At 39.2% G+C, this 230686-nt stretch carries 208 protein-coding genes, 10 tRNA genes, 1 other RNA gene and 8 pseudogenes; 117 read left to right on the plus strand and 110 right to left on the minus strand.

Annotated features, from left to right (window positions below):
* The 6 genes from F994_RS18045 to F994_RS14770 all read right to left on the minus strand — a co-directional run.
* Positions 1-256 (minus strand): hypothetical protein (locus F994_RS18045; protein ID WP_407636546.1); only part of this gene is annotated, 256 nt, incomplete at its 3' end.
* A 168-nt stretch (positions 257-424) separates the two neighbouring features.
* Positions 425-535: a hypothetical protein gene (locus F994_RS17400; RefSeq protein ID WP_004651375.1), complete on the minus strand. Its 111-nt coding sequence runs from the start codon at positions 533-535 to the stop codon at positions 425-427.
* 204 nt (positions 536-739) lie between these two features.
* A complete protein-coding gene (locus F994_RS14760; protein ID WP_004651376.1) occupies positions 740-2164 on the minus strand; it encodes an aminotransferase-like domain-containing protein in 1425 nt (474 codons plus the stop codon).
* A 74-nt stretch (positions 2165-2238) separates the two neighbouring features.
* Positions 2239-2361: a hypothetical protein gene (locus F994_RS17405; RefSeq protein ID WP_004651378.1), complete on the minus strand. Its 123-nt coding sequence runs from the start codon at positions 2359-2361 to the stop codon at positions 2239-2241.
* A gap of 14 nt (positions 2362-2375) precedes the next feature.
* Entirely contained in the window at positions 2376-3380 is a 1005-nt protein-coding gene (gene cydB, locus F994_RS14765; protein ID WP_004651379.1) for a cytochrome d ubiquinol oxidase subunit II, read from the minus strand.
* Positions 3373-4833 (minus strand): cytochrome ubiquinol oxidase subunit I, encoded by a 1461-nt coding sequence (locus F994_RS14770; protein ID WP_004651380.1) that lies wholly within the window; start codon positions 4831-4833, stop codon positions 3373-3375. Before F994_RS14770 ends, cydB begins: the two co-directional genes overlap by 8 nt.
* A 394-nt stretch (positions 4834-5227) precedes the next feature.
* Between F994_RS14770 and F994_RS14775 the strand changes: the two genes are divergently transcribed.
* The 4 genes from F994_RS14775 to F994_RS14790 all read left to right on the plus strand — a co-directional run bounded on the left by F994_RS14775 (position 5228) and on the right by F994_RS14790 (position 8517).
* Positions 5228-6043, plus strand: a complete 816-nt coding sequence (locus F994_RS14775) for a hypothetical protein (protein ID WP_004651381.1) — start codon at positions 5228-5230, stop codon at positions 6041-6043.
* A 199-nt stretch (positions 6044-6242) separates the two neighbouring features.
* The gene (locus F994_RS14780; RefSeq protein WP_004651382.1) at positions 6243-6626 is read left to right on the plus strand and encodes a CidA/LrgA family protein; all 384 of its coding nucleotides are present in this window, start codon (positions 6243-6245) and stop codon (positions 6624-6626) included.
* Complete coding sequence (locus F994_RS14785) at positions 6626-7318, plus strand: LrgB family protein (RefSeq protein WP_004651383.1); 693 nt, start codon at positions 6626-6628, stop codon at positions 7316-7318. The genes F994_RS14780 and F994_RS14785 overlap by 1 nt, the downstream gene beginning before the upstream one ends.
* 398 nt (positions 7319-7716) lie before the next feature.
* Positions 7717-8517 (plus strand): undecaprenyl-diphosphate phosphatase, encoded by an 801-nt coding sequence (locus tag F994_RS14790; RefSeq protein WP_004651385.1) that lies wholly within the window; start codon positions 7717-7719, stop codon positions 8515-8517.
* A 298-nt stretch (positions 8518-8815) separates the two neighbouring features.
* Here F994_RS14790 and ssrS read toward each other — a convergent pair.
* From ssrS to F994_RS14800, 3 genes are all read right to left on the minus strand, one after another.
* A non-coding RNA gene (gene ssrS / locus F994_RS17275) (6S RNA) lies at positions 8816-9000 on the minus strand.
* A 100-nt stretch (positions 9001-9100) separates the two neighbouring features.
* Entirely contained in the window at positions 9101-9385 is a 285-nt protein-coding gene (locus tag F994_RS14795) for a cell division protein ZapA (RefSeq protein WP_004651386.1), read from the minus strand.
* 2 nt (positions 9386-9387) lie between these two features.
* The gene (locus F994_RS14800; protein ID WP_004651387.1) at positions 9388-9936 is read right to left on the minus strand and encodes a hypothetical protein; all 549 of its coding nucleotides are present in this window, start codon (positions 9934-9936) and stop codon (positions 9388-9390) included.
* Positions 9937-10000: 64 nt separating this feature from the next.
* Here F994_RS14800 and F994_RS14805 point away from each other — a divergent pair, with 64 nt between their 5' ends.
* The 6 genes from F994_RS14805 (at position 10001) to F994_RS14830 (ending at position 17319) form a co-directional block, all read left to right on the plus strand.
* Complete coding sequence (locus tag F994_RS14805) at positions 10001-10633, plus strand: UPF0149 family protein (RefSeq protein WP_004651389.1); 633 nt, start codon at positions 10001-10003, stop codon at positions 10631-10633.
* Between the two features lie 79 nt (positions 10634-10712).
* Positions 10713-12032 carry a Xaa-Pro aminopeptidase gene (gene pepP, locus F994_RS14810; RefSeq protein ID WP_167555816.1) on the plus strand — a complete coding sequence of 440 codons (1320 nt, stop codon included), beginning with the start codon at positions 10713-10715 and terminating at the stop codon, positions 12030-12032.
* 170 nt (positions 12033-12202) lie between these two features.
* The gene (locus F994_RS14815; RefSeq protein ID WP_034697391.1) at positions 12203-13840 is read left to right on the plus strand and encodes a sialidase/neuraminidase family protein; all 1638 of its coding nucleotides are present in this window, start codon (positions 12203-12205) and stop codon (positions 13838-13840) included.
* A gap of 603 nt (positions 13841-14443) precedes the next feature.
* Positions 14444-15652 carry a 2-octaprenyl-6-methoxyphenyl hydroxylase gene (gene ubiH, locus F994_RS14820; protein ID WP_004651393.1) on the plus strand — a complete coding sequence of 403 codons (1209 nt, stop codon included), beginning with the start codon at positions 14444-14446 and terminating at the stop codon, positions 15650-15652.
* The gene (locus F994_RS14825; RefSeq protein ID WP_004651394.1) at positions 15649-16890 is read left to right on the plus strand and encodes an FAD-dependent monooxygenase; all 1242 of its coding nucleotides are present in this window, start codon (positions 15649-15651) and stop codon (positions 16888-16890) included. The genes ubiH and F994_RS14825 overlap by 4 nt, the downstream gene beginning before the upstream one ends.
* A gap of 177 nt (positions 16891-17067) precedes the next feature.
* Entirely contained in the window at positions 17068-17319 is a 252-nt protein-coding gene (locus F994_RS14830; protein WP_004651395.1) for a hypothetical protein, read from the plus strand.
* 80 nt (positions 17320-17399) lie between these two features.
* Here F994_RS14830 and rsmI read toward each other — a convergent pair whose 3' ends face one another.
* The gene (rsmI, locus tag F994_RS14835) at positions 17400-18239 is read right to left on the minus strand and encodes a 16S rRNA (cytidine(1402)-2'-O)-methyltransferase (protein ID WP_004651396.1); all 840 of its coding nucleotides are present in this window, start codon (positions 18237-18239) and stop codon (positions 17400-17402) included.
* Between the two features lie 12 nt (positions 18240-18251).
* Between rsmI and F994_RS14840 the strand changes: the two are divergent.
* From F994_RS14840 to F994_RS14855, 4 genes and pseudogenes are all read left to right on the plus strand, one after another.
* Positions 18252-19187 (plus strand): annotated as a pseudogene (locus F994_RS14840) (penicillin-binding protein activator).
* Positions 19187-19618: a YraN family protein gene (locus F994_RS14845; RefSeq protein ID WP_004651399.1), complete on the plus strand. Its 432-nt coding sequence runs from the start codon at positions 19187-19189 to the stop codon at positions 19616-19618. The pseudogene F994_RS14840 and the gene F994_RS14845 overlap by 1 nt, the downstream one beginning before the upstream one ends.
* 65 nt (positions 19619-19683) lie before the next feature.
* Positions 19684-20367, plus strand: coding sequence for a BON domain-containing protein (locus F994_RS14850; RefSeq protein WP_004651400.1), 684 nt, complete (start codon positions 19684-19686; stop codon positions 20365-20367).
* Positions 20357-21244, plus strand: coding sequence for an alpha/beta hydrolase (locus tag F994_RS14855; protein WP_004651401.1), 888 nt, complete (start codon positions 20357-20359; stop codon positions 21242-21244). The genes F994_RS14850 and F994_RS14855 overlap by 11 nt, the downstream gene beginning before the upstream one ends.
* Position 21245: 1 nt before the next feature.
* Here F994_RS14855 and nudC read toward each other — a convergent pair whose 3' ends face one another.
* The 3 genes from nudC to dnaQ all read right to left on the minus strand — a co-directional run bounded on the left by nudC (position 21246) and on the right by dnaQ (position 25220).
* Positions 21246-22019, minus strand: a complete 774-nt coding sequence (gene nudC / locus F994_RS14860; protein WP_004651402.1) for an NAD(+) diphosphatase — start codon at positions 22017-22019, stop codon at positions 21246-21248.
* Complete coding sequence (locus F994_RS14865) at positions 22019-23662, minus strand: hypothetical protein (protein WP_004651403.1); 1644 nt, start codon at positions 23660-23662, stop codon at positions 22019-22021. The genes nudC and F994_RS14865 overlap by 1 nt, the downstream gene beginning before the upstream one ends.
* Before the next feature lie 124 nt (positions 23663-23786).
* On the minus strand, positions 23787-25220 hold the full coding sequence (gene dnaQ, locus F994_RS14870; RefSeq protein WP_004651404.1) for a DNA polymerase III subunit epsilon: 1434 nt from the start codon (positions 25218-25220) through the stop codon (positions 23787-23789).
* 217 nt (positions 25221-25437) lie between these two features.
* On the opposite strand from dnaQ, the gene F994_RS14875 reads away from it, so the two are divergent.
* The 6 genes from F994_RS14875 to F994_RS14900 all read left to right on the plus strand — a co-directional run bounded on the left by F994_RS14875 (position 25438) and on the right by F994_RS14900 (position 35608).
* A complete protein-coding gene (locus F994_RS14875) occupies positions 25438-28722 on the plus strand; it encodes a lytic transglycosylase (protein WP_004651405.1) in 3285 nt (1094 codons plus the stop codon).
* Positions 28723-28750: 28 nt separating this feature from the next.
* Positions 28751-30589, plus strand: a complete 1839-nt coding sequence (locus tag F994_RS14880) for an extracellular solute-binding protein (protein WP_004651406.1) — start codon at positions 28751-28753, stop codon at positions 30587-30589.
* A 32-nt stretch (positions 30590-30621) separates the two neighbouring features.
* Positions 30622-31686, plus strand: a complete 1065-nt coding sequence (locus F994_RS14885; protein ID WP_004651407.1) for a microcin C ABC transporter permease YejB — start codon at positions 30622-30624, stop codon at positions 31684-31686.
* Positions 31686-32699 carry an ABC transporter permease gene (locus F994_RS14890; protein ID WP_004651409.1) on the plus strand — a complete coding sequence of 338 codons (1014 nt, stop codon included), beginning with the start codon at positions 31686-31688 and terminating at the stop codon, positions 32697-32699. The genes F994_RS14885 and F994_RS14890 overlap by 1 nt, the downstream gene beginning before the upstream one ends.
* Positions 32674-34263, plus strand: a complete 1590-nt coding sequence (locus F994_RS14895; protein ID WP_004651410.1) for an ABC transporter ATP-binding protein — start codon at positions 32674-32676, stop codon at positions 34261-34263. The genes F994_RS14890 and F994_RS14895 overlap by 26 nt, the downstream gene beginning before the upstream one ends.
* Before the next feature lie 100 nt (positions 34264-34363).
* Entirely contained in the window at positions 34364-35608 is a 1245-nt protein-coding gene (locus F994_RS14900; RefSeq protein ID WP_004651411.1) for an NADH:flavin oxidoreductase/NADH oxidase family protein, read from the plus strand.
* Between the two features lie 4 nt (positions 35609-35612).
* On the opposite strand, the gene F994_RS14905 is transcribed toward F994_RS14900, so the two are convergent.
* The 9 genes from F994_RS14905 to pyrC all read right to left on the minus strand — a co-directional run bounded on the left by F994_RS14905 (position 35613) and on the right by pyrC (position 41532).
* Positions 35613-36320, minus strand: coding sequence for a glutathione binding-like protein (locus F994_RS14905; protein ID WP_004651412.1), 708 nt, complete (start codon positions 36318-36320; stop codon positions 35613-35615).
* Between the two features lie 132 nt (positions 36321-36452).
* Positions 36453-36528 (minus strand) — tRNA-Glu (locus F994_RS14910).
* 42 nt (positions 36529-36570) lie between these two features.
* A tRNA-Glu gene (locus tag F994_RS14915) sits at positions 36571-36646 on the minus strand.
* 127 nt (positions 36647-36773) lie between these two features.
* Entirely contained in the window at positions 36774-37667 is an 894-nt protein-coding gene (locus tag F994_RS14920) for a hypothetical protein (RefSeq protein WP_004651413.1), read from the minus strand.
* 81 nt (positions 37668-37748) lie between these two features.
* Positions 37749-39167, minus strand: a complete 1419-nt coding sequence (locus F994_RS14925) for an amino acid permease (protein ID WP_004651414.1) — start codon at positions 39165-39167, stop codon at positions 37749-37751.
* A gap of 110 nt (positions 39168-39277) precedes the next feature.
* Positions 39278-39353 (minus strand) — tRNA-Glu (locus F994_RS14930).
* 404 nt (positions 39354-39757) lie between these two features.
* Positions 39758-39833 (minus strand) — tRNA-Glu (locus F994_RS14935).
* A 20-nt stretch (positions 39834-39853) separates the two neighbouring features.
* Positions 39854-40513 carry a ribonuclease T gene (gene rnt, locus F994_RS14940; protein ID WP_034697270.1) on the minus strand — a complete coding sequence of 220 codons (660 nt, stop codon included), beginning with the start codon at positions 40511-40513 and terminating at the stop codon, positions 39854-39856.
* Positions 40498-41532 (minus strand): dihydroorotase, encoded by a 1035-nt coding sequence (gene pyrC, locus F994_RS14945; RefSeq protein WP_034697392.1) that lies wholly within the window; start codon positions 41530-41532, stop codon positions 40498-40500. The genes rnt and pyrC overlap by 16 nt, the downstream gene beginning before the upstream one ends.
* Positions 41533-41683: 151 nt before the next feature.
* On the opposite strand from pyrC, the gene F994_RS14950 reads away from it, so the two are divergent.
* Entirely contained in the window at positions 41684-42943 is a 1260-nt protein-coding gene (locus F994_RS14950; protein ID WP_004651417.1) for a GGDEF domain-containing protein, read from the plus strand.
* Between the two features lie 419 nt (positions 42944-43362).
* On the opposite strand, the gene argG is transcribed toward F994_RS14950, so the two are convergent.
* Positions 43363-44706: an argininosuccinate synthase gene (gene argG, locus F994_RS14955; protein ID WP_004651419.1), complete on the minus strand. Its 1344-nt coding sequence runs from the start codon at positions 44704-44706 to the stop codon at positions 43363-43365.
* 839 nt (positions 44707-45545) lie between these two features.
* Here argG and lldP point away from each other — a divergent pair.
* From lldP to F994_RS14985, 6 genes are all read left to right on the plus strand, one after another.
* Complete coding sequence (gene lldP / locus F994_RS14960) at positions 45546-47216, plus strand: L-lactate permease (RefSeq protein ID WP_171065351.1); 1671 nt, start codon at positions 45546-45548, stop codon at positions 47214-47216.
* Between the two features lie 20 nt (positions 47217-47236).
* Positions 47237-47980: a transcriptional regulator LldR gene (lldR, locus tag F994_RS14965; protein WP_004651421.1), complete on the plus strand. Its 744-nt coding sequence runs from the start codon at positions 47237-47239 to the stop codon at positions 47978-47980.
* Positions 47981-47982: 2 nt separating this feature from the next.
* Positions 47983-49137, plus strand: a complete 1155-nt coding sequence (gene lldD, locus F994_RS14970; protein ID WP_004651422.1) for an FMN-dependent L-lactate dehydrogenase LldD — start codon at positions 47983-47985, stop codon at positions 49135-49137.
* A gap of 301 nt (positions 49138-49438) precedes the next feature.
* Positions 49439-51142 carry a D-lactate dehydrogenase gene (gene dld / locus F994_RS14975; protein WP_004651424.1) on the plus strand — a complete coding sequence of 568 codons (1704 nt, stop codon included), beginning with the start codon at positions 49439-49441 and terminating at the stop codon, positions 51140-51142.
* A 174-nt stretch (positions 51143-51316) separates the two neighbouring features.
* The gene (locus tag F994_RS14980) at positions 51317-53353 is read left to right on the plus strand and encodes an NADPH-dependent 2,4-dienoyl-CoA reductase (protein WP_171065352.1); all 2037 of its coding nucleotides are present in this window, start codon (positions 51317-51319) and stop codon (positions 53351-53353) included.
* A 97-nt stretch (positions 53354-53450) separates the two neighbouring features.
* Positions 53451-53540 (plus strand) — tRNA-Ser (locus F994_RS14985).
* 190 nt (positions 53541-53730) lie between these two features.
* Here the strand turns inward: F994_RS14985 and F994_RS14990 are convergent.
* The 3 genes from F994_RS14990 to F994_RS15000 are packed head-to-tail and all read right to left on the minus strand — an operon-like array spanning position 53731 to position 55965.
* A complete protein-coding gene (locus F994_RS14990) occupies positions 53731-54099 on the minus strand; it encodes an aldo/keto reductase (protein ID WP_004651426.1) in 369 nt (122 codons plus the stop codon).
* 14 nt (positions 54100-54113) lie between these two features.
* Positions 54114-55112, minus strand: coding sequence for an NADP-dependent oxidoreductase (locus tag F994_RS14995; protein WP_004651427.1), 999 nt, complete (start codon positions 55110-55112; stop codon positions 54114-54116).
* Positions 55113-55161: 49 nt separating this feature from the next.
* Positions 55162-55965, minus strand: a complete 804-nt coding sequence (locus F994_RS15000; RefSeq protein ID WP_004651428.1) for an oxidoreductase — start codon at positions 55963-55965, stop codon at positions 55162-55164.
* Positions 55966-56202: 237 nt separating this feature from the next.
* Between F994_RS15000 and F994_RS15005 the strand changes: the two genes are divergently transcribed.
* The 4 genes from F994_RS15005 to F994_RS15020 are packed head-to-tail and all read left to right on the plus strand — an operon-like array spanning position 56203 to position 59823.
* Positions 56203-57216, plus strand: a complete 1014-nt coding sequence (locus tag F994_RS15005; protein WP_004651429.1) for an alpha/beta fold hydrolase — start codon at positions 56203-56205, stop codon at positions 57214-57216.
* A gap of 41 nt (positions 57217-57257) precedes the next feature.
* On the plus strand, positions 57258-58121 hold the full coding sequence (locus F994_RS15010; RefSeq protein WP_004651431.1) for an alpha/beta fold hydrolase: 864 nt from the start codon (positions 57258-57260) through the stop codon (positions 58119-58121).
* A gap of 52 nt (positions 58122-58173) precedes the next feature.
* Positions 58174-58560, plus strand: a complete 387-nt coding sequence (locus F994_RS15015; protein ID WP_004651432.1) for a hypothetical protein — start codon at positions 58174-58176, stop codon at positions 58558-58560.
* 9 nt (positions 58561-58569) lie between these two features.
* Complete coding sequence (locus F994_RS15020) at positions 58570-59823, plus strand: NADH:flavin oxidoreductase/NADH oxidase family protein (RefSeq protein ID WP_004651433.1); 1254 nt, start codon at positions 58570-58572, stop codon at positions 59821-59823.
* 57 nt (positions 59824-59880) lie between these two features.
* Here F994_RS15020 and F994_RS15025 read toward each other — a convergent pair whose 3' ends face one another.
* The 4 genes from F994_RS15025 to F994_RS15040 form a co-directional block, all read right to left on the minus strand.
* Positions 59881-60321 carry a winged helix-turn-helix transcriptional regulator gene (locus F994_RS15025; protein ID WP_004651434.1) on the minus strand — a complete coding sequence of 147 codons (441 nt, stop codon included), beginning with the start codon at positions 60319-60321 and terminating at the stop codon, positions 59881-59883.
* Positions 60322-60821: 500 nt separating this feature from the next.
* A complete protein-coding gene (locus tag F994_RS15030) occupies positions 60822-61400 on the minus strand; it encodes an HD domain-containing protein (protein WP_004651435.1) in 579 nt (192 codons plus the stop codon).
* Positions 61401-61413: 13 nt separating this feature from the next.
* Positions 61414-61959 (minus strand): cysteine hydrolase family protein, encoded by a 546-nt coding sequence (locus F994_RS15035; RefSeq protein ID WP_004651436.1) that lies wholly within the window; start codon positions 61957-61959, stop codon positions 61414-61416.
* Positions 61960-62014: 55 nt separating this feature from the next.
* Positions 62015-62896 (minus strand): MBL fold metallo-hydrolase, encoded by an 882-nt coding sequence (locus F994_RS15040; protein ID WP_004651437.1) that lies wholly within the window; start codon positions 62894-62896, stop codon positions 62015-62017.
* 133 nt (positions 62897-63029) lie between these two features.
* Between F994_RS15040 and F994_RS15045 the strand changes: the two genes are divergently transcribed.
* The gene (locus F994_RS15045) at positions 63030-64004 is read left to right on the plus strand and encodes a GlxA family transcriptional regulator (RefSeq protein ID WP_004651438.1); all 975 of its coding nucleotides are present in this window, start codon (positions 63030-63032) and stop codon (positions 64002-64004) included.
* A gap of 155 nt (positions 64005-64159) precedes the next feature.
* Here F994_RS15045 and F994_RS15050 read toward each other — a convergent pair whose 3' ends face one another.
* Positions 64160-65539, minus strand: coding sequence for a heavy metal sensor histidine kinase (locus tag F994_RS15050; RefSeq protein ID WP_004651439.1), 1380 nt, complete (start codon positions 65537-65539; stop codon positions 64160-64162).
* Positions 65536-66207 (minus strand): heavy metal response regulator transcription factor, encoded by a 672-nt coding sequence (locus F994_RS15055; protein WP_004651440.1) that lies wholly within the window; start codon positions 66205-66207, stop codon positions 65536-65538. Before F994_RS15055 ends, F994_RS15050 begins: the two co-directional genes overlap by 4 nt.
* Positions 66208-66328: 121 nt before the next feature.
* Here F994_RS15055 and F994_RS15060 point away from each other — a divergent pair, with 121 nt between their 5' ends.
* Together F994_RS15060 and uraH are read left to right on the plus strand one after the other, a co-directional pair.
* Complete coding sequence (locus tag F994_RS15060; RefSeq protein ID WP_407636548.1) at positions 66329-66805, plus strand: GlcG/HbpS family heme-binding protein; 477 nt, start codon at positions 66329-66331, stop codon at positions 66803-66805.
* A gap of 26 nt (positions 66806-66831) precedes the next feature.
* Positions 66832-67230: a hydroxyisourate hydrolase gene (gene uraH, locus F994_RS15065; protein WP_004651443.1), complete on the plus strand. Its 399-nt coding sequence runs from the start codon at positions 66832-66834 to the stop codon at positions 67228-67230.
* Positions 67231-67572: 342 nt separating this feature from the next.
* On the opposite strand, the gene F994_RS15070 is transcribed toward uraH, so the two are convergent.
* A complete protein-coding gene (locus F994_RS15070; RefSeq protein ID WP_004651444.1) occupies positions 67573-68640 on the minus strand; it encodes an asparaginase in 1068 nt (355 codons plus the stop codon).
* Between the two features lie 301 nt (positions 68641-68941).
* Here F994_RS15070 and F994_RS15075 point away from each other — a divergent pair, with 301 nt between their 5' ends.
* The 5 genes from F994_RS15075 to F994_RS15095 all read left to right on the plus strand — a co-directional run bounded on the left by F994_RS15075 (position 68942) and on the right by F994_RS15095 (position 75840).
* Positions 68942-70234: a dicarboxylate/amino acid:cation symporter gene (locus F994_RS15075; RefSeq protein WP_004651445.1), complete on the plus strand. Its 1293-nt coding sequence runs from the start codon at positions 68942-68944 to the stop codon at positions 70232-70234.
* Positions 70235-71219: 985 nt separating this feature from the next.
* Entirely contained in the window at positions 71220-71687 is a 468-nt protein-coding gene (locus tag F994_RS15080; RefSeq protein ID WP_154649961.1) for a Csu type fimbrial protein, read from the plus strand.
* A gap of 35 nt (positions 71688-71722) precedes the next feature.
* The gene (locus F994_RS15085) at positions 71723-72448 is read left to right on the plus strand and encodes a fimbrial biogenesis chaperone (RefSeq protein ID WP_004651448.1); all 726 of its coding nucleotides are present in this window, start codon (positions 71723-71725) and stop codon (positions 72446-72448) included.
* Between the two features lie 6 nt (positions 72449-72454).
* Positions 72455-74836, plus strand: a complete 2382-nt coding sequence (locus F994_RS15090; protein ID WP_004651449.1) for a fimbria/pilus outer membrane usher protein — start codon at positions 72455-72457, stop codon at positions 74834-74836.
* Entirely contained in the window at positions 74836-75840 is a 1005-nt protein-coding gene (locus F994_RS15095) for a Csu type fimbrial protein (RefSeq protein ID WP_004651450.1), read from the plus strand. The genes F994_RS15090 and F994_RS15095 overlap by 1 nt, the downstream gene beginning before the upstream one ends.
* Here the strand turns inward: F994_RS15095 and F994_RS15100 are convergent.
* The gene (locus tag F994_RS15100; RefSeq protein ID WP_004651451.1) at positions 75837-76316 is read right to left on the minus strand and encodes a Csu type fimbrial protein; all 480 of its coding nucleotides are present in this window, start codon (positions 76314-76316) and stop codon (positions 75837-75839) included. The two genes, F994_RS15095 and F994_RS15100, sit on opposite strands and share 4 nt — an antisense overlap.
* Before the next feature lie 438 nt (positions 76317-76754).
* Between F994_RS15100 and F994_RS15105 the strand changes: the two genes are divergently transcribed.
* The 6 genes from F994_RS15105 (at position 76755) to F994_RS15130 (ending at position 87752) form a co-directional block, all read left to right on the plus strand.
* Complete coding sequence (locus tag F994_RS15105) at positions 76755-77159, plus strand: hypothetical protein (protein ID WP_004651452.1); 405 nt, start codon at positions 76755-76757, stop codon at positions 77157-77159.
* A gap of 47 nt (positions 77160-77206) precedes the next feature.
* Positions 77207-78601 (plus strand): TolC family protein, encoded by a 1395-nt coding sequence (locus F994_RS15110; protein WP_004651453.1) that lies wholly within the window; start codon positions 77207-77209, stop codon positions 78599-78601.
* Positions 78602-78603: 2 nt separating this feature from the next.
* Complete coding sequence (locus F994_RS15115; protein WP_004651455.1) at positions 78604-79827, plus strand: efflux RND transporter periplasmic adaptor subunit; 1224 nt, start codon at positions 78604-78606, stop codon at positions 79825-79827.
* Entirely contained in the window at positions 79817-82969 is a 3153-nt protein-coding gene (locus F994_RS15120; protein WP_004651456.1) for an efflux RND transporter permease subunit, read from the plus strand. Before F994_RS15115 ends, F994_RS15120 begins: the two co-directional genes overlap by 11 nt.
* Positions 82970-83332: 363 nt before the next feature.
* Positions 83333-86212, plus strand: coding sequence for an ImpA family metalloprotease (locus tag F994_RS15125; RefSeq protein ID WP_004651457.1), 2880 nt, complete (start codon positions 83333-83335; stop codon positions 86210-86212).
* Between the two features lie 388 nt (positions 86213-86600).
* The gene (locus F994_RS15130) at positions 86601-87752 is read left to right on the plus strand and encodes a catalase family protein (protein WP_004651459.1); all 1152 of its coding nucleotides are present in this window, start codon (positions 86601-86603) and stop codon (positions 87750-87752) included.
* A gap of 147 nt (positions 87753-87899) precedes the next feature.
* Here F994_RS15130 and dsdA read toward each other — a convergent pair whose 3' ends face one another.
* Together dsdA and dsdX are read right to left on the minus strand one after the other, a co-directional pair.
* Positions 87900-89231, minus strand: a complete 1332-nt coding sequence (gene dsdA, locus F994_RS15135) for a D-serine ammonia-lyase (protein WP_004651461.1) — start codon at positions 89229-89231, stop codon at positions 87900-87902.
* A gap of 18 nt (positions 89232-89249) precedes the next feature.
* The gene (dsdX, locus tag F994_RS15140; protein ID WP_004651462.1) at positions 89250-90587 is read right to left on the minus strand and encodes a D-serine transporter DsdX; all 1338 of its coding nucleotides are present in this window, start codon (positions 90585-90587) and stop codon (positions 89250-89252) included.
* Between the two features lie 227 nt (positions 90588-90814).
* On the opposite strand from dsdX, the gene dsdC reads away from it, so the two are divergent.
* Complete coding sequence (gene dsdC, locus F994_RS15145; RefSeq protein WP_004651463.1) at positions 90815-91741, plus strand: DNA-binding transcriptional regulator DsdC; 927 nt, start codon at positions 90815-90817, stop codon at positions 91739-91741.
* A gap of 168 nt (positions 91742-91909) precedes the next feature.
* On the opposite strand, the gene F994_RS15150 is transcribed toward dsdC, so the two are convergent.
* Together F994_RS15150 and F994_RS15155 are read right to left on the minus strand one after the other, a co-directional pair.
* Positions 91910-92599, minus strand: coding sequence for a pirin family protein (locus tag F994_RS15150; RefSeq protein ID WP_004651464.1), 690 nt, complete (start codon positions 92597-92599; stop codon positions 91910-91912).
* Positions 92600-92793: 194 nt separating this feature from the next.
* Entirely contained in the window at positions 92794-94023 is a 1230-nt protein-coding gene (locus tag F994_RS15155) for a L,D-transpeptidase family protein (protein ID WP_004651465.1), read from the minus strand.
* 202 nt (positions 94024-94225) lie between these two features.
* On the opposite strand from F994_RS15155, the gene hemE reads away from it, so the two are divergent.
* The 4 genes from hemE to F994_RS15175 all read left to right on the plus strand — a co-directional run bounded on the left by hemE (position 94226) and on the right by F994_RS15175 (position 98715).
* Positions 94226-95296, plus strand: coding sequence for a uroporphyrinogen decarboxylase (gene hemE / locus F994_RS15160; protein WP_004651466.1), 1071 nt, complete (start codon positions 94226-94228; stop codon positions 95294-95296).
* Between the two features lie 39 nt (positions 95297-95335).
* Positions 95336-96157 carry a DUF817 family protein gene (locus F994_RS15165; RefSeq protein ID WP_228128068.1) on the plus strand — a complete coding sequence of 274 codons (822 nt, stop codon included), beginning with the start codon at positions 95336-95338 and terminating at the stop codon, positions 96155-96157.
* Between the two features lie 129 nt (positions 96158-96286).
* Entirely contained in the window at positions 96287-96757 is a 471-nt protein-coding gene (locus tag F994_RS15170) for a DUF3015 family protein (protein ID WP_004651469.1), read from the plus strand.
* A gap of 71 nt (positions 96758-96828) precedes the next feature.
* Positions 96829-98715, plus strand: a complete 1887-nt coding sequence (locus F994_RS15175; RefSeq protein WP_004651470.1) for an Lnb N-terminal periplasmic domain-containing protein — start codon at positions 96829-96831, stop codon at positions 98713-98715.
* A gap of 43 nt (positions 98716-98758) precedes the next feature.
* Here the strand turns inward: F994_RS15175 and F994_RS15180 are convergent, their stop codons facing one another.
* The 6 genes from F994_RS15180 to F994_RS15205 form a co-directional block, all read right to left on the minus strand.
* Positions 98759-99136 (minus strand): cupin domain-containing protein, encoded by a 378-nt coding sequence (locus tag F994_RS15180; RefSeq protein ID WP_004651471.1) that lies wholly within the window; start codon positions 99134-99136, stop codon positions 98759-98761.
* Between the two features lie 171 nt (positions 99137-99307).
* Positions 99308-99856, minus strand: a complete 549-nt coding sequence (folE, locus tag F994_RS15185; RefSeq protein WP_171065360.1) for a GTP cyclohydrolase I FolE — start codon at positions 99854-99856, stop codon at positions 99308-99310.
* 94 nt (positions 99857-99950) lie between these two features.
* Positions 99951-100637: a Smr/MutS family protein gene (locus F994_RS15190; RefSeq protein ID WP_004651473.1), complete on the minus strand. Its 687-nt coding sequence runs from the start codon at positions 100635-100637 to the stop codon at positions 99951-99953.
* Between the two features lie 14 nt (positions 100638-100651).
* Positions 100652-101458, minus strand: coding sequence for an indole-3-glycerol phosphate synthase TrpC (gene trpC / locus F994_RS15195; RefSeq protein ID WP_004651475.1), 807 nt, complete (start codon positions 101456-101458; stop codon positions 100652-100654).
* Positions 101459-101479: 21 nt separating this feature from the next.
* Positions 101480-102526: an anthranilate phosphoribosyltransferase gene (gene trpD, locus F994_RS15200; protein ID WP_004651476.1), complete on the minus strand. Its 1047-nt coding sequence runs from the start codon at positions 102524-102526 to the stop codon at positions 101480-101482.
* 8 nt (positions 102527-102534) lie between these two features.
* Entirely contained in the window at positions 102535-103119 is a 585-nt protein-coding gene (locus tag F994_RS15205) for an anthranilate synthase component II (RefSeq protein WP_004651477.1), read from the minus strand.
* 967 nt (positions 103120-104086) lie between these two features.
* On the opposite strand from F994_RS15205, the gene glnA reads away from it, so the two are divergent.
* The 4 genes from glnA to ubiA all read left to right on the plus strand — a co-directional run bounded on the left by glnA (position 104087) and on the right by ubiA (position 107412).
* Complete coding sequence (gene glnA, locus F994_RS15210; protein WP_171065353.1) at positions 104087-105502, plus strand: type I glutamate--ammonia ligase; 1416 nt, start codon at positions 104087-104089, stop codon at positions 105500-105502.
* 91 nt (positions 105503-105593) lie between these two features.
* The gene (locus tag F994_RS15215; RefSeq protein ID WP_004651480.1) at positions 105594-105869 is read left to right on the plus strand and encodes a hypothetical protein; all 276 of its coding nucleotides are present in this window, start codon (positions 105594-105596) and stop codon (positions 105867-105869) included.
* A 130-nt stretch (positions 105870-105999) separates the two neighbouring features.
* Entirely contained in the window at positions 106000-106500 is a 501-nt protein-coding gene (locus tag F994_RS15220; RefSeq protein WP_004651481.1) for a chorismate--pyruvate lyase family protein, read from the plus strand.
* A 33-nt stretch (positions 106501-106533) separates the two neighbouring features.
* Positions 106534-107412, plus strand: coding sequence for a 4-hydroxybenzoate octaprenyltransferase (gene ubiA, locus F994_RS15225; protein WP_004651482.1), 879 nt, complete (start codon positions 106534-106536; stop codon positions 107410-107412).
* Positions 107413-107635: 223 nt separating this feature from the next.
* Here the strand turns inward: ubiA and F994_RS15230 are convergent, their stop codons facing one another.
* From F994_RS15230 to F994_RS15255, 6 genes are all read right to left on the minus strand, one after another.
* Positions 107636-108079, minus strand: a complete 444-nt coding sequence (locus F994_RS15230) for a DUF2726 domain-containing protein (protein ID WP_034697279.1) — start codon at positions 108077-108079, stop codon at positions 107636-107638.
* 56 nt (positions 108080-108135) lie between these two features.
* A tRNA-Asn gene (locus F994_RS15235) sits at positions 108136-108211 on the minus strand.
* 221 nt (positions 108212-108432) lie between these two features.
* Positions 108433-108508, minus strand: a tRNA-Asn gene (locus F994_RS15240).
* A 5-nt stretch (positions 108509-108513) separates the two neighbouring features.
* Positions 108514-108589 (minus strand) — tRNA-Asn (locus tag F994_RS15245).
* 147 nt (positions 108590-108736) lie between these two features.
* Positions 108737-109363 carry a superoxide dismutase gene (locus F994_RS15250; protein WP_004651484.1) on the minus strand — a complete coding sequence of 209 codons (627 nt, stop codon included), beginning with the start codon at positions 109361-109363 and terminating at the stop codon, positions 108737-108739.
* A gap of 157 nt (positions 109364-109520) precedes the next feature.
* A complete protein-coding gene (locus tag F994_RS15255) occupies positions 109521-110279 on the minus strand; it encodes a Nif3-like dinuclear metal center hexameric protein (protein ID WP_004651486.1) in 759 nt (252 codons plus the stop codon).
* Positions 110280-110450: 171 nt separating this feature from the next.
* On the opposite strand from F994_RS15255, the gene F994_RS15260 reads away from it, so the two are divergent.
* Positions 110451-111632: a trypsin-like peptidase domain-containing protein gene (locus F994_RS15260; protein WP_004651487.1), complete on the plus strand. Its 1182-nt coding sequence runs from the start codon at positions 110451-110453 to the stop codon at positions 111630-111632.
* A 173-nt stretch (positions 111633-111805) separates the two neighbouring features.
* On the opposite strand, the gene F994_RS15265 is transcribed toward F994_RS15260, so the two are convergent.
* The gene (locus F994_RS15265; protein WP_004651488.1) at positions 111806-112882 is read right to left on the minus strand and encodes a hypothetical protein; all 1077 of its coding nucleotides are present in this window, start codon (positions 112880-112882) and stop codon (positions 111806-111808) included.
* Positions 112883-112973: 91 nt separating this feature from the next.
* A tRNA-Asn gene (locus F994_RS15270) sits at positions 112974-113049 on the minus strand.
* Positions 113050-113288: 239 nt separating this feature from the next.
* Between F994_RS15270 and F994_RS15275 the strand changes: the two genes are divergently transcribed.
* Positions 113289-113747, plus strand: a complete 459-nt coding sequence (locus F994_RS15275; RefSeq protein ID WP_004651489.1) for a hypothetical protein — start codon at positions 113289-113291, stop codon at positions 113745-113747.
* 82 nt (positions 113748-113829) lie between these two features.
* On the opposite strand, the gene F994_RS15280 is transcribed toward F994_RS15275, so the two are convergent.
* On the minus strand, positions 113830-114264 hold the full coding sequence (locus F994_RS15280; protein ID WP_167555811.1) for a PaaI family thioesterase: 435 nt from the start codon (positions 114262-114264) through the stop codon (positions 113830-113832).
* Positions 114265-114583: 319 nt separating this feature from the next.
* Here F994_RS15280 and F994_RS15285 point away from each other — a divergent pair, with 319 nt between their 5' ends.
* Positions 114584-115426 carry a DMT family transporter gene (locus F994_RS15285; RefSeq protein WP_004651491.1) on the plus strand — a complete coding sequence of 281 codons (843 nt, stop codon included), beginning with the start codon at positions 114584-114586 and terminating at the stop codon, positions 115424-115426.
* Between the two features lie 90 nt (positions 115427-115516).
* Here F994_RS15285 and F994_RS15290 read toward each other — a convergent pair whose 3' ends face one another.
* The 3 genes from F994_RS15290 to map all read right to left on the minus strand — a co-directional run bounded on the left by F994_RS15290 (position 115517) and on the right by map (position 118481).
* Positions 115517-116743 carry a pyridoxal phosphate-dependent aminotransferase gene (locus F994_RS15290; RefSeq protein WP_004651492.1) on the minus strand — a complete coding sequence of 409 codons (1227 nt, stop codon included), beginning with the start codon at positions 116741-116743 and terminating at the stop codon, positions 115517-115519.
* Between the two features lie 311 nt (positions 116744-117054).
* Positions 117055-117474 carry a hypothetical protein gene (locus F994_RS15295; RefSeq protein ID WP_004651493.1) on the minus strand — a complete coding sequence of 140 codons (420 nt, stop codon included), beginning with the start codon at positions 117472-117474 and terminating at the stop codon, positions 117055-117057.
* Positions 117475-117653: 179 nt separating this feature from the next.
* Positions 117654-118481, minus strand: a complete 828-nt coding sequence (map, locus tag F994_RS15300) for a type I methionyl aminopeptidase (RefSeq protein WP_004651494.1) — start codon at positions 118479-118481, stop codon at positions 117654-117656.
* A 209-nt stretch (positions 118482-118690) separates the two neighbouring features.
* On the opposite strand from map, the gene rpsB reads away from it, so the two are divergent.
* The 6 genes from rpsB (at position 118691) to F994_RS15330 (ending at position 123121) form a co-directional block, all read left to right on the plus strand.
* Entirely contained in the window at positions 118691-119440 is a 750-nt protein-coding gene (gene rpsB, locus F994_RS15305) for a 30S ribosomal protein S2 (protein ID WP_004651496.1), read from the plus strand.
* A gap of 140 nt (positions 119441-119580) precedes the next feature.
* Positions 119581-120456 (plus strand): translation elongation factor Ts, encoded by an 876-nt coding sequence (tsf, locus tag F994_RS15310; protein WP_004651497.1) that lies wholly within the window; start codon positions 119581-119583, stop codon positions 120454-120456.
* 90 nt (positions 120457-120546) lie between these two features.
* Positions 120547-121077: a DUF3465 domain-containing protein gene (locus tag F994_RS15315; RefSeq protein WP_004651498.1), complete on the plus strand. Its 531-nt coding sequence runs from the start codon at positions 120547-120549 to the stop codon at positions 121075-121077.
* Positions 121078-121152: 75 nt separating this feature from the next.
* Positions 121153-121989, plus strand: a complete 837-nt coding sequence (locus F994_RS15320) for an AraC family transcriptional regulator (protein WP_004651499.1) — start codon at positions 121153-121155, stop codon at positions 121987-121989.
* A gap of 102 nt (positions 121990-122091) precedes the next feature.
* Positions 122092-122802: an AzlC family ABC transporter permease gene (locus tag F994_RS15325; RefSeq protein WP_004651500.1), complete on the plus strand. Its 711-nt coding sequence runs from the start codon at positions 122092-122094 to the stop codon at positions 122800-122802.
* A 1-nt stretch (position 122803) separates the two neighbouring features.
* Positions 122804-123121, plus strand: coding sequence for an AzlD domain-containing protein (locus tag F994_RS15330; RefSeq protein ID WP_004651501.1), 318 nt, complete (start codon positions 122804-122806; stop codon positions 123119-123121).
* Positions 123122-123274: 153 nt separating this feature from the next.
* Here the strand turns inward: F994_RS15330 and F994_RS15335 are convergent, their stop codons facing one another.
* The 8 genes from F994_RS15335 to F994_RS15370 all read right to left on the minus strand — a co-directional run bounded on the left by F994_RS15335 (position 123275) and on the right by F994_RS15370 (position 131440).
* Entirely contained in the window at positions 123275-123730 is a 456-nt protein-coding gene (locus F994_RS15335; protein ID WP_004651503.1) for an Mpo1 family 2-hydroxy fatty acid dioxygenase, read from the minus strand.
* Between the two features lie 155 nt (positions 123731-123885).
* Positions 123886-125700, minus strand: coding sequence for an amidohydrolase (locus tag F994_RS15340; protein ID WP_004651504.1), 1815 nt, complete (start codon positions 125698-125700; stop codon positions 123886-123888).
* Positions 125701-125836: 136 nt separating this feature from the next.
* On the minus strand, positions 125837-126445 hold the full coding sequence (locus F994_RS15345) for a septal ring lytic transglycosylase RlpA family protein (protein WP_004651505.1): 609 nt from the start codon (positions 126443-126445) through the stop codon (positions 125837-125839).
* A gap of 286 nt (positions 126446-126731) precedes the next feature.
* Positions 126732-127733, minus strand: a complete 1002-nt coding sequence (gene mltB, locus F994_RS15350) for a lytic murein transglycosylase B (RefSeq protein WP_004651506.1) — start codon at positions 127731-127733, stop codon at positions 126732-126734.
* 509 nt (positions 127734-128242) lie between these two features.
* A complete protein-coding gene (locus tag F994_RS15355) occupies positions 128243-128893 on the minus strand; it encodes a hypothetical protein (protein WP_004651507.1) in 651 nt (216 codons plus the stop codon).
* A 26-nt stretch (positions 128894-128919) separates the two neighbouring features.
* Positions 128920-129735 (minus strand): NADPH-dependent 7-cyano-7-deazaguanine reductase QueF, encoded by an 816-nt coding sequence (queF, locus tag F994_RS15360; RefSeq protein WP_004651508.1) that lies wholly within the window; start codon positions 129733-129735, stop codon positions 128920-128922.
* Positions 129735-130508, minus strand: a complete 774-nt coding sequence (locus tag F994_RS15365; RefSeq protein WP_004651510.1) for an ABC transporter permease — start codon at positions 130506-130508, stop codon at positions 129735-129737. Before F994_RS15365 ends, queF begins: the two co-directional genes overlap by 1 nt.
* Positions 130505-131440, minus strand: coding sequence for an ABC transporter ATP-binding protein (locus F994_RS15370; protein ID WP_004651511.1), 936 nt, complete (start codon positions 131438-131440; stop codon positions 130505-130507). The genes F994_RS15365 and F994_RS15370 overlap by 4 nt, the downstream gene beginning before the upstream one ends.
* Positions 131441-131628: 188 nt before the next feature.
* On the opposite strand from F994_RS15370, the gene F994_RS15375 reads away from it, so the two are divergent.
* Positions 131629-131704 (plus strand) — tRNA-Arg (locus F994_RS15375).
* Positions 131705-131869: 165 nt separating this feature from the next.
* On the plus strand, positions 131870-133096 hold the full coding sequence (locus tag F994_RS15380) for a tyrosine-type recombinase/integrase (RefSeq protein ID WP_004651512.1): 1227 nt from the start codon (positions 131870-131872) through the stop codon (positions 133094-133096).
* A gap of 196 nt (positions 133097-133292) precedes the next feature.
* On the opposite strand, the gene F994_RS15385 is transcribed toward F994_RS15380, so the two are convergent.
* Positions 133293-134645, minus strand: a complete 1353-nt coding sequence (locus tag F994_RS15385; protein WP_004651513.1) for a hypothetical protein — start codon at positions 134643-134645, stop codon at positions 133293-133295.
* Positions 134646-134738: 93 nt separating this feature from the next.
* On the opposite strand from F994_RS15385, the gene F994_RS15390 reads away from it, so the two are divergent.
* From F994_RS15390 to F994_RS15400, 3 genes are all read left to right on the plus strand, one after another.
* Positions 134739-134933, plus strand: a complete 195-nt coding sequence (locus F994_RS15390; RefSeq protein WP_004651514.1) for a helix-turn-helix transcriptional regulator — start codon at positions 134739-134741, stop codon at positions 134931-134933.
* A 231-nt stretch (positions 134934-135164) separates the two neighbouring features.
* A complete protein-coding gene (locus F994_RS15395) occupies positions 135165-136496 on the plus strand; it encodes a YagK/YfjJ domain-containing protein (RefSeq protein ID WP_004651515.1) in 1332 nt (443 codons plus the stop codon).
* A gap of 1 nt (position 136497) precedes the next feature.
* A complete protein-coding gene (locus F994_RS15400) occupies positions 136498-137433 on the plus strand; it encodes a hypothetical protein (RefSeq protein WP_004651516.1) in 936 nt (311 codons plus the stop codon).
* 64 nt (positions 137434-137497) lie between these two features.
* Here F994_RS15400 and F994_RS15405 read toward each other — a convergent pair whose 3' ends face one another.
* Together F994_RS15405 and F994_RS15410 are read right to left on the minus strand one after the other, a co-directional pair.
* On the minus strand, positions 137498-138019 hold the full coding sequence (locus F994_RS15405; RefSeq protein ID WP_004651517.1) for a hypothetical protein: 522 nt from the start codon (positions 138017-138019) through the stop codon (positions 137498-137500).
* Positions 138020-138126: 107 nt separating this feature from the next.
* Positions 138127-139245 carry a hypothetical protein gene (locus F994_RS15410; protein WP_004651519.1) on the minus strand — a complete coding sequence of 373 codons (1119 nt, stop codon included), beginning with the start codon at positions 139243-139245 and terminating at the stop codon, positions 138127-138129.
* A 798-nt stretch (positions 139246-140043) separates the two neighbouring features.
* Between F994_RS15410 and F994_RS15415 the strand changes: the two genes are divergently transcribed.
* From F994_RS15415 to F994_RS15435, 5 genes are all read left to right on the plus strand, one after another.
* Positions 140044-140361: a hypothetical protein gene (locus tag F994_RS15415; protein ID WP_004651520.1), complete on the plus strand. Its 318-nt coding sequence runs from the start codon at positions 140044-140046 to the stop codon at positions 140359-140361.
* 63 nt (positions 140362-140424) lie between these two features.
* Positions 140425-141471, plus strand: coding sequence for a DUF932 domain-containing protein (locus tag F994_RS15420; protein ID WP_004651521.1), 1047 nt, complete (start codon positions 140425-140427; stop codon positions 141469-141471).
* A 148-nt stretch (positions 141472-141619) separates the two neighbouring features.
* The gene (locus F994_RS15425) at positions 141620-142663 is read left to right on the plus strand and encodes a YqaJ viral recombinase family nuclease (RefSeq protein ID WP_004651522.1); all 1044 of its coding nucleotides are present in this window, start codon (positions 141620-141622) and stop codon (positions 142661-142663) included.
* 117 nt (positions 142664-142780) lie between these two features.
* Positions 142781-143710: a recombination directionality factor gene (locus F994_RS15430; protein ID WP_004651523.1), complete on the plus strand. Its 930-nt coding sequence runs from the start codon at positions 142781-142783 to the stop codon at positions 143708-143710.
* A gap of 68 nt (positions 143711-143778) precedes the next feature.
* Positions 143779-144006 (plus strand): AlpA family phage regulatory protein, encoded by a 228-nt coding sequence (locus F994_RS15435; RefSeq protein ID WP_004651525.1) that lies wholly within the window; start codon positions 143779-143781, stop codon positions 144004-144006.
* Positions 144007-144432: 426 nt separating this feature from the next.
* Here F994_RS15435 and F994_RS15440 read toward each other — a convergent pair whose 3' ends face one another.
* Positions 144433-145341, minus strand: a complete 909-nt coding sequence (locus F994_RS15440) for a LysR family transcriptional regulator (protein ID WP_004651526.1) — start codon at positions 145339-145341, stop codon at positions 144433-144435.
* 121 nt (positions 145342-145462) lie between these two features.
* On the opposite strand from F994_RS15440, the gene F994_RS15445 reads away from it, so the two are divergent.
* Together F994_RS15445 and F994_RS17280 are read left to right on the plus strand one after the other, a co-directional pair.
* Entirely contained in the window at positions 145463-146392 is a 930-nt protein-coding gene (locus F994_RS15445; RefSeq protein WP_004651527.1) for an alpha/beta hydrolase, read from the plus strand.
* Between the two features lie 374 nt (positions 146393-146766).
* A pseudogene (locus F994_RS17280) lies at positions 146767-146916 on the plus strand (helix-turn-helix transcriptional regulator); the annotation flags it as partial.
* A 108-nt stretch (positions 146917-147024) separates the two neighbouring features.
* Here the strand turns inward: F994_RS17280 and F994_RS15450 are convergent.
* Positions 147025-147933: a LysR family transcriptional regulator gene (locus F994_RS15450; protein WP_004651528.1), complete on the minus strand. Its 909-nt coding sequence runs from the start codon at positions 147931-147933 to the stop codon at positions 147025-147027.
* A gap of 173 nt (positions 147934-148106) precedes the next feature.
* Between F994_RS15450 and F994_RS15455 the strand changes: the two genes are divergently transcribed.
* Both F994_RS15455 and F994_RS15460 read left to right on the plus strand, forming a co-directional pair.
* Positions 148107-148655: a 2,4'-dihydroxyacetophenone dioxygenase family protein gene (locus F994_RS15455; protein ID WP_004651529.1), complete on the plus strand. Its 549-nt coding sequence runs from the start codon at positions 148107-148109 to the stop codon at positions 148653-148655.
* 124 nt (positions 148656-148779) lie between these two features.
* Positions 148780-149859 carry a glycerol dehydrogenase gene (locus F994_RS15460; RefSeq protein ID WP_004651530.1) on the plus strand — a complete coding sequence of 360 codons (1080 nt, stop codon included), beginning with the start codon at positions 148780-148782 and terminating at the stop codon, positions 149857-149859.
* A gap of 39 nt (positions 149860-149898) precedes the next feature.
* On the opposite strand, the gene F994_RS15465 is transcribed toward F994_RS15460, so the two are convergent.
* Both F994_RS15465 and F994_RS15470 read right to left on the minus strand, forming a co-directional pair.
* Positions 149899-150669 (minus strand): SDR family NAD(P)-dependent oxidoreductase, encoded by a 771-nt coding sequence (locus tag F994_RS15465; protein ID WP_004651531.1) that lies wholly within the window; start codon positions 150667-150669, stop codon positions 149899-149901.
* Between the two features lie 57 nt (positions 150670-150726).
* The gene (locus tag F994_RS15470; RefSeq protein WP_004651532.1) at positions 150727-152025 is read right to left on the minus strand and encodes an MFS transporter; all 1299 of its coding nucleotides are present in this window, start codon (positions 152023-152025) and stop codon (positions 150727-150729) included.
* Between the two features lie 260 nt (positions 152026-152285).
* Here F994_RS15470 and F994_RS17895 point away from each other — a divergent pair.
* A pseudogene (locus F994_RS17895) lies at positions 152286-152679 on the plus strand (hypothetical protein); the annotation flags it as partial.
* A 241-nt stretch (positions 152680-152920) separates the two neighbouring features.
* Here the strand turns inward: F994_RS17895 and F994_RS15475 are convergent.
* Positions 152921-153907, minus strand: coding sequence for an alpha/beta hydrolase (locus F994_RS15475; RefSeq protein WP_228128060.1), 987 nt, complete (start codon positions 153905-153907; stop codon positions 152921-152923).
* Between the two features lie 98 nt (positions 153908-154005).
* Positions 154006-154500, minus strand: coding sequence for a cyclophilin-like fold protein (locus tag F994_RS15480; RefSeq protein ID WP_004651535.1), 495 nt, complete (start codon positions 154498-154500; stop codon positions 154006-154008).
* Positions 154501-154802: 302 nt separating this feature from the next.
* Between F994_RS15480 and F994_RS15485 the strand changes: the two genes are divergently transcribed.
* Entirely contained in the window at positions 154803-155993 is a 1191-nt protein-coding gene (locus tag F994_RS15485; protein WP_004651536.1) for an MFS transporter, read from the plus strand.
* A 105-nt stretch (positions 155994-156098) separates the two neighbouring features.
* On the opposite strand, the gene F994_RS17965 is transcribed toward F994_RS15485, so the two are convergent.
* Positions 156099-156353, minus strand: coding sequence for an NAD(P)H-binding protein (locus tag F994_RS17965; protein ID WP_004651537.1), 255 nt, complete (start codon positions 156351-156353; stop codon positions 156099-156101).
* Positions 156354-156388: 35 nt separating this feature from the next.
* On the minus strand, positions 156389-156712 hold the full coding sequence (locus tag F994_RS17970) for an NAD(P)H-binding protein (protein WP_265586618.1): 324 nt from the start codon (positions 156710-156712) through the stop codon (positions 156389-156391).
* A gap of 196 nt (positions 156713-156908) precedes the next feature.
* Between F994_RS17970 and F994_RS15495 the strand changes: the two genes are divergently transcribed.
* From F994_RS15495 to F994_RS15525, 7 genes are all read left to right on the plus strand, one after another.
* The gene (locus tag F994_RS15495; protein ID WP_004651539.1) at positions 156909-157799 is read left to right on the plus strand and encodes a LysR family transcriptional regulator; all 891 of its coding nucleotides are present in this window, start codon (positions 156909-156911) and stop codon (positions 157797-157799) included.
* A gap of 261 nt (positions 157800-158060) precedes the next feature.
* On the plus strand, positions 158061-159137 hold the full coding sequence (locus tag F994_RS15500; RefSeq protein WP_004651541.1) for a CBASS cGAMP-activated phospholipase: 1077 nt from the start codon (positions 158061-158063) through the stop codon (positions 159135-159137).
* Positions 159134-160423 (plus strand): CBASS cGAMP synthase, encoded by a 1290-nt coding sequence (locus F994_RS15505; RefSeq protein WP_004651542.1) that lies wholly within the window; start codon positions 159134-159136, stop codon positions 160421-160423. Before F994_RS15500 ends, F994_RS15505 begins: the two co-directional genes overlap by 4 nt.
* A gap of 4 nt (positions 160424-160427) precedes the next feature.
* The gene (locus F994_RS15510; protein ID WP_228128061.1) at positions 160428-162194 is read left to right on the plus strand and encodes an E2/UBC family protein; all 1767 of its coding nucleotides are present in this window, start codon (positions 160428-160430) and stop codon (positions 162192-162194) included.
* Positions 162184-162645 (plus strand): CBASS system CD-NTase/cGAS isopeptidase Cap3, encoded by a 462-nt coding sequence (gene cap3, locus F994_RS15515; RefSeq protein WP_034697295.1) that lies wholly within the window; start codon positions 162184-162186, stop codon positions 162643-162645. Before F994_RS15510 ends, cap3 begins: the two co-directional genes overlap by 11 nt.
* A gap of 185 nt (positions 162646-162830) precedes the next feature.
* Positions 162831-163205: a mCpol domain-containing protein gene (locus F994_RS15520; protein ID WP_004651545.1), complete on the plus strand. Its 375-nt coding sequence runs from the start codon at positions 162831-162833 to the stop codon at positions 163203-163205.
* On the plus strand, positions 163198-163812 hold the full coding sequence (locus F994_RS15525) for a Cap15 family cyclic dinucleotide receptor domain-containing protein (protein ID WP_004651546.1): 615 nt from the start codon (positions 163198-163200) through the stop codon (positions 163810-163812). The genes F994_RS15520 and F994_RS15525 overlap by 8 nt, the downstream gene beginning before the upstream one ends.
* Positions 163813-164217: 405 nt before the next feature.
* Here F994_RS15525 and F994_RS17300 read toward each other — a convergent pair.
* The 9 genes and pseudogenes from F994_RS17300 to fahA form a co-directional block, all read right to left on the minus strand.
* Positions 164218-164427: pseudogene (locus F994_RS17300) on the minus strand (argininosuccinate synthase); the annotation flags it as partial.
* A 9-nt stretch (positions 164428-164436) separates the two neighbouring features.
* The gene (locus F994_RS15530) at positions 164437-165642 is read right to left on the minus strand and encodes an amino acid aminotransferase (RefSeq protein WP_004651547.1); all 1206 of its coding nucleotides are present in this window, start codon (positions 165640-165642) and stop codon (positions 164437-164439) included.
* Positions 165643-165672: 30 nt separating this feature from the next.
* Positions 165673-167073, minus strand: coding sequence for an amino acid permease (locus F994_RS15535; protein WP_004651548.1), 1401 nt, complete (start codon positions 167071-167073; stop codon positions 165673-165675).
* Between the two features lie 178 nt (positions 167074-167251).
* Entirely contained in the window at positions 167252-168313 is a 1062-nt protein-coding gene (hppD, locus tag F994_RS15540; RefSeq protein ID WP_004651550.1) for a 4-hydroxyphenylpyruvate dioxygenase, read from the minus strand.
* 274 nt (positions 168314-168587) lie between these two features.
* A complete protein-coding gene (locus F994_RS15545; protein ID WP_004651551.1) occupies positions 168588-169244 on the minus strand; it encodes a CoA transferase subunit B in 657 nt (218 codons plus the stop codon).
* A 3-nt stretch (positions 169245-169247) separates the two neighbouring features.
* Positions 169248-169949 carry a CoA transferase subunit A gene (locus tag F994_RS15550; RefSeq protein ID WP_004651552.1) on the minus strand — a complete coding sequence of 234 codons (702 nt, stop codon included), beginning with the start codon at positions 169947-169949 and terminating at the stop codon, positions 169248-169250.
* 31 nt (positions 169950-169980) lie between these two features.
* Positions 169981-170556, minus strand: coding sequence for a VOC family protein (locus tag F994_RS15555; RefSeq protein WP_004651554.1), 576 nt, complete (start codon positions 170554-170556; stop codon positions 169981-169983).
* Between the two features lie 21 nt (positions 170557-170577).
* Positions 170578-171228, minus strand: coding sequence for a maleylacetoacetate isomerase (maiA, locus tag F994_RS15560; protein ID WP_004651555.1), 651 nt, complete (start codon positions 171226-171228; stop codon positions 170578-170580).
* Entirely contained in the window at positions 171215-172531 is a 1317-nt protein-coding gene (gene fahA / locus F994_RS15565; protein ID WP_004651556.1) for a fumarylacetoacetase, read from the minus strand. Before fahA ends, maiA begins: the two co-directional genes overlap by 14 nt.
* A 245-nt stretch (positions 172532-172776) precedes the next feature.
* Here fahA and F994_RS15570 point away from each other — a divergent pair, with 245 nt between their 5' ends.
* Both F994_RS15570 and F994_RS15575 read left to right on the plus strand, forming a co-directional pair.
* On the plus strand, positions 172777-173556 hold the full coding sequence (locus tag F994_RS15570; RefSeq protein ID WP_004651557.1) for an IclR family transcriptional regulator: 780 nt from the start codon (positions 172777-172779) through the stop codon (positions 173554-173556).
* A 264-nt stretch (positions 173557-173820) separates the two neighbouring features.
* Positions 173821-174378, plus strand: coding sequence for a lipocalin family protein (locus F994_RS15575; RefSeq protein WP_004651559.1), 558 nt, complete (start codon positions 173821-173823; stop codon positions 174376-174378).
* Between the two features lie 120 nt (positions 174379-174498).
* Here the strand turns inward: F994_RS15575 and F994_RS17900 are convergent.
* Together F994_RS17900 and F994_RS15580 are read right to left on the minus strand one after the other, a co-directional pair.
* A pseudogene (locus tag F994_RS17900) lies at positions 174499-174662 on the minus strand (Fic family protein); the annotation flags it as partial.
* 40 nt (positions 174663-174702) lie between these two features.
* Positions 174703-176106, minus strand: a complete 1404-nt coding sequence (locus F994_RS15580) for an LLM class flavin-dependent oxidoreductase (protein ID WP_004651560.1) — start codon at positions 176104-176106, stop codon at positions 174703-174705.
* A 456-nt stretch (positions 176107-176562) separates the two neighbouring features.
* On the opposite strand from F994_RS15580, the gene F994_RS15585 reads away from it, so the two are divergent.
* Both F994_RS15585 and F994_RS15590 read left to right on the plus strand, forming a co-directional pair.
* Entirely contained in the window at positions 176563-177813 is a 1251-nt protein-coding gene (locus tag F994_RS15585) for an SfnB family sulfur acquisition oxidoreductase (protein ID WP_004651561.1), read from the plus strand.
* 12 nt (positions 177814-177825) lie between these two features.
* Positions 177826-179082 carry an acyl-CoA dehydrogenase family protein gene (locus tag F994_RS15590; protein WP_004651562.1) on the plus strand — a complete coding sequence of 419 codons (1257 nt, stop codon included), beginning with the start codon at positions 177826-177828 and terminating at the stop codon, positions 179080-179082.
* A 562-nt stretch (positions 179083-179644) separates the two neighbouring features.
* Here F994_RS15590 and F994_RS15595 read toward each other — a convergent pair.
* On the minus strand, positions 179645-180250 hold the full coding sequence (locus F994_RS15595; protein ID WP_004651563.1) for an HvfX family Cu-binding RiPP maturation protein: 606 nt from the start codon (positions 180248-180250) through the stop codon (positions 179645-179647).
* Between the two features lie 162 nt (positions 180251-180412).
* Here F994_RS15595 and F994_RS15600 point away from each other — a divergent pair.
* From F994_RS15600 to F994_RS15625, 7 genes and pseudogenes are all read left to right on the plus strand, one after another.
* Positions 180413-180736: pseudogene (locus F994_RS15600) on the plus strand (HvfA family oxazolone/thioamide-modified RiPP metallophore); the annotation flags it as partial.
* A gap of 3 nt (positions 180737-180739) precedes the next feature.
* Positions 180740-180802: pseudogene (locus F994_RS18060) on the plus strand (HvfA family oxazolone/thioamide-modified RiPP metallophore); the annotation flags it as partial.
* A 68-nt stretch (positions 180803-180870) separates the two neighbouring features.
* A complete protein-coding gene (locus F994_RS15605; RefSeq protein ID WP_004651565.1) occupies positions 180871-181752 on the plus strand; it encodes an HvfB family MNIO-type RiPP peptide maturase in 882 nt (293 codons plus the stop codon).
* On the plus strand, positions 181691-182428 hold the full coding sequence (locus F994_RS15610) for an HvfC family RiPP maturation protein (protein WP_004651567.1): 738 nt from the start codon (positions 181691-181693) through the stop codon (positions 182426-182428). The genes F994_RS15605 and F994_RS15610 overlap by 62 nt, the downstream gene beginning before the upstream one ends.
* Before the next feature lie 18 nt (positions 182429-182446).
* The gene (locus tag F994_RS15615; RefSeq protein WP_004651568.1) at positions 182447-183067 is read left to right on the plus strand and encodes an RNA polymerase factor sigma-70; all 621 of its coding nucleotides are present in this window, start codon (positions 182447-182449) and stop codon (positions 183065-183067) included.
* On the plus strand, positions 183061-183240 hold the full coding sequence (locus F994_RS15620) for a zf-HC2 domain-containing protein (protein ID WP_004651569.1): 180 nt from the start codon (positions 183061-183063) through the stop codon (positions 183238-183240). The genes F994_RS15615 and F994_RS15620 overlap by 7 nt, the downstream gene beginning before the upstream one ends.
* Before the next feature lie 686 nt (positions 183241-183926).
* Positions 183927-184145, plus strand: coding sequence for a hypothetical protein (locus F994_RS15625; protein ID WP_004651570.1), 219 nt, complete (start codon positions 183927-183929; stop codon positions 184143-184145).
* Positions 184146-184336: 191 nt separating this feature from the next.
* Here F994_RS15625 and F994_RS15630 read toward each other — a convergent pair whose 3' ends face one another.
* The 3 genes from F994_RS15630 to F994_RS15640 all read right to left on the minus strand — a co-directional run bounded on the left by F994_RS15630 (position 184337) and on the right by F994_RS15640 (position 186322).
* Complete coding sequence (locus F994_RS15630) at positions 184337-184684, minus strand: hypothetical protein (RefSeq protein WP_004651571.1); 348 nt, start codon at positions 184682-184684, stop codon at positions 184337-184339.
* A 212-nt stretch (positions 184685-184896) separates the two neighbouring features.
* Positions 184897-185535 (minus strand): hypothetical protein, encoded by a 639-nt coding sequence (locus F994_RS15635; RefSeq protein ID WP_004651572.1) that lies wholly within the window; start codon positions 185533-185535, stop codon positions 184897-184899.
* Between the two features lie 88 nt (positions 185536-185623).
* Positions 185624-186322, minus strand: coding sequence for a putative quorum-sensing-regulated virulence factor (locus tag F994_RS15640; RefSeq protein WP_004651573.1), 699 nt, complete (start codon positions 186320-186322; stop codon positions 185624-185626).
* 664 nt (positions 186323-186986) lie between these two features.
* On the opposite strand from F994_RS15640, the gene F994_RS15645 reads away from it, so the two are divergent.
* The 3 genes from F994_RS15645 (at position 186987) to rnk (ending at position 190190) form a co-directional block, all read left to right on the plus strand.
* A complete protein-coding gene (locus F994_RS15645; protein WP_004651574.1) occupies positions 186987-188213 on the plus strand; it encodes an alpha/beta hydrolase in 1227 nt (408 codons plus the stop codon).
* Positions 188214-188366: 153 nt separating this feature from the next.
* Complete coding sequence (gene glyA, locus F994_RS15650; RefSeq protein ID WP_004651575.1) at positions 188367-189620, plus strand: serine hydroxymethyltransferase; 1254 nt, start codon at positions 188367-188369, stop codon at positions 189618-189620.
* Positions 189621-189785: 165 nt separating this feature from the next.
* Positions 189786-190190, plus strand: a complete 405-nt coding sequence (gene rnk / locus F994_RS15655) for a nucleoside diphosphate kinase regulator (protein WP_004651577.1) — start codon at positions 189786-189788, stop codon at positions 190188-190190.
* 192 nt (positions 190191-190382) lie between these two features.
* Here the strand turns inward: rnk and slyD are convergent, their stop codons facing one another.
* Both slyD and F994_RS15665 read right to left on the minus strand, forming a co-directional pair.
* Positions 190383-190865 (minus strand): peptidylprolyl isomerase, encoded by a 483-nt coding sequence (gene slyD / locus F994_RS15660; RefSeq protein ID WP_004651578.1) that lies wholly within the window; start codon positions 190863-190865, stop codon positions 190383-190385.
* Positions 190866-191187: 322 nt separating this feature from the next.
* Entirely contained in the window at positions 191188-192501 is a 1314-nt protein-coding gene (locus F994_RS15665; RefSeq protein ID WP_004651579.1) for a D-alanyl-D-alanine carboxypeptidase PBP6B, read from the minus strand.
* A gap of 181 nt (positions 192502-192682) precedes the next feature.
* On the opposite strand from F994_RS15665, the gene F994_RS15670 reads away from it, so the two are divergent.
* From F994_RS15670 to F994_RS15680, 3 genes are all read left to right on the plus strand, one after another.
* Positions 192683-194386, plus strand: a complete 1704-nt coding sequence (locus F994_RS15670; RefSeq protein ID WP_004651580.1) for a M61 family metallopeptidase — start codon at positions 192683-192685, stop codon at positions 194384-194386.
* 830 nt (positions 194387-195216) lie between these two features.
* Complete coding sequence (locus F994_RS15675) at positions 195217-197448, plus strand: NADP-dependent isocitrate dehydrogenase (RefSeq protein WP_004651583.1); 2232 nt, start codon at positions 195217-195219, stop codon at positions 197446-197448.
* A 322-nt stretch (positions 197449-197770) separates the two neighbouring features.
* Positions 197771-199012 (plus strand): PDDEXK-like family protein, encoded by a 1242-nt coding sequence (locus F994_RS15680; RefSeq protein ID WP_004651584.1) that lies wholly within the window; start codon positions 197771-197773, stop codon positions 199010-199012.
* A 60-nt stretch (positions 199013-199072) separates the two neighbouring features.
* Here the strand turns inward: F994_RS15680 and F994_RS15685 are convergent, their stop codons facing one another.
* Positions 199073-199894 (minus strand): rRNA large subunit pseudouridine synthase E, encoded by an 822-nt coding sequence (locus F994_RS15685; RefSeq protein WP_004651585.1) that lies wholly within the window; start codon positions 199892-199894, stop codon positions 199073-199075.
* Positions 199895-200089: 195 nt separating this feature from the next.
* Between F994_RS15685 and icd the strand changes: the two genes are divergently transcribed.
* From icd to F994_RS15700, 4 genes and pseudogenes are all read left to right on the plus strand, one after another.
* A complete protein-coding gene (gene icd, locus F994_RS15690) occupies positions 200090-201343 on the plus strand; it encodes an NADP-dependent isocitrate dehydrogenase (protein ID WP_004651586.1) in 1254 nt (417 codons plus the stop codon).
* A 121-nt stretch (positions 201344-201464) separates the two neighbouring features.
* On the plus strand, positions 201465-201758 hold the full coding sequence (locus tag F994_RS15695; protein ID WP_004651587.1) for a hypothetical protein: 294 nt from the start codon (positions 201465-201467) through the stop codon (positions 201756-201758).
* Positions 201759-201765: 7 nt separating this feature from the next.
* Positions 201766-201951, plus strand: a pseudogene (locus tag F994_RS17310) (hypothetical protein); the annotation flags it as partial.
* Between the two features lie 88 nt (positions 201952-202039).
* Entirely contained in the window at positions 202040-202600 is a 561-nt protein-coding gene (locus F994_RS15700) for a M23 family metallopeptidase (protein WP_004651588.1), read from the plus strand.
* A gap of 13 nt (positions 202601-202613) precedes the next feature.
* Here the strand turns inward: F994_RS15700 and F994_RS15705 are convergent, their stop codons facing one another.
* Together F994_RS15705 and F994_RS15710 are read right to left on the minus strand one after the other, a co-directional pair.
* Positions 202614-203792: a YbfB/YjiJ family MFS transporter gene (locus F994_RS15705; RefSeq protein ID WP_004651589.1), complete on the minus strand. Its 1179-nt coding sequence runs from the start codon at positions 203790-203792 to the stop codon at positions 202614-202616.
* A gap of 245 nt (positions 203793-204037) precedes the next feature.
* Positions 204038-205468 carry a pyridoxal phosphate-dependent aminotransferase gene (locus F994_RS15710; protein ID WP_004651590.1) on the minus strand — a complete coding sequence of 477 codons (1431 nt, stop codon included), beginning with the start codon at positions 205466-205468 and terminating at the stop codon, positions 204038-204040.
* Positions 205469-205696: 228 nt separating this feature from the next.
* Between F994_RS15710 and msrB the strand changes: the two genes are divergently transcribed.
* The 4 genes from msrB to F994_RS15730 all read left to right on the plus strand — a co-directional run bounded on the left by msrB (position 205697) and on the right by F994_RS15730 (position 208218).
* The gene (gene msrB / locus F994_RS15715; protein WP_004651592.1) at positions 205697-206116 is read left to right on the plus strand and encodes a peptide-methionine (R)-S-oxide reductase MsrB; all 420 of its coding nucleotides are present in this window, start codon (positions 205697-205699) and stop codon (positions 206114-206116) included.
* Entirely contained in the window at positions 206113-206595 is a 483-nt protein-coding gene (locus F994_RS15720; protein ID WP_004651593.1) for a glutathione peroxidase, read from the plus strand. The genes msrB and F994_RS15720 overlap by 4 nt, the downstream gene beginning before the upstream one ends.
* A 75-nt stretch (positions 206596-206670) precedes the next feature.
* A complete protein-coding gene (locus F994_RS15725; protein WP_004651594.1) occupies positions 206671-207459 on the plus strand; it encodes an AraC family transcriptional regulator in 789 nt (262 codons plus the stop codon).
* A 129-nt stretch (positions 207460-207588) separates the two neighbouring features.
* Entirely contained in the window at positions 207589-208218 is a 630-nt protein-coding gene (locus F994_RS15730) for a LysE family translocator (RefSeq protein ID WP_004651595.1), read from the plus strand.
* Positions 208219-208430: 212 nt separating this feature from the next.
* Here the strand turns inward: F994_RS15730 and dapC are convergent, their stop codons facing one another.
* The 5 genes from dapC to F994_RS15755 all read right to left on the minus strand — a co-directional run bounded on the left by dapC (position 208431) and on the right by F994_RS15755 (position 214783).
* Positions 208431-209600 (minus strand): succinyldiaminopimelate transaminase, encoded by a 1170-nt coding sequence (gene dapC / locus F994_RS15735; RefSeq protein ID WP_004651596.1) that lies wholly within the window; start codon positions 209598-209600, stop codon positions 208431-208433.
* Positions 209601-209624: 24 nt separating this feature from the next.
* Positions 209625-212291, minus strand: coding sequence for a [protein-PII] uridylyltransferase (glnD, locus tag F994_RS15740; protein ID WP_004651598.1), 2667 nt, complete (start codon positions 212289-212291; stop codon positions 209625-209627).
* Positions 212292-212321: 30 nt separating this feature from the next.
* Positions 212322-213527 (minus strand): formate-dependent phosphoribosylglycinamide formyltransferase, encoded by a 1206-nt coding sequence (gene purT, locus F994_RS15745; protein WP_004651599.1) that lies wholly within the window; start codon positions 213525-213527, stop codon positions 212322-212324.
* 163 nt (positions 213528-213690) lie between these two features.
* Positions 213691-214038, minus strand: coding sequence for an L-valine transporter subunit YgaH (gene ygaH, locus F994_RS15750; RefSeq protein WP_004651600.1), 348 nt, complete (start codon positions 214036-214038; stop codon positions 213691-213693).
* Positions 214028-214783 (minus strand): AzlC family ABC transporter permease, encoded by a 756-nt coding sequence (locus F994_RS15755; RefSeq protein ID WP_004651602.1) that lies wholly within the window; start codon positions 214781-214783, stop codon positions 214028-214030. Before F994_RS15755 ends, ygaH begins: the two co-directional genes overlap by 11 nt.
* Before the next feature lie 97 nt (positions 214784-214880).
* Here F994_RS15755 and F994_RS15760 point away from each other — a divergent pair, with 97 nt between their 5' ends.
* The 3 genes from F994_RS15760 (at position 214881) to F994_RS15770 (ending at position 218329) form a co-directional block, all read left to right on the plus strand.
* Positions 214881-215363, plus strand: a complete 483-nt coding sequence (locus F994_RS15760; RefSeq protein WP_004651603.1) for a hypothetical protein — start codon at positions 214881-214883, stop codon at positions 215361-215363.
* A gap of 203 nt (positions 215364-215566) precedes the next feature.
* The gene (locus F994_RS15765; RefSeq protein ID WP_004651604.1) at positions 215567-215752 is read left to right on the plus strand and encodes a hypothetical protein; all 186 of its coding nucleotides are present in this window, start codon (positions 215567-215569) and stop codon (positions 215750-215752) included.
* 438 nt (positions 215753-216190) lie between these two features.
* The gene (locus F994_RS15770; protein WP_034697299.1) at positions 216191-218329 is read left to right on the plus strand and encodes a TonB-dependent receptor; all 2139 of its coding nucleotides are present in this window, start codon (positions 216191-216193) and stop codon (positions 218327-218329) included.
* A gap of 96 nt (positions 218330-218425) precedes the next feature.
* Here the strand turns inward: F994_RS15770 and F994_RS15775 are convergent, their stop codons facing one another.
* On the minus strand, positions 218426-219124 hold the full coding sequence (locus F994_RS15775; protein ID WP_004651607.1) for a Crp/Fnr family transcriptional regulator: 699 nt from the start codon (positions 219122-219124) through the stop codon (positions 218426-218428).
* 95 nt (positions 219125-219219) lie between these two features.
* Between F994_RS15775 and F994_RS15780 the strand changes: the two genes are divergently transcribed.
* Complete coding sequence (locus tag F994_RS15780; protein ID WP_004651608.1) at positions 219220-219753, plus strand: Mpo1 family 2-hydroxy fatty acid dioxygenase; 534 nt, start codon at positions 219220-219222, stop codon at positions 219751-219753.
* Positions 219754-219815: 62 nt separating this feature from the next.
* Here the strand turns inward: F994_RS15780 and F994_RS15785 are convergent, their stop codons facing one another.
* From F994_RS15785 to F994_RS15825, 9 genes are all read right to left on the minus strand, one after another.
* Positions 219816-220220 carry a hypothetical protein gene (locus F994_RS15785; protein ID WP_034697302.1) on the minus strand — a complete coding sequence of 135 codons (405 nt, stop codon included), beginning with the start codon at positions 220218-220220 and terminating at the stop codon, positions 219816-219818.
* Between the two features lie 192 nt (positions 220221-220412).
* Complete coding sequence (gene ychF, locus F994_RS15790; RefSeq protein ID WP_004651610.1) at positions 220413-221504, minus strand: redox-regulated ATPase YchF; 1092 nt, start codon at positions 221502-221504, stop codon at positions 220413-220415.
* A gap of 113 nt (positions 221505-221617) precedes the next feature.
* Complete coding sequence (locus tag F994_RS15795; protein WP_004651611.1) at positions 221618-222277, minus strand: methionine ABC transporter permease; 660 nt, start codon at positions 222275-222277, stop codon at positions 221618-221620.
* Positions 222258-223328: a methionine ABC transporter ATP-binding protein gene (locus F994_RS15800; protein ID WP_004651612.1), complete on the minus strand. Its 1071-nt coding sequence runs from the start codon at positions 223326-223328 to the stop codon at positions 222258-222260. Before F994_RS15800 ends, F994_RS15795 begins: the two co-directional genes overlap by 20 nt.
* An 11-nt stretch (positions 223329-223339) precedes the next feature.
* Entirely contained in the window at positions 223340-224176 is an 837-nt protein-coding gene (locus F994_RS15805) for a MetQ/NlpA family ABC transporter substrate-binding protein (protein WP_004651613.1), read from the minus strand.
* Positions 224177-224185: 9 nt separating this feature from the next.
* Positions 224186-225016 (minus strand): MetQ/NlpA family ABC transporter substrate-binding protein, encoded by an 831-nt coding sequence (locus tag F994_RS15810; protein ID WP_004651614.1) that lies wholly within the window; start codon positions 225014-225016, stop codon positions 224186-224188.
* Between the two features lie 15 nt (positions 225017-225031).
* Positions 225032-226456, minus strand: a complete 1425-nt coding sequence (locus F994_RS15815) for an LLM class flavin-dependent oxidoreductase (protein WP_004651615.1) — start codon at positions 226454-226456, stop codon at positions 225032-225034.
* On the minus strand, positions 226456-227679 hold the full coding sequence (locus F994_RS15820; protein ID WP_004651616.1) for an SfnB family sulfur acquisition oxidoreductase: 1224 nt from the start codon (positions 227677-227679) through the stop codon (positions 226456-226458). The genes F994_RS15815 and F994_RS15820 overlap by 1 nt, the downstream gene beginning before the upstream one ends.
* Before the next feature lie 10 nt (positions 227680-227689).
* Positions 227690-228892 carry an SfnB family sulfur acquisition oxidoreductase gene (locus tag F994_RS15825; protein WP_004651617.1) on the minus strand — a complete coding sequence of 401 codons (1203 nt, stop codon included), beginning with the start codon at positions 228890-228892 and terminating at the stop codon, positions 227690-227692.
* A 381-nt stretch (positions 228893-229273) separates the two neighbouring features.
* On the opposite strand from F994_RS15825, the gene F994_RS15830 reads away from it, so the two are divergent.
* Both F994_RS15830 and F994_RS15835 read left to right on the plus strand, forming a co-directional pair.
* Positions 229274-230038 (plus strand): glutathione S-transferase family protein, encoded by a 765-nt coding sequence (locus F994_RS15830; protein ID WP_004651618.1) that lies wholly within the window; start codon positions 229274-229276, stop codon positions 230036-230038.
* A 144-nt stretch (positions 230039-230182) separates the two neighbouring features.
* Entirely contained in the window at positions 230183-230653 is a 471-nt protein-coding gene (locus tag F994_RS15835; RefSeq protein ID WP_004651619.1) for an Lrp/AsnC family transcriptional regulator, read from the plus strand.
* The last annotated feature ends 33 nt before the right edge of the window (positions 230654-230686 follow it).

The raw sequence follows: 230686 nt of genomic DNA on the forward strand, positions 1-230686 counted from the left end.
AATGGTTGTTCCGTTGTGGTCTTGTACGTTCACTGCCATGTAGGCAGCTTAGAAATGATGCAGATCGTCTTACCCGTGCTGCGGTAGGTTCACTGCCATGTAGGCAGCTTAGAAATATTGACTTCAACACTATCAATTTGAACACCAGTTCACTGCCATGTAGGCAGCTTAGAAAAGATAAATCTATATTTTTATAAGGAACTCTATGTTCACTGCCATGTAGGTAGCTTAGACAAACTCGAATTTGACCTGACATTTTAAATCTTGGTTCACTGCTATATAAGCAGCTTAAAGCGATTAGTTTAGATAAGATGAATGATTTTTACTCTAAATGGGAACAAATAAGTTTAGCAATCATCAAATTAGATTGAATAAAGCCAATGAATGATATTGGTACAAAGTTTCTCACTTAGCATAGACTTTCTTATAAAATATATTCCCAAATCAGATAACCTAAACCGAATCCAATGAATGCATAAAGCGTAATAATGAAGAATACAAAACTCGCTTTATTTTTCTTTTTTAATGAATTCATATCGATGCTCACTGCTTAGCCTTTAAGATAAGATAATTATGTAGCGTTTAGGTTTAAACGTGTAGATACAAAAAATGATGAAAAAAATATAACAGATCTATGTATTTTTATTCATCTGTTATAGTCATGTATGTAAATACAACAGCAAGAATGCTGATTTTTTATGAATGCATTGAGACTTTAAAATGGTCAAAATATGAATAATTATCGGACAGGGTGGTTATTTATAGCATATAGAATACATTCAACCACCTGTGACAAAGCAGATTCAATCCGATTATTAAAGTCAAAAGAACAATTAATCCGTAAGAAATTATTTTGCTTGGCAAAGTTAGCATTAAATAAAACGCTTGGCGCAATACTAATATTGCGAGCCAATAACATCTGATAAATATATACACTCTCTATATATTGAGGTAATTCAATCCATAAGAAATAACCCGAAGGGTAATAAGCGATTTTACATACAGGTGGTAAGTGTTCTGTTAGATAAGCATAAAACTGTTTTTTATTGCGCTCCAAGGATGAACGTAAGCTTTTAAGATGCTTTTCATAATGGCGGTGTGATAAATATTCAACCAGTGCATTTTGAATAAATGAATTGACCGATAGTGTACTCATCAACTGAATATGTTGAATATGTTCGGAAAATTTTCCTGCATAGACCCAACCCACACGAAAGCCTGCGCCTAATGTTTTAGAGAATGAAGAACAATGTAGCACCAGATTTTGCTGATCAAAGTATTTCATGGATAGGGGTTTTTTATGGTCATAATACAGTTCTTCATAGACATCATCTTCAATCAAATGAATTTCATACTGATGTAATAACTTCGCCAATTGAAACTTAATTTCATCACTCACGGTAAACCCAATCGGATTATGACCATTTAGCATCAGCAGGCACACTTTGATGGGGTATTTTTGAATTGCTTGTTCGAAGGCATTCAGATCAATTCCATGTTCAGGATGTTCTGGAATGGTAATCACTTTTAAGCCCAAGCGTTCTGCTGCTTGCCATGCGCCATAAAAAATCGTCTGTTGCAATAAAATATAATCACCCGCCTGTGTCATGGCTTGTAACGACAAGTTCAATGCATCCAACCCACCCGATGTAATGACAATGTCTGACGGGTCGGTCTGAATCCCTTGCATACAATAGCGTTGAGCAATCAGTTTTCGTAAGGCAAAATTACCAGGGGGTAGGCTGGGTGTTTGTTCATAGCTGAGTCTATGGCGGGCGAGTTGTCCCAAAGTCTGGATTAATTTAGGTGAATAGAGCAATTGGCTATTCGGGAAAGCAGTGCCAAAAGGGATAATATTATCGGGTTGAATGGATTTTAAATATTGAAAAACCGTCGAGTTAATTTCAATTTTAGGATTGAGTGTGACATTTTGGTTTTGTTCATCATTTGAAGGTTCTTGTGCAACGACAAAATAACCTGACTTTTCTTTTGAATAAATCAGTCCTTGCGCTTCGAGTTCTTGATACGCATTCATCACCGTAATCAAGCTAAAACCGGATTGTTCCGCTTGATGGCGCAGGGAGGGCAATTTTTCATTGGCTTTCCAAGTTCCATTTTCAATCAGTAGTTTTAGGCTATTCGCAAGTTTTTCTGATTTATACATATTGGTTCGCTGCAATTCAAAGGCACAGGACTTATATGAAAAGTCCTGTGTCTGATTTGTAAAAAGTAATTGATTCAGTAAGCAAAACTCAGCATGAGCTTAAAGAAACCCGCAATCAGTGCGAGAGAGATAACGCCAAAGCACCACAATAAAATAAACCATAATCGTGGGCTGAGTCGATCAACAAATTTTTTCATGTCTATCTCCTCAATTAATGATAACCCTGATCCCCTATACGCACTTTGTCACGGAACACCCAGTAGGACAAGAACGTATAGGCAATGATGATCGGAATCAGAATTGCAGCGCCCACCAAGGTGAACTTCAAGCTTGACTCAGGGGCAGCCGCCTGCCAAATAGTGACTGATGGCGGAATGATATTGGGCCATAAGCTAATCACGAAGCCAGTAAAAGCCAAAAAGACTAAAGCCAAAGTATAGATAAAGGGTTTTAGATCATGCTGCTTTTTACATGCTGATAAAATCAGCCCTACAAACAATAAGACTAAAATTGGTACGGGGCTAAAATAGTATAGATTTGGCAGAGAGAACCAGCGCTGTGCAATTTCAGGATGGGTCAATGGCGTATATAAACTCACTGCACCGAAGATGATGAGTAAAGCAATAATCAGCCTAGGCATGAGATGAAACATCCGTTGCTGTATCTCTTTTTCGGTTTTCCAAATGAGCCAACCACAACCTAAAGTGGCATACATGACCACCACACCTAAACCTGTAAAGCATGCAAATGGCGTGAACCAGTCCCATCCACCGCCACTGTAAATACCGTTGGTGGTCTGAATACCTTGGATATACGCGCCTAAAATCACGCCTTGGAAAAAGCTCGATAAGATCGAACCCCAGATAAAAGCGAGATCCCAGAGGTATTTGGTACGTGTCGCTTTAAAGCGAAATTCAAAAGCCACACCGCGGAAAATTAAAGCCACCACCATAAAGATGATCGGTAAATACAGTGCCGATAAAACGGTTGAATAGACCAAAGGAAATGCAGCGAATAACCCAGCACCACCGAGGACCATCCATGTTTCATTGCCGTCCCAAACGGGCGCGACGGTATTCATCATCACATCGCGTTCTTGCGTTCCGTTCATGAAGGGAAACAGAATACCAATGCCCAAGTCGAAACCATCCATAACCACATAGATGAGCACACCGAGCCCGATAATACCGACCCAAACCAAAGCGAGATCAATCATGTGGTTTCTCCTTACTATTTTGAGCAGAAGGATCAGTGGTCTCGATAGACTCTTCAACAGCACTGAGTGGACGTAAAGGGGTTTTAAAATGCCCCGGGCCAGTATCTTGTACAGCATCTAAAGGCGTAGAAAAAGCAGGGCCTAATTTGATTAAGCGCAGCATGTAGTAAATTCCCGCACCAAAGACGACGGTATAGACCAGAACAAAAATAATCAGACTCAAGCCGACTTGATCTGCGGTGACGGTATGCGATAAACCATCTTTAGTCCGAATCACGCCATACACCACCCACGGCTGACGACCGACTTCAGTAGTGACCCAACCTGCTAATAAGGCAACATAACCTGTGGGCCCCATGATAATGGCAAATTTATGGAACCATGAGCTTTCATACAATGAACCTTTCTTACGTAACCATAATGCAGTCAAAGAGAGCAGTACCATCAACATTCCCAGACTGACCATGACACGAAAGCTCCAAAATACAATCGGGACATTTGGGCGATCTTCAGCTGCAAAATCTTTTAAGCCTGTGACTTGACCATCTAACGAGTGGGTGAGGATGAGACTACCTAAATAAGGAATTCCGAGTTCAGTTGTATTGCGTTCATTTTCCATATCTGGAATTGCAAACAGCAACAGTGGCATTGCATGATCGCGGTTGGTTTCCCAGTGTCCCTCAATTGCTGCCAATTTTGCAGGTTGGTGCTTTAAGGTATTTAAACCGTGGTTGTCCCCAATCACAACTTGTAAGCAAGACGTGACCAGTACCATCCATAAACCCATAGAGAATGATTTTTTAACCAAATCATCACGACGCCCTTTGAGTAAATGCCATCCTGCTGTACCGACCACCAGTAAAGATGACACGAGGAATGCCGCGGTAGCCATATGGGCAAATCGGTAGGGGAAGGATGGATTAAACACAATTGCCCACCAGTCTGTGGGGACAATAATGCCATTTTCGATGGCAAAGCCTTGCGGGGTCTGCATCCAACTGTTGGAGGATAAAATCCAGAACATGGAAATACAGGTCCCGATGGCGACCATTAAGGTGGCAAAAAAGTGCGCTTTAGGCCCGACACGTCCCCAACCAAACAGCATAATGCCCAAGAAACCTGCCTCTAAAAAGAAGGCGCTCATGACTTCATAAGTGAGCAGAGGTCCTGTGACACTTCCTGCAATACGTGAAAATTCACTCCAGTTGGTGCCGAACTGATAGGCCATGACGACCCCAGAAACCACGCCCATCGCGAAGGCTACGGCAAAAATCTTAATCCAATACTTAAATAAGTCTTTGTAAATGGGGTTTTGGGTGCGCAGCCACTTCCATTCCAGCATGGCAAGAAAGCAGGCTAAACCAATAGAGGTTGCAGGAAAAATAATATGAAAGGAAACAGTAAAAGCAAATTGTATACGTGCTAATTCTAGAGCAGTGAGTCCGAGGCTCATATCACTCTCCACATTATCAGTAGATCATGCAATTTTACATGACCAATAGAACAACGGTCAGTTGATAAAACAGCACAAAAAGTAAGAGATCGTTTCATTTAAACCACCGATCAAGAGAAATTAATTCATCTTGCATGACAATTTAAATGATGAGTAGGTACAGAAATTTGCTTAAAAAAATATAACAGTTTGAACCGTGATTTTTATAACTGTTATATTTTTTTCCAATGTTTTTGTAGCTATACATTTGAGCAGCATCACGACAAAATCTATTTCAGTCTCGTGAGTGGCTATTTTTTTAATGCAGCAAGTTGAGGTTAGATATGACGGACTAGCATTGAATGAGAAGGCAAAATACTCATGAAATATAGGTTTGAAGTGAAATGGTGATGCAATGTTTGTTACAGAGAAATTGAATATACTCTCAGAACTTATAGAAACAAAGGGTATTTCTGAGCAATTAAAGAATATATTGCAGCAGCAATATGTCAATTTAGAAGCAACATTATTACGTGCCAAGGTTTTACGTGAATTTTCAAAGCTTAAAGTGCATTATATTATTCAATCTGAAATTCAAGCAGAGCAGGTAAGTTTGGCTTTTCTTTTTTCACCTTTTATTTTAGCCAACTTAAATAAGACAGTAATTTATAATACACCTGCAACGCTACCTGTTCTTAATATTCTGAATACTTACTATCAGGCAGAAAAAAAGCAAAATGTGAAAATAGATGAAGTTTTGAATACTTTAAATATTTATTTAGATTTAAGTCTCACTGAATTAGAGGAAAGTGATTTTTTATATTTATCCATCATTAAAGCCCTGTGTAGAGCAGATGTTTCAAGCATTTTTATTATTACAGATTTGAAAATTAATCCTGAAAAACGAGATGAATTAGAAGCATTTTTTAAAGTGAGTATCCACCTGATTAGTACTCAGCATCAGGAAAAAATGATCGATAGTCGTGAGTTGAATACGCGCAAATTGTTGTTTAAAAATAAAGATGCAGACTATATTAAACTGTGTGAAAAATTCTCAGAAATCAATGCTGAATTGCTTCAGTATTGCGATAGTTATAATACGCAGCAAACCATTCACTTGATAGAAGATATGTTCTATAGCGAACATATTTATGAAAAATTATCTGTTTATGCTGAATATATGCAAACCTGTTTACAACATCAAAATTCTGTATTTAGTCTTCGTCTTTAATCGTGCTAAAGCAATGACTCGTTTGAGGCATTCTTAATGGAATTATTATCGATTTTAGCCAGATTTTTATCGGTGATTTAAGTTAAATATATATTCCACTATGCAGTTAAGAGAAAAATCTGTGTTTCACATTTATAAACACATCTCCATTTGGGTCTTTTAAAGAGAAACTTGTACAAGTTGAGTACATCATTAAATCATGTTGAGTTCATTTCGTTTAAAGCAATTGCAAGTCACGTTATTACAGATTTTTCTGATCCTGATGGTTTGGGGTTTTGCTTATACTATTCAAAAAATTTTACATCTGCCGATTGCATCAGGCGTGTTGGGTTTCTTCATTTTATTATTTTTGCTTGAAACACGGTGGATTCGACTGGAACAAGTAGAACACGGTGCTAACTTACTTTTAACGGAATTACTTTTGTTTTTTATTCCGCCTGTGGTTGGGGTTATTCAATATCAGCAATTACTCATGAATAGTGGATGGAAAATTGTCATCATCATTTTTATCAGTACTTTTCTGGTAATGGCAAGTTCAATGCTGAGTGTCAGGATGTTATTAAAACAGGATGAGGTTAAATAATGTCACTTTGGGGAGTATTTTTCTTTATATGGACGCTCGTGTGTTATGCGTTTGCCAAAAAATTATTTATACACACAAGAAAGATTTATTTTTCTCCGATTATAGTCGTTCCTATCTTGAGCATTTTAAGCATTATTATTTTTCAGCGTACTTTTCAAGACTATTACACTTATACCCAATACTTGGTGGCAATGCTCGGGCCAATTACTGTGGCATTTGCAATTCCTGTCTTTAGATATAGAACGATGATCCGAAAATATTTTAAAATTTTAATCATCACATCCAGTATTTCTATGTTGATTGGTATTTTAAGCAGCTGGTTTTTGGCAAATTTATTTAATATTGAGCAAATCGTAAAAAATAGTTTATTGGCCCGCTCAATTTCTATTCCCTTTGCCTTAATTTTGACTGAAAAAATTGATGGTTCTATTAGCCTTATTCCACTTTTTACTGTGATTACAGGGTTAGTGGGGATGTTATTTGGAGACCTATTTTTAATATGGATGAGATATCAGCATCGGATTGCGCATGGTGCTGCGTTTGGTAATGCTGCACATGCGATGGGAATTGCTCGGGCACAACAACGTCATTCAGAAGAAGGTGTGGTGGCAAGTTTGTCGATGATTATTTCGGGCATTATTATGGTTTTATTTGCACCACCTGTAATTGCATTAATTAAAATGTTGTCATAGCTAGGTAGGTAAAATATTAAGTTAAATTGCGCGGGAACCATTATTTATATGGCTTCGTTCTTTTATAAATTGTTCAGAAGAATGAATGGTAAAATGAGGCAGACCATTTTTAATAAAATGATTTGGGGTAAGCAAGGCATTTTAATTACGACTTACTATCAGCATTTATACAAAAAAATGGCTGGTTCTTCATGAAAAATTGTCTATGTCAGCGTATAAATTTACTATCTAACCAAGCATGGCTGTATTAATATCAAAAACTCTGAAATGGTAGTACTTAATGTTAATTGCTTAAGTTTGATGAGTTAGTAAATTAAAAAAATGAATGTTTTTACTAATCAATGATCTGGTGAGAACATAATGGATACCATTTTTTTATCCTTATTTTGGGTTGATTTATGGAAAACATCGAAATTTTTAAAGCCCTCTTTTTAGGGTTTATTGAAGGGTTAACTGAATTTTTACCTATTTCAAGTACAGGTCATTTAATTTTATTTGGACATATAATTGATTTTCAATCTGATGATGGTCGCGTTTTTGAAGTTGTGATTCAACTTGGGGCGATATTGGCGGTATGTTGGTTATATCGAAAAAAAATATTTGATTTAATAAAAGGTTTCTTTAGTGGAGACCCTGAAGCAAGGCATTTTGCAATAAGTGTCATTATTGCTTTTATACCCGCTGTTGTTATTGGTGTCCTCGCAGTAGACTTTATTAAGCAGGTTCTCTTTAGTCCATTGGTTGTTGCAATTGCATTGATTATAGGCGGCTTAATTATATTCTGGGTGGAATCTAAGCAGTTTGAACATAAAACCACAGAAGCTACAGCCATTACCTTCAAACAAGCTTTAATCGTTGGATTTGTGCAGTGTGTGGCGATGATTCCGGGCACATCACGTTCAGGTGCAACAATTGTTGGGGGAATGTTCGCAGGATTATCGCGGAAAGCAGCCACAGAATTTTCATTTTTTTTAGCTATGCCAACCATGTTGGGTGCGGCAACATATGATTTGATTCGAAATGCTGATGTCTTAACTCAAGATAATTTGTTAAATATTTCATTAGGATTTATTACGGCATTTATTGCAGCTTTGTTGGTGGTACAAGCTTTAGTTCGTTTTGTTGAAAAGCATACACTAAGAGTATTTGCATGGTATCGCATTATATTGGGTGTTATTATCATGATTGTTTTATTTTAATTATAATTAATTCCAGTTAAATGATGTGGTTAGCATGATTCTATCAAGAGGATTGCTAATTTTATAATGTTATTTAGCTTCGATATAGATCATTCTTTTTAGCCTACTTTCTATTAATTTTAGACTTCTCATAGGCATTTAGATGCCACTAAAAAGATATTTCTATCCAGACAAAATAAGGCTGCATTAAGCGCTAAAATTTCGCTATATATGGCGTATAGACATGCTTGGAAAATAAAAATGAGATGGGTAAGGGATTTAGAAATTTTATTATTTGAGTTAGTTATTAATAAGTTAAAACACTCCGATGATGCCGCTGCATGTCATTACCCTTGAACCCTAAAGTTCAAGGTGGACGCGACGCATACTTGCTGGGTTTCCTACTCGAAGGCAGGCATACACTCTAAATATACAGAACACAATCCAATGGTGTTGATATCGGCTCAGGGGAACTTGACCCGCTGGCGAACACCTCAGAGATGTAGTAAGTATAACGAATAATGCCGCATTGGCAAATCTTCAGTGTGCAGTAACTGTAAACTTACATTTCAAATGCCGATACTTTGTTCAGTTTGAGTAAAAACTAAACTAAATCATCCACATCTTCTAAAATGGTTGCCAGTAAACGCTCGCAATGTGAATACTCTTGCAACGATTTATTCATCGCAAGGACTTCTTGCATCAACTCTAGCGCCACCATAATGATCAATTTACTTGGCTCAAGACGTGGGGCTTTACGCCGAAAATCATCATACTTTTCATTTAATAATTCAGCGGCACGTTCTAAATCACCTTTTTCACTTTCAGTCGTGGCTAAACGAAAAGTATGTCCCAATACACGCAGCTCAACAGCAATTTGTTCAGTCATGATTAGTCCTCATTTGCTTCTGTTGGGTGAGCAAGTTGTTGAATTTCTTGCGCGTGATGATCCTGAGCTGTGCCTAAAATAGACAAGCGCTGAATAATGGCTTCGACTTTTGCTTTGGCATGTTCATTTTTTTGTAACAATCTTTCACGTTCTTGCTGAAAACCCTGAATTTCCTGTTGAGCAAGACGCTGTTCATTTTGCATTTTTTCTTTAATGACACGTAATTCATTACGTTCAGCAAGAATTTCCTGAAAACGATTTTTAAGATCGGTACAACTTTTTTCCAAACGACTATAACGATCAGCCAATGAGGTCGCATCCGTATTCAATTGCTTGAATTGAGACTGCGCATCACTTAATTGCTCGCTAAGGTTGTCTATTTCTTCTTGTTTCTGGGTAATGATGCCGTTCTTTTGCACAATTTGGGCATGATGATGTTCGGCAGAATTTTCTTTTGCCGCGGTGAGTGCATTATTTTCACTTTCATAATGCGTAAGTCGCGTTTTTAAAACGCCAATATGCGCCTGTAGACGCTGTAATTCTTCTAACATATCGTAGTCGCACAGTATTGCAAACAAAGGTAATATATACGAAGTATAGAGATTGGATAAACGAATGCAAGACGATATTTCAGGTTGGTCGGAATGGCACCACAATTTTTCAAAAATTGAAGAGATTTCAAGCCCAAGTGAGTTACATGGATTACTTACAGGTATTGTTTGTGTTACTCAAGCACCAAAAAGTGAGGAATGGCAACAAATTTTAGCAACACTTGAAATTCCAGCATTGGATGAAGAAGTGCTAGATTTGTTAACTGGTGAAGCAGAAGATATTGCGCATGCATTATCGGATGATGAACTGGATTATTTACCACTGCTTCCAGACGATGAGCATGTCCTTGCTGACCGTGTACAAGCCTTGGCAGATTGGTGTGCAGGCGTCGTACTGGGCTTTGGTTTGGCTTCAGGTCATATTCGTCAAGATGAAATGGAACTGATTGAACATCTACAAGATGTAGCAGCAGTTGAATTTGAAGAATCGGATAATGACGAAGAAGGTGAGGAAAGTTATCAGGAACTTTATGAATTTGTGCGTTTAATTCCTGTTAGTCTGTCTTTGGGACGCAAAAAAGTGGAAATTGCAGAAACACCGTTGCTGAAAAATCTTCAGCCGCAATTGAAACAAAATGCAGCTGCACCAGAAACAAACAATATTGTAGAAATGTTTACACCGCATCGTCCAAGCTAATTCAGACGACGGTGATGTAACAACAAGCAATATAAAAGTTATCAACTCCATTCATAAAAGATAAAAGTACCTCTCAATGATGAAACTGACTCAAGCAGATTTTCAGGAACGTCGCGACCGCCTAGCAGAAGAAATGGGTCCGCACAGTATTGCGATTATTGCCACCAGTCCGGTTGCTATGCGTAACCGTGATGCAGATTATAAATTTCGTGCGGACAGTAGTTTTTTCTATCTGACGGGATTTGCCGAACCTGAAGCAGTGGCAATCATTGAGACCTTTGAGTCTATAGATGAAGGTTATACCTATAGCTTGTTCTGCCGCGAACGTGACCGTGAAATGGAAATTTGGCACGGTTACCGAGCGGGGGTTGATGGTGCTGTGGAGGATTATGATGCCGATGAAGCTTATGCCATTGATCTGCTGGATGAGGAAATTATTGAGAAACTGCTCAATAAGCAAAAATTATTTTATCGCATGGGGCAACAAGCTGATTTTGATGCACGTGTAGCCAAATGGATTGCTGAAGCGAATGGTGAATCGCGTAAAGGCACATCTGCGCCTGCACAGGTGATTCAACTCGATCGTATTTTAGATGAAATGCGTTTGCATAAATCGACACAAGAAATTGAATTGATGCAAATCGCATCGACTATTTCAGCTCAAGCACATACCCGTGCCATGCAAGCGGTTAAGCCGGGCATGATGGAATATGCGCTTGAAGCCGAACTAAATTATATTTTTGGTCAAAATGGTTGTGTGCCTTCGTATAACAGTATTGTTGGCGGTGGTGAAAATGGCTGTATTCTGCATTATGTTGAAAATGACAAAGTACTGAAAGATGGTGATTTAGTCCTGATTGATGCGGCTTGTGAATATCAGCTGTATGCCTCGGACATTACCCGTACTTTTCCAGTCAACGGCAAATTTAGCCCTGAACAAAAAGCGTTATATGACGTTGTTTTAAAAGCACAGCTTGCAGCCATTGATGCTGTGCGTATCGGTAATTCGTATAAAGAACCGCATCGTATTGCAGTACGTATTTTGGTGCAGGGTTTACTTGATTTGGGTCTGATGCAAGGTGATATTGAACAGATTATTGAATCTGAAAGTTTCCATCAATTCTATATGCATGGTACAGGTCACTGGTTGGGTATGGATGTGCATGATGTGGGTTCATATAAAACTGAAGGTGAATGGCGTGCTTATGAAGAAGGCATGGCGGTAACTGTTGAACCGGGGCTTTATATTGCACCAGATGATGAAACTGTCGATGCGAAATGGCGTGGCATTGGCATTCGTATTGAAGATGATGTGGTTGTGACCAAAAATGGACCACGTGTTTTAACTGCTGCGGTAGTGAAAACTGTTGAAGAAATTGAAGCGTTGATGGCTCAATAATTAAAATGAGCGTTAAAAGCCGATCTGAAGTAAAAGATCGGCTTTTAACGTTCTGGAGAATAAGTTTTGTAGATGAGGCTTTACTTTTTAGTGTTGTTTTTATTCATGATTCTAGTAAAGTTAGATTTTATTAAATCAGATAACTTTTTAAGTTTGTAAAATCGAAAATGATGAATAAATTAAATTTAATGGTGAAAATTGGGGTTACTTTCGTAATTTATTTAATATTGGCAGGATGTGTTACACAGCCACAAAAGAAATATTTGAATACAGATGTAAAAGGGATATTCGAACCTATAAAACAAGGAGAGAAATTATATCCAGTAGTATTGAGTGTTAGTTTTAACACTGGAAATACTTTCCCTTATTTATTGGTAGAAAGCCTTTCTGAAAAAACAGAGATACTAGGGAAAAATAAAATATATAGCATTAATGTCATAAATAACCATGCTTCAAGCTCTACATTTGTTTATAGTGGGAAATTACCTGCTGGAGAATATCGTCTTACTGAGTTAAGTACTTTAAATTCTGGGGGGGGAGTTCCAGACTATAGATACATTAGCTTGTCAAATAAAAATGAAGTAGGTCTGGTAAGTAATTTTAAAGTAGAAGAAAATACAACCACTGATTTGGGGCGTATAATTTTAACTCATGCAAATGATAAGTATTTTATTTCTAGGGCTGAGAATATACCATCAAATAAAAGTTTAGTTACCAAACTTGGAAAAAACTATCTTGAAGCGATTTATAAAGATAGGATTTTTACGGGATGGGAACAACCACTTACACGACAAGAGAAACATTTTGGTAATATAGAAAAAATACTACCATTTGGTATGAATTGTATTAAGGAAAAAAAGGATAATGTAATTCTCGCTGCAAGTAAGATAGGTTCAGTTTTCTATCTTCCGCTTGAAAATAAAGTAAAAAATTCAAAAATAATTCAAACTAAAGATGGTTTAAACTTGCACTGTATAACAGTAAAAGAAAATAGTGATTTTGATTTTCTAGCCTATGGTGAGATGAATGCACTTTATAAATACCAAAAGGTGAATGATGTACTTACGCCGATTGACACTGGTAATTTACCTATAGGAATAGTTGTCTCTGTAGTTGGGGATGAAAAAAATGGATGGTTTATAGCACATCTTGTTGATAAAAAAGTGACTATTTATCGTAGTGATCGTCTAGAAAAAGGTGATTGGAAACCAATGGTTACGAAGGATACTTATCATAATCCATTGATAAATGGTTTTTGGATGTGGGAGGATGATAAAGGATTTGATTATGCTGAAATGTTTGGAAGTATTAATCGATTTGATTATGCTACAAAAAAGTGGACTGAAAATCGAGTACCAAATGATGCAAATATTACAAAGTTAGTGATTAACCCTGATCAGTCATTTAGTTTAATTACTTCTATGAAATCTGGTTTAGCTGGTGTTTTTGCAAATCAATTTAATTCAAAAGATCATGGTGTGACATGGCAAAAAATAGACAGTCCATTTAAGGTAAATATGTGGCCTATACAATATTCAAAGCAAGGCGATAGATATGTAGTTGCTACTGCTTTTAGCCCTAAGACATTGGCTCTTACTGAGGATATGGGGAAAACATGGCAAAAACATCAGATAATGCCTTACAGTTCTATAGTAGTTTTGAATTCTGGAGCACTTCTTAATATTCGTTCTACAGTTAATTATGCGACAGTTACACTATCAGAAGATAAAGGTAAAACTTGGTCGGGTATTTATAATAGTTACAATAAAGCATTAGAAAATTTAGAAAAGTCCTCGCCTAAAAGATAATTGATGCTTTATAGAAAATGAGCTATTTATTAAATCTTAAACTTGATGTCGGGTCGAATGTACAACTTTAATGAATTTGATTCAAAGAAATTGTGGCTTATTTAAAAATATAAATCCTTATTTTATTTAGGTAATTTCTTGTTTTAAATATCGTTTAATTAGTTTGATTGGTGTGGAATATACCAATTTGTGATTTAAAAAAGCCGCCTTGGGAACAAGTCGGCTTTTAATGTTTTTTTAAATTTTTAAAATAAATTATTGAAATAATTAGTTTAAATTAAATTAAATTATCTTTTATTTTTATATAAATCATTCGCTTAGGTTCTTTTGATCAGCCCAATCTCAACCGATTAGGCTTTTTACATGATTATTCACGTTGCACGATTCTAATTCGTTGGATTAAGCAACTATCTGAGCAATATCAGCGAGAAGTCTATAGCGTTGTTACTTCAATCACCACCACGACAGAGCTTTACGGTGAAAGTACGTAAAAACATCCACTTTATTATAAAAATTAAGATCTTTGATGTAATATAAAATCCATTAAAAGTTATAGGTATTTGAAGGTTGTGACTTCGGATACATCATAAAAAGGATATACGCATGCAGCAAGAAGTGATCATTGTCGGCGGTGGTATGGTCGGACTCAGTCTGGCGTTAATGTTGGCCAAGGCAAACATTGCGGTCAAGCTGTTAGAGGCGATTAAGTACCCGAATTATGATGATGCCAATCTTGCGCCATATCACTCCAGTTTTGATGCGCGAAATAGTGCATTGTCGCGTCGCAGTGTACAAATATATCAAGAGCTGGGTTTATGGAATGCATTGCAAGAACATGCAATCCCAATTCTTGAGGTGCATATTACTGAACAAGGCAGTTTTGGTAAGGCACGCTTAAAAGCAGAACAAGAAAAAGTCGAAAGCTTTGGTCAGGTGATTGAAAATGCTTGGTTGGGGCGTGTACTGCTTACCGAAGTCCGCAAACAGCCGCTGATTGAACTGATTGATGGGGTGCAGGTTACTTCGCTGACGCAAGATACCGATCAAGCATTGATTGAAGCGATACGTGGCGAAGAACATTTGTCATTACAGGCAAAATTAGTGATTGCTGCCGATGGTCGTGATTCATTTTGCCGTAAAGCCCTCGGTGTTGGCGCAAGCGAACATGATTACGATCAAGTTGCGATTGTGACCACAGTACAAACGTCGAAACCGCATAACCATGTTGGTTTTGAACGCTTTAGCCATTTAGGGCCTCTGGCATTATTACCTTTACCGGGTGAATATCGTCGCTCTGTGGTCTGGCCTGTGAAAAAAGGCACAGAAGGCGAATGGTTGGGCGATGAAAATGATCAACATTTCCTTGATGCTTTACAAGAAACCTATGGCGACCGTGCAGGTAAATTTCAAAAAACAGGTAAACGCTTTAGCTTCCCATTGTCACAAGTGCTTGCAGAAAAACAAGCAGTCGGTCGCGTGGTACTGATGGGGAATGCAGCACACACCATTCATCCTGTAGCAGGGCAAGGTTTCAACCTGTGTATGCGTGATGCTTATGTTTTAGTTCGTTATCTGACAGAGCAACTCGTACAATCGGATGATATTGGTCAGCCAAGTATGTTGCTTGCTTATGAGCAAGCCCGTTTAACCGATCAACAACGTGTGATTAAGTTCTGCGATTCTGTGGTACGTGGTTTTAGTAATCAAAATCCGATACTCAAATTTATCCGAAACACAGGTTTGCTTGCTTTTGATACCATTCCGGGCATTAAACCGCTTGTTGCCAATTACGCGATGGGGCTAAAAGCATGAGTGATGTTCTCGATGTCCTAGAGGTTGTCATTATTGGCGGTGGCTTAGTCGGTGGTTTAACTGCCTTGCTGCTTGCCCAAGGTGGCGTACAAGCAACGGTTTTAGATGCTGCTCCCATTCTGGATGAAACCAAAACTTTAGCCGTTGCCAATCCGCGTGTATTGGCATTAAGCCAAGCGACCATTCATTTGCTAAAAACAGTGCATGTGTGGGACAAACTTGCGCGTCACATGCCTTATAGCGGTATGCAAGTGTGGAATAAAAATGGTTATGGTGAAATCAATTTTGGACAGCCTAGCCAAAACATGCCCAGTGCTGAACAGACTTTAGGTTCGATGGTGGAACCGAGTGTTTTGAATTTAGCCATTCAGCAAAAAATGCTAGAACAGGTTAAAGATTACCGGACTCAAGTCAAAGTCACCCGTGTAGAACAAGGTATTGGGGTTTGGCATATTCACCTTGCCGATGGTTCACAGCTAAAAACCAAATTGGTGATCGGTGCAGATGGTGCAAATTCATTTGTACGAGAGCAAGCTTTTATCGATATTGATGTCTTGGATTATAAGCAAGCAGGTTTGACCTGTGCGATTCGAACGGCACAGCCACATTTACATGTCGCGCGTCAAATTTTCCTTGAAACGGGGCCGTTGGCCTTTTTACCGATGGCGAGTTTAAAACCTGAACAAGAAGGTCATTGGCAATCCATCGTTTGGACATTACCAGATGATTATGCCGAAGAATATGCAACTCTGGATGATGCAAATTTTTGTGCGCTTCTCACCCGTGAAAGCCATCATATGTTGGGTCAAGTTCTAGAGGCGACGCCACGCGCACAATTTCCACTGAAAGCACGTGCAGCACAGCAATATGTCAAAGCGGGCTTAGCGTTAATTGGTGATGCTGCACATGTGATTCATCCTTTAGCAGGGCAAGGAGTGAATATTGGGTGCTTGGATGCCGCTATTTTATGTGATGTGTTGCTGCATGATCAAAAGCGTGGTGTATGGGCACACGAGCAAACCCTACAGCGTTATGAGCACCGCCGTAAAGGACAAAATGATGCCATGATGCACAGTATGTCTGCACTGGGTTGGTTGGAGACGACACAGCTTTTTCCAGTGGTATGGGCGCGAAATTTTGGCTTAAAACAAGTGGAGCAGCATGCGATTTTAAAAGATGCCTTTTTGTCTCAAGCCAATGGATTGCAGGTTTTAAAACAGACCATGTATGCTGTTTAATTTTGAAAATGCTGCTTTTTGTACAAATATTCATATAAGTTTACTTTTTTGATTAAAAAAGATACGAATTTTTAATATTTGACTCTATGCGAAATGCTCAGAGATTGCTAAATTTCTTCCTAATTCGCATCCAATTTAAATTGGATCAATAGAAGTCATTTGTGGGGAGAAATAAAGATGACGGATATGAATGACTACGACGACGTAGAAGAAACAGCAGTAGATGATGATGAAGCCAAAGCGGCTGAAAAAGGTGCATCTGACAGCAGTGAAAGTAGTGCAACTGATGGCGATATGGCAGAAGCTGAAACATTGACTGTGACAGCAAAGTTGAAGCAACGTCAGGCATTGGAAGATGAAGTTGCAGCCTTTCTGGCACGTGGTGGACGCATTACGGAAGTTCCTGCGGACGAATCTGCAAAAGATTAATCCTTTTTTGCTCTATTTTGTCAGAGCGATAAAAAAGCATCACTTCGGTGATGCTTTTTTAGTTTTGATGGACTAATGCTTTAATCTTTATTGGTGAGTTCTAACGCACGTTGATACGCCACTTTCTTTTTAATACCAGTCAAATCCGCTGCCAGTTGCGAAGCCGCTTTGACCGATAAATCTTGCAATAAACGCGTTAATAATTGATCTAGTTTTTCTTGTTCTAAATCCTTCTCTTGCGTTGCACCACCAATCACTAAAACAATTTCACCTTTTTGCTGGTTACGGTCCGATTCAATCAATTGAATTAAATCAGTCAAGGTCATTTTTTTAATGGTTTCAAAGGTCTTGGTAATTTCGCGAGCAAAACCCACAGGGCGGTCTGCGCCAAAAACATCAGCCATATCTTTCACTGACTCTAAAATACGGTGTGGTGCTTCATAAAAAATTAAAGTTTGTGTTTCATCTTTGAGTTTTTCTAACTGAATCAGGCGTTGAGATTGGCGCGAAGGCAAGAAGCCTTGAAAACTAAAACGGTCGCTGGGTAAGCCCACAGAACTGAGTGCGGCAATCGCAGCGCAGGCACCCGGTACAGGAACCACACGAATATTATGGTCTTGTGCAGCACGAACCAATTTAAAACCCGGATCACTAATCAGCGGTGTACCGGCATCACTAATCAATGCCATGTTTTCGCCGTTTAGTAATCTTTGGATCAACAGATCAATTTTGTTACTTTCATTATGCTCATGACAAGCCGTGAGTGGAGTTGATATATTATGGTGCTTTAATAATTGAGCAGAAGTACGCGTATCTTCTGCCGCGATAATACTGACTGACTTTAAAACATCAATAGCACGATAAGTAATGTCATCTAAGTGCCCAATTGGGGTCGCTACAACAAATAACTGAGCACTCATAAGGTTTTTCCAATGTTAAATAATAAAAAGAATTTGATGGGTTTCATGCTGTACGGCATTTTTAACTATGCACAAGCTGAAGTATTGGTCATTTTACCTGAATCGGGGCCTATGGCGCGAGCTGGATTGAGTATCAAACAGGGCTTTATGAGTGCTTATCAAGCATCAGGCATGAAAACCCCGATTAAATTTGTAAACTCAGATCAGAAACCCATGGCGCAACTGTTAAAACGCCATGTGAGCAAAAGCACGCAAATGATTGTTGGGCCTTTAGCACGCAACGACGTGGATGCTTTAATACAAGCGAACCTCAAGCTGCGTATTTTGGCTTTAAACGATGTCAGCAACCAAGCGGAAAATGTGTGGCAATTTAGTTTGTCGAAAAAACAAGATGCAGATGCACTGCATCAAGTGCTCGAGCAAGACAAAATTAAACAGCTCTATGTTGTTCGTCAAAAAGGATCGGAAGCTGAAAGTGAACTTTTTTTGATGTCGTTAATGGGGCAAACGCAGCACGCTATTCGTATTGTGGAAGACGTCCCGCAAAAGCTGACCAAGCAGCAGGGTTTATTATTGCTTGGTCAGCATGAATGGATCAAGCGCCTAATTAAACTGCCCACGCAGCACATCTACGTATTGGCCAATGCCATTGAACAAGATCAAACCATACCGCAGGGCGTGAAATTTTGTGATGCACCCGCGTTATATAGCAGTGTCTGGCCCGATCTGATACATGCCTATCAACAGAACCCTGTTGCGATGTCCTATCAGCGCTTATTAGCATTTGGTGGCGATGCTTGGCAGATCAGCTAGCAGTATTTACAAGCACCTCATTTGAGCAGTCTTGAATTTCAGGGGCGTACAGGACTGATTCAAATGAGTGACCATCAAATTCATCGTGTGCCGCATTGTTATGAAAATACTCAAAAAGGTTTGAAGGTGTTGTAATGTTAGAGACCATATCAAGCCCATTAAATTTGGGCCAGTGGGCAGAGCAGCAGGCTTTAAAGTTATTACAAGCGCAGGGGTTTACCTTGATTGTTGCGAATTATCATTGCCGCTATGGGGAAATTGATCTGATTGTACAAAAGGATCAAGAATTGATTTTTGTCGAGGTCAAGGCGCGCTCAGTGACGCAATATGCACAATCATGTGAAACGATTTCATCTTCAAAGCAAAAGAAGATTATGAAATCAGCACTGTGCTTTTTAAATGCCGAGCCGCAATTCCAAGAATTTTATTGCCGTTTTGATGTGATTTGTTTTGATTTTTTCCAACAATTTGCAAAAAAGATACAGCAAGATTTTTCTAAATGCCCTTATGATCAGCAATGGATAGAAAATGCTTTTACTTTTGATCAAGAGTTTATTAATCTTTGAACAAAATTAGAGTAGAAATACTGCAATAAAATAGAATTTAAATGGATGATTAGGAGTCTTGCTGAGTGTTTAATCGTATTGCAATGACGTTACTGTGTGTAGCAAGTTTATCTGGTTGTGCGAGCTTTATATCAAGTGGTACAGGGTCAGCGCCAGTTGGAACAGAAAGTGGTGCTCGTTCACTTGGACAAGTCTTTATTGATTCTTCTATAGAACGTACTGCTAAAATTAATTTATATAAATTAGATTCACGCTTTAAACAATCTCGTGTAAATATTGAAAGTTTTCATGGCAATGTCTTGCTTACAGGACAAGTGCCAGATGCGCATTTAAAGCAATTGGCGGAAGATAATTTACGTGCGATGACGGATGTCAAAACGGTCCATAATTATATTACCGTCGGCAACCAAATTGGTTATAACAGTATTATGCAAGATACTACGGTGACAGCAAATACCCGTGGTTTGATTATGAAAGCCGTGGTGGTCTCTGATAGTAAAGTTCGTATCCATACCGAAGATGGGATTTTGTATGTGATGGGGCGTTTAAATCAGGCCGAGATTAATGATCTTAATCAAGTGCTTCAGCAAGTAGGCAATGTCACTAAAATTATTACCTTGATTGATAATGTTGAACAATCACGTGCCGTGACTTCAAGCTTTAGTAGTCCCGTCGTCAATGCGCAACCTGTTGAACAAACACCTGTAGCAATTGATCCAGATCAGGCAGAGCCTACGAATGCTCAATAATGTCACTCGAGTCGTCAAAAAAACGTTGGATCAAAAAGTAGAATTGGTAAGAACGCTGTATAAAGAGTTCCGCCTTTACGATTTTGGTAGTTATGTATTGAATCGTTTAACCCCTCGAAAGGGTTATACGCTGAATAAAAATATTGCTTATGGTTTAAAAGCCCGACAACGTTTAGATATTTTTTCTGCCGAAGTAGCACGTGAGCAACGCCCTTTAATTGTGTTTGTACATGGTGGGGCGTGGTTGCATGGAGACAAAAAAGACTATCGCTTTGTCGGTGAAGCCTTTGCCAAAGAAGGTTATGATGTTGTCGTCATTAATTATCATCTGGCACCGAAATATGTTTTTCCAAGTTATATTGATGACCTGAATTTGGCATTAAATTATCTGACGCAGCATCAAACGAAATTAAAGATTCGCACTGAAAAAATAGTCTTGATGGGGCATTCAGCGGGTGCTTTTAATGTGATGTCGGCCATTTATCATCCGAAGCCTTATGCTTTGCAATGCCGTTCTCAAATTCGTGTGATTATTGGTTTGTCGGGGCCTTATCATTTTGATTATAAAGATGATCCTTTATGCGCGGATGCGTTTGATCAGACCGTGCCTTATCAAAATGTCATGCCCTATTATTTTGTTGAAACCAATGAAGTTAAGCATTACCTGTTTTTAGCATCGAATGATCAAGTGGTTGGTCGTAATAATTCAGAAGATTTTCATCGTATTTTGCAGGAAAAGGGCAATCATAGCCAAATGATTACCATCTCTGGCACGGGACATGTGTCCATTATGGGATCGGTTTCGAGTTTGTTTAGCCGTTATTTCCAAACCAAAAAACAAATTTTGGCGGTTTTAGAGGAAGCGCTAAAACCTTAATTTATAACCATTCGCGAGTGTCATCTGCCACAGGGTGACCTTCAATGACATGCTTGATCATCGCGTATGCAATGCTGCCTTTAAATGGAATCTCAGGCAGTTGATCAAATTTAAAGAATTGCGCATCGCTAATTTCTTCTTCCTGAAGTTTGATTTCTCCAGAAGCATATTCAGCACGAAAAGCGACCATGAGATTACTTGGGAAAGGCCAAGGTTGGCTGGCAAGATATTGGACATTTTTTAATTTTAATCCAATTTCTTCGAAGGTTTCACGGCGTACAGCCTCTTCCAAAGTTTCCCCAACTTCGACAAACCCTGCGATGAGACCATACATATCGGTTGTATTTTTCGCATTTTTTGCCAGTAGAATTTCATCATCACCACGTGTAATCACAATGATGACGCAAGGTTGTACACGGGGATATTGATGATAGCGGCATGCCGGGCAAATCATGGCATGTTCAGTCGGATGAGCTTCTGTTTGATGCCCGCAATGACTGCAAAACTTATGGTTTCTGCGCCATTCTAAGAGTTGAATGGCACGACTGGCATATTCAAACTGCTGGGTATCCCAAATCGTCAATAATTGGCGGATGGGAACCAACTGCAAACCCTGAGGAATGGTTTCATCTTCACGTAGATCACGGGCAATCACTTGATCGCCTGCGTGAAAGTAAAGATCACTTGCTAAACTTTCAACTCGAGGAAGTTGAAAGTTTTCATCCACTAAAAGTTGATGTTGATGAAAAATATAAGCAAGTGATAATTCAGACATTAGGCAACAGTTTTCAGTTTTTCGCTACTTTGTAATGCTACATTAAACATCGACTGTAATACAGGCTGTTTGTATTTTAAATTGTCAATCATCATATCGGCACTGGCTAAAGTATCAAGCGTATGATTGAGGTGTTCAAGATTGATTGATCCTGACGTTTCAATTTGCTGTTGGATAAAATCAGCCGCAGTTCTTAATGCAGTTTGACCTGCTTCAGCATTTAAGAACAGCAGTGCACCACCAATTTCGCGTAATTGAGTCGGGATGTTTTCTACCGCTGCAAGATTGTTGTCTTGTGCATATTGCACTAAGATTTGACTAGACAGATCAACCTGTGTCTTCGCTTCATTAAGTAAAGCTTCATGCGCTTCGTCTAAACGATCTAACGAAATATTCATGTTGTTGACACGAAGCTGTAAACGGCTTGAGGTGTGATGACGCTCTAAAACGCCAATCGAATTCATTGCAGATAAAATACAATTCATCAATTGTTGTGCAAAACCTTCATCTTTGAGCACCTCAGCATCGTTAAGCAAACTGGCTTGACGCGATAAATCATTGAAGGCTTCATTGAGATTTAACACTTTGAAAATATTGGCCAGATTTTTTAGTTTCTGCTGTAATTCCAGTGTTTTTTCTGCGGTCATGTTTTGATAGTTGTATTCGATGTCATTACGAATTTGTGCCATTTCACTGGTCACAAGTTCACTAATCGTATGCATGGTATCAAAATCAGGGCCATATAAATGACGGCTGAAAACTTGCAATTGCGTATCTGTAAGATGGTCGTCACCAATATTCAACTGGTTACGAATATGCTGTGCAGCATCATCTTCTTGGCTAATACACAAGCTTAAAATATTGGCTAAATCGGACAAACTTGCTTTGAAACGATCAGGTGCATTGAAATATTGCGCCATATTTCTTTCAATGCTGACTAAGGTACGTAAACGTGGGTCATTCAGCAACAAATCATCTATCTGATTAAACGCGACATGGACCAAATTCCAATATTGTTTACTTGGTGTATTTTCAGCAAGACCTGCTAAATATGCCCCAACTAATTTAATCGCTTGAAGATCGAATTCAGTTTCATCTTGTTTAATCATCTTGTTTAAAGATAATTTATACAAGCGATGCACATATTTAGATTTTTCTAATGTAGGGGCTTGAGGCAGTTGAAAATCTGGGGTAATGCAGTCAAGTAGCGACTCAATATGTTGACCTTCATGGGTAATGGGCTTACCCAAGACAATTTCCAAACGATTGAGGGTGTCGAGTAGGAATTGTGGGATTTTAACTTCGCGTAGGCAAATAAATTCGATATAGCGCTTTAACATGGTGGTGCCTTCACTTAAAGCAATCACCTCTTGCGTGTTAATTTGCGCAGGATTCCCCATAATTTTACGCATTAACTCAGCAGAATATTGAGCGATTTTAGCTAAACTTTGCATGTCAATCAGTGCCAAAACTTGAGCACATTGCTCAAATTGATTGAGCGCATCATCAATACCAAAAGGTAAACTTTGGTCTTCTGCTAAAGTGCTCACCGCTGATTCAACTAATTTAATTGAGTTATCAACCTCATTTTTTATTATCAGCAATGCAGTTGGGTCAAAATGAATAGAGGTTTGGTAAGACATGTATCTGCACCTTTCCTAGGGTTTTATCTGTTTATGAGCAGCCAATAAAGGCGAAACTTCTTTACGTTTAACTATAACTTAACTGTTAAACGTTTAAATACAAAAAACACTAGAAATGTAGATTTTATTTTGCAAAAAGACAGGCTATTCCATGTTTTTCTTCAAATTGTTTGATCCATGTCTCATGTGCGTCAAGTTCTTGTGCTGAAGGCTGAATGATCGGGAGATCAACCTGTACACTTTGTTGGCGTGCTGTCTGTGCTTCTTGTTGTTCACTTTCAGTCAAGCTATCCATATCGAAGGAGACTTGACCACCGGTCATGGCAAGATAGACATCGGATAAAATTTCCGCATCGAGCAATGCACCATGGAAAGTACGGTCTCGTTGTGGCACTTCATAACGGCGCACTAAAGCATCAAGAGAGTTTTTTTGCCCCGGATGCTTATTTTTCGCCATAGCCAAGGTGTCGGTGACGGAACAGACTTCCGAGAGGGCAACAAAACCTGCGCGTTTAAACTCCATGTTCAGGAAGTTCATGTCGAAGGTGGCGTTATGGGCAATAATTTCGGCACCTTTTAAATAATTAAAAAGTACCTCTGCAATTTCTGCATACTCAGGTTTGTCTTGCAAGAAGGCATCTGAAATACCATGAATATTTTCAGAGTCGCCCACAGGTTTTTTCGGGTTGATATAAATATGAATGGAGCTGCCCGTAAGTTTACGGTTCACCATTTCAATGGCGCCCACTTCAATAATACGGTCCGTATCTTGGAAGTAAAAACCTGTGGTTTCTGTATCTAAAATGAGTTGGCGTGGACCAAACACCTCTTTGCTTCGAGGGGTAATGACAATGTGTGGATGCTCAGATGCTAAAGGCGTGGGGGTGCTCGATAAAATCTCTTCCTGCGGCATAATGGCTTCTTGCACTGTTTCAGTTTGAGAGATTTCTACGACTAACTGCTCTGTCATTTGATCATCATTTTCTAAAATTTCATCGTCATCTTGTGGATCAGAATCCATTAAATCGAAACCAAAAGGGTCATCTAGCAGCCAATCTTTTTCAGCTTTTTTTTTATCAAGCTCGACAGCAGCTGTAGGGGCTTGGTTTGAGGGTGCAGATGGGTTTTTCATTGACTCTAGGGTTTGGTCTGCACCTAAATTTGCCAATTGATCTGCCATTTCATTCCCTGCATGTCCTGCATGACCTTTAATCCAGTTCCACTCGATTTCACGACCTTGGCAGGTTGCATCCAGTAATTTCCAAAGATCTGGGTTTTTAACATCTTTCCAGTTTTTCTTTTTCCAGCCGTGAATCCACTCAGTAATGCCTTGTTTGACGTAGTTCGAATCGGTCCAGATAATCAATTTGGCATCGCTAGGGCAAAATTTAATCCCTTCAATTGCCGCCATTAATTCCATACGATTGTTGGTGGTGTGGGGTTCGCCGCCATAAAGTTTGTGTTCTTCAGACTCAGTAATGACATATGCACCCCAACCGCCTAAACCAGGATTGCCGCGACAAGCGCCATCGACATAGAGTGTAATTGTTTGAGTCATATAACCAAATCCGAACTAATGAGAGTCAAATTAAACAAAGTGAGTGGTATATTGTATAACGCAATTGCAGTTTAGAACCGTATAACATGGTTAATTTTTAATTTCTTGTAACATTTATACTGAAATAGCGCTAAATTACGGCCTTGTGTCTACGACATGCTTCACTACAATGGCATATCTAAAAAATAAATTTTATACGAGTTGTTTGGATTCCTTTATGTATAAACCAACCGCGATTTTGTATCAGCCTTCATTGCCTCAGTTTTTAAAAATTACTGTATTGGGCTCAGCCTTAGCTGCTTTAGGTCTGACGGGCTGTTCCTCAAGCCCAAATGCAACGCAAAAATCAAAATCGAAATTGGTGGGTTCTGGATATCTAGATGCCAATAGTTTGGACTCTTTAGAAGATTTACTTTCTGCAACCGATATGCGCGCAGTAGAAGGTGATCGTCTGTTAATTTTAAAACACGGTGACGTTTGGAAGCGTATGACCGTCGGTTTTAAAATGGATCAAACCCATTGGGACTCTCGTATTGAAGCGCAACGGGGTTGGTTTATTTCACGTCAACCGTATTTAGACCGTTTGAGCGCACGTGCTTCGCGTTATCTTTATCACACGGTGAAAGAAGCGGAACGTCGCGGTTTGCCAACAGAATTGGCTTTATTACCGATTATTGAAAGTTCGTATGATCCCGCTGCAACCAGTAGTGCAGCCGCCGCAGGGATGTGGCAGTTTATTCCGAGCACGGGGCGTATTTATGGTTTGAAGCAAACCAGTTTATACGATGGTCGTCGAGATGTAGTTGAATCGACCCGTGCGGCGTATGAGTTTTTAGGTGGGCTATATAACCAGTTTGGTTCATGGGAGTTGGCTTTAGCAGCATACAACGCAGGTCCCGGTCGTATCCAGCAAGCAATTAACCGTAATAAAGCCGCAGGATTACCAACCGATTATTGGTCACTTAAACTGCCGCAAGAAACCATGAATTATGTACCGCGTTTCTTGGCTGTGGCGCAAATTATTAAAAATCCAAATGCTTATGGTGTGTCATTGCCACCGATTGCCAATCGTCCGCATTTTAGAGAGGTTGCGATTGGGGCAGTCAGTTTAAATGATGTTGCTTCTATTACCGGTTTAAGCCGTGCAGAGCTTTATCAGTTAAATCCGGGGCATCGTGGTGATCGTATTGATAGTGAAAGCCCAATGCGCATTATTATTCCTGCCGATTTAAGTCCATCGATTGATACGAAACTCAAAAAATTACAATCGAGTTCGGGTAGTTTATGGGCAAGTGCAGCACAACCTTTTACCCCAGAAAGAAGCAATCCACCTGAACTGAATACTCAAGTGATTAATCCGGTAAAAACAGCACCACCGATATTAGTCGCCAATACACCAAAAGTCTCTCAGCCTGTGGCAACGACCACGGTTAAACCTACCAATCCTGTGGTAGCAACACAAAGTTCAAATAAACGGATATCGACCCCTCAAGGTTCGGCAGCGTTGGCCTCTTTTGCTGCAAATAGTGATATTCCAAGTGCACCACGTATTCCTGTTGCGGTCACTCAAGTTGCCAATGTTAAACCTGTGACTGTTGAGCCACCGTTATCTGCGCGTGAACGTGAACAGATTTTGGCAGCAGTCAAAGCTGAAGGTGAAAATAAAACCGTAGAGCAAGTGCTTCAGCCCGTAGCCAGTAAAGCTGAACAAGAGAAAGTGGTTGAAGAAATTAAAGCAATCGCACCGCAAGGCACAGAAATTACGGATCCTTTTGACGGTAAAATTAAATTAACCGCGATTCAAACCAGTCAGTCTGTTGCGGAGCAACAAGGGAAGGAATTAACCAAAGGATTCTCGTATCCAAAAGGTGTAGCGGAAAATACCAAAGCAGATTCTGATGAAGCCAAACGTAACCAAGGTAAAAATTACGTTAAGACGGATTCAGAAATTGTTGTCGTGCCGCCTAAAGGCAAGCGCAGTACCTATACGGTGCTTCCGGGGGATACATTGGCGGTGATTGCCATGAAAAATGGTTTGAATTGGCGTGATGTGGCGAAGTGGAATCAGATTGATCCAAGTTCACCGCTTTATGTGGGAACCAGTATTTATTTATATGATGCTAAGCCGCAAAATACCGAATCATCTGCAGCCCCTAAAGCTAAAGCAGCACCTGAAACCTATGTGGTTCAAGCCAATGACAGCTTAACCGGCATTGCGAGCCAATTTGGTCTGTCGGTCAAACAACTGGCGGATTACAATGATTTGGCTGTAAACAGTGGCGTGCGTGTTGGACAAAAATTAGCATTAAAAGAAACCACTTCAGCAAATCCGAATAAAGCAGAGAATAAGACAAGCAGTGCAACTCCAGTTTCTAAAGTGAAGACCAAGTCCTATGTGGTTAAACGCGGTGAATACTTAAAACTGATTGCAGAGCGTTATGCGTTGTCTAATCAAGAATTGGCGGATTTAACTACCGGTTTAACTTCAGGCAGTAGTTTAATGGTGGGACAAAAAATTAATGTTCCATTACATGAAGTTGCCACCAAGGTAGACAGTAAACAGGAAGAAAAATCTAATCCTGTTAAAGTGGATGCAGCAATTGTAGAACCAGCGTATAAAACTGAAAGCTATCAGGTACAACGTGGCGATACCTTGTATAGCATTGCAGCACAATCAAAAATATCTTTAACTGAATTGGCACAGCTTAATAAACTTAATAACAACAGTGGTTTACAAGTCGGTCAAAGCATTAAAATTCCTGCTGGTTCAACAGTTCCAGAGAGTTACACGGTGCAATCGGGTGATAGTTTATCTGCCATTTCTGCGAAATATAATTTAGGAATGGATTATATTGCCAATATCAATGGTATTAATCGTAATACGGGATTACGTGTGGGACAGCGTTTAAAACTGAGCGGTGAAGAACCTGTCGCAAGTAAAGTCGAAGCAAAAATTGAAAAAGCCAGTGCGGAAAAGCAGAGTACTGAAAAACAGAGCGATACGCATGTGGTGAAATCGGGTGAAACACTCAGCAGTATTGCCAAGAAATATCACTTACAGTTGGATTATTTGGCGAGCTTAAATGGCTTGTCACGTACTTCAACTGTACGGGTGGGGCAACGCTTAAAAATTGAAGGTGATCTGCCAAAGCCTGAAACAAAAGTTGAAGCAGCAATACCTAAAGCCGCGAAACCATCACGTAATACTGAAGCCTATACGGTAAAACCCGGTGAGTCTTTAAATGCCATTGCCAACCGGTCTGGAGTGACAGTGGCTGAATTGGCTGCGCTAAATGATTTAAATGCGCGTGCAAGTTTACGGGTAGGTCAACAGATTGTGGTTCCTAAAACAGTGGCTGACTATAAAATTAAACGCGGTGATACCTTGATTGGTTTGGCAAACCGTTATGGCGTGGATACTGGAAAACTCGCTGAAATGAATGATATTCAAACGAATACTCAATTGCGTATTGGTGAAGTGATTAAAGTTCCAAACTTATAAAACATGCAAAGACAGGGAGTGCTTTTACATGTTATTGGCTAGCGCAAAACGCTTTGGTTTTGCCTGTGGACTGGGTCTTCTGACTCAAGGGGTGTGGGCTGCGGTGCAGACTACACCATACATTGCTGTACATAGTCAGCCGAAATATGCAGGCTTATCTGTCATGCCTTATGCCAATGCGCATGCGCCGAAAGGGGGCTATTTAAGTACCGCCAGTAATGGCACTTTCGATAACTTAAATAGTATGAATGGTAAAGGCAGTTCCACAGATGGGGTTGAACATCTGTTTGACTCGTTGATGTCAAGTTCACTGGATGAGCCTGGGGTCATGTATCCTTTGCTGGCAGAAAAAGTTACCTTTGATCCTCAAAAAACCCAATATGTCATTTTTCATTTAAATCCCAAAGCACGTTTTAGCGATGGCAGTGCCGTGACAGCGCAAGATGTAAAGTTTAGTTTTGATGCTTATCAGACTAAGTCTAATCCGGGCTTGCAAATGTATCTGGCCGATTTGGATAAAACTGAAGTTTTATCCAAATATGTGGTCAAGATGAGTTTTAAATCGGACAAAAATTCAGAAATGCCGCTGATTTTGTCGCAAATGCCGATTTATTCAAAAAAGGATTGGCAGCATAAAGATTTTACCCGTGTCACTTTGCAACCAATTCTAGGTTCAGGGCCTTATTTAATTGATCGCATTGATGCGGGTCGCAGTATTACCTATAAGCTAAATCCCAATTATTGGGGCAAAGACTTAGCAGTGAATAAAGGGCGTTATAACTTTGCGCGTTTGAAGTATGTGTATTACCGCAGCTTAGACATCGCTTTTGAAGGCTTTAAGTCGGGTCAATATACCTTGCATGAAGAAATGACTGCGCGTAAATGGGTTACGGAATATAATTTTCCTGCTGTGAAATCGGGGATGGTGGTGAAATATAAATTTCAGCATCACAATCCTATTGCGACACAAAGTTTTGTGTTTAATACGCGCCGTGCCCCTTTTAATGACATTCAATTTCGTCAAGCCATTACTAACGCTTATGATTTTGAATGGCAAAATAAAGCTTTATTTTATGGGCAATATCAACGCTTACAGAGCTATTTTTCCAACAGTGAACTTGAAGCGAAAGGTGTTCCCAGTCAGGCAGAAATGGCGATTTTAAAGCCGTATTTGGCACGATTAAATCCGATTCAACGTCAGGGAGTGCTTAAGGCTTGGCAATATCCCATCTCTGATGCCAGTGGTTTTAATCGTAATAATTTGCTCATTGCAAGGCAGCAGTTATTAAAAGCAGGTTATAGCTTCCAAAATGGACGATTGCTGGATTCTAAGGCCAAGCCGATTCAGATTGAATTTCTCATTCATCAAGAGGGTTTGCAGCGTACTTTGATGCCATTTATACGCAATATGAAGCGTTTGGGGATTGATGTTGCTATTCGACAAGTCGATGTGCCACAGTACATTGAGCGCATGCGAAGTAAAGATTTTGACATGACCACCAGCGTGATGCCACAGTCACTCAATCCGGGCAATGAACAGGCACAGTTTTGGGGCAGTGCATCGGCAGATCAGCCGGGGAATTATAATTATTCAGGCATTAAAAATTCGGTGATTGATGCTGTCGTTCAGCAGGTCATTCAGGCACCAGATCGCGAACAATTGGTGCTGAGAACCAAGGTGCTCGATCGATTATTACGTGCCGGTTATTATCAAATTCCGACCTATGGTAAAGGTGAAAACTGGTTTGCCTATTGGAATATGTATCATCAACCCAAAGTCAAACCAAAGTTATCATCGGGGATTGACTATTGGTGGAGTGATGCCGAGCAAGCCAAAAAAGTCACGCATTATTTACGTCAACAATAAGCAATCACCAAGGCACAAGGAACGTTGTTTCGATGGGCATATATATATTAAAAAGACTGCTGCTGATTATTCCGACCCTGTTTTTCATTTTACTGATTAACTTTGTGGTGATTCAAATTGCCCCCGGAGGGCCGGTCGAGCAAGCGATTCAACAAGCGGAAGCTTTTCAAGGCATGGGCGCAACGGGTGGTGAAACTGCGCATAGCAAAAGTAATTATCAGGGTGCCAAAGGTTTAAGTGAGGAAATGGTAGAGAAGATTAAAGCCCAATATGGTTTTGATCGGCCTGCACATGAACGTTTTTGGAGCATGCTGAAAAGTTATGCCAGCTTTGATTTTGGCACCAGTTTTTTTAAAGATAAACCTGTTACCCAATTACTCTGGGAAAAAATGCCCGTGTCCTTGTCTTTGGGCTTATGGAGCACTTTACTGATTTATCTGATTTCGATTCCTTTGGGGATTAAAAAAGCACGCCAACATGGCATGCTGTTTGATAAATCGACCTCCATGTTATTGGCGATAGGCTATGCCATCCCATCTTTTGTTTTTGCCGTGTTATTGATTGTCTTTTTTGCTGGTGGCTCGTATTTTCAATGGTTTCCCTTGCAGGGCTTGGTGTCTGAAAATTTTCACAGTTTAAGTTGGTTAGGCAAAATTAAAGACTATTTTTGGCATATGACCTTGCCTTTATTGGCCATGGTGATTGGTGGTTTTGCGGGACTGACCTATTTAACCAAATATTCCTTTATGGAAGAGTTAAACAAGCAATATGTCTTGGCTGCGCGTTCCAAAGGTTTAAGTGAATCACGCGTGCTATATGGTCATGTGTTTCGTAATGCCATGTTGATTGTGATTGCGGGTTTACCCGAAGCATTGATTGGTATTTTCTTTGTCGGCAACTTATTTATTGAAATCATCTTTAATTTAGATGGTTTGGGTTTGCTAGGGTTTGAAGCGATTCAACAGCGTGATTATCCTGTCATTTTTGGTACATTATTTTTATTTACCTTGCTCGGTTTAGTGTTGCGTTTAATCAGTGATGTACTGTATCAGGTGATTGATCCGCGTATTAATTTTGATTCGCGAGGTGCCGAGTGATGTCACCTTTAATGCAGATGCGCTTAAAACGCTTTAAGGAAAATAAACTCGGCTTTGCTTGTCTGATTTTATTTGCGCTGATTTTTATTTTGTCACTGGCTTCGGAATTGATTGCTAACGATAAACCGCTGTTAGTGAAATATGATGATTCATTGTACGTGCCTGTTTTTAAATCCTACCCTGAAACTACCTTTGGCGGTGTATTTGAAACAGAAGCCGATTATAAAGACCCCGTGGTACAACAGCTCATCAGTCATAACGGCTGGGCGCTTTGGCCCCTGATTGAATATTCCTACCAAACGCCAAATTTAGAACTAGCAGTGCCTGTACCTTCTGCACCAACTGCGCAAAACTGGTTAGGAACCGATGATCAAGGGCGAGATGTATTGGCACGTATTCTCTATGGTTTACGCGTGTCGCTGCTTTTTGGCTTTGCCTTAACCTTTGCTTCAGCCATTCTCGGAATCATGGTGGGTGCAATTCAGGGCTATTATGGTGGATGGATCGATTTACTGGGGCAGCGTATCCTTGAGGTTTGGGGTGGCTTGCCGACATTATTTATGGTGATGATTTTGGTCAGCATGTTTACCCCCAATGTGTATTGGCTGTTTTTGATAATGCTCTGTTTTGGTTGGACGACACTGGTCGGGTTGGTACGTGCAGAATTTTTAAAAGCCCGTAATTTGGATTATGTACGTGCAGCGCGTGGTTTGGGAGTCAGTGATCGAACCATTATGTTTCGGCATATTTTACCGAATGCCATGAGTTCAAGTTTGTCACAACTGCCCTTTATGTTGACGGCCAATATTACCGCACTGACGGCTTTAGACTTCTTGGGATATGGTTTACCGCCAGATGCGGCATCTTTAGGTGAATTATTATTACAAGGCAAGTCGAACTTAAATGCACCATGGTTGGCACTGTCAGGCTTCTTTACCTTAGCCATTGTTTTATCATTATTGATTTATATTGGGGAGGCGACACGTGATGCATTCGATCCAAGACGCCAATAATCCACAGGTGGTATTGGCTGTAGAACATTTGAATATTCAGCATGAGCAACAGCTGTTGGTTAATGATTTAAATTTTCAGCTGCATGCTGGTGAAACCATTGCCATTGTCGGTGAAAGTGGTTCAGGGAAGTCGATCAGTAGTTTGGCTTTACTGGGGCTGTTACCCAGTACTTTAAGCATACAAGGTCAGGTCTGGTTAGGGCAACAAGATGTGTTAACCCTTAAGTCTGAACAACTGCGACAAATTCGTGGTCAGAAAATGGCGATGATTTTCCAAGAACCGATGACGGCCTTAAACCCATTACATCGGGTGGAAAAGATTATTGGTGAAACGTTGTTGTTGCAAGGCTGGTCAAAAGCAAAGACTCAAGCGCGCATTATCGAATTACTCAACGATGTGGGCATGACCGACCCAGAAGATAAATTGCGCCGTTATCCGCATGAACTGTCAGGTGGGCAACGTCAACGTGTGATGATTGCCATGGCTTTGGCCTTAGATCCCGATATTTTAATTGCAGATGAGCCAACGACGGCTTTGGATGTGACCTTGCAGGCACAAATTTTAGCGCTGCTTAAATCATTACAACAAAGCCGAAAAATGGCCATGATCTTGATTAGCCATGACTTAAATTTGGTTCATCGCTATGCTGATCAGGTGATTGTGATGAATAAAGGTGTGGTTGCAGAACAGGGCAGTGTTGACGAAATATTTAAACGTCCGAAGCAGACATATACTCAAGATTTATTGAACCATGATTTTGGTCAAGCCATCGAGATTGTAGATCGTCCTGATATATTGACTTTACATAATGTTGCGGTGAAATTTCCGATTAAGCAAGGTTGGTTAAACCGAGTCAAAGATTATTTTGTCGCTGTTGAACCCTTAGATTTACAGTTGGCACAGGGTGAGTCGATTGGCATTGTTGGGGAAAGTGGTTCAGGTAAAAGTTCACTGGCTTTAGCCATTACCCGACTCATTAAAAGTGAGGGTGAAATTGTTCTGCTCGGAACAGATTTAAACCAATGCAATGAAACACAATTACGTCCCTTGCGTGCTGAATTCCAGATCGTTTTTCAAGATCCATTTAGCAGTTTAAATCCACGTTTAAATGTGGAGCAGACCATTGGCGAAGGTTTGGGTTTAAAAAAACTCTCCAATCCTGAAATATCACAGCGCATTGATGAAGCTTTAGAAAAAGTAGAATTACCCATCAGCTTTAGAACGCGGTATCCACATGAGCTTTCGGGGGGGCAACGTCAGCGTGTGGCCTTGGCACGTGCGCTGGTGCTTGACCCTAAATTATTGGTACTGGATGAACCGACTTCGGCACTGGATCGCACCACGCAACGGGCGATTGTGAAGCTGTTAAGACGTTTACAGCAAGAACATCAAATTAGTTATTTATTTATCAGCCATGATTTACAGGTTGTGAAAGCGTTGTGCCAAAAAGTTTTGGTTTTACGTCGTGCCAAAGTGATGGAATTTCAGACCACGGAGCAATTATTTTTAAATCCGCAAACCGAATATACCCAACAATTGATTGCCGCAAGTCAGTATTTATAAATTTACTGACAAGTCATATTGTCAGAATAGTCATTGACGAATAGTATAAAAAGTTTAGAGTTTTAGCTCTACATAAATACAAATAAATTAGGGTATGAATATGAGTCATCTTGCTGAAGCAGCCAGTATTCGCAATATCAGCTTTAAAAATCGTATTATTAAAGGTGCGATGAGTGAAGCCTTAGCCAATTATCAAGGTCAGCCGAGCCAACTACATTGGGGTTTATATGAAGCATGGGCAAAAGGTGGCTTAGGTTGTGCGATTACCGGCAATGTGATGGTGGACTTTCGTGCCAAAAATGAACCGGGTGTTGTGGTGATTGAATCAGAGCGTGATCTCGCTCAATTGCAACGCTGGGCAGCGATTGGTAAGCAATATGGCATGGTGCAATTGATTCAATTGTCGCATCCGGGTCGTCAGTGTCCAAAAGGACTCAATAAAGAAACCGTTGCACCTTCGGCTGTGCCTTTTAGTCCAATGCTTGCAACAACTTTTGGTACACCGCGTGAATTACGTGAAGATGAAATTCTGGACATTATTCAGCGCTTTGCCACATCAGCAAAAATTTGTGAAAAAGCGGGCTTTGAAGGCGTACAGTTACATGGCGCACATGGTTATCTAATCAGTCAATTTTTATCGCCCTTGACCAATAAACGTCAAGACCAATGGGGTGGTTCAATTGAAAATCGTATGCGCTTCTTATTGGAAATTTATCAAGCTGTACGCGCAGCGACTTCAGAGCAATTTATTATTTCAGTGAAACTGAATTCAGCAGATTTCCAGCGTGGTGGTATTACGGAAGATGAAGTGATTACGGTCTTTAAAGCGATTGATGAGGCCGGTATAGATCTCATTGAAATCTCAGGCGGAACTTATGAAGCACCGGCAATGGCTGGAGCGAAAGCAGATAAGCGTAAAGTCAGCACCATTGCCCGCGAAGCCTATTTCCTCGATTTTGCAGAAAAAATTCGCAAACAAGTAAAGTGCCATTTGATGGTGACGGGTGGTTTCCGTACTGTAAAAGGGATGAATGCAGCCTTAGACAGTGGTGCTTGTGAGTTTATTGGTATTGCACGCCCTTTAGCCGTCGAAACCGATTTAACCGATCGTCTGATTGCGGGGCAGGATGTGCGTTATGCAGTCAATAACATTAAAACAGGTATTCCGATGGTCGATAAAATGGCGATTATGGAAATTATTTGGTATGCCGCACAGTTTAAGGATATTGCGCAGGGCAAACGTCCAAATCCTAAATTGTCACCCCTCAAAGTATTCTTGAAATATGCCAAAGGCAATATTACCGCCATGATTAAAGGTCGGGTCAATTCACGTCGTAGTGCATAACTGATTACCATGCTTTAGACCAATACGATTGAAATGTCGAAGCAGACCATTGTCCTTTCTCTAATGCACGTTGAAAGGCTGGTCTGCTTTGGATTTGTAATAAATAACGCTGGATATGCGCTAAGGATTCAAACGCAGGGTTGGATTGCGTGCAAGCCAACAAGGGAAACCATAATAAAAGATCTGCAATAGTAAACTGCTGACCTGCGACATAGCGGTGGTGTTTTAGATGTTGATCCATCATTTGCAAGTGTTGATTCAAGGTATGATTTAAATAGCCGTGATCAAATCCCAATTTTAGACATTGACTGACAAAACGTATGGCCCAAGGTGTTCTTGCCACAATAGCCGCAAAAATTTGTTTGAGGGCTAAATCGGGCATCAATGTCGCTTCAGCAAAATTTTTCCAATAATAAAAATGCTGTATTTCTTGATGGCTAAGCTTAGCTATGCCTAATTCATTGAATAAATAGCTTAGGTAGTCTGCAATTGCGGCTGTTTCAGCAAGGGTAATGACATCTGAACCCTCATTTTCACAAATTTGCACCGTTGGAAATTTGGCAAGTCGGTGAGGGTGTCTAATCTGATCTAAGCTTTGATCAGATGGATTGTTATCGCAAAAAACCAATTCATAATCGAGTTTTAATTCTTCTAATAACCAAAGGATGCGTTGTGAACGTGAATTGGTTTTATGAAATAGACGAATGTGCATGAAGTCATAATTTATTGTTTTGTTGAATTTGAGTATAAAACAGAATGTGATTTTGAAGATGATGATGCTGAAAATAAAAAAGCCCGATTAATAATAATCAGGCTTTTTTATGAGATTTTTCAATCTCGAATGTGGCGACCCTACGGGGATTCGAACCCCGGTTACCGCCGTGAAAGGGCGATGTCCTAGGCCTCTAGACGATAGGGTCAATAGGTGAGGCATACTTCTGAAAACTAAACCATAAATTAAATGGCGACCCTACGGGGATTCGAACCCCGGTTACCGCCGTGAAAGGGCGATGTCCTAGGCCTCTAGACGATAGGGTCGTTTCAGAGGTGGGCGTATAATAGGGTGGATATGAAAAGCTGTCAAACCTTTTTCGAGGATAATCTTTAAAAATACAATCAAGTGAATAAAAATAAAACAAATTCGTGAAATATACTTTGAATTGGTTTAATTTTTGAGCTTTAAGGCATCCACAATGCTTTTGATGACCGCTGGGTGTTGTAAATAACCGGTAATTTTATGTGGGCTACTCACAAGTGTGGTGATTGCTTGATTAATAATCGGTGGTTCGAAGTCGAAAGGCGCTTCGCATAAAGGGAAAGCAGTTAAGAAATCATCGGGTGAGTAAAAATTAAACCAATCACCATGCAACTGGGGTGGGCGGGAAATCGGTAAGTTGAGTTTTTCTTGAACCACTTTAAATGCCAGTGGTGAACCGAGTGTAATAAAACGATGAATCCTAAAATTGGTAAATTGATGCAATAGGTTATAAGCAATGACTGTGCCTAATGAATGAGCCACAATAATATGATCTTTAGTCGGATGGATGTGAGACATAATTCTTTGGTGGACTTCATGCATAAAGTCAGGGTTGGACAGGTACAAATAGGTTTCGACTAAAAATTTATGAATCAGTGTTTCGTGTAGTTTGGGGTAGTGATTAAGGAACATGCTTAATTCTTTGAAAGCATGGTCTTTGGTTAACGCTGAAATAACTGATAAATGCTGAGTAAGCGACTCAGATTGTTCAGGATTGAAACAGGGTAAGGGCGTGACACAGGGCCTATGTTCTTGAACAATAGAGGTGTTATGCCAGAGGTGAAAGGGAAGGTGTAAATTCAAAAGTGATTTAGGGAGCAGTGTGGCTAAATCTAAAATGTTATAGAGCTGATGTTTGGTTAGTAAATCACCATAAAAGGGGAGTTTAATATCCAGTGATTTAAGCTCGATATTTTGCTCTGCATGAGTCAAGCCCGTTTTAAACACATTTAACCAATGTTGTTTTAAAGCATTTTCATCATAATTTTGTTGATTCATGCCGTGAATAAAAATAATTTTCATACAGGGTCAGATTTTTTATAGAGGACATTGTCTGTATTTAGCTTAAAAAAAAGAGCGGTACTTGACCACTCTTTTTATGTGTTAGTTTTGCTTTCGATAAAAAATATAATAACTGAGATAACAACCAGCAATAAACATTAGGCAGCCAATAAAGCCCGGCAACATTTCTGGGTCGGTCGCCATACTAATACCGGTAATAAAACAGAATACAAAACCAAGAATCGGTACGATTGGGAAGAGTGGTGCAGCAAAGCCCAATTCTTTCGCTGTATGACCATCTTTATACCACTGACGACGGAAATTGAATTGGCTTAAGCAAATGCTCATCCATACAATTACCATGGTAAATGCGGCTATTCCGAGTAAATTTTTGAAAATTGTTTCAGGTGCAAATTGTTCTGATAATAAGCCTGGCAGTGCACCAAACATAGTGACAATAATGGCAATAAATGGAATGCCACGATGATTTACTTTGGAAAACACAGCCGGTAATTGTTTTTTATCAGATAAAGACCACATCATGCGCGAAGCAGCATATAAGCCCGAATTCGCCGCAGATAACAGCGCGGTAATAATCACAAAGCGAATAATATCTTCTGAATAGGGAATACCAATATAGGTAAACACGGTCACGAATGGACTACTACTGACCCCTTCAGCATTTAAGCCTGCCATTTGATGTGGCAAGAGTGCGCTAATGACGACAATTGTCCCGACAAAGAAGATTAAAAGACGCCAAATAGCGGCATTAATGGCTTTGGGTACATTCTTCGCTGGGTCTTGTGTTTCGCCTGCTGCAACACCAATCAATTCTGTCCCTGAAAAGGCAAAATTCACAATCAGCATGGTGGCAAAAATAGGGAATAAACCTTGAGGGAACCAACCTTGAGCCGTTAGGTTGCTAAATAAAGGTGCAGATGAGTGGCCTTGGAAAGAAAGTATGCCAAAGACTGCCAAAAGACCTAAAATAATGAAGACAATCACCGTCACAACTTTGACTAAAGACAGCCAAAATTCAGATTCAGCAAACAGTTTGGTTGAACTCATATTTAGTCCAAAAACAATTGCGGCAAAGGCAATTGTCCAAATCCAGACCGAAATTTGAGGAAACCATTCCTGCATCAGTAGTGCTGCGGCGGTAAATTCAGTTCCGAGGGTGGCCGTCCATGTGAGCCAATACAGCCAAGTAATGGTATAGCCCGTACCTGGACCAATAAATTTTTGTGCATAGCTACCAAAAGAACCCGACTCAGGCATATGTACCGCAAGCTCGCCTAGGCAAAGCATTACAGCGTAGGCAATTAAACCACCTAAAAGATAGGAAAAAATGGCACCTACAGGCCCCGTTTGTGCAATGACTTCACCCGAACCTAAAAATAACCCTGTCCCGATTGCGCCACCAAGCGAAATCATGACTAGGTGTCGAGTACTCATAGCGCGTTTTAATGGCGCAGAATTGCTCTGATGCGAAGCATCATTCGGAGTATGAGATGGCTGCATAAGAGAAAAGGAAAGATATAGATGAAGCGAGCTATTGTAGTGAAAAACTACAAATCTGCAATGGAATAATGATGAATGTTGGAGCTTGAATGATCGTATAGCACGATATATGGCGACCCTACGGGGATTCGAACCCCGGTTACCGCCGTGAAAGGGCGATGTCCTAGGCCTCTAGACGATAGGGTCGTAAGGAGGTGATGGGTATAGTATGGATTTTTGATCAGGCTGTCAAACCTGTAATGGCATTATTTATAGAATATTGAATTGATTGCATAAAAAATAACAAATTCAAAATAAAAAAACGCAGTTTTAAATAGCCTTTTATCGATGGATTAATTAATGGCTCATTTTATGGTGATATATGCAGTTGAACTTAAAATGTAGGGAACTACAAAATTAAGTGGGGGTAAGCAAATTTTAGGGTAACGGTAAGGCAAACAAAAAATTATTATTAGGTGTCATGAATTAAAAAACAGACATAAGAATTATGTTTAATGAAAGTAATAAATAACAATGAGGGAGTTTAAAATAAAATTAGGTCTAGAAATATAGAGCAATTTTTAGAAATTGAATAAAGCAGAAAGAATAGATGGCGTCCCTACGGGGATTCGAACCCCGGTTACCGCCGTGAAAGGGCGATGTCCTAGGCCTCTAGACGATAGGGACGTTTAGAAGATGGCGGTATCTTATTGATCCGCCACCAAAGTGTCAAGTAGGTAAGGTGCGAGTTTGTTCAAAATATAACAGAACAGTTCCGCAGTCTTTTGAGTATCGTATAAAGCAGAGTGTGCTTCTTTACCATCGAACTCAATTCCAGCTTGAATACACGATTTTGCCAGTACCGTTTGACCAAACATCACAGCACTTAAAGTCACTGTATCGAATACAGAAAAACTGTGGAATGGATTTTGATTTTTAGTGCCAGTACGCGCAATAGCCGCTTGCACAAAACCTAAATCAAAATGGGCATTGTGTCCAACCAATACCGCATGGGTACAGTTTTGCTGACGACGTACTTCATTTACAGCTTTAAAAATGCGCTTTAATGCGGACTTTTCATCTTCAGCCATGGCTATACGCATTGGATTAGACGGATCAATACCAATAAAATCTAAGGAGCGACGGTCTAAGTTGGCCCCTTGAAAAGGGTTAATATGTGCATGGTAAGCTTCACCTGGCACAAACTGACCGGCTTCATTATAAATGATCGGGATTGCTGCAATTTCCAATAAGGCATCGGTCTGTGAGTTAAAACCTGCTGTTTCGACATCCACAACAACAGGTAAAAATCCACGGAAACGCTGACCAATTATTGGTTGGGTTTCATCTGTCACACTTTTCTCCATTGAATGGTTTTACCCGCATACAGAGGGATAATTTGTTCACCATCCAAGTAGTCTAAACTTGTCGGAATAATTTGATCTTCTTTGACCAAGGTAATGGTGCTGGTATTACGTGGAAGACCATAGAAGTCAGCACCAAAGTGGCTGGCAAAACCTTCTAGGCGATCAATTTTACCAACTTGGTCAAAAGCTTGAGCATATAATTCAATTGCGGTCGGTGCACTATAACAACCTGCACAACCACATGCATTTTCTTTGGCATTTTTTGAATGAGGCGCACTGTCTGTGCCTAAGAAAAACTTAGGATTCGAGCTGGTTGCAACTTCAAGTAACGTTTGCTGATGGGTTTGACGTTTTAAAATAGGCAAACAATAGAAATGCGGTTTTATACCACCAACCAACATATCATTGCGATTAAACAATAAATGTTGTGGCGTAATTGTAGCAGCTACATTGCGGTCTTGCTCAAGTACAAAATGTGCAGCTTCACTGGTGGTGATATGTTCAAGAACCAATTTTAGCTTCGGAAATTGTTTGAGTAATGGCGCTAAGACTTCATCTATAAAGCGTTTTTCACGATCAAAAATATCAACATGATTGTGAGTGACTTCGCCATGTAGCAGTAAAGGTACTTGATGTTCTTCAAGTTGTTCAATCACAGCATAAACTTTACGAATGTCGCTGACACCGTTGTCTGAGTTTGTGGTTGCACCCGCAGGATATAGCTTGATGGCATTCACATGCTCAGATTCTTTAATTTTTTTGACTTCACTTGGCGCAGTGTGGTCAGTAAAGTAAAGCACCATACGCGGGTCAAAGGCGATGCCTTCTGGTACATGCGCCATAATGCGTTCACGATACGCAATCGCTTCTTCAACTGTTTTTACAGGAGGAACAGTATTTGGCATACAGATTGCGCGAGCAAACTGCCGAGCTAAATCAGGAACCGTGCGTTGTAATGAGAGACCATCGCGAAGGTGAGCGTGCCAATCATCTGGCTGGAGAAGAGTGATCGTATTCAAGGTCATTTCAATCAAAGAAATAAAACAAATGATAATCCATAAAGTGTGAAAATGGTAACGGGAATTAAAGACAAATGGTGAGATATATATAATTATAAACAATAAAATTATGTTATTTTAAGTAACTAAAAAAATTACATAATGCCTAGCAATGGAATATAAGTATAATCTGGCGAAATTACAGTACGATAAAGAAAAAATAGAAGAACTGATTACGCGGCAAAGTCGTCGTGTAGGTCAAGTTTTTCCCAAAAAAATGGAACAAGAGTTTTGGTCAAAAAACTTAGAACGTGCTCGAAAACATGTGGAAAAATATGTTTGGGGTGGTGTTTTAGCCTATTTTATTTTCACCGTTGTCATGGTGCCCAGTGATTATTGGATTATTGATCAGCAATATTTTGTGCATGATTTTGTGCAATCTATGTTTGGGTTACTAAATGGTGCGCTCTGTTTGTTGGCGTTATTCTTTTTTGCTTCTTTTCCTAAAGCACGTCCATATTTCTCTCTTGCTTCCATGGTTATTATGTTTTGGGCAATTGTTTCAACCACATGGTTAACTGTTACAGTTGAAACTGTTGCGTTACAGCATCAAGCTATGGCGATCGTCTGTATTATTTATATATTGGCTTATATTCTGACTGGGGTAAAACCCTTTTATATGCTGGTAACAGGTTTATCCGCAGCAACAGTCACCGTTTTTGTCTTTGTGGGACTAAATGTTGATTTTGATGCGATGGTCTTGGCACGTATTCTATTTGGGAGCTGTATGCTCGGCTATGTGATTAGCCATATGATTTTTGCACGTGAGCGGATGATTTATTTATATTCAATGCGTGCCAAAGTCAGTGAAAAAATTCACCGTATTTATAATTCAGAATTACTTCACTTAAGTCAGCATGATGAGCTGACTAAGATTTCAAATCGTCGAACTTTTGATGAAATGATGGATGTATTTTACGAACAATCCCGTCGTGATCAAACGCCTTTGTCTGTTTTGTTTATTGATGTCGATTTTTTTAAAAAATATAATGATTTTTATGGTCATCAAAAAGGGGATGATGTTATTTCTTCGATTGCCAAATCAGTTAAAAATGCCATACGACATATGGATTTTGTTGCGCGATATGGTGGCGAGGAATTTGTGGTGTTATTGCCTGAAACCGACGCGCATGGGGCTTATGCTGTAGCATCAAATATATATAAAGCCATTGATCGTTTGGAAATTCCGCATATCAAATCTTTAGTTTCAAATCATATTACGATTAGTTTAGGGGTTACGGTGTATCGGGGTGAAATAGAGTTAGGCAAAGAAGAACTACTCAGCATTGCAGATCAGGCTCTATATCGAGCGAAGGAACTTGGGCGAAATCAAATTTATTATCAATCTATTCGTACAACACAAGTCGCTTAAAATTTTAAATTAGCCTTTAGAGTGAGATATAAAAAACTTCCTAATGAGGTAATGCTATTCAGTTAAGGGTTTTAGAAATAAAGTCCTTAGTTTTTAGTTATTCATGACAGAGTCTTATGTTTTTTAAATCAAATATTTGGAGCTCATCTATTACTTTGGATAAGCCCAAATGAGAAGCAGAGCTTCGCAAGAAAGGCATCTTGCGGCGCAGTGCGCCTCACCGCAAAACTCGCCAAATCCCTTTTATTGATTAATAAATCGCAGAAACCGTACTTTTTTAAATAGTTTTGCCTCGAACAGTTGCGGATGACGTTTCCGCGTATCGAATAACATTATAAATTTAAAAAATAAAATGCCAGTCAATTTTTTAACTGACTGGCATTAGCCTCATAAGGCGGTTTTTTTGACTTTAAACAAACTTATTTGTTTTTGTCTTTTAATTGTGGAACTGCTGAACCCGTACCTACTGCAAGTAAGCCAGTGTTGGTATAAATACTTAATTTAGCACGTGTATCTGTGATATCTAAATTACGCATGGTGAGTTGACCAATACGATCCATAGGAGAGAACATTGAATCGCCTTTCTCCATGGTTAAACGCTCAGCTTCATAAGTGAGGTTTTCAGATTCAGTGTTCATAATGGTGTAGTCATTACCACGACGCAGTTCTAAAGTCACAGTACCAGTAATGGCTTTAGCAACCCAACGCTGTGCAGTTTCACGCAGCATAAGCGCTTGAGAGTCGAACCAACGACCTTGGTACAATAAACGACCTAAACGTAAACCGTTGATGCGGTATTGTTCAATGGTATCTTCGTTATGAATACCTGTCACTAGACGTTCATAAGCGATATGAAGTAGAGCCATACCCGGTGCTTCGTAAATACCACGAGATTTCGCTTCAATAATACGGTTTTCAATTTGGTCAGACATACCTAGACCATGACGACCACCGATACGGTTCGCTTCAAGAATCAACTCAACTGGATCTTCGATACGTTGGCCATTTAAAGCAACAGGCATACCTTCTTCGAAAGTCACTGTGACTTCTTCAGCTTTAACCTCTACGTCATCTTTCCAAAAAGCAACGCCCATAATTGGGTCAACGATTTTGATCCCAGCATTGAGGTATTCAAGATCTTTTGCTTCGTGAGTTGCACCCAACATATTTGAGTCAGTTGAGTAAGCTTTCTCTTTCGACATTTTGTAATCAAAACCATTGTCAATTAAGAATTGTGACATTTCGGCACGGCCGCCTAACTCATCAATAAACGTCTGGTCTAACCATGGTTTATAGATTTTAAGCGCAGGGTTAGTCAACAAACCATAACGGTAAAAACGTTCAATGTCGTTACCTTTATAAGTTGAACCATCACCCCAAATGTTGACATCATCTTCTTTCATTGCGGTAACAAGCATAGTACCTGTCACTGCACGACCAAGAGGTGTTGTATTGAAGTAAGGAACACCACCGGTACTGATATGGAATGCGCCACACTGAATTGCAGCAATACCTTCAAGCGCAAGCTGTAAACGGCAGTCAACTAAACGTGCTTTTACTGCGCCATAAGCTTCAGCTTTCTTTGGAATCGCATCATAGTCATCTTCATCTGGCTGACCTAAATTTGCGGTATACGCATAAGGTTCAGCACCTTTTTGTTTCATCCACAATAGAGCAGCTGAAGTATCAAGGCCACCAGAGAAGGCAATCCCAACTTTTTTACCTACTGGTACATTCTGCAAGATCGTTGCATTATCAGTCATTGTTAGTCCTAACGATATAAAATAGGCACCACGATAATTGGTAGCCGAGGAGAATCTATAGTTGGGTTAATTATAGCACTCTTAGGGAAATTTTTTTTCGTAAAAATAACCAATCAAAAAAATATCTGCAATTTTTAAGCTGATCACGATTTTAAAAAATGATGATTGATTTAATTAAATTAAAAAGACAGCAGGTGAACTGAAATAAATATTCGGAAATTATTATTCATGATATTGGGCACTGTGTCAGAGGGTGAGTTTATTTTTGGCTGAGTAGTCACGCTTTCGAGGCAGAGATTAATTAAAATAAAGGGCTTGAAACGGACAATTTCTGTTGTCAATATCATTTTATTGGAAATGATTTATGTCGAAAAAGTGATTTTCACCATGAGTGTTTTTAGGGCTGAATTTTAAAAAATCAGTTGATTTCGCTGCATAACAATCGCTGAATATGGATCTATTGCACTTAATTTTGATGCTTTAAAGTACAGTCTAAACAACAAAAAACAGGGTATTAGACTAAAGTTGTAGGTGTGGCGGGTTTTTCGTATTTTTAGGCTAAAAAATTAAATAAAAACAAAGCTAATGAGTATCTTTATTATTTTTTGAGCTTGTTGGATAAGCAGATTTTATGACTCAAATTTACTCAATATTGGTCAGACCAATATAAAATATGTTAGACCGATATTGATCTTTAATTAAACAAAATTTACTATATTTGAGTAAATACGGAATATTTTTTTATTTTATTCTTTATTGGTCTTACCAATTTGAGATTAATCTTATGAGTGTTCAGACCACTATTCCATTATTCATGTACCAGTAAGCATTTCAAGGAGATGACAATGCTTCAATCTTGGCAACAGATTTATGATCCTCTTGGCAATATTTGGATCTCCAGTTTAATTGCACTTATTCCTATTATTTTTTTCTTCCTCGCACTGGCTGTTTTTCGCTTAAAAGGTAGTGTGGCGGGAACAATTACCGTTGTTTTAGCATTACTGGTTTCACTTTTTGCTTATCAGGTGCCTGTAACAATCGCATTTGCATCGATGATTTATGGCTTTTTCTACGGTTTATGGCCGATTGCTTGGATCATTATTGGCGCAGTCTTTTTATATAAAATTTCAGTAAAAACGGGTCAATTCAATATTATCCGTTCTTCAATTTTATCTATTACGGAAGACCAGCGCTTACAAATGCTGTTGGTGGGATTTGCATTTGGTACTTTCCTTGAAGGTGCGGCAGGTTTTGGTGCACCAGTGGCAATTACCGCTGCGTTATTGGTTGGTTTAGGTTTTAAACCTTTATATGCAGCAGGGCTTTGTTTAATTGTGAATACCGCACCTGTTGCATTTGGTGCCATGGGTATTCCAATTATTGTTGCAGGGCAGGTTTCTGGGGTGGATACCATGGAAATCAGTCAGATGGTGGGTCGTCAATTACCGTTTATGGTGCCTATCGTTCTGTTCTGGATCATGGGGATTATGGATGGCTGGCGCGGGATTAAAGAAACATGGCCGGCAGTTATTGTGGCGGGTGGATCATTCGCGATTGCACAATATTTAACTTCTAACTTTGTGGGTCCAGAATTACCTGATATTACTGCTGCAATTGCATCTTTAGTGACCTTGACGATTTTACTTAAATACTGGAAACCAAAACATATTTTCCGTTTTGCTGATCAGGATGCAAGTATTGATGAAAATCTAGAGGCTCAGAAGCAACAGAAATATAGCATTGGGCAAATTGCTAAAGCTTGGTCTCCATTTATGATCTTAACCGTAATGGTGACGATTTGGAGTGTCAAACCTTTTAAAGATTTGTTCACTAAAGATGGTGCATTACATGATTTAGTGATTTCAATCAAAGTGCCATATTTACATCAATTGGTGCAAAAAATGCCACCAGTTGTACCTGAAATCAAAAACTATGATGCTATTTTTAAATTTGACTGGTTCTCTGCAACAGGTACAGCCATTTTTATTGCCGCGGTTATTACCATTCTTTTCTTGAAAATGAAGCCAAAAGAAGCTGTAGTGACTTTTGGTGAAACACTTAATGAATTGAAAACACCGATTTATTCGATTGGTATGGTATTGGCATTTGCTTTTATTGCCAATTATTCGGGTATGTCAGCAACATTGGCATTGGCACTGGCACATACAGGAAAAGCATTTACTTTCTTCTCACCTTTCTTGGGCTGGGTTGGGGTGTTCTTAACCGGTTCAGATACGTCAGCGAATGCATTGTTTGGCGCATTACAAGCAACGACAGCACGTCAAATTGGTGTGCCTGAAGTGTTATTGGTTGCAGCCAATACCAGTGGTGGGGTGACAGGAAAAATGATTTCTCCACAATCGATTGCGATTGCATGTGCAGCGGTAGGATTGGTAGGTAAAGAGTCAGACCTGTTCCGTTTTACGGTGAAACACAGTATCGTTTTCACCATAATGATGGGTATTCTTATTACCTTACAAGCTTATGTGTTCCCATGGATGATTCCATAACACGCAATTAAGGACAGCAAATGAAAGTCTCCGACAAAGTGGTACAAAGCCTTCGTATATTAATTGAACAAAATAATATGCAAGTTGGAGATCGTTTGCCTGCTGAACGAAAATTATGTGAGCAGTTAGGAGTTTCCCGTTCTTCTTTACGTGAAGCGATTCAGCAACTGAGCAGTATGGGCATGTTGTTAAGTAAAGTTGGAGCGGGTACTTTTTTGCAACAGTTGCCGACTAATTGGTCGCAACATCAAATTGTACAGCCTTTAATTAATTTGATTGATCAAGATCCTGCATACCGTTTTGATGTGCAGGAAGCACGAACCATTTTAGAAGGGGGCACTGCTTGGTATGCCGCAGAGCGTGCCACGCCAGAAGACCTACAAAATATTCGTCAATGTTACGATCAAATTAGCCATTTTCAGTCACTTGGTGATGATGATCGGGCCGCACAAGCCGATGCTAAATTTCATTTGGCGATTGCCGAAGCATCACATAATTTAGTGCTCATTCAGATGATGCGTGGCTTATTTGATCTGTTGCAATTTAACGTGGCTTTAGGCCGTCGAAAAGTCTATTCAGAATCACACCGTTTTGATCAATTGCATGACCAACATTTTCGGGTGATGGCTGCAATTGAACGTAAAGATCCAGAAGCTGCTCGACAAGCAGTATGTGGACATATTGAGTTTGTAGTTCAACAAGTACGCTCGATTGATGAAGAAGAAGCTCGTCGTCAGCGTGCAAGTCGATTAAACAGGATATAGCTATGATTATTTCTTCTACTAATGATTACCGTGAAGCTGCAAAACGTCGCTTGCCGCCGTTTTTATTTCATTACATCGATGGTGGTGCATATGCGGAACATACGCTAAAGCGCAATGTAGAAGATTTATCCAAAATTGCCTTAAGACAGCGTGTTTTGAACGATATGTCTTCCTTAAGTCTTGAAACTAAACTATTTAATGAAACCTTATCGATGCCTGTTGCTTTGTCACCTGTAGGATTAACAGGGATGTATGCTCGCCGTGGCGAGGTACAGGCAGCAGTCGCGGCAGATAAAAAAGGCATTCCTTTTACTTTATCGACAGTTTCAGTGTGTCCGATTGAAGAAGTTGCACCCGCGATTCAACGTCCAATGTGGTTTCAGTTGTATGTGCTACGCGACCGTGGCTTTATGAAAAATGCTTTAGAGCGTGCTAAAGCTGCGGGCTGTTCTACCTTGGTTTTTACTGTGGATATGCCAGTACCAGGGGCGCGTTATCGTGATGCACATTCGGGTATGAGTGGTCCAAATGCAGCCATGCGCCGTTATTTACAATCGGTACTTCATCCACAATGGGCTTGGGATGTGGGTCTGCATGGTCGTCCACATGACTTGGGGAATATTTCAAAATACCTAGGTAAACCTACAGGGCTTGAAGACTATATTGGTTGGTTAGGTAATAATTTTGACCCGTCTATTTCATGGAAAGACTTAGAGTGGATTCGTGAATTTTGGGATGGTCCAATGGTCATCAAGGGCATTTTAGATCCTGAAGATGCTAAAGATGCTGTTCGTTTTGGTGCCGATGGAATCGTGGTTTCAAACCACGGTGGTCGTCAGCTGGATGGTGTTTTATCCAGTGCCCGTGCACTCCCTCCAATTGCAGATGCGGTGAAAGGTGAGATTAAAATTCTAGCCGATTCAGGTATTCGTAATGGTTTGGATGTGGTACGTATGTTGGCGATGGGTGCAGATACTTGCATGCTTGGTCGTGCATTTGTTTATGCATTGGGTGCGGCGGGTGGAGCAGGTGTATCTAATTTATTAGATTTAATTGATAAAGAGATGCGTGTTGCAATGACATTAACAGGTGCAAAAACCATTGCAGATATTACCTCTGATTGTTTGGTGAAATTGGATCGAGAGTTGGCTGAGTGAAGAGCTTTAACGAGTGTGGTGGTTCAGTCATAAGTTTATGAGTTGAAAATATTTAAATTTTTTAATTCATCTCCCAATTCATTTTACTTTAATCCCTCCCAGCCTCCCTTTTAGAAAGGGAGGAGCTACATCTTTCAAGATTAAAGTAATGAAAAAGTCCCCCTTTTTTAAGGGGGATTTAGGGGGATTCTTCCAATACAGGATTAAAATTTAGGTTTTTATTTTTAATTCAAAAACTTAAATAAAAAATTAGATCAATAAGCATTATTCCTGATTAACATTTGGAATAGGGAAATTTCATATGCAAACTCAATCAGATTTACAGCAAACCATTCATAAACTCATTAACATCGTGGGTAAAGCACACGTTTTAACCGATGATAATGCCACACGTTTATATCGTCAGGGTCGACGTTATGGTTCTGGTCAAGTTTTGGCTGTTGTTACCCCGGGTTCTTTAATTGAGCAATGGCATGTTTTGCAAGCCGCAGTGGATGCAGATTGTATCGTGATTATGCAAGCCGCCAATACAGGATTGACGGGTGGTTCTACACCTTTTGGTGATGATTATGATCGTCCAGTTGTTTTAATCAGTACCCGCCGTTTAGCAGGGATTCAAGTGATTAATGATGGTCAGCAAGTGATTTGTTTACCGGGTGCAACACTGGATCGCCTAGAAAAAGAATTGGCACCATTTAACCGTGAACCCCATTCTGTGATTGGTTCATCGTGTATTGGTGCATCGGTTTTAGGCGGGGTGTGTAATAACTCAGGTGGAGCATTGGTACGTCGTGGGCCTGCTTATACTGAGCTGGCACTTTATGCCCGCGTAAATGAAGTAGGCGCGTTGGAACTGGTGAATCATTTGGGGGTGGACTTAGGTACAACGCCTGAAGAAATTTTATCTAAATTGCAAACGCAGCAATATCAAATGGATGATATCCAAAATGATGCTAATTGTTGCGCTTCAGATCAGCATTATGCCCATGATGTAACGCAAGTGGATGAAAATACCCCTGCACGATTTAATGCAGACCCATCGCGTTTATTTGAAGCATCGGGTTCAGCAGGGAAAGTGTGTGTATTTGCAGTGCGTCTGGATACTTTTGAGAAAATCCCAAGTCAAGTGTTCTATGTCGGTACAAATTCACAGGATGATTTAACTGAAATTCGTCGTTTTTTACTCAAAGATTTAGCACGTTTGCCAATAGCCGGCGAATATATCCACCGTGTTGCTTATGACATTGGCGCTGAATACGGTAAAGATACTTTCATGTTTATTGAGAAGTTTGGTACAGCCAAAGTACCAGCAGCTTTTGCCATGAAAGATAAGGTCGATGGTTATTTAGAAAAATTTGGTATGAAAGGGCTTTCGGACAAAGTTCTGCAATTGGTCACTAAGTTTATGCCAAACCATTTACCGCAACGTATGAATGAATTCCGTGATTTATATGAACATCATTTGGTTTTACGTATAGAAAATCAGGATGTTGGGCAAGTTGAACAATTTTTAAAACAATATTTTGCCTCAAATACTTCAGGTCATTATTTTTTGTGTACAGAGGAAGAAGGGCGGAAAGCCTTTTTACATCGTTTTGCAGTTGCTGGTGCTGCCATCCGCTATCGTGATACCCATCGCAGTGAGGTGGAAGATATTGTGGCGTTGGATATTGCTTTACGCCGTAATGACCGTGAATGGTTAGAAACTTTACCCAAAGAGATCGATGATTTGATGATTCATAAACTTTATTATGGTCATTTTCTGTGTCATGTCTTTCATCAAGATTATATCGTCAAGAAAGGGGTTGATCCTTTAGCGATAGAACATCAAATGTGGCATTTGTTGGATGGTCGTGGTGCGGAATATCCTGCCGAACATAATGTGGGGCATTTATATGTGGCGAAGCCTGCACTGAAAAAACATTATCAAAAACTAGATCCAACCAATAGTTTTAATGTCGGTATTGGGCATACAACGAAATTAAAAAATTGGAAATCTTCATAAATTGAAGTGAATAATGATCAGGTGTAATACTTTAAGTGTAGTCTCAATAGCTACACTTTTTTTATGTCAAATTGACAGTTTTTTGCAGACAAATTATTTAAAAAGCCATAAACAAAATATGAAAAGTCGGTAAAGTAGTATGCAACAAGTTGCAAAGCCAACCTTAAAGGATTCATGATGACAACTCGCTATGCAAATATATTAAAACCACTTCATTTAGGCTTTACGACCATTAAAAACCGTGTCGTGATGGGTTCAATGCACACAGGTTTGGAAGACCGTTTTTATAACTATCCTAAATTGGCGGCATATTTTGGGGAACGTGCAAAAGGTGGTGTTGGTTTAATTATTACTGGGGGGATTTCACCGAACCGTTCAGGTTGGTTGCTTCCTGCGGGCGGGACCATGAATACCTTAGGCGATGTCGCACCACATCGTTTAGTGACGCATGCTGTGCATAAGCATGGTGCAAAAATTATTATGCAAATTTTGCATGCAGGACGTTATGGTTATCAACCTTTTGTTGTTTCAGCGAGTCCAATTAAATCACCCATTTCACCTTTTAAACCGCGTCAAATGAGTGAAAAGCAAATTTTAGATACCATTGATGATTATGCACATACCGCCAGTATTGCTAAAAAAGCAGGCTATGATGGTGTAGAAATCATGGGTTCTGAAGGCTATTTACTCAATCAGTTTCTAAGTCGCCATGTGAATCAGCGTGATGATCGTTGGGGTGGCGATATTCAGAATCGGATGCGTTTTGCGGTTGAGATTGTTAGATCGATTCGTGCAAAAGTTGGTGAAAAATTTATTATCTGTTTCCGTTTGTCGATGCTTGATCTGGTTCATGATGGTAACACCATGGATGAAGTGATTATCGTTGCTCAGGCTTTGGAAAAAGCAGGGGTAACATTGCTAAATACAGGTATTGGCTGGCACGAAGCACGTATTCCTACCATTGTCACATCTGTGCCGCGAGCAGCATTTGCTGATTATACGGCTGAAGTGAAAAAGCATGTTGCTATTCCTGTGATCGCTTCAAATCGTATTAATATGCCTGAAACAGCTGAAGCTATTTTGGCTGCTGGAAAAGCAGATATGGTTCAGATGGCACGTCCGTTGTTGGCAGATGCATTTTGGGTGAGTAAAACCGCAACCAATCGTGTTGATGAAATTAATACCTGTATTGCCTGTAACCAAGCGTGTTTAGATCATACTTTTAAAAATCAACGTGCAACTTGTTTAGTCAATCCACGTGCAGCATATGAAACTGAATTGGTTTATTTGAAAACGAAAACACCGAAAAAAATTGCAGTTGTCGGTGGTGGTGTAGCGGGTATGTCTGCTGCAACAGTGGCTGCGAGTCGGGGGCATCAAGTAACTTTATTTGAAGCCGCACAAGAGATTGGTGGGCAGTTTAATTTAGCCAAAGTGGTTCCGGGTAAAGAAGAGTTCCATGAAACCATTCGCTACTTTAAAGTCCAAATTGAAAAAACAGGAGTAGAACTACGTTTAAATACCAAAGTGAACCGTGAGCAATTAGAACGTGAAGGTTTTGATGAGGTCATTGTTGCCACAGGTGTTGTGCCGCGTAGTTTGAAAATTGAAGGCAGTCATGCGCCACAAGTGCTGTCGTATGCAGAAGTTTTACGGGGTGCTGCCGTTGGCAATCGTGTTGCAGTGATTGGTGCAGGCGGTATTGGATTTGATGTGTCTGAATTTTTATTGAAACCAGAGCATCAACCTCAGCCACAACCGTTGGCAGACTGGCAACGTGAGTGGGGCATTGATCCAAATCCGAGCTATATCTCTGAAGGTGGTTTGCAACCTGCGCAAGTGGATCACCCTGTGCGTGAAATTTATTTATTGCAACGTAAAACGACGCCTTTAGGTGCCGGTTTAGGAAAAACATCGGGTTGGGTACATCGCGCACAACTGAAAAAACATGCAGTTAAAATGTTGCGTGGTGTGCAGTATAAATCCATTACCGATGAAGGTTTATGGATTGAAACCAATGGCTATGACCAACTTTTACGTGTGGATACTGTTGTGGTTTGTGCGGGGCAAGAGTCAGTAAAAGACATTATGCCAAATGAAGGTGAAAATACTTTGGCAAATTACCATATTATTGGTGGTGCAAAACTGGCAGCAGAGCTTGATGCGAAGCGTGCAATTCGTGAAGGTGCTGAATTAGCAGCCAAATTATGATTTTTTAAGTTGATTTGGCGAAACAATATTCATTTGAATGCTTTGCTTGTAATTTTTACTTGTCAGTTTTTAAAAAGATCCGTATTATGGCGCACATGGAAGCGTGGCAGAGCGGTTTAATGCACCGGTCTTGAAAACCGACGAGGGTGTGAGTCCTCCGTGAGTTCGAATCTCACCGCTTCCGCCAAATATTGAATTAAGCCCTTGTATTTGCAAGGGCTTTTTTCTTATCTATGGTTTTGTCGAACAATCTAACTCCCACATAAAATTTTGGATGGGATTAGAGCTTATAAAGCTAAATTAGATTGAAATAGACTCCAGTATATTTTTCTTTTTTAGTTATTCTAGATATTGAATTTCAATCAAATTCGATGTACCTAGTAAAGATCAATATAATCCGTTTTTAATCTGCGTAAACTTTGCTCAATAGAATAAAGCATGGCTTTGCGACTATTTCCTTTATACAATTGGTTTGTATCAGGAGAAGCACCACTGGAAAATTTAGTGACTAAGATAACCTCATGATGAATCCCTTGTAATAAATCCCCCAAAATTTCCTCAGATTGCCCAAATTGATAAACATCGGCTGTATCTATGAAATTGCCACCTGCATTCAGATACGCATCCAGTATTAATTTAGCTTCTTCAGGTGAGGAACCATAACCCCAACCTGTGCCGAAGTTACCAGTACCTAAAGCAATTTGTGAGACATTTAAATCTGTTTGACCAAACAATTGATCATTCATATTTATCTCCGATCTTATTCAGAAATTTTTAAGACGACTTTACCTTTTGCTCGTCCAGTATTTACATATTGGAAAGCATCTTTAATCTCACTAAATTCATAAGTCTTATCGACGACTGGATTGATTTTCCCAGATTCGACTAATTTCGAAATTTCAGATAACTGTTGACCATTGGGCTGCATAAACAAAAATGAGTAAGTAATTCCTCTCTTTTTGGCTTTATTTCGAATTGACCAACTTAAAAGGGGAATAATACCTTTCAATAACCAGTTGGCTTTGATTGCCTCAGCAAAAGCACGGTCAGGCGGACCAGAAATACTGATAATACGACCACCACGTTTAACAATATTCAGAGACTTCTCTAAAATTTTTCCACCTTGCGTATCTAACACTACGTCATAGTCTTTAAGCACTTGCTCAAAATCAGTCGTTTTGTAGTCAATGATAATGTCTGCGCCTAAGGCGCTGACCCAGTGAATATTTTTACCACTGGTTGTAGTTGCAACAGTTGCACCTAAGTATTTTGCAAGCTGAATGGCAACTGAGCCTACACCACCTGATCCCGCATGAATCAATACTTTTTGCCCTGCTTTAACTTTCGCAATTTCGACCAAAGCTTGCCATGCAGTCAACGAAACAAGAGGCAGAGATGCTGCAAGTTCCATCGAAATATTTTTAGGTTTAAGCGCCAGTGATGATTGCTGAACCACTGTATATTCTGCAAAAGCACCGTTCAGGTCGGTCTTGGCATACACTTCATCCCCAGCTTTAAAGTTATTAACATTTGCTCCAACTTGAACCACTGTACCTGCAAAATCATTGCCTAAAATAAAAGGAAATTGAACGGGCAGAATTGCCTTAAATTCACCTTCCAAAACTCTTAAGTCGAGTGGATTAATACTTGCTGCATGAACTTGAATGAGTACATCATTTTCTGTTAAAACTGGCGTGGATTGTTCGCCCAGTTGTACATCATTGATATTGCCGTAACGGTTAATGTAGGCTGCTTTCATATGAGGACCTCTATTTTTTGAATTTTGTTTTAACGTTTTATAAGCATCATTAAACTTTCAAGCTGCGTTGAATTAAGGTGTCAAAGATCTTTACTGGGGCAAATTTTCGTAAATTCTTTAAGTGTCTTGCTGCCTTGCCTGAGGTATAGCGGGGTAATATGTTTTGACTATTGATGACCGTTAAAATGGTCTTCGCAACAACACTCGGATCATCTGACTTATTAATTGATTTTATCATGTGTTGATGTAGCTTCTCGCGAATGTGATCATATGCTGAGACTTTTGCATCTGCTTCAAGTAAGTTTATTCCTAATGAGGTTTTGGTGTAAGCAGGTTCAATCAATGAAACACGAATGCCTTGAGACCTTAACTCGTGATCTAAAGACTCTGAATAACCCTCAAGTGCATGTTTTGAAGCAGAATAAAGTGCACCAAAAGGTGTTGGTAAAAGGCCTAAAATTGAGCTGATATTGAGAATAAGTCCAGATTTCTGTTCACGCATCACTGGAAGTACCGCACGGGTCATTCGGACAGCACCAAAAAAATTGGTATCAAAAATAGCTTGAGCTTGTTGCATCGAACTTTCTTCAGCGCCAGCTGGTGCAATGGCAAATCCTGCATTATTAATCAAAACATCAATTCGACCTTCATTCTGAATCACTTTTTCTATTGCATGATTCACTGAATCATCATGATTTACATCTAGTTCAATCAGATGAAACTTATATTTCGATGCACTATTTGCACGTCGACTCGTACCATAAACAATGAATCCTGCCTCATGTAAAAGCTCTGCTGTTGCTAAGCCAATACCAGAAGATGCACCTGTAATAAGAACTATTTTACTCGTCATACAAAATTTCTCACTTGTAATATGTGGGTGATTGGATAACCAATTTCACCTTGATGTTTTGATCATAATCTAAAATTAAAATAGTTACTACTAAAAAGATAGTGACAGTGTGTTTTTTGGCGAGTATAGTAAGTATTAAATAAGTATTGACTGTAAATATGTGCCGTTAATCTCAATAGATTGCTCATAAAAAACAGTTAAATCAGTTGAATGAATAGATTGTGAGGAACAAAACAAATGAAATTTCTATTAAATACAATTGCGATGGGATTAACGGTGTTTTCTATCTTTAGTGCACCATTAACTCAAGCAGAAACAGTGGCATCTATTACTTTTAGTAACTCTGTGGCTAAGGCAAATAAAGTGTCATCTAACATTCTTATCAATCAGCAAGCTGTTCATAGCCCTCAGCAAGATACAAATTGGAAGAATGTACGGACTCAATTTATTTCAGCAGATGGTATTAACTTCGCTTACCGAGAATATGGTCAACAAAATGGTGGAACGCCTGTTATTTTCTTAAATCATTTGGCTGCTGTGTTAGACAACTGGGATCCAAGAATTATTGATGGAATTGCCGCAAAACATCATGTGGTGGTTTTTGATAACCGTGGTGTTGGCGCTTCTACGGGTGAACCCGCAAAGTCCATTGAACAAATGGCTGATGATGCTATTACTTTTATTCAAGCAAAAGGATTTAAACAGGTTGATTTATTTGGTTTTTCAATGGGCGGCATGATTTCGCAAGAGATCGTTCTTAAACGACCAAAATTGATTCGAAAAATGATTTTATCGGGAACTGGCCCCGCAGGCGGAACTGGAATTAGTACAGTGGGGCGAGTTTCCAATTGGGATTTAGTCCGTGGTATGGCGACTCGTCAAGATCCTAAAGTCTATTTATTTTTTACTCGGACAGACAATGGCAAAGCTGCTGCAAAAGCATTTGTGCAACGCATAAATGAACGTACTGAAAATCGCGATAAAGAAATCACCATTTCTGCCTATCGTGCCCAGCTTAAAGCCTTAAAAAAATGGGGAAGTAAAAAACCTGCTGACCTTTCTGTGATTCAACAACCAGTATTGGTGGCGAATGGTGATCATGACCGAATGGTGCCAACAGTAAATACTTATGATTTAGCAAAGCGCTTACCGAATAGTTCACTTGTTATCTATCCAGACGCAGGTCATGGGGGAATCTTTCAGTTTCATGATGATTTTGTAAAACAATCCCTCACGTTTTTAGCTAAATAAAATTAGACCCAACCAAATATTTAAAAATGAGGACAATCAAGATGACCGCAATTACACACCAAGCCGCTGAAACCCAATTTATAGAAGTCGATGGAGCCAACTTTGCCTATCGTCGATGGGGTAACTCAAATACAGGGCAGCCACCGCTATTTTTTCTGCAACATTTCCGTGGAGGTTTAGACAATTGGGATCCATTGATTACTGATGGATTAGCAGCTGGGCGTGAAGTCATTTTGTTCAATGGGCGCGGTGTCGCTTCATCTACAGGGCAACCACGCACTCGTATTGAAGATATGGCTGATGATGCTGCCGCAATGATTCGTGCATTGAATTTAAAACAAGTTGATTTACTAGGCTTCTCTTTAGGAGGATTTCAGGCACAGGATTTGGTACGTCGTCATCCTGAATTGGTCAGAAAATTAATGCTTTTGGGTACAGGGCCACGAGGTGGAAAGCCTAGAGGCGATGATCCAGATGTACCAGCTTTGGTCTTGAAGCATGCAACCAGTGCCGTACCTTCCGAAGAGGACTTTCTATTTTTATTCTTTGGTCGATCACCAAAAGCAATTCAAGCAGGTCGTGATTTTTGGCAACGTCGCCATCAGCGTAAAGATCAGGATCCAGCAAGTTCAGTCGATGTGATGCAGGCTCAGGTTGAAGCCAATATGCACTTTTTACCGAAGCTTGATGAACAAGATCCATTTGCACATTTACGTGAAATTAAACAGCCTACTTTTATTCTCAACGGTGTGGATGATGTGATGATTCCGACCATCAATGCCTATCACATGGCACTGAATATTCCAAATGCACAGCTATTCATTTACCCAGATGCAGGACATGGTGCACAGTTTCAGTATCCAGAACGCTTCGTTAAACATGCCATACAGTTTCTAGATGAGTAATTGATCAGAGTTTCCTTAGTGTTTTTTATATATTGATGAACTGAGAACTAAAATGATGAAATTTAAACTATTACTGTGGATGCTGACTAAGCTGTTACAACGGGCTGTGAAAACCAATCCAAAATGTGCTGCCTATGTGAAAGATAAAAATGTCACATTCCAAATCCAAACGGCAGGTGGTGAAGGGCGTTATTTTGAAGTCAAAAATGGCAAGATAAAGTCTCACGCAGGACAAACTAAATCCCCAAGTTTTACATTCACTTTTAAGAATGGCAGTACAGGTTTTGCTGTGCTATCAGCTAAAGATAGTGTGAATACATTTTTAACAGCTCTTAGAACAGAGGATCTTGTGATTACTGGAAACTTTGTAGATGTCATGTGGTTTCAAAGTTTAGTGGACTTTATTCAACCTCATTCTCAATCATCTTCCACTGTGTGAGCGAAGCGCATGACTCATTTGCAATTAAAAACGAATCTCCTGAATCAGCCTTTAACGTTACCGAATGGTGTGGTGATTCCAAATCGGTTGGCTAAGGCAGCAACCAGTGAAACTTTGGCGACTTATTCCAATAACCCAACGGACAAACATGTTCGTTTATATCAACGTTGGGCTGCTTCTGGGATCGGCATGATTATCACGGGCAACATTATGATTGACCGACGTGCATTAGGTGAACCGGGGAATGTTGTGATTGAGGATGAACGTGATTTTGCTATTTTACAGAAATGGGCGAAAACTGTTACCCAGCAAGGTTCTCAATTGTGGGCACAACTCAACCATCCGGGGAAGCAATCACCGAAAGGATTAAATGTCCGCAATATTTCTGCATCAGCAGTGCCATTTGGTGTCGAAATGCAATCTTTATTTACGACTCCAGATGAAGCTATACATGCAGAAATCATTGAAATTATTCAGCGCTTTGGTCGTAGTGCACTGATATGTAAAAAGGCTGGATTTAGTGGTATTGAAATCCATGCTGCACATGGCTATTTGATTAATCAATTCTTATCTCCATTACACAATTTAAGAACTGACGAGTGGGGTGGCACACCTGAAAAACGTCGTAAGTTTCTAATGGATGTTTATGCAGAAATAAGAAAACAGGTCGGTACAGATTTTCCAATCGCCATAAAACTCAACTCAGCTGATTTTCAAAAAGGTGGATTTACTGAAGAAGATTCATTAGAAGTCATTAAAGCTTTAGCAGCCGCAGGGATTGATCTGATTGAAATTTCGGGTGGAACGTATGAGTCTGGTGTAGCTAAGGCACCACAAAAATCTTCAACCATTGCCCGTGAAGCATTTTTTATAGATTTTGCAGAAAAGGTTAGAGCACAAGTAAAAATACCTTTAATGGTGACAGGTGGTTTTAGAAGTGTTGACGGAATGAATCAAGCCTTAGAGTCCAATGCTTTTGATATAGTCGGGATTGCAAGACTTATGGCAATAGACCCAGATGCTCCCAAATATTTGTTAGCAGGAACCAATAGTAAACAAACGGTACAGCCAATCAAAACAGGAATTAAAAAGATTGATCATCTTGGGATTATGGAAGTGCTGTGGTATACCCAACAACTTAACCGTATTGCTCAAGGTAAAACACCAAAACCTAAAGAGAGTGGCTTATGGGCATTTATTAAATCTGTTGTACGTAGTGGTTGGGGAACGTATGCGACGCAGCGTACTCGAATTAAATCATGAGCCACTCGTTGAACCTATCAGCATAAAAAAGCACTCATATTGAGTGCTTTTTTAGCTTTATTCAGTTTTTTGGTGAATAGCTCGAGTGCCAATTTCGGCTCCCGTCACTTGATCAATCACGATAGGTTTAATTTCAGTCCCTTGCTCTGCATCAAGAAATATAGGCATTTTTTCAGGATTTTCAAACGGTTTATGCTTACGTCCCCAAGCTCCAATCACAAACAGAACTGGTAAAAAATCTTGACCTGCTTGAGTGAGTACATATTCTTCACGTGGCGGATGTTCAGAATATTGTCTTTTTTCAAGTAGTCCTTCATCAACTAAAACAGATAAGCGTTTAGTGAGCATTGTGGGAGCAATGCCCAAACTTTTTCGAAATTGATCAAAACGTGTAAAGCCAACATGGGCATCACGTAAAATTAACATGCTCCAAGCATCGCCAAGAATCGAAAGACTTCTTGCGATTGGACAGACTTCAAGACTGGTATTTTTGCTCATAAGAAATTAATAAACTTGAATGTAACTACTAAAACAATAGTAACATGATTTGATCTTCTAGACTATTATAGTTGCCTTTTAAAAGGCAAGTGAGCACAGCAAAGTTATCGTACTGCAATTTACTACGTCAGCTTAACTTATATTCAGGGTATATAGAGAGGGTTGCAGAAGTTGATTCAGGATTTAGTTAGCTACCTCTATTGATATTTAAGAGTTCGATAACCGTAAAGGATCAACTCATAAACGAAATAAGGGAGGATTCAAGATGGCTGGGATAGTACATAATAGTAAATAAAATAATTCATATCCCTCTTTTCTAGTATCCTGACAAAACTACCTATTTGTATTTCTGCTTAATATCTGTAATGAGGGACTATACACACCAAATTTAGAATATAGTTTTGTAATCAATTTTTAATATAAATACAATAAGCGCATGTTGATTTAAATCAGCACGCGCTTATTGTATTAAGTCACAAGTATTTTGCTACGTTGAATTTTTACCATTTAAACATGGGGAGTGGATTCCAAGGTTGCCGAAAAAATCGTTTCATACCCAAATAAAACAATGTCTTATGAAAACCTGCAGTGGGATAGGTGCTCTTTAGCTGCTTATATGCATTTAACGGTATACCAAAACGTATTATTCCTAATGAAAAATCGGCATAGTCAGCTTGTCTAAAACATTCCACCAATGGGTATTTCGGGTAATGAGTTGAGCTAAGCTTGTGATGTTCAGTAATCATCAAGCTGAGTTCTTCCTGAAAATGGATGAGTTGATGTGCTGCTAAATATTGATTCAGTGCTTCAATCGATGGTGGTAAATAATCAAGAGTATTTGCTGTCCAAATGCCTATGTCATGAAATGCCGCCGCAATTGCAATTTTATGGATACTTTCAGGATCTTGCTTTTGACTTAGCATCAGGCAACATCCAGCCATACGGATACAATGATTGATATATCCTTGATAATCTTTATTAATCAAAGTTTTGTATTTAGATAAAATCTTTTCAAGATGTTGAATACATTCTGAAAATACGCTCTGATTTAATGCCAAAGGCAAGATTTTCTGATCCATATCTTGATTAATCCTAACTTAAATATTCACTTGTAGAAATCACTTGAGCATAAGCAAATTCAAAAGCAGCCATCAGGGTGGCGTGTGCATATGCAGCAGGGACTTTAACACCATTAAACTCTAGCTCTAGTGTTGCACAGGCATCATGAATAACCGTAACTTTATAACCAAAATCAGCCGCTGCGCGCACAGCAGCATCAATACACATATGGCTCATCGCACCTATCACAATGAGTTCAGTGATGCCTTGGGTATCTAAGATTTCTTTTAAGTTGGTATTTAAAAAAGCATTGATATTATTTTTCACGATGACGGTTTCATCTGCATTTGGTTTCACAGTCTCTTGAAACTCAATGCCATTTGAATCCAGAACAAAGATAGGAATTTCATCACTTGCTGAGATATGCTGAATATGAATAACTGGCATCGCATTTTGACGGGCTCTGGCAATCACTTTTACGGCATTCTCAGTAGCCTGTTCAATATTTACCAACGGCAATTTACCCGTAGGTAGATATTCATTTTGTAAGTCGATGACCAATAAAGCTGATTTTGACATGTCTTTTCCTGTATTTAACTAATATGTGTTTTGTTCTGACTTCTTTAAAATATGATTAAAAAGAAAGAGTTTCACCATCTAGTGGAATTAAAACCTTATCTTGAATACCTTTATTTTTCACATACTCTGAAAGTTGAGCACGTGTTAAAGACATATGATTAATAGCATCCATATGGACAGCAACAATTTTGGCATGAGGTGCTTTTTGGACTGCACGATAAGTGTCTTCCTTACCCATAATAATTGACTCATTGAAGCCACTTAATAAGGCATTACCCGTATTTAAAACAATCACTTCAGGATTGAATTTTTGAATAGCTTGATCAACTTCAGGACGCCAGATCGTATCCCCAGCAACATGAATAGTTTCATGTCCTGCTGCTTCAAAAACTATACCCATAGCCTCACCTAAGCCAGCTTTTAGCTCAGCATTACGATACATTTCGTCAGTACCGTGTTGACCAGCAGTTTTAGTTAACTTAACACCTTGAAAAGTAGTTTGAGTTAAGACGCGGACATCTTTAAAACCCTGAGATTGAATCGTTGTTTGATCTTGTTTGTTTTGTACAAAAACAGGCATATTCTTAGGAATCGTGGCTTGTGCTGCATCATCCCAATGATCTAAATGAGTATGCGTAATAATTACAGCATCAACGCCCTCTAGGATTGTTTCTGGTTTAATGGGTAAATCAACCAGTGGATTACGTAGGTAACTACGATAAGTATTTGGAAAACCTTCATAAAAGCCCTTTTTAGCAAACATTGGGTCAATTAAAAAAGTCGTGTCGGCATACATCACTTTGATTGTCGCATTACGAATTTCTTGTACATGCGTTATTTTAGATGTATCTCGTTGAGTGCTGTCATTTGCATATAAATTGAATGAAGCTGTTGCCACAGATATCGCAATTAGCGAACGACTTAAAAATTTATTCATATCAAATACCAAATGATTTACTGATATTAGAATTATGAAGAAAGGCAGAATAAAAAAAATCGTCCTTAAAGACAATCATCGAAACTATTGGGACAAAATGCTATATTTATGATCTTTTAAATAGGGAACTTTTATGGCTATACCTGTTATTGGATTATTCGTTTATCCAAACATAAATCCTTTTCATTTCTCTATTCCTCACATTATTTTTAATATTAAAATTGAAGATAAACTGTTATTTGAACTTAAAATTTTTTCAATAGACGGCCAACCTGTAAAAACAGAGCAATCAATGATTATTATTCCTGATGGCGGAATAGAATTAATAAAAAGCTTTGATCTTGTCATCATTCCCGGATGGGATGATTTTAATCACAAGCCTGAAGAATCTATTATAGAAGGACTGAATCACGCCTATCAAAAAGGAATAAAGATTGTTGGTTTATGTTATGGCACTTATGCATTGGCGTATTCAGGTTTATTAAAAAATAAAAAAGCGGCTACGCATTGGATGGCTGAACAAGATTTTAGTGAAAGATTTCCAGATATTAAACTCGATCGGGATGCACTTTATGTGGAAGATCAGAGAATGATTACCTCTGCTGGGACAGGAGCCGCATTAGACTGTTGCTTATATTTAGTGCGTGAAATGTATAACGCACAAATTGCCAATAAAGTATCGAGAGTGATGGTCATTCCTCCACATCGTGAAGGAGGGCAGGCTCAGTTCATTGAACAACCAATCGCAAATTCGAGTCAAGATGCACAGATTAATGTGTTACTGGATTTTTTAAGAAAAAATTTAGCTCAGCATCATGGTATTGAAACACTCGCTGAACAAACTCATATGACACGTAGAACGTTTACACGTCATTTTAAAAAAGCCACAGGAATGACTTTAGTAGAGTGGTTAAACAAGGAAAGAATTAGATATAGCTGTGAGCTGTTAGAAACAACACAGTTGTCTATTGAAAAAATAGCTGAACTTTCAGGATTTAATAATACAGTATTGTTTAGAAAGAATTTTCGAGAAACCTATGGCACAAGTCCGAATGCTTGGAGAAAAGCATTTGGTATTGGTGGTGACGATAATCAACGCTCCATTTGAGAGTGATCGTTACACGAATTGAGGATATATATCCGCGCTTTTTTATTTTTGGTTTACATTAAAAATCCGTATAACCTGTATGATGTTAATTTTATAGCATCTAAATAATCTGCAATATGAACTTTATAATTTTTAAGAATTTGTAAATAACATCTTTAAGTTAAATGTTTAATCTTTAAACTAAATACAATTCCTTGATGACTATTATATGCGTTTACTTCTCCATTATGTAACATCATGATAGATTTAACGATTGATAATCCTAAACCACCAGTTTTTGCTTTGGCATGTCGACTACTATCAATTTGATAAAAACGTTCAAATAAATGGTTCAAATGTTGTTTATCAATAAAAATATTTTTAGTTAATACTGCAATATCGACATAATCTCCTGTAGATTTTGTTGAAATCACAATGTCTTGATTTTCAAATCCATAATCAATGGCATTGATTATAAGATTAGACAGCGCTCTTTTTAATAAATCTGCATTAGCATATATTTGAATTCCTTTTTCTAACGCTAAAACAAATGTCATTTGCTTGTCTTCAGCTAAGAATTCAAAATAATGCACCAATTCTAAAATAAGGTTGGATAAATCAATATTTTCTTTATCGATAATGTAATCACTATGTTCAGAACGAGCGATGAACAACATATTGTCTATCATCTTACTTAGTCGTTCATATTCCTCAAGATGAGAATATAAAAGCTGCTCCAGTTCTTGTTGTGACCGAGATTGCATGAGCATAATTTGTGTCTGCCCCATTAAGTTATTTAAAGGGGTTCGCAGTTCATGGGCAATATCTTCAGAAAATCGTGCCAGTTGATCATAATTAATTTGAATTTTTTCTAACATCGCATTCATTGCTGAACGCAGTTGCTCAACTTCAACGGTATTACTTTTAGCTTCGATTCGCTGATGTGGTTGAGTACCCTGAATTTTGTGTGTTTGCTTAATCAAATTATTTAATGATTTGAGTAAATACAAACCCATCCAACGTCCGAGTAGGCTTGCCATTACAATTCCCAATACACTATACAGAATCAATTTCCATAAATATTGATCTAAGGTGGATTGAGCTTCATCAAGTTGTGTGCCAGCAATGAGTTGATAATGTTGATGATTAAAAACAACGGTTTTATAGGCCAAACGGGTAGTAGAAAATTCAGATTGATTATCTAAAAAGGTAATGGTTTTTGATTCGGCCATAGCGGGAATATGGACTTTCAGTGGATTAATCTCAATTAAGGCTTGTTGCTGGTTTTTTAAAATTAAAAGATTATCTTCTTTGCCCAGCATATTTTCATACAGACGAGGGTGTTGAACTAAAATCTGAAAACTTTCTTGATCTTGTAAAAAAATTTCGATGCGTTCAACACGTGCAGTTAAATTCTGATCCCGTTGTTTAGCTAACAGGTACTCCATGTTGTGATAAGAAAGTAAACCAATAGCAAAAAATACAATGCAACAGATCATACTGAAGGCAATACTTAAGCGTGTTGTTAAACTTAGATGCCTTAGTATATTTTTCATTTATTTATGCTTAAACGATATCCCATACCTCGAACAGTATGAATTAATTTGGGCTGAAAATGGTCATCAATTTTTGCACGTAAACGACGAATAGCGACATCCACAACATTGGTGTCGGTATCAAAATTAATATTCCACACTTCAGAAGCAATTTGAGATCGGGTTAATAATTCATCTTGATGTTGCATTAATAAATGCAAGAGCGAAAACTCTTTAGCGCTTAAGTCGATTTTTTGTTGATCCCGATAAACAGTACGTTTAAGCCGATATAAAATTAGATCTTCAACTTGGTAATATTCAGACTCGGTTTTTACGCTGCGCCTTAATAGACTTTTGACCCGTGCCAATAATTCAATATAAGAGAAGGGCTTAATTAAATAATCATCTGCACCTAGTTCTAAGCCTTTAACTCGATCCAGCACATGATCTTTTGCCGTTAGCATGATTACTGGAATTTTAGAAAATGTTCTTAAGGTCTTTAATACTTGCCAACCATCAATTTCAGGTAACATGACATCCAAAATGACTAGATCAAAGTTTTTTTCTTGCAACAGGGTGAGTGCTGTTAATCCATCATGAGCAATACTGGATAAATAACCAGATTCGTTTAAACCTTTTGCTAGAAATTCAGCAATTTTGGTTTCATCTTCAACAATAAGTATTTGCATCTAAATAATATTATATGAGTTTGCCTGTTTGTACATTACAAATTCGTAATGTGATTGTCATGCAATAGTGATTTTATTTTATATAAGCTAATTTATCTTTTAATTTAGCTTAATAGAAATGATGAAAAACCTTCTATTTATTCCTGCAATTCTATTTAGTTCAATCACATATTCTGCTCCTAAAACCAGCTATGTCATGGATTTAAACCTCGCCAATCAACTGGCAACCAATGTCATGAAGGCATGTAGTACCACTGCTAAACCTGCTGCTGTGGTGGTTTTAGATCAGGGTGGCAATGTCCTAGCAAGTCAACGGCATGAAACAGTGGGTATTCATAATTTAATCGCAGCCCAAAGGAAAGCCTTTACCGCTTATTCGAGCAAAGTTAATACATTACAGTTTATGCGTAATGCGCAGAATAATGTTGATTCACAGAATTTAACCAGCTTACCTGAATTATTACTTTTAGGCGGAGGTGTCCCCATAGTTTATAAAAGTCAGCTATTCGGTGCAGTTGGTGTAGCGGGTGCAGGTGGGTCAATTCAAGATGATCAATGTGCACAACAGGGTATAGAAATCACACTCAAACAAATTTAAATCAATTTAATTTAGGATAAATTCATATGAACAAGTTATTTTTACTCGCTGGCAGTTTATTTATTTCAAGTGGGGTAATGGCGCAAAATCCTTTAAGTGTGCATGTACTTAACTTGGAAAGTGGATTGCCTTCACCCGATGTAAAAGTTACTTTGGAAGAACAAAAAAATGGAAAATGGATACAGATTTCAGAAGCTAAAACCAATGAGCAAGGTCGTGTAACTGCATTATTTCCAGAAAATAAAACTTTAGATAATGCGATATATAAAGTCACGTTTAAAACAGGTGACTGGTTTCAGAAAAATAAGCAAAATTCTTTCTTTCCAGAGGTTCCTGTGATTTTCCAAACCGATGGTTTGGTAAAACACTATCATATTCCCTTATTGCTTAGTCCTTATGGATATTCAACCTATCGAGGTAACTAAGCGAAGTAAAATAGTAGCTCTAATCTCTATAAGGCTAGAGCTTCATAATGTTAGTATTATTTAACTTATGTTTAGCTAAAGTTCAGTTATTAAGCAGAGAGTAGTCAGTATTTTAAATTCTTAGATTAGCATTTGAAGGGCAAGGGGCTGTTCTAAATTTTGTGTAAGTGCCTAATTTTAATTTATCCTTCTATGGATAATTATAAGGGGTAGTTCATATGGATGAAGCAACAATCAAAAATCTTGGACTAAACACCTAATTTTTATTTAAATAAAAAGCCCGATTCTAGATGCAATCGCTAGAATCGGGCTTTTTCAACGCTGATAGATCTGTTTCAACGCTTAATATTTCCAGAACATGTCCTGAATTTGCTTAGCATCATTGGTTTTGGTTAGTGCTAAAGCAGCCAAAATGCGGGCTTTTTGTGGGTTTAAATCATGTGCAGCAATCCAACCATATTTATCATCAGGCTGTTCTGCATTCCGAATGATAAAACCTTGTGCTACACGTGATGAACGGACAATTTGAATGCCTTGCTCATCATGCAGTTTTCTTACTTCTGGCACTAGATAATTCGCCATAGAGCCATTGCCAGTTCCTGCATGAATAATCGCTTTTACACCAGCTTTGGCAAATGCTTGGTATGCATCAGGGATCATAGAATCTGAACCATAGACAATTTGAACGCTAGGTAATGCATTACCTTGAATTTTCTCAATATCAAACTCGGAATTATTGGTATGCTTTTTCACTGAACTTCTGAACCAATACGGCTTACCTTCAACTAAAGTACCCAAAGCTCCCCATTGGCTCACAAAAGCATTGGTATGAATATTAATGCCTTTGGTCACATCTCGTGCGGCAAAAATCGAATCATTCATTAAGACCATTACGCCCTTGTTTTTAGCTTCATCCGAAGAAGCCAAAGCAACAGCGCTATATAGGTTTAATGGACCATCTGCCGACATTGCAGTCGAAGGTCGCATAGAGCCAACCAGCACAATCGGTTTATCAGTATGTACCACTAAATTTAGGAAAAAAGCGGTTTCTTCCATGGTATCCGTACCATGAGTAATGACTACACCATTCACAGAAGGTTTCTTTACTAAATCATTGACTTGACGCGCTAAAGATAACAATTCTTTGTCAGTAATACTTTCAGATGCAACTTGCAGTGCCTGTATTCCCGTTACATTCGCCAGATCATTTACTTGTGGTACAGCTTTGATCAGTGCATCAACTGGAACTTTAGCCGCGCTATAAGTTGCACTATTGGTTGAACTTGCACCTGCACCAGCAATCGTTCCACCAGTAGCAACCACTACGACATTATTTTTTGCGTAAAGTGCCATCGATGATGCTAAAAGGGTGAGTGCCAAGCCGCATGATTGGAGAGTTTTACTTATCATTAACCAGATCCTAGTTCTTAAATTCCATTAACAACAATGTTTGATTTGTCCAAACATTGACAATATTTAAGTTCCTTTAATGAATACTGTCATTGGCATTTTGTATATTTTCTTAATAATCTCCATGCAAATTTTGCATAGAAAAATAAATTTTTGCATTTTTAATTCTGATCAATTTTCGATAGATTCTGCCAACACCCCTAAGTTAAATGGATATTTGGCTTGGATGTAACAAAATCAAAACATTTTATAAAACAATAAGATGTTTTTATCGATTTTAGGGTATTAAAAGGAAGTTTTTATGGATCAGAAAAAACTATTAAAATTTATTCTAGTTGCTATGGTTTCTGGAATACTAATTGGTTGGCTTTTTCATAGTAATTTGAGTACTACTCAAGCTGAAAATATCGCGTCATATTTTAAAATTCTTACAGATATATTCTTAAGATTAATTAAAATGATTATTGCCCCATTGGTCTTTGCAACAATTGTTTCAGGGCTAATCTCAATGGGTAAATCATCATCATTGGGTTCGATTACGCTTAAAGCCATGAGCTGGTTTATTGGTGCATCTCTCATCTCTTTGCTTTTAGGCATGGGCATGGCAAACCTATTACAACCTGGTGCAGGAATGAATCTTCCAATTCCTACAGCACCTGTTGATGTAGGTGTCAGTGCAACCAGTTTAAATATACAAACCTTTATTACGCATATTTTTCCAAAAAGCTTCGCCGAGGCGATGGCGAATAACGAAATTTTACAGATTCTAATCTTCTCTATTTTCTTTGGTTCAGCCTTAGCCTACGTGCATCATCAACAAGATGAAGGTACGGTCATTGCAAAAATTATTGATGAATTGTGCCGTGTCATGTTCCGTATAACTGATTACGTTATGATGTTTTCTCCTATTGCTGTTTTCTCGGCAATCGCTTCTGCAATTACCTTAAAAGGGCCACAAATCATTATCGACTATAGTGTTTTTATAGGCGAATTTTATGCCAGCCTTTTCATTCTTTGGGCTGTAATTATTAGCGTTGGCTATATCTTCCTGAAAAAAGACGTATTCCGTTTGCTTAAGACCGTTCGTGAACCTGCGGTATTAGGTTTTGCAACAGCAAGTAGTGAATCTGCTTATCCAAAACTAATGGTAGCATTGGAAAAATTTGGTGTACCAAAGCGTATTATCAGCTTTGTCCTGCCATTGGGTTACTCATTTAACCTCGATGGTTCAATGATTTACATGTCTTTTGCAGTACTATTTATTGCTCAAGCTTATAATATTGATTTAAGTATCTCACAACAAATTTTGATGCTGCTTACACTGATGATTACCAGTAAGGGTATTGCAGGTGTTTCTCGTGCATCGTTGGTGGTGATTGCTGCAACATTAGCAATGTTTAAACTTCCAGAAGCGGGTATTTTGCTGATTCTTGCAGTAGATCATTTCTTAGACATGGGACGTACAGCAACGAATATTATTGGTAATAGTGTTGCAACGGCGGTCATTGCTAAAACTGAAAGTCATAAAGCAGATGAAAGCGAGATAGTTTTGATTCAACCACTTACTCCAAGTGAGCAGAATAATTCTCTCTAAGCATTGAACTCTCCCAGTTAGATAAAAAACACCACATAAAGTGGTGTTTTTTTAGTTGAGGGCATTAAAATCAGACTGCTGCGAAGTTCTTCATATCAATTAAAAAACGCTGGCTTACATCGACTTGTTCTTTACTGTGAACTTTTGGGAGAAGTTACAAAATTGCTATTATTAATGATGAAGTGTGTCGTTTAGAAGAAAAGTGTTTTGGTTGGTGAGGATTTTGATTAAATTAAATAAGATGTTAAATTAAATTTAAAATATTTTATATTGATTAATCAGTATCTTATGGTTTTAATTTGACGGACACCGCTTCCGCCAAATATTAAAAAAGACCCTTGATCATCAAGGGTCTTTTTTTTAACTTTAATTTTGTCTTAGATAAAAACCCACATAAAAAATTAGATTATAAAAGTTCTCAAATAAGCTCATGCAAAAGGGAAATACGAGTTAAATTTTGTTTTGACTCAGCTCAGTTTTATAACGACTGACTATTTATGCGAACTTTAAAACTTATGTTCTGAGAATCTATGTCTATGCTTCAAGCGAAAAGTTATTGATTGAATCACCACTAATTTGCCCTGATCGTACAAACCCAAAACAAAGATGGCTAGGGCAAACATCTTTTAGAGAATGCTCAATTTAAGTATTACGATCCAGCCTTTTCTTTACCAATTCGTTTAACGGTCTTTAACGTCTTTTTCTCTTTCATCTGTCCAATATTGGCTCCAGTAACTTTTCTCAAGCTTAATTTTTACTTGTTATTCGGATTAATAGACATTTCATCATTTATAAAAGCTAGGGATGCATGAATTTTTAAATACATGGGCAATAAGGTCAAATAAGAGGGATGAATATCTAAAATAATAGGATGAATTTTATACTTAAATTTTTATTTAAGGACTTTACAAGATCAAAAAAAAGCCTATAATCCACTCCATATTTTAATTTAGTGTGTCATCTTTCACATTATATGGGGCATTTTATGAAAAAAGTCATTGTTTCGGCAGTTTTAGGTTTTTCTTCTCTTTTGACTGTAGCGCATGCGGCAGGCACCGACTCTACTCAATTTGAGGTTAAACTTACAGTAAATGAATCATGTAAGTTTACCGCGGCTCAAGACGTGGAATTTGCTTCTGTTGATCGTTCTACTAAATCTGCAAGCAATGCGAAAGGCCAGTTAAATGTTACTTGTACTTTAAATACACCTTATAAAATTGCTTTAGCAGGCAGTGGTGAAATGAGTAACACAAATGCTGCTTCAACCAGCAAAGTTCCATATAAATTGTATCAAGATTCTACCCGTACAACCGAGTGGGACGCTGTAAACTTATTATCAAAAACAGGTAATGGTAAAGATCAAGCTATTCCTGTGTATGCTAAATTAGCGGGTAATACCAACGTTGAAGCGGGTAATTATGTAGATACAGTGGTTGCAACTGTAACTTACTAATTGCTTAGAGCTGTACGAATAGAGTGACGCAGTATATGAACAAATTGAGACAATTCATTTGTGCTTCTATCGTTTCACTTTATTCGCTGAGCAGTTTTGCAGCCAGTCTGCAAGTTGCTCCAATTTCTGTTGCATTCTCCCCGCAAGAAAAAGCCAAAGAAATATGGCTGACCAATACCAGTGAGCGACCTATTCGGGCGCAAACTCGTGTGCTGATCTGGTCGCAAGTTGCAGGTCAGGATCAAGTGAATCCTACACGAGACTTGGTTGCCAGCCCATCGATTACAGAAATTAAAGCGGGTGAGCAACAGCTAATCCGAATTATTCGTATTGCCCCGCAAAATACTGCAGTAGAACAGACTTACCGCTTATTGATTGATGAACTGCCAAGTTCAGCACAAGCCGATGCACAGACTGGCTTGCAGTTATTATTACAGTATTCTATTCCAGTTTTTATCCAGCCTACTGACAGTATTGCCATGCGCAATGGTTTAACGCTGTTAAATCAGGTGAATTTTCAATATCAGAATCAACAGCTGATAGTAACGAATAATGCGAAAAGCCATATTCGGATTAGTGAATTAACCTATATCAATCCAAATGGTGAAAGAATACCGTTAATCAATGGTCTGGTGGGCTATGCGCTTGCTGGTCAGAGTATGCGTTGGGATATTCCTGAGTCTAAAAAGATACTCCAAAATGGCAAGTTTGAAGCCAGAATCAATAGTGATGGTTTAGCACAGATGCTTCCCATCCAATAAGTAGTAATGATAAAAAAGTTCGCTTACTGTGGCCCATTATTTCAAGCATTGCTGTGTACCTATTGTTTATCCAGTACTTTGGTGATTGCCAGCGAAACCGTCAGTTTAGAGGATGATGGTATTGAGCAGCAGGAGCTGTATTTAAGTATTGTGTTGAATCAGGCATCTAGCTCAACTTTTGGGCACTTTATTCAAACACCGCATGATTTACTGATTTCACGGACGACCCTGCAAGAACTGCAATTAAAAGTCAGTGTACCTGATGCTCCCCAGCATGCAGGTTTTATCAGTTTGTCTCAAATTTCTGGCTTGAACTACAATTACAATGTCGCTGCGCAAAGTATCCATTTGAATGTAGCTGTCTCTTTTTTGCAGAACAATACCGTGGCAGGATTTATTCCGATTGAAGCCGCCAAAGTCAACGCCCAGCAGATTAAACCGGGTGTGCTTTTCAATTACGATTTTTATGCTCAAGCCACTGAAGATGTTTGGTCTTTAAGCGGTTGGAATGAGCTGCGTTTTTTTGGTTTTGGGGCGGGCAGTGTTTTAAGTATTGCTGCCAATCATGCTTATACCCAGTCAAAGACATCGGAAGAATTGAATAGCCAGATTTTAGATACTTATTGGCAAAAGGATTTTGCCAATCGGGCATTGACATTAACATTAGGCGATAGTCAGTCGCGCGCTTTAGATTGGAGTCGTTCGACCCGAATTTCAGGCATTAAATTGGCAAAAAACTATAATTTACAGCCATATCAAGTGACTTCACCGTTAGCCTCATTTAAAGATTCAGTGCTATTGCCGTCAACGGTAGATTTATTAATTAATGGTATTCAGCAAAGCAGCAGTGAAGTACTTCCGGGGCAGTTTAATATTCAGACTGCACCGTCAATTACAGGTGCAGGAACAGCACAGTTATTAATTACTGATTTGAATGGACAGCAACGGGTTGTCAATTTTTCCTTATTTGGTACTTCACAGTTATTGCAGCAAGGTTTATCCGACTGGGATGTAAGTCTAGGAGTGAATAAGCTGAATTATGCGGTCAAGTCATTTAGCTATGGGCATGATCTTTTAATGAATGCCACTTTCCGGCATGGTCTCAGCAATGACACGACATTGGAAAGCCATACTGAATATTCAAATGATCTGGCTTTAGCAGGATTCGGTATTGTACACCGCTTGCCAAATACTTCAGGCGTGCTGAATGGCTCTTACAGTTATAGCGAATTAAACCAGCAGGCAGGGCAGGCGTTTTCAGCAGGTTATGAGTGGAATAACCGCTTGATCAACTTTTCTATGCATCATCAGCAAAGTGACGGTAAATTTGGTGATTTGGCAAGCGGTTTGGGCTATGCCTATATTGACCGTTCTGATCATGTTTTTTTGGGGGTGAATACGCCTCTTGGCCAATTTGGTAGCAGTTATGCAGCACAGCAATATCAGGGCATTGATAATGAATATTTGATCTTTAATTGGTCTTATTATTTTCCTTCTAAGAATTATCTCACCTTGAATATGACCCGTGATTTAAATGAAAAAAGTAATACCTTTTTTATGTCATTGAATATTCCGCTAGACCGTCAGACCAATGCCGCCATGAATGCCCAAAAAAATACAGAGCGTAATAAAGTGTCGGCAAGTGTGCGTAAAACAGCTTTGCAAAATCAAGCGGATTGGGGCTGGCAAAGCAACATTGAATATAGTGATCCAAGCAATTATAGCTTACAGGGACAGTTGCAGCGGGAAACCTCAGTGGGACAATGGGATCTGGGTTTTCAGAATGCCAAAATTAACGATGAAGATTATAGTACTGTCATCGGGTCAGCACGTGGCAGTCTGGTGATGATGAACCGCAATTTTTTTGCCATGCGTCAATCACTGAACTCATTTGCCGTGGTATCTACAGCAGGTGTGGCGGATATTCCCGTGCGGCTGGAAAATCGTCTCGTGGGAAAAACTAATCGTAAGGGCTTGTTATTAATCGACTCACTGAATCCATATCAGCATAATGTAGTCTCTATAGATACGTTGGATTTACCACTAGAATATAAAATTGAATCGACACAAATAGATGCAGTTCCCTATAGTGCTAGTGGCGTATATCTGAATTTTCCAGTGTATAAAATGCGTTCGGTACAATGGGCTGCGGTCGATGAGCAGAATCAGCCTTTAAAAATGGGAAGCCGAGTGTGGGTACAGCAAACTGCACCTCATTTAGAGAGTGTTGAACATACGATAGTTGGGCGGGATGGCATGATTTATTTAGAAAATCCGGCTGCATCAACCGTTTTTGTCGAGCAAATGGGGCGGGTGTGTCGTATAGACTTGCCTGATTTTTCAGCGCAATATGGTTTTCTAGATTTGGGGAATTTAACGTGCCAATAATGATGAATATTCACCATGTGCGACGTTCAGGGTTGCTGCTGGCGTATTGGATTTTTGCCCTAATGCTGCCTTTTGCTCTAATGGGTGTTAGCTCATCGGTGCAAGCATCTGGTTCGTGCTGGCCGTCAGGTCCCGCTTTGAATTTCGGTTCGGTATCGGGTAAAGGAAAAACCAGCTATACCAATTGGCAAGTGACGTGTAACCAATATGGCCATACTAAAACAGTCAATGTGGCTTTGTGCCCTTATGCGACCGCGGGTGGTTTAGGCTTATCCAATAACCGTCGCCAAATGGTTTCATATTCTTCTTGGCCGCATTCTTATCTCACTTATGATTTGTTTTATGATCCTGCTTTGACCCAACGAATCGATACGCAAGCCAATTTATCGACATTAAAATGTACTTATAAAACTTTTACCGTGAATGAAAACCAGAAAGTTTTCGATCTACCCATTTATGGTTTGACATATTCGGGGCAAAATGTAACAGCTGGAAGTTATCAGAATAATAATGATACGCGAGTCAATCTATTATATGCCTTTAGTCAGGACAAGCAGCCAAGTACAGAAGATGTATTGGCATCTCAGTCAAGCAATCAAAGTGGCAACAGTTTGAGCGTCACGACAAACTATGAAAACAGCTGTAATCTGATTTCTGCATCCGATCTGAATTTTGGTCAAATGAATGATTTATCTCAGGCAGTGACCAGTTCGACAACGGTAGCTTTGTCCTGTCCTTTGAATACGTCTTGGAAAGTGAATTTAGATCAAGGAATGAACTATGACGGTGCGACACGTCGTATGCGTAAGGGCGCAGACTACATTGCCTATGAATTATATCGCGATGCACAGTACAGTCAGTTGTGGAACAATAGCGGCGCATCACAGGGTACGGGCAACAATGGCACACAAACCATTAATATTTATGGAAAGGCAGGGCCAAGTTCAACGGCTGTACCTGCGGGAGAATATCAGGACACCATTACGGTGACCCTGACCTATTAATAGGTAATGACAGCGGTTACTTTGTCGGTATATTGGCCAGCAGGAACATTGGTATTTGTTTGGTTGACTTGCCCCCAAACGGGAATTTTTTGGGTATTTCCCGTGCCAGTATTGCTATAAGCATTTTGAGTATCTGCGCCCCAGAGCGTTGTCCGATTGGCATCCTGATACAGGGTATAAGGAATTTTAGCGTTATTTGAAGCCGCATTTGCCATCGCTCTTTGGCTTTGCAATGCAATACGATAAGGCGTTCCTTGGGTACACGTCACTGCCAAATGGTTACTTTGATTTGAGCCTTTTGATGCGCGGTTAATGCTGCCAAAATCGAGATTTGAACTATTGGCTGCCGTAATATTGCACGTTTCTTTAATGGTAACGCTCACGTTAAACTGAGTCGATTGCTGGTTTGCTGCATAAATCAGCGCCGATGCACCAACCAAAATACAGGTCAACAGAGCATAAAGTGGTAATTTCATACATTATCTTTTTTTATTAAGTCTATTCATTAACGATAGCGTACTAATTTTTTATCAAAAAGTATATTCATAAGCTAATAATTGCTATAGAAGACCTTATACGTCAGTAGGTTATGACTGAAATAAGGCTAGATCATGGATAGATTTAAAAGCATATCCCCAAGATTGTAATGACTTGCTTAAAACAGTTAAATATTTAGCCAGAACCATTTGGAAAAAGTGGTCAAGTGATCATCACAAAATTGTTTGCATCTAAAATGGGGTGTATCTAATGGTGAGCTGAAAGCTTTATCGCAAAGGACTTTAAGCTTGATTTTTTCTAGATGATTCACTTTATAGGTGCTACTTTATTGGCGAGATTAGTTTGTATCTGCTAAATCTAAGTGCTTTCGATAAAAATGATCGCTATAATGCGGGCTTAAAGTTTAAGATGATGTTATGAAGAAAAAGACATTTCTGATACAGATCTTCCTGCTATTGTTCACCTTTCAAAGTATTTGGAATGTGGCGGAAGCGGCGTGTCTGCATGAAATGCCAAATGTGACTTCATTTTTAAATGAACCCTCTCTTGCGCAACCAATTGCACAAAGTAATGACAATCAACAAAGTCTGCTCGATGATCAAAAAATTTATGATTACTGTCAAAAAATATGTTTTAACGACAGGTGTAGCCACTTATCGAATCATATTGCACTTGAGCTAGATACCCAGTCTTATTATAACAATAAACCCAATTTTCAAGTCGATATTCGACACGCTCGACCTTGGGCGAATTTTTACCAATCGCCCTATCTTCCTCGTTTAGCTCCACCTCCCGAATTATCCCCGCTCGCGGTGGGGTAGCCTAAAACAACCCACCATCATTCTATTCATGTTTGTGGGACATCTTCATGTCAAAAAAAGTTTTAACTCAAGGTATGGGGTTGAATGAAAAAACGACTGTTCAGCTAAAAAAAGCTCAGTTGGTTGCATTCATCCTCGGGATATCTATTTCAGCGAGCATTTTTGCTCAGCAGTCCGTGGCATCCAAAAATCAGCAAGATTCAGATTTCAATCAAATATTAATGCGTGTTGAAGTTCATCAAAACCAAATTCACGCCTTACAAACCCAACAGGACATTGCGACAGCTAAACTGAAACAAAGCCAACTGTGGGCGAATCCAAGTTTATCTGTGCAAAAAACAGGCTTTAAATCTGATCAGGATCAAGAGCTAGATATTGAGATTAGCCAACCTTTAGATATTTTTGGTCAACGTCGTAGCCGAAAAAATTTAGCAAAAGTTGAACTCTCTCAAGTCGATTTAAATCAAAAATTATATCAAGCCGAAACCTTATTGGCTGTGAAATATTTATGGTCGCAAGTTCTTGTTTTGCAAGAAGAGCTTAAAATTAGCAAAACTCAGTTAGCAGACAGTCAAGCAAATGTGGACGCGACACGATTACGCTATCGTGCAGGAAGTGTGTCCAGATTAGATTTGGATCGTATTTTAGTTACTCATATTGAAAATCAGCGACGAACACATGAAATGGAGTTGTCCTTAACCACGGTGAAAAGACAATTGGCAAATTTATGGGGGGCAGCTGAACTTGATCATGATTTGAGAGCGAGTCGTGCGCAATTATGGCCATCTGATACCACCGCCTTTGTGCAACAGGCACTCAATGAAAATTTATTGGCACAAAGTATTCAACTGCAAAAAGTTAAGCAGCAAGCCAATTTAGCCTATTTAAAGGCACAAGCTAGACCCAATCCGAATGTACTTTTTGGGATTACCAATAGCAAGCAAGCCGACTTAAACAACAAGGAGAGTCAAATACGGCTAGGGGTTGAAATACCTTTGAATATCTTTGATCGTCAGCAATATGGCATGCAAATCGCCCAAGCAAAACAAGATTTATTAGATCAGCAACAGCAGTATTACCAACAGCAGAATAAGACTCAACTGGACACTTTATTGCTTGAGCTGAAGGGTCTGAAATGGCAATACGACTTGATCAATGAGCAACAAATTCCGCTATCGGAGTCAGTACATCAAAAAACCTTATTGGGTTTTAAGGTGGGTAAATACTCTATTACTGATGTACATCAAGCTAGCATTCAGCTTCAGGAACAACGTTTGAACAAAATACAAACGTTAAAACAGGCATGGCAAAAATCTTTGCAAGCTGAAAGTTTAGCCTTGGGGGTGGATTCAAATGCGATTATGTCGCCCGATGCACTGATGAAAATTAATCAAAATTTATGGCAATCCACAAATGACCTAAACCCAGTGGTAGGAGAATAAGCGTGTCTGTAGATCAAGCAAAAAAACAATGGGTTTGGATTATTGCCATTATCATCGTGAGTACCGTTCTGAGTGCTATTTTATTATTCAGTGGTAAAGAAAAACCAAGTAAAGCTGCCGATGAAGATGCACATGCAGATGAAGAGCATGGACATGGCGAGACTAAGGAAGCTCATGCTGAAGATGGATCGTTAAACTTCACATCAAAACAATTGGTTGAGTTTGGTGTGAAATTAGCACCAGTTGAATTGGGTGATGTCGAACAAAAACAGCAATATCCTGCCAGACTTGTGGTGAATACTGACCAACAAGCGCATGTGGAGGCAAGTTTTGCAGGGCGAGTTGAGAGTGTCGCTGTAGCCTTGGGACAGGAAGTGAAAAAAGGACAGGCTTTAGCTACGCTTTTTATTCCTGATCTTGTGGATCAACAAGCCAACTTAAGTATTGCTCAGGAGGCTTTAACTTTAGCTTCGCAAGACTACCAAAGAGAAAAACAGCTTTTCAATCAAGGGATTTCTGCTCGACAGGATTATCAACGCGCATATAACGCCTATCGACAAGCGGAGATTCAAGTTCAGGCCGCACGAAGTCGTTTATCAGCACTGGGTGCAAGCAGCGGCAGCCAAGGGCGTTATGTGATTAAGGCACCTTTTAATGGGGTGATTACGAAAAAAGATATTGTTGTGGGTGAAAATATTTCTGCGGATAAGCAATTGTTCATAATTGATCAGCTGGATCAATTATGGGTGGAATTTATTTTACCAAGTGCTGCCAATATTCATGTTCAGCCGAATCAGGAAATTGAATTTAAATCGTTGCAAACCAATCATCTATTTAAAGCGCGAGTGCAGGCCTTAACAACGGAAGCGGACAGTCAAACAGGACGTTTACAAGTTCGTGCGAAAGTCTTAACGCCAGCGCAAGAATTACGTCCCAATTTAATGGTGAATGTTTTATTAACAGGTGAAACAACGCAGCAACTGGTATTACGTGTGGCTAAAGCCGCGATTCAACAGATTGATGCTCAACAGGTCGTATTTGTTGCCAAAAGCGAAAAAGATCAAATTCATCTGACGGCAACACCAGTACAACTTGGCAACTATTCCAGTGATGGTCAATGGGTCGAGATTAAATCGGGTTTAACGGAAAAACAGCAATATGTTAGTCAGGGCAGTTTTTTGTTGAAATCGGAAATGGAGAAGGGAGAGGCTGCACATGCCCATTAATTCTCAAGACGACCTGTTTCCGAGTAAAGGACTGTTTGATCGAATCATTCAGTTTTCTATTCGCAATGCCATTTGGGTGATGCTGTTTGTCGTCGCATGGATTGCTATTGGAATATATAGTTATCAAAAACTGACGATAGATGCTGTACCTGACATCACCAATGTACAAGTTCAAATTAACAGTCAAGCCAATGGTTTTACTGCGCTTGAGGTTGAGCAACGGATTACCTATCCGATTGAAAATGCCATGTCGGGGATGTCCAACCTAGAACAGACACGGTCAGTTTCTCGTTACGGACTGTCGCAAGTCACCATTATTTTTAAAGATGGCACTGATATCTACTGGGCAAGACAACTGATTAATCAACGTTTGCAGGAAGCTAAAAATGCTTTACCTGAAAATATTGAACCACAAATGTCACCCATCTCGACCGGTTTGGGGGAAATTTATCAGTGGGTAATCAAAGCAGAACCCAATGTCAAAAAGCCAGATGGCACGCCTTATACTGCGATGGATTTAAGGGAAGTCCAAGACTGGATTGTCCGTCCTCAGTTGCAACGGGTTGAAGGGGTTGCTGAAGTCAATAGTATTGGGGGTTATGAAAAAACCTATATTGTTGCTCCAGATTTAACCCGGTTACAACAGATCCAAATTTCAGTGGCAGAGTTGGAACAGGCACTTCAAGATAACAATGGCAATCGCGGTGCAGGTTTTATTGAAGATAATGGGCAACAACTGACTGTACGTGTACCGGGTTTATTGTCGTCTATTCAAGATATCGAAAATGTCACCATTAGCACCAAAAATGGCTTACCTATTCGGGTCAGTGATGTAGCTTCAGTATCCATTGGTCATGATTTACGTACAGGCGGTGCGACATATAACGGTGAAGAAACCGTATTGGGTACGGCCATGATGATGATGGGCGAAAATAGTAAGGCCGTCGCTCAAGCGGTAGATCAAAAAGTGCAACAAATCCAACAGTCATTACCGAAAGGTGTGGTGATTGAAACCGTTTATGATCGTAGTCATTTGGTGGATAAGGCGATTAAGACGGTTGCCAAAAACCTCGTCGAAGGTGCCATCCTTGTTATTGTGATCCTGTTTATTTTTCTAGGCAATTTTAGGGCTGCCCTGATTACCGCATGTGTTATTCCACTGTCAATGTTGTTTACCTTGACAGGCATGGCAGAGCAGAAAATCAGCGCCAATCTGATGAGTTTAGGTGCTTTAGATTTTGGAATTATCGTTGATGGTGCAGTGGTGATTGTAGAAAACTGTATCCGTCGCTTAGCCGAAGCCCAACAGCATAAAGGTAGAAGATTAACGCGCTCTGAACGTTTTACGGAAGTATTTTTAGCTGCAAAACAAGCAAGACGTCCGCTTATATTTGGGCAAATCATCATTATGGTGGTGTATTTCCCGATTTTTGCACTTGAAGGCGTTGAAGCGAAAATGTTCCATCCAATGGCAATGACCGTGGTTCTTGCACTTGTTGGCGCGATTATTTTATCCATTACTTTTGTCCCAGCAGCCATCGCTTTGTTCCTAACAGGCGATGTAAAAGAAACAGAAAGTCGTTGGATGAGTTCATTAAAAAATGGCTATGCAAAACTTCTAGATCAAGCTTATGCCTTTAAATATGTGGTGGTGACAGCAGCAATCAGTATTTTGCTCCTTACGGCTGTGATGTCGACGCGTGTGGGAACTGAGTTTTCTCCGACATTGAGTGAAGGTGATTTTGCCCTACAATTACTGCGCGCACCAAGTACAGGGATTGAAGAATCGTTAAGAATACAAGAAGGGCTAGAAAAACAGCTCTTAAAAGAATTTCCTGAAATTAAGGCCATTTTTTCTCGTACAGGTACGGCTGAAGTCGCAACAGATGTGATGCCTCCGAATATTTCCGATAGTGTTGTGTTGTTGAAACCGCATGATCAATGGTCGAATCAAGATGAAACGATTGATGATTTGCGAGCACGAATGCTGGAGTTCGTAGAGAAAATTCCCGGCAATAACAGTGAATTTTCGCAACCGATTGAACTGCGTTTTAATGAGTTAATTTCGGGAATTCGCAGTGATGTCGGCATCAAGATTTTTGGTGATGATATGCAGACGCTGAATCAAGAAGCGGAAAAAATTGCGGAAAAACTGAAAAAAATTGAGGGTGCGAGCGAAGTTAAAGTGGAACAAACCGATGGTTTACCAGTATTGAATGTCGATATTGATCATGCTTTGGCAGCACAATATGGTTTATCAGTGAAGTCCATACAAGATTTAGTGGCGACCAGTATTGGTGGTCAGAATGTCGGGCAAATCTTACAAGGGGATCGACGTTTCGATTTTGTGATTCGGTTAGACGAAAGCATGCGCACGCCACAACAACTGGCAATGTTACCGATTCAACTGCCAAATGGTGGATTGATTCAACTGCAAGATGTTGCCAAAGTTGAAAATATTTTGGGGATTAGTCAAGTCAGTCGAGAAAATGGCAAACGCCGTGTTGTGGTCACAGCCAATGTGCGTGACCGTGATTTAGGCTCTTTTGTGCAAGAAATGCAACAAGAGTTGAAACAACAGGTCTTACCTGCGGGGTATTGGTTGGGTTATGGCGGACAGTTTGAAAATTTAGCTTCAGCAAAAGCCAGAATGCAAATTGTCATTCCTATGGCATTCATCATCATTTTTGTTTTACTCATGGCTGTGTTTAACAACGTTAAAGATAGTTTGCTGGTTTTCAGTGGTGTGCCATTTGCATTGTCTGGTGGATTAATGGCGTTATGGTTAAGGGATATTCCAATCTCCATGTCAGCAGGTATTGGCTTTATTGCGCTGTCAGGTGTTGCTGTGTTGAATGGTTTAGTCATGCTGACGTTTATTAAAGAGTTAAGAGAAAAGTTTGATGTCCATACCGCAACATGGTCAGGGGCAGTTTTACGTTTACGTCCTGTATTAATGACGGCTTGTGTCGCTTCTTTGGGCTTTATTCCAATGGCATTGGCGACGGGAACAGGGGCAGAAGTGCAGAGACCTTTAGCAACTGTGGTGATTGGCGGCATTATTTCTTCCACGTTTCTGACGTTGTTAATTTTACCCGTATTATATCGCTGGTTAAATGAGAGAAAGACTCAGGGTAGTTAACATTTTAAAATGCTAAACCAGTAAAGGGACAAGCTAAAGCAACTGAGTGCTCAGTATTTTACTTTAGCTTGTTGTCCCATCACGAATGATTCATTTTATTGGATGGGCTATTGAATTTTATTGACGCACTATTTTTTGCAGTCATTGTTTTTCAGCAATGCTTTATTCAATTTCAACATTTTTTAATGAATCAGCTGAAAGATTGAATTTCAAATAAATCCCAGATAGTTCTAAATACATCACATTAAACTCTGTTTCTGTACAATAATTAACTTTAAAAAACAACAAGATAGGTATTAACTTAATTCGTTATTATCTTTTTTAGCTTTATAATCTCTAGCTATTATTTACGACATTTTAAACATGATGTCGTTATTTTTTTGTATTGGGGGAATTATTGTGGCTGGACATGCTTTAGCATTCAGAAACGCGCTATTGACGATATCATTGTCAATAGGGTTAATTGCTTGCGGTGGAGGAGGCGGTGAGGGCGGGGAGTCTGCCAATGATTCATGGACGGAAGTCGCTCCACCTTCTGAAAAACCTGAAGATTTAATCAATGCCCGCATCAACACGGCACTAAGCATAGGTAGTGCAGTGAACCTAACGCTACAGGATCAGACGTCCCTGTTAAAGTGGGCGCTTAATACTGCTGAACATCAGCGCTATTGGCAAAAAAATCTGTTAGGTTCTTTATATTCCGATGCCAATAATAAAGCGATACAGCCTCATTTACAATTCACACCGAACGCATCCATTAATATTTATCCGACCGATTTTAGTACCACATTGCCTATTGCTGTTGCTGATGGTACGTGTAACTGGGCGCTCAGTTTACAAGCCAACAAAGGTTGTGGATTGGGTGTTGCTGCTCAAATAGGTAAAGGACGTGCTTTGGCTTATGGTCAGAACATGTTTACTGGCGTGTTAAACAACAATTCTGATTTTACCCAATTCACTGGGGTATTAAATAATAGTTTACGCTGGCTAATTACAGGTAATACGAAGACTGCATTGAATGCATCCCTGAATATTGCAGTAAGTGGCTATGACACAAATACTGCAAAACGCTATTTTGAACAACAGCTTGGAACAGCCGTTAATATCTTGAATTGTAATGTCCTCGATCCAAATAATCTTTGTTGGAAAAATGCAGATCTGATCTTGCTTAGCTCAAATATTGGCTCAGAAAAGTTTGATCGTGCATTAATTCAAGGCTATTTAGATGCAGGAAAACCTGTCTATTTTCAGGCATCAGGCGATAATGTAAATAGCAATATGGAAAAAGTCTTAGCTGCAATGGGTATGCAAACGAATGGCAACTATTGGCGTACTAAAGATACGTTATTGTTATCTAAGCCGAAAACTTATCAGCAACGCTGGGATAATATTAATCAGATTGATGCCACCATTAAAACTTTGCAATATTTTAATTCCCCTGCATCTGTCACTTTAGGTGAGTTAAACACTAGCAATTCAATGATTCAAAGCATAAATGCACTTTCCAGCTCCCTACAGACTTTAAATAATCAGGGCTTGTCAGCATTTAGTGAAGAAAATAAAAATAGTATTTTAAAAGCATTGGTGCTGATTGCCGATTTGTGGCGTCCATCCGTGAATTACACGGGGTTAAATATAAACAGTGATCCACTGACCTTTATGCAAACCTATGCTTCAGACGCTTGGCTAGATTACAAACGTAGTCATACAAAGGCTGCTCTGCAAGGCGCTGGTGACTATATGCCTGTAGCAGCGCAAAATATGCCCGTTAGCAGTGATTGGGAAACCATTACCGTGACGATTCCGCAAACCATTGGCGTAACAGCGATTGGTCGTGCCAGTATTCCTGCAAAAGCAGTGGATATACAAATTGTGGATGCTCAAGGTGCAAACCTTGCTGTGCAAACCAGTCATATTCGCACTTGGGGCAGCCCATTTGATGCTGATGGCTATAAACGCCCGCTGCATCCGAACAGTTATGGTGTAAAGCTGAATACAGGCACTGATAACAAGTTTATCAGCCCATTTGGTGGCCCACTCATGCTGAATTACAACAATGCTACAGCGGGCAGTACCATTACTTTAAAAATTAAAGGCAGTGCAAAATATGCACACTTTGATTTTACCCAGCCGATTACCGATGCAGATATTGATGCAGCCAAAGCCAGCTTGCAAAGTCGAACTTTTGGCTGGAATACCTTTAAATTTACAGATGGTGAAATTCAGCAAATCACTGCTTATGCACTTAAAGCGATTGGCAATACTGCACCACGTGACTACATTGAAAGAATTAAGACCGTTGTTTATAAAAGTAACCATATTGCCAATGGTTATAACAATATGCCATTGGACAGCAGCACTCAGGACTATTGTAATACTTTAGGCTGGGACTGTACTGGGACGATTCACCGTGCACCGGGTGTTCAGCATTTTGTTGGCTGGCTCGCTTATTGTGGTTATTTGTGTTCAGGTAATCCATCTGATGGCGCCACTGGTGTGGATACGGGCTGGGGTTGGGTACATGAACTTGGACACAATACTGTTCAGGGTGTGCTTACCATGACTTTCCCATCGACAGAGAATGGAAACACCATTGGCTGCGGTACAGAATGTAATAACAATATTTTGGCAGGCGTAAGTATGCTGCGTAAATATGAAATTTATGGTCTAGACAATAACGGCAATAATTTTAATCACCCTCTGTTATATAGCAATATCCAAGATAATCGTAATACGAACTTAAGTGGGGAACTGCTGCGTGCAAAGATGGAAAAACGCTTATGGCAAGGTAATGACAATGCCAAGCAAGCATTTCACATGCAGCTCGCTTATAACTATACCAAGTTGCATCAGAGTAAATTACGACCTGATTCGCAAGGTGTATTTGAATTTATGCGCTTACTGAATATTTCGCAACGTCTTTATAATCAGATTGATGTGGCGACAGCAACTACAGCAGACAAAAACAAATTAGGTTTAGGTGCATTCACGACGAAAAACTTGAGTCGACCTGACATGATTTATGTACTCAGCTCAAAAATTATGGGTTATGACTTAAAAGAGATGTTTAAGCTTTATGGTTTGCCTGTAACAGATACTGCACGTGCATCTATTGCCATGCTGAATCTAGCTGATGCACCATTGAATTTTTATGCTCAACCTTTAAATAGGTCGAACCATTTAGATGAGGGGACTTGGATAACGCTTCCTGCAACGGGTTCAGTTCCAAACTATCCTTACTAATTATTTTTTCTGAGTAATTTACATAAAAGGTTACTTTCATGTTTGAAAGTAACCTTTTTATTGATCTTAAAAATGTCATGCAGTGAATGGTCTATTTAACACTTGAAATGATAGCGACATTGACATAGATAAGACTTTGTTGAAAAACATTTAAATAACTGATAAATAATTGAGAAATTAGGAAGAATAAGACAGACTTCATACTCTAGTTATGTCCTAATAAAATAGATGTAAAATATCTCTAGTTCTTAAAAAATATATTTTACAAAGCTTCATAACAGTTTAGTGTATTCAATAAATGATTTTTATCGTTCGATAAGTTGAATAACATGACTACAAGAAAATTTCATTTGAGTCTGATGTTATTTTTACAGCAAGGAGAAGGTCAATGCCAAATTTTATGCGGCCGATACACTTTAGTTTGCTGTTCACTCTTACACCTTTGATGTTTGCAATTGGTGGTTGTAGTGCTAAGCCAGTTACAAATACCACAATCACAACACTGACCAATCCTCATCCTATTGCTTATCCTGATATTGATTCAGGTTTAAGTGAACAGCTATATCCCAATGAAAAGGTGATTGCTGAACAGATCGCTGAGGTTATTGAAAAATCTATTCGCAAACAATATGCATTAGGCAGTGCGCGTCGTGATGCACATCCGAAAGCGCATGGTTGTGTACGAGCAGAGTTCCAAGTGTTAGAAACGCTTCCGAAGAATCTTGCAAAAGGTCTTTTTATTCCCGGTAAAAAATATCAGGCATGGATTCGTTTTTCGAATGGTTCACCTGATGCAACGCAGGCAGACATTAAAAAAGATGCACGTGGGATGGCAATCAAAGTTTTAGCTGTATCGGGGGAAAAACACTTAGAGGATGATGTTGCCACACAAGACTTTATTATGATCAATCATCCCGTATTCTTCGTTAATGATCCTAACCGCTATATGTCTTTTATGCAGGATATCAACAGTGATCGTTTCTTTAGAAAGTTGCATATTCCTTTCGCACTCGGTTCTAAGGGAACGCTGATTGCTTTAAATCTTAGAACACGAATTTCAAACCCACTGCAAACCCGATATTGGTCGATGGTTCCCTATCAGTTAGGCATAGGCCCTGATCGTCAGGCGGTAAAGTATTCAGCCAGATCTTGTACAGCAGCAGTAGATGCTATACCAAATCATCCGAAGCATGATTTTCTTCGAGATGCACTACGAACTAGCCTGCAAAAGGGTGATGCTTGTATGGAGTTTCTGGTGCAGCCTAGAACATCAGGCACATTACTCGTGGAAGATGCCATGACCGAATGGAAAGAAACGCAAGCTCCTTTTTATCAGGTGGCGACGATTCGTATTCCTCAACAGGTTTTTGATACACCAGATCAGAATAAATTTTGTGAAAATCTGTCTTTCACACCATGGCATACGTTACCTGAACATAAACCGCTTGGCGTAATAAATAGGATGCGCAAGGTGATTTATGATCGTATCAGCCAAGTTCGACATGAGATGAATTCAACCCAAAGACAAGAACCGCAGTAACATAAAATAATGATGGTTGATATACCAAACTCAAGCCCTTAGTTCTTTAGGCGAAGATCATTGAGTTTTCTTAACCCATTATAGAATTAAAGCAGACGAGATCTGATCTCATCTGCTTTAAGTACAGCAATAGCTTTTTTAAATTTGCTAAATACTTGATTTAGCTAAGTACTTCTCCATTTCCTTAGCAGGAACCATGCCGCCGCCAGTGCCCCAAACAATATGATTGGCATTCTGGAGTTGTTGTTCAGTAAAATGGTGCAGCGCTGCATAGTCTTGACGCTGATTGACGATGACAGGGCCTAACATTCCAGCAAGTGCAGAAGGTTCTAACTTAAGATGTTCAGCCTGATTGAGCATACCCAGTAATAAATACATGGTTTCATCTTCAAGTGTGTAAAAACCATCAAGCAGTCTTTGCATAGCTCGACCGACAAAACCAGAAGCACGTCCAACAGCTAAACCATCTGCTGCCGTAATGTTGTCGATACCAATGTCTTGCACCGAAATTTCATCATGCAAACCCGTTGCAACGCCAAGCAGCATACATGGCGAATGTGTAGGTTCGGCAAAAATGCAATGTACATGATCGCCAAATGCCATTTTTAAACCAAATGCCACGCCACCGGGGCCACCACCAACACCGCATGGTAAATAAACAAATAAAGGATGTGCTTGATCGACCACAATGTTTTGTTGCTCTAACTGGGTTTTTAGGCGTTGTCCTGCGACAGAATAACCTAAGAATAAAGTCCGTGAATTTTCATCATCAATAAAGAAACAGTTCGGATTTTGTAGCGCCGCTTTGCGACCTTGTTCGACTGCTACACCATAATCTTCAACGTATTCAACAACCGTTACGCCGTGAGAACGTAGTTTGTCTTTTTTCCATTGACGTGCATCGGCTGACATATGTACCGTAACATCAAAGCCCAACTGCGCACTCATAATGCCAATCGAAAGTCCTAGATTTCCTGTAGAACCGACGGCAATGCTGTATTGGCTAAAAAATTGCTTAAATTCAGGGCTATTAAGTTTGGCATAATCATCTTCAAGGCTTAATAAGCCCGCTTGCAACGCAAGTTTTTCAGCATGACAGAGCACTTCATAGATGCCGCCACGTGCTTTAATTGAACCTGAAATAGGTAAATGACTGTCTTTTTTCAGCCACAGTTTACCGTGAATGGTTTGGCCAAAATGCTGTTCAAGTTGTTGTTGCATATTTGGAATGGCAGCCAGTTCAGATTCGATCATACCGCCCGTAGCAGCCGTTTCTGGAAAAACTGTCATAAGATAAGGTGCAAAACGTGCTAAACGGTCACGAGCATCATCAATATCTGTCTGGTTCAGTCCTACATAGGGTAAACCTTCTGCAAGTGTGGTGAAATGAGGATTGAACCAAGCCGTTTCTTTGAGTGCGATCAGATCCTTAACAATAGGATGTCGCGCAACAAGTTGATTAAGTTGATCAGAATTCATAAGAGTACTCATAAAAGCTTAAATAAAATTAGACAGTAGGAAGGTGCAACCCAGCGCGATCAGTGAGGCAATAAAAGTTGCTGAAGTATAATATTTGAAGGTTTCACTTAAGGTTGCTCCACAATATTGTTTAACCAACCAAAAAAGAGAATCGGTCACGATGGTACAGCCAATCGCACCTGAACCAATCGCAATGGCCATAATTTCAGGACTTAAATCTGGATAGAGATGCAGCATAGGTGCGACAATCGCAGTTGCTCCCATCATGGCAACGGTTGCAGAACCAACCGCAGCATGCAAAATGAGCGCAACTAACCATGCCAATAAAATGGGATGCATGTGTAAATGTGAAAGTAGAACAGCCATAGAATCAGCTAAGCCACTGGCTTTGAGGATGCTATTAAATGCACCGCCAGCACCAATAATCAATAAGATATTCGCGATAGAAGAAAATGAACTTTCAGTGTCTTTTAATAAAGCCGCCATTTTCATGTGACGACGTAAACCCAAGGTGTAGTAAGCCACAAATACGGCAATAAACATGGCTGTGATTGGGTTACCAATAAAGTCTAAGAATTGGTAAAACGCGGTTTGTGATTGAGTGTTTAATTGGGCAATGGTCTTAATCAGCATCAGTCCAATCGGTAAGAACACGGTGAATAATGTGATTTTTAATGAAGGCAGTGTGTGTTCTTCTCTCAGGGTTAAATTCGAAAATTCTTCAGGAACCGCTTTAAAAGGTAAGCGTTTACCCAGTAATTTTAAAAATAGCGGGCCGCCAATCAGTGAAGCGGCTAAGCCGACCATTAAACCGAAAATAATCACTGTACCCACATCAGCACCCAGTTTATTGGTGACATAAAGTGCTGCTGGATGGGGGGGAACCACGCAATGTACTGCCATTAATGCGGTACACAGTGGAATGGCTAATTTAAATAACGAAGTTTTGGTATGCTTGGCAATGGAAAAAGCCAAAGGGATTAATAAAACTACGCCCACTTCAACAAATAAGGTAATGCCGCAAAGTAGGCCTATCAGTACCATGATGATATCTGTAGAGAGCCAACGACAACGTTGCAGAGAGAGGGCAATACGTTCCGCGGCACCAGAGATTTCCATCATTTTACCCAGAATGGTTCCCAGTGCGATGACGGTTGCCAGAAAGCCGAGCGTGCTTCCAATGCCATTTTCAATGGCGTTGATCATTTCGAGTGGCTGCATGTTCATTGCCAACCCAACAAAAAAGCTGGCAAGAAGCAAGGCTAAAAAGGGATGTAATTTGAATTTTAGAATCGTAAAAATGATCAAACATATGCTGGTCAATAAAATACCAACATCTAAGAAATTGGTTTCCATACCTTATTGTCTCCATGACTAAAATTTCTATTTCCCTATTGGAGTAAAATAAAGGTACGGCGTCAAACGATGAAATTTTGCTTTTAGATTAAAATAATTCATCTGAAAAAATAGAATAAAATAAATATTGCTCTTTAAATGAATTTTGAGTTAAATTTTTTCATCTTAGACTAGGTATTTGTTTAATTTCTGATGAATAACATAATCAATGGGCTAGGGATAAACGAATGAGCAATCTACATAAGACGCTGACGGGTTTTCAACTCTCAAAGTTAATTACCTTCGAAGTTGCCGCAAGGCATGAGTCTTTTGCTTTGGCTGCGGAAGAATTATTTTTGACCCCAAGTGCAGTGAGTCACCAAATTAATTTGTTAGAAAAAGAATTAAATATAAAATTATTTCTACGCTTGCACCGTAAAGTCGAGTTAACCAATGAGGGAAAACGGGTCTTTTGGGCTTTGCAATTTTCATTGGATTACTTGAATACTGAAATTAAAGCCATACAAAATCAAGCACTGGCAGGCTCTCTGACGATTTATGCTCGGCCTTCAATCGCACAATGTTGGTTGGTGCCTAAATTATCTAGTTTTACCGAATGTTATCCCTTCATTCAATTGTCTATTTTGACCGGTAATGAGAATGTTAATTTTCAACGGACTGGAATTGATTTAGCAATTTATTTTGATAATCAGCCATCCTTTCAATTGGATTATCAGTATTTGATGGATGAACATATTATTCCAGTGTGCAGTCCAGAATATGCAGCAAAGTTTAATCTTATGGGGAATTTGGATAACCTCATGCATTGCACCTTATTACATGATTGCCAAGCGTGGAGTAATGGTACTGGAACGGATGAATGGAATAGTTGGGCGATACACTTTAATGCCCATATCGATAGTTCTGTCGGGATTAGCTTCGATCGTTCAGATCTTGCATTAATTGCTGCCAAAAATCATTTAGGCATCACCATGGGCAGAAAAAGATTGGTAGAAAAGGAAATTGAACGAGGAGAGTTAGTGCTGCCATTTCCAGAGATGTATCTGCGCTGTGATCAGCATTATTATGTCGCTTCACTCAAAGATCGTAAGTGGCCAAAAATAGATGCTTTTATTGATTGGTTGAAAGCAGCGGTGAATGAAGAGCAAGCTTAAGTTTTATAATTGCGGATTGCATATCTATTTTTCTATGGATGTTTAAATCAATATCATTAAGCTTTAAGCTTTCGGGGATGATAGAAGGCTTCTAATGTGAACAGTCTCGGCATTCCCTTGTATTTGAGCAACAGAGCTTAAATACAAGGGAACTGAGATGAAAATGCTTTAATTGTTTAAATCAAACCAAATAAATTGACTATCTGTATGGGCTTGAATCGTCGCTAGATCATCAAAAAATAAGGCATCACCCGCTTTAACGGTTTGTCCTGCAATGTCGATTTCGCCCTCAATCACATGGACATAGTTAAATTTTTGGCTGGCTTTTACATCGAGTGTATAACCTTTTTGTAAAAATGCCGTTTTTACTTCTGCATTTTGACGAATATGCATTGGGGCATTGGCATTCGGACCAACGATCAACTGCCATTCATTCGGTGTGAGTTTAGGATCACGTTGAATCTGTTGATAAGTCGGTTCTGCATTTTGCACATTCGGAGTAATCCAAATTTGCAGTAGATGGACTGCTTCATCACCTTGATTCATTTCACTGTGCTTAATACCTGTACCAGCACTCATGAGTTGCCATTCACCCGCATGAATTTGGCTTTCATTGCCCATACTATCTTGATGAGAAATTGTACCTTTGAGTACACAGGTTAATATTTCCATATTGTCATGTGGATGTGTGCCAAAGCCATTCTGTGCCGCAATAATGTCATCATTAATGACGCGTAAAGATCCGATTCCCATAAATTCAGGGTTATACCAACTGCCAAAAGAGAAGCTATGTTTCGATTCTAACCAACCTGCTTTGACATGCCCACGATCTTCACTGCGATGTAAATAAGTTGTCATGCTCAATCTCCGAATTATTATTGCTTCAATGGAGTAATTTTAATCTCTGGGTGAGTGGGATGAAATATTGAAAAAGCAACATATTGTTTTGTTTTTGGAACGATGATTTAAATGGATTGACCAAAGAGCAGCGCATAAAAAAACCTACTTTAAAGTAGGCTTTTTTATGTTGAGGGCTGAAAATAACGCTAAATTTATTCTAAGAATTTAACCGTTACCCCAGATTTTACTTTTTTACCTAAATCATTGGCATCCCAGTTGGTTAAACGGATACAACCATGCGAAGCCGTTTTAGAAATTGCCGATGGATTCGGTGTACCGTGAATACCAAACGATTTTTTGCTTAAACCAATCCAGATATTACCTACAGGAGCATTAGGACCTGGTGGTAAAGATAGCGGCTTTTTGTTGTTGCCTTGAATAAAGTTGCTTGGTGAATAGCTATACCATGGGTTTGGTGCTACGCCTGTGACTTTATATGTACCTGTAGGTGATGGTGTGTCAGAACTACCAATGGTCGCAGGGAACGAGCCAATCATTTGATTGCGGCTGTTGAACAAATACAGCTGTTTAGCACCTTTATGCGCAACAATCAGATGAATGTCTTCAGGAACTTCGTTGCGGATATTGGCAACAATAATTTTTTCACCGGCTTTTTTGAACGTCGCTTTTGGATTTAACTTTTTCAAAAAGTCTTCATCCATATGGAATTTTTCGCCAAGCATTTCAGTTACACGTGTGTAGTACAAGCCTTTCATTTTGGCTTGTAAGGCATAATCATGCGGAATCGAGGCTGCATAAGGGCCTTTTAAGTCTGCATCGGTAATGGTGTATTCAATAAATGCAGGTTTAGATCCTTGTTTAGCAATTAATGCATTCCAAGTTTCTTGCGTTAACGTCCCTGTCGGCTTAATGCCATTGATTTGTTGGAACGACGCAATTGCTTTAAGGGTATTTTTACCACTTGAACCATCAATAGCACCGGGTGAAGCATGTGCATTGTTGAGCATGACATGCGCACGTGCATAAACAGGGAATTGACCTTTACCAATATTCTCATACCAACCGGCATTGTTTAGACCATCAAGGGTCCAAGATGCTTTAGTCGCTACAGAACTAGATGTGGTCGTTGTGCTGGTGGTTGGCGCTGCACCGATAGCAGCTGTATCATCTTCAGATTTTTCAAGATCTTGTAAGGTTTTTGAAGCCTTATTTAAGTCTTGTTGTTCTTGTTGTGTAATCTGGGTTTCAGCCGTGCTTTGAGCGCTTGATGCGGCATTAGTCGCAAGTGGATCAATCGGGTCTTGAACCGCAGTATCAGCAATCTTTTTAGGATTTAATGGTTGTTCCGCGATAGGTGCGGCAAATGCTGTACCCGCAATAATGCAACTTAAACTCATAGCGAGTAATGTGCGAACGAACATGTAATTCAACCTTAAGAATTATTCATTAACAATTTGATAAAACTACACAAGTATTGCAGAAAAAATGAGGAGATGCAGTAGTTCTTTTGTTTAAAAATTATTTTACATTTAACCTGATTGATTTTTACATAGGTGAGAAGTTATTAAATTTTCGACCTTTTTGTTATGATAGTCCGAAGATTAAAAATGAGATGGGAAAGAAATGACGGCTCTAAAAAATGATCGTTTTCTACGTGCCTTATTACGTGAGCCAGTAGATACCACACCAGTTTGGATGATGCGTCAAGCCGGGCGTTATTTGCCTGAATATCGTGAAACACGTGCCAAAGCAGGTGATTTTCTTTCCTTATGTAAAAATAATGATTTTGCATGTGAAGTGACTTTACAGCCTTTGCGCCGTTATGACTTGGACGCTGCTATTTTATTTTCAGATATTTTAACCGTGCCTGATGCTTTGGGCTTGGGTTTGTATTTTGAGGCAGGTGAAGGGCCGAAATTTCACAAAACCATTCGTACAGAACAAGATGTGGCGAATTTACCAAATTTTAATGCCAAATCGGATCTTGATTATGTCATGAATGCGGTAACCACGATTCGTTCGGCATTGGGTGGACAAGTACCGCTGATTGGTTTTTCAGGCAGTCCGTGGACACTTGCGACGTATATGGTTGAAGGCGGTTCAAGTAAGGATTTCCGTTACACCAAACATATGATGTATGCCCAACCTGAAGTGTTACATGCTTTACTTGATCGATTAGCGATTGCGGTGATTGATTATTTAAATGCGCAAATTGATGCTGGCGCACAAGCGGTACAAATTTTTGACAGTTGGGGTGGCGCTTTGGCACACCGTGAATATATTGAATTTTCACTCAACTATATGCAAAAAATTGTTGCAGGTTTACAACGTGAAAAAGATGGTCGTAAAGTGCCGGTGATTTTATTTACCAAAGGTGGCGGACAATGGTTAGAACCAATGATCGCGACGGGTGCCGATGCATTTGGGTTAGATTGGACGACACAACTTAATGTGGCGCGTCAAACGGTGAATGGTCGTGCAGCTTTACAAGGTAACTTAGACCCAGCCACTTTATATGGCACACCAGCATCCATTGAAAAAGCGACCAAAGCCATGCTGGATGATGCTTATGCTGGTGGTGAAAAAACGGGTTATATTGCCAACTTAGGTCATGGTATTACCCAGTGGGTCGATCCTGCAAATCCTAAAGTATTTATTGATACGGTGCATGAATATAGCGCCAAATATCTTTAACTACATATGAGTCAACTCATTTTTTAGGATTCAACCTTGATCAGTCTTTTTAAATCATGTTTTGAGTTCTCATTTAAGGCAGCTTCGGCTGCCTTATTTGGGATTTTACTTCTTGTTGCCTTTGCATTCACTGCATCTATGGGCAGCCAAGAGTTTTATGGTTTTTTTCGTTATGACTACTTATTGTTTTATGCCTTAATCATTCAAGTTTGCTTAGTGTATTTGAAGTTAGAATCTTGGGCAGAAGCCAAAGTGATTGCTTTGTTTCATATTATGGCCATGGTCATGGAAATTTTCTTGACTCATCCACAGATCGCTTCATGGCAGTATCCACAACCCGCCATCTTTAAAATTTTGACTGTTCCATTATTTGCAGGATTTATGTATTCGGCAGTGGGCAGTTTTTTTGCGCGTTCATTACGGTTATATCAGGTGTCATTTGAAAAGCTTCCGAGTTTTTTCAATATGATCTGCTTGGCGGTGCTTTCTTATATTAATTTTATGAGCAAGTTTTTTGTTGCTGATATCCGCTTGTTGCTGTTCACATGGAGCATCATTATTTTTTGGAAAACCAAAATTCATTTTCAATTACAACAACATCAGATCAAACTTCCCATGTTGCCCGTGTTGATGATTTTGGCTTTTCTTATTTGGATTGCTGAAAATATCAGTACTTTTTATAAAATTTGGTTGTATCCGAGTCAGGTCGATGCATGGCATATGGTGGGCTGGGGCAAGTTAGGCTCATGGTATTTATTGTTGCTTTTAAGTCTGGTTTTAGTGTTAAAAATATTGGGAAAACGCAGTACAGCAGGTGATTGGACGCTAAAAAGTGATGAATTTGAAGTGGTTAATAAGTAATCGCTAACTTTAGTATAAATTGTTTTGCGTTATGAGAAAGATATGGCTATCTTACAAAGGTGTAATAAAAAATTACGCAATTGGAAATAATTAAAAATACTCAGATAATCATATTCTGGAGAAATAACCATGTTGAAAAAATTAGCTTTAGTTGCCGTTGTAGCATTAGGTTCCAGCGCGGCATTTGCAGATAAAGATGCTGGTTGTGGTATTGGTTCACAAGTTTGGGCAGGCCAATCCGGTAAAGTACCTAAAATTCTTGCTGCAACGACCAATGGTCTATTTGCAAACCAATTATTCGGTATCACTTTTGGTACACTCGGCTGTAGTGGTACAGGTACAGTAACTGCGCAAGCGGTGACATTTACCAATGAAAATGCTGAATCTTTAGCGCGTGACATGGCTGTAGGTCAGGGCGAAAGCTTAAATGTACTGGCTGAACTTCTTCACATTCAATCACAAGATAAAGCACGGTTCTTTGCGGTATCTAAACAAAACTTCTCTGAAATTTATTCAGTCAACAATCAAGACTCTTTACAAGTTTTGGCTGCTTTACAAGCGGTAATGGCAAAAGACGACGTGCTTAAAGCCTACGTATAATTGTGGAGTATTTAAACCCTGTCACTTAGATGGGGTTTTCTTCTTAAATAAATCATAAATAAAAGATTTGAATGAAATCCATCGCGTTATTGTTTACTTTAATGTCTTCTACTGTTGCTTATTCAGCAACGACTTCTCAAATTGTTCAACCTTATTTAGATCAAGCCGAACAGCAAAAATTACAGCATGACATCACTTGGCAAAGGTTAATGTATGCCAATGAAAAAGGTCAAAGCGACGTTGGTTATTCAGGTTATTTTCTCGCACCTGAAGGTCAAACACAGCTCAAGCAAGAGTTACAAGCCAATATCCAAGCCTTGTTTCAATCTGCTGAAGCCAATCAATCGGTGCGTTGTCGTTTTCCTGCGCGTAGTCATTGGTTAATGCAACAGCTTCATATTCAACAACAAAATTTACCGACAGTTTCCTGCCCAGAATTGGATGATTGGATGGGACAGATTAAACCTTATAAAGTCACGCTCATCTATGCGACAGATTTTATGGGCAATCCCAGTTCCATGTTTGGGCATACTTTATTACGCCTAGATCCTAAAGATCAAAAACAACTTAACTTAGTGTCTTATGCTGTGAACTATGCAGCAACGGTAACTAGCGGAGAGGGTTGGTCTTTTGCTTGGAATGGCTTAACGGGGCAGTATCCTGGTGAATATTCTCTCATGCCGTATTACCGTAAAGTAAAAGAATATGGTGATTTGGAAAGCCGTGATTTATGGGAGTATGAATTAAACTTAAGCCCGAAAGAAACGCGGTTTTTAGTTGAACATATTTGGGAAATGAAACATGTCAGTTTCCCTTATTATTTCGTCAGTGATAACTGTGCTTATCGTTTACTGGGTTTAATTGATTTGGTTCGTCCAGAGCTTAATTTGTCTGATCGTTTTAAGGTCGCGGCAATCCCTGTTGAAACCATTAAAGCCATTGAGCAGCAAGCTTTGGTTAAAGAGATTGTTTATCGTCCTGCTTTAGAAACCCAGTTATTGGTGCAAGCGAAACAGCATGGTAATCCCCTTGCTCAAGTAGCACATGCAGTTGCCTTTTCTGAAACGAAAGATATGCCGCTGGTTTTGGAAAAGTATCCCGCTTTAGAGCAAGCTAAAATTCTAGAAATGGCTTATGACGACTTATATTTGCAATTTACAGGGCGTAAAGTGGAACCCAGCTTTGCACAGCCACGATTGCGTCAGTTATTGAGTTTGCGTAGTCAAATTGATTTAGAAAAACAACGCCAACAACCAATACGTCCAAAAGATGATCCGACACAGGCACATGATGCACGTAATTTTTCAGTCAAAGTTGGCGAAGTTCAAGGTGAAAAATTCGTCGAAATTGGACATCGTCAAGCCTATCACGATTTGCTTGACCCACAAGCGGGCTTTCGCGTGGGTACGCAGTTGTTGTTCTGGGATGGCTCCATTCAATACCGTAATGATGAATTGAAGTTGAATCATTTTGACTTTCTGTCCGTGAATTCTTATAACCCGATTACACCGTTTAAAATGCCGTTGACTTGGGGTTTTAATGTGGGCTGGCAGCAAGAAGCACTGAATAAAGCAGGTGAGTTTAGTGAACATGAACAGCATGGTGTGAGCAATTTAAAAGTTCAAATGGGCTATAGCTATGCGGACCAAGAGCGCGAACATTTGTGTTATGCCCAACTGCAAAATCACATTCAGGCAAGTAAAGCTTTAGAGCAAGGCTGGCGTATAGGTATGGGGCCAACCATGGGTTGCCAAAATATTTGGACAGATAAAATCAATAGTTTGTTGCAGGTTGAATTACCGTATTGGCAAGACTCACACCAATGGCAATTAAAGTTGAATACGCAATTTCAATATATCCTCAACAATCAAAATACCTTGCGCTTAGGTTGGCAATACCAAAAACAAAATGGTCAGGATTGGGATCAGGCCAGTTTGGGCTATGTACGATTTTTCTAGGCTTGATCAGCGCAATGTACCCAACCAAAACAAGTTTTACTGATCAAACCTCAACAATCACATAATATTTTTTCACAGCTTCAACCACTTCAAATGTCCCTACAAATGCAGGTGGAATAATGCCTGCATTTCCCGCAACGACTTCAATGAATGAACTCGTTTTTGCATCATGGATACGCACAATACCTTCAATTACTTGAAAAAATTCCTGTTTATTTTCAGCAAATTGAATATTCCATGCACCTACCTGACAGTGCCAAATTCCACAACTCATATGAGGGTGTTCATACTGACTATAGGTCAAACGCTCGGGATTTCCTGTGACTAAACGATCAGGGCGAGGGTAATCTAGAGTGACTTCGTATTGTGTTAAATCTGAGCTAGACAGCAAAATTGCTTGGGATACCGGAATAGATGACATAGATGTGGTGGTACAGATGCTTAAATTTGAGTTTTATTATAATAGAAAATCTATATATACAGTAAATGATGATGAAAGTTGAAAGGGGGGGAATGTCAAAGTGAGTATATTTAATCAAGAACATGGCGTTAGAATAACCAAGCTTGGGTGAAGCTTGGTTATGTATTGCGATCAATAATTTTCAGGCACTGCACTTAAGAATTCACGACGTTCTTCTTTGTTGGTTTTAAAGTCACCGACAAAAGAAACGGTACGTGTCGTAGATTCTTGTTTACCGACACCGCGCATCATCATGCACATATGTGCAGAATCAATCACGACTGCGACGCCACGTGCTTTGGTGACTTCAGCCACAGCTTCAGCAATTTGCTGCGTTAACTGTTCCTGAATTTGCAAACGACGTGCAAACATTTCGGTAATACGTGCAAATTTAGACAAGCCTAAAACATTGCCTTCAGGTAAATAAGCAATATGCACACGGCCATAAAATGGCAATAAATGGTGTTCGCAAAGTGAATAAAACTCAATGTTTTTCACTAACACCATTTCATGGTTATCGGAAGGGAAGACTGCGTTATTGGTCACTTCTTCTAGAGTTTTGCTATAACCAGACGTTAAATACGAAAAAGCTTTAGCAGCACGCATAGGTGTGTCTTTCAGACCTGGACGATTAAGATCTTCACCAACGGCAGTTAAAATATTGGCGTAGGATTGCTGCATAGACATAAGACGTGTTCACTTACACTGATATTGAACAAGGACGGCATTGTAGCAGAAAACCGCTACAATGCTCTGTTTTCGGGAAAAATTCCGATTACTGTTTAAATTTAGGGTTTTTTTCGCTGCGTTTGAGTAAAACTAAAACAGCACCTGTGCCACCTTGTTTCTCTGGTGCACTGACAAAAGCTAAAACATCACGATGTTGACGCAGCCAGCTGTTGACATAGGTTTTTAAGATGGCTTCAGGCCCTTTGCCATGCACAATTTTAATGACATTTTGATTTTCATCTTTTGCCATTTGAATGATTTGTAAGACGGCAAAACGTGCATCTTCAACGGTACAACCATGCAGGTCAACCGCTTCAAACCAACGTAAATTACCTGCTTTTAAATCTTCAAAAACTTTATGCTGCAAAGTCGCAATGCGATAGTTTAAGCTTGCTTGACTGGCAACAGGATTGAGCATCGCTTGCGTATCTGACAGCTCTGCATTGTCCATTTCCATCGGGCCAGTTGCAGCCGCACGTTTTGCCAAAGTTTGGCTATCCAGCTTTTTCTTTTTGTTCTTTTCAATCGGTGCAATATTACTGGTATCCATTTTCTGGACACCTTGCATCGACTTCTGGAACAAATCGAAATCATCCAGTTCTTCTTGTACAACTGGAGCTTTCACTTCAGCTTGCTTTGCAATCGCACTTGAATGAGGATGGGTAATTTGTTTTTTAAAGGCTTTCAGTAGATTAAACTGATCTTTAGAAAGCGAAGAATCATGTTTACTCATAACATCTATAACTTTTATACGGTTTGTGGCTGACCAAATAATGCAGTAAATGCATGATCTGGACGGGGTTGTTTCATAAAACTTTCACCAACAAGGAAAGCATGAATATCATTTTCCTGCATCAGGCGAACATTTTCTGGTGTTGCAATACCGCTTTCAGTGATTAAAAGACGTGAAGGCTCCAGTAATTTTTTCAAACGTAGCGATATATTTAAATCGACTTCAAAGGTTTTTAAATTACGGTTATTGACACCCAATAAACAGCGCTCTGAAAGTCTCATGGCACGTTCAAGTTCAGCTTCATCATGCACTTCAACCAGTACATCTAAATTGTGTTCAAAAGCCGTTTTCGACATTTCTTCAAGTTGTTGATCCGAAAGGCTGGCCACAATTAAAAGCACACAGTCCGCATGCAAGGCACGTGCTTCAATCACACCATAAGGATCAATTAGAAAATCTTTACGCAGTGCGGGAAGGGCACAATGCTGACGGGCAATGGCAATATTTTCATCCGCGCCTTGGAAAAAATCCACATCAGTCAGAACAGATAAACAGGCAGCACCAGCTTGTTCATATTGCTGTGCAATTTCAGCAGGATTAAAGTTTTCACGAATAATCCCTTTAGAAGGTGATGCCTTTTTAATTTCAGCAATCACCGCGGGGCGTTTCGCATTTAAAGCATCGGAAAAACCACGTACAGGTGTCGCAGCCTGTGCCAGATCTTCGACATCTTTTAAGCTACGTTGTTTTAAACGGGCAGCAAATTCTTCGTATTTACGGTCAACAATTTTACCTAAAATTGTATTTGCGATATCTACCATGATTGTTATTCCTGTATCTGTTTAAGCTTCATATTCTTTGATGGTTTTGGTGAATTCAGACAAAACGCTCATTTTTTCTAAAGCTTGTCCGCCATAAATAATATCATGGGCTAAAGCAACACCCTGTTTATAGTCATTGGTTAGACCAGAAACGTAAATCCCTGCACCAGCATTGAGGGCCAGTATGTTGGCTGCTTTTTCACCAATGGCTGATTTCTTTTTACCTAAAGCATCTTTAATTAAAGCTAGGCTTTCAGCAGAACCATCGACAATTAAACCAGTCAAAGTTTGGGATTCAATATCCACATCTTCTGGTGTAATCATCCATTCCGTGATGTCACCATTTTTAAGTTCGGCAACATAGGTTGACGATGCAAGACTGATTTCATCCAGTCCATCTTTAGAGTGAACCACCATGACATGTTCAGCACCCAGTTGTTTCATCACTTCAGCAATCGGGCGACAAAGTTCATTTGAGAACACACCAATCACAAAGCGTTTTACTCCAGCCGGATTCGTAAGCGGGCCAAGTAAATTGAAAATACTGCGAATGCCTAATTCACGACGAGGACCAACGGCATATTTCATGGCTTTATGATGGTTCGGTGCAAATAAGAAACCGACCCCCATTTCACGGATACAGCGTTCCGTTTGCTGCATATTTAAATCAAGGTTAATACCGGCCTTTTCCAATAGGTCAGATGAACCTGATTTAGTTGATACACCGCGGTTACCATGTTTGGCAATCGTTGCGCCAGCCGCTGCAATCACAAAACTGGCTGCTGTGGAGACATTAAATAGGTTTTGACCGTCGCCACCTGTACCTACAATATCGACTAAATAGGGAATATCGCTGACATCAATTTTAATGGCAAATTCACGCATAATACGTGCAGCAGCGGTAATTTCATCAATACTTTCGCCTTTAAGACGTAAGCCCATCATCAGCGCACCAATTTGTGCATCCGTCGCTTCACCAGACATGATTGCTCGCATCACATCTTCCATTTGTGGCTGAGTCAGGTGAATTTGCTTCGTAATATTATTTAAAGCTTGTTGAATATTCATTGTGTTCACTATGCATAAATTTCTAAGAAGTTTTGGAAGATTTGATGACCATGCTGGCTCAAAATTGATTCAGGATGGAACTGCACGCCCTCTACAGGCAATGTCTTATGTTTTACACCCATGATTTCTTCCATCGTGCCATTGGCTTCATTGGTCCAGCAGGTGACTTCTAAACATTCTGGCAAAGTCGCTTGATCAATCACCAAGGAGTGATAGCGCGTTGCAGAAAATGGAGAAGGTAGATTGCTAAAAATACCTTTATTACTGTGATACATGTCAGACAAACGACCGTGCATAACGGTTTTTGCACGAACAATGTCACCGCCAAAGGCTTGACCAATCGCTTGATGACCTAAACATACACCCAGTAATGGAATTTTCCCTGCAAAATGCTGAATAGCAGGAATGGAAATACCGGCTTCAGAAGGCGAGCAAGGACCAGGACCAATCACGAGGTACTTTGGTTGCCATCGCTCAATATCTTCCAAGGTCACGGCATCATTACGGACGACTTTTACTTCCTGATTTAACTCGCCAAAATATTGCACGATGTTGTAGGTAAAAGAGTCATAGTTGTCGATCATTAAAAGCATGAGCTAACCTGTTGAAATTTACGCACGTGTATGTGCTCGAATAGTCCAAGAATACTCGCATTGTGCTTATTTTTTAGTGGCTGACCTAATATAAATGAGGGGCGCTAAAATAAGTAAAAAATGGAGTGGGAATAATCATAGCAAAAAATAAGCATTTTCGGCGGAACTATTTCCATGATAATGATTTTAGAAGGATCTCCGCAGAGGAATAAGCTGATTTATTCGCAGGTTATGCCGAATCAATTTCAATCATTTAGCATGTTAAAACCTAAAATTACTTTATAAAGATATAAGGGTTTGATGCCGGTTTTAAAAGAGGGATTAATGAGGGAGTTTTTTTACTTTAAGTAATAGGCTAACGATAAGTGAGTATTTTGTGTTGCAATTTAAATTGCTCCAGATAGGCTTTATCTGCGTACATTCATAAGATGGAATGAGAGCTAGAACTCTTGTCACCAAAATAGCGCATAGCGTTTGGATGATTTGGTCGAATAAAATATTTGCATATTCAATATGAAAGCATAAAATAGCACCACAATAACCCGCTAATAATGCGCTAAAAGTAAATTTATTTTTATGGGTTTGCACTAAAGGGCTAAAATATTCAGCAATTAAATCATTAACATGGCATAAAAATAACTTTTAGGGATTGATTTTGAAATAAGGAGATTAATTTTAAGTTAAACAGCTCGAAAAAAGGATCTTTTACACGTTTTAAAAATAAATGCGCACCATTTTGATACACTGAAAGAAACTTTTTAATCAAAAGTAATGAAGAGTGTTTGAATATGGTGCATTTACATTTGCACACAGTATAATAGCCTCAAATCAAAGTGGTTAAATCTTCTATTCTGATAAAGAATTCAATATTTTATCTTTGTTTTTAAAAGTTGGTATGAGAATTGCTTAATAGATACCAACTACTAACACGCACTTAGCAGGTGCAACAAAAAATCATCGGAGCAAAATGAGCATGGCGAACAAGGTCCTTCAACTCATCCAAGAAAGTGGCGCAAAATGGGTCGATTTTCGCTTTACTGATACTAAGGGTAAAGAGCAGCACGTAACTTACCCAGCAGATACGATTGACGAAGATACATTTGAAGACGGTAAAATGTTTGACGGTTCTTCAATTACAGGTTGGAAAGGCATTGAAGCTTCGGACATGATTTTACGTCCAGATGCTGAAACATGTTTCCTTGACCCGTTCTTTGCTGAAGCGACAGTTGTTGTAACTTGTGATGTAATCGAGCCATCTACTGGTCAAGGTTATGAACGTGATCCACGCTCAATCGCTCGCCGTGCAGAAGAATACTTAAAATCAACGGGTATTGGTGATACTGCATTCTTCGGTCCTGAACCAGAATTCTTCGTATTTGACGAAGTTAAATGGGAAATCGATATGTCTGGCGCGCGCCATACATTAATCGCAGAAGAAGCGGCTTGGTCAACAAACAAAGACTACGAAGGCGGTAACTCTGGTCACCGTCCACGTGTTAAAGGCGGTTACTTCCCAGTTCCACCAGTGGATTCTTCACATGATATGCGTGCAGAAATGTGTGCAAAAATCGAAGACATCATGGGTCCTGGTCGTGTAGAAGTACATCACCATGAAGTTGCATCTTGCCAATTAGAAATTGGTGTGAGCTTCAACACGATGGTTCGTAAAGCGGACGAAGTACAGCAGTTTAAATATGCTGTTTGGAACGTTGCGCATCAATATGCTAAAACTGCGACTTTTATGCCTAAACCAATGGTTGGCGATAATGGTTCTGGTATGCATGTTCACATGTCGATCTCTAAAGATGGCAAGAACTTGTTTGCTGGTGATGAATACGCTGGTTTGTCAGAAATGGCATTGTACTTCATTGGCGGTGTGATTAAACACGCTCGTTCATTGAATGCGATTACCAACCCATCGACTAACTCGTACAAGCGTTTAGTGCCACATTACGAAGCGCCAATTATGCTTGCATATTCGGCTCGTAACCGTTCAGCGTCTATTCGTATTCCTTACGTTTCTAGCCCTAAAGGCAAACGTATTGAAGCGCGTTTCCCAGATCCAATGATGAACCCGTACTTAGGTTTCGCGGCATTGTTAATGGCTGGTCTTGATGGTATTCAAAACAAGATTCACCCAGGTGAAGCTGCTGACAAAAACTTGTATGATCTTCCTCCTGAAGAAGAAGCGAAAATCCCTACAGTTGCACACAGCTTAGATATGGCGCTTGAAGCACTTGAAGCTGACCATGACTACCTATTAAAAGGTGGCGTGTTCACTAAAGATATGCTTAATGCGTATATCGAAGTTAAAACTGAAGAAGTTCGTCGTTTGAACACGACAACTCACCCAGTTGAATTTGATATGTACTACAGTTTGTAATTCGTACGCGAATTTAAGCAAAAAGAAACCCGCTCATGTAGCGGGTTTTTTTGTATCATTGCTTTTGAATTCGATAATTTTATGAAAACTTATGGCGCAACGTAAAAAAGAAACCAGCTTTTATCCTTGGGTTGATGTTAAAGATCATAGTAAAGGCTTTAAAATGAATTTTTCCACAGTCATTTACTTGGAGCTTGGGCGTACATCGGAAGGGTATAAGCAGGCTGAATTCATTGGTTTAAAAAATCCAGCATTGGCTTTAGATTATGCTTATCCGGAACATTTTTTTCTAAGTTCTGAGGGTTTAATTTTGCATAAAACAGCCAGTGGTAAATTTGAAGTGATTGCAAAAACGGATAAGTGCTGAGGCTTTGGTATTTTGTCGCTCTGGGTAAATGCAATAGGGTGCATTTAGGTGTGGTAGTGACAAAAGGATGAATCAATTCAGTTACAGTAAATGATATTCAAAAAAATCATCTTCAAAGAGTAGTGGGTATATGCGAAATAAGCAGGCATGTAACATACAGGATGCGCAACTTTCTCCTGAATTAAAAACATGGTTATATGCGTCAGGTTCGCTCACACAACAGCTTACAGAGTTAGCGGATGGTGAGTTTAGTGTTAAACCTATTAAAGAACATTTTAAACGTCTGAATTTTAGCGATGCACAATGGATGCAAATGCCACATTGGCATACATCATGGGTGCGTGAGAGTTATCTGTATGGCTCTGAAGCGCAGCCTTGGGTCAAAGCAAAAAGTATTTTTCCTATTTTAAGTCTGCAAGCAAAAGCACGTATCTTCCAGCATATTGGTAAAAAGCCAATAGGATGGTTTCTATTTCAACGCACCAATCCACAATGTCAGCGTCGCGTCATTCTGCTTGAAGACGGTTGGACGCGGCAAAGTTGCTATACTTGGCATGGTTGTAAATTTATTGTTCAAGAAACTTTTTTGTCTGCATTTGAGCAATTTATTCAGCAAAATCTTTCAGAGTAAAATATTAAACAGTAACTTAAGTTAAGGATAGTCATGGACATTGCGCAACAAACTACATGGCGTGAGCGTTTAGCAGCATATTATTATTTATGTCGTTTTGATAAACCAATTGGCACGGAATTGGTTTTTTGGCCAACCATGTGGGCGTTGTGGGTTGCAGCCAAAGGCATACCTCATTTGGGTATTCTATTGGTCATGATTTTGGGTGTGATCTTTATGCGAGCGGCAGGTTGTGCCATCAATGACTTTGCCGATCGTAAGGTTGATGGTGCTGTCGCAAGAACCAAAGATCGTCCTTTGGCGACAGGGGTAATTAAGCCGATAGAGGCAATCTGGGTGTTTTTAATTCTGGTTGCTGCAAGTGCTTGTTTGTTGTTTTTTTTGCCGATTGAGAGCTTTTACTGGTCATTTGGTGCATTAATTCTCGCTTTTATTTATCCATTTATGAAGCGTTACACCCATTTACCACAGCTGTTTTTGGGTGCTGCATTTTCATGGTCAATTCCAATGGCTTATACGGCTGTGGGGGTTACACCTGATTTAACCTGTTGGTTACTCTATTTTGGTAATTTGGCTTGGTGTGTGGCATATGATACGCAATATGCCATTACCGACCGTGAATATGATTTAAAAATTGGTGTGAAATCTACAGCGATTTTATTTGGTCGATATGACATTGAAATTATTTCAATGTTACAAGCGATGAGTGTGTTATTGATTGGCTGTGCATTGTATTTAGAAAATTTATTATTTCCTTATGCTTTGATTGCTTTATTTGTGGTTATTGCTGATTTTATTTATCAATGGACGAAGACTCGTGACCGTGATCCGCAACTTTGTTTTTGGGCATTCCGTCATAACCGTTGGGTTGGCTTAATTATTTTTGTAGGTGTATTTATTTCACTTTTATAAATTTGAACAGTGGTTGAAAAGCATCCTATTTGGGTGCTTTTTTTATGCTTAATTAAATTATCCTAGATTAGACATGACATAAAATAAAAAGGAATAACATACGATGAAATCAAATTTTAAAAAACAGCTTTAATGGGTTTGTGTTCCTCAACTCTTGTACTTAGCGCCTGTGGAGATAGTAACGAAACAATAAAATTTACAGGGAGCTTAATGGCTCCCTTTTTTAATCAATATCTTTATGCAATTGTCGAACGGAGGGAATTTCAGTGTAACGCAATACGCGATAGCCTGCTTCATGAAGCATATAATCCCGAAATTTATCTTCTTCGACTTTGTATAGGTGAGTGGGATCATCCAGCTCAATAATCACTAAAACTTGTAGGGATTCATTGAGTAAAACGAAATCGGTTACTTTGCGATTAAACTGATTGCGAATTTTAAGATTATGACTGGTGATTAAGGCACTAAAGGCGACTTGTGCTAAGACGTGATATTGAGGGAAAGCTTCTTTCAAACGAACGTACATTCTGCATTCATATGCAGTAATGATGCGTTTAGGATAAAACTTTTTTTTGGTTCTTAGATATTGCTGAGCACACAGTATAATCAGTACAAGGCTGGCAATAATACCAATAATTAGAAAAGTAAATGAGCTGGCGTTAAACACGATATAAATCTATAAATAAGAAAAAACCCACTCAAATAGAGTGGGTTTTTAGAATTTGGCTCTCCAACCTGGGCTCGAACCAGGGACCTGCGGATTAACAGTCCGTCGCTCTACCGACTGAGCTATTGGAGAATCTGAAACGGATTCTATTGACCTAAAGTGCTTTGGTCAAGTCAGTTTTAATAAAAAAAGCTAAATGTTGATTTAACTGCTTTTTTTATCATCATTCTGGTCAACTTTAGTGCTTTAGTGCTTTAGTGGTTGTATTTTAAGAATTGAAAGAATGAAGATTATTTATTAGAAATAAGGATATAAAAAAAGCCCACTTCATGATGAGTGGGCTTTTTAGAATCTGGCTCTTCCACCTGGGCTCGAACCAGGGACCTGCGGATTAACAGTCCGTCGCTCTACCAACTGAGCTATGGAAGAATAGATGGCTCTCCAACCTGGGCTCGAACCAGGGACCTGCGGATTAACAGTCCGTCGCTCTACCGACTGAGCTATTGGAGAATCTGATGCGCATTTTAGGGATGAAAGCTTAACTCGTCAACATGTAAAGATAAAGAAATGAATCATTTGCCTTATAATTATGCAGAAATACGCTAAAAATAAAAAAACCACCCATAATGGGTGGTTTTTTATGCAAAAAATAATAAATTATTTTTCTACGCCAGCCGCTTGACCCGCATATTTAGCATTTGCATAATCCCAGTTTACTAGGCTATCAAGGAAAGTTTTGATATAAACAGGACGTGCATTACGGAAATCGATGTAGTAAGCATGTTCCCAAACGTCAATTGTAAGTACTGCAACTTGACCGTGAGCAAGTGGAGTATCTGCATTTGATGTTTTAAGGATAGAAAGGTTGCCATTTACTTTATCAGCAACTAACCAAGCCCAACCTGAACCGAATTGAGTTGTTGCAGCCGCAGCAAATTCTTCAGCAAATTTTTCAAAAGAACCGAAAGCTTCATCAATTTTAGCAGCCAAAGCGCCAGTTGCTTTACCACCACCATTTTTAGCCATACAGTTCCAGTAGAATGTATGGTTCCAAACTTGAGCCGAGTTATTGAATACACCCGCTTTAGTTGCATCACCAGCAGTCGCTGTAATGATTTCTTCTAAAGTTTTACCTTCAAGGTCAGTGCCTTTGATGAGGTTATTCAGGTTCACAACGTAAGTGTTGTGATGTTTGTCGTGATGGTATTCTAAAGTTTCTTTGCTAATGTGCGGAGCAAGATCTTCATAACCGTATGGAAGTGCCGGTAAAGTAATCGTTGTCATGTTTTCAATTCCTTGCATTTTGCTGGGTTTTGACATTAAGTGGCTTTATTGTAATAGATTCTTAGGGAAAATTGCGCATTGCTTATAAATAACAATACAGAATAAAGCCTGAATTTATATGTATAAAGAAAAATGCCAAACACAAGCGATTTTAAAATTAAATCGGATTGTTTAATTCGAAATAACTATACTCAATATTGAACTGTTCTGAAATAGCTTTAGCAAGACGTTGAACGCCATAACGCTCAGTTGCATGATGACCGCAGGCGTAATAATTCACGTTTAATTCACGTGCTTCATAATATGTACGTTCGCTGACTTCTCCTGAAATATAGGCATCACAGTTACGCTCAGCAGCTTTGCCAATAAAATCTTGTGCAGCGCCAGTGCAATATGCCACTTTTTGAATACTGTCTTTTTCGGCAGGTAAGTGAATGGTGTTAAAACCTAAACGATCAGTACAATACTGTTTAAATGCTGTCGCAGACATAGGTTGGTTCAAGTAGCCAATATTACCAATCGGATAGCGTTCATTGGAATCTAGCGGTTCGATATCGCGTAAACCTAAAATTTCCGCGAGGGCCGCATTATTACCAAGGCTTGGGTGAGAGTCGAGTGGTAAGTGATAACCTACCAGAGAGATATCATGCTGAATAAGACTCTTAATGCGTTTACCGCGCATTCCTGTGATTGGGTAGGGTTCACCTTTCCAAAAATAACCATGATGCACTAAGAGCAGGTCAGCACCTTGTTCAATCGCTGCATCAATTGCATCTTGTGATGCAGTGACCGCACACAAAATTTTATTTACCTCTTGTTTTCCTTCAATTTGTAAACCATTGGGTGCATAGTCTTTAAATTCATGTGATTTCAGGGTTTGGTTGCACCACTGAATAATTTCATTAAGTTTTGCCATAAATTTCTCAAAAGTCTAAATATTTAACATCATCAACACATATTTTGAATTGTAACTAAAGCATGACAAAACTCTTGTACTATTTTATGTTTCTTGATGTATTTCATCTTACAATGATTCATAAATTACTTAGTCATCAACGAATTAAAATATTTATTAGAGGAAATTAAAGTGCGTCGCACATTTTCATGGTTACCTTGGGTTTTACTCATTCTAGTTACCCTCGGTTTTCTTTCATGGCAACAATATCAGAAACCTAAAGCGCCTATTGCCGCTGATGGTGTAAAAATGCCGGCAGAGAAAGTCGAGTCTTTGGTCAATACGACCAAAACGGGTGGGGTTGATTCTTATAGTGCCGCTGTCAAAGTCGCAGCTCCGGCAGTGGTGAATATTTTTACCACACAAAAAGTAAATAAAGCTGAACATCCTTTGTTAAATGATCCTGCTTTTCGTGAATTTTTTGGTGATCAAATCCCAGATCAATTGGGTCCAGAGCAAAATGAAAACAGCTTAGGTTCTGGTGTTATTGTTCGTTCTGATGGCTATATTTTGACTAATAATCATGTGATTGCGCAAGCCGATCAGATTGTGGTGGGGTTAAATGATGGTCGTCGTGCACTTGCAAAAATTATTGGTACTGATCCAGATTCTGATCTTGCGGTAATTAAAATTGAATTAGATAAACTGCCTGTTTTGCCTTTTAAACTGAGTGGCAATGAAGTTGGAGATGTTGTTCTTGCAATTGGTAACCCATTTGGTGTTGGGCAAACAGTAACGCAAGGGATTATTTCTGCGACCAATCGTTCAGATTTGGGTATTAATACCTATGAAGACTTTATTCAAACAGATGCGGCCATTAATCCGGGTAACTCTGGTGGTGCATTGACTGATGTCGCGGGTAATTTGATTGGGGTAAATACCGCTATCTTTTCTCAATCCGGTGGCTCATTGGGTATTGGCTTCGCAATTCCTGCCAAAGTTTGTCAGCAAGTCCTGAATTCAATTTTGAAAGATGGTCGTGTAGTTCGTGGTTGGTTAGGGATCAGCTTGATGCCTGTGCAGCAAGAGAATTTTCTTGAACCTAAGCAAGCAGGTGTTGTGGTGGCAGATGTACTGCCTAAAGGGCCAGCGGCAAATGCGGGAATTAAAAAAGGCGATAAGATTATGCAGGTCAATGGTGAGCCGATTACTTCTGCTTCTCATCTGATTAACTATGTAGCTTTACAGGCTCCGAATAGCAGTATCAAAATTTCTGTTGTTCGAGGTGGAAAACCATTAATGCTTGATGTAATTGTGGCTGAGCGTAAAGCGCAGAATAATAGTTCACAATATATTCCTTTACCGCAGCGTTAAAAAAATCCTGATTTATATTTAGATACTTTGAATAACAAAGCGCATTTCGATGCGCTTTGTTATTTTTATTTGCTCATGGTTTTATGACTCTGTTCTATATCTAGATGAGCTGATAATAAGACAATGCTGGAAGTGGGTAGGGTGTTTTAAAGGTTTTTATATTTTTTTGATAGCTATTGGTCTTTAGACTCTGCAAAATACAAACCTAAACCAATAATTAAAATCAGTGTGGTTTGAGTGAAAAATGCGTGATTAAAGCCACCAAATTTTTGTTGTGCATATCCTGCAATAATTAGAAAGCCTGTCAAATACAGCAGGCGATAGAGCGAATTGCCAAAGCAGTATAAAATACTCGCCAAGGATAAGAGCAGGCATCCGAACACCATGTAATTGATGTCCCAAATAATGGTATGCACTGTAAAAAGTAAGCTGCTGAGTAAGCCAATGGTTAGTGCTCTGCTACTCTCAAAGCCTTGGTTGAAATGAAACATCAAAAAGCCCAACACAGGAAGAAAGATCAAGGCATATTTAAACCATTGTATATATTGATTGCCTAACATGACGCTGATCTGTTGTAAGGTAATAGGATTTTCACTGATGCTTAATCTTAACCAGTTGAGGCTTAAGCCCTCAGGAATGTTGGCTTTTACCATAAATCTTAACGATTGTGTGTTGTAAGGAATACTGTAAATTTCTTCAAAACCATGTCCGTAGAATAACCAAGATTGATTACCATCTAAGGTTTGATATTCTGTTTGTTGGCTGGTCGATATATTAAAAAAATAGCCCTGATCATTTATATTGGTTTTACGACAAGGTGCTGATTTGCCTTGTATCTCACAGATCGGCAGCACTGTAATTTCAAGATCTTTACGATTGTGTTGTTGCCCAGCAAAATCAACATAGAGGTAAAATCGACCCGTAGCGCTATTGAATGGGGTTGCTGGACTCATCCAGTGTTTTTCTGTTGACATTTGCTCAAGCGCAGGGAGGTTCTCATTCGGCTGAAATGCATTATCCTGAATTTGATCAGTGGGAATGAGCAATTGTTGAGTGGGGGGAATGGCTTGATTCGTTTGACTATCGTAGAGCGGTGGCACGGCATTGGTCAGTTTTTCAAGCTGAGTTTTTGGTGAGCAGCTGACTAAGTAAATGACAAAGGGAATACTTAAAAATAGAAGTACGAAAGTGGCGAGTTTAGCGCGCAGCAATGCGGCTTGATTGGATTTTAAATCTGTTCTAATCAGCATTTTTTATTTTTAAGAGAATGATTTGGCGCAGTATATTTAAATTATAGGTATAAAAAAAGCCCAATTCAAAATGATTGGGCTTTTTAGTATTTGGCTCTCCAACCTGGGCTCGAACCAGGGACCTGCGGATTAACAGTCCGTCGCTCTACCGACTGAGCTATTGGAGAATCTGAATGCGATTATAAGGAGATTTTTCAGAGGGTCAAGCTAAAGTTGTCACCTTTCCTTCATTTTTGCACTGTATGCTTTTTATTTAGACAAATAAATCAAAATAGTTAAAAAAACTTGCACGGCCAAAAATGAGTTGTTAGATTAAATCCATAACAGAACGTTTGAATGAAAATTCAAACAGTGTGGATTTAAAACCAACTTGCCAGCACTAAAATGGCTAAACAGGAGAAAGCGAATGCATACGCTAACGATTGCCGAAATTTTTTCAAATTTATCTTTTTATCAAGACAATTACCTTTCAATTATTCAAGATTCTGTACAGTATCGAACTGTGGTGGAAGACGCTTATATTCAAGTGTGGCCAGTAGGCACTGAACAGCTTTATCTTGGTGATTTATTGCAACTTTGGTTTAGTGATAAATGGTTGATTAATTCACCCTGCCAATTGCTATTGGAAAGTTATTCAAATGGTCGTAAAAAACCGTTACAGCGTGACCATGATTTATATCTTTATCAATTAAATGGCAGTGCATTATCAGGACGAAACAATTCGAAAGTCTGGTCTGTGTCTGAGCAAAAAAAGCTTTCTGTATCTTTAGATAGCGTATTTAAATATTTATGTATTTTTAAAGGTACACATCGTCCGAGTATTTTTCAGGACAACCTGATTAAAAACTTCAAAACGGCAATATAAACAAAAGAGTATGTCGTAATGGCAAACCCTTTATTGGTTTGCCAAAATACTGGGTTAAATATCTTAAGCTATTAAAATTAAATTAACGAATAATCATGCAGGTTGCAGTGGCATGCGCATATAACTTGCCATTTGCATCGATAATTTTACCTTCAGAAATACCTAAGTTTTTACTGATGTTAATGACGGTGCCAATTGCAATAAGCTCTTTATTTTGCGGGATGGGGCGGCACATTTTAATATTTAGGTCGATTGTGCCGTAACCAACACCCGCTTCTAACATGCTGTGTACCGCGCAGCCTGTAACAGAATCGAGTACCGTTGCTGCAAAACCACCATGCACACCACCCAATGGGTTTAAATGACGGCTATCTGCTTGAGCTTTGAAGTGAATGGTTCCTTCAGAAACCTCATATGGCTGCATGGGGATGGTTTCACTAATACTTGCAGCTGGAATTTTGCCAGCGCACATGGCTTGTAAAAGTTGTAGTCCTGTCATTTCTTTGGGATTCATCACGATCTTCCTGAATTATTATTGAGTTTTAAAATAAACGTGTAGGTAACTTAATGGGCTGTTTTATATTCGTCAAGTTAACGTACTGATTTGTGTGCTGGACTGCTGATATTTACTTTAAGCCCTTGTTGAATATTCTTTTTGTAATAATAAGTTTGAGATAAGCATAAAATGAGATTGTGCGAAGCGTATAAGTTTTTATGACTGACTTGAATTGGTTTATTTAATTTAAGACTTGAGAGATAAAAACTGGAGTTTAAGTCTAAATTTGTATATCTATAAGAGTGAATAGAAGCCCGTCGTTGAATATGGATACTCAACAATGTTCTTAAAAATAACCTTGGCTATGATGGCCTTTGCTGCAAATTCAGTATTGTGTCGTTTGGCTTTGGCTGGACAGCAAATAGACCCGTTAAGCTTTAGCGTGATTCGTGTCTGTAGTGGTGCGGTGGTCTTGTTAATGCTGTGGTTGCTGAGTCAAACACGACAGGTAATACAATGGAATTTATACAGCGCACTGGCTTTGGCGATTTATATTGTGGCATTTTCATATGCTTATATTCAAATTGATGCAGGTGTCGGGGCGCTTTTGCTGTTTGGAACGGTGCAATTGGCGATGGTTTTTTATGCTGTTTTTCATGGTGAAAAATTAAATTTAAAACGTGGTTTCGGTTTAATCATTGCATTCATAGGGATTGTGATTTTACTTTTACCAGGAGCCAGTGCACCGAGTTTGAGTTACGCCATCATTATGATGATTTCCGGTTTAGCTTGGGCCGCTTACAGTATTTTAGGTAAGAAGATGCTGAATCCATTATCGAGTAGTTTAGGGAATTTTATACTGGCTACTCCTTTGGTGCTGATGGGCTATTTTATGTTGCATCAAGGTACAAATATGAGTACTCGAGGCATTGTTCTAGCTATGCTTTCAGGTGGGGTCACCTCTGGTGGAGCATATGTGCTGTGGTATTCGATTGTTAAGCGTATCGACCGTATAGATGCGAGCACTGTACAACTGAGTGTGCCGTGTTTAGCAATTTTAGGTGGTTCGCTTTTTATTGGTGAAACAATAGGGCTACGTCTGATTTTATCAACGGTGATTGTGTTGCTGGGTATTTTTTTGGTGATTTATGCAGGAAAAAATAGCGTTGAAGAAAATAAGTAAGTCACTTTCTTATATTTGGTATTGATTTTTTATTAAAAAAAACCCGCGAAAATCGCGGGTTTTTAAATCTAAAGATTGAAATCTTATCGATTATTGTGCAGCAGCAATTGAAGCAATCGCAGCATCTACGCCTTCGATTGAATCAGCAGCTTTCTTAATACGAGCAAGTGCATCTACAAGTACTTCATCAGCAGTTGCATAAGAAATACGCATGAAACCGCCTAAACCGAATGCATCACCAGGAACTACAGCAACACCTGTTTCTTCCAATAACCATTCAGAGAATTCTGTGCAAGATTTTAAACCTTTAGCACGAATTAACGGTTTGATATTAGCGTAAGCATAGAACGCACCATCAGCAGGTAAGCAAGTGATACCGTTGATGTCGTTTAAGCCTTTTACCACTAAGTCATGACGACGTTTGAATGCTTCAATCATTGGTTCAAGAACTTCTTGAGGACCATTCAATGCAGCTTCAGCAGCAACTTGTGAAATAGACGTTGGGTTTGAAGTTGATTGAGATTGGATTTTTTTCATTGCGCCAATCAATTTAGCAGGACCCGCTGCATAGCCAATACGCCAGCCAGTCATTGCATAGGCTTTAGACACACCGTTTAACACGATTGTACGGTCATAAAGATCTGGAGCAACAGTTGCGATGTTGTAGAACTCATCATCCCAACGGATTGGTTCATACATATCATCAGAAGCGATATAAACTTCTGGGTATTTACGAAGAACTTCAGCCAAAGCTTCTAATTCAGCTTTCGTGTAGATCATACCTGTCGGGTTAGATGGGCTGTTAAGCACCACTAAACGTGTTTTGTCAGTGATTGCAGCTTCTAGTTGAGCAGGTGTGATTTTGAAACGTTGTTCTTCACCACATTTCACTACAACTGGCACACCTTCAGCGATGATCACCATATCTGGGTAGCTTACCCAGTAAGGTGCAGGAATAATGACTTCATCACCTTTGTTTAACAAAGCAAGTGCCAAGTTAAAGAATGATTGTTTACCACCGCAAGAAACCAAGATTTGGTTTGCTGCATAATCAAGATTATTGTCGCGTTTAAATTTTGCGATGATCGCTTTTTTAAGACCTGGCGTACCATCAACAGCGGTATATTTGGTAAAACCGTTGTTAATCGCTGTAATTGCTGCATCTTTGATGTGTTGTGGGGTGTCAAAATCTGGTTCACCTGCGCCCAAACCAATTACGTTTTTACCAGCCGCTTTAAGTTCAGCAGCTTTGTTGGTAACAGCAAGTGTAGGGGACGGTTTGATGGCATTTACACGATCAGAGAGACGTACGTCCACGGCAGTATTCCTTCTTATGGGGATTAGAAAATAAAAAAGCAGATTATTTTAGCCTAAAAAACAGAGGAAAGGGGAGACAGAATGCGCCAACAATAGAAAAAGTACATTGTTTTGTCTAATTGATGCTTTATATAGCACCATAAAAACTGACTGCTTTATTGGGGGTGAAATTGGAATATTGTTTGTGGCACTCAATTATGTCTAAAATTGATGATTCAAGCCGATATTTTTAGCATGCTGTGGGCACTGCACTTGAAGCAAAAAGAGTGTGCATTAAAGTGCCCAACATGAAGAAATGCTTTAATTAAACCTTAGTAAGCATATTTTAAGTCAGTGTAATCGCTGAGCGATTTTTGTAGATGAGCATTGATGAACTCACGAACATCTTCAGGTGTCATCGCTTGTCCTTGCTTGGTAATGACATGCTCTATCGGTTGTTGATCAACAGCGGTAATTTTATAAACGAAATTAGATGAGGTGGTGTAACCAGACTCTTGGTTAATCACGCAGGTCACATAACGATAGTTGTGTTCAAAGTTTAAATCGGTATGTGAAAAGACAAATTGTTCGAATAATTTAAGACTTTGACCATGAGCTAGGGCTTTGAGTTCCTCGACAATCGTTGCGCTGAACTTCATGCCATAGCGTTCAGAAATAGGCTTTTGATCAATCAACAACGAAACAGAGTCATCATCATTATGGGTTACTGTGACATTACTAAAATTAGACATGAGAATCTCTGAGTTAAAAATAAATTGGGATACGTGCCAGTATGGTTAAAATAGCTTAAAAATCAATTAGCAGTTGTATGTAGCACTTGTATGGATGTGAGATAAAAACTGCACCTTAAAAGCAAAAAATAAAAAGGCCACATTGAAGTAGCCTTTTTTAAAAATAGATGCTTGAATTTTTATTTCATAAAACGTGATAAATCTTCTTCAGGACGAGCGGTGAGTACTTCAACCCCAGTTTTTGTGACCAAAAGTGTATGTTCATATTGAGCAGATAAACTATGGTCTTTGGTGACCACTGTCCATTTATCACCGAGAAGTTTGGTTTTCCAGTCTCCACCATTGACCATAGGTTCAATGGTAAACGTCATACCTTCTTCAAGAATCATGCCGCTATTGCCTTGACCATAGTGCAGTACCTGTGGTTCATCATGGAATACTGTACCAATCCCATGACCGCAGTATTCACGAACCACACCAAAGCGTTCTGACTCAACATATTGTTGAATTACATGACCAATGTCGCCAATGGTTGAACCCGGTTTAACGGTTTCGATGCCACGATACATCGCTTCTTGAGCCACTTTACATAAACGGTCAGCCAAAATAGATGTTTCGCCACCGACGATATACATCATATTGGTATCGCCGTGATAACCATCTTTAATCACGGTGACATCAATATTCAGGATGTCACCTTTTTTTAGTTTTTTACTGTCTGAAGGAATACCGTGGCAAACCACATGGTTGACCGATGTGCAAATAACATGTTGGAACGCTGGGCGTCCGGGAGCTGCACCATAACCTAAACATGCGGGAATGGCATCTTGAACATTGACAATATAGTCGTGACAAATCGTATCAAGCTCAAGTGTTGTGACACCCGGTTTGATATGCGGTTTGATCATATCCAAAACTTCAGCCGCCAGTCGTCCCGCCACACGCATTTTTTCAATTTCATCTGGGGTTTTAATGAGTCGACGTGGCGCTTGGTAAGTACTGTTCATGATCTCTAAAAACTTTTGGAAATTTATATGTGACTATGGTATAAATAGCCGCCCATTTTATCAAATGCTTTTTCGTGAATATATTTCACGAGCTTTGTTGGATGGGGCAACAAAATCCGCACATATATCGACACATTTCTCTGGGTGCCCTTTGGGGTGGAGAATGCGGATATATGGAGGCCTAACCCAAACTTTAAGGTATAAAGAAAATGGCAGATTACAACGTAAGCATGCGTGACCTTCTTCAAGCAGGCGCGCACTTTGGTCACCAAACTCGTTTCTGGAATCCAAAGATGCGTGAATACATCTTTGGTGCGCGTAACAAAATTCACATCATCAACCTTGAACACACTGTTCCTGCGTTAAATGATGCTTTGAACTTTGTTAACAATCTTGCTAGCAAAAAGAACAAAGTATTGTTCGTTGGTACTAAACGTGCTGCTTCTAACATCATCCGTGAACAAGCGCAACGCGCTGGTCAACCATATGTTGATCACCGTTGGTTAGGTGGTATGTTGACGAACTGGAAAACTCTTCGTCAATCGATCAACCGTTTGAAAGACCTTCAAACTCAATCTCAAGACGGTACTTTCCTTAAGCTTACTAAACGTGAAGCTTTAGAGCGTACTCGTGAGATGGAAAAGCTTGAACGTGCTTTAGGCGGCGTTAAAAACATGGGTGGTTTACCTGACGCATTATTCGTAATTGACGTTGACCACGAATCAATCGCGATTAAAGAAGCTAAAAACCTTGGTATTCCTGTAATCGGTATCGTTGATACAAACTCTAACCCAGACAACGTAGACTACGTTATCCCGGGTAATGACGATGCAATCCGTGCGGTTACACTTTACGCTTCTGCTATGGCTGATGCGATTCTTGCTGGTAAAGAGTACGCTCAATCACAAGCAAACGCTCAAGCGAAAGCTGAAGACGTTAAAGAAGCTCCAGAGGCTTAATGCGTTTTGACGCAAGATTGTCATTTTTGCGACATGTAATGGTGGCAAATTAAGCGTCAAGAAAGCAGAACGGCCCAGAGAACACTTTGGGCCGTTTTTGTTGAACAGATTCATTTTTCTACCGTATTTAGGAGAACAACATGACTGCAGTTACTGCGAGCATGGTAAAAGAATTACGTGACCGTACTGGTCTTGCGATGATGGAATGCAAAAAAGCATTAACAGAATCTAATGGTGATGTTGAATTAGCGATTGATAACCTTCGTAAATCAGGTCAAGCAAAAGCAGCTAAAAAAGCGGGTAACATTGCTGCTGATGGCGCGATCACGATTGCTCAAGAAGGCAACAAAGCGATTCTTTTAGAAGTAAACTGCCAAACTGACTTCGTTGCTAAAGACGAAAACTTTGCTGGTTTCTCTGCTAAAGTTGCTGCTGCTGCGCTTGCTGCAAACGAAACTGATGCTGCTAAAATTGCTGAATTGAAACTTGAAGATGGCCAAACTGTTGAAGAAGCGCGTATTGCTCTTGTTCAAAAAATCGGTGAAAACATCCAAGTTCGTCGTGCGAAAATTGTTGAAGGTGAAAACCTTGCAGTTTACAAACACGGTTTAAAAATTGGTGTAGTTGTATCTTACACTGGTGATGCTGCTACAGGTAAAGGTATTGCAATGCACGTTGCTGCGTTCAATCCTGTTGCTGTAAATGCTGAAGGTGTATCTGCTGATCTTATCGCTAAAGAGAAAGAAATTGCTGAAGCGAAAGCGATCGAATCTGGTAAGCCAGCAAACATCGTTGAAAAAATGGTGACTGGTTCAGTTGAAAAATACTTGAATGAAGTTGTGCTTGAGCGTCAAATGTACGTAATTGACAACGACAAAAAAGTTGCTGATGTATTAAAAGCAACAGCTACAGTTGTAGCTCAGTTTGTTCGCTTCGAAGTAGGTGAAGGGATTGAGAAAAAAGCAGAAATGAGCTTCGCTGAAGAAGTTGCTGCTGCTCAAGCTGCTGCTCAATAATTTTACTGTATAAGTAAAAATATTGTGTGAAAGAAAGCCCCATAGCGGGGCTTTTTTTATGCTTATAATAAAATTTTGAGGAATGATACGGTGACGAATAAAACCAATATGGGGATTGGTGCGGTTATTGTGATGTTAATCGCTGCATATTTTGGCCTCAATTTAAAACAGCAACAAACCTCTTCAGATTCATCTTTGGCGGATTCAAAGTCACATGCTGAAGTTTCAGTCGCATCTGGGCATCCGAAAACGCATGTAGATACGAAGCCTTCAAGTTTACAAACTCAAGATGATGAAAAAATACAGCAGGCATTTCAAGAACAAAAAAGCAATATTCAAGTTCAGTCGCGTGGCTTAATTCAAGCGATTTTACGTGATGATAATAACGGCTCTCGTCATCAAAAAATTATTCTTGAATTGAGCACTGGGCAAACGGTTTTGGTTGCCCATAATATTGATTTAGCACCGCGTATTGAGGATTTAAAACAAGGCGAAATAGTTGAATTTAATGGTGAATATGAATACAGCCCTCAAGGAGGAGTGATTCACTGGACCCATCATGATCCACAAAACAAGCATGTCCATGGATGGCTAAAATACCAAGGACAAATCTATCAATAATTTTAAAAAGCGCAATTTTGTTCTATAACAATGAATCTGGACTGATATGTTGAAATATCAATGAGTGAGTCTATTATGCATGAACAAAAGTCTGAATATGTTGACTATAAACATCTTCAAGAATTGGGTGGCTTAGAATTATTAACGGCTTCTTATCACCAAAAACAATTTTCTAAGCATGTGCATGAAGGTTATTGTATTGGTGTGATTGAAGAGGGTGCACAGGCTTTTTTCCGTACTGGAAAGCTTCATATTGCACCTAAAGGCGATATTATTTTAGTGAATGCAGATGAAATTCATACAGGCGCATCTGCGGTTGAGTCCGGATGGAGTTATCGGGCGATTTATCCCACGCCAGAAATGTTGAATGAGGTGAGTCGGGACTTTTTTAACGCTACAGGCGTTACCCCGTGGTTTCCTGATGCTGTGATACATGATGTCGGTTTGGCTCAGCAGTTGTCCTTTTTGTTTGATTTATTGGCTTGCAAAGATAATCTGTTATTTAAAGAAAGCATGTATATCTCAACGCTTGCATGCTTGATGTCAAGATATAGTAAAAGTCGTTTATCACCACAGAATTTACCGGAAACACAGAAAAAGATCCTTACGGTGAAAGAGCTGTTGGCAAGTTGTCCTGAAAAAGATCATTCACTGAGTGATTTGGCACAATTGGTTGATTTAAGTCCTTGGTATTTTTTACGGCAGTTTAAAAAATATACAGGATTGCCTCCGCATGCGTGGTTGGTTCAATATCGCTTACATAAGGCTCGGCAATTGTTAAAACAAGGTGAAAATATTGCGGTTACTGCGCAGTTATGTGGTTTTTCAGATCAAAGTCATTTCAATCGACATTTTAAAAAAGCAATCGGTGTAACGCCTTTACAATATATTTCTAGTTTTAAACCCGCTTAGTTTCGGTGTATTTGATCTTTGGTTTAAGCAATTTTGTTCAAGCATATAAAAATAAGAAGGCTTAAATTCGATCTTTATTTAGTGAATTGCTCGGATTGAACAATGTTGTGGATGGCTCAGAAAAAACAATTAGATGATGAAGAGAAGTCATTAAGTTTCAGTCAAGGTGTGATTGACATGATGCCTTTGTCTATTTCGGTTTTACCTTGGGGGATTTTAGCAGGCTCGGTGGCAATCCAAGCGGGTTTGTCCGTATCACAAGCCATTGCAATGTCTGCCATCGTTTTTGCTGGTGCAGCACAATTGGTTAGTTTGGGAATGGTGATGTCTGGTGCTTCGGCACTGACCATTTTTTTCACTATTTTTTTAATTACCAGTCAGCATTTTATTTATGCACTGACACTACGGCAAAATATTGCTCCTTTAGCACTCAAAGATCGGTTGTCATTGGGTTTTCTTTTAACAGACGAGTTGTTCGCTGTCGCTATTTCGAAGTTGGATCGAGATAAAAAATATTTACTCGGTGCTGGGCTGAGTTTTTATATCGCATGGGTATTGTTTAGTGTGTTGGGCATTTATTTGGCCAGTACCGTGCCCAATTTGTCTGATTTTCATTTGGATTTTTCAATTGTAGCGGTGTTTGTTGCCATTATTGTTCCTTTAATCAAAAATCAGGCCGCATTTGTCGGTGTGGTGGTGACTTTACTGGCCGCATTAGTCTTTAAATATTTTCATATTGATGCTGCAATTGTGTTGTCTGGTGTAATTGGCATGCTGACTTCGATGTGTCTTGAAGCGAAGGGTGGACAATAAAATGACTTGGACCTATATTTTTATTTTGGCAGCTATTGTTTTTTTTAATCGCTATCTTTTTCTAGAGCCTAGAGTTGATATTAAGTTTCCTCATTTTTTTGAAAAAATGTTGAAGTATTCGGCTCCATGTTTACTCACAGCAATTTGTGCTCCTATTATTTTTTATCAAGATGATACGTTTAGAGCATTTGCAAACAACCCTTATTTGTATGGTGCTATTTTTTGCGTGTTCATGATTTTATGGTTAAAAAAAACGTTACTCAGCATAATTTTAAGTTTGGTTTTCTTTTATATGCTTACGATGTTCATGCCCTTGTGACATTTTTCAGGCTGTTTAAATTCGTTTAAAAATATAATGGTATATTTTGTTGGTCTCATTTTTGCCTCATTCAATAGATAGCTTAATAGATTAAAAATAAACAATAGAATCCCTAAAAATAAGCCGCTTGATTGTTAGAATTCAACATGTGGCTTAAATGGCTGTTATTTGCGATTTTTGGCGCATTTTCCATTTGGGTATCAATTTACCTAGATAGGCATCCATGCACCATACTGGGCCAATGAGGAGGAATTGGAGGTCTTTAAAGAATGAAGGCTTTTTACCTTCGATTTTGTGGCCATAAAATTGACCAATCCAAGCTAAAACAAAAAGACCAATATAAAACCCAACGCCTACAGGTAGAGTGTAAATCAACCATGCCATGACGACTAAAAGTGCAGCCATCGCTACAGCAAGGACTAAATCAAGGCGAGCATAAAAGACGAAGCTAAGTAGCAGGAGTAGAGCAGTCAATAAGGCACTAAAATGAGCAAGTATGCCGATAATCGAAAAAAGGATTGTGGGTACACAAACCCAGTGAATTGCTTTATTGGTTTTATTTTGATGGCTTTCGCTATATTCATCAAACCATTGGTTCATTGTTTTCATTATCACTCCTGTGGGATGTTGATCCATGCGTTTATTTTTATATGCTTAAAATATAAACCAGTAGCAATTGTGGGTCAAAGTATCTAGCAGTCGGTTTGAGTCATTCAGTTTAAATTAGCTAAATGACTCACTAAAGAACTCGCGCGACCATAATTTTATGGTGATGTTTTGAGTTCTAGGTCTTTTAGGCTTGGGTTTTGATAAACCTGCTGACCTTCTTTGTAGGTGGCTAATATTTTTATATCTTTAATTTTGTTACTCGGGATGGTGAGTGGGTTGTCACTTAGAATGACAAAATCAGCCAATTTCCCTTTTGTTAGGGTTCCTTTGCTGTTTTCTTCAAAATATTGATAAGCAGCCCAGTCTGTAAGCGACTTTAATGCAATATAAGGGCTGACGCGTTGTTCAGCACCCAGTATTTTGCCACTGCGTGTGACGCGGTTTACCGTGGTGTCCAGAGTCATCATGCTACGAGGTGGAATAACAGGGGCATCATGGTGTTCGGTAAATAAAATACCTTTGCGTAAAGCCGAACCTGTTGGTGAAATACGATTTGCTCGTTCTACGCCCAATGTTTCTTCTCTGTGCCAGTCGCCCCAATAATAGGTATGCAATGAAAAGAAGGATGGAATGAGTGCGAGAGCTTTAGCTTTGTCTAACTGATCTTCACGCATCGTTTGTGCGTGGATAATGACATTGCGTCGGTCTAATTTTGGATAGTGCTTGGTTGCAGTATCAATATCATTTAAATATTGGTCAATTGCAGCATCACCATTGGCATGGGCCAGTATTTGCCATTTGTGTTCAAAGGCTAAATTAATGGCATCTTGTACTGTTTTGTTTTCAGGAAAGGCTGGGTAGCCTGAATAGCTTTTGGGTTTTCCTTCTGGTGGAATTAAATAGGGTTGAGTCAGCCAAGCCGTTTTGCCCTGAGGTGAACCATCCAAACTAATTTTAACACCACCTATGCGAAAATGATGATCATAGTTGTGACTCGTACCATGCTTAAGCATGTATGCTTTTTCATTAATGATGTCGGGATAAGACACCAGATCAATCGGTAATTTTCCTTGTTTGGCTAAATTTCGCCACAATTCACTTGTTCCAGCATCCGCACGACCTTCCTGAACGGTGGTATAGCCATTTTGAATATAAGTCTGAATAGCTGTGAGCGCCATTTTCTGCATCATATCGGGTGGGACATTTTTAAACGCCTGCATCATGGCACTAAAAACAACACTTTCTTCAAGCACACCATTTGGCTCCATGGAGTTGTTCATCCGACGAATCACGCCACCGGATGGATTGGGTGTTTTTGCATTGATGTTGAGTATTTCTAAAGCTTTATGATTGACCGATGCGAGATGTCCAGATTGATGCAGAATCAAGACTGGCTGATCTTTAGAAATTTGATCCAGTTCTGTTGCCGTTGGATGACGTTTTTCTTTTAATTGCGCATCGTCATAACCGTTGCCCATAATCCAGCCTGATGTGGCTTGAATAAATTCGGGGTTTTGCTGCTGCCAGCTTTTCATAGCAACAATGAGCGAGTTGATATCGGTCACTGTTCCATCTGGGGGAGGGTAAAGATTCGCAACCGTTTGTTGTAAGCCGACACTGTTGGCATGGCTATGTGCATCGATGATACCAGGGATGACTGTACGTTGTTCTAAATTGAGCTGCTGTGCTTGAGGAGCCATTTTGCGTGCTTGTTCAAGTTTTCCACTAAACTGAATATGACCGGCTTGAATCAGTAATGCTTCGACATAGGTGGGTTGCATTCCCTCCATGGTCAAAATGGGACCGCCATAAACCAAGAGTGTATTTGACGCTTTTTCTTGAACAGGCTGATGTTGTGCTGTAGGTAAATTTGCACATGCAACAAGCAATGTGACTGGTAGTGATGAAATGATGCATTTGGTTATCAAGTGATGTGTATGGCGCTTTTGGATTTTCAACAATGTGTTCATCCTCAACTCTTATCGTTATTTATATGCTGTATTTATTAAACACTAAGATGATGCTTAAAACAAAGTTTTTTCAGGCATTAAAAAAGCCACATCAAGTGGCTTTTTAAGTCAAACGTATTAGAAGTTTTGCATGTGCTTATGAACTCGGACCATCTACACGTTCAATATTCACTTTGGCTGTACCCGCGTTGGTAATACCCAATTGCTTAGCTGCGCCGTAAGACAAGTCTAGAACTCGGTTGCCATGGAATGGACCACGATCGTTTACTTTTACCACTACACTTTTACCATTGGTTTTATTCGTAACACGAATATAACAGTTCAATGGCAAGCTACGGTGAGCTGCAGTTAATCCATTCATATCGAATGTTTCACCACTTGCTGTTTTACGACCATGAAACTGGCGACCGTACCAAGATGCTGCACCAGTCTGACTGAATTTACGTACAGTATTGGATGCAACGGTATTTAACTTTTCAATCACTGAAGGCTCGTCTTCAGGGATTTCAATTTTTGCTGCAATCGTTTCACGACGGATTTTATCGCCAGAACGCTCAGTGATTGAAAGGCTATTTAAATTTGAAAAATGAGAGTTAAACTTTTGAGCATCTTTATTTAAGACACGCGTGGCTAAGCGAGTGTTGTCATTATCCGTACTGAATGATGACTGAACCATTTCTGCTTGAGACTGACTCAGGGCAAAAGTGGTGGTTAAAGCTAAAATATACTTAAGCGAAGACTGCATTATTAAACTCCTAAAGACCATGTGCTTAACTTCATCTAAACGATTGAAATATCGGCAATCAAGTCTGTTAATTCTCTTTTGCAACTACATTTGACGAGATGGATAATATTCATGCTAGGCTAAAGCTGTCTACTCTTTAATTGAAATAATTACAAAAAGGGTGAAAATATATCACTTTTTGGTTAAAAAATAATCAATATTGTAACATATTATTTAAAATGTGTGTTTTGTGCACTATTTTGTAAAATAAAATCTTGACTTTTGTTGTTTGTAGTAAAAGCTAGTCTCAACGACTAGCGATTTCAGTGCCTAATTGCCATACGGCAGTCGCATACATACGGCTCTTATTATAAGTCGTAATCACTTGGAAATTAGGGTAAGTAATATAGTAAATCGGTGCATAACTTTCTTGAAGTTGAATCACATTAACCAGATCTAAGTCATCTATTTTAACAATCGGATTAGTTGGCGTAATCCCTTGATTCTTTAAGGCTCCGTAGGGTGTTGGTTGTTCCAAATTTTTGGCAATAATGGATTCAGGATTGTTTCCTGTGTAGCGAGCTGAGAAACCGATGGGTTGATTGCGCTGCCATCCGTGTTGAGCTAAATAGTTTGCAATTGAACCGATGGCATCGACCGCAGAATTTCGAAGATCAATATGTCCATTTCCATCGTAGTCCACACCGAGTTTTGGAATGTTACTTGGCATAAATTGAGGGTAGCCAATCGCACCTGCGTAAGAACCCACCACTGAATGCGTTGGAACACCATCTTTGTATGTCCATGCAATGAGTGCGGCAAGTTCATCTTGGAAATATTGTGCACGTCGTTCGTAGCCAAAGCCTAGGGTTGCTAATGCATCACGAGTGACGAAATTGCCTTTATTGGCGCCAAAACCTGTTTCCACACCTAAAATGCCTAAAATAATCGATTGTGGGACACCAAACTGCTGTTCGGCACGGTTTAAGGTGTCGGCATATTGATTTTTAAAACGCACACCACGTTGAATGGTACTTTCAGCCATAAAATTGGTTTTATATTCGTACCATGGCTTACTTTCACCGGGACGATTCATAATATTAATAATATTGGGTAGGTTTTTTGAGCCATTCATGGCCCAGTCAATTTGTTCTGCACTTAAACCATAGGTTTGCATGGTTTTCTGTTTAAAACTGCTATAGCCGGGATGGTTGTAAAAATCATTGGCTTGGCAGAAGCTGGTGATGGAAAGCGCACCAACAAGTAAAGGAAGACGTTTCATTTTGTTATAAAAGTGGATATTTAACATATTGCTCAAAGTTCCAAAAATATCATTTGTGTGTATGGATAGACATCACAACGCTAAAAGCAGCTATTAAAGTAGTCATCAGTGCAGTACCGCTATAACTCAAACAAGGAAGCCGAATTGCTATATATAGCTAAGATACCACTGACCATGCCAGCGTTAACAAATACATATACAAAAAACGACAAACTTAGACTGCTTGCAAGTCAGCGACCATACTGCTGAAAACAATTCAGTCTAGTGAACATCGTTTTAAAAAGAATGACGAAATATAAAATAATCGGGATGAATAAAATGTAAAAGTTGCCATTTAAAGGGAAATATTATGCTGTTTACAGTATCGCCTTGGGTTTGGCTAAAAAATCTATATTGCGGGCTGGATGACATGACTTTTTTTGGGTGGATTAATGCAAAGGCGATGCTAACATAAACTTGTATTTAGATAATATATATCAATATTTTGCAATAAAAAAACCTAGCAAAAGCTAGGTTTTCGAGCATTTTAAAAAAGCTTAAACATGAAATAATGTGTCGTGATATTCAGCAAGTACCAATAGCTCATCTTTATTGAGATTTGGGATAATTTTATCCACGGCAATATGCACCGCTTTAATGACCGCAGTCGAACCAAAATCCGCAGCTTTACGTTTGATCAGGCCTAAATCGAGCGTCTTATTAAAGTCATTCATAAAATGATGGACTGTGGCATCTGCAAATTGTTTATAAAGTTCAGCTAACGCTGCTTTATTAACGTCATTTCCCGCTTTAATTTCAGCATAACTATTTTTGAGATTTGTCACCAAATTTGCATCTAAAGTTTCACCAACACGAAAGTTGCCTGCTGCATCTTTAAATAAACTTTTTTCAGAAAAATCAATGGATTGCTTAACAACATCATTTGAGGATTTACCCATGAGCTGTTTTAATAAAACAGCAACGGTCGATTTGATATAACCGGCAAGTTTCTCTGCTGTATCGCGTTTATCACTCGGTGGAAAACGACGAATCAGTTCAGTCAAAATACCATCAATGATTTCATCATTAATTAGCAATGCTGTTTTGTCACGTAAAGGGTAAAGCGGCTCGCTCGAATTTTTCTTTTCCTGACCTGTTTGAATGCTTGTTAATAATTCTGCAGAAGGAATAAAACCAAAAAATGGCATGTCAAAAAACCTCAATATTTTTCATTTTATTGTCGCGCCAAACGAATGGGGCGAGGCATCCATGTGAGATCCGATACACGACAAGGATTAATGTCTAATCCACCCCGACGCGTATAGGTTGCATAAACCATCAGTTTTTCTGGTGCAAAATTTTGCCAGATGTCGGCAAACATCTGTTCCACACATTGTTCATGGAAACCATTATGCTGACGGTAAGAAATAATATAAGCTAAAATACTGCGATAACAAGGTTTTTTACCCTGATATCGGATAAAAACGGTGCCCCAATCGGGTTGTCCTGTGACTGGACAGTTACTGCGTAGTAAATGTGAATATAGTTGAATATCGACAGTTTCAGTATTTTCTGTGTCTAACTTTAATAAAGTTGCATCTGGATGCGTTTCTAAGCGCTCAGGGCTTAAATCATCAATACAAATGCCCTCAGGTTTCGAAATATCTAAATCATCGGCTTGGAAGAGGCTAAGGGTGACTGGTGCACCTGCGGCTGCGGATAAATCTTTTTCTACCGTAGCAATAAAAGCGTCTTTTGATTCGAACGAGGTAAAGTTCATGCTATTAAAGTAGAGCTTTAAAGATTTTGATTCGATTAAATTCGGTGATGATGCGGGTAGAGCAAGACGACCAATAGCAACTTGTGGAATGCCTACTGCATTTAACCAAGATATTTCAAAAACATGCCACCAATCCTGACCTTGTTGAATGCCTTCAACATGAGCATAGTGTTCACGCGCTGGTGCACGTGCAATAGGAAACAGAATATCGGGTTGATATTCTGTTGGATAGTTGGTGTCTTTACCTAATAAAGAGAGTTCTACAGTCATTATTCACGCATTCCTGAACCACGAGAAAGTAAATAGTAAGCTATGCCGTAAAGCGCAACGCAGCATAAGGTAATGATGCTTAATGAAACGGAAACATTGACATCACTATGACCTAAAATGCCGAAACGGAAGGCATTGACCATATATACGATCGGGTTAATTAAAGAGAGATTTTGCCAAAAAGGGCTTAAAGCACTAATCGCATAGAATACCCCACCTAAATACGTCAGTGGTGTAAGTACAAATGTTGGAATAATTGAAATATCATCAAACGACTTGGCGTAAACCGCATTAATAAGTCCCCCAAGTGAAAACAGGAGGGATGTAATTAATACTGTATATATAGTCACAAACCAATTGGTGATATATAAGTCAGTAAAGAACATACTCATGCTGGTGACAATAATGCCGACCAAAACACCACGGCACACACCACCAATCACGTAGCCCCAAAGAATCATATGTAATGGGACTGGACTCATGATGAGTTCTTCAATGCTTTTTTGAAATTTAGCACTAAAGAAACTCGAAGAGACATTGGCATAACTATTGGTAATGACCGCCATCATGATTAAGCCGGGCACAATAAACTGCATATAACTAAAGCCGCCCATTTCACCAATACGTGAACCGACCAAATTACCAAAAATCACGAAGTATAGACTCATGGTGATGGCAGGTGGTAAGAGCGTTTGTGGCCAAATACGCATAAAACGACGTACTTCTTTATGCACAAGGGTATAGAGCGCAACACTGAGTTGATTCAAGTTCATTGCGCATCTCCTTCAAGATTTTTTTCCACCATTTTCACAAACAGTTCTTCTAGGCGATTTGATTTATTACGCATACTCGCCACTTGAATGCCTTGTGCTTGTAAAAGTTGAAACAGTTCGTTTAGGGTATGTGCTTTGTCCATTGTCACTTCTAAGGTTGTGGGATCAATTAAATTGAAACGCACACCAATAATGTCGATGTGAATAGGCTGAATCGGTTCGAGCAAATCGAAAATAAAGGATTCTTCACTGAGCTGATTTAAGAAAGACTTCATGGTGGTATCTTCTTTAATCACACCGCGGTCAATAATGGCAATGCGGCGACAGAGCATTTCAGCTTCTTCTAAATAATGCGTGGTCAAAATAATAGAAGTGCCTTGTTCATTCATTTCAGTGAGGAAATCCCACATTGAACGACGCAATTCAATATCTACGCCGGCAGTGGGTTCATCTAAAATGAGCAGTTTAGGCTGATGCATCATGGCACGAGCAATCATTAAGCGACGTTTCATACCGCCAGATAGCATACGCGCTTGAATAGCGCGTTTGTCCCAGAGACCGAGTTTTTCTAAATATTGTTCAGCACGTTGTTCGGCAATTTTTTTGGGAATGCCGTAATAACCTGCTTGAGTGACTAAAATATCAAAGGTTTTTTCAAATTGACCAAAATTAAATTCTTGCGGCACAACCCCTAAGCATTGTTTTGCTTCTGAAGGATGGGTGTCTAGATTGTGCCCAAAAATTTCAACAGTACCAGATGTTTTTTTTGTGAGTGAGCTAATGATGCTGATGGTGGTTGATTTACCTGCGCCATTGGGTCCAAGGAGGGCATAAAACTCACCTTCAGGCACGCTTAAGTTAATCCCTTTTAGCGCTTGAAAACCATTTCGATAAGTTTTAGATACGTCTCGCAAGGTCAATGCATCAGTCATGAAATTCTCACATGGTGAATAGTATGAGTATTGTGAGTGATCTTGGGTAATAAACCAAGTGAATAAGGCGGAATTCTGTGTTGCAATTATGGAACATTGTTTAAAGTATGAGCACAAAAAATGATGACTTATAGATAGTTGCTTTACCTTACGGTTTTTTTTGTTATGATGTGCGCATTCCGAAAGAAGCGCTCATAGCTCAACTGGATAGAGTACAGGTCTCCGAAGCCTGTGGCGTGGGTTCGAGTCCCGCTGAGCGCACCAAATTCCTGTTTTATCCCATCCTAAGATGTTCTGTAGATATTGAAAATAAAGGGTTTTAAGCTTATTCTTGTTTCATGGTGTCCCGTGACTTCCACAACTTACCGCAACTAATAACGGTAAGAGTTGCGGTAAGTTTGAATTTAACTTCTTTAGTTACCGTGAAACATGGCAAAACTCGTTATAAGTCTGACAGACAAACAGCTTAAAGCTGCGATTACTAATCACAGAAAAGAAGAAAATAAAGCATTGGTTAAGCTTGCCGATGGTAATGGACTTTTTTTTATTATTGATAAAAATGCATATATTTATTGGCGTTTTGACTATACAAGGCCAATAAGTAAAAAGCGTAACAGCATTTCGTTTGGAACATATCCAGAGGTGTCTTTAGCGGAAGCACGTGAAAAAAGAGCTGAATATAGAAAATTAATTGCTCAAGAAATCGACCCGGCTATTGAAAAGCAGAAAATTGAGGAAAAAGCTCAATTTGCTTTAAATAATACATTTAAGGCTGTAGCTGAAGAATATCGCAAAACAGAAGAGCTTGAACCCAGCACGCAACGACGTAATGAATTTGTTTGGACTAAATTATATATGGCGATAGGTAATTATCCTATCTCAGATATTACTGCTGCACAGATTTTAGATGCTTGTCGATTATACGAAAAACAAGGCAAAACAGATTCAGCTAAACGGATGCGAAGTAAGGCTTCGCAAGTTTATCGCTATGCGATTGCATTGGGATTGTGTCAATTTAATGTAGCTGATCAGATCAGTGGAATTTTAAAAACAGGAAAGGTACAACATAGATCAGCTATTACTGATACTGAAATGTTGGGCCAATTGTTGAAAAATATAGACCAAAACTTTGGGCGTGGTGAAATTGTAGTTGATTATGCTGTTAAAATTTTACCGCATGTTTTTGTTCGCCCAGGCGAGTTGCGTGCTGCAAAATGGGCTGATATTGATTTTGAAAATAGATTGTGGAAATACACACCACCCAAAACAAAAAATCAAACAGCACTAGAGCACATCGTTCCTTTGTCGGATCAAGTATTTTCATTTTTTAAAGATCTGTATGTAATTACAGGACAAACTGAATATTGCTTTACTTCGATGCGTAATTCGCAAATTGTCATTAGTGACTCAACAATTAATAAGCGCCTTAAGCAATATGGGTTTGAAAATGGTGAAACGACAGGCCATGGTTTTCGAGCTACTGCACGGACGTTACTTGATGAAGTTTTAAAATTTCCAATTGAGCGTATAGAGCAGCAGCTGGCACATCAAGTCCGAGATATGCATGGGCGAGCGTATAACCGTACTCGATATCTTGATGAGCGCAAGGTGATGATGCAAGCTTGGTCGGATTATCTAGACTCACTGAAGGTATAAATATTCTGCGAATATTTAGCTTTTATAGAATTAGATTTCTATCTACTTTTAGTATTGATTCTTAGCTTTGCTCACAATAATTGGTAGCCTGTAAAAAAATAAAGCTGTCCATATTCTTTAGAGGTCAGCAGTTCATTTTAAGTCATAACTTTGTTGCTTTGGTGCATCACCACGGAGCGTTAAGATATCTGCCGCCTTAGGTAATTAAGAATCTAGCTATACCACTATGTAGTTTTTTTCGGTAATTTTTTACACCTGTAGTAATATTGTCTTTCGACATTTCTATGCTGTTAATTTCAAATTTATTTAATTTATAAGAGATAGCATTCACATGTTTTGCTTTGAGTGGAAGTGTTTGAGCAGCTAAGTCCGAATTAGAATTAATCAGGCTACATAGATAACGCATGAATTGATTACCGTCTATGGGTTTTACTAATTCATCATATTTTTTTTGGTAATGTGCTTTTAATTGCTTAAGTAGCATCAGTTTTTCTGACGGCCGATTAGTATCAAGAATGATTGCATCAGCCTTTAATTTCTCAGTTAGTCTAAATTGTTCAAGTTCGACTGTATGATGTGTTCTATTAAAGTCATGATAAAGCAGTGCGACCATTTCTCCACGTACTTCTTTATAAGTTACCGTATTGGTGTCTGATTTTTTTTTAGTATTTTTATTTAGGATTGGTTCAACTGCCCATAATAGATCGATAATAGATTGAGCTTGCTGGGTTGATTTTGCGATATCAGAATCTGTTTTTGCAGTACTAATGTCGAAGGAACTTTTATGAACATAAAATTCGACTAAAAATGATGATAAGGTTTGAGCTAAAGTTGTCGTATCTTCAATCAACGGTACATTTAAGCCTAAAAAATTGTATTCAGCTGGATCCGCACTAATATTTACTTCTGTGAAAGCTTGATTGAAATCTGTGAATAGAAAAGCAGGATATCGAGTATAAGACTGCATATAATTCAAGTAAGCATATCGTATTTCTGGGTTGCTTGGACTGGAGGAGGCATATGCTTCTAATATTAAATAATCGGTATAAAGTTGTTCTAGATCAATTTCAGTGGTGATAGCTGCGATACTAAACTTAGAAAATACTTGAAAAACATCACATTCGTATTGTTGGAATGTTTGATCATAGTGTTTTAAAAACTCAACATACTTTTCTGTAACCTGAGTGTATATGTGGTGTATTGAGCTTATGTTAATTCCATAGTTGGCAAAGATGTGGTCAAACATAAATTGCTGTGTGATTTTCATCTTTCCACATTGGCATGCATCGAGCAACCTTTCTAGAAAAGATTCTGTTTTTAAAAATAATGATACTTCCTGTTCAGCATGTTCAACCTTCCAATACTTAATTAATTGGATTTTTACAAAACTTCCAATTTCTGCTTTAAATCTTAAAAGCTCAGAAAATAGTATGGGATATGTGTTCTCAAATTCTCTTTTTTTATTAAGCGTTTGTAATATGCGTTTATAAAAAATCAAAGTAGTTTTGAATGGTAGAAAATCTGTAGGTGAGGGTGCTTTAGAACTCATTGTGCGAATTTTGTATTGCTGTCTTTTCGGATCAGGTTAACTGAAACTGCGTTTGTTTCCAATACAGATTATTGGATCTAGACAGGTGAAAATATGAATACGCAAATTATCAAACTACCTCAGTTGACTGTACTAACTCAGCTGAGCCGATCAACTATTTACGAGAAAATTAACCCAAAATCGAAACGCTACGATGAGTCGTTCCCGCGACCTATAAAGCTAAGTTTGTCCGCTATAGGCTGGTTTGAGCAGGACATCGTTGATTGGCTAAATTCGAAAAAAAGTTGATGCCATCAGCGCGATAACTTAACACACCCCAAACGAACCCATACCTCGATTGCACCGTAAACCCTGAGTTTCAATACGATGGATTTATGGTGTGGTCTGCATTCGGCTATTTGTGGAACTTATATGATTAATATATTACCTATTAACTATAAGTAATTAAATTATATAAATATTTAATAAATTTAATATCCATAAGCTTGAATGTAATGAATTACTGATGAGTCTATTATCATGAACCACATACCCTATGTTATGAACAATAATCAGAAACCAGTTTTATCCAATGAATACTTAACACATGTACCAGAACCATTTCTGAAAAAGCAAACAGAAATAAATGAAACTGATCCATCAGATCAGTCAGTTCAAATGACAGTCACAGCAGAAGAACAATTTCTATTACTCAATTCTATGTATGACGGATGCTTAAATGCAGCAGATGATCAGCATACAGGTTCATTGGTGCTAGATTATTTAACGGAATATAATGAAGAATTTGATCACTATGTTATTCGGTCTAACCCTGAAGCTGAGAAAATATTTGTTCGGATAGAATTGGTTAATAGAATAATTGAAAAACAACATGTACAGGCTTATCAGGAGTTACATGCAAATAATCCTCTTAAGAAGCCCTATAATAAGTCCGGAATGGTTGATAAGCAGTTAATACATTTACTTAAAAAAGTGATTGAACAAGGTTGTAAGCCATTAGAAAAATATGATTGTGAACATAGTAAAATAGTTGTACAGGCTTTTAATGAACTTTTAAACCAATTTGACCGTAGAGACTTACATTCATTTTTTAATATTCCAAATGAGCCTTTTGCGGTGAACAGTCCAGCTGGAGCTAAGGTATTTATCAGCTTTACTCAGCTAATGAATCAATTTGTTGAACGTATATATCAGCTTACTCAAGAGCAAGAATTTAAGTACCAGCAAAAGAAGCGAATGGACCGCTCGCGATATCAGCAGAAAGTTGCAACAGAATGTGTTGATGCAATACTGGCTAAACATTCCAGAATCGTTGTTGTACGTATTGATTTTCGTTATGGTAAAACACAAGATCCAAGCCTTAGCCAAGTTAAAGAAGATTTAATAACATGCCTTCGGTATATAAAGCGTACTAAGAGTTTGCATGTATTAGGGTATACGTGGAAACTGGAATTTGCTGAGCATACAGGCTATCACTACCACTGCTTTTTCTATTTGGATGGTCGTGAGCATTCACAGGATATTAAGTTAGCACAGCAAATCGGTGAGATTTGGAAAAAAGTGGTTGGTAGTGAAGGTGCTTACCATAATTGCAATCTTGATGCACATAATGGCAAATATCTAGAGATTGGTATTGGCACAGTACAGCGTAATGATTTAGATAAATATCGCATTTTGATTGAAGTTATCCGATATATCACGAAACGAGATCAGTTTATTGTACATAAACGGATTCTAGAGGATGAGCAAAAAGAGCGAGAGCTAACTGATAAAAAGGCTTATTTTGTCCGTGTATTTGGTACGAGTTTTAAAATAAAACCTACCGTAAATACTAAGCAGAAGGGTGCATAAAATGACACATTATGCTGCAATTCCTCAAACCCAAGCTTTACAACAGACACAATTTTTTCCGTTTACGTTGGATACTCAAGCACATTATTTTTTAAGTCAAAGTGTAAGAAATGCCAGTCGAATTGAAAATGGAAAGCTTTTGGTACGGGACAAACGTGCACCGAAATGTCTGGATCAAGACTATCGAGCATTCTTGAATTTTCTATCGTGGTTGAATCATTACCGTGTAGCACTACATGGATTTCAACTGAATCCGTATTGGAATGCCATGCTGGATTCAGCAGGTTTTTCTCATTACGGTAATTTGAGCTATAGTCTGGCGAATGCTGAAAATATTCATGAAAAGTTTAAATTTAAGTTTGTAAAAAGACGAATTGCGCTGGAAAATTCTACATTTATAGCGCCTATTACAGAGCAAATAAAAATACAAAAGGCAGTATTTAAACGCTGTGTGGATAAGCATAAGCAATTGAATTGCTTGTTCTTGGAATTACCGTGTATTTTTATCAATCCATTGCAATTCCATGATGAAGTTAAATTACCGAAGATTACTCGTGATTGGCTGAAGCGTTTGCATAAGTCCGATGAGTTAACTAGCAAGTTGTATGATGTGCAATGGCGTATTGTAAAGTCATTAAATGGTATTTACGTGATCCATGCAATGATTTATGTCATTGGTGATGAAGCACAATATTCAGATTTTATTTTACAAGAATGGAAAGGAACGTGCTTAGCAGAGGGGTATGAGCTTATGCAAGGGTCGCCATATCAAGTTTTGGAAAAATATTGTTATTTCGCGGACAGTGATACGCGTAGCTTTTGGCGTTTACAGATTGAGCTTTGCAATGAACCATTCAAAATTTATCGATATGCAAGTGAACATATTTCATATTTGTGGCAAACCTACACAGGTAATATACCTGTTAAGGGGAAGTAGTTGATGCATAAGGCGTTCAATATAGAACGCCTTTTTTTATACTTGTATGGATTCCTGTCATTAATTAAAAATTATAGGTATAGGTCAAACCACTGTTGGTGGTGAGGGTCACCTCACGCACATTTTCAGCAGCACAACCCAGATAGACCTGAGCCACTGAGCCATAGCGCATATTTTGATAATCATAAAAACCTTTGGTTCTACAATTACCGCGATTGATTGATACGTTGGTCAGGGTGGTTGGATCATCATTTAGTGACATGATATTGAGTTTATCTACATAGCCTGTCCCGGAATATTGCGAATGATCACGATGGACACGCACTTCAAACTGTTCTTGGATCGGTTGTTCCTGTGACAGTTCGGTCATTTGCTCAGCATCAGCGCCATTTTCTAAAAATGATTTATCAACGACAAAATCATCTTCGGATTGATTGGTCGTCTCAGACTGATCAGAAGTACTATGCTCAGCAGCGCTTGTTTGCGTTTGGGTATCTTTAGGCTCTGGCGCATCATTGCCTGAATTACAGGCTGTTAAAGTCAGCAACAGCACACTAGATAAAAAAATAGATGGAATAAAATTCATTATAAATACCTGTTCTTAATCGAATATGGTGATCTACAGGGGGAAGCCCATTTTTGTATGTTTAATAGTTTCTTAAGATCAATTTTTGATCTTGATAAGTTTGAGAATCACTCACCGATCTTTTTAAACACATTCTCGATCGGCGTGTAGTTATCCAAAGTAAAATCAAAGTTAATTGGCTTTTTTAATGGAATATCAAATTTCTTTAATCGAGCATTTTCGATACCGTTGAAATGCTTTCGTTGAAAAGACATCGTACTCGGTTCAAGTATTGCGATAGATTCATTTGCTGAACCAGTTTGAGTGGTGCTGGCTTGATAAATGACTAAGCTATCCAACGCCAATTTATTCTGATTAAAGTTAAAAATGTAACCGACATACTTTTGTCCACTAGCCGTAATAATCTTTTGTGCTAGCTCTGGCGTGGATGGGGCTGTGAAATTCACGATCAGATCAGATGCGAAATTCATATTTTCAAAATGCAATTGTTTCGAATCAGCATCATAGTAAACAAAATTATCAATCGTGCCACTTGGTCGATCATTGGGTGTATAGCTGCTCGACATGAACAGACTCTGTCCAGAAATGGCATTTAAACTGATTTCTAAAAGTTTCAAATCATAATTCAGATTGGCATTTTTAATATCTAGCTCATTTTGAAGTGCTTGAATACGTTGTTGATATTGTTCTGTACTTTCAAATTGATCTTTTTGCGGTGGAATGACTTGCATCGTCGATCTTATATAATTGATGGCTGTGTCATGTGCTGCACGTAAGGAATAATCGTCACCTAAAGCAAAGCTGAATGCAGGAAATTGTTGACCTGTATGCCCGATCACCAGAATTTGATCGTTATTTAAAGCCAGAGTATTTCTTAAGTCGTTCAGAACCGTTTGGAAATTCACGCAATTTGCACAATAGTCTGCTGCATCCGAATTTTCAGCAAACATCTGCAATCCAGATATGGTTTGATACGGCGGATAAAAAGAAAAATACCCCTCATCTTTTATTAATTCCTGAAAGCTTTCTCCTGTTTTTGTCAGCGGAGTGGTGATTTTATTTCGAGCGATCAGTAAAGGAGAGGCAACCACCTGTGCAGGGGTATCCTCATTCAATGACATTTTTTCAATACTTTGATTAACTTCTTCGTTCTTTGCATCGTTTTGTGGTTTTGAACAGCCGACTAAAGCTAGGCTGGTCAGCAGTGCAATTGCAACGTATTTCATTCCATTATTTCCCCATCAAATATTTTTAAAGTTTTAAAAATTAAATATGAAATTGACTGTAATTTCAAATACATGTTGATTGGCTGTCACAGGTTCTAGGTATGCTATTACGGAATACAAGAATGACAACTCAAATCAGCTGTGCAATGAATTTATGATTTTTTATCCAGCACAAAACACCACTGACCAAAATGAATTCAGCAGTTAATTGGGGCCTTGAATCAATCAGAACACAACAAAAGCGTGTGATAAATGAATCGGAATGAAATGCCTGAGAGGCGGAGAAAGTTTAGGAGAATAAAGCACAGTAAATTGTATCATAGTTGACTATTCCTTTTGTGATCAGAAGTAGTCTTACCAAATTACTGTCAAATAATGGTGGCAAGACTAGAAGGGTTGACAGACTGATACAAAAGGAAATCAGCGCACGCAAGCGTGCCCCTCCTAGCCTCACCATAAAGGCGTGACTTAAGAGAACGCACAAAAACCTATATCGCGTTTGTTGTGCGCCTTTTGTAAACGGTCTGTCAAAACCGACTGGCAATGTAGGCCAGCCCTTGCATCATAATCGCTGATAAAAATCAGGTCAATTAATCCCTGTATCAAGACATTAAAATTGATCTAAAAAAGCATCGATTGAAATCACATTCTAAAAAAATACAGATACATATCATCTGAATGAGAAGCATACGGTTCCTTGAAAACAGCCCTATGCAATAACCCGATTCACGTTTTGCCTGCTTTCCCCCAAAGCAGGCTTTTTTTATTTCACTCATTTTTATTACAGGAATTATTCAGATGAGTTTGCCATGTCCTTATTGTCAGTCCCGAGACACGGTACTGCTGGAATCTCCACAACATTTAGTCATCAACAGCAATTTACCTTCAGCGCAAAACAATGTGATGTCACCGCTGGCACTGGCGACCTTGGGCATCAGTGTTTCTAAAAGTTTAAATATCCCCCCGATTGCAGGCGCCTTAGTGGGTGTATTGATTGGAGGTATTTGGATGCTGATGACCGAGGATGAAGTTCAAAAAAGCTCTCATCCTGTTTATACCCGACATTATTACTGCAATGACTGTGACCGCGATTTTAGTCCGAGCCTGCGTAACTAATTTTTAAATGAATTTATCCAATTACCTTTTACAGCAATTTAACTTTTTATAGGAATTAAAATCATGGCACATCAACTTGAACAAATGGCCTATGTCGGAGAGACCCCTTGGCATGGTTTAGGCAACCAACTGACCCAAAATCAACCGATCGAAGTCTGGGCACAGCAGGCAGGCATGGACTGGCAGATTGAATCTTCAGATGTCAGCTATATGGCTAAAAATGATCGTGGACAAAGCATCATCATGCCTTATGAAGAACAACGGGTTTTATATCGCTCTGATACCCATGCACCATTGTCTGTGGTCAGTCAGCGTTATCAGGAAGTCCAACCTAAAGAGATTCTATATTTCTACAAAGACCTGACCGAACAATCAGGCTTTGAACTGGAAACAGCAGGCGTACTCAAAGGCGGGAAAAAGTTCTGGGCATTGGCAAGAACAGGACAAACAACATCACTCAAGGGTAAAGATGTTAGTAATGGCTACATCCTCTTAGCCACAGCCTGTGATGGGACCCTTGCAACCACAGCACAATTCACTTCAATCCGTGTGGTGTGTAACAACACACTGGCGATTGCCTTAAAAGGACAAAACTCAAGCGCAGGAGTGGTTAAAGTCCCGCACAGTACTAAGTTCGATGCCCAGAAGATCAAACAGCAATTGGGGATTTCAGTCCGTGCATGGGATGAACACATGTATGAAATGAAACAACTCAGTCAGCGTAAAGTCACACAAACTGAAGCGGCAGCGTATTTTGATGCGGTGTTTAATAATACCAGTCTCAATCCAATCGAGCAGGATGAAGGTATTATTCAGTTCTACCGCAATGTAGCTACACAAGCCAACTCAGCCACTAAAGCTGACAACAAGACTGAACCGAATGGACGAGCCATGTCAAAAGTCATGACCATGTTTAACGGACAGGGGCGTGGAGCGGAGCTCAGTTCAGCCAAAGATACGGCTTATGGCTTGCTTTGCAGTATCACAGAATTTGCAGATCACGAGCGTCGTGCCATGAGTCAGGATCACCGTCTCGATTCTGCATGGTTTGGTGCTGGAGCAGGGCTTAAGCAACGTGGACTGGAACAAGCTTTACGCATGTTGGCTTAGTTTCAAACAATCTATTGATTAGCCTAAGTAGACTCATCGCAATACTGAAATGCTCAACCTTACAAATACTTAACTCACTCATTCAAAAGCTGTGTCTACGGACACGGCTTTTTTTATGCCCAAAATTCAACAATGACAGGAAATAGCTATGAACTCAGCCGTAATTCATCCAAACAATGCAACACTGAATATCCACACCAATCGCCCAAAGCTGTTTACCGCAAAACGCTTTGTAGAGACTAAAAATATGACTCAAGCTGAATGGCTGGAAGTACGACGTAAGGGCATTGGCAGCAGTGACTGTGCCGCAGCGTGTGGCCTTAATCCCTATATGTCGATGTTGGAATTGTGGATGATCAAGACAGGACGGATTCAACAATCGATTGAAGATGAAAGTGAAGGTCATGCACCGCTGTACTGGGGAAAGCGGCTAGAGCCACTCGTTGCGGAATACTACAGCATGCATACCAACAGCAAAGTGCGTCGGGTCAATGCAGTGCTACAACACCCTGATCCAGACATACATTTTATGTTAGCCAACTTGGATTACTCAGTCGTGGGGAGTCAAGACGTACAAATTCTGGAGTGTAAAACCGCAGGGGAGTATGGCGCCAAGCTGTGGCGAGATGGTGTGCCTTTATATGTACTCTGCCAAGTGCAACACCAACTTGCAGTCACAGGCAAGCAAGCAGCACATATCTGTGTGTTACTGTGTGGACATGAAACGCGAATTTTCAAAGTCACGCGTTCTGAATCGGTGATTCAGCACATCGTCAATGCGGAACGTTACTTTTGGGAATGCGTGGAAAAGGATACCCCACCGGAAGCCGATGCTAGTGAATCGGCAGCTAAAGCCTTACAACTTTTATATCCAGAACATGTACCACTCAGTACGACAGACTTATCTGAAGATGAGCAAGCCAATCAACAGTTTGAGCAACTGATCCGAGTACGTAATCAAGTTGAAAAGCAACAGGAGCAGTTCGATCTACTTAAACATCAGCTTCAGGCCAAGATGCAACAGGCTGAACGTGCCACCTTTAAAACAGGTTCAGTGACGTGGAAAAAGTCTAAGGACTCGATCAGCTTAGATAGTAAAGCGTTACTACAACAACATCCTGAATACTTAAACCAGTTTCCGCAACACAAGTCAGGCACACGGCGGTTTCAGATTTACGCCAATGCTGTATAAGTCCATTTTTATTCATACAAGCATCACACGAAATACCAGCAAGAAAGCTCATATCAGCCCATGCCTACAGCATGGGCTTTTTTATGTTTACTTAATTTATATAAAGAGGAAATCAACATGATCAAAGGTTTAGCGATTACCCCACCGATACTCGGGCGAATCAGTATCGGTAAGATGGTGGAAAAGAATGGTAAACGCGTCCCTGAAAAGGATGACCAATTTACCTTGACCTCCCAAATTCAAAATAAAGAGGGTTGGATCAAACATCCACTGGATGAGCAACTTCGAGCTAAAGCACCGAATCAAAAACTCCGTTCAATTCCAGTCCGTATGATTTTCAATGATCCTGAACTGAATCTACGTGCAGAGTACACTTTATTTGACCGTCAAACAGGCCGTCCTGTTTGTGTGGGTAATGGTGAAACTTGCCAACGACTGACCAATCAAGGGGTAGAGCATCATCCTTGTCCATCACCTGACTTATGTCCATTGGCGCAAGGCGGGCTATGTAAACCTTATGGACGCTTACATGTCAATTTAGATGAATCGGATGAACTAGGGACATTTATTTTCAGAACCACAGGCTTTAATAGTATTCGCACTTTGGCTGCTCGGCTGAGTTACTACCACGCAGCATCCAATGGCTTACTTTCATGCCTACCTCTGCAACTCACTTTAAGAGGCAAGAGCACTATGCAAAGCTATCGAACGCCTGTGTATTATGTGGATTTAACTTTACGAGATGGCACAAACCTTCAAGAAGCGATTCAAACTGCCAAGGAGATTGACCAACAAAGTAAAACCGTAGGCTTCAATCAAAATGCCTTAGATGCAACAGCACGACTAGGCTTGAGTAATGCACAGTTTGAGGTGGGTGGTGATGAGGGACTGGAAATTGTTGAAGAATTTTACGTGGAAAAATCTTCTGAAGCTGATCAACAGCCTGTTGAATCTAAAGCTAAGACAAAACATAAGCTCAATCAGGATGATGGATTTGTACAGGATATTCAGAAAGGTTTGCAAGGGAGTGTGAGAGCAGTGAATTAGTTAATCTTTTACAGACCTCCTGATTATTTGAGCAGTAACGCTCGCATTATTGATTTGGAGTAAATTTTATGAATGCGTTCACAGGTCAGACTTTTCAGATGAATCAAATTATTAAATTAAAGGAAGTTATTCAATTTACAGGTTTAAGTCGTGCAACGATTTATAACATTATGGATGAGCGCCACAAGCAGTATGATCCAACTCTTCCAAAGCAAACTAATTTAACAGTAGGGCGTGTGGGATGGTCCGCTTGGGAAATTAATCAATGGATTGAGGCTAAGTTAGTGAGTCGTTGATCTAGGGAGCTTCAGCTCCCTTATTTTTTGTTCAAAATAATTTTTAACTTATTTAAATGTTATCTATCTACAGGTTAAATAAAAATTTAACAATAGCAGTGATCTAAAGTAAACTGCTTTAAAGTCGCTTTTTAATATTAGGCGTGGAATAGTAAAAGTCATATAAAAACCGTGATAATGCGATGATTACTGTCACGGATTCAGCTAAAGTAATGATGCTAAAGGAAAGTTTAAATGGGTTCTAACATAAGCTGTTATTCCCAAGTAGAAATGTCCTATATGAATATTTCCAAGTCAAGCACAGGATTCAGATTTCTTTGTTGAATTGCTGTTTTCTGTGCACATCTGCTTGGCATCTTTTGAGAACGATTACGTTTGTTTTGTTATTGCAGTTCTTCATGTTGTTGGATAAGGCTAATACAGAATCTATTCCCACGGAACCCCAGAAGACCAGTTCTCGATCAGCAAATCTATAAAGGCGCGTATTCTCGGTGACAAATGCTTCTTACTGGGGTAAATAAGCCTTATCGGCTCAGGAGGGAAAGGGAATTCCTCCAGAACAGGTATCAGCGTTCCGTTACGTAAATCATCCCCAATTAGATAAGTAGGCAGATGAACAATTCCGAAACCTGAAATAGCTGATACCCGCATGGCTTCTGAACTGTCGAGGTTAAGACGTCCCGGACCTTCATAGATAAAAGTGCCCTCTGAAGTAGCAAAGCGCCAGCTACGTCTTTTTTCCGCACTGAGCAGAAAGATTGTATCATGTCCTGTTAGTGCCTGAGGCGTTTCCGGTACTCCTCGCAAAGCTAAATATTCAGGTGATGCGCAGGTTACAATATGCTGAGTCGCTATTGTTCGGGTGAGGATACGCGAATCATCCAAGGGCTCGCCAATTCGGATAGCAATATCGAAACCTTCTTCAATAAGATCGACATACCTGTCGGTGAAAGACACTTCTGCCCGGAGATCCGGCCAGTGCTTCAGAAGCGTATCCAGAACAGGAAGAATATGCCGCTGACCAAAAGAAAGTGGCGCACTCAACTTTAGAGTTCCCGTCGGACGAACTCTGCGCATGGCCATAGTAGCATCAACCTCCTCCAGATCATCGAGTATCTGACGGCAGCGATCAAACATAATCCGTCCCTCATCCGTCAGGCTCAGCCGTCTTGTCGTGCGATTCAGCAAGCGGACACCAAGTCGGGACTCCAGCCGCACAATGCTTTTTCCGACGGCCGATCTGGTCAATCCTAATGTAGAAGCCGCGCGGGTATAGCTCCCCGCTTTAACTACAGCGACAAAAGCGGCGATATCACCAATTCTGTTGATTTCCATCCTTAAACACTCCTGTAATTTAGGGGCCTATGCGTTCCTGTATATGGGAATCATATTCCCTAATATTTGATATATCATATATTTCTGTAGTTATTTTATACAAATTTAAACCGGAATATTTATGCTTAATGAAAAAACCAAACAGGCCGTTAAAGAATGGTCAGAAAGCCTGGCTGGCCTCGGCCCGATTCTCAAAGGTGAAGATACTATTACCCCTATGAGCGAAGTCCGTAATGCGTATACTCGCATGCTAGCAAAAAATCCTGCACCTGCTGGCGTTAGCTTTAACGACGTGAACATGGGCGGGGTACTCGGAACACTGGTCATACCTGATGCCTTGAAAACCGATGCGATTGTCATGTATATCCATGGTGGAGCTTACATTGTCGGCGAACCGGCAGGCTATCACGGTATAGGCGGTAACTACGCCAGCATGCTGGGAGCACGTGTCTACATGCCAGATTATCGCCTTGCACCAGAGCATCCTTTTCCGACGCCGGTTCTAGATACAGTGCGTGCGTATGAGTGGTTGATTGAGCAGGGCTTTGACGCCAGTAAGATTGTTCTGGCCGGAGAATCTGCAGGCGGAGCCATGGTCATTACAGTCATGGTTGCAGCACGCAACAAAGGGCTTCCACTGCCCGCTGCAGGGGTCTCTATCTCACCTTGGGCAAACCTGGAGCATAGTGGAATATCAATGACTAACCGAGAAGGTCTTGATCCTCTGAACACTAAGGCTGGACTGGATTTTCTGGCCCGTGCTTTTCTTAGTGATGCATTGCCTAATCATCCGATGGCTTCACCAGTTTTTGCCGATGTGACTGGCCTGCCGCCAATACTCATTCAGATTGGTGAGAACGAACTGATGCTGAGCGATGCCATGCGTCTGGCAACCCACCTTGGTGATAACCGGGTGCGCGTAAATCTAGAAGTCTGGCCGGGCATGTTCCATGCATGGCATTTCTTTTCCACGCTTCAGCCAGAGGCGCTGCAGGCTCTGGAAAGTTCAGTAGTCTTTATTCAGCATGCTCTGAAGGATGTAGCTAAATAGTCATCATTAATGCTTATGTTTCAATTAGCGGCGCTGGTAACAGCGCTCGTCAGGAGTAAAAATGATGCATTCCCTGCAAGACTTCTATTTCCCTCCCTATGATCTTGAAAAACACGCCACCTATATATATCCGAAAGCAGACCAGTATTAAGCAACAAAGTATTGCATATACAGTTTTTGGCGGTAGATCCAACTGGCAAGAATCTCACGGATGATCCATCTACATGGAAACAGGTGTCTTTTAATTTGACATAAAATCTCTTATGCGAAATAAAAATGGGAAACATATGAACTGCCCCCGAAAGTTGGATATTCTTAGTCTAATTTGAAGGGTGCTTTTCTATGGCTAAATATTCTCAAGATTTTAAACACAAAGTCGTGCAACGATTTATAACATTAGGAATAAAAAGTATAAACAATATGACCCAACTTTTCCAAAGCAGGCTAAGTTCACGGTTGGTCGTGTTTGGTGGTCAGTATGGGAAATCAATCAATGGATTGAGTCTAAATTAGCGAGTCGATAAAAGATGGGAGGCTAGGCTTCTTTTATTTTTTGTTATATTCCAATTAGGTTTTTAAAAATTTAGCTTTCAAAGTTGTCAGTAATAAACTTAAAAAATCGTGCAATTATATTAAAAACCTATTTTCCATGGATGTAACTTTAGTTTTTGTTGTAAAAATTCAATAAAACATTTAATTCTAGGACTTTGTAATTTGCGGTTAGCATAAATTACATATAGTGGTTCTTTAACTTTAGATTTGTATTCAGTTAGAATTGGAACTAATTTGCCTAGTCGAATATCATTACCTATATGGTAATCTGCTAATCGTATTACACCTTCACCTTGAAGCGATAAATCTCTTAAAAAATCACCTTGAGAAAAAGATGCCAAAGGCTTTATAGGAATGATGAAACTTTCATTATTTTCTACAAAATCCCACTTATTCCAGCTGCTGGCAAAATTAAAATGAAAACATCTGTGCTGCAATAAGTCTTTTGGGTGAATTGGATTTCCATATTTTTTTAAATATGCTGGTGATGCACAAGTAATCCACTCACTTTCTCCAATTCTCGTGGCAATTCTCGAGGACGAGGGAAGGACACCTCCATAAATTGCAATATCAACTCCACGATCAAAATCGTCCTGATATACCGCATTTAATTCAAAATCTATATTGATTAGAGGGTACTTATCTAGAAACTCTGGTAACCAAGGTAAAATTTGATATCTAGCAAAAGTGGGCATTGTTCTTATTTTTAAATTACCGCTAATTGTTGTAGGCAGACCTTCAGCTAAGGAATCTGCTTCTGCCATAGCAGAAACGACATTTTTGGCACTGTTTAAATAGGCTAAGCCTTCTTCTGTTAAGGTGATTTGCCGAGCACCTCGCAGGATCAATCTCACACCGAGTCTATTTTCTAATCGATTGATTAATTTGCTCATTGCTGAAGGCGTTAAATCATGTGCTCTTGCAGCAGCTGAAAAACTACCATGCTCATAAGCCCATATAAACGCCATCATTTGGCGATAATTATCCATATAGCGGCCTCAAAAAAAGACATAAATTACTTTGAACTGATTTCATCATAGCAAATTTGAATACTTATTCCCTTGCCTAAGATTCACATATGTTTTGAATTGCATGCAATCAACAGCCATTTTTCTTTTGCTAAGATCTGGTCTATTCAAGATTCATATTCAAGGAGAATAATATGACTGCACAAAGAAACCCTGAACCAACACATAACGAAGAGTTAATGCCTTTTCAGCTTCCACAAGTCCCGTATATGTCTGCCGACTTGGTTCTTCCTGGGGTATTAGATAAATACTTAGAGGATGATAACTTATGGGTTCCAACATCAGAATCGGTGAGTTTCAAACCACTCTTGCTGAATACGAGCGCTGGTTATTATGTAAATTTATTACGAGTACGTAAAAGTGGTGTCTTATCACGTCATCGTCATACGGGAACTGTGCACGCTGTCGTTTTAAAAGGTCGCTGGTTTTATTTAGAACATGATTGGATTGCAGAAGAAAAATCCTTTGCATATGAACCACCTGGTGAAACACATACTTTATTTGTTCCTGAAGATGTTACAGAAATGATTACTCTCTTTATCGTTCATGGTGGTTATACTTACGTTGATCCATATGGTAAAGCGACTGGTTATGAGGATGTATTTACAAAGCTTGAAAGTACACGTGCTCACTATAAGAATATAGGCATTCCTGATTCAGAACTCGAAAAAATTATTCGATAAGCGTTTATCTTTCATTACAAAAAATGCCGATCATCAATTGATATGGCATTTTTTGTTTCTCATTATCCAAAATATAAAAATCCTCACTTGCTTTTGTTGAGTCGCATTTTGATAAGGAAATAAAATGTTAAAAATTATGGGTTTCCCCGGTGAATATATTCAAGGACCAAATGCACTATCGAGTATAGGTCAGATTCTTAAACGCTATCAATTTAGGAGTGTTGCCATCATTTATGATCAAGCAACTGAAGGGAGTATTTTAAAAAAATCAAAGAGTGCTTTAGAGGCTGACTTCATTAACTATTCAACTTTCAAATTTAGTGGAGAGTGTTCATATAAAACTATTAACTCTTTGAATGAAGAAATATTTAAGTATTCTCCAAATGCCATCATTGGGTTGGGGGGAGGGAAAGCCATGGATACAGCAAAAGCTGTCGCAAAATCGATGAATATTCCCATTGTCATTTGCCCTACAATTGCCTCTAATGATGCACCTACAAGTCGTTTAATTATTATTTACGATGAGTTTCATAAAGTCCAAGCAGTAGAAAAAACTAAATCAAATCCTGAAATTGTAATTGTTGATACAGAAATTATTGTACAAGCTCCGGCCCGATTTTTTTCTGCGGGTATTGGTGATGCTATTAGTAAAATGTTCGAAGCGAATCAATGTCATAATTCAAATGGCCTAAATTCATTTGGAACCCCACCTTTGGAAACGGCATTACTACTTGCGAATAGTACTTATCACAATTTATTAAAGTGGGGGAAGCTTGCACTGGATGATGTTAAACTCAAAAAAAATACGAGTATTGTTGAAAAAGTGGTGGAATCAACCGTCTTGCTGAGTGGTTTAGGCTTTGAAAGTGGTGGATTATCATTAGCTCATGCACTTATTCGAGGCTTAACAGCAGTACCTCAGCTCTCTTCACAATTGCATGGTGAATTAGTTGCTTATGGAACTGTTGTTCAAGCAGTTTTAGAGAAAAGAGAGCCTATTTTTATTGAAGAATTAAGAGCATTTTTAAAGTCAGTTGATTTACCCACTACACTTTATGATTTAGGTTATGCGTATGAATTGAAAGAAGATGATCTAAATACCATTATTTCAAATACTTTAAGTAATTCTTATAGTAAAAATTTTGTACCTAAAATTACACCTGAAGCTTTAAAACAAGCTTTAATTCAATCAAATCAATTTTGATCTTAAAACTAAAAAATAATGGGGTTGAACCCCATTATTTTACCGCATGAGCCATCCACCTGAGACATCAATGACTTGTCCCGTCACAAAATGACTCTGGTCTGAGGCTAAAAATTCGATAACATCAGCAACTTCTTGGGGCGTACCTAAACGTCCTAAAGGCGTATCTGCGATAAATGTACTATTGACCTCTTCACCCACCGCTGTAACCATCGGTGTTTCAATACGCCCAGGTGCGACTGCATTCACATTAATATTGAAAGGGCCCAATTCGCCTGCAAGGTGACGAGTTAATCCCGTAATTGCAGCTTTAGTGGCACTATAATGACAAGAAACAATAGGTAAAAAAGCGTGAGCGGCTACCGATGATGTATTAATAATTTTTCCAAATTTATTGTTGATCATTTCTGGAACTAAAATACGTATAAAATTAAAAGTTCCATTTAAATTTACATTGACGACAGTATTCCATTCCTCTGGTGGTAAGTCCCATATTTTATAAGGTTTACCATCATGCTTAGGAGAAATTCCAGCATTGTTTATTAAAGTGTCTATAAATCCAATTTCATTATAAAAATAATCGTATGCTTTTTTGCAACTTTCATAATTAGAAATGTCAGCACAACAGGCAAGAGTATTAATGCCTTTTGCTAAAAGCTCATTTTTTTTAGCTTCTAAAACTGTGTTATTTAAATCTACAATCGCGACAGTCGCACCTAACAAGCCAAAATGCTCTGCAATTTTTGCTCCAATTCCACTACCTGCACCAGTAACTAGAACCGTTCTACCTTTAAATCTGATATTTTTCATATCTATCTCATTAAAAAAGAGGTTATGTATGACATAACCTCTTTTTAAGTAGTTAAATTATTTGATTTTATTTAAATCAATACCTGTATTGTTTTTCCATGTAAGAACTGCAATTGTTGCTATAAGTGAAACGCTAATCAGATAGATATTAAATATCCAACCTTTATCAATAGAATATAACCAGGTGCTTACGTAAGAAGCTGTACCGCCAAAAATAGTGACAGCTAACGACATAAAGACGCCAAAAAACTTTGTTCTATATTTTGTTGGAACTTGTTCTGACATTGCTGCTGGTTTACATGACATTAAAAAGCCCATCGTTAAGAGGCCAATAGTTTGTGCAACTAATAACGTCCAAGGTTCGTTGCTAATTAAAGACCATAAAGGAAAAAGCAATAAAGAAGAACCGATGTATGTAATTAACGTATTGTTTTTTCTTCCGATATAGTCTGATAACAATCCCTGAAATGGTAAGCAAATCAAGTATATTACTTGCGCGATACAGCTCATGATAAATGCATCTTTTGCAGGCATTTTTTGGATACCAATCGCATATATAGCAGCACATGAAACCCAAGTATAAAAAGTTAAGGTAGAACCAGCTTCATACCAAAACAGTTTAAATCCTGAGGTTAAAATTTTCGAAAGTGGCCAATTCACCTCCTCTACTTGTTCATTTTTGTCACTTTCAATATGTGTTTCAAGCATATTTCGACGCAAATAAATTGCAAAAAAAGCTAATACACCACCAATCGCAAAAGGAATGCGCCAGACCCATTCATACATTTGTGCATCTGAATAAATGATATTAAGTATGGCAACAAATAAAGTTGCAACTAAAGATCCTGCACCTACAGCAAAGAAAGACATACTTGACCATAAGCCACGGCGATGTGGAGGAGCTATCTCAGCAATATATGCATAGGAAGTTGCAGTCTCACCTCCATGTGCAAAACCTTGAACCAGCCGAGCAATTAATAGTAATGCTGAAGCCCATGCACCAATTTTTTCATAAGACGGTATGAATGCAATCATTAAGCTAGCTAGTGCCATCATCACCATAGTGACGAGCATGATATTTTTTCGGCCGTACTTATTTGCTAACGGACCAAATACAAATCCACCTATTGGTCTAGAAACAAATCCGACTGCGAAAACTGCTAAAGTATTGAGTAAAGCTGAAGTAGGATCTGCTTTATCAAAAAGAGCTGAGGCAATATAGATAGAAGCGACTGCATAGATTGTCCAATCATACCATTCCAATAAATTCCCAACGCCACTCGCAATTAATGATTTTCTGATATCCTTCCGTGATGGTTGCGCTGTTTTTTCTTCAATTTCGGCAAAGCTAGACATATAAATTAATCCTTTTTCAATCTCTAATCATTCGTCCATGACCATTCAGTAGCTAACTCTTAACTCGTGGTCAGAGACATATCCATGTTTTATAAGTCATCGCTATTTTTTCATATTTATGAGAGCTGAATGTTGAAGTAGATTCATAGAGGTTATGAATAGATATCAATGCACCTTTTAGCAAATTGTCTTTACTGTGTTTGAAGTGATTACACAATTTATCAAGGTGTTGAATAACACCTTTGTCTATCCACTGATTTGACTTCCTCATTTTTGCTCGAAGTGGTCAGTTGCATTTAAATTATGTGAATCAAAGTAAACAGCAAACTAAAAAAGAATTCGTATGATACCTACAAACTAAGTTGCAAGAACAAGGCTGGAGTGTGGACCTTGGAATAGGTCAGAAAGATAGTTGTGTAGATTTAGCGATTAAGGATGATTTAAGTTCGGGTAGTTATATTGCAGTATTATAGTAGATGGTGAAAACTATGCTAAAGCAGCTACAGCACTCAGTTGAGACCAACTGCTTTAAATGGACTAGGCTGGGGCGTTTTATCGGTTTTGACGGTAGATTGGTGGTTAGATCCAGAGCAAAACTTAACTAAATTGGTAAAAGCATTGGAAGAGATAAAAGTTAATCAAAATGTTGCTTAAATTATCTAGAAGCAGATAAGGTTACTTCTTCTCTGTTTCTTTGACAGAATTTATAGCTGACCTATAAAAGGGTGAAAAGCTCTAAGTACGTTGAAATATTTTACATAGAAAATTATATTGCGAAAATGAATATGGTGAGAGCAACTTTATATCTTTGCTTCATCATGACCGGGGGAAACACCTAAATACATCGTTAAAAAGCCAAGTTGAGTGAGTCCTCTCAACTTGGCTAAAATCATATTTACTTTAAGTTTTGATTAAAGAAGTTGATCATCTTATCAAATGGAATGATGTCAACACGGTCATACAGATCAACATGATTGGCATTAGGAACAATATAGAGTTCTTTTGGTTGGGCTGCCGCCTCATAAGCTGTTTCACTAAAATAGCGTGAATGTGCTTTTTCACCATGAATAAAGAGAATAGGGCGAGGTGAAATTTCTTTAATGTACGTCAAAATTGGCATATTCATAAATGAAATTGGTGTCGTCATTGACCATGCATTGCCTGAATTGACTGCACGAGGATGATAGCCACGAGGCGTCATGTAGTAGTCATTATAGTCAACTAAGAACTGTGCTTCACCGCCACTTAATTTATTGTAAGCAGATTGATAAACAGGCTTTCCATTTTTTGCATCGATCCAACGCTGAGCACTGAGCTGTTCCAGCGTTTTGTTACGTTGTTCTGGTGTAGCACTATCATTATATCCTTTAGACATTACTCGGGTCATATCGTACATCGTGCTTGTAACAACAGCTTTTACTCGCTTATCTACGGCCGTCGCATTGAGTGCCATACCGCCCCAACCACAGATTCCGATCATTCCAATACGGGTTTGATCAACATTGGGTTGAAGTCCGATAAAGTCTACAGCTGCACTAAAATCTTCAGTATTAATATCTGGTGAAGCAATATTACGGGGTTCACCACCACTTTCACCTGTATAAGATGGATCAAATGCTAAAGTGACAAAGCCACGTTCTGCCATAGTTTGTGCATAGAGTCCAGATGATTGCTCTTTTACTGCACCAAACGGTCCGCCAACCACGATAGCTGGAAGTCTGCTTTTAGCATTTCTAGGTATATACAGATCAGCAGCTAGGGTAATGCCATAACGGTTTTTAAACGTCACTTTTTGATGCTCGACTTTGTTACTTTGAACAAAGGTCTTGTCCCATTTAGTGGTGAGTTTTAAGTCCTGATTAGCCAATGTGGCTTGGTTCATAGCTAAGGCTCCAATACTCAGGGTAAGAATAGCAAAAGTTTTTTTTATAAAACGATGTGATGTTATTGATGTGTAATGATACATAGGGTTCATTCCTGTCATTTTGAATCGATTGAGATCGTGACCTTAAAGGGCTTATTACCTGAAAATGCTTTTGGCAAAGTATCGAATTTGCCCAGATAAATGAGGCTGTTGGCAACACCATCAAAGTCTTTGTAAAAGACGGCGAGATTTCCCCAAGGCGCATAGTAGGCAATATCACCCGCTTTGGCTGAGTGCCCATTTGGTGCTCCCTGTGAAGTCAATTTTTTAGGCAGATAGGCAATTTTTTCTGTTACCGCATAATCGGTCAGTTCTAAAGTAAGAGGAAGCTGCCTGATAAAATCTTGTGTAGTAGGTGAATCTTTTAAACGAACAAATACAGGCTGAGCTGAGCCTTCAATTTCAAAACGAATATTCGTACTGGAAACCTTTTTTGAAGCAGGTTGGCCTGCGTTAGTCTTTGCTTCTGTACAAGCACTGTTTCCAAGTATCAGGACAAGTAGAGCAATGCCACCGACAACCGAAAAGTCATGTTTAATTTCTTGCATCATGTTGTTCTCTCCGATCAGGTGGGCAGTTAACGTTTTAAACGTCAGCATGAACCACACTCGTCTGCTGAGATGATTCGATAATCAGTATAAAGGTGAAGGTGGTTAAGGATTAGCCCCTGAAAACGGGATAGTCCTATGAGTATCATTCATAAATTCGGGGCTAAAATAATTTTTATTCTGGAGAAACTGCTTTATTAAATCCTGATTGATGAATTAGCCTCATAACTCTATTCATGGAAAGGTACTTATTCAGGAGGTGCGGTATCTTTATCATGACTTTCTGATTTTTATAGAGAGAGCCTATGACACCTGCACATCAATCTTCCGAGATAGAGCAGCAGCCTGCATACTGGAGTGGCGTATTTGCCATGACCTTGTGTGTATTTGCATTGATCGCCTCCGAATTTATGCCCGTCAGTTTACTAACACCGATTGCCAAGGATTTAAGCGTTACTAAAGGTTTAGCTGGATATGGTATTGCTATTTCAGGTGCATTTGCGGTTATTACCAGTCTATCGATTTCACGTCTGGCAGGCAGTATCAACCGTAAAACCCTGCTGCTTTCCTTGACCGCATTAATGGCGGTTTCAGGAGCAGTAGTTGCGCTTGCTCCAAATTACTGGGTCTACATGTTTGGTCGGGCTTTAATTGGTGCGGTTGTGGGTGGTTTCTGGTCGATGTCGGCAGCAACGGCGATTCGTCTTGTACCGACAGCCCAAGTGCCGCGAGCCTTGGCAATCTTTAACAGTGGTAATGCCTTGGCAACTGTAGTGGCACCGCCTTTAGGTAGCTATTTAGGTGCAATGATTGGCTGGCGCGGCGCTTTCTTCTGTTTGGTACCTGTTGCAGTACTTGCCTTTTTCTGGCAATGGATCAGCCTACCATCATTAAAAAACAAAGCCTCTACTTCCGATTCATCAGCAGGGATACTTAATTTGTTACGTCAGCCTATTGTATTGGTTGGCATGTTGGCAACAGGTCTACTGTTTATGGGACAGTTCTCACTTTATACCTATATCCGTCCATTTCTGGAAACGGTGACTCAGACCAGTGTATCCACTTTATCTTTTACCCTGTTTGTCATTGGGGTTATGGGCTTTGTTGGTACTTTGCTGATTGGTTTTGCATTAAAACGTCATTTCTATGGGACTTTAATTGCTATTCCGCTTCTCATGGCAGCAATAGCATTCACACTGATTGGCTTTGGAACATGGACCGTTTTAGTCATTGTGATGTTGGGTTTATGGGGCTTGCTCGGGACTTCTGCACCTGTGGGCTGGTGGAGCTGGATTGCCCAGACTTTTCCGAATAATGCTGAAGCAGGTGGGGGCTTATTTGTCGCAATTGTTCAACTATGTATTGCATTGGGTTCAACTGTTGGTGGCTTGCTATTTGATCATAGTGGCTATCAGACGACCTTTGCTGTTAGTGCAATACTTTTAATTACTTCTGCTGCTTTAACACTATGGGTTTCACAGTTGAAAGTGGCATGACAATTGATATTTTAAGGAGTGATTTATAATTTAAATTCATCAATAATCATTTAGGCTGCCACTATGGGCAGCCTAAATGTAGGTTAAGGAGTGTTCTAAAGTATTTTAGCGGTAGGCAGCTGGCTTTTCATCGTCTGTATTTGGTTGGCTAATTCCTATATTTTCCCCGATATATAGTTGAGGATTTTCTACAATTTCAGCGATAAAACGTCCAAGACTTGCACGAGAGGTTTCTGTGCCCTTAAACATTTCTCCTTTTTGAGTGAGCTCATAATCTTCAACATTTTTATCTGTGAGCCAGACAGGTCGTAAAATAATGTAATGCAGTGATGATCGCTCAATTATCTCTGCGGTTCTCAAGTTGACTGGACGAGTACAACGACCATTTGTTTATCTCATTCATTAAATGCTTGGAGTAGCTCTTTATAGATACCACCTGCACTAATAGTGATGAAGCGTTGTACACCAAGTTCCTGCATGGTTCTCACGATATTATTAGTTTTAATATCCAAATCCATATCGCTCATTGTACTAATGACGATGTCCTGTCCTTCGATAGCTTTTTTCAAGTCCTCTACATTGTTTGCATTACCTTCAAATAGGTATACACGCTTATTCTCTAATGGATAGAATTGTTTTCGTTTACGTGAGAATAGCGTGAGCTGAACATCATCCTGCTCAAGTAGTCGGGGAAATAATCCGTTGAAATGTGTGTCCACTTGCACCAATCAAAATGACCTTTTTCATTGAAGCTTATCCAGTAATTTCTAAATGCATCAGTATAGGAATAGAAAATAAGAATAAGGACCTAAAATAGAATAGAGTTATGAATAGACTTCATTAATAGTAGACACGGTACAATGACTAACGTGTAATAAAGATAATGGCTGATATTGAGCAATAGGAGTTCGCACCTTGATTAGCAGAGAGAACTATAATGACCTGCATGCTTTTCTCATGGTTACACGAGAGGGAAGTTTTACTAAGGCGGCAGGCAAACTAGGTGTTTCACAATCAGCACTCAGCCATAGCATTCGTGGCCTTGAGGAGCGTTTAGGCATCTTATTGTTAAATCGAACTACTCGTAGCATTTCACCCACCGAAGCGGGTGAGCGTTTAAGACAAACCGTTAGTGTTAGTTTTGACCAGATTGATAATGAACTGACATTATTAAATACGTTTCGAGATACGCCAGCAGGTAGAGTTAGAATTAATGCCAGCAGCCACGCCATACAGCATATCCTGATTCCAAAATTGGTAAAAATTGCCCATCTTTATCCTGATGTTGAAGTTGAGTTTAGTGCCAATAGCGGCATGGTGGATATCGTTGCTGAACATTTTGATGCAGGTGTTAGGTTCGGCAGTCGGGTGGCTGATGGTATGGTTGCTGTGAGAATTGGAGACGATGTCAAAATGGCTGTGGTTGCAACACCTGATTATTTTCAGCGTTACAGCATCCCTCAGATCCCCAAGGATTTAGATCAACATCAATGTATTGGTTTTAGATTAATGACCCAAGGCGGAATCTATGCATGGGAGTTTGAAAAAGAAAGACAGGAATTTAAAGTTAAAATTAATCCCCAATGGGTATTTAATGAAAGTTTTGATATTGCTCAAGCTGTCAAATCAGGTATGGGACTCGCTTATATTCCTAAAGATATGGTAGAAAAAGAGATCCAGCAAGGCGATTTAATTCAGGTCTTAGAAGAATATAGTATCCAGTTTTCAGGTTACCATCTTTATTATCCTCATCGCAGACAGCAATCTTCAGCTTTGAAATTGGTTGTTGATATATTAAGAATCTGATTTTTTTATGCTATTTAATTTGAGATTTTGACAAGACAGAGCTGTGACAACGCAAGTTTAGAAGTAGTGTGATGAGAGCTTGGAGTTGCTCTAAAAGTTGTATCTCTTATATATAAAATCGGGATTAGAAACTACATCACGCTATTTTACCATGAGGTAGTTTTAATGCGACAGGATATGTCGCTTTTTTAATCATTTTGATTGCTTGAAATCTTTTATTTAATCACAATCTAGTAGTAAACATAAAAAGATGAGTACATTTTGGAAGCGACTGAAAACAAACGAGATATAAAGATTCTAAGTTTGAATGGTGGTGGTGTACGTGGGTTATTTACCATTAGTCTTTTGGCTGAGCTTGAAGATATTATTGAAGAGCGCGAAAAGCGAACAGATGTAAAGATTGGTGAGTATTTTGATTTGATCACTGGTACATCTATTGGTGGGATTTTAGCCCTTGGTTTAGCAAGTGGTCAAAGTGCGCGAGATTTACGAGATACTTTTAAAGAAAATGCTCAAAGTATTTTTCCATTACATCTATTCAAGTGGAAAAAGCTATTAACACTTTTTCGCCCTATTTATAATAGTGAACCGTTGAAAGAAGCGGTGACTAGCATGATTCCGGAAGACATGCGATTCAATGATCTACAACGTCGAGTCATGGTTACGTCTGTAAACTTATCAACGGGGCTACCGAAATTCTTTAAAACCCCTCATAACCCGATGTTTACATTAGATGGTAAGCTAAAATTGATTGATGCTGCAATGGCTACATCCGCAGCCCCAACTTATTTTAAGCCGCATTACTGTAGTGACTTAAACCATTATTTCGCTGATGGCGGGTTAGTTTCAAATAATCCAAGCTTGATTGGTATCCGTGAAGTATTGATCGACATGCAATCTGACTTCCCTGATGCTCAACCGAAAGATGTAAAAATCCTGAATGTGGGAACATTAAGTGAGAACTATTGCATCAGTCCGAAGGTTTTAGAGCAAAATTGCGGAAAGGGCTATCATGGTTTGTGGAACATGGGGGAACGCCTAGTTTTAAGTACGATGACAGCTAACCAGCATTTACAAAGATTCATGTTAATGAGGGAATTCAAAGTTTTAGGAATTCCTGAAAATTATGTTGAGCTTGATGCAACGATTCCAAATGAAGCATCTTCCGATATTACTTTAGATAATGCTTCGGGAAGTAGTTTGGATGCCCTGATTGGATTAGGCAAAAAACTTGGTGCAGAAGCCTACACCGAGCGAGCTGAATTGCGCGATTTTTTTGAATATACAGCTGAACCATTTATCAATAGATCTATTAAATTGGGGGATCAAAAGGCATGAACTGGAATTTACATCATTACTATTCAAACCGCACAGATGGTTTAATGGGACAGTTACTCTTGAGCGATAAAGAAACGGCCGATCTCAAAGATTTGCGTCAAAGAGTACGTGAGCGTACGCGAGATATTTTTGCTGAAGCAAAGAATTTAGTAAAGCATTCTAAAAAAGACACAAGCTTTGCATCTCTACGTGAAGAAATGTCTGCAACTAAATTCAAGTATCTTTCTGATTCCGATCAGGTTAAATTTGCTGAGTTAATCATGCAGCTTGACAGTGATGCGAAAGCTGAATTTTTGAAACTTACACCACGGTTTTGGACACAGGGTAGTTTCACCTACAATACATTGAATAAGCCCTATTTTACGCCGCCTCAAGAAATGGATATTGATGATGGTACATATCTGCCAATGGTATTTTTTAACGAAAAACCCATTATAGGGCATCAATTGCTATTACTTTTAGTGGATACATCTCTTAAATCGCTAGTCGCTGAAAATCCAACTTGGACATTTGACGCGAAACGTACATGTGGGCGTATCACGATTCCATACCTGAATGCGCATGTAGATGTGCCAATGTACGCAATTCCAGAAGATAAATTTTTAGAAAAAGAGCAGGTTTTTAAAGCAGCTGCTAACACTCGTTTTTCATATGACAGTATTTCAGTTGTGGATCATAAAAAATATAAACTTGACTCCGACTGCGTAAATTTAGCAATTCGTGCTAATGATCAAAAGTGGATGAAAAGCGACCCTAAAGTTGTTTCAGATTGGTTTGAAGAAAATTGCACGAGAATTGGTAAACATTTGCGCAAAATCTGTCGCTTTTTGAAGGCATGGCGCGATGCGCAATGGGAAACTGGTGGTGGCCCATCATCCATTTCGTTAATGGCTGCAACAGTAAGCATTCTGAATAAAAAATATGTAGATTATCAAGATTTTGGTACAACAATGTTAACTGTTGCTAAAGAATTGCCTATGGTTTTTCGAAATGGAGTTGAGAGTCCCGATGACACTGATGAGAGACCATTATTCCCTCCCTTCTACGAGCAAACGAGGGAGCAACAAAAAATTGTTGAGCAAATGGAAGTGTTGGTCGAAAATTTAGAAAAAGCTTTTTTTGCCGAAACTAAGCAAAAAGCACTTGATATTCTCAACTTGAATTTTGGTAATCGCGTGACAGATTGCAGTTTAATTGTTGCTCAAGTAGCGGCACCTGCTTTTGAGAATGAAGCAGCTAAAGCGAGTACAGTATTTCAAATTAACCCAACTATGAAAAGTGGGTAAGTGAGTGAATGAATTACACAGCATGATGCTGAGAAGTGGATATAAATATATTGAATCTCGGCATCTGAAAGCATATAAACACTTGTCTGATTTGTCTAAAAGCAAGCAATTTTATGTTAAAGATTTTGAAACTACGGAAGGTATTTTCAAGATTGCGCTGATTTTTACTTATGATCCTTATATCAGTTTACCACTTGCATATATTTTGGATAAACCAGCACATCTTGAAGATATGCTGCTACCCCATGTGAACAATGGTTGGTATTTATGTTATGTGCAAGCGTTAGAAGCAGATTGGAATCCCAATAATCTTCTTGCCCTTTATGAAACAGTAGATAATCAAATCCAATTTACTTTGAACAACTCTGTCAAATCAATCCATGATGGTCATATAGATCGAATAGAGCTTGAGGGTGAATTTAGTGCCTATTGGAAACCGGAGAGATATGTATATGTACTTTCTAGTTTACAGGACCTACATGATAGATATTCTACTTTGACTTTAAACAAGTCGTTAGATGAACCTAAATCGATTGAATCTGTTTTATATCACAGCAAAACAGAAAATGATTATCAAAAATGGTTAGTGCAACGTAGCTTGTATGAAGTTGAATCACAGAGACTTCATACTTTTATTGTCAAAGTTAGACCAAATCGCTTGTCAGGTATAAACTGGCCACCGAAAAACTCCGCTGAATTATTCAATTGGCTTTCGATTGTTGATCACAATGCCAAAGCACATTTGACGAACTATTTTGTTCAAAATCCATTTAAGAACCATTTGGTTCTTTTTGATATTGAGAAGCAAGATACCCTTGGCATTGTGCTGGAGTTGAATAAGCAGGCTGTTCAACTATCCACTTATGCAAATACGAAAAAGACCGGAAAAAAAGGTGGACGAACTATTCAGAATTCCAAAATATCAGCTGTTTTATCTGGTAAGTATGCTTTCAATAAATTTCAAAGAGTTTCATTTACCAAGGCTGATCAGACTACGATTCTTTCGAGAAATAGATCTCGGCCTGATATTGGTGATCTAAGCTCAAAGCGAATTGCCGTAATTGGTTGCGGAACAATAGGAGGATATGCCTCTGAACTTTTGATTAGGTCAGGAGCGGGAGTCGCTGATGGTACATTACATCTGTATGATTTTGATGACTATGGCCCTCATAACTTTGGTAGACACACACTGTATTCATCTGATTTTGGAAAGAATAAGGCAATTGCATTACAAGATAGATTAATTGCATCTACCCATCTTAAAACTTCTATACATGGTTTTGGCTACCAATTCCCTTTAATTGAGAAACATCTTTCATTTTATGACATTATTATTGATGTGACTGGCAGGGGGCCTATTGCTAAACGTCTTGCCTATTTGCTTCGTAAATTAGATAGCCCGAAGAAACCATTATTAATCCATGGATTTAACGATGGTAATGGTCGTGCATCAAAAGTGTTTATTGATTATTCCGAAGGATGTATTAACTGCCTTTGGAGTAACCCAGCTTTCTATCCCGACGGCAATGATTTTCGTTTTAAGCAATTTTCTGGGTTGAATGAGAAAAAGGTATCTTGTGGTAGCACATACACACCGTATGATGCTGCCGTAAGCGTTATGACGGCGGCACTTATTCAAGAAGCAATACTTTCAACGTTAGAACCAACCCGAACTTGGAATTACAAAGAACATATTTTTGAGGGTGGACGAACCTTAAGGCCAAAGTTTGTTCATGCGGAATCTGACTGTGATATCTGCAATGTTAGGTAAGGATTTAGTTTTTAAGGCCAAAAATGATGCTTTAGTCGTTATTCTTTCAGAAGTGGTTGAAACACTACTTTCATACCGCCAGTTAGCAAACAATAGTCCTGAGAGTGCAGGTGTTATTATTGGCGAGCGGAGAGGGATGCATTTAGTTATTCGTACAGTATCTGTGCCGAGTGATGCCGATATTAGAACCCGATTCGAAGTAAACCGAATTGGTAAACATCATCAAGATAAGGTTAACACTGCATTTCGTGAGTCTAGTGGCACGTGGCAGTATCTTGGTGAGTGGCATACCCATCCTGAGAATGTGCCATCTCCTTCAATGACAGATTATAATAGTTGGAATAAAAACTTATGTTCACCAGACCCTTTAATACTGATTATTGTAGGGAGAACTCACTGGTGGGTTGGAAAGAAAATAAATCGAGAAATTGATGTTTTAGAACAGATATAAACTTTGCATAAACCATGTCGTGTGAACTAATGCATGTCATTAATATTATAAAGAATATAGCTTAAAAGATCATTCGAGCAAAGCATGCAAAAGTTGTGTGCTTGTTATTGGAATGTTAAGTAAAACCAAGTGTGTTTCATTATTCTTTCAGTATAATGTGGGAGCACAATGATAAGTGAATATGTATGATTTATATAACAATTGATGGTGATGATATTGGTCAAATGATTACATCGTCATATTTAAAAAATGACCTGCATGAACTTTCTAGAATCAATTGCGTGGTTAATGAGAAAACGTTGTTGATATCGAAATTTTTAAAAGAACAGGGATTCAATATTATATTTTGTGCGGCCGATGGTGTAGCTGGTTTCATTGATCAAATTGCGATAGATAAAGTATTTATCTTTGATTCTATTAAGTCCTTAGCTGAGCCTGAATTGAGCTTTTCTGCTGGTATCGGTACAACTTTACAGGAAGCATATATAGCGCTACTTTCTGCTAAAAGTAATGGAAAATGTTGTTTACATGATTTTAATTGTTTAGATTCAAATGTTTAGGATTATTAATTTTAAAGCGCTATTGCGATATGTGGCTGTAATCACAACTATCATAAGTATCGGTGCCTATGAATTAGTACAAAGCTATTGGTTAAATGATCTCAAGATAGTAAAAATTTTAAGTATAGCTCCATGGATCGCATTGACATTAATTGTTATTTTAACAACTAGCATAACGGCTAGACCTCTATGGAAATTGTTGAAAATAGTTAAACCATCGCTATATCCAGACTTGAATGGCACATGGGCAGGTGAAATTACAACCGAAAATGGTATACAAATAGCTGTCCGCGTATTGATTAGACAAACTTTACTTGAAACACAAATTAATATTCATACTAAAACTTCAAAGTCATTGACACTGGAAACTACCCCAACAATTGAAGGTGGCGAACCAAAACTTTATTACATGTATCGTTCGTTGCCAAGAAATCCTAATTGGAATTCAACCATTGGTTCTACTATTTTTGATATACGTAAGGTTTATACCAATGGTAAATATGTGTTAGAGCTGTCAGGACACTATTATACTGATCGTAAAACTACGGGGCGAATTAGGTTTAGACAAGTAGGGAGTTGTGTTGAGAAAGATATTTCATTTTATTAACAGCAAAAAGAGCACATGTGGCATTTTCAAAAGATGCTTTTGAAGCTCGCAGATTCATGATTCAAGCACGGAAAGTTTTTTGCGGTAATCATTGCGGTAATTTCATTTAAGTAATTAATTTTTTTATTATTAATCAATACTATATTTTATTTTTCTTGTGCGCGCTGAGCGCACCAATTTATTGTTTTATCCGATCTAATCTAAAATAGATTAAAAATAAAAAATTTAAGCCCTCTTATTATTTTATGCTGCTTGATAGCGTCTTGGCATATCGTCATTTTTCACGGTACATTTTATCTTTTATTGAATATCCAATAGATAACTATGCTGAGGAATATCAAATTTCCATTTTGACTAGATCTCAGAAGTTTTGTCATAAAAATTATTTTAAGATCATCTGAAGTTAATTTTTACATCTTCTTTCCAGAATGCAATGTCCATGATGGGATCAATGACTTTGATCCCATCATTCAGATATTCAAGATATTTAACTTTGTGAGTTGCACTCAGCATGTTTGAATCTGTTGAATAGGCTTTCTCTTTCGACATTGTGTAATCAAAACCATTGTCGATTAAGAATGGTGACAATTTAGTGCGACCGCCTAATTCATCAATAGATGCTCATTAAGCCGTGGCTTTAATCACTTCCGCAATTGAATTTGCAACATAATCAATATTCTTTAGATTTAAACCAGCAGCACACATACGGCCGCTGCGGAGTAAATAAATGGCATATTGATCTTTCAAAATATCAACTTGTTCAGCGCTTAAACCAGTATAACTAAACATGCCTTGCTGCTTGACCAAGTAGCTAAAGTCGCGTTCAGGCACTGCATGGCTTAATTTCTCATTTAAAATTTGGCGCATGTGAATAATGCGTTCGCGCATTTCCTGCAATTCCGCCTGCCATGTTGCAGTCAATGCTGCATCATTTAACACCTGATCTACGATTAAAGCTCCCGTTGTTGGCGGGCTGGAGTAGATGCGGCGTACCGTTGCCTTGAGCTGGCCTAAAACTTTTTGCGCAGTGGCTTGATCGTCACAGACAAATGTCAATCCACCAATCCGCTCGCCATAAAGTGAGAAAATTTTAGAGAATGAATTGCTGACAATAAAATTCATGCCTGATTGATCCAGTGCACGAATGGCATAGGCATCTTGTTCTAAACCTTGACCAAAGCCTTGATAGGCAATGTCGAGGAATGGAATCAGGTCTCGCTGTTTTAAGATTGCAATTACTTGATCCCATTCATCAGGCGTTAAGTCTGCGCCTGTTGGATTGTGGCAGCATGGATGAAGTAAAACAATCGCTTTGGCAGGCAGCTGTTCTAAATCTTGCAGCATTCCTTCAATATCGACACCATTGCTTGCTGCGTCAAAATAACGATAGAAGTGGGAGTTGATTCCTGCACCATTAAAGATGGCAATATGATTTTCCCAAGTCGGCTGGCTGACCCAAATATCCGATTCAGGAAAATATTTCTTTAAAAAGTCTGCGCCGACTTTAAGAGCACCAGAACCGCCTAAAGTTTGAATCGTGACCGCACGGCCTGCATGACGCGCTGAACTATTTTGTCCTAAAATCAAAGCTTGTGTGGCTTGGTTATAAGACTTTAAACCGTCCATTGGCAAATACAGCTTTACCTTGTCATTGGTTGCTTCAATTTTCTTATACGCAGTTTTAACTGCATTTAATTGAGGAACAATACTGTCTTCATTATAGTAAAGTCCAATGCTTAAATTCACTTTCTGCTGGCGTTCATCTTTGCCAAACTCTTCCATTAAAGAAAGAATTGGATCACCTGCATAAGTATCAACATGCTGAAACATGAATGTATCCTTGGTTGTATCGTACATAAATTAAGCTTTTGGGATGGAGCGCATTTTATCTTTTGAAACCAACTGATTGGCCATTACTTTTCTAGTTTGAAAGAAATAGGCAATAGAAAGCGCTGAAATCCAGACAGGTATCATCAATACAGCGATGCGCATATCGGGGGTTTGACTCATAATGACTAAAATGCCGCACATAAATACAATGCATAAATAGTTGGTAAAAGGGTAGAGAATGCTTGGAAATTGAGTTGCAGCATTCATTTTAATCATCTGCTTTTTAAATTTTAAATGGGTATATGAGATAACGACCCAGTTAATGACGATCGCCGCAACGACTAACATCATGAGCAGATTAAAAGCTTTTTCAGGAAACAGGTAATTGATTAATACGCACAGCAGGGTAAAAAATGCCGAAACCATAACAGCATTCACCGGAACGCCGCGAGGGTTGATTTTGCTTAAAAATTTAGGCGCATTTCCTTGCTGAGCTAGGCCTAATAACATGCGGCTGGTGCAGTAGTTGGTGCTGTTATAAACAGAAATAGCGGCAGTCAACACGACAAAATTTAAAATAGTCGCAACGGTTTGGCTTCCTAAAGAATCAAAAATAAGCACGAAAGGGCTGCCGCCTTGTGCCATTTGGTTCCAAGGATAGAGTGATAAAATAATCACTAGGCTTAAGATATAAAATAATAAAACGCGGTAGACAATTTGATTAATCGCTTTAGGCAGTGTTTTTTGCGGATTATCCGTTTCTGCGGCTGCAATACCGACTAATTCAATCCCGCCAAAAGCAAACATGATCATGGCCATCGCCATGACCAATCCCATTATGCCATTTGGGAAAAATCCGCCTAACTGCCATAAATTTTGTATATTGGATTGTGAGCCGCCACTGCCGCTTGCCAATAAATAGCTGCCAAAGGCAATCATGGCAATAATCGCCAGCACTTTAATAATTGCGAGCCAAAATTCCATTTCACCAAATAACTTTACATGTAAAAGATTAATGACATTGATGAAAATAAAAAAGCCCAATGCTGAAACCCACGTTGGAATTTCGGGCCACCAATAATGAATATATAAGCCAATGGCGCTTAATTCCGCCATGCAGACCAAGATGTTTAATACCCAGTAATTCCAGCCAGACATAAAGCCTGCAAATTTGCTCCAGTATTTATAAGCAAAATGACTGAATGAACCGCTGACAGGGTCTTCAACAATCATTTCACCTAATTGGCGCATCATTAAAAAGGCAATCAGTCCTGCAATGGCATAGCCGAGAATGACAGAAGGACCTGCGAGTTTGATGGTTTGTGCAATACCTAGAAATAGCCCTGTACCAATAGAACCGCCTAGCGCAATCAGTTGGATATGGCGGTTGCTTAAACCTTTTTTAAGGTTTCCTTGTTCAATTTGCTGCATTTTCTATCTTCATCCATGTTAAGACAGTGCCCTGTATAATGATTCATGCTTTTTTTATTTTTATTCTGTTTAATGATCAGAGCAATATCAGAAATTTTATTAAAATGATTTAAATCGGATATAAATTTCTTATGTACCCATACAGTTGGATACATAAGAAATCATGCTGGCCTAAATGTTAAGCATTCGAAATATCTAAAACACCGCGCTTAATTTGATCGCGCTCTATCGATTCAAATAGGGCTTTGAAGTTGCCTTCACCAAAGCCGTCATCGTCCTTGCGCTGAATAAATTCAAAGAATACAGGGCCGAGCATATTTTCTGAGAAAATTTGCAGCAATAAGCGCTTGTCTTCATTTTGAGTATTGCCATCTAATAAAATGCCGCGTTTCTGCAATTCTTCAGTCGGTTCACCATGGTTGGGCAGGCGTTCTGAAAGCATTTCATAATACGTGTTTGGCGGCGGCGTCATAAATTTAGCGCCCAATGCTTTTAATTTATCCCATGTGCCAATCAGGTCATCGGTAATAAATGCAATATGCTGAATGCCTTCACCATTAAAATCACTTAGGAATTCGGCAATTTGACCATTGCCTTTTTCTGAGTCTTCATTGAGCGGAATACGGATTTTCCCATCTGGCGCAGTTAAAGCTTTTGAGGTTAAGCCAGTATATTCACCTTTAATATCAAAATAGCGAATCTCTTGAAAATTGAAAATCTTTTCATAAAAGTCCGCCCAATACTGCATGCGCCCTCTATAGACATTATGGGTTAAGTGATCGATTTCTTTTAAGCCTGTTCCGACAGGGTGTGAAGCTACGTCATCAAAGAAAATGAAATCACTTTGGTAAATGTCGCGATCGACCAAGTAAATCGGTGATCCTCCAATACCTTTAATTGCAGGAATATTCAATTCCATCGGGCCAATTTTTGAGTAAATAGGTTCTGCGCCCAATTCAATCGCTTTATTAAATGCTTTGGCTGCATCTTTTGTTCGAAAGCCCATTGCGCATGCAGAAGGGCCATGTTCTTTAAAAAAATAAGCGGCTGCTGATTCAGGTTGATAATTGAGAATAATATTAATATTGCCTTGACGCCATAAATACACATTTTTTGATTTATGCTTAGCAACTTTGCTGAAACCTATTGTTTGAAAAATTTCATCCAGTTCCTTGTCTTTAGCGACGAATTCAATAAACTCAAATCCGCACAGTTCCAAAGGGTTGGCTAGCTCATTCATACAACATCCTCATTTTTTAAAGCAATCCTATTGCTTGTTTTTTAAAATTAACTTGCTTTTAAACAGACGGAAAAACCGCATTAAATTACAAAATTTCTATGACAGATCCGTTTGTCTAATCCTGCATTTCCCGTTTTATTTTGACTTCAAGATATAATAAAAAACGGGAAAAATAATTCTTTCTTCATGATAGCAAGGTTTTTAAATTATTCAATGCATAATTTAATTACTTAATGCGTAATTTAATTTAACTAAGAATAATCACCCTGCGAATTTATGAAGCTAAAGCTGCTTCAAGGTCTGTGATTATTAAATCTATGCCTGTCGCTGCTTGAATTTGCTCAAGGCTGACCTCTTTTGCCAGTTCAATTAATTTCACGCCTTCTGCTGTCACATCCATCACACCTAAATCAGTAATCACGCGGTTCACGACACCTTTACCAGTTAAAGGAAGCGTGCATTGACTGACAATTTTTGGGCTGCCATCTTTGGCACAATGCTCCATCAGTATGACAACTTTCTGTACGCCAGCAACCAGATCCATGGCACCGCCCATACCTTTGACTTTCTTCCCCGGAATCATCCAGTTCGCCAAGTCACCCGTTTGGGAGACTTCCATGGCACCTAAAATTGCAATGTTGACATGACCGCCTCGAATCATGGCGAAAGATTCTGAGCTGGAGAAAAATGCAGCGCCTTTGCGGGCAGTGACCGTTTGTTTGCCAGCATTAATCAGGTCGGCATCGACGGTTTCTGCGGTGGGAAATTCATCAATGCCTAATAAGCCATTTTCGGACTGTAGCCAAACGTTGATGCCTTCAGGAATATAGTTTGCGACCAAGGTAGGTAGCCCAATGCCCAAATTGACATAGAAACCATCTTCCAGTTCAAGAGCTGCACGTTGTGCCATTTCATTGCGTGTCCAAGCCATGATTTATGCCTCCGCCTTTAAAGTCATTTGTTCGATGCGTTTTTCAGGCGAACCATTCACCACGATGCGATTGACATAAATACCCGGCAAATGGATATCATCCGGATCAATCTCACCAATTTCAACTAACTGTTCAACTTCCACGACAGTCAATTTTCCTGCCATAGCGCATTCCGGATTAAAGTTGCGCGCAGTTTTGCGGAAGACTAAATTTCCGGCCTTGTCCGCTTTATAGGCTTTGACTAATGCAATATCTGCCGTGAGTGACGACTCCAAAATATACGCCTTGCCGTCAAATTCACGCACTTCTTTGCCTTCGGCAATCAATGTGCCGACTCCCGTTGGGGTGAAAAAGGCTGGAATACCCGTACCACCTGAGCGCAATTTTTCCGCTAATGTTCCCTGTGGGGTGAGTTCGACTTCAAGTTCGCCATTTAAATACTGGCGTTCAAACTCTTTGTTTTCACCGACATAAGATGAAATCATTTTTCTGATTTGCTTGGTTTGCAGTAGTTTACCTAAACCAAAATCATCGACTCCAGCATTATTGGAAATACAGGTTAAACCATTCACACCAGTATTTTTTAGTGCTTCGATGAGCGCCTCAGGAATGCCGCATAAACCAAAACCGCCGATTGCCAGCGTTTGGTGATCCGCAGCGATATCTGCCAAGGCTATATCCGCACTTGCAAAAATTTTATTCATGACTCAAATTCTTCCAATGTGTAGAAAAGGCTTAAGCGTCTATCTTTGCAGCATTGGAATGTTGATCCAATTCAGCTGCATGCAAGAAATGTGTGTGGTCAGGAGCACGTTTGGTTTGTGACCATTGCTCTAGCATTTCATACTTCATTGCTTCGGTAATCATGGCAATTTTGGCAGGGGCCGTTTCATCATCATAAGCCAATTCCAGACGGTGACCATTTGGGTCGAAGAAGTAAATAGAATGGAAAATACCATGATTGGTAACGCCTAAGACATTGTTGCCATTGGCTTCTAAATGCGCTTTTGCTTCCAGCAAGGCTGCGCGGTCTTTCACTTTAAGCGCAATGTGCTGCACCCACTTCGGTGTGTTTTCATCGCGTCCCATTTCTGGCTGAGTCGGTAATTCAAAAAAAGCCAAAACATTGCCATTGCCCGCATCTAAAAATAAATGCATATAGGGATCAAAAGCTTTGGTTGATGGAACATGATCTTCAGCAAAAGCTAAAATGAAATCCATGTTAAGGTTCTTTTTGTACCATTCCACCGTTTCTTTGGCATCTTTGCAGCGGTAAGCGACATGGTGAATTTTTTCGATTTGAATCGCCATATAAATATCCTTATTTAAAATTCAGGTTGCATCGGCTTGCGCTTCAGGCGCAGCGTTTTGGAATGCAGACAGCGTATTGCAATGGGTATAAATGGATTGAATTTTCGGGTAGGCCGATAAATCAATATTGAAACGCAATGCGTTGTAAACTTGTGGAATCAGGCAGCAATCGGCAAAGCTTGCGCTGCTGCCAAAGCAGAATTGTCCATTCGAATGTTTTAACTGCGCCTCTAGGCCTGCAAAGCCCACTTCAACCCAGTGCGTATACCAAGCTGTTTTTTGCTCATCGGAAACCTCTAGCGCGGCGCTTAAATACTGTAAAACACGCAAATTGTTTAATGGATGAATGTCACAAGCAATACTTTGACTAAAGGCACGAATCAGGGCGCGCTGCTGAATGTCTTTGGGGAACAGCGCGGTATCGGTAAATTTTTCGTCTAAATATTCTAAAATGCTTAACGATTGCGTCAGGGTAAAACCTTGTTCAGCGTTAGCTTCTAGCAAAGCAGGCACCAATTCACTTGGGTTAATTTGACGATAGGCAGCACTATGCTGTTCACCGCCATTTTTAAGCAAATGAATTGGAATAACCTCAGCTTCGAGTTTTTTTAAGTTCAGGGCAATACGTACACGGTATGCCGCAGAACTGCGAAAGTAGCTATACAGCTTCACTGAGTTTCTCCTCGGCATGATCCGCTGCGAAGTCAAACTGAACAGCAGGCAGCACTTTGCCGGATACTTCACCAAAGCCAATGCGTAAGCCATCTTTTGCACAATAGCCTTTCATGGTTAAGGTATCGCCATCTTGTATAAAGCTGCGCTGTTCGCCATTGGAAAGGGTCAGTGGCTTGGTATTATTCCAAGTGATTTCGAGCAGTGAACCATAAGATTCAGGCGTAGAACCGGAAATCGTGCCTGAACCCATCAGATCGCCAACTTGCAGATTGCATCCTGCAATGGTGTGATGGGTGAGCTGCTGCGCCATAGACCAGTACATATATTTAAAATTGGTTTGGCTGATCACATCTGCTTGTTCACTGCCTTCGGCCTGAATTTCTACAGAAAGATGAATGTCATAACTGTTACTGGAATGATCTTCACGTAAATAGGCGAGCGGTTGAGGTTCTTGAACAGGAGATTTAGTTTTAAACGGTTCAAGCGCTTCCATGCTCACAATCCATGGAGAGATAGAGGATGCAAAGGTTTTTGCATTGAATGGGCCTAAAGGCACGTATTCCCATTGCTGCAAATCACGCGCGGACCAGTCATTGAGCAATACCATGCCGAAGATGTGATCCCAAGCATTTTCAATTGAGATGGGTTCGCCTAATGTATTGGATTTACCCACAATAAAACCAGTTTCAAGTTCGAAATCCAGCTTGCGGGAGGCTGAGAAAATTGGACGTTCTTCAGCAGGCAGCTTGATTTGACCAGAAGGGCGCACCACATTTGTGCCGCTGACAATAATTGAGCTGGCGCGGCCATTATAGCCAACTGGCAGTTCAGACCAGTTGGCTAATAAGGCATTTTTAGGGTCGCGGAACATGCAGCCGACATTGGTGGCATGTTCTTTAGAAGAATAAAAATCGGTATAACCTGAAATATGGACAGGCAAGTGCAGGCTAACATCTACCTGTTTAAAGAAGACTTGATTGCGCAATTCATGGTTGTCACGCAGTGTTGGGTTATCGGCAGCTAATAGATGCTGCAATTCAGCGCGGATTTTTGACCAATTCTCTTTGCCTGAATCAATAAATTTATTCAGCGTTGGTTGGTTGAAAATGAATTCACTTGAATGAATTTGCAAGAAGCCATTCGCTTCAAGGGCAGCAAGGTCAATTACCCATTCACCAAGTGCCACACCTGCACGGCGTATGCCTTCAGCAGTTTCGCTAAATACGCCATAAGGCAAGTTTTGGATTGGGAAATCCGAATCTTGTGCAACCTCAATAAATGATTTCAATTGGCTTGTCATCTCAGTCTTCCTTGTCTTGAAGTAAAGCAATTTTAATAATTTGGATTTTTTCGATTGATTTAATCATACTTATTTTAAATAATTACGCAATATGTAATTTAATTATATATTTCGTAATTTATTCGGATTTTTAAATTGTTGATGGAAGATGCTATTGCGAAAAGATAAGCCCTCGTTTTTTGTGAGCTTTGAAATCAGCAAGATTCGAGTAGAATGCTAATCATTCAAGTGAGAGTTAATGACAAATGTCAGAAGAAAAAATACAAGCTGGAGTTCAGTCATTAGAAGTGGGGTTAACCGTACTGGATGCGTTAATTGCCAACCGTAAACCGATGATGTTGAAGGAACTTGCCGAAAAGCTGTCGATGCATCCGGCAAAAGTACACCGCTATGTGGTGAGTTTGGTACGCATGAATTATGCCAAGCAAATTGATGATGGACGCTATGATCTAGGGGATCAGGCATGGAGATTGGGGTTAAGCTGCATACAGCGCACCGATGCGATCCAAGCCGCTCAGCCGATGATTAATGAATTGCACCGTAAAATTGATTGTGGCCTGCAAATCAGTAAATGGACCTCGCAAGGGCCTTTAATTGTGCAATGGATTGAGCCGAATCAAGCTGTTTCAGTCATTACCAGAGTAGGGTCAATTATGCCGCTATTGAATTCGGCAACAGGCCGCGCTTATGCGGTCTTTATGGCTGAAGATATTGTACGGCCGTTATTAGAACAGGAATGGCAGCAGAAACAATTACAGCAGCAGCGCGTTTATCCGGCCAATTGGACTGAATTTCTGCAAATGAAACAGAGCTTTATTAAACAAGGCGCAGCGACCGTTTCTGGTGATATGCTGGTGGGTGTAAATGCGATTTGTGTGCCTATTTTTAATGCACAAGGTGAAATTGAATTTTGCATTGCCGCATTAGGCAGCGAAGCACAATTGCCGATTGACCTTGAAAATGAGCGGGTTAAAGCGCTGAAAGAAACAGCGCAGGCTTTAACGCGGTACATTGCTCATCGTTGAATTTGACTTTTACGCTGGTACGCTGGCGCAAATTAGCCACTGCATTTTTTAATATTTTGCATGCGGCACTCTGTCAAATTGAACGGGTATATTTTTAATTTTGGCTTTGCCAAGTAGTTATGTTAATCAAGAAGTGATTTATGAGATAAGTGGTTTTTGAATAGGTTTTGGTTTTTAAAAACCTCATTTTTCCTTCTTTATTCACAGTTTATTCACACTCCTTTGGTGTATTTTGGCAATATGAAATGCATAGAAGGTTATCAAATGAAAACTTTAATCAAAGCTCTTTTCGCTACAGGTTTAATGACCTGCGTCAGTCTAGGCTTTTCTGTGGTAGCTCAAGCAGGAACCATGAAGCCGAAAGCTGTCGAAAAGATTGATGTGCATCAGTACGCAGGAAAATGGTATGAAATTGCGCACATCCCTATGTACTTTCAACGGAATTGTGTCAGCGATACCACTGCTCAATATACAGTCAATTCAGATCAGACCATTGCTGTATTAAATAGCTGTCGTACGGAAAGTGGAAAAATAATTGCTTCACAAGGGCTGGCTTATCCTCAAAATGAAGGAATGAGCAAACTCAAAGTGAGTTTTCTACCTGCTGGTTTGAGATGGCTGCCCTTTACCAAAGGCGATTACTGGGTGTTAAGAGTGGATCCAGAGTATCAGGTGGCGCTCATCGGTGGACCGTCGCATAAATACTTATGGATCTTATCGAAAAAGCCTCATTTAGATGAAGCAATGTATCAATCTTACTTAGAAACTGCACGCCAGTATGGTTATGATTTGTCAAAGCTGATTAAAACACCACAACAGTAATAAGTTACTGTTGAGATAGTCCTGATAATCTTAGTGGATAAGATTACATGAGCTTTAGATAAACTTTATATCGTATTTCCTCGAATGAAAAGTGTAAAAAAGACGAGGTTTCTTTTGGGGATTGGCTTTTAAATTATACCCATCTACGAACTGAGCCATTTTATTTTTGAGTAGGGTGCAATCAGGTGCAGAATTAGTGGCACTCAAAATCAGTAGGTTCTGTTGCCTGTAACGTCCGGCATTATCCTCATATTTTTTATAAACAGTTGATGGATATTCCGGACTTACTATGTTGAAAAGGGTTGTTCTTTTTAGATCAAAGTACTAAGCCTTTTCTGCGACGACTAGAGGTTTAATTTGCTTGGAATGATAGCGGAAACTCGCACCACGGTGATTTTCTGGAAGCAAAGGACCTTGGCCAAACAGCTTTTCACGCAATGTACCAGCAGTATATTCAGTTTGGTAAACACCACGGCGTTGTAGTTCCGGCACGACAAATTCGACCACATCTTCAAAGCTTTTATGTGCAAGAATATACGCCAAGTTAAAACCATCAATCCCAGTTTCTTCAACCCATTCCTGTAAACGGTCAGCGACGGTTGTTGGTGAGCCGATAATTACAGGACCATTGCCTCCAACACTCGTCCAATGAGCAATTTCTTCAATTGTCCAGATTTTATCTGGATCTGCTTCTACATAGGATTGCAGCATAGACTGAATAGCATTGGTTTGAATATATTCTACTTGATCAGTCGGTCTAAATTGTGAAAAATCAACACCCGACCAGCCTGAAGCTAAAGTTAGACCACCATCATAACTGCCGTATTGCTGATATTCCTGAAACTTGGCTTGTGCTTTTTCATCTGTTTCATCAACAACAATGGCCAGCATCGTGTAAATCAGTACAGAATTCGGATCTTTACCTTCTTTAACTAAATTATGGCGAATCCCTGCCACTAATTTTTTTACTGCAATTTTAGTCGGTGCAGAAATAAATACGCATTCAGCATTTTGACTGGCAAATTTTTGCCCACGGCTAGATGCGCCAGCCTGATATAAAACAGGAGTACGCTGCGGTGAAGGTTCACAAATGTGAATGCCCGGTACGCTAAAGTATTGACCTTCGTGATTAATTGGGTGGACTTTAGTATGGTCAGCAAAAATGCCTTTTTCTTTATCACGCAGAACAGCGTCTTTTTCCCAAGAACCTTCCCAAAGTTTGTACAGTACTTCTAAATATTCATCTGCTATGTCGTAGCGGTTGTCATGGCTAACTTGAGTTTTTAAACCTAAGTTCTTAGAACCACTTTCTAAATAAGAGGTCACAATATTCCATCCCGCACGACCTTTGGTTAAGTGATCCAATGTACTCATGCGGCGAGCGAAAGGGTAAGGGTGTTCAAATGAAATGGATGTGGTCACGCCAAAACCTAAATGTTGAGTGACAGCTGCCATAGCGGGAACAATTTGCAGCGGATCATTCACTGGAACTTGAACAGCACCGGTGAGTGCATGTTCTGCGGATTGATGATAGACATCATAAATGCCCAGTACATCGGCAATGAATACACCGTCAAATTTACCACGCTCTAAAATTTGAGCTAAGTCTGTCCAATATGCTAAGTCTTTATATTCAGTCGAACGGTCAAGAGGGTGCCGCCATAAGCCCGGAGACTGATGGGCAATACAGTTCATTTCAAAGGCATTGAAGCGAATTTGTTTAGACATAATAATATTCTGCAATGTATTTTAAATACTTTTCAAATATATTAAGGATAAATGGTCGAAATTTTTAATAATAAAAAGCTTAATCTTTAGCAGATTAGCTGTATATGAAAATAAAATATTTACTTATTAAATTAATAGTCTAAAGAATAATAAATAAAATAGAGAGTTGATTTAGTACAGTTCCATTTAAAATAAAATCGCTAGATGTGGGCGCGTCCAAAAGAATTAAGCAGTTGGATCGCATAACTTGCCTGAACTGTAGTGACCAATAATGGGGGGATTTTCCTTTTTCGATGTTTAGATTGATATTTTTATTTATATTAAAAAATGAAAAACTAAGAATAAATAATCGCTAATATTTTAATTAAAGTGATTTGGTTCGCTTATTAACTTATAAATAAATTTTTAAAATGGTGCTAAGTTAGATTGAATAACAAACAAGCTGAGCATTTTATAATGACATCAAAAATTGAAATAAAATTGAGAGATGCACAAAATATCCCGCGAGATTTTTATCAGCACGATCAATTGGCGCATGTGATTCGCTCAGATGAAGAAGCGATTGAAGTCGCAAAGCAGCTGGCCGTGTCTTTTGCAAAAGAAGCATCTCATCGTGATCATGAACGCCGTTTACCTTTGCAGGAAGTACAGCAGTATTCTGCTTCGGGTTTGTGGGGGATTACGATTCCTAAACAGTTTGGTGGTGCAGGCGTCAGCTATAAAACTTTAGCAGAAGTGGTCAAAATTATTTCCAGTGCCGATTCATCTTTAGGCCAAATTGCGCAGAATCATTGGGCTTTTTTAGAGCATATTCGTTTAGATGCGAGTCCAGAACAACAAGAATTTTTCTTTGAGCAAGTGTTGAAAGGCCAGCGTTTTGGTAATGCTTTCTCAGAAAAAGGCTCAAAAACTGTAGCCGATCTCACCACAAAAATTGAGTTTAGCGATGATCATGCTGTAATTAATGGTCAGAAATTTTTTGCAACAGGTGCTTTATTGGCACATTGGATACCCGTGGTTGCTGTGAGTAATGAAGGTAAACCTTTTGCCGCACTTGTTCCGCAGCACACATCGGGCTTAAGTATTATCAATGACTGGAGCGGTTTTGGTCAGCGTACAACGGTAAGTGGGTCTGTTCTGTTAGATAATGTTCAAGTCGATTTGAAGTTTGTCGTGCCGATTTACCAAGCCTTTGAGCGTCCGACAGTAGCCGGTGCAATTTCACAGTTTATTCAATCTGCGGTCGATGCCGGTATTGCTCGAGGAGCGATTGATGAAACGATTCAATATGTACGTCAGCATGCGCGGCCATGGATTGATTCGGGTTTGGAACACGCTGTACAAGACCCATATACAATTGCCAATATTGGTGAGCTGAAAATTAAGCTACGTGCAGCTGAAGCTGTTTTATCATTGGCTGGTGAAGCTATTGATAAAGCCTTGGAAAATCCAACTGAAGAAACCGTATCAGAAGCCACGTTAATCACAGCTGAATCCAAAGTGTTAACCACTGAAATTGCCTTATTGGCAGCCAATAAACTGTTTGAACTGTCAGGCACACGTTCAACTCTTTCTGAATTAAATCTAGATCGTCATTGGCGTAATGCACGGACACATACTTTGCATGATCCAGTGCGCTGGAAACTGAATATTGTCGGTAATTATTATTTAAATGATGTTCCGCCACCACGTCATGCTTGGAGCTAAAAGGAAAATATTATGACAATTCAAACAAATCAAAATTTATCTTTAGGTTCAAACTACGAACAAGTTGCTGCAAAATTTCGCCCACTTTTTCAACGTATTGAGGCTGGAACATTAGAGCGAGAAAAAAACCGAATTTTGCCGCATGAACAAATTCAATGGCTGAAAGAGGCAGGTTTTGGTGCAGTACGTGTTCCTAAAGCTTTTGGTGGTGAAGGTGTATCACAAAAGCAATTGTTTCAGCTGCTAATTGAGCTGGCAAAGGCCGACTCTAATGTTGTGCAGGCTTTACGCGGGCACTTTGCTTTTGTGGAAGATCGGCTGAATGCACATAAAACTGAAGATCAAACGGTCTGGTTTCAGCGTTTTGTAAAAGGCGATTTGGTCGGTAATGCATGGACTGAAATTGGTAACGTTGAAATTGGTGATGTAGGGACTCGAGTCACTGAAAATAAACAGGGTCAACTGGTGGTGAATGGTCAAAAGTACTACGCGACAGGCACCATTTTTGCTGATTGGATAGACTTGTTTGCCTTAGATGAAACGACCAATCAGCATGTGATTGCTGCGGTTTCTACACAAGCCAATGGCATTCAAATTTCGGATGACTGGGATGGTTTTGGTCAGAGAACTACAGGCAGCGGGACATTGATCATCCAAAATGTAGCAATTAACCGTGACCATATTTTGCCATTTGAAAATCGCTTTAAGTATCAGACCGCATTTTATCAAGTGGTGCATCTAGCAACATTGGCCGGCATTGCACTGAGTGCAGTCGATATTTTTACACAGGAAGTTCGCAAGCGTACTCGTATTTACAGTCATGGCAATGCGCAGTTAGTGCGTGAAGATGCACAAATCTTACAGGTCATTGGTAAAGCATCTGCGCAAGCTTATGCAGCAGAAACGATTGTACTTCGTACAGCAGAGGCTTTAGATGCTGCATATTTCAATCATTTTGAAGGTGATGAAAATGCTGATTTACACGCAAATGATCGTGCTGAACTAGAGTCTTCACAAGGGCAAGTGGTTATTTCTGAGCTGGTATTGAAACTCACAACAGAATTATTTAATGCTTTGGGTGCATCTGCCAGTACGACAGAAAAACAATTAGATCGTTTCTGGAGAAATGCACGAGTCGTTTCATCACATAACCCGCTTATCTATAAAGAAAAGGTTATTGGTGATTGGGAAGTGAATCAAGCACCATTGCCGTACGTTTGGCAAATTGGTAATAGCCCATCAGCGAAACAGCAAGAAATAGCTGCCTAATGAATGCTTAATGACATAGAATAAAACTGCATTTATATGCAGTTTTATTCTATTGAGATAAGACCAGTTGCATAAAATTATCTCGTAATATTTATTCAACAAGATAACTCTTTCATGAATAAGCTTACACTGAACATAATGCTGAATTCCTCATCAGCTATATGATATTGATTTTAGGAATACCTAAAACAATCAGCCTTTATATAGAGATAACTTAAATATTTCTAAATAGAAGTTGAGTTATCTTAGTGGCTAGAAAGTAGATTTTTAAATTCCCAAAATGACTGGATATATTTTAAAACCCTTCCAATACAGCATCAACAACCCATTTTAAAAAGGTTTAGTCTACCTATGTCATCTATTGGCTTAGTACTTCATAGTACGTTAAACAATTTTCAACAGTAATGTCGCAAGGTCGATAGCCTGCTTTAAGGCGTTCTAAACTCATTAATCAGTGGAAAGCATGACCATTATCTTCGTGTATATATAGTTAAATGGATGAATAGCTACAAAGTCAGTGTGAACCTTTGCGGTAGATTCTATTGCATGTAATGTATGCGATTCATTTTTCTAACTTAGATTTAATCCAATAATCTAGACTGATATAACGCCCGCCACCTAAAACAATCAAAGCCAACAGCATGAGCAAATAGGTCACAGCAAATTCAATTCCATTATTTAGGATCACAAATGATCCACTGGACGTGAGCCAGTCATAATTTCCGTAATTTTCTAAAATTTCACGTGCTTTTTCTAATTTTTCAGCAGAAGCAATGACCTGTGCATTTGCAAACGGGGCATTGGGATCGGCAATCGCTTGCCATCCATTGGGTAGATGTACTGTGATAATTGCAACAAGCATGGTTATGATCAGCGGAATGCTGATTAAGCGAGTAAATAAACCGAATGCTAACAAAATTGCACCACTCAGTTCTGCTGATGTTGCTAATGTAGCCATGATCGTTGGAAAAGGTAAGCCTAATCCCCAATCACTATTGCCAAACCACGCCACAGTATCTTGAAAATGCATCAATTTATTTGTGCCTGCCATCCAAAAAATAGGAACCAAATAAAGTCTTAAACCGAGTGCTGCGAGTCCATCGCAATGTCTCAAGATAATGCCTAGATTTTTATACCGTTGTAGCAAAGAATAAATAAAGTTCTTCATGCTAATTTCACACCGAATAGTATTGAATAAGTATTAGTCGGATTAAAATCTAATTTATTACAAGAAAAAAAAGTTTATTTAACTGTAATAATTTGAATAGTTGTTCGTCTAATAACATGTAGCAAACTACAAATCTAAAAATTGATCAAAAGGAAATGAAAAATGAATAAATTAAATTCAATGACATCCATAGCAGCATTATTGGCACTTTCGGTTGCTGGTGTAACAACACAGGCCTCGGCAACACTTATGACGACTGAAACACATGTCAATAAATCTGCTGATGCTAAATGTGGTGAGGCTAAATGCGGAGCAACCAAGAAAGCCGCTGATGCTAAATGTGGTGCAGATAAAAAGGCGGCTGACGCTAAATGTGGTGCGACTAAAAAGGCCGCTGACGCTAAATGCGGTGCAACTAAAAAAGCGGCTGATGCCAAATGTGGTGCAGATAAAAAAGCGGCTGACGCTAAATGCGGAGCAACTAAGAAAGCTGCTGATGCTAAATGTGGTGCAGACAAAAAAGTCGCTGATGGAAAATGTGGCGCCAAGTAATCAATATAGTAATGAATGATGTCGATCAAGCTTAACTTGTCGACATCATTTTAATAAGGAAAAACAATATGGTTCCATTGGCTGGAGTTGGTCTAGGCTTAAGGCGTGAATTTATCGATACGTTTTTAAGTGCAGAAACTTATCCTGATTTTATTGAGATTGCCCCTGAAAACTGGATGGGTTTTGGTGGTCGACATGCGAAGTTATTAGCACAATGTGTTGAGAAAGCCCCCCTATTATGCCATGGACTTTCCTTGTCTATTGGTGGTCCTCATCCACTCAATATCGAATTTATCAAACAGGTCAAAACATTCTTACAGCAATATCAAGTTCCCATTTATTCAGAACATTTAAGTTATACCCATGATGGTGGTTACTTATATGATTTGCTTCCGATTCCCATGACCGAAGCGGCTGTCAAATACGTGGCTGAGCGTATTTTGCGTGTCCAAGATATTTTAGGGCAGCGATTGGTGATTGAGAATGTTTCAACTTATCTGATGCCAAACGCAGAAATGACGGAAGCTGAATTTGTACGAGAAGTGATTGAACAGGCAGACTGTGAATTACTTCTCGATGTAAATAATGTCTATGTGAATAGTATGAATCATGGGAGTGATGGATATGCATTTATTCAAGCTATGCCTAAAGAGCGGATTCGTTATTTACATATCGCGGGTCATGAACAAATAAGTGAAAACTTATTGATAGATACCCACGGAGCAGAAATCTGTGATCCTGTTTGGGAATTATTGCAATACACGTATCAAATTTGCGGAGTAAAACCGACTTTACTTGAAAGGGATTTTAATATTCCATCATGGCAACAATTACAATATGAACTTGCCACTATCAGAAAAATTCAACATCAGGAACAGGAGCGAGGTTATGACGGTAAAGAAAAGCACGTTCCAAATGACTCAGCAGCAGTTTTGTCGTTGGATTCGTGAGCCAGATATAGAGCAAATACCAACATTTCCTCTTGAGCGAATGCAGATCTATCGAGATTTGCTCTTCAATAATGTTTGCTCATTTATAAATTTGGTTTATCCAGTGGCTCGTTCTATTTTACCTGAAGCTCAGTGGCAATCGTTATTGCAAGAGTTTTTCCAAAAAGCAAAATGTCAGTCACCTTTATATAATGATATTTCTCTGCAATTTAGAGAATATTTAGCAGATCATCAGCATCCTATCTTACAAGAATATCCTTGGTTAGAAGAGCTATTGCAGTTTGAATGGCTTGAGTTGTATTTAGATACGGTGGAAATCGAAGAGATTAGATTGACACAAAGTACAACATGGCAGCTAACACGGAAAGTTTGGGTATTAGTTTATCAATATCCCGTTTATCGTTGGACAACCGCGACCACATTTGCCCAAATTGAACCAATACCAAGCGCTATTATGGTTTGGAGGAATGATCAGGATAAGGTTTGTGTAGAAAGTTTATCGCCTTTATGTGCCATGTTAATTGAGCAACTAAGTTTTAAACAGTACTCAGAAATAGAGCTTTATGACTTAATACAATCGGTCGTTCCTGATTTATCTGAACAGGAAACACATGTGCAACTCGATGAGTTAAAAGCATTATTAATTCTGTTACGATTATTAAAGATCCCTCAATAAAAATGATAAGGAATAGCAATGCCGCAAGCTCCATTGAATGATAATGAGGAGATCTTTCATCAGCTTCAAAATCCTGTGTTTTTAATGGATTTGAGACAACAGATGGTGAAATTTGCAGTTTTACAGCTTTCTTCATTTCAACAAGCAGAAGATGTGGTTCAGGAAGCTTTAGTGAGTGCGTTTCAACATCTTGATTCATTTACAGGGAAAGCGGCTTTTAAAACGTGGGTTTTTGCAATTTTAAAAAATAAGGTTGTTGATCTGATTCGGCAAAAATCTCGTTTGGTGTGTATGAGTGAATTGTTTAAGGATGCAGAAAGTGAGTTAAGTATCGATGAATTATTTGATGCTTCTGGTCATTGGTATAAATATGAAGCACCTCAAGCATGGCAAAGTCCAGAAGAAATGATGGAACAGCAAGATTTCTGGAATATTTTTGATGCCTGTTTAAACCACTTGCCTGCTAAATATGCACAAGTCTTTATGCTACGAGAAATGATTGAATTAAGTTCTGATGAGATTTGTGAAAAACTAGAACTCACAGTTTCTCATTTGAATGTATTGATGTATCGAAGTCGAACACGATTAAGAGAATGTTTGGAAAATAAATGGCTACTTAAGGAAGATTGTTCATGTTAACTTGCCGACAAGCAACACAATTACTTTCTGAAAAACAGGATAGACCGCTCTTATTGAGAGAGCAGAGCAATCTACAGCTGCATTTGTTGGTTTGTCGTTCATGTCGTCGGTATGGAAAACAGATTAAAACACTTAGTCAGCTTTCTAAAGCGTTTAAAAATTTTGATGGCTGAAAGGCATTTATATTTAAGTTAAATATTGATATGGATTTGATTGACGAAACTAAATTAGAGGATTGTCATTAAACAATCGTACAATAATCCAGTCTATAAATATTTTGCTTGACTGAAACAAGGGCTTTTGACCGCGTTGATGGCACCAATTTTAAAAATATAAATTCCAAAATAGAAAAATTGTTCATTTCATTTTTATACCCTTTTGGTTTATTTTTCGTGTTTCATAAATTTGCTTTAATTCAATTAGAATTTTATTTGATTGATGTGTATAAATGTTGAGCACACTTGCCTAATATACTTTTCGGTTTTATATTAAACCTACAGTAGGTCGTGAAGACGCTACGAAGTAGTTGGACGGATCAATGACAGCTCGTTGAGTTTGCAACCTTAGGGTTGGACAAGAAATCAGCACTAGCCTTCCAACATAAAAGCCCGCAGAAATGCGGGCTTTCTTATTATAGAAGAAAATATTTTTTCAATTAAAATGCTCTGTGGATGTGCTAGATCGCTGAGGTTATATTGAGCTATTTTTTCATTTTTTATTTGAAAATATCCGAAGTTGATATTATGTCTCTGTTTATAAAACATTACATTGCCAAGAAATCTAACAACTCTAGACCATGTTTATATAAGAACTTGTGTTATAAAAAGGTCCATTAAGTAAAATAAGATGAGAAAAGCATATGACTGAAGTAATTGAATTAAAAGTGAAAGATCAATTTAGCAACACTCATGAAGCACTAGCATTACTTCGAGATATTCCTGAACATGCTGAAGCCAGTAATCTGTCCATTTTTCAAAGGATTGAACATATTGTGGTGAATGGCGAAACGATTCAACCGAGTATTGAATTACTCTTCGAGAGTCGGCATTCGGACAGTATTTATCGTGTTATTGAATAAATAATTTTGATTAAATATGCGGTTTTCCCGAATGAAAGCATTAAGTTTAAAAAAACCACTTAATAAACTGCACCTCGAAAGTTGGGCGCTTTTAGTCTCATTTGAAGGGTGTATTTTATTCACCATATGTCCATAATAAACAAAAGTATCAGTAATAAAAAAGCCTACCGAAGTAAGCCTAAAATTAAAACTTATACTAAGCTTACTTCTACATCGTATTTATTAAATTCTTGAATCAAACTTTGAATGACTTGTTTGCCGACTTTATCATGACAGCTTAATAATTTATCTTTGCCGTCTAGACTGCTATAACATTCAATTTGTTGAATTAACCAACGATTATCAAGCGCTGTTTGATGAATAATAATTCGACTGGGTTGTAAGTTATCACTTAATTGACGGGGCAAGACACTGGTAATAGCCAGTTGGATATTCGTCACTTCATCTGGAGCGTTGATAAAAGTAATCACCCAATTGCCTAATTTTTTTAAGTACATTGGATTGTCGGCTGGATGAAAGTCTAAATATAGAGCACTCATATTCATTTCCCCATTAAATACTGAATATATGTAATTTTTGGAGACTATTCACCATTGAACAAAGGTCTTGGTATGATCAATGACATGACTTAAGGGCTATTAAATATCTGAATCATAAAGTAAACAGCCTTGTTTTTTAAAAATAAAATAAAACTATAAGATGATTAATTAGAGCTTAAATGACTGATAAAACACAAAAATACTCTTAATGTTTACGAAATATTGAGCTTTTGTAGCGAAAAATTGATTTGTTTTAAGCATTGATTTAGCCAGTGCGGCTGAATGCGACTTTCTTGTAATTCTGTGATCCATTGCATTTGGCACAATTTTAAACTGCGTAAATCGTGGCTGTTTAGAATGCGATTCATCAATTGTTTGCCCATTAAACCGCAGTTTTGTTGTAGCAGTTGAGCCATCAAGTGTTTTACTTCCTCAAAGCTTAATTCTTCTAAAGTCACAGCTATTTCATGTTGGGGTTCTGTCGCCGTAGAGTCGGTATGAGCAGCTTCTGAAATAAGTGGTGTAATCGCAGTTGTGGTGATGGGTTCAGCTAACTTCTCTTGAATAGAATTCGTTGTTTGCAGGGGATGGTTGGTTTTAATTTCAGTATCGAGCAATGTTGTCGGTTCTGGCGTTTCAATAGGGTGCTGAATTGAAGGAGCAATTAATCCCATGTCTATTAATTGTGACAGAACTTCTGGCGGTGCAATCCGATGCTTAAATTGTTCATCGAGGAGGTCAAAATCATCTGTACCGATAAGCAGTAACAGTCTACGCTGGCGAGCATTTAGATTCATTGAACGCTGTTTTAAACTTTCAATGCCCAAATCAGTTTTGTAATATTGAGACATGCCTTAATTTACTCCCCGCAATAAATTAAGGCAGATTGTATGAGTTGATCATGACAATATTATGTAAAAAATATTACAAATCAAAAGATTATAAAGTTACGATCTTGGCATTTTCTATTGCCTTACGTAAGTAAGGGTCTAGATCTTCCTGACGAAGTAACCACTGCATATAGTCTGCGGGTAAATCAGCAATGGCTGTACCACGGTGTTTACCAAAATTAATGGTTCGTGGAATACGTGCATCTTCAGATGCGGTATACAGTTCTTCAATGGTTTGAATTTTTAAATGATGTATTTCATGCATTAAAATATTGGCTGTTAAAATAATATCCATATCGGCACGGTGCGCTTTTTTAATCATGTCGCGGGCTTTTGCACTGCCTTTGGTAATCATATAAATGAGTGCAGAAATATTATGTGCCTCGGCATCTGGCCAAACTAAACGTGCAAGGGCAAGTGTGCAAATGGCTTTAATTTTTGATATATCTACGCCACATTTTTCAAGTGCACGAATATCGTAATCAATATTGTGACCAATAATATAGGTTGTTTCCTGTGGAAGGCTAAAGCTCGTATAGTGGGGTTGATCGACCAACTCGGATTCTAAAATATGGTGTACAGCCATTGCTGCATAGGAAATCGGTTCATCGACACGATAGAGCTGATCGAAAATTTGGCTTTTATCTAGCGTAAGTTTGCCGTCATGGATTTGAATCGGCGCATAAGCAATCTCAATGGGCTGTCCATTTAAAGTATGGGTTTCTGTATCGAGAATAATTGCTTGCATGACCTAGTCCATAACCGTAGCGAAATTTTAAATAAATTTAACACTTTCAAATGCCTTGGTACAAACTGAAAACATCAACTTTGGGCTATTCCTGATTATTTCTGCCTAAAGGTGATGTTTAAATGGTCTTGTTTTAATTTATTAATCGAAATGAGAGTATTTTATAGATATAAAAACCAATTTTATGACTTATTTATTTCATGCCTTAGATTTTATTTATAGTCTTCTAATTACGATCTGGAATCATAAAAATTTGTATTTTTAAACAAGCTATTGGTAATGTCTGCAATTTTTTCAGATGTAGTGTGTGAGTAATAAAGGTGTATATCTTGTGGGGCTGTACTCTTTATGGATCTTTCAAAAGTAGGATCATTGTTTATGCCAAATTAATGAAACGATACGGGGTAAACAATGCGGTGTTTATTTCAAAAGATACAATATTCTAACATTTTGAGGTGCTTAGCTTTTCTATTAAAAAATATTTTATTGAATTGATATTATTGGGTATTTGTAATATTAAGAAATAATAATTTAAAAAATCAACACCTTAGTACTATTGTGTTTTACCTTGTTTTAAAATAATGTATTTAGTCTGAAATTGAAAAATAAAAGTAATTATTTTATTTAAATCATCACAACAAAAAACGTATAAGGAAGTGCAAACATGAAAAAAACATTGCTTACAGTGTTAATGAGTAGTTCAGCCATACTTTTAACCGCATGTGGAAGTGGGGATGACGATTGGAGTTTTTCAGGTGGTGAGCAAATTCCTGTCAATAATATTCAAAATCCAGTTGTAAATGTTACAGCTTATACTAAGGATGGTATGCCTGCAATTGCTGCTGACAGTCAGCTGATGACATATAAAATGCTAGGTGTCGATAATAAAGAGGTCACAGCAACGGCTTTGGTATTTGTTCCGAGAACTACGCAACCTGTAAATGGTTGGCCGATTGTGGTTTGGGCACATGGTACAACGGGCGTTGCAGATAAATGTGCACCTAGTCAGCAGGGCTTAAATGACTCTCAAATTCTGCTGAAACAACTATTAGTAGAAGGTTATGTGGTAGTTGCTCCAGATTATGAGGGATTGGGAGCAGAAGGTAATCATCCATTTCTCAATTTAAAAAGTGAAGCTTTTTCCATTACTGATGCTGTAGTAGCAACGCGCGACTACCTAAGTCGTCAAGGTAAGAAAGCTGCTCCACAATGGATGGCAGTTGGTCATTCACAGGGAGGTCATGCTGCATTGGGTGCAGCACAATATGCTGCTAGAGCGCAGCTAGACTACAAGGGAACAATTGCAATTGCACCTGCATCAAATCTTGCTGCAATATTGAAGGGTAGTGAAGAGGCTGTGAAAGATAAGCCTGCAAATATACAGATACCAGTTCTGGCACCTTTAGATACATTTACTGCTTTAATTGTTGCTGGAATGCAAGGACATCAGATTTCGGTCAGTTATGCTGACGTTTTTAAAGCAGATACTGCAAAAATTGCACCTCTTGCAGAAACAGAGTGTTCAGGTCCTGTTGGTGCTGCCTTGGGTGAAGGAATGTCAGATTATGCATCATTACCTGAGCATCCGAACTCATTAGTTGGTTACGGACGAAATCAAGATAATTTTATGTCTATACCTGTCATTAATAATTTCTTATTCAAAGACTCACAACCTGGTACAGTGAAGCTAAATCAGCCTGTTATTATTTATCAAGGTGAAAAAGATGCGACTGTACCAAAAGCAGCAACTGATTTACTGAGAGCAAGTGCTGAAGCTAAAGGTACGAAAATTACATATGTACCAAATGAAAACTGGGACCATAATACTGTATATATAGCAAATATAAGTGCTTTTGTGGCAGATGTGAAAACTCTAATGCCAACTCAGTAATTAGCTTTAACTTAAAAAGCTCATGTTTTGTCTTTACATGAGCTTTTTTATTTAAAACTGAGTAAAGTTCATTCTCGAAATTTATAAACTTCATGCTACAATACGCGCCAATCTTAGCACGGCTTAAAAGCCCTAATTTATAGGACCTCGCTAATGTTTGCCAATATCTCAATTGCTGAATTTGACCCAGAAATCGCGCAAGCAATCACACAGGAAGATGCTCGCCAAGAAGCGCACATCGAACTGATTGCTTCTGAAAACTATTGCTCTCCAGCAGTGATGGAAGCGCAAGGTTCAAAACTTACAAACAAATATGCAGAAGGCTACCCAGGCAAACGCTACTATGGCGGTTGTGAATATGTAGACATAATCGAACAATTGGCAATTGACCGTGCTAAAGAGCTTTTCGGTGCAGATTATGCAAACGTTCAGCCACATGCTGGCTCACAAGCTAACTCAGCTGTTTACTTGGCGCTACTTAACCCAGGCGATACCGTTTTAGGTATGAGCTTGGCTCACGGTGGTCACTTGACTCATGGTGCAAAAGTTAGCTTCTCTGGTAAAACATATAATGCGATTCAGTACGGTTTAAACACCGAAACTGGTGAAATCGATTATGAAGAAGTTGAGCGTTTAGCACTAGAACACAAGCCACGTATGATCGTTGCTGGTTTCTCTGCTTATAGCCAAATTGTTGACTGGCAACGTTTCCGTGACATCGCGGACAAAGTTGGCGCTTACCTATTTGTAGATATGGCTCACGTTGCTGGTTTAGTTGCTGCGGGTGTTTACCCAAGCCCAGTACAAATTGCTGACGTAACAACAACGACTACGCATAAAACACTTCGTGGTCCGCGTTCTGGTTTAATCCTTGCGAAAGCAAATGAAGAAATCGAGAAAAAATTACAATCAGCAGTATTCCCTGGTAACCAAGGTGGCCCATTGGTTCACGCGGTTGCAGCGAAAGCAATTTGCTTTAAAGAAGCAATGACACCTGAATACAAAGAATATCAAAAACAAGTTGTGGTAAATGCTAAAGCAATGGCTGAAGTATTAATCGCACGTGGTTACGATATTGTGTCTGGTGGTACTGAAAACCATTTATTTTTATTGTCACTCATTAAACAAGATGTGACTGGTAAAGAAGCAGATGCATGGTTAGGTGCTGCTCACATCACTGTGAACAAAAATGCCGTACCAAATGACCCACGTTCTCCGTTCGTGACTTCAGGTATCCGTATTGGTACTCCAGCTGTAACCACTCGTGGTTTCGGTGAAGCAGAAGTTCGTGATTTGGCAGGTTGGATCGCTGATATCTTAGATGCGAAAGGCGACGAAGCTGTAATTAACGCGACTAGAGCGAAAGTTGAACTTGTTTGTGCTAAATTTCCAGTTTATGCAAAATAAGTAACGACTTGAGAAAGCCCCCTCAAGGGGGCTTTTTTTATAGATGTTTAAAAGTCATATTTTTCAAATCATATATTTCTGCTATAACAGAATAATACTTCATAAAAGATATAAATCATTTTGCTGTTGCTGTAATGACATCTTTCTTTCAAAGGAATCAGGTAAATGGCTAAACCAACAATTATTATTTCACAACAAGATCTTCAGCGTTTAGAAACCATGCTTGAGCATCAATCTAAACTTACTCCGACCATGCAACATCTTGAAGATGAACTTGCACGTGCGGATATTGTTGCTCCACAAGATGTCCCGGAAAATGTAGTGACCATGAATGCTCGTGTGCGTATTACCATTGCACCAGCGAGTGAGTCTACAGAAATTACTTTGGTCTATCCACATGATTTTCGCGGTGATAAAGGTCAAGTGAATGTCCTTGCTCCAGTCGGTGCAGCCATTCTTGGGTTGGCTGAAGGGCAAGAAATTGAATGGCCACAACCCGATGGTCATTTAATGAAAGTGAAGATTGAAAAAGTGCTGTATCAGCCAGAGCGAGCAGGCGATTATTTATAAGCCTAAATGTATAAAATGTTGTGGAGAAGACACAGCATTTTTATATTGAAGTCATATTTTTTAGTCGAAATAAATATTATTTTTATAAATATTCATCATATAAAACTGATGCAGTAAGAATTAGAAAAGAGTGTTTTTAAATAATAAAAAAGGCAAAGTAAAAACTTTGCCTTTTTTTGATCTGTACCGATCTTAGTGGTGATGACCACCAGCGCCGTGTACGTGACCGTGTTCTAATTCTTCAGTAGAAGCTTCACGAATTTCAACGATTTCAACTTCAAAAGTTAAATCTTGACCAGCAAGTGGGAAGTTAGCATCAACAAGAATGTTGTCACCTTCAATTGCTTTAACAGTAACGATTTGAACACCGTCATCTGTTTGAGCTTGGAATTGCATACCCGCTTGGATATTGTCTACGCCTTGGAACATTTGCGCAGGAACTTCTTGTACTAGGTCTGGGTTGTATTCGCCATAACCTTCAGCAGCAGGAACGTTTACAGTGAATTTTTCACCAACAGTTTTGCCTAATAAAGCATTTTCTAAACCAGGGATGATGTTACCTGCACCGTGCAAATATGCAAGTGGCTCACCTTGTGATTGGTCGAGAGTTTCGCCCTCTGCGTTAGTCAACGTGTAGTGGAAAGAAACCACGAGGTCATTTGCAATAGCAGTCATGTCATTGATCCATTCAATTTTTTAAGGGTACATCATAAAGTGAAAAGCAATTTTTGTAGACTATATTTATCAAAAAATTGCATTTTCCGCGTTTTTATGGCGTTTTTTTAATAATAGGGACGGTTTTTAAAATTTCAATGCAATTTTGCCTTCGAAATGATTTTTCTTGTGACAAAAATTTTAGCTATGTCAGTAAAGCTTATTTATTCTCAAGCTATGTACCATTTTGCAGACAAAAAAGAAGATGACATCAATCAGTCATCTTCCAGTTATTACTTGTTAAAATTGCTATGCCGATTGCATAAAGTCAAGAAATTGAACTTCACTGTCCTAAAGGATAGATTTTGAGTTCTACTTCATTGTTGGAAAACAAACTAAAAAGTTGTTTAAACCAAATTGCAATTTTTTGGAAAAAATTAGCTTCTTCAATCTGCACATCATTTTCAATGGCAATCGTTCGAATCAATTGGTTATTTTGATACACCTGTACCGTGGCCAATTGCATGACTTTAGCCAAGGGAGCGGTAAGTAGTTTTTCGTTGATTTCAACATTTAAGTGGGTTTTTGTTTCTTGTAAGGGTTCTATGGTTTGAATCGTACCATTGCCTGTATTCAACATAATGCGCTGATTGGTTGTGTCATAGGTTTTTAAATCAATCGCAAAAGGTTGGTCATATAAAGATGTGGTGATGATTTGCGGTTTGCTGGTTTCTAATTTAAACATTTTTAATGTGGATTTGATCACAGGTAATTCTGCAATCAGTTGTTTGTCTTTAATCGCAACTTCATTACGCGTATAGGTATATCCCATGTTCATGAGGTTATAGGCAACTTCGGCACGCTTTGCCGCACTAGCTGCACCCAAGACAATGACCACTAAACGACGTTCAGGCGTATCTGGGTTCATCGTTGGGCGGTTTGCAGTTAGGGCGAGATTATAACCCGCGGCTTTAGTGAAGCCTGTTTTTAAGCCATCTACCGTTGGATCAAGTTTTAATAACCTATTGGTTGCATGGTGAAAGCGATTATTATAAGAAAAGCTTTGTTGTTTTGAGTAATTTAAATAATCGGGCGTTTGTGTCACAAGGGCTTGCCCTAAAAGTGCCAAATCTGCTGCGGTTGAATAATGCTCAGGCATGCTAATGCCTGCTGGGTTTTGGAAGTGAGTATCTTTCATTCCCAAAGCTTGGGCTTCTTTATTCATCCGTGCAATAAATTTTGGCACATCTCCAGCAATGCGTTCTGCCAAAGTCACAGCAGCATCATTGGCAGACATCACCACTAAGCCAGCAAGAAGTTGATCGACTGAAATCTGCTCACCTTGTTTCAGGTACATCTGTGATTCATCCCACATCACCATGTTAACCACAGGTGTTGCAGTTAAGACCTCATCTTTACGCAAATGACCTGCCTGAAGTTCTTTTAATGTGATGTAAGCCACCATCATTTTAGTCAGCGAGGCTGGAGCACGTTGAACATGACTATTATGTTCAGCAATAACTTGCCCTGATTGAGTATCAATAACAGTCCAAGCTTGCGCTTCAACGCTTTCTGGGACTAGATTAAGTAATGTGGCGTTGACTATTGTGGAGCACAATAAACCAAGTGATGCGATGAGGTAGATAACAGCTTTCAATGATGTTCCTTTATTTGCCAATCCGTTGACTTTAAAATGCAAAAAATCTTGCGAATGCTATGCCTTTTTTTACTGAATGGCTAGTCAGAATTGTAGACAATTGCGACAGTTCAGCATTGCTTTGTAAAAAAATGCTAAGCTCATTGATAAGTTACCTTTTTCATATTTTGAATCGCCTATTATGTTGCATTATCAAATCGAATTTGACGATTATCGTCAGCATTTAATTCATGTCACTTTACGTTTTGTTGCCATCCCAACACAGGTGCTTTCGTTACCGACTTGGATTCCCGGAAGTTATCTGATTCGTGAATTTTCCAAGCATATTGAGTCTGTCAAAGCCTATGATGAAGATGGGCGTATGCTGCAAATTAGTAAATTTGAAAAAAATAAATGGCGTTTATTTAATACCGATTTTGAACTGATTACAGTGGAATACGATGTTTACGCGTATGACCTGTCGGTACGTGGTGCTTATGTTGACCAGAACCGTTTATATGTGAATCCAGCATGTGCATGTTTGGGGCTTGAAGGTCAGGAAGAAAACCAAGTCGAGGTTGAAGTTTTCCTTCCAGATGAGCTGAAACACTTCCAATTGGCGACAGGCTTAGCGCATAAAAGTTTGGTTAAAGGTCGTCATACCTTAAAAGCCAAAAACTATGCACAGCTCATTGATAGTCCATTTGAGTTGGCAGATCAAACACGTTTTAGTTTTACGGCGAATGGCATTCCACATGAGTTTGTGGTTTCAGGCAAACACGCTATGAACGCACAACGTATGCAGCAAGATATTGAAAAAATCTGTAGCACAGAAATTGCAATGTTTGGTTCTGCACCATTTGAAAATTACACCTTTATGACTATGGCGACGGGTAATAGTTATGGTGGTTTGGAACATCCAAATAGCACCAGTCTCATTACGCCACGTGATGACCTGCCTAAAGCGGATGAACCGATTGAGCCATCTAAAGATTATCAACGTTTCTTAGGTTTATGCAGCCATGAATATTTTCACTCATGGTTGGTGAAATTTATTCGCCCTGAAAACTTTGTAAATTACGATCTCAACAAAGAAGGCTATACCTCTTTATTGTGGATTTTTGAAGGTTTTACTTCGTACTATGATGATTTGATTTTGCTGCGCAGTGGTGTGGTGAATAAAGCATCTTATATTGAGTTATTAAAAACACAGATTGATCGTTATTTACAAAATCCCGGTCGAGCTGTTCAAACTGTTTCCGAGTCCAGTTTTGATGCATGGGTGAAATTCTACCGTCAGGATGAAAATTCAAATAATGCAGGAACCAGCTACTACAACAAAGGTTGTTTGGTCGCATTGTGTCTAGATCTGGGCTTGCGCTTACGTGGTTCAAGTTTAGATGCCTTAATGCGTAAGCTGTATGAAAATGCACAAAATGGCATTCAAGTCAGTGAGCGGACTATTTTTGATTTATGTAAAGCGCTGACAGGTCAAGATTGGGCAGAGCAGATTAATCACCTGATTAACACGACAGATGAATTGCCGCTTGATCAGTTGTTCCCTGAATTTGGTCTAAGTTATACATTGAAGAATGATAAAGCTTTGCCATTTGGGTTAAAAGTTGCTGATAAACCTGAAGGTGTACTGGTTCAAAGTGCGCGACGTGATGGTGTTGCAGCTAAAGCCGGTCTTTCTGCCAATGATGTGATTATTGCTATTGATGGTCTAAAAGCCTCTGAAAAACTGCTTGAGCAATATGCAAAACAGAAAGCTACTTTCACTGTGTATGCATTCCGCCGTGATGAGTTGATGCAGTTTGAACTTTCGGGCGGTGCAATTGACTTAACCACAGTTGAATTAAAAGTTGAAGATCAAGCGAAAGCAGAGAAGTGGCTTAAAGCTTAATTTGCTAGTTTTATTAAAATGATTTAAAAACCGATGCTTATGCATCGGTTTTTTATTAGAAGTAGATTTGAAAATTTATAAAGATAAATTAGGCGCAGAAAGAGATTTAGATGCCTTACAAAAAGATGATTTTTATGTACCTGATTCAAAGTACTTCAAGGCATGTCAATAATAAGCTATCGGTCAAGGGTGAGGCATAAGCATGATCGGAAGAATTCATCCTGAATACTTTATTGGTTTAAATATGTTGAAATTGAAGATTCTTGGATTCGCACGCGATGTCATATTGATGATTTCTGCTCGAAAGTCTTTAACATTGGTGCAAGATAATGGTGAGGAGAGCATAGCTTAACATGACCGCTTTTTCGGCTGATCAGGCAGGAAATTTGCATCGTATTCCCTGATAGGTAATTTATTTCCATGATACCCAACATGTCCCAAGAAATTGGTTTGTAAATTGGTAAATTGGTCTGGTGAAATTTTAATCAATTTTACAAGGTGTTAATTATATAAGATATTGATAAATATGTATATAATTGTATTTAGGCCCTAAATCATCGCTTGGCTAAGCAGATGTGTTGATACAGCCATAGAGACCGTCAGGGACTGTCCTTATTCGAAAAAAGAAGAAATTTCAAGTAGAATATCCGCATTGGTGAACAACACTGATGCGTATAAATTATCAGCCAAACAGCAATATGAAAAGATATTGCTTTGACTGAGGTGCAATCAGCACAAATACTTTAAATATTTTATTTAAGCAAATCGGTTCGCAGGGCTGAGTCAAAAGCTTAGTCCTAACAAACTCAATCCAAAGCAAGGGGCTAAATATGGCTGGTGGAAAGTCAACAATCATTTATACATTGACCGATGAGGCGCCACTGTTGGCGACCTACTCACTGCTGCCGATCATTGAGACCTTTACTAAACCGGCTGGCATCGAGATCGTTAAAAGCGATATCTCCGTAGCCGTACGTGTACTCGCAGAATTTACGGACTTCCTAAGCGACGAACAGAAAGTGCCTGACACTCTCGCAGAGCTAGGTCGTCTCACGCAAGATCCAGATACGAACATTATCAAACTCCCGAATATCAGTGCCTCTGTTGGTCAATTGATGGCGTGTATTAAGGAGCTTCAGTCTAAAGGCTATGCTATTCCTGATTATCCGGAAAACCCAGCTACTGAAGAAGAAAAAGCGATCAAAGCACGTTATAGCAAATGTCTAGGTTCGGCTGTGAACCCTGTACTGCGTGAAGGTAACTCTGACCGCCGCGCTCCTGCTGCAGTCAAGAACTACGTTAAGAAACACCCGCATTCAATGAGCGAGTGGAAGCAATGGTCACAGACTCATGTATCACACATGGAAGAAGGCGACTTCTACCACGGTGAAAAGTCAATGACACTTGACCGTGCGCGCAATGTGAAGATGGAACTCATCACAAAGAGTGGTGAAACGGTTGTTCTTAAGCCGAAAGTTGCGTTGAAAGACGGTGAAATCATCGACTCGATGTTCATGAGCAAAAAAGCACTTTGCGATTTCTACGAGAAGCAACTTGAAGATTGCCGCGAAGCGGGCATCTTGTTCTCGTTACACGTGAAAGCGACCATGATGAAAGTTTCACATCCGATCGTATTCGGTCACTGTGTGAAAATCTATTATAAAGAAGCATTTGAGAAGCACGGTAAGTTATTTGACGAGTTGGGTATTAACGTTAATAACGGTATGTCGGGTCTTTACGAAAAAATCGCAACTTTGCCTACTTCTCTTCGTGAAGAAATCATTGAAGATCTTCATGCATGTCAGGAACATCGTCCTGCGTTAGCAATGGTCGATTCTGCGAAAGGTATTACCAACTTCCATTCACCAAACGACGTGATTGTAGATGCTTCTATGCCTGCAATGATTCGTGGTGGCGGTAAAATGTGGGGCGCTGACGGCAAGCAATATGACTGTAAAGCAGTGATGCCTGAATCGACTTTCGCACGTATCTACCAAGAAATGATTAATTTCTGTAAGTGGAATGGCAACTTCGATCCGAAAACCATGGGTACTGTACCTAACGTTGGTTTAATGGCGCAAAAAGCTGAAGAATACGGCTCACACGACAAAACTTTCGAGATTGCTGAAGCGGGTATCGCGAATATCACTGATCTTGAAACTGGCGAAGTGTTGATGACTCAAAACGTTGAGGAAGGCGACATCTGGCGTATGTGTCAGGTGAAAGATGCCCCGATTCGTGACTGGGTGAAACTTGCGGTAAATCGCGCACGTAACTCTGGCATGCCTGCAATCTTCTGGCTTGACCCGTACCGTCCACATGAAAATGAATTAATCAAGAAAGTAGAAAAATACTTGAAAGATTACGATACAACAGGTCTAGACATTCAAATCATGTCACAAGTGCGTGCGATGCGTTACACACTTGAGCGTGTAGCACGTGGTCTTGATACGATTTCAGTAACAGGTAACATCTTGCGTGACTACCTAACTGACTTGTTCCCAATCATGGAATTGGGTACGTCTGCGAAAATGTTGTCTATCGTTCCGTTAATGGCCGGTGGTGGCATGTACGAAACGGGTGCGGGTGGTTCAGCGCCTAAACACGTTCAACAGTTAGTGGAAGAAAATCATTTACGTTGGGATTCACTTGGTGAGTTCATGGCGCTTGCTGTTTCTCTAGAAGAAATGGGCATTAAAGAAGACAATGCTGGTGCGAAATTGCTTGCGAAAACGCTTGACCAAGCAACAGGCAAGTTACTTGATAACGATAAGTCACCTTCTCGTCGTACGGGTGAGCTTGATAACCGTGGTAGTCACTTCTATTTAGCTAAGTATTGGGCTGAAGAGCTTGCTGCGCAGGATGAAGATGCTGCGCTTAAAGCGAAGTTTGCTCCACTTGCGAAAGCATTGGCTGAAAACGAAGACAAAATTGTGGCTGAACTTGCTTCCGTTCAAGGTAAGTCTGTTGACATCGGTGGTTACTATGCCGTTGATCAAGAGAAAGTGAATGCTGTAATGCGTCCAAGTGCAACTTTAAACGCAGCACTTGTAAGCGTTTAAGTATGATCATGCAAAGCCGACGATTTAGTCGGTGATGTAAAAAAGCCGGTGTATATGCACCGGCTTTTTTGTCTGTAAATTATACGTAATGAAATACATCTAAAAAAATTAAAGAATTTAGTAGGGAGTCATAAACAAGTTTGTATGTATATTTTCTCAAATTAATAGAGCGATTAGGTTTAAAACAACATCGTTTTATTGGGATGACCTAACTTATAATTAATTTTATGTAAAACATTAGCTTAGGTTTTATTGTTTTGAATATCTATTAGACTGTAAGTAATTGATCAGTGTTTAATATTTATCAAGTAAGGTACGTTATATGGATAGTGATGTAGAGAGTCAATTAAAAGAACTGATTCTTGATGATGATTTTACAAATTTACAAAATTTAGTAAATGAAGAAGTAAATTTAATGGATATTCTCAGAGTATCGCATAGAGAGCTTCAACATTCTAATTTTTTGTCTTGGTTGTTTGATCCTAATGCAACGCATAGTTTAGGTGACTTTGCCTTTAAAGAATTCATAAAAATTTATTTTAAAGAAAATGAATTTCAAAATTTAGGTGTTGATAATGGATTATCTGTTTTTGATTTTATCCATTTTGAGTTTGATGATCTGATCATAAAGAGAGAATTTAAAAATATAGACCTATTGTTTTTGTCCCCGAAAAATAAGTTTTTTTTGTTAATAGAAAACAAAATTTATTCAGGAGAGAGAGCGGGGCAATTGAAAAAGTATAGAAATATAGTTAATGAGTTATATGCAGGATATAATTATCAAATATATATTTACTTGTCCCTTAAGGATCAAATAATTAATGAAGAAGAAGCTAAATATTACGTCCAATTAAATTACTCACATATTATTAAGCTTCTTGAGCGGATACTTCTAAATCCACAATTAAATCTTGCTGATAAAACTAAATTTGTATTTGAACAATATTTGCGGACATTAAAATCCATGTTAAATCAAAATAAAGAAATTGAAGAAATCACGAAGAGTCTTTATAGAAAATACAGATCAGCATTTGATCTTGTTTTTAAATATAATGCTTCAACTGAAACTACTGAAATAGGAGAGATTTTAAATGAATTAATTAAGAGTGAGTCAATAATAAAGGATTTCCACAGTAATAAAACTTATCTTAGGTTTCAGCCAAATTTTTTATATGAGAATTCGGAAAAACTAATACAAAATGGATTGTTAACTTCATTAGATGATTTAAAAGATAATTGGGTTTATCTATTTGAATTTAATGTAAGAAATAGTTTTGTTAAATTCGATTTAAAAATTGGTAGAGGTGATCAGAAAATAAGAGAAAAACTTTACAATATTTATTCAAAAAATAAAAATTTTTTTCAGAGAATGGGGAAGAAAGAAATTGCACCTGAATGGCATTTATCATTTCAAAAAATGATTTTAACACAAGATGAGATTTTGAGTTTTATGGAAAGTGGCGATACTGAAAATGTGAGAGAAATTATCACCGCTCGTTTTCGTAATCTCATCGATAATGATTTGGCAAAATATCTACAAATTATAAATGAAGAAATTTCGTAACACTTATTAGCTTTTTATGTGGTTACAAGGACGCATATGCGTCCTTGTAACTAGAAACTTTTAACGACCATTACGTCCACGACCACGAGGCGCTTTCGTATTTGGGCGCGTCGTACCATTGGTTTTACGACGTGGTTTATCTGCATCATCCATTTGCCAAATACGTGTTGTACCGCCGCCCGCTTTTTTCTTGCCTTTAAAAGGCGCTTCGCCACGTTCTTCACGTGCTTTATCTTTAGCCACCGAGAAATGTTGTTTCTTGGTTGTGGTCTTTTTCGCAAAAGAACGACCTTCATACGGTTTGTCCGCAGGAACATCTTTAAAGTCAGGGTAAAGTAAAGGTTCAATTTCGACTTGCTCACCCGGTTGTAAGCCCAGTTTTACAATATTAATTGTACCAATTTGAGTACGAATTAAGCGTAAAGTTGGGAAGCCTACAGCAGAGGTCATACGACGTACTTGACGGTTACGACCTTCGCAAATTGAAATTTCGACCCAAGAGGTTGGAACAGATGCACGAAAACGAACTGGTGGGGTGCGTTCCCATAACCAATCTGGCTCGTCAATTTTTTGAGCTGTCGCTGGCAGGGTGATACCGTCTTTAAGTTCAACACCTTTACGAAGTTGCTCTAAAGCTTCCTCCGTAATGTCGCCGTCAACCTGAACCACATACGTTTTAAACTTTTTGCTGGCTGGGTTTGTAATGAACTGGTTCAAACCACCATGATCCGTTAAGAACATTAAGCCTTCTGAGTCTAAATCAAGACGACCTGCAATACGCAAGTCAGGATCTTGAGTAAAATCAGCCATGGTTTGATGTTTCTCATCGGCACGGAACTGGGAGAGAACGTCATAAGGTTTATTAAGAATGACGATTTTCATAGAAAATAACTACTTTGCTAATGATTAAATTTGGAAACGTTGAGTATTATTTAATCGAGAAATATTGTTATTTCTCATATAAATCTCAAAAATACTGAATCTAGATTAGGATATTATGCGTTAAGAACAGTTGAAAGTATTGCTTATTGGCAATTATTTTTTAGATTCGCCAGCGACAAACGGAGAAGTTGTACAATGGGTTATCAAAAGATTGCAGTTCCTGTGGATGGTAGCAAAATTACCGTAAACGCAGATTTGTCACTCAATGTTCCGAATAATCCAATCATTCCTTTTATTGAAGGTGATGGTATAGGTGTGGATATTACACCAGCGATGAAAGCGGTGGTAGATGCTGCGGTTCAAAAAGCTTATGGTGGCAAACGTTCAATCGAATGGATGGAAGTTTATTGCGGCGAAAAAGCAGACAAAATCTATGGTACTTACATGCCAGAAGAAACTTTTGATGCACTGCGTGAATTTGTTGTTTCTATTAAAGGCCCATTAACGACTCCAGTAGGTGGCGGTATTCGTTCACTTAACGTGGCTTTACGTCAAGAACTAGATCTTTACGTTTGTGTACGTCCAGTTCGTTGGTTTGAAGGTGTTCCTTCACCCGTTCATCATCCTGAACTGACTGATATGGTGATCTTCCGTGAAAACTCTGAAGACATCTATGCCGGTATCGAGTGGAAAGCTGACTCTCCTGAAGCTAAAAAAGTGATCAAATTTCTTAAAGAAGAAATGGGCGTGACTAAAATTCGTTTCGAAGAGAACTGTGGTATTGGTATCAAACCCGTATCTAAAGAAGGTACTCAGCGTCTTGTACGTAAAGCAATTCAATTTGCGATTGATAATGATAAGCCAAGTGTGACTTTAGTTCACAAAGGCAACATTATGAAGTACACCGAAGGTGCATTTAAAGAATGGGGCTACGAAGTCGCACTTGAGCGTTTCGGTGGTGAACTTCTTGACGGTGGTCCATGGGTCACGATTAAGAATCCTAAAACTGGCAAAAAAATCATTATTAAAGACGTGATTGCCGATGCATTTTTGCAGCAAATTTTGATGCGTCCAGCTGATTATTCTGTCATTGCGACACTTAATTTGAACGGTGACTATATTTCGGATGCGCTTGCAGCTGAAGTCGGTGGTATTGGTATCGCGCCTGGTGCAAATATCGGTGGTGCGATCCAAGTTTATGAAGCAACTCACGGTACTGCGCCTAAATATGCGGGTCAGGATAAAGTAAATCCTGGGTCTATTATTCTTTCTGCTGAAATGATGCTTCGTGACATGGGGTGGGCTGAAGCTGCCGATCTGATTATCAAAGGTATTGCTGGTGCGATTACTGCGAAAACGGTAACGTATGACTTCGAGCGTTTAATGCCTGATGCGACTTTGTTACGTTGTTCAGAGTTTGGTCAAGCAATCATTAATAACATGGAATAAGCATATATAGTTTAATTCAACTGATGAAAGCCCGTATTTATTGCGGGTTTTTTATAAGCGTGAAGTTAGTGATTTAGAAAAAATGATGATACTTTAGTCGCTATAATTAAAGGGGATAATAATGAACTACAATTGGGCGATCTTTATATTGTTAGGAATGCCATTCTTAACACAGGCCGGTACTGTTTATAAATGTAATAACAAAGGTGCAACGGTATATCAGTCTAAGCCATGTCCTGGCGCAACAGTAGATGCTAATTTTCAGCGTGAGCAACGCATACAAAATCAATCAAATTCCGCTTATCAGCAACGGACAACAAATGGAACTTCCAACGAAATTGCGGAAACAGCAGAAGGGAAAAAGAAAAGTTTAGCAATTGCCCAAGAGGCATACCGTATAACAAAAGAGCGCTAAAATAGATCAAACTTTATTTGGTTTACTAAAAGGGAAATATCATTTGGTGACAACTAAAGCGAGAAGTATTGAAGGCTATTTGGCAGGTATTTATGCCTCATTATGTGCCTATCAGCTTTGTCACCAAAATAAGCCAACGATCAAAATTAGCGAAAGTTTTAAAGCTTCTATTCAATTTGAGAGTATTGAATAAAGAGTAGGATTACAGAAAATACCTATTAAGAATTGTATTTGATAAATAAGATTAAACAGTGTTCATTTAAAATAATAGCTGCAAATAAATGATATTTAAAAAGTTAAAAATATTTTGTTTATCCATCTTTGTTCTAGGGATAACTATTTTATTGACAGGTTGTAAGCCACCACCTTCAGGTGAAGCCGCAGGTATTCGTTATCCAATTTTATTTATACAGTTGCAGCAAATGGAGTTACCTATACAGCTTGCAATGCCTGTTGAAAAGATTAAGCCTCGGCAAATACAAGATACTTGGGGTACAGCACGGAGTGGCGGTAGAAAACATGAAGGGATTGATATTTTTGCTAAGCGAGGAACACCTGTTCTAAGTGCAACACAAGGGATTGTAGTTCGTGTAGGCATTGATGATTTAGGCGGGAAAGTGGTTTGGATTGTTGGCCCAAATTTAAGCCGTCATTATTATGCACATTTGAATGATTATGCTGATCAGATTCAAGAGGGTGATTGGGTTGAAGTGGGTGAGGTGATTGGTTATGTGGGAAATACAGGCAATGCTAAAAGTACCCCACCACACTTGCACTATGGAATTTATTTAAATGGACAAGGAGCAGTCAACCCTTATCCATATTTAACACCATCTTCTTAAAGATTAAAAATTGCTACACTTGTTCCGTTGTTTGGTATTTAGTTGAGCGTGTATGCCAAACCAATTGCAAAGTACCTAGCAGCAAGACAAATGAAGCCAAGATGAACTGTTGATGATAGGTCACGCCAAAATGTTGCAGGGCACTAAAACTTAAACCACCGACAAGCTGTGTAGATGCAAAACACAGTGTTGCAATACTCCAGAGCTTTTTATAAGCAGCACCATAAAGTTGTAAAATGGTGTAAGAGGTCAGAAAAACCACCGCAGGATTAAGCATTCCTGTAAAAAATGAAGACGTAAAAGTCAGAATAGGACTTGTACTTGCAGTGGCAATAAAAATAGCGATGATATATAGACTATAAAGAATTTTCAGTGCAGTAAAATTACCAAATTTTCTTGCTAATAAATAAGCGGAGAAAGCACCTAAAGCACTGCCTAGACCATAGAGAATCCAATTGAAGTTAATCCAAAAGAGATTAAGTTTTAATTCATGACTCAGGTAGTCAATCCAAAACAGTGAGTGTGGAATATAAGCAAAGGCACTACTTGAATAGGCAATCAGTAAACTATAGAACAGCGTATTTAATGATATGTTTGTAGATGCTGGTGCAGTTTGTGCAGATAAATGATGTTTAAACTGTTGCAGTAAAATACTTAGACAAATACAAATGATCAGTGCAAAACCACATAGAATAAGCCATGCTGTTTGTGTCGAAATTTGATCTAAATAAGGCAGGAAAAGTGTTGCTAGTAAAACACCAAGTCCAATGCCGCTAAAACCGATAAAATTGATTTTAAAGCGATCTTGGATGTCACAGCATTGTGCCACTACGCTAGGTGATAAGATCATCAATAGACCACCACTTATTCCAGAAATGATGCGCCAAAAAATGTACCAAGCTTTTGGCAAGTCTGAAAATGCACAACAGAATAAACTCAGCATACCAACAATGGCCGCCATTTGAATGTACAACGCCATGATTTTATTCTGAGGTAAACGCATGGCCAAAAAAGCACCGAGCAAATAACCGAGTAAATTCGCACTGCCTAAAATACTGGAAAATCCGCTCGTCCAAGCAAATGCTTCGCGAGTCGTGGGTAATAAGGCAGTATAAGAAAAGCGTAAAATACCTATTCCTAAGCACATGCTGAGGCATAAAAAAATGCTGAGCTTAATCTTGTTTGAGGACATCCTGTGTTCTCACCTATACTTATTATTGATTAATAACAATAAATAGCATGAATTGTAATGATTTAATATGATGATAGTGAACAAAATATGAGTTCGAAGATTGGCTGTTTTCTATTCTGGTTTATTGGGTGAGTATGGTGCTAAGGCTAAATAGTGAAAGTTGAATCAAAATGATGAATTTGATAAAAAATAAATATTTAAAATAAAAAAACCGCGTTAAAGAACGCGGTTTTTTAGAGCTGAAATTAACGCATTTTTGCTAAGAAGCGGCTTAAACGTGTCATCGCTTCACGCAATTCATTTTCAGCTGGTAAAAATACCACACGGAAATGATCAGGTGTAGGCCAGTTAAAACCAGTACCTTGTACCAGTAATACTTTTTCAGCACGCAAGAAATCGAGCATGAGTTTTTCATCATCTTGAATAGGATAAATTTCAGGGTCAAGACGAGGGAAGCAGTACATGGCACCTTCAGGTTTAACACAGCTTACCCCCGGAATGTCATTCAACATTTCCCAAGCAATATTACGCTGTTCATATAAACGGCCACCGGGACGAATCAAGTCATTAATCGATTGATAACCGCCCAAAGCTGTTTGAATGGCATATTGCGCTTGATGGTTGGCACATAAGCGCATGGAAGCGAGCATATCTAAGCCTTCAATGTAGTCCATTGCACGTGATTTATCACCTGTAATTGCCATCCAGCCTGAACGGAAACCCGCAATGCGATAGGCTTTAGATAAACCATTAAATGAAACACAAAGATGATCACCCGCAAGTGCAGCAACAGCAACATGTTCAATGCCGTCATAAACAACTTTGTCGTAAATCTCATCGGCAAACAAAATTAAGTCATATTTTTTTGCAAGTGCGACAATTTGTTCTAACACATGACGTGGATAAACCGAACCTGTCGGGTTGTTTGGATTGATAATCACAATACCGCGAGTATTCGGTGTGATTTTGCTTTCCATATCGGCAATGTCTGGATACCAATAGTTTTCTTCATCACATTTATAGTGAATTGCAGTACCGCCAGATAAGTTTACCGCAGCCGTCCATAAAGGATAGTCAGGCATAGGAACCAGCATTTCATCGCCATCATTCAATAAGCCTTGCATGGCCATCACAATCAGCTCAGACACACCATTGCCAATATATACATCGTTGACGTGCATATTTAAAATGCCTTTTTGCTGGTAATACTGACAAATGGCTTTACGCGCAGGGAAAATCCCTTTTGAGTCGGTATAACCAACGGCATTTGGTAGGTTTAAAGCAACATCATTAATAATTTCTTGCGGAGCTTCAAAGCCAAATGGAGCAGGGTTACCGATATTTAATTTAATAATTTTATGACCGGCTTCTTCCATTTCATTGGCCGCTCGTAACACAGGTCCACGAATGTCGTAGCATACATGCTCGAGCTTAGACGATTTTTTTATTTCGCGTGGGGTTTGGATAGTGTTCGGCATTTTGATGTTCTCGGAAAGAGTGGAGGTCACTTTTGCATAACGATATAAATAACTTTTAAATGTTTCAGTTGTTACCAGATCGAGATCATGTTCATCTCTGAGTAAAGCAACAATTTTTTCATGCGTAAACCCCACCTGTTGATATTGTTTAATCACAGGCAGTAGATGTTTAAAAATAACGCTCTTTTTTTGCGACATTTTTTAATCCTGAGCAAGAATGTTAATAAGACTAACATTAAATTTGCTCACAAAAAAGCATTTAAAAAATAAAATGCTCACCATATTTTGTATTTTTGCTTACTTTTTGCTTTTAAGTAAATTATAGGTCTTTTGTAAATTGTTAACTAAAGACTAGAAATTTTAAGATGAATCACGTAAATATAGGATTATCCTATTTTAAATAGCAAGATAGAAAGGGACGTAATCATGGGAAAACTCAATAAAACAGACCGAGAATGGCAAAGAGAGTTATCACCTGACGAATTTCGCATTACGCGACAAAAGGGGACTGAGCCAGCATTTACAGGGAAATACTGGAATACCAAGCAAACGGGGACTTATCTGTGCCGTTGTTGTGGGGCTGAATTGTTCTCTTCTAACACGAAATATGATAGTGGTAGCGGTTGGCCAAGCTTTTATAAACCGATTACCAGTGGCGCGGTTGATGAAAATCAAGATGCGACGCATGGTATGGTCAGAACCGAGATTGTTTGTCATCATTGCGATGCACATTTGGGGCATGTCTTTGAAGATGGTCCACAGCCGACTGGATTGCGCTATTGCGTAAATTCAGCTTCACTAGAATTAAAAACACAAGAAAAAAATGACGAGGAAACCTATCCATGACCAGCATTTATCAGTTTGAAGCTGAGTTGTTAGATGGAAAAAATAAATCATTTGCTGATTATGAAGGCAAAGTTTTATTAATTGTAAATACTGCAAGTAAATGTGGTTTTACACCGCAATTTTCCGGTCTTGAAAAGTTGTATGAAAAATACAAAGATCAAGGTTTTGAAGTTTTGGGATTCCCTTGTAATCAGTTTGGTGGACAGGATCCCGGATCGAATGAGCAAATCGGGGCATATTGCCAAAAAAATTATGGTGTGAACTTTCCGATGTTTGCCAAAGTGGATGTAAAGGGGCCAGAAGCACATATTTTATTTCGCTATTTAACCAATAACAGTAAAGGTATTTTAGGCAACGGGATTAAGTGGAATTTTACCAAGTTCCTGATTGGTAGAGATGGAAAAGTTTTAAACCGCTTTGCACCCACCACTAAGCCTGAAGATTTAGAAAGTGAAGTAGCAGCGGCATTATCGCAGTGATATTTCATCTTGGAAAATGAAAAAAATGTGATAAATCAGCCAGAACTGAATGTTCAGTTCTGGCGTGATTCGCGCATGCCTTATGTAGAAACACGTCAGGCATGCCAAAGTCGAATTTGTTATAAGGCTCATAGCCACGCGACTTTTTCCATTGGTGCAGTGGATACGGGGCTAAGTCGTTTTAGCAGTTATTTAAGTACTGTTGAAATGATTGAGTCTGGCACTTTAGTGGTTATTCCTGCTCAGGTCGAACACTCCTGTAATCCTATGCCTGATCAAGCATGGAGTTATCATATGATGCATTTAAATGCTGACTGGCTCGCGGCATTATTGTCAGAGACAGGAAGAGAGCAAATTCATGTATCAATTCCACAATTAAAACCCATCGTGATTAAAAAACCAGAACTGTATTGTACGTTCACCCAGCTAAATCGAGATTTATTTAATCCTAAAATTGATTTTAGGGAAAAAGAACAGCGTTTGATTGAGGTGCTTACTCAAATTATTTTGCCTTGTTTTGAATGGGAAAAAGCTAATATATCTCATTATTTTTATGATCATTTAAAGGACTTGATGGTCTATTTAAAAGATGTCGATACGATTGTTCCACTGGAAAAACTAGCAAGTATGCTGGGAATTAGTCGTTATGCGGTCATTCGTTTATTTAAGGCAAATTGGGGTTTGACACCACATGCTTTTCAGCTCAATTTAAAAGTGAATCAAGCTAGAGAATTGCTTAAACATGGAAAAAATATTGGTGATATTAGCTATGAATTAGGTTTTAGTGATCAAAGCCATTTTCATCGTGTATTTAAAATACATACGGGAGTTACGCCTAGGCAGTATCAACAAGGCTTTATATGAAGTACTAGGTTTTTATGATTGAATTTTTTCTGTTTAAAACTTAAATTAAATTTATTATCGCGCAATTTTATACAAGAGAGAATTGTGTCGGTTCTCTATGCTCATTCTAGCTATTTATTGGAATGATTTATGGAACTGTTTGTTATTATTGCATTCACGCACTTTATTGCTTTGCTTTCTCCCGGACCTGATTTTTTTCTTATTTTAACTACTCTATTACGTCATGGTCGATCTGCGGCTCGCTTTGTCTGTGTGGGAATTGCATTGGGGAATGCATGTATTTTAATGGTGATTTATGTCTGTTTATTTTTTCTTGGAAAAATTGATGAAAATATTTTGCTTTATGTTCGTTATATTGGTGCAGTGTATTTAATCTATTTGGCAGTACTGTGCTTTTATTATGCAAAAACTGAAGTGATTGCGACGCATGGAAAAACGGATGCTATACCGACTTTATCAAGTACGGTGAGTTATTTAAGTCAAGGTTTACGCTCAAGTGTACTGAATCCTAAAAATATTTTATTTTATAGCAGCTTAGTCTTATTGGTTTATGTGGGTTTTGGGGTTGTTCAGCATATTTTAATGGTGCTATGGATGGTTTCTGTAGTTTTGGTTTGGAATATTTTACTGGTTAAATTGTTAAGTTATAACATGTGGATGGACTGGCTTCGAGTGAAGTCTAGATGGTTATATTATATTTCAGGGAGCTGTTTTATCTTATTTTCCCTAATGTTATTTATGATGAATGAGTTCGACTAAATGATTTTCATTTTGAATTGGGATATAAAAATTTAGATTAAAGTGAAGCAAAAGCCACCTTCAGGTTAATGTCAGTCAGTTAAGAGTACTTTAATGATTACTTATTGATAAATCTCCCCTAACCCCTCCTTTGAAAAAGGATGAGAAACACTGTTTCGCAAGGGGAGGATTAAACAATACTTAACTGACTGGCATTCTTAGGTATTAAGATTTTAAAGTATCGCTTTTAAGCGTTTAACCACTTCTTCACACTGCGCAATGTCCGCGACCAAGGCTAAGCGAACATGGTTTTCACCCGGATTACCTTGTTCAGTATCACGAGATAAATAACGCCCAGGAAGTACTTTAATGTGTGCTTTTTCCATCAGTATTTTGGCAAAAGCTTCGTCATTGTCTACTTTAAGCCAATAATAGAAACCAGCATCAGGTTTTTTGAGCGGCAATAAATGACCCAGTTCTTTTTGGAAAAGTTCGAATTTTGCACGGTATTGCTTACGGTTTTCTTCAACGTGCGCTTCATCATCCCAAGCAGTAATTGATGCAAGTTGATGTTGAACGGGCATTGCTGCACCGTGGTACGTACGATATTGCAAATACGGCTTGAGTAATGCTGCATCACCCGCAACAAAACCTGAACGCATACCGGGTAAGTTTGAACGTTTAGACAGTGAATGGAACACGACACAATTTTTGTAGTCATCACGTCCAATTTCAGCACATACTTCAAGTAAGCCAACGGGTGCTTCATCAAACCAAAGTTCTGAATAACATTCATCCGATGCAATAACAAAATTATATTGGTCTGAAAGAGCAATTAACTTTTTAAACTGCTCTTTCGATAGGACAGCACCTGTTGGATTACCCGGAGTGCAAACAAACAATAATGCCGTTTTTTCCCAAACTTCAGCAGGAACCGCATCAAAGTCGCCTAGATAGTTATTTTCTTCTGTGCAATTGATGAAGTATGGTTTTGCACCAGAAAGCAAAGTCGCGCCTTCATAAATTTGATAGAACGGATTTGGCATGACCACATAAGGTGCATCTTCACGGTTCACTAAAGCTTGAACAAAAGAAAAAATCGCTTCACGTGTTCCCGATACAGGAAGAACATTACTTTCAGCACTAATGCTATTCAGCTTAAAACGTCGTGTTAGCCAATTCGCAATACTTTGGCGCAGTTCTGGTAAACCTTTACTGTTTGGGTAAGTCGATAAATGCTTAAAGTTGTCAATGATTGCTTGTTTTACAAACTCTGGTGCAGGATGTTTTGGTTCACCAATCGACAATGGAATGAGTGGTAAATCTGCAGGTTGAATATCCTGAAAAAGTTTATTTAATTTTTCAAAAGGATAGGGATGCAATAATGACAAACTTGAGTTCATAAAATCGATACCGCTTAATTTAAGTTAATGTTGGCCACAGACTTGATTCGAGACTTCATCGAGTGCTGATTTTAATTGTGCAGCAAACGTTTTGGCTTCTGAATCGGACATTGGAATGCCATCTTTTTTGGTGACAAAGAAAATATCTTCTGCGCGCTCACCCAGTGTTGCAATTCTAGCAGAGTGAATATCTAAACCTTGCATCATAAATAAACCGCCTACTTTGGCAAGTAAGCCGGGATGGTCAAGTGTTGAAATTTCAACCATATTTTGTTGTAGTGCAGCATTGAGGGTGATGTCGACAGTATTTTCAATATCGAAATGGCGTAATTGGCGTGGAATACGACGCTGCATTAAACCGGGATATTTATCCGATTGGCTTAGTGCTTTGACTAAGGCTTCAATTACAGTTTTTTCACGTTCAGGATCGGTCAGTAAAGTGCCAAAACGGTCTAGAACCACATAGGTATCTAAACTAAATGCAGTACTTGCGGTAATAATTCGGGCATCTTGAACGTCAAGATTCATACGGTCAAATACAGCCACGGTGGTGGCAAATAAATTGGGTTGATCTTGTGTATAAATAAAGATCTGTACGGCATCTTGCGCAGATTTACGATGCGCACGCATTAACACTAAAGGTTCAGAGTTGTTGCCATGCTGCAAGATTGCACGGGTATGCCATGCAATTTCATCTGCTGATTCCTTAATAAAGTATTCATCGCCCAGTTCCTGCCAAACGGTTTCTACATCGTAGAGGGAGAAATCATTGACCAATAGTTCACTGGCTGCAAATTTAGTATCTTCAATCAGCATTTGATAATCGACAGGGCGACCCAGACCCGTACGAATCACATCACGGGCATGGGTATAAAGTTGACGCATAAGCGATGCGCGCCATGTATTCCACAGTTTTGGGTTGGTGGCATTAATATCGGCAACAGTCAGCGTATATAAATAATCGAGATGCTCCATGTCACCGAGTTGTTCAGCAAAGTCTTGCACCACATCTGGATCGGAAATATCTTTTTTCTGTGCGGTCATCGACATGAGTAAATGATTTTGAATGAGCCATGCGACAAGGTTGCATTCACGTTCCGTAAAGCCGTGGGTACGACAGAAGTTAATTGCATCTTCTGCACCCAGTTCACTGTGGTCACCACCACGACCTTTGGCAATGTCGTGAAATAAAGCGGCTAAATAGACAATGTCACGACGTGCCAGACGTTGAAAGACCGAACTTACCACAGGGAAGTCTTTGGCAAATTCAGGTGCTTTAAAGCGGTTGAGGTTACGCAGCAATAACAGGGTGTGTGCATCTACGGTATAAATATGGAACAAGTCATATTGCATGAGTCCCATAATTTGCCCGAATGCAGGAATATAGTTACCTAAAACGCTATAGCGTTTCATCGCAACCAAAGTGTCATATAGACGATGTGGTGAACGAATAATCGCCATAAATAAGGCTTGATGCTCAGGATTGTCTCTATAGCTTTGATCAATCCGTTTTGCAGCAAGTATGAGCAGACGTAAAGTCCGTGCGCGAATGCCTTCAATCTCTGGGCGATTTGCTAAGATATAAAACAATTCTAAAATAGCGCTTGGGCGTTCTGAAAAGATTTTATGATGTTGTACGGCAAGTTTGCCATCCACCAGTTTGAAGTGTTCGTTAATGTCTTCAATTTTGCGTTCGTAGTTGGGTAAACGCGGGGTAATCACCGATTCATTAAAGTAAGCAAGTAGCATTTCATTGAGGGTTGAAACTTGCTGCGCACTACGATAATAGCGCTTCATAAATTGTTCGATTGGATAGTTGGGTGATTTGCCTTCTTCACGGGCATAGCCAAACAGACCCGCTATATCACGTTGATAATCGAATAATAAACGGTTTTCATCACGCTTGGTTAAACGGTGTAAATGATGACGAATTTCCCATAAAAAACTTTCAGCTTCTTCTAAAACACCCAGTTCAAACTCAGAAATAAACCCTAAATGTACCAGATCATAAATACGATTTACGCGAAAATGGCGCTTTGCAATCCAGCCAATTTGGTTGATGTCACGAATACCACCCGGTGCATTTTTAATATCGGGTTCTAAATTACTTTCGGTATTGTTGTGCTGCGCATAACGTCTGGCTTGCTCATCCATTTTGGCATCGAAAAAGGTTTTATCTGTCCATGTTTGTGACACGATGCGACGTGGCCATCTGGCTAAATGCTGATTCCCGATAATAAGGCGTGATTCAATCAGCGCTGTAGCGACAGTTAAATCATTGGTGGCTTGTTCTACACATTGTGAAATGGTGCGCACGCTAATACCGGGTTTGAAATTACCCACATCCCAAAGTGATGAGATAAAGGTTGAAATCAATTGTTCTTGATCTGGGCTGAGGTCATCTTCCGATAAAATCATGATGTCGACATCTGAATATGGCAACATTTCCTGACGACCATAGCCACCAACTGCAAATAAACCTAAATCAGTTTGATCGAGTTCTGCATGTTTCCAGAGGAACTGTAGTGCTTCATCAATTAAATTGGATCGGCTTAAAATGACTTCACGAATGGACTGTCCATTTTCAAAACCATCTTGCAGCTGCTTTTCAACATCTGTGCGCCATTGGTTAATTGCTTGAATGTCATGGTTACTTTTAACGTAATTCAATAGCGGAGAGGTATTGATCATGAACAGTGGTCCGTAAATAAGGTTGCAATTTTAGTTTTGGTGAACACTGACTTGAGTCGCGGTGTGTAGTGCGAGTTCACGTGCTTGATCCGTCGTTTCAGCACGTGCGGTTGCAACGCCCATGCGACGACGTTTAAAACCTTCGGGTTTACCAAACAGGCGTAAATCGGTGTTTGGATTAGATAAAGCAAGATTTAAGCCAGAAAATGAGAGATTGTGATCATCTACACCTGCGTAAATAACTGCACTTGCCGCCACACTATGGCGTGTTGTGTTCACTGGCAAGCCTAAAATGGCACGTGCATGCAGTTCAAATTCACTTTGAAATTGCGAAGCAAGGGTCACCAGTCCTGTGTCATGCGGGCGAGGTGATACTTCACTAAACCATACTTGATCGCCTTTGACAAACAGTTCAACCCCAAAAATACCGCAGCCGCCTAAGGCGATTGTGACTTTGTTAGCAATGCGTTTTGATTCTTCTAATGCCGCTTGCGTCATGGCTTGAGGTTGCCAACTTTCGACATAATCACCTGAGTCTTGACGGTGTCCGATTGGGTCGCAGTACTGGGTTTCAATTTCACCTGTTTCCGCATTTTTAGCACGAACCGTCAGTAGGGTGATTTCAAAATCAAAATCAATTTGTGCTTCGACAATTACGGTGCCTTGGTTGACACGACCGCCAGTTTGCGCATATTCCCAAGCGGCATCAACTTCGTCAAAACTTTTAACGCGTGATTGACCTTTACCTGAAGATGACATAACAGGTTTTACAAAGTTTGGATAGCCAATATCATCACAAGCTGCGCGGAAAGACTCCAGCGTGTCAGCGAAGCGATAAGCCGATGTCGGTAAACCTAATTCTTCCGCTGCAAGGCGGCGAATGCCTTCGCGGTTCATGGTCAAATTAACGGCTTTTGCAGAAGGAATAACGGTGGCAATATTTTCTTGTTCGATGTCGACTAAAACTTGTGTCGCAATGGCTTCAATTTCAGGAATAATTAAATGAGGTTTTACTTGTTGAATCAGTTGTTTGAGTTCTTCGGCATCGGCCATATTTAAAGTATAAGAATAATGCGCAACTTGCATGGCAGGAGCATGATCATAACGGTCAGCAGCATGAACTTCTACACCTAGACGTTGTAAAGAAATCACCACTTCTTTACCTAATTCTCCCGAACCTAACAATAAAACTTTAAAAGCAGAAGATTGAAGGGGAGTACCAATGGTCACGCTCATATAAATCGTCCTTGCTAAAGTGGTCTTTTAGCATAGCAGAACTGTTCTCGCTGTTAAGGCTTGATTCACATAAAATAATGATATTGTCTAACAATTTTATTTATAAAGTTGATTGAAATCTCCCTAAATCCCTCTTTATAAAAGAGGGACTTGTATAAAGGAGTTAAAATGAAACGGGCAGATAGGTATAAACTAAACCATAGACCACAGCCGCCGTGAGTGTTGCAGCGACAATTTGTTTAAATTTAAAATATAGTCCTGCTAAAGTGATAAAACCGACCAGCATGGCAGCGCTTTTATTGGGTGTTTCGATTAGAGGGGGGAGTGTTGCAACCACGAGCATTGAACTAATGGCAGCAATACCAATACTGCCTAATGCAATTTTAATCCAAACCGAACCGCGTTTTTGTGAGTTTTGTTGATGTTTTTGAATGACATAAAATGGGCCAAAACGAGAAATGAAATTCGCAATCCCGACAATAATGCCGACTAAAATGATTTCAAGATTCATGTGGTGCTCCAAACGCATCATCATGTTGTTTTAAAACATAGTGTTTAAATAAGCCGGCCAGAATTCCTGATAAAATCCCAATAAAAATGGCAGCAGATAAATTAATAAAATAACAGGTGATGGCCGAAACAATTAAACACACAGCAACAATAAAAGTATGTTTCTTTTCAAATGCGGCAAGCAGGAAGCTTAAGAACAGTGCAGGTAATAAGAAGTCTAGAGCCGCTTGTAAAAATTGTGGTAAAGAACTGACTTGGTCGGCAAATAAACCACCTAAAAAAGAGCCTAAAGCCCAAGACATCCAACTAAATAAACTTAAACCCAACATCCAAGATTCGGACCATTCTTGACGACGCTGCGATAGTTTAATCATGCCCGAGGCAAAAACTTCGTCAGTCAGTCCCCATGACCAAATGGCCGTTTTTTTTAAGTTTAATTTATCTTGAATTAAATTTTGTAAGGCAGGGCCATAAAGCACATGGCGAATATCTAAAGCAATGACTGTCAGTGCGGTCATCCAAATAGACGTACCGCTACCGAGTAAAGCCACCACTAAAAACTGGCTGGCTCCGGCATACATCGAACAGGATAAAAACAGCGCTTCCCAAGAACTAAAGCCGAATTGTGTCGCAGAGACACCGAAAGCAAAAGAAACGGGAAGATAAGTAAAAATAATGGCTTGACTGTCTTTAGCGCCTTGCCAAAAGCCAGCAGCTTGTACTGGAGGAATTTTGTGCTCAGACACGACACACCTAAAGAGTTAAACAATGGGGCAAATGATGATTGAGTATTCTATCCGAATTCACTAGCATAGTGCCGAAATGTTTGTATAGGCAGCTGATATGTTTGCGTTCAAATCACGTGCAATAGTGATGGTTTCTGTACTGTGCAGTACTTTTGCATTGCAAGCTTGTGGTCATTCTTCAGGACAACCTGAGCAGAAAGTTGAAATTAAGTCTGCACCTAAACTTACCAATGATGCGACCACTTATGCACAACACGCTTGGAACTTTATCAATCAAGTCGATGGTTTGGTTTATGCGCAAAAATTGGATCTGTTAGAAGATCAAGTCCGTAAACCTGCCCGTAAGTTGAGTACCGATTGGCGCATTAATGTCAAAATGACGGATTCTGTGACTGAAGGTAAATATGCGTTATGCCGTAAAGCATTAACCAGTTTAGAAATTTGGGCGCGTGAAAGTATTGATCAAACCAATTCGGTGGCGCAAAAACAAGCCGATTATGAGCGTGATAAAGCACAATGTAGAGGTGCAATCGAACACCCTGAACTTGGAAATACAGATCCTAAAAAGAAAGGGGTTTGATCAAGATAAAACGAGGCACTGGCCTCGTTTTTTTGATCTAAATTTTGAGGGAGATATTTATACTTATAGTTTTAAACAATCAGTAAGAGAATAAAGCGATCACTTAATAAATATATTGAATTATCATAAAGTGATAATTTATGTATAATAATAAATATTAAATCATTGTTTGGTTTTTTAATTATTAGGTAAATTGGGGTGATATGTTTAATAAAGTGTTTTTTTCAATAAGTCTGGTATTTTTTCTGAGTGCATGTAGTAGCGTTCAAACGGTGGTTACGACAGAAAAAGCACAGGTGATTCCTGCCGCATCTTTAAATGTTGAACGAGATATAGCACCTTGTCGTAATGGTTTTGATGAGGTGAATGTCTGCCAGTTATTATCTTAAAGTGGAAAAGGCCTAAATTTTTGTTCTACATTTAATGTAGTTTCAAAACATATGAAAAGCTGATTCATATTGGGCATAAGTATTTTCAGCAAAAAAGTTCAATCGTTGATTATTTCGCTTTAAGCAATAATGTTGACGAGAGGGCTTTTTTTTTGTCTATGCCAAAGACACAGCTTAAATAACAGTAAAGTTTAATTGGATGATGTACTGCTGAAAAAAACAACAAACAATTGGGGGTAATTTTAAATGAAATGAATAGCTTGGGTAAAAAATGGAGATTCTGTATATGATTAGTAATGAAAATAATTATCATTTATATTAGTATTCGGTAAATTTTTACCATGCCTCCCATTTATGCCGTCTTTTTTTGGTCATCCACATTTAGCTTTTAAACACACACATTCAGAGCGAATTCTAAAGTTGAGTCTACTTAGCTTAATGATAGCGTGTGCTCACTCCACTTTTGCCAATGAACATTTTGATTCGGCAGAAAGAAGCAGAACAACCTCAGTTCTTCCGACCATTGCTATTGAAGCCATGAGTGCGCAAGATCCTGTAAAAACCTATGTCGACTATAAACAAGCCAGTGTGACGCGTAATGGTTTGGATAAAAAAGATATTCCACAAACCATTGATACGATCGATGTACAAAAATATAAAATCTATGGATCGAATGATTTAAGCGTCATGCTTCAAGGCACGCCGGGTGTCGATACCGCCTATGATATGCGTGGCGATGGAATTAAGCTGCGTGGTTTTCAGGCAGACATGAGTGATATTTACCGTGATGGTGTGCGTGAAAGTGGGCAAGTACGACGCAGTACAGCCAATATTGAACGGATTGAAATATTAAAAGGTCCGGCTTCTGTGCTGTATGGGCGAAGTGCAGGTGGTGGCGTAATAAATATGGTGAGTAAATATGCCAATTTTGACTCGAAAAGCAGTGTTGGAATTTATAAGGGATCATTTAATCATCTTGGAACCACGTTAGATGTCAATCAGGTTATTTCTGATCAGTGGGCGGCGCGTTTAACGACCGATGTTTATAAAACGGATAGTTTCCGTCAAGGCATTAGCAGTGATGAGCTGATGTTGTCACCCAGTGTGACCTTTAATAATCAAAAGGGTTTGGTTTGGACAGGGCAATATACCTATGACCGTTTGCACCGTGTCCCAGATCGCGGACCCAATTTCTTTGAATTACCATCAGGAACGTCGCGTGACATGGGCTTTGCTCAGGACGGTGATTATGTCAATGATACTTCTCAGACCTTACGTTCCGATTTAAGTTATACCTTTGCGCCAGACTGGACGCTACATTGGGCTGCCAGCTATAGACAAGCCGATCAAGATTTTGACCATTTTTATGTAGGTAAAATGTGTACCGCAGATCAGCCAGCCACAGCAACAAATAAGGGCTGTTATAAAGGATATATTGATCAAAACTATTATTGGCAACAGACCAGTAATAAAACCACATCAACAACGTTTGACGTTAAAGGCAAATTTAATACTGGCGCATTTCAACATCAAGTGTTGCTGGGCATAGATGCATCTTATGAGCAACGTGAACCCAAACTGGCCAATAAAAATAGCGATGGCACTTTAGTTTATGGATTTGTTAATCCGCTAACGGGGGATCGTTTTAGTAATCGGGCGGACAATCCGCTCATTACGCAGCATAATTATAATCAAGGCACAAGTTATGGGGTGTTTGCACAGGATTTAATCACCATTGTTCCAGAAGTTAAATTGATGCTGGGATTGCGTTATGATTATTATAAAAACTCAACCAGCAATAAGTTGAAGTCTGAAACTGATCAGGATTACAAGCGTACCGTCAGTGATCAATCGGTCAGTCCAAATATTGGTGTTGTTTGGCAACCCGTTGAATCACAAAGTATCTACGCATCTTATAGTAAAAGTTTTGCACCCTTTGGTGGTCAAATGGGCATTAGCGTGATCAGCGCTTCACAGAATTTAAATACCTTCGACGCTGAACCGCAATACAGTGACCAATATGAAATTGGGCTTAAAAGTGATTGGATGGATGAGCGCTTAACCACGCAGTTTTCGGTCTATGATATTCGTAAACATAATATTCGTTATATTCCAAATAAGGATAAAGAGCCCGATGTCTGGGCTGTCGGTGGTGAGCATCAGTCACGTGGTGCAGAGTTTAGCTTTATTGGTCGCGTATTGGACAATGTCTATGTCCGTGGAGGTTATAGCTTCTTAGATGCAACGGTTAAACAAAATAAAGAAAAACCTGAGCTAGTGGGCAATCGTTTAAAAGAAACAGCCAAGCAAACAGGAAATCTTTTTGTGCGTTATTTGCCTACAGAGCAATGGTATGCCGAAATTGGCGTGACCAAGGTTGGCGATTCATGGAACGATGTGGAAAACACTCAAAAACTTAAAGGTTTTAATCGAGCAGATGCGGCCATTGGTTATAGTGCAAACCCTTGGAATGTTACTTTAGCCTTAACCAATTTAACTGATAAAGAGTACTGGCGTTCAAGTTCAATGCCGGGTACACCGCGAAGTGCTTTACTGCGTGTGAATTATGAGTTTTAAGCTGCAATGTTAAAGCATGTTTAACTAGCATCTGGCCATCTTAATAACTAAGGTGGCTTTTTTGTGTTTGCTTAAAAGGCACCTCTAATGTGTATTTTATTCAGCAACAACATGCGCAATACGATGTAATTCTGCAAGGTCTAAAATTTCAATTTTCCGAAAGGAGAGACGCAAAATATTTTGCTTTTCCAAAGCCTGCAATTCCTGATTTACAGTTTGTCTAGAGCACGTCAGCATCTGCGCCAATTGTTCCTGAGATAAATGAATGGTGTTTTTTTCAATCATCAGATGGTTGCCATAACCATTTAAAATAAACATCAGGCGTTGGGCTAAACGCTGCTTTAACGTTTGAGTTTGAATTGAAATTAGTTCTAAGAAAGCAAACCGCAATTTCTGACTGGTTAATTGCGCAATGTGATACCAGAAAATGGGCTGTTCTTGGAGTAGTTTTTGAATTGCGCCACTTGGAATATGCAAAATTAAACTTTTTTGAATGGCGATGGCATCGTGTGAGCGAGGTTGGGCATCGACCAAGGAAATTTCACCAAACCACATAATCGGCTCTACAATTGCAGCCACCGATTCTTTACCTTCAATATCAATATAGCCTAAGCGAACAGAACCCTTTAAAACGGCATAAAGACCATTAAAAGCATCACCCGAATGGAAAATGGCTTGTTCTTTATCAAAATTTTGTTGAACGGCATGGCTTAAGATAAATGCTTTGAATATAGGTGGTAGTTGAGAAAACCACGTATTATTTTCTAAATGATGGATATCCTTTGCTTCAAACACATCAATTCCTTTTTGCTGTGAGTTGTCATTTAGCCGACAACTTTGTCTTTCATATTTTTATATAGTGCAAGCATAGTGTAACAAGGAAGAATCACATGACCAAATTAGAACAGTTGCTGAGCCAATATGCGGCATATCACTTAGACCATAAAAATATTTTGACTCATTTTGTCGGTATTCCTTTGATTGTTTTTTCTATTCTTTGTTTAACCGCAAGGGCTGGGTTTATGCTGTCAGGTATGGAACTGACGCTGGCTTTGGGGCTTATTGTGGTGACGAGTCTTTATTATTTTAGTCTGGATCGTATTTTTGCATTCATCATGTTGGTTGTTTTGTTTGCTGCATATCCTTTGGCTTTAAAAATTGCTCATCTAGAATTTGCGGCTTGGTTAAGCTTAAGTATTGGTATTTTTGTCGTCGGATGGGTATTTCAGTTTATTGGTCATTTTTATGAAAAGAAAAAACCAGCCTTTATGGATGATCTTGTGGGACTTGCTGTTGGCCCATTATTTGTCTTGGCGGAAATGGTTTTTATGCTCGGTTTTCGTAAGGAGCTAGAGCAACGGATGTTGGATCATGCCCATGTATTACGTGCTGAAATGGATGCGAAGTCTATACATATCAGTTAGGTGATTGCTTCAAAATATAAAAAAGCCAGTGTAATGCACTGGCTTTTTGTATATCTGATTATTTACTGGGTCTTCACTGCTTTGTGGGTCTCAGTTTTAGCTTTGTGTGCATCTGCGACTGGAGCTGCTTTATGAGATTTATCAGCCATATTATTGGTTTTCATTGAATCTTGTTTCATCATTTGATCATGTTTCATCATCTGGTCTTGTTTCCCCATCTGATCATGTTTCCCCATTTGATCTTTTTTCATCATCTGGTCTTGTTTCCCCATTTGATCGTGTTTCATCATTTTGTCTTGTTTTGCCATCTTATCGTGTTTAGTCGTTGCAGTGGCCGGAACACATTTACCACCTTTATGATTTGGGCCTGAACCACCTGCTAATGTTGTCCCTTGTGGACATGCAAATGCAGTTGCGCTAAGCATGGTGAACAAGCCTGCTGCAATAAATGTGCTGATCTTTTTCATTTTCGATTATTCTATACAGGCATTAGTGCCTGTGATTAAGTTACCGATAATACAGAACAATAAAAGTAATAATATTGTGTGAGATTCAAGTGGTTAGCGTATTCATTTGTCATTTAATGCTATTTTTAAGCTTGGTTTAAGCTAATAAAAAAGCCCCGATTAAAATCAGGGCTTTTCTAGATTAGAGACTACTTATACGTTAAAACGGAAGTGTAAAACGTCGCCGTCTTGCACCACGTAAGTTTTACCTTCTAAACGCCATTTGCCTGCTTCTTTCGCGCCAGCTTCGCCGTTGTATTGGATGAAATCATCATAGGCTACACATTCAGCACGAATAAAGCCTTTTTCAAAGTCAGTGTGAATGACACCTGCCGCTTGAGGTGCAGTTGCACCGACTTTAACTGTCCAAGCACGAACTTCTTGTACGCCCGCAGTGAAATAAGTTTGTAAGCCAAGCAGTGAGTAGCCTGCACGAATCACCACGTTTAAACCCGGTTCTTCCATGCCCATCGCCTCTAAAAATTCAGCACGGTCTTCATCTTCAAGCAAAGAAATTTCAGCTTCAATCTGGTTGCACAGTGGAACCACAATGGCATTTTCTTCAGCCGCTAATTTCTTAACTGCATCTAAGTGTGGGTTGTTTTCAAAACCATCTTCAGCCACGTTCGCAATGTACATGGTTGGTTTTAAAGTCATTAAACCAAAACCACGAACCAATTTACGTTCGTCATCATCAAGGTCAGCTGCACGTGCTGGTTTACCTTCGTCAAGTAAAGGCTGGATTTTTTCCAAGATTGCTTTGACCGCAATGGCTTCTTTGTCGCCACTTTTTGCAGATTTAGATAAACGTGTAATCGCTTTGGCAACGGCTTCAAGGTCAGCAAGTGCAAGTTCAGTATTGATGGTCGCAATGTCATCGAGTGGGTCAATTTTACCATTGACGTGAATTACGTTTTCATCTTCAAAACAACGAACAACGTGAGCAATCGCATCTGTTTCACGAATATTGGCAAGGAATTGGTTACCCAAGCCTTCACCTTTAGACGCGCCCGCAACTAAACCTGCAATATCAACAAATTCCATAGATGTTGGAATAACACGTTGTGGTTTTACAATCGCAGTCAATTTGTCTAAACGTGGATCTGGTACAGGTACAATTCCTGTATTCGGTTCGATGGTACAGAACGGGAAGTTTTCTGCAGCAATGGCAGCTTTAGTCAATGCATTGAAAAGTGTAGATTTACCCACGTTCGGCAAGCCGACAATACCGCAATTAAAACCCATGAAATGACTCACAACGTATAATTTAAAAATTGTGGCTGATTTTACATGAAAGCCATGACAAAGTCAGGTCATGGCTTTCATGTTTATTGAAAACAACTGAAATGCAAGTGGGCTTAAATTTTGCGTTTGTCCAGTTGGTTGGCAAGCGTGTCTCCAGCCATTTGTACCAACATCACCAAAATAATAAGCACCACAATCACGGCAAGCATGATTTGCATATCAAAACGCTGATAGCCATAACGGTAGGCGATATCACCCAAACCACCTGCACCAATGGCACCTGCAATGGCTGAGGAGTTAATCATGGTGACTAAGGTCACGGTAAAGCCGGCCACAATTCCGGGTAGTGCTTCGGGAAGAAGGACATGCCACACAATTTGCTTACGGTTACAGCCCATGGCTTGAGCGGCTTCAATCAAGCCTTGGTCGACTTCACGCAAACTGACTTCGGCAATACGGGCAAAGAAAGGGGTTGCTGCAATGGTGAGTGGAACAACCGCTGCCCAGACCCCATAACTGGTGCCGACAATTAGACGGGTAAGTGGAATCAGTGCCACCATTAAAATTAGGAATGGCACAGAGCGAGTCATGTTGACCATCCAACCTAAAGATTGGTTAATACTTTTTGATGGATAAATACCGTGTTCCGAGGTGTTGACCAAAATGACTGCCATGGGTAGACCAATCAGCAAGGCAAAAAATGCGGAAACGCCGACCATTAATAAGGTATCGATGGTGCCGGTGATCAAAAGATCAATAAGTTGGTCGTGCATAGCCCAATACCTCTACATGTGCAATTTGATTTTTGAATTGTTGTTGTAGGTGTTGCAGATCAATATTTAAATCAGCCACGCCGACAATTAAAGTGCCAACCAAATGATTTTGAATGCTATCGATATGGCTTTGATACAAATGCACTGCATGCCCAAATTGATTTAAAAGATGGGCAAGGTCAGGAGAATGTTTGGCTTCACTGGCATATTTGAGTTTTAAAATACTTTGTGTGACCAAGCCATCTAATGCTGGGTAAAGCGTAAAGGGTAGATCCAATTGTTCAAGATTGAGTAACTCTTGGGTAATGGCTTGTTGAGGATTGGAAAATACTGACCAAACTTGCCCTGATTCCACAATTTCGCCCTGATCAATCACCACCACTTGATCACAAATTTCACGAATCACTTGCATTTCATGGGTAATCAGCACAATGGTGATTCCCAGTTTTTGATTAATTTCCTTGAGCAGGGAAAGTACCACCGAGGTACTTTCAGGATCGAGTGCCGAAGTGGCTTCATCGCAGAGTAAAATTTCAGGATGGCTGACCAACGCACGGGCAATACCGACCCGTTGCTTTTGTCCACCTGAAAGCTGTGAAGGGTAATGCTCGGCTTTATCACTGAGTCCAACCAATTCAAGCACTTCATTAACCCGTTGTTCAATGTCCGCCTTGTTAAAGTTTGAAATTTTTAACGGTAGCGCGACATTTTCCCAAACGGTTTTAGCTGACATTAAATTAAAATGCTGAAAAATCATGCCAATTTTCTGGCGCAACTGAATCAAGTCATGATGGTTTAATGCGGAAATTTCTTGTTGATGAATATGGATACTGCCTTCATTGGCCTGTTCCAATCCATTTAAGGTGCGCAGCAAGGATGATTTACCTGCACCACTTTTACCAATAATGCCCAGTATTTTGCCTTGAGGAATATCCAGATGGATATTTTTTAAGGCATGCACTTGCGTATTTTGCACATGGTAAAACTTATTCAACTGTCGAATTTTAATATGTGGTACTGAAAAGTCGATTTGTGAACCAAAACTCACCATTGTTATTCTCCTTATTTCCAGCCTTCAAACCACATGCTTTGTCCAAAATCTTTATTCAAAATTTCACGAACTTTGGCCGAGTTTTGGAAAGCTTTTACAAATAGGGCCAGCTTTTGGTTTTCATCTTGGTAGTCTTTACGCGTCACAAATAAAATGGCGTATTTTTTATCCACTGGGTCAATAAAGAGGGCTGAATTTGGGTCAGCGACTTTTGCCATTTTTAAATAATGTGGAAAGCCCATAATCAGGTCTGCTTCGTTGTAAGCATGTGCTGTTTGTGGACCTTCAACTTCAATTAACTTGAGTTGTTTCGGATTGCTGGTGATGTCTTGCAGTGTGGTTAATTCATTGTTGACATCTTTTACCGAGAGCAAACCTGCACGCGCCAATAGCGTTAAGCCACGCGATAAGTTCACAGGATCATTCGGCACGACCACTTTGGCTTGATTTGGGATTTGATCAAGCGACTGATATTTTTTCGAATATAAGCCAACATGACTGCCTGAACCTTTGGCAAAGGCATGCAAGTCATAACCTGTTTCACGCACGGCATTGGCTAAGAACACACTTTGCTGGAAAAAGTTGGCATCAATATCGCCATTTTGAACTGCAACATTGGGTGCTTGCCAGTCTGAAAATTCAATCAGTTCGACATGAATGCCTTGTGCTTTGACTTCGTCAGCGACACTTCTTAACAGTTCGGCATAGGGTGGGCTAATGCCAATCTTTAGAACGTCTTGCTGGCTTTGGCTGTTGCTATAGCGATAAATTGAAAGACCTGCAATCACAACAATGACACTGAGTGCAATCAGCCAAATTTTAAGATTTTTGGATGTAGAAATAGACATAATCATTCCTTATTTCCAGCCCGGAAACCAAAGTTTTGCACCAAAATCTTCATTCAAAGCTTGTTGCACTTGAGCTGAGTTTTGATAAATGCTGACGAATTTTTTCAATTTGTCATCTTTGTCCTGATAATCTTCACGCACCACAAACAGAATGGCGTAGCGTTTATTGGTGTTTTCATCGAACAATAATGCACTTTCAGGATCGGCAGTTTTAGCCAAACGTAAGTAATGTGGATAGCCAAAAGCCAGATCGACATCGTCAATCGCACGAGCTGTTTGAGGACCTTCTACTTCAACAAATTGTAGATTTTTAGGGTTGCTGGCAATGTCAGATAAATTCGATAAATAATTTTCAGGATTTTTTAAAGTGATGAGCTTGGCTTGTTGCAAAAGTAATAATGCTCGACCTTGATTTACAGGATCGTTAGGAATGGCAACTGTGGCACTTTGTGGCAGCTGATCAAAGCTTTTATATTTTTTAGAATATAAGCCAACATGCGTGGCAGCACCGGCAGCAAAGCTTTTGAGTTTAAAGCCCGTTTCTTTTAAAGCATTGCTTAAAAAGGGTTGATGCTGAAAAAAATTGGCATCAATATCACCATGATTTAAGGTGATGTTGGGCGTGTTCCAGTCAGAGAATTCGACCAGTTTGACATTCAAACCTTGTTGTTTGGCTTCATTTACTGCGACTTGTAACGGTTTGGCAAACGATGGACTAATGCCAATCACAAGTTCATCTGAACCCGATTTTTTTTGTTGATTCCACACCACCAGTCCAATAATGACTGCGGCAATAATCACCCCAATAAGGGCGAATTTGGTTTTTGCTGTTTGTGCCATGCTGCACCTCAAAATTTATGCGGTTTGTTTTTGGTTTAAGTTGGAGTTCGAAGTTGAGGCAGTGCTTTGACATCGAAATTGTTGAACAGGATGTGAGGCAGACAGTCGGTCACCTTGCTGAAAAAGTTTGTGCCTTAAACTGCCATTTTCATATTCAGTTTTATATCGTCCACGTTGTTGCAGCTCTGGAATGACCCATTGGATAAAATCATGATGTGACTCAGGGGCGACGGTACGGGTCAAATTAAAACCATCAATCCCTGTGTCATCAATCAACTGAATCAGTTTTTCAGCCACAGTCGCGCCACTACCGACGATGAGCGGATAGCGTCCACCTAATACATGCTGTGCTTTTAAATCATTTTTACTGATACTTTGTTCTTTAAACTTGTTATTGACTGAAGCGATACTGTTGGTCTGCTGATAAGGAATCGTTTCATCATCTGCAAATTGAGACAGATCCATACCCACGGAGCTAGAAAAGTGCGCTAGACCCGCTTCAGGGCTGGCATAGCGAATATATTCAGCAAGTTTTTGTTGTGCCAATTCATCCGTTTCGGCAGTTACTACAGTAATGCCAACAAAAATTTTAATTGCTTCAGGGTTACGACCTTGTGCAGTGGCTTTATTGCGAATTTGATCGACCTGTTGTTTAATTTTCTCTGGTCGATCACCGCCAATAAATAGACCTTCTGCATGTTGTGTGGCAAAGGTTAAACCACGTGGCGATGCACCCGCCTGAAATAACACCGGTGTACGCTGAACGGAAGGGGAAACTTGAAACACCCCTTGGCTTTGATAAAACGGCCCTTGATGCTGTACCTGATGTACTTTGGATGGATCGGTAAAGATACGCTGTTTTTTGTCTTTTAAAACGGCATCATTTTCCCAAGAGCCTTCCCAAAACTTATAGCACAGCTGTAAAAATTCTTCGGCTTGTTCATAACGTAGGTCATGGTCTTTTAAACCTTTTTGTCCAATCAGTCGTTCTGCACTGTCCAAATAACCAGTGACAATATTCCAGCCAATTCGCCCTTGAGTTAAATGATCAAGACTGGCGAAGCGGCGGGCAAACTGATAAGGCGATTCATAACTTAAGTTAACGGTTATACCAAAACCTAAGTTTTGCGTTACTGCTGCCATCGCTGAAACCAATGTGCTTGGATCATGACTAGGCAGTTGAATGGATTCTTTTAAAGTGAGTTCAATGCCATTTTGATAGACATCATAAACACCGGTAATATCGGCAATGAATAAGCCATCAAATAAACCTTTTTCTAAGGTTTGTGCTAAATCAGTCCAATAACTCAGTTCATTAAAACGATGAGATTCATCACGTGGATGGGTCCATAAACCATGATTAATATGACCGACGCTGTTCATATCAAACGCATTGAGCAAGATTTTTTTTGGCGTATTTGGCGTTGAGGAATTTGTCATTACAAGGTTCCTCGACGTGGTGGCAGTACGCCGTTTAATAGATGATTTGCAATGAAATAGTATTTCCAGCGAGAGGCATCATGCAAAGTATGTACACGCGCATTGCGCCAGAAACGATCTAGTCCATCTTCGCGCTGGCTGCCACGACTGCCTGCCAGTTCAATTAACTTAGATGATGCTTTTAATGCTGTTTCGGTACTGTGTGCACGTACCTTTGCTACATCCAGCGAGGCTTTGGCAATATTTGCAGCAGTGGGCTGCGGTTTTGCCGCATCGATAGAACGAGCCGCTTGTTTTAGCAATACTTCACTGGCCCGAACATCGGCAACAATGCGACCCAGTTCAAATAGAATAAGTGGATCAGCCGTGGCTTGATCAACTCCCGAGTCAATCCACGGGCGTGCTTGACGGACACGATGCAGGGTTTCTTCAAAAGCCGCACGAGCAATACCCGTTTCAATGGCTGCATGCATGATTTGAGCAAATGGACCGACCAAAGTTGCTTGGCTAAATGCGCTATCAAAGGGAATAATATCTTCTGCTGCAACCTGAACATTGTTGAATTTGACCGTGCCACTGCCTGTGGTACGTTGTCCGAAACCAGACCAGTCATCGATTAATTCTAGCCCTTCACTTTCACGTGTAATAAAGGCTAAAAATTCACGATTTTCATGATCTTTGACTAAGGTTGGAATGCGATGTGCAAATAAACTGCCTGTGCAATAAAACTTTTCCCCATTGACCACAAAGCCATGTTCGGTTGGCGTGATTGCGGTTTGCTTTTGCGTTGCATTTTTGGTTTTAAATTCCGCTAAGGCATTACCAAAACGAGCCCCTTTTAAAACCTCGGTATAGAGTTTCTGCTTCTGTTGTTCTGTGCCCGTATTTCTGAGCACTTCCAAAGCATAAAAATGATTTTGTGGAATTTGACCAATTGAACCATCGACACCACTCATTAAGGCAATAATTTTTGCAACGGTAAGGCTAGACACTTCTGCACCGCCATATTGCTTTGGCACAGTAATCGCCCATAAGCCAGACTGGCTGTATGCTTCAATTTCTTGAAAAGGTAAAATGCGCTGTGCATCGCGTTGTATAGCATTGCTTTTAAACTGTTCTGCTAAAGCGTGTGCAATGTCCAAAGCTTCAGCATCGGATTGAATAATATGCGCCTGAGCCAATGATTGATCTTTTGATAGGGAGAGTTTTTGATATGAAGTCATATTTTTATCCTTAAATCCAAGCGTGACGTGCAGGGAAGGTGTGATTCAGGTAATAGTCACCTAAGGCATGTAATTTCCAGCGCACAGGGTCGTGCAAGGTATGTACACGGGCATTGCGCCAATGCTGATCTAAATTATGCTGACTTAAACTTGAACGGCTGCCACCGAGTTCTAACAGTTTTTCTGAAATATGAAGGGCGGCATCATTGGCATAAATTTTTGCTTCTGCAACTAAAATAGAGGCTTTTGCTGCTTGTTCATCCGTGACTTGATCGAGTAAATCCAGTTCATCTAAATATTCAGCGGCTTCATCGAGTAATAAAATGGCAGCATCGAGTAACACATTGGACTTGCCCACTTCTTGCAGGGTGTAATGCTCAAAACTGGCTTTTTCGACATGGGCATCCACAATCGGACGTGCTTTTTGTACAGCCGTTAAGGTGTCGGCAAAAGCCGCTTCCGCAATGCCGACATCAATGGCAACTTGCAATAGTTGCGAATAGGCACCACGATAATTTGCTGTGTTGCTCAGTAAGCGTTCATCAAAAATTAAAAATGGATCAATTTCAACCTGATTGAGTTTGACTGTACCGCTCGATGTTGTACGTTGACCAAAACCATTCCAGTTATCAATGATTTCAACGCCTGTTGCTTCACGATTAATAATGGTCAGCACTACATGACCTTCGGGATGAATGGCTTTAATCGCCAACCAATGAGCAAAACTACTGCCTGTAGAGTAGAACTTTTCACCATCAACAAAGTAACGATTATTTTCGATCGTTAGAGTTGTATTGAGGGTTTTGGTATCTTTGGTATGACGTTCTGGGCCACCATTGGCTAAACGCTTGCCTTGTAAAATTTCATTAAAAATAAATGTCTTTTGTTGTTCTGTCCCCATGATATTGATCATATTCAGCAGAGCAATTTGATTTTGTGGAATTTGCCCAACACTTGAATCGGCTTTATTCAAAATACGAAAAACATGTGCCAAGGTTTTATTGGAGACAAAAGCACCGCCAAATTTTTGCGGGATACGAATTCCACCTAAACCTTTTGCACTGAATAAATCCATTTCAGCAAAAGGCAATAGACGTTTTTGATCACGTTCATTACGACCTTCTAGAGCAAAATCTGCAACTTGATACGCTGCATTAATCGCCCCTTGGTCATTTTCAACCACATGAACATTGTCAGAAATTAAATGAGACATAATGACACCTTAAATAGATATCAAAACGCTACAGCCAATTGAATTTAAAATTAAGCAATTGCTTTTGCAAAGCTTATGAAAAATGATGTTTAAGAAATAAAGTGCTAGATTTTGAATAAATTCAACTATGCTAAGTGTTTAAAAATCAACATTATTTTGTTTTATAAGGGTTTTTGCTGGGGTTTTAATTAATCGGTTTATCTACTTTGATGATAATGAAAAGAAAAAAATGTATAAAAATAAATGATATAGCATGGAATTGTCTACATCCATTTTTGCAGAAAAGTACATTGTATTTCTGAGGTAGGGTGACTAAAGTATTCGATGAATGTTGATGGTTATATTGATGACCAGAACTAAAAAATAAATTGCGGAGAATTTATGCGAACTTTATACCAGTTTCCTTTATCTCATTTTTGTGAGAAAGCTCGCTGGTTGCTCGATCATAAAGAGTTAGACTATGTTGCACATAATTTGATCCCGGGTGTGCATCGTGCATTTGCACAATTAAAAACAGGGCAAAATCGTTTACCTATTTTACGTGACCAAGAGCACTGGATTGCCGATTCGACCAAAATTGCATTGTATTTAGATGAGGTTTATCCAGAGCATTCGTTACTGCGTTCTGATGTACAACAGCGTGATTTAGCACTAGAGATTAATGAGCAAGCGTCAGAGCTGGGCATGCATGTTCGACGTTGGGGATTAGCGCATACTTTAACTGAAAGTGCAGAATCGTTGGATATTATGATTGGTGAAAAAGGCTATTTACGCCAGTTTGAAAAATATTCAAAACCGATTATGAAGGCAATCCTTTCAAGAGGTTATCAACTTAATTCGGATAAAGTGGCTGAATCAAAACAACGCATGGATATTTTAGTTGATGTTTTAAATCAGCGTCTCATTGAAAATCATGGCCGTTATTTTGTTGGCGAACGCCTCGGTCTAGCGGATATTGCAGTCTGTTCAATGCTTGCGCCGTTGTTAGAAATTGCAGGTACACCGTGGGAAAAGGAGCATGGTGAAAATCTATCCGATGAGTTTATGCAATATAAGACCTTTTTGACCAACTTACCTTTAGGTCAATATGTATTACGTATTTATCAAACTGAGCGTAATGCCCGTGTCGACTGGCGTGGCGTTTAACATTGTAAAATAAAATACCTTGATCTCTCAGCTGTAGTCGAGAGATGGGGAATAGGTGTTTATTTTTCCTAAAAATTATGTTGAGAATCTTTCTAAAAACATAATGTGCATTATCTTAAATATATAAACATCGTGGAGCTTATGATGGAACTGGATCGTTTTGATAAACAAATTCTTGAAATTTTAACCAATGAAGATCTTAATCTAAATGAGCTTTCTGAACGCATTAATCTTTCTGTAAGTTCGGTGCATCGTCGCATTAAACATTTGATTGAAAATAATATTATCTCTGGGTTAAAGCGTGATTTAAATTATCAAAAGCTGGGTTTTAGCCTGCATGTTCTGTTACAGGTTTCCTTAAGCAGACATGATACGGATATTTTTGCCAAGTTTTTAGAAGAGTTGGAAAATATTCCAGAAGTGATTAACGCATTTTTGGTGACGGGACAATCTGCGGATTTTATTGTGGAAGTGATTGCACGTGATATGGAAAATTACAGTGAAATTTTACTGAAACGCATTGGTAAAATTGAACACGTTGTAGCGCTACATTCTAGTTTTGTGATTAAAGAATATAATGTCTTTAACTGTAGTGGTTTGCTCAGCAAGCTTTAAAATGTAATGGTTTTGGATGGTGCAGCTTAGTCC

Origin of the sequence: Acinetobacter bohemicus ANC 3994, from assembly GCF_000367925.1 — a bacterium.
GTDB lineage: Bacteria > Pseudomonadota > Gammaproteobacteria > Pseudomonadales > Moraxellaceae > Acinetobacter > Acinetobacter bohemicus.

What these genes read in the sequence shown, in the direction of transcription:
- F994_RS17400 (WP_004651375.1), bottom strand. Translation starts at nt 535, where the DNA reads ATGAATTCATTAAAAAAGAAAAATAAAGCGAGTTTTGTATTCTTCATT.
- F994_RS14760 (WP_004651376.1), bottom strand. Translation starts at nt 2,164, where the DNA reads ATGTATAAATCAGAAAAACTTGCGAATAGCCTAAAACTACTGATTGAA.
- F994_RS17405 (WP_004651378.1), bottom strand. Translation starts at nt 2,361, where the DNA reads ATGAAAAAATTTGTTGATCGACTCAGCCCACGATTATGGTTTATTTTA.
- cydB (WP_004651379.1), bottom strand. Translation starts at nt 3,380, where the DNA reads ATGATTGATCTCGCTTTGGTTTGGGTCGGTATTATCGGGCTCGGTGTG.
- F994_RS14770 (WP_004651380.1), bottom strand. Translation starts at nt 4,833, where the DNA reads ATGAGCCTCGGACTCACTGCTCTAGAATTAGCACGTATACAATTTGCT.
- F994_RS14775 (WP_004651381.1), top strand. Translation starts at nt 5,228, where the DNA reads ATGTTTGTTACAGAGAAATTGAATATACTCTCAGAACTTATAGAAACA.
- F994_RS14780 (WP_004651382.1), top strand. Translation starts at nt 6,243, where the DNA reads ATGTTGAGTTCATTTCGTTTAAAGCAATTGCAAGTCACGTTATTACAG.
- F994_RS14785 (WP_004651383.1), top strand. Translation starts at nt 6,626, where the DNA reads ATGTCACTTTGGGGAGTATTTTTCTTTATATGGACGCTCGTGTGTTAT.
- F994_RS14790 (WP_004651385.1), top strand. Translation starts at nt 7,717, where the DNA reads ATGGAAAACATCGAAATTTTTAAAGCCCTCTTTTTAGGGTTTATTGAA.
- F994_RS14795 (WP_004651386.1), bottom strand. Translation starts at nt 9,385, where the DNA reads ATGACTGAACAAATTGCTGTTGAGCTGCGTGTATTGGGACATACTTTT.
- F994_RS14800 (WP_004651387.1), bottom strand. Translation starts at nt 9,936, where the DNA reads ATGTTAGAAGAATTACAGCGTCTACAGGCGCATATTGGCGTTTTAAAA.
- F994_RS14805 (WP_004651389.1), top strand. Translation starts at nt 10,001, where the DNA reads ATGCAAGACGATATTTCAGGTTGGTCGGAATGGCACCACAATTTTTCA.
- pepP (WP_167555816.1), top strand. Translation starts at nt 10,713, where the DNA reads ATGAAACTGACTCAAGCAGATTTTCAGGAACGTCGCGACCGCCTAGCA.
- F994_RS14815 (WP_034697391.1), top strand. Translation starts at nt 12,203, where the DNA reads ATGAATAAATTAAATTTAATGGTGAAAATTGGGGTTACTTTCGTAATT.
- ubiH (WP_004651393.1), top strand. Translation starts at nt 14,444, where the DNA reads ATGCAGCAAGAAGTGATCATTGTCGGCGGTGGTATGGTCGGACTCAGT.
- F994_RS14825 (WP_004651394.1), top strand. Translation starts at nt 15,649, where the DNA reads ATGAGTGATGTTCTCGATGTCCTAGAGGTTGTCATTATTGGCGGTGGC.
- F994_RS14830 (WP_004651395.1), top strand. Translation starts at nt 17,068, where the DNA reads ATGACGGATATGAATGACTACGACGACGTAGAAGAAACAGCAGTAGAT.
- rsmI (WP_004651396.1), bottom strand. Translation starts at nt 18,239, where the DNA reads ATGAGTGCTCAGTTATTTGTTGTAGCGACCCCAATTGGGCACTTAGAT.
- F994_RS14845 (WP_004651399.1), top strand. Translation starts at nt 19,187, where the DNA reads ATGTTAGAGACCATATCAAGCCCATTAAATTTGGGCCAGTGGGCAGAG.
- F994_RS14855 (WP_004651401.1), top strand. Translation starts at nt 20,357, where the DNA reads ATGCTCAATAATGTCACTCGAGTCGTCAAAAAAACGTTGGATCAAAAA.
- nudC (WP_004651402.1), bottom strand. Translation starts at nt 22,019, where the DNA reads ATGTCTGAATTATCACTTGCTTATATTTTTCATCAACATCAACTTTTA.
- F994_RS14865 (WP_004651403.1), bottom strand. Translation starts at nt 23,662, where the DNA reads ATGTCTTACCAAACCTCTATTCATTTTGACCCAACTGCATTGCTGATA.
- dnaQ (WP_004651404.1), bottom strand. Translation starts at nt 25,220, where the DNA reads ATGACTCAAACAATTACACTCTATGTCGATGGCGCTTGTCGCGGCAAT.
- F994_RS14875 (WP_004651405.1), top strand. Translation starts at nt 25,438, where the DNA reads ATGTATAAACCAACCGCGATTTTGTATCAGCCTTCATTGCCTCAGTTT.
- F994_RS14880 (WP_004651406.1), top strand. Translation starts at nt 28,751, where the DNA reads ATGTTATTGGCTAGCGCAAAACGCTTTGGTTTTGCCTGTGGACTGGGT.
- F994_RS14885 (WP_004651407.1), top strand. Translation starts at nt 30,622, where the DNA reads ATGGGCATATATATATTAAAAAGACTGCTGCTGATTATTCCGACCCTG.
- F994_RS14890 (WP_004651409.1), top strand. Translation starts at nt 31,686, where the DNA reads ATGTCACCTTTAATGCAGATGCGCTTAAAACGCTTTAAGGAAAATAAA.
- F994_RS14895 (WP_004651410.1), top strand. Translation starts at nt 32,674, where the DNA reads ATGCATTCGATCCAAGACGCCAATAATCCACAGGTGGTATTGGCTGTA.
- F994_RS14900 (WP_004651411.1), top strand. Translation starts at nt 34,364, where the DNA reads ATGAGTCATCTTGCTGAAGCAGCCAGTATTCGCAATATCAGCTTTAAA.
- F994_RS14905 (WP_004651412.1), bottom strand. Translation starts at nt 36,320, where the DNA reads ATGCACATTCGTCTATTTCATAAAACCAATTCACGTTCACAACGCATC.
- F994_RS14920 (WP_004651413.1), bottom strand. Translation starts at nt 37,667, where the DNA reads ATGAAAATTATTTTTATTCACGGCATGAATCAACAAAATTATGATGAA.
- F994_RS14925 (WP_004651414.1), bottom strand. Translation starts at nt 39,167, where the DNA reads ATGCAGCCATCTCATACTCCGAATGATGCTTCGCATCAGAGCAATTCT.
- rnt (WP_034697270.1), bottom strand. Translation starts at nt 40,513, where the DNA reads ATGGAGAAAAGTGTGACAGATGAAACCCAACCAATAATTGGTCAGCGT.
- F994_RS14950 (WP_004651417.1), top strand. Translation starts at nt 41,684, where the DNA reads ATGGAATATAAGTATAATCTGGCGAAATTACAGTACGATAAAGAAAAA.
- argG (WP_004651419.1), bottom strand. Translation starts at nt 44,706, where the DNA reads ATGACTGATAATGCAACGATCTTGCAGAATGTACCAGTAGGTAAAAAA.
- lldP (WP_171065351.1), top strand. Translation starts at nt 45,546, where the DNA reads ATGACAATGCTTCAATCTTGGCAACAGATTTATGATCCTCTTGGCAAT.
- lldR (WP_004651421.1), top strand. Translation starts at nt 47,237, where the DNA reads ATGAAAGTCTCCGACAAAGTGGTACAAAGCCTTCGTATATTAATTGAA.
- lldD (WP_004651422.1), top strand. Translation starts at nt 47,983, where the DNA reads ATGATTATTTCTTCTACTAATGATTACCGTGAAGCTGCAAAACGTCGC.
- dld (WP_004651424.1), top strand. Translation starts at nt 49,439, where the DNA reads ATGCAAACTCAATCAGATTTACAGCAAACCATTCATAAACTCATTAAC.
- F994_RS14980 (WP_171065352.1), top strand. Translation starts at nt 51,317, where the DNA reads ATGATGACAACTCGCTATGCAAATATATTAAAACCACTTCATTTAGGC.
- F994_RS14990 (WP_004651426.1), bottom strand. Translation starts at nt 54,099, where the DNA reads ATGAATGATCAATTGTTTGGTCAAACAGATTTAAATGTCTCACAAATT.
- F994_RS14995 (WP_004651427.1), bottom strand. Translation starts at nt 55,112, where the DNA reads ATGAAAGCAGCCTACATTAACCGTTACGGCAATATCAATGATGTACAA.
- F994_RS15000 (WP_004651428.1), bottom strand. Translation starts at nt 55,965, where the DNA reads ATGACGAGTAAAATAGTTCTTATTACAGGTGCATCTTCTGGTATTGGC.
- F994_RS15005 (WP_004651429.1), top strand. Translation starts at nt 56,203, where the DNA reads ATGAAATTTCTATTAAATACAATTGCGATGGGATTAACGGTGTTTTCT.
- F994_RS15010 (WP_004651431.1), top strand. Translation starts at nt 57,258, where the DNA reads ATGACCGCAATTACACACCAAGCCGCTGAAACCCAATTTATAGAAGTC.
- F994_RS15015 (WP_004651432.1), top strand. Translation starts at nt 58,174, where the DNA reads ATGATGAAATTTAAACTATTACTGTGGATGCTGACTAAGCTGTTACAA.
- F994_RS15020 (WP_004651433.1), top strand. Translation starts at nt 58,570, where the DNA reads ATGACTCATTTGCAATTAAAAACGAATCTCCTGAATCAGCCTTTAACG.
- F994_RS15025 (WP_004651434.1), bottom strand. Translation starts at nt 60,321, where the DNA reads ATGAGCAAAAATACCAGTCTTGAAGTCTGTCCAATCGCAAGAAGTCTT.
- F994_RS15030 (WP_004651435.1), bottom strand. Translation starts at nt 61,400, where the DNA reads ATGGATCAGAAAATCTTGCCTTTGGCATTAAATCAGAGCGTATTTTCA.
- F994_RS15035 (WP_004651436.1), bottom strand. Translation starts at nt 61,959, where the DNA reads ATGTCAAAATCAGCTTTATTGGTCATCGACTTACAAAATGAATATCTA.
- F994_RS15040 (WP_004651437.1), bottom strand. Translation starts at nt 62,896, where the DNA reads ATGAATAAATTTTTAAGTCGTTCGCTAATTGCGATATCTGTGGCAACA.
- F994_RS15045 (WP_004651438.1), top strand. Translation starts at nt 63,030, where the DNA reads ATGGCTATACCTGTTATTGGATTATTCGTTTATCCAAACATAAATCCT.
- F994_RS15050 (WP_004651439.1), bottom strand. Translation starts at nt 65,539, where the DNA reads ATGAAAAATATACTAAGGCATCTAAGTTTAACAACACGCTTAAGTATT.
- F994_RS15055 (WP_004651440.1), bottom strand. Translation starts at nt 66,207, where the DNA reads ATGCAAATACTTATTGTTGAAGATGAAACCAAAATTGCTGAATTTCTA.
- F994_RS15060 (WP_407636548.1), top strand. Translation starts at nt 66,329, where the DNA reads ATGAAAAACCTTCTATTTATTCCTGCAATTCTATTTAGTTCAATCACA.
- uraH (WP_004651443.1), top strand. Translation starts at nt 66,832, where the DNA reads ATGAACAAGTTATTTTTACTCGCTGGCAGTTTATTTATTTCAAGTGGG.
- F994_RS15070 (WP_004651444.1), bottom strand. Translation starts at nt 68,640, where the DNA reads ATGATAAGTAAAACTCTCCAATCATGCGGCTTGGCACTCACCCTTTTA.
- F994_RS15075 (WP_004651445.1), top strand. Translation starts at nt 68,942, where the DNA reads ATGGATCAGAAAAAACTATTAAAATTTATTCTAGTTGCTATGGTTTCT.
- F994_RS15080 (WP_154649961.1), top strand. Translation starts at nt 71,220, where the DNA reads ATGAAAAAAGTCATTGTTTCGGCAGTTTTAGGTTTTTCTTCTCTTTTG.
- F994_RS15085 (WP_004651448.1), top strand. Translation starts at nt 71,723, where the DNA reads ATGAACAAATTGAGACAATTCATTTGTGCTTCTATCGTTTCACTTTAT.
- F994_RS15090 (WP_004651449.1), top strand. Translation starts at nt 72,455, where the DNA reads ATGATAAAAAAGTTCGCTTACTGTGGCCCATTATTTCAAGCATTGCTG.
- F994_RS15095 (WP_004651450.1), top strand. Translation starts at nt 74,836, where the DNA reads ATGATGAATATTCACCATGTGCGACGTTCAGGGTTGCTGCTGGCGTAT.
- F994_RS15100 (WP_004651451.1), bottom strand. Translation starts at nt 76,316, where the DNA reads ATGAAATTACCACTTTATGCTCTGTTGACCTGTATTTTGGTTGGTGCA.
- F994_RS15105 (WP_004651452.1), top strand. Translation starts at nt 76,755, where the DNA reads ATGAAGAAAAAGACATTTCTGATACAGATCTTCCTGCTATTGTTCACC.
- F994_RS15110 (WP_004651453.1), top strand. Translation starts at nt 77,207, where the DNA reads ATGTCAAAAAAAGTTTTAACTCAAGGTATGGGGTTGAATGAAAAAACG.
- F994_RS15120 (WP_004651456.1), top strand. Translation starts at nt 79,817, where the DNA reads ATGCCCATTAATTCTCAAGACGACCTGTTTCCGAGTAAAGGACTGTTT.
- F994_RS15125 (WP_004651457.1), top strand. Translation starts at nt 83,333, where the DNA reads ATGATGTCGTTATTTTTTTGTATTGGGGGAATTATTGTGGCTGGACAT.
- F994_RS15130 (WP_004651459.1), top strand. Translation starts at nt 86,601, where the DNA reads ATGCCAAATTTTATGCGGCCGATACACTTTAGTTTGCTGTTCACTCTT.
- dsdA (WP_004651461.1), bottom strand. Translation starts at nt 89,231, where the DNA reads ATGAATTCTGATCAACTTAATCAACTTGTTGCGCGACATCCTATTGTT.
- dsdX (WP_004651462.1), bottom strand. Translation starts at nt 90,587, where the DNA reads ATGGAAACCAATTTCTTAGATGTTGGTATTTTATTGACCAGCATATGT.
- dsdC (WP_004651463.1), top strand. Translation starts at nt 90,815, where the DNA reads ATGAGCAATCTACATAAGACGCTGACGGGTTTTCAACTCTCAAAGTTA.
- F994_RS15150 (WP_004651464.1), bottom strand. Translation starts at nt 92,599, where the DNA reads ATGACAACTTATTTACATCGCAGTGAAGATCGTGGGCATGTCAAAGCA.
- F994_RS15155 (WP_004651465.1), bottom strand. Translation starts at nt 94,023, where the DNA reads ATGTTCGTTCGCACATTACTCGCTATGAGTTTAAGTTGCATTATTGCG.
- hemE (WP_004651466.1), top strand. Translation starts at nt 94,226, where the DNA reads ATGACGGCTCTAAAAAATGATCGTTTTCTACGTGCCTTATTACGTGAG.
- F994_RS15170 (WP_004651469.1), top strand. Translation starts at nt 96,287, where the DNA reads ATGTTGAAAAAATTAGCTTTAGTTGCCGTTGTAGCATTAGGTTCCAGC.
- F994_RS15175 (WP_004651470.1), top strand. Translation starts at nt 96,829, where the DNA reads ATGAAATCCATCGCGTTATTGTTTACTTTAATGTCTTCTACTGTTGCT.
- F994_RS15180 (WP_004651471.1), bottom strand. Translation starts at nt 99,136, where the DNA reads ATGTCATCTATTCCGGTATCCCAAGCAATTTTGCTGTCTAGCTCAGAT.
- folE (WP_171065360.1), bottom strand. Translation starts at nt 99,856, where the DNA reads ATGCAGCAATCCTACGCCAATATTTTAACTGCCGTTGGTGAAGATCTT.
- F994_RS15190 (WP_004651473.1), bottom strand. Translation starts at nt 100,637, where the DNA reads ATGAGTAAACATGATTCTTCGCTTTCTAAAGATCAGTTTAATCTACTG.
- trpC (WP_004651475.1), bottom strand. Translation starts at nt 101,458, where the DNA reads ATGGTAGATATCGCAAATACAATTTTAGGTAAAATTGTTGACCGTAAA.
- trpD (WP_004651476.1), bottom strand. Translation starts at nt 102,526, where the DNA reads ATGAATATTCAACAAGCTTTAAATAATATTACGAAGCAAATTCACCTG.
- F994_RS15205 (WP_004651477.1), bottom strand. Translation starts at nt 103,119, where the DNA reads ATGCTTTTAATGATCGACAACTATGACTCTTTTACCTACAACATCGTG.
- glnA (WP_171065353.1), top strand. Translation starts at nt 104,087, where the DNA reads ATGAGCATGGCGAACAAGGTCCTTCAACTCATCCAAGAAAGTGGCGCA.
- F994_RS15215 (WP_004651480.1), top strand. Translation starts at nt 105,594, where the DNA reads ATGGCGCAACGTAAAAAAGAAACCAGCTTTTATCCTTGGGTTGATGTT.
- F994_RS15220 (WP_004651481.1), top strand. Translation starts at nt 106,000, where the DNA reads ATGCGAAATAAGCAGGCATGTAACATACAGGATGCGCAACTTTCTCCT.
- ubiA (WP_004651482.1), top strand. Translation starts at nt 106,534, where the DNA reads ATGGACATTGCGCAACAAACTACATGGCGTGAGCGTTTAGCAGCATAT.
- F994_RS15250 (WP_004651484.1), bottom strand. Translation starts at nt 109,363, where the DNA reads ATGACAACGATTACTTTACCGGCACTTCCATACGGTTATGAAGATCTT.
- F994_RS15255 (WP_004651486.1), bottom strand. Translation starts at nt 110,279, where the DNA reads ATGGCAAAACTTAATGAAATTATTCAGTGGTGCAACCAAACCCTGAAA.
- F994_RS15265 (WP_004651488.1), bottom strand. Translation starts at nt 112,882, where the DNA reads ATGCTGATTAGAACAGATTTAAAATCCAATCAAGCCGCATTGCTGCGC.
- F994_RS15275 (WP_004651489.1), top strand. Translation starts at nt 113,289, where the DNA reads ATGCATACGCTAACGATTGCCGAAATTTTTTCAAATTTATCTTTTTAT.
- F994_RS15285 (WP_004651491.1), top strand. Translation starts at nt 114,584, where the DNA reads ATGTTCTTAAAAATAACCTTGGCTATGATGGCCTTTGCTGCAAATTCA.
- F994_RS15295 (WP_004651493.1), bottom strand. Translation starts at nt 117,474, where the DNA reads ATGTCTAATTTTAGTAATGTCACAGTAACCCATAATGATGATGACTCT.
- map (WP_004651494.1), bottom strand. Translation starts at nt 118,481, where the DNA reads ATGAACAGTACTTACCAAGCGCCACGTCGACTCATTAAAACCCCAGAT.
- rpsB (WP_004651496.1), top strand. Translation starts at nt 118,691, where the DNA reads ATGGCAGATTACAACGTAAGCATGCGTGACCTTCTTCAAGCAGGCGCG.
- tsf (WP_004651497.1), top strand. Translation starts at nt 119,581, where the DNA reads ATGACTGCAGTTACTGCGAGCATGGTAAAAGAATTACGTGACCGTACT.
- F994_RS15320 (WP_004651499.1), top strand. Translation starts at nt 121,153, where the DNA reads ATGCATGAACAAAAGTCTGAATATGTTGACTATAAACATCTTCAAGAA.
- F994_RS15325 (WP_004651500.1), top strand. Translation starts at nt 122,092, where the DNA reads ATGTTGTGGATGGCTCAGAAAAAACAATTAGATGATGAAGAGAAGTCA.
- F994_RS15330 (WP_004651501.1), top strand. Translation starts at nt 122,804, where the DNA reads ATGACTTGGACCTATATTTTTATTTTGGCAGCTATTGTTTTTTTTAAT.
- F994_RS15335 (WP_004651503.1), bottom strand. Translation starts at nt 123,730, where the DNA reads ATGAAAACAATGAACCAATGGTTTGATGAATATAGCGAAAGCCATCAA.
- F994_RS15340 (WP_004651504.1), bottom strand. Translation starts at nt 125,700, where the DNA reads ATGAACACATTGTTGAAAATCCAAAAGCGCCATACACATCACTTGATA.
- F994_RS15345 (WP_004651505.1), bottom strand. Translation starts at nt 126,445, where the DNA reads ATGCAGTCTTCGCTTAAGTATATTTTAGCTTTAACCACCACTTTTGCC.
- mltB (WP_004651506.1), bottom strand. Translation starts at nt 127,733, where the DNA reads ATGTTAAATATCCACTTTTATAACAAAATGAAACGTCTTCCTTTACTT.
- F994_RS15355 (WP_004651507.1), bottom strand. Translation starts at nt 128,893, where the DNA reads ATGCCATTTTTTGGTTTTATTCCTTCTGCAGAATTATTAACAAGCATT.
- queF (WP_004651508.1), bottom strand. Translation starts at nt 129,735, where the DNA reads ATGACTGTAGAACTCTCTTTATTAGGTAAAGACACCAACTATCCAACA.
- F994_RS15365 (WP_004651510.1), bottom strand. Translation starts at nt 130,508, where the DNA reads ATGAACTTGAATCAACTCAGTGTTGCGCTCTATACCCTTGTGCATAAA.
- F994_RS15370 (WP_004651511.1), bottom strand. Translation starts at nt 131,440, where the DNA reads ATGACTGATGCATTGACCTTGCGAGACGTATCTAAAACTTATCGAAAT.
- F994_RS15380 (WP_004651512.1), top strand. Translation starts at nt 131,870, where the DNA reads ATGGCAAAACTCGTTATAAGTCTGACAGACAAACAGCTTAAAGCTGCG.
- F994_RS15385 (WP_004651513.1), bottom strand. Translation starts at nt 134,645, where the DNA reads ATGAGTTCTAAAGCACCCTCACCTACAGATTTTCTACCATTCAAAACT.
- F994_RS15390 (WP_004651514.1), top strand. Translation starts at nt 134,739, where the DNA reads ATGAATACGCAAATTATCAAACTACCTCAGTTGACTGTACTAACTCAG.
- F994_RS15395 (WP_004651515.1), top strand. Translation starts at nt 135,165, where the DNA reads ATGAACCACATACCCTATGTTATGAACAATAATCAGAAACCAGTTTTA.
- F994_RS15400 (WP_004651516.1), top strand. Translation starts at nt 136,498, where the DNA reads ATGACACATTATGCTGCAATTCCTCAAACCCAAGCTTTACAACAGACA.
- F994_RS15405 (WP_004651517.1), bottom strand. Translation starts at nt 138,019, where the DNA reads ATGAATTTTATTCCATCTATTTTTTTATCTAGTGTGCTGTTGCTGACT.
- F994_RS15410 (WP_004651519.1), bottom strand. Translation starts at nt 139,245, where the DNA reads ATGAAATACGTTGCAATTGCACTGCTGACCAGCCTAGCTTTAGTCGGC.
- F994_RS15415 (WP_004651520.1), top strand. Translation starts at nt 140,044, where the DNA reads ATGAGTTTGCCATGTCCTTATTGTCAGTCCCGAGACACGGTACTGCTG.
- F994_RS15420 (WP_004651521.1), top strand. Translation starts at nt 140,425, where the DNA reads ATGGCACATCAACTTGAACAAATGGCCTATGTCGGAGAGACCCCTTGG.
- F994_RS15425 (WP_004651522.1), top strand. Translation starts at nt 141,620, where the DNA reads ATGAACTCAGCCGTAATTCATCCAAACAATGCAACACTGAATATCCAC.
- F994_RS15430 (WP_004651523.1), top strand. Translation starts at nt 142,781, where the DNA reads ATGATCAAAGGTTTAGCGATTACCCCACCGATACTCGGGCGAATCAGT.
- F994_RS15435 (WP_004651525.1), top strand. Translation starts at nt 143,779, where the DNA reads ATGAATGCGTTCACAGGTCAGACTTTTCAGATGAATCAAATTATTAAA.
- F994_RS15440 (WP_004651526.1), bottom strand. Translation starts at nt 145,341, where the DNA reads ATGGAAATCAACAGAATTGGTGATATCGCCGCTTTTGTCGCTGTAGTT.
- F994_RS15445 (WP_004651527.1), top strand. Translation starts at nt 145,463, where the DNA reads ATGCTTAATGAAAAAACCAAACAGGCCGTTAAAGAATGGTCAGAAAGC.
- F994_RS15450 (WP_004651528.1), bottom strand. Translation starts at nt 147,933, where the DNA reads ATGGATAATTATCGCCAAATGATGGCGTTTATATGGGCTTATGAGCAT.
- F994_RS15455 (WP_004651529.1), top strand. Translation starts at nt 148,107, where the DNA reads ATGACTGCACAAAGAAACCCTGAACCAACACATAACGAAGAGTTAATG.
- F994_RS15460 (WP_004651530.1), top strand. Translation starts at nt 148,780, where the DNA reads ATGTTAAAAATTATGGGTTTCCCCGGTGAATATATTCAAGGACCAAAT.
- F994_RS15465 (WP_004651531.1), bottom strand. Translation starts at nt 150,669, where the DNA reads ATGAAAAATATCAGATTTAAAGGTAGAACGGTTCTAGTTACTGGTGCA.
- F994_RS15470 (WP_004651532.1), bottom strand. Translation starts at nt 152,025, where the DNA reads ATGTCTAGCTTTGCCGAAATTGAAGAAAAAACAGCGCAACCATCACGG.
- F994_RS15475 (WP_228128060.1), bottom strand. Translation starts at nt 153,907, where the DNA reads ATGAACCAAGCCACATTGGCTAATCAGGACTTAAAACTCACCACTAAA.
- F994_RS15480 (WP_004651535.1), bottom strand. Translation starts at nt 154,500, where the DNA reads ATGATGCAAGAAATTAAACATGACTTTTCGGTTGTCGGTGGCATTGCT.
- F994_RS15485 (WP_004651536.1), top strand. Translation starts at nt 154,803, where the DNA reads ATGACACCTGCACATCAATCTTCCGAGATAGAGCAGCAGCCTGCATAC.
- F994_RS15505 (WP_004651542.1), top strand. Translation starts at nt 159,134, where the DNA reads ATGAACTGGAATTTACATCATTACTATTCAAACCGCACAGATGGTTTA.
- cap3 (WP_034697295.1), top strand. Translation starts at nt 162,184, where the DNA reads ATGTTAGGTAAGGATTTAGTTTTTAAGGCCAAAAATGATGCTTTAGTC.
- F994_RS15520 (WP_004651545.1), top strand. Translation starts at nt 162,831, where the DNA reads ATGATTTATATAACAATTGATGGTGATGATATTGGTCAAATGATTACA.
- F994_RS15525 (WP_004651546.1), top strand. Translation starts at nt 163,198, where the DNA reads ATGTTTAGGATTATTAATTTTAAAGCGCTATTGCGATATGTGGCTGTA.
- F994_RS15530 (WP_004651547.1), bottom strand. Translation starts at nt 165,642, where the DNA reads ATGTTTCAGCATGTTGATACTTATGCAGGTGATCCAATTCTTTCTTTA.
- F994_RS15535 (WP_004651548.1), bottom strand. Translation starts at nt 167,073, where the DNA reads ATGCAGCAAATTGAACAAGGAAACCTTAAAAAAGGTTTAAGCAACCGC.
- hppD (WP_004651550.1), bottom strand. Translation starts at nt 168,313, where the DNA reads ATGAATGAGCTAGCCAACCCTTTGGAACTGTGCGGATTTGAGTTTATT.
- F994_RS15545 (WP_004651551.1), bottom strand. Translation starts at nt 169,244, where the DNA reads ATGGCTTGGACACGCAATGAAATGGCACAACGTGCAGCTCTTGAACTG.
- F994_RS15550 (WP_004651552.1), bottom strand. Translation starts at nt 169,949, where the DNA reads ATGAATAAAATTTTTGCAAGTGCGGATATAGCCTTGGCAGATATCGCT.
- F994_RS15555 (WP_004651554.1), bottom strand. Translation starts at nt 170,556, where the DNA reads ATGGCGATTCAAATCGAAAAAATTCACCATGTCGCTTACCGCTGCAAA.
- fahA (WP_004651556.1), bottom strand. Translation starts at nt 172,531, where the DNA reads ATGACAAGCCAATTGAAATCATTTATTGAGGTTGCACAAGATTCGGAT.
- F994_RS15570 (WP_004651557.1), top strand. Translation starts at nt 172,777, where the DNA reads ATGTCAGAAGAAAAAATACAAGCTGGAGTTCAGTCATTAGAAGTGGGG.
- F994_RS15575 (WP_004651559.1), top strand. Translation starts at nt 173,821, where the DNA reads ATGAAAACTTTAATCAAAGCTCTTTTCGCTACAGGTTTAATGACCTGC.
- F994_RS15580 (WP_004651560.1), bottom strand. Translation starts at nt 176,106, where the DNA reads ATGTCTAAACAAATTCGCTTCAATGCCTTTGAAATGAACTGTATTGCC.
- F994_RS15585 (WP_004651561.1), top strand. Translation starts at nt 176,563, where the DNA reads ATGACATCAAAAATTGAAATAAAATTGAGAGATGCACAAAATATCCCG.
- F994_RS15590 (WP_004651562.1), top strand. Translation starts at nt 177,826, where the DNA reads ATGACAATTCAAACAAATCAAAATTTATCTTTAGGTTCAAACTACGAA.
- F994_RS15595 (WP_004651563.1), bottom strand. Translation starts at nt 180,250, where the DNA reads ATGAAGAACTTTATTTATTCTTTGCTACAACGGTATAAAAATCTAGGC.
- F994_RS15605 (WP_004651565.1), top strand. Translation starts at nt 180,871, where the DNA reads ATGGTTCCATTGGCTGGAGTTGGTCTAGGCTTAAGGCGTGAATTTATC.
- F994_RS15610 (WP_004651567.1), top strand. Translation starts at nt 181,691, where the DNA reads ATGACGGTAAAGAAAAGCACGTTCCAAATGACTCAGCAGCAGTTTTGT.
- F994_RS15615 (WP_004651568.1), top strand. Translation starts at nt 182,447, where the DNA reads ATGCCGCAAGCTCCATTGAATGATAATGAGGAGATCTTTCATCAGCTT.
- F994_RS15620 (WP_004651569.1), top strand. Translation starts at nt 183,061, where the DNA reads ATGTTAACTTGCCGACAAGCAACACAATTACTTTCTGAAAAACAGGAT.
- F994_RS15625 (WP_004651570.1), top strand. Translation starts at nt 183,927, where the DNA reads ATGACTGAAGTAATTGAATTAAAAGTGAAAGATCAATTTAGCAACACT.
- F994_RS15630 (WP_004651571.1), bottom strand. Translation starts at nt 184,684, where the DNA reads ATGAGTGCTCTATATTTAGACTTTCATCCAGCCGACAATCCAATGTAC.
- F994_RS15635 (WP_004651572.1), bottom strand. Translation starts at nt 185,535, where the DNA reads ATGTCTCAATATTACAAAACTGATTTGGGCATTGAAAGTTTAAAACAG.
- F994_RS15640 (WP_004651573.1), bottom strand. Translation starts at nt 186,322, where the DNA reads ATGCAAGCAATTATTCTCGATACAGAAACCCATACTTTAAATGGACAG.
- F994_RS15645 (WP_004651574.1), top strand. Translation starts at nt 186,987, where the DNA reads ATGAAAAAAACATTGCTTACAGTGTTAATGAGTAGTTCAGCCATACTT.
- glyA (WP_004651575.1), top strand. Translation starts at nt 188,367, where the DNA reads ATGTTTGCCAATATCTCAATTGCTGAATTTGACCCAGAAATCGCGCAA.
- rnk (WP_004651577.1), top strand. Translation starts at nt 189,786, where the DNA reads ATGGCTAAACCAACAATTATTATTTCACAACAAGATCTTCAGCGTTTA.
- slyD (WP_004651578.1), bottom strand. Translation starts at nt 190,865, where the DNA reads ATGACTGCTATTGCAAATGACCTCGTGGTTTCTTTCCACTACACGTTG.
- F994_RS15670 (WP_004651580.1), top strand. Translation starts at nt 192,683, where the DNA reads ATGTTGCATTATCAAATCGAATTTGACGATTATCGTCAGCATTTAATT.
- F994_RS15675 (WP_004651583.1), top strand. Translation starts at nt 195,217, where the DNA reads ATGGCTGGTGGAAAGTCAACAATCATTTATACATTGACCGATGAGGCG.
- F994_RS15680 (WP_004651584.1), top strand. Translation starts at nt 197,771, where the DNA reads ATGGATAGTGATGTAGAGAGTCAATTAAAAGAACTGATTCTTGATGAT.
- F994_RS15685 (WP_004651585.1), bottom strand. Translation starts at nt 199,894, where the DNA reads ATGAAAATCGTCATTCTTAATAAACCTTATGACGTTCTCTCCCAGTTC.
- icd (WP_004651586.1), top strand. Translation starts at nt 200,090, where the DNA reads ATGGGTTATCAAAAGATTGCAGTTCCTGTGGATGGTAGCAAAATTACC.
- F994_RS15695 (WP_004651587.1), top strand. Translation starts at nt 201,465, where the DNA reads ATGAACTACAATTGGGCGATCTTTATATTGTTAGGAATGCCATTCTTA.
- F994_RS15700 (WP_004651588.1), top strand. Translation starts at nt 202,040, where the DNA reads ATGATATTTAAAAAGTTAAAAATATTTTGTTTATCCATCTTTGTTCTA.
- F994_RS15705 (WP_004651589.1), bottom strand. Translation starts at nt 203,792, where the DNA reads ATGTCCTCAAACAAGATTAAGCTCAGCATTTTTTTATGCCTCAGCATG.
- F994_RS15710 (WP_004651590.1), bottom strand. Translation starts at nt 205,468, where the DNA reads ATGTCGCAAAAAAAGAGCGTTATTTTTAAACATCTACTGCCTGTGATT.
- msrB (WP_004651592.1), top strand. Translation starts at nt 205,697, where the DNA reads ATGGGAAAACTCAATAAAACAGACCGAGAATGGCAAAGAGAGTTATCA.
- F994_RS15720 (WP_004651593.1), top strand. Translation starts at nt 206,113, where the DNA reads ATGACCAGCATTTATCAGTTTGAAGCTGAGTTGTTAGATGGAAAAAAT.
- F994_RS15725 (WP_004651594.1), top strand. Translation starts at nt 206,671, where the DNA reads ATGCCTTATGTAGAAACACGTCAGGCATGCCAAAGTCGAATTTGTTAT.
- F994_RS15730 (WP_004651595.1), top strand. Translation starts at nt 207,589, where the DNA reads ATGGAACTGTTTGTTATTATTGCATTCACGCACTTTATTGCTTTGCTT.
- dapC (WP_004651596.1), bottom strand. Translation starts at nt 209,600, where the DNA reads ATGAACTCAAGTTTGTCATTATTGCATCCCTATCCTTTTGAAAAATTA.
- glnD (WP_004651598.1), bottom strand. Translation starts at nt 212,291, where the DNA reads ATGATCAATACCTCTCCGCTATTGAATTACGTTAAAAGTAACCATGAC.
- purT (WP_004651599.1), bottom strand. Translation starts at nt 213,527, where the DNA reads ATGAGCGTGACCATTGGTACTCCCCTTCAATCTTCTGCTTTTAAAGTT.
- ygaH (WP_004651600.1), bottom strand. Translation starts at nt 214,038, where the DNA reads ATGAATCTTGAAATCATTTTAGTCGGCATTATTGTCGGGATTGCGAAT.
- F994_RS15760 (WP_004651603.1), top strand. Translation starts at nt 214,881, where the DNA reads ATGTTTGCGTTCAAATCACGTGCAATAGTGATGGTTTCTGTACTGTGC.
- F994_RS15765 (WP_004651604.1), top strand. Translation starts at nt 215,567, where the DNA reads ATGTTTAATAAAGTGTTTTTTTCAATAAGTCTGGTATTTTTTCTGAGT.
- F994_RS15770 (WP_034697299.1), top strand. Translation starts at nt 216,191, where the DNA reads ATGATAGCGTGTGCTCACTCCACTTTTGCCAATGAACATTTTGATTCG.
- F994_RS15780 (WP_004651608.1), top strand. Translation starts at nt 219,220, where the DNA reads ATGACCAAATTAGAACAGTTGCTGAGCCAATATGCGGCATATCACTTA.
- F994_RS15785 (WP_034697302.1), bottom strand. Translation starts at nt 220,220, where the DNA reads ATGAAAAAGATCAGCACATTTATTGCAGCAGGCTTGTTCACCATGCTT.
- ychF (WP_004651610.1), bottom strand. Translation starts at nt 221,504, where the DNA reads ATGGGTTTTAATTGCGGTATTGTCGGCTTGCCGAACGTGGGTAAATCT.
- F994_RS15795 (WP_004651611.1), bottom strand. Translation starts at nt 222,277, where the DNA reads ATGCACGACCAACTTATTGATCTTTTGATCACCGGCACCATCGATACC.
- F994_RS15800 (WP_004651612.1), bottom strand. Translation starts at nt 223,328, where the DNA reads ATGGTGAGTTTTGGTTCACAAATCGACTTTTCAGTACCACATATTAAA.
- F994_RS15805 (WP_004651613.1), bottom strand. Translation starts at nt 224,176, where the DNA reads ATGTCTATTTCTACATCCAAAAATCTTAAAATTTGGCTGATTGCACTC.
- F994_RS15810 (WP_004651614.1), bottom strand. Translation starts at nt 225,016, where the DNA reads ATGGCACAAACAGCAAAAACCAAATTCGCCCTTATTGGGGTGATTATT.
- F994_RS15815 (WP_004651615.1), bottom strand. Translation starts at nt 226,456, where the DNA reads ATGACAAATTCCTCAACGCCAAATACGCCAAAAAAAATCTTGCTCAAT.
- F994_RS15820 (WP_004651616.1), bottom strand. Translation starts at nt 227,679, where the DNA reads ATGACTTCATATCAAAAACTCTCCCTATCAAAAGATCAATCATTGGCT.
- F994_RS15825 (WP_004651617.1), bottom strand. Translation starts at nt 228,892, where the DNA reads ATGTCTCATTTAATTTCTGACAATGTTCATGTGGTTGAAAATGACCAA.
- F994_RS15830 (WP_004651618.1), top strand. Translation starts at nt 229,274, where the DNA reads ATGCGAACTTTATACCAGTTTCCTTTATCTCATTTTTGTGAGAAAGCT.
- F994_RS15835 (WP_004651619.1), top strand. Translation starts at nt 230,183, where the DNA reads ATGGAACTGGATCGTTTTGATAAACAAATTCTTGAAATTTTAACCAAT.